The organism is Sanguibacter sp. A247 (assembly GCF_052324925.1).
Classification (GTDB): Bacteria; Actinomycetota; Actinomycetes; order Actinomycetales; family Cellulomonadaceae; genus Flavimobilis.
On record NZ_JBQPRE010000001.1, the window covers coordinates 765,776 to 952,960 of the forward strand.

At 71.0% G+C, this 187,185-nt stretch carries 153 protein-coding genes, 1 tRNA gene and 1 riboswitch (1 of these 155 running past the window's edge); of the genes, 99 read left to right on the top strand and 55 right to left on the bottom strand.

Translation table 11 applies throughout. The annotated features are described in order from the left end of the window. The 4 genes in view from ACTVCO_RS03400 to ACTVCO_RS03415 are tightly spaced (each overlapping or abutting the next) and all read left to right on the top strand, a layout consistent with a single transcriptional unit that may run on beyond the window. Nucleotides 1-1,128, top strand: the 3' portion of a protein-coding gene (locus tag ACTVCO_RS03400) for an ROK family transcriptional regulator (RefSeq protein ID WP_443726968.1). Its footprint begins 54 nt before the window's first position; the window shows 1,128 of its 1,182 coding nt (coding positions 55-1,182); its start codon lies beyond the left edge, outside the window; its stop codon occupies nt 1,126-1,128. After that, nucleotides 1,125-2,219, top strand: a complete 1,095-nt coding sequence (locus ACTVCO_RS03405; RefSeq protein ID WP_443726969.1) for a substrate-binding domain-containing protein — start codon at nt 1,125-1,127, stop codon at nt 2,217-2,219. Before ACTVCO_RS03400 ends, ACTVCO_RS03405 begins: the two co-directional genes overlap by 4 nt. Continuing rightward, nucleotides 2,216-3,013, top strand: coding sequence for an ATP-binding cassette domain-containing protein (locus ACTVCO_RS03410; protein WP_443726970.1), 798 nt, complete (start codon nt 2,216-2,218; stop codon nt 3,011-3,013). Before ACTVCO_RS03405 ends, ACTVCO_RS03410 begins: the two co-directional genes overlap by 4 nt. Then, nucleotides 3,010-4,227: a sugar ABC transporter permease gene (locus ACTVCO_RS03415; protein ID WP_443726971.1), complete on the top strand. Its 1,218-nt coding sequence runs from the start codon at nt 3,010-3,012 to the stop codon at nt 4,225-4,227. The genes ACTVCO_RS03410 and ACTVCO_RS03415 overlap by 4 nt, the downstream gene beginning before the upstream one ends. Here ACTVCO_RS03415 and purU read toward each other — a convergent pair. Beyond that, a complete protein-coding gene (gene purU, locus ACTVCO_RS03420; protein ID WP_443726972.1) occupies nt 4,214-5,104 on the bottom strand; it encodes a formyltetrahydrofolate deformylase in 891 nt (296 codons plus the stop codon). The genes ACTVCO_RS03415 and purU overlap by 14 nt on opposite strands. Before the next feature lie 149 nt (nt 5,105-5,253). Here purU and ACTVCO_RS03425 point away from each other — a divergent pair, with 149 nt between their 5' ends. The 7 genes from ACTVCO_RS03425 (at nt 5,254) to ACTVCO_RS03455 (ending at nt 15,463) form a co-directional block, all read left to right on the top strand. Further along, nucleotides 5,254-5,742 (top strand): GNAT family N-acetyltransferase, encoded by a 489-nt coding sequence (locus tag ACTVCO_RS03425; RefSeq protein ID WP_443726973.1) that lies wholly within the window; start codon nt 5,254-5,256, stop codon nt 5,740-5,742. Nucleotides 5,743-5,798: 56 nt separating this feature from the next. Continuing rightward, nucleotides 5,799-5,890: riboswitch (ZMP/ZTP riboswitch) on the top strand. Nucleotides 5,891-5,975: 85 nt separating this feature from the next. Beyond that, on the top strand, nt 5,976-7,256 hold the full coding sequence (glyA, locus tag ACTVCO_RS03430; RefSeq protein ID WP_443726974.1) for a serine hydroxymethyltransferase: 1,281 nt from the start codon (nt 5,976-5,978) through the stop codon (nt 7,254-7,256). A 59-nt stretch (nt 7,257-7,315) separates the two neighbouring features. Beyond that, complete coding sequence (locus tag ACTVCO_RS03435; RefSeq protein WP_443726975.1) at nt 7,316-8,197, top strand: bifunctional methylenetetrahydrofolate dehydrogenase/methenyltetrahydrofolate cyclohydrolase; 882 nt, start codon at nt 7,316-7,318, stop codon at nt 8,195-8,197. 124 nt (nt 8,198-8,321) lie between these two features. Beyond that, nucleotides 8,322-8,453: a hypothetical protein gene (locus ACTVCO_RS03440; protein WP_443726976.1), complete on the top strand. Its 132-nt coding sequence runs from the start codon at nt 8,322-8,324 to the stop codon at nt 8,451-8,453. Nucleotides 8,454-8,593: 140 nt separating this feature from the next. Beyond that, nucleotides 8,594-13,939: an ExeM/NucH family extracellular endonuclease gene (locus ACTVCO_RS03445; protein ID WP_443726977.1), complete on the top strand. Its 5,346-nt coding sequence runs from the start codon at nt 8,594-8,596 to the stop codon at nt 13,937-13,939. A 160-nt stretch (nt 13,940-14,099) separates the two neighbouring features. Continuing rightward, nucleotides 14,100-14,900, top strand: coding sequence for an exodeoxyribonuclease III (locus ACTVCO_RS03450; RefSeq protein ID WP_443726978.1), 801 nt, complete (start codon nt 14,100-14,102; stop codon nt 14,898-14,900). Between the two features lie 113 nt (nt 14,901-15,013). Beyond that, the gene (locus ACTVCO_RS03455; RefSeq protein ID WP_443726979.1) at nt 15,014-15,463 is read left to right on the top strand and encodes a peptidoglycan-binding domain-containing protein; all 450 of its coding nucleotides are present in this window, start codon (nt 15,014-15,016) and stop codon (nt 15,461-15,463) included. A 59-nt stretch (nt 15,464-15,522) separates the two neighbouring features. Here the strand turns inward: ACTVCO_RS03455 and rocD are convergent, their stop codons facing one another. The 3 genes from rocD to ACTVCO_RS03470 all read right to left on the bottom strand — a co-directional run bounded on the left by rocD (nt 15,523) and on the right by ACTVCO_RS03470 (nt 18,968). Next, entirely contained in the window at nt 15,523-16,707 is a 1,185-nt protein-coding gene (gene rocD, locus ACTVCO_RS03460) for an ornithine--oxo-acid transaminase (RefSeq protein WP_443726980.1), read from the bottom strand. A gap of 88 nt (nt 16,708-16,795) precedes the next feature. Beyond that, nucleotides 16,796-17,896, bottom strand: coding sequence for a non-hydrolyzing UDP-N-acetylglucosamine 2-epimerase (gene wecB, locus ACTVCO_RS03465; RefSeq protein ID WP_443726981.1), 1,101 nt, complete (start codon nt 17,894-17,896; stop codon nt 16,796-16,798). A gap of 28 nt (nt 17,897-17,924) precedes the next feature. After that, nucleotides 17,925-18,968: a hypothetical protein gene (locus ACTVCO_RS03470; protein ID WP_443726982.1), complete on the bottom strand. Its 1,044-nt coding sequence runs from the start codon at nt 18,966-18,968 to the stop codon at nt 17,925-17,927. 38 nt (nt 18,969-19,006) lie between these two features. On the opposite strand from ACTVCO_RS03470, the gene ACTVCO_RS03475 reads away from it, so the two are divergent. The 3 genes from ACTVCO_RS03475 (at nt 19,007) to ACTVCO_RS03485 (ending at nt 23,657) form a co-directional block, all read left to right on the top strand. After that, on the top strand, nt 19,007-20,074 hold the full coding sequence (locus ACTVCO_RS03475; RefSeq protein ID WP_443726983.1) for a glycosyltransferase: 1,068 nt from the start codon (nt 19,007-19,009) through the stop codon (nt 20,072-20,074). Nucleotides 20,075-20,179: 105 nt separating this feature from the next. Then, entirely contained in the window at nt 20,180-21,481 is a 1,302-nt protein-coding gene (locus ACTVCO_RS03480; RefSeq protein ID WP_443726984.1) for a nucleotide sugar dehydrogenase, read from the top strand. 25 nt (nt 21,482-21,506) lie between these two features. Next, a complete protein-coding gene (locus tag ACTVCO_RS03485; RefSeq protein ID WP_443726985.1) occupies nt 21,507-23,657 on the top strand; it encodes a DUF6541 family protein in 2,151 nt (716 codons plus the stop codon). 41 nt (nt 23,658-23,698) lie between these two features. Here the strand turns inward: ACTVCO_RS03485 and ACTVCO_RS03490 are convergent, their stop codons facing one another. Further along, complete coding sequence (locus ACTVCO_RS03490; protein WP_443726986.1) at nt 23,699-24,508, bottom strand: TIGR03089 family protein; 810 nt, start codon at nt 24,506-24,508, stop codon at nt 23,699-23,701. A 286-nt stretch (nt 24,509-24,794) separates the two neighbouring features. On the opposite strand from ACTVCO_RS03490, the gene ACTVCO_RS03495 reads away from it, so the two are divergent. Genes ACTVCO_RS03495 through ACTVCO_RS03505 form a run of 3 tightly spaced genes read left to right on the top strand, consistent with a single transcriptional unit; the run spans nt 24,795 to nt 30,407 of the window. Next, nucleotides 24,795-25,112 (top strand): WhiB family transcriptional regulator, encoded by a 318-nt coding sequence (locus tag ACTVCO_RS03495; RefSeq protein WP_443726987.1) that lies wholly within the window; start codon nt 24,795-24,797, stop codon nt 25,110-25,112. A gap of 55 nt (nt 25,113-25,167) precedes the next feature. Continuing rightward, nucleotides 25,168-28,686 carry a glycosyltransferase gene (locus tag ACTVCO_RS03500; RefSeq protein ID WP_443726988.1) on the top strand — a complete coding sequence of 1,173 codons (3,519 nt, stop codon included), beginning with the start codon at nt 25,168-25,170 and terminating at the stop codon, nt 28,684-28,686. Continuing rightward, nucleotides 28,683-30,407: a DUF5719 family protein gene (locus tag ACTVCO_RS03505; protein WP_443726989.1), complete on the top strand. Its 1,725-nt coding sequence runs from the start codon at nt 28,683-28,685 to the stop codon at nt 30,405-30,407. The genes ACTVCO_RS03500 and ACTVCO_RS03505 overlap by 4 nt, the downstream gene beginning before the upstream one ends. A gap of 55 nt (nt 30,408-30,462) precedes the next feature. On the opposite strand, the gene ACTVCO_RS03510 is transcribed toward ACTVCO_RS03505, so the two are convergent. Beyond that, entirely contained in the window at nt 30,463-30,915 is a 453-nt protein-coding gene (locus tag ACTVCO_RS03510) for a metallopeptidase family protein (RefSeq protein ID WP_443726991.1), read from the bottom strand. An 87-nt stretch (nt 30,916-31,002) separates the two neighbouring features. Between ACTVCO_RS03510 and ACTVCO_RS03515 the strand changes: the two genes are divergently transcribed. The 5 genes from ACTVCO_RS03515 to ACTVCO_RS03535 all read left to right on the top strand — a co-directional run bounded on the left by ACTVCO_RS03515 (nt 31,003) and on the right by ACTVCO_RS03535 (nt 34,332). Next, entirely contained in the window at nt 31,003-31,377 is a 375-nt protein-coding gene (locus ACTVCO_RS03515) for a DUF3499 domain-containing protein (protein ID WP_443726992.1), read from the top strand. Between the two features lies 1 nt (nt 31,378). Further along, nucleotides 31,379-31,651 carry a hypothetical protein gene (locus ACTVCO_RS03520; protein ID WP_443726993.1) on the top strand — a complete coding sequence of 91 codons (273 nt, stop codon included), beginning with the start codon at nt 31,379-31,381 and terminating at the stop codon, nt 31,649-31,651. A 104-nt stretch (nt 31,652-31,755) separates the two neighbouring features. Beyond that, a complete protein-coding gene (locus ACTVCO_RS03525) occupies nt 31,756-31,959 on the top strand; it encodes a Trm112 family protein (RefSeq protein WP_443726994.1) in 204 nt (67 codons plus the stop codon). Between the two features lie 140 nt (nt 31,960-32,099). Beyond that, nucleotides 32,100-33,038, top strand: a complete 939-nt coding sequence (locus ACTVCO_RS03530; protein ID WP_443726995.1) for a cation diffusion facilitator family transporter — start codon at nt 32,100-32,102, stop codon at nt 33,036-33,038. 67 nt (nt 33,039-33,105) lie between these two features. Next, entirely contained in the window at nt 33,106-34,332 is a 1,227-nt protein-coding gene (locus ACTVCO_RS03535) for a CHAP domain-containing protein (protein WP_443726996.1), read from the top strand. A gap of 19 nt (nt 34,333-34,351) precedes the next feature. Here the strand turns inward: ACTVCO_RS03535 and ACTVCO_RS03540 are convergent, their stop codons facing one another. Further along, a complete protein-coding gene (locus ACTVCO_RS03540; protein WP_443726997.1) occupies nt 34,352-35,371 on the bottom strand; it encodes an acyltransferase family protein in 1,020 nt (339 codons plus the stop codon). A 95-nt stretch (nt 35,372-35,466) separates the two neighbouring features. On the opposite strand from ACTVCO_RS03540, the gene ACTVCO_RS03545 reads away from it, so the two are divergent. The 8 genes from ACTVCO_RS03545 to ACTVCO_RS03580 all read left to right on the top strand — a co-directional run bounded on the left by ACTVCO_RS03545 (nt 35,467) and on the right by ACTVCO_RS03580 (nt 44,538). After that, nucleotides 35,467-36,735: an LGFP repeat-containing protein gene (locus tag ACTVCO_RS03545; RefSeq protein ID WP_443726998.1), complete on the top strand. Its 1,269-nt coding sequence runs from the start codon at nt 35,467-35,469 to the stop codon at nt 36,733-36,735. A gap of 60 nt (nt 36,736-36,795) precedes the next feature. Next, nucleotides 36,796-37,761, top strand: coding sequence for a glycosyltransferase (locus ACTVCO_RS03550; RefSeq protein ID WP_443726999.1), 966 nt, complete (start codon nt 36,796-36,798; stop codon nt 37,759-37,761). Further along, the gene (locus ACTVCO_RS03555) at nt 37,758-38,609 is read left to right on the top strand and encodes a glycosyltransferase (protein ID WP_443727000.1); all 852 of its coding nucleotides are present in this window, start codon (nt 37,758-37,760) and stop codon (nt 38,607-38,609) included. Before ACTVCO_RS03550 ends, ACTVCO_RS03555 begins: the two co-directional genes overlap by 4 nt. A 2-nt stretch (nt 38,610-38,611) precedes the next feature. After that, nucleotides 38,612-39,766 carry a UDP-galactopyranose mutase gene (gene glf / locus ACTVCO_RS03560; RefSeq protein ID WP_443727001.1) on the top strand — a complete coding sequence of 385 codons (1,155 nt, stop codon included), beginning with the start codon at nt 38,612-38,614 and terminating at the stop codon, nt 39,764-39,766. Next, nucleotides 39,763-41,004 carry a CDP-glycerol glycerophosphotransferase family protein gene (locus tag ACTVCO_RS03565; RefSeq protein WP_443727002.1) on the top strand — a complete coding sequence of 414 codons (1,242 nt, stop codon included), beginning with the start codon at nt 39,763-39,765 and terminating at the stop codon, nt 41,002-41,004. The genes glf and ACTVCO_RS03565 overlap by 4 nt, the downstream gene beginning before the upstream one ends. 72 nt (nt 41,005-41,076) lie before the next feature. Next, a complete protein-coding gene (locus tag ACTVCO_RS03570) occupies nt 41,077-41,988 on the top strand; it encodes an ABC transporter permease (protein WP_443727003.1) in 912 nt (303 codons plus the stop codon). Then, nucleotides 41,981-42,829, top strand: coding sequence for an ABC transporter ATP-binding protein (locus ACTVCO_RS03575; RefSeq protein WP_443727005.1), 849 nt, complete (start codon nt 41,981-41,983; stop codon nt 42,827-42,829). The genes ACTVCO_RS03570 and ACTVCO_RS03575 overlap by 8 nt, the downstream gene beginning before the upstream one ends. Continuing rightward, nucleotides 42,826-44,538 carry a CDP-glycerol glycerophosphotransferase family protein gene (locus tag ACTVCO_RS03580; protein ID WP_443727006.1) on the top strand — a complete coding sequence of 571 codons (1,713 nt, stop codon included), beginning with the start codon at nt 42,826-42,828 and terminating at the stop codon, nt 44,536-44,538. The genes ACTVCO_RS03575 and ACTVCO_RS03580 overlap by 4 nt, the downstream gene beginning before the upstream one ends. Before the next feature lie 24 nt (nt 44,539-44,562). On the opposite strand, the gene ACTVCO_RS03585 is transcribed toward ACTVCO_RS03580, so the two are convergent. From ACTVCO_RS03585 to ACTVCO_RS03595, 3 genes are read right to left on the bottom strand one after another with little or no spacing between them, the layout of a single operon-like run. Further along, nucleotides 44,563-46,329, bottom strand: coding sequence for a CDP-glycerol glycerophosphotransferase family protein (locus ACTVCO_RS03585; RefSeq protein ID WP_443727007.1), 1,767 nt, complete (start codon nt 46,327-46,329; stop codon nt 44,563-44,565). A 3-nt stretch (nt 46,330-46,332) separates the two neighbouring features. After that, the gene (locus tag ACTVCO_RS03590; protein WP_443727008.1) at nt 46,333-47,775 is read right to left on the bottom strand and encodes an SDR family NAD(P)-dependent oxidoreductase; all 1,443 of its coding nucleotides are present in this window, start codon (nt 47,773-47,775) and stop codon (nt 46,333-46,335) included. Between the two features lie 54 nt (nt 47,776-47,829). Beyond that, nucleotides 47,830-49,824, bottom strand: coding sequence for a hypothetical protein (locus tag ACTVCO_RS03595; RefSeq protein ID WP_443727009.1), 1,995 nt, complete (start codon nt 49,822-49,824; stop codon nt 47,830-47,832). A gap of 144 nt (nt 49,825-49,968) precedes the next feature. Here ACTVCO_RS03595 and ACTVCO_RS03600 point away from each other — a divergent pair, with 144 nt between their 5' ends. Next, on the top strand, nt 49,969-51,288 hold the full coding sequence (locus tag ACTVCO_RS03600) for a polysaccharide pyruvyl transferase family protein (protein ID WP_443727010.1): 1,320 nt from the start codon (nt 49,969-49,971) through the stop codon (nt 51,286-51,288). Between the two features lie 91 nt (nt 51,289-51,379). Here the strand turns inward: ACTVCO_RS03600 and ACTVCO_RS03605 are convergent, their stop codons facing one another. Both ACTVCO_RS03605 and ACTVCO_RS03610 read right to left on the bottom strand, forming a co-directional pair. Further along, entirely contained in the window at nt 51,380-53,026 is a 1,647-nt protein-coding gene (locus ACTVCO_RS03605) for an endonuclease/exonuclease/phosphatase family protein (protein ID WP_443727011.1), read from the bottom strand. 173 nt (nt 53,027-53,199) lie between these two features. Beyond that, the gene (locus ACTVCO_RS03610; RefSeq protein WP_443727012.1) at nt 53,200-55,818 is read right to left on the bottom strand and encodes a SpoIID/LytB domain-containing protein; all 2,619 of its coding nucleotides are present in this window, start codon (nt 55,816-55,818) and stop codon (nt 53,200-53,202) included. Nucleotides 55,819-56,010: 192 nt separating this feature from the next. Between ACTVCO_RS03610 and ahcY the strand changes: the two genes are divergently transcribed. After that, on the top strand, nt 56,011-57,498 hold the full coding sequence (gene ahcY, locus ACTVCO_RS03615) for an adenosylhomocysteinase (RefSeq protein WP_443727014.1): 1,488 nt from the start codon (nt 56,011-56,013) through the stop codon (nt 57,496-57,498). Nucleotides 57,499-57,595: 97 nt separating this feature from the next. Here ahcY and ACTVCO_RS03620 read toward each other — a convergent pair whose 3' ends face one another. After that, nucleotides 57,596-58,405, bottom strand: a complete 810-nt coding sequence (locus tag ACTVCO_RS03620) for an RDD family protein (RefSeq protein WP_443727015.1) — start codon at nt 58,403-58,405, stop codon at nt 57,596-57,598. A gap of 57 nt (nt 58,406-58,462) precedes the next feature. Here ACTVCO_RS03620 and ACTVCO_RS03625 point away from each other — a divergent pair, with 57 nt between their 5' ends. Then, complete coding sequence (locus ACTVCO_RS03625; RefSeq protein WP_443727016.1) at nt 58,463-59,449, top strand: stage II sporulation protein M; 987 nt, start codon at nt 58,463-58,465, stop codon at nt 59,447-59,449. A gap of 320 nt (nt 59,450-59,769) precedes the next feature. Here ACTVCO_RS03625 and ACTVCO_RS03630 read toward each other — a convergent pair whose 3' ends face one another. Genes ACTVCO_RS03630 through ACTVCO_RS03650 form a run of 5 tightly spaced genes read right to left on the bottom strand, consistent with a single transcriptional unit; the run spans nt 59,770 to nt 65,397 of the window. Next, nucleotides 59,770-61,062, bottom strand: a complete 1,293-nt coding sequence (locus ACTVCO_RS03630; protein ID WP_443727017.1) for a DUF58 domain-containing protein — start codon at nt 61,060-61,062, stop codon at nt 59,770-59,772. Nucleotides 61,063-61,099: 37 nt separating this feature from the next. After that, the gene (locus tag ACTVCO_RS03635) at nt 61,100-62,206 is read right to left on the bottom strand and encodes an AAA family ATPase (RefSeq protein ID WP_443727018.1); all 1,107 of its coding nucleotides are present in this window, start codon (nt 62,204-62,206) and stop codon (nt 61,100-61,102) included. Further along, nucleotides 62,203-63,447, bottom strand: a complete 1,245-nt coding sequence (locus ACTVCO_RS03640; protein WP_443727019.1) for a DUF4350 domain-containing protein — start codon at nt 63,445-63,447, stop codon at nt 62,203-62,205. Before ACTVCO_RS03640 ends, ACTVCO_RS03635 begins: the two co-directional genes overlap by 4 nt. Then, nucleotides 63,444-64,112 carry a DUF4129 domain-containing protein gene (locus tag ACTVCO_RS03645; protein WP_443727020.1) on the bottom strand — a complete coding sequence of 223 codons (669 nt, stop codon included), beginning with the start codon at nt 64,110-64,112 and terminating at the stop codon, nt 63,444-63,446. Before ACTVCO_RS03645 ends, ACTVCO_RS03640 begins: the two co-directional genes overlap by 4 nt. Nucleotide 64,113: 1 nt before the next feature. Beyond that, a complete protein-coding gene (locus ACTVCO_RS03650; protein ID WP_443727021.1) occupies nt 64,114-65,397 on the bottom strand; it encodes a glycerophosphoryl diester phosphodiesterase membrane domain-containing protein in 1,284 nt (427 codons plus the stop codon). Nucleotides 65,398-65,536: 139 nt separating this feature from the next. Between ACTVCO_RS03650 and mtrA the strand changes: the two genes are divergently transcribed. From mtrA to secA, 7 genes are all read left to right on the top strand, one after another. Further along, entirely contained in the window at nt 65,537-66,220 is a 684-nt protein-coding gene (gene mtrA / locus ACTVCO_RS03655) for an MtrAB system response regulator MtrA (protein ID WP_443727022.1), read from the top strand. Then, nucleotides 66,217-67,908 carry an MtrAB system histidine kinase MtrB gene (mtrB, locus tag ACTVCO_RS03660; protein WP_443727023.1) on the top strand — a complete coding sequence of 564 codons (1,692 nt, stop codon included), beginning with the start codon at nt 66,217-66,219 and terminating at the stop codon, nt 67,906-67,908. The genes mtrA and mtrB overlap by 4 nt, the downstream gene beginning before the upstream one ends. Continuing rightward, on the top strand, nt 67,905-69,776 hold the full coding sequence (locus ACTVCO_RS03665; RefSeq protein ID WP_443727024.1) for an LpqB family beta-propeller domain-containing protein: 1,872 nt from the start codon (nt 67,905-67,907) through the stop codon (nt 69,774-69,776). The genes mtrB and ACTVCO_RS03665 overlap by 4 nt, the downstream gene beginning before the upstream one ends. Nucleotides 69,777-69,857: 81 nt before the next feature. Continuing rightward, nucleotides 69,858-70,637: a ComF family protein gene (locus ACTVCO_RS03670; RefSeq protein ID WP_443727025.1), complete on the top strand. Its 780-nt coding sequence runs from the start codon at nt 69,858-69,860 to the stop codon at nt 70,635-70,637. 186 nt (nt 70,638-70,823) lie between these two features. Further along, nucleotides 70,824-71,432: a ribosome hibernation-promoting factor, HPF/YfiA family gene (hpf, locus tag ACTVCO_RS03675; protein ID WP_443727026.1), complete on the top strand. Its 609-nt coding sequence runs from the start codon at nt 70,824-70,826 to the stop codon at nt 71,430-71,432. 131 nt (nt 71,433-71,563) lie between these two features. Beyond that, the gene (locus ACTVCO_RS03680; protein ID WP_443727027.1) at nt 71,564-72,820 is read left to right on the top strand and encodes a winged helix-turn-helix domain-containing protein; all 1,257 of its coding nucleotides are present in this window, start codon (nt 71,564-71,566) and stop codon (nt 72,818-72,820) included. A 100-nt stretch (nt 72,821-72,920) separates the two neighbouring features. Beyond that, a complete protein-coding gene (gene secA / locus ACTVCO_RS03685) occupies nt 72,921-75,674 on the top strand; it encodes a preprotein translocase subunit SecA (protein ID WP_443727028.1) in 2,754 nt (917 codons plus the stop codon). Between the two features lie 92 nt (nt 75,675-75,766). On the opposite strand, the gene ACTVCO_RS03690 is transcribed toward secA, so the two are convergent. Continuing rightward, nucleotides 75,767-76,243 (bottom strand): Rv3235 family protein, encoded by a 477-nt coding sequence (locus tag ACTVCO_RS03690; protein ID WP_443727029.1) that lies wholly within the window; start codon nt 76,241-76,243, stop codon nt 75,767-75,769. 47 nt (nt 76,244-76,290) lie between these two features. Then, nucleotides 76,291-77,190 (bottom strand): LysM peptidoglycan-binding domain-containing protein, encoded by a 900-nt coding sequence (locus ACTVCO_RS03695; protein ID WP_443727030.1) that lies wholly within the window; start codon nt 77,188-77,190, stop codon nt 76,291-76,293. Between the two features lie 94 nt (nt 77,191-77,284). On the opposite strand from ACTVCO_RS03695, the gene ACTVCO_RS03700 reads away from it, so the two are divergent. After that, nucleotides 77,285-77,833 carry a hypothetical protein gene (locus tag ACTVCO_RS03700; protein WP_443727031.1) on the top strand — a complete coding sequence of 183 codons (549 nt, stop codon included), beginning with the start codon at nt 77,285-77,287 and terminating at the stop codon, nt 77,831-77,833. A gap of 97 nt (nt 77,834-77,930) precedes the next feature. Here ACTVCO_RS03700 and ACTVCO_RS03705 read toward each other — a convergent pair whose 3' ends face one another. Continuing rightward, the gene (locus ACTVCO_RS03705; protein WP_443727032.1) at nt 77,931-78,131 is read right to left on the bottom strand and encodes a helix-turn-helix domain-containing protein; all 201 of its coding nucleotides are present in this window, start codon (nt 78,129-78,131) and stop codon (nt 77,931-77,933) included. Between the two features lie 120 nt (nt 78,132-78,251). On the opposite strand from ACTVCO_RS03705, the gene ACTVCO_RS03710 reads away from it, so the two are divergent. Genes ACTVCO_RS03710 through ACTVCO_RS03720 form a run of 3 tightly spaced genes read left to right on the top strand, consistent with a single transcriptional unit; the run spans nt 78,252 to nt 80,838 of the window. Continuing rightward, on the top strand, nt 78,252-78,995 hold the full coding sequence (locus tag ACTVCO_RS03710) for an SAF domain-containing protein (RefSeq protein WP_443727033.1): 744 nt from the start codon (nt 78,252-78,254) through the stop codon (nt 78,993-78,995). Continuing rightward, nucleotides 78,992-80,344: an AAA family ATPase gene (locus ACTVCO_RS03715; protein ID WP_443727034.1), complete on the top strand. Its 1,353-nt coding sequence runs from the start codon at nt 78,992-78,994 to the stop codon at nt 80,342-80,344. The genes ACTVCO_RS03710 and ACTVCO_RS03715 overlap by 4 nt, the downstream gene beginning before the upstream one ends. Nucleotides 80,345-80,352: 8 nt before the next feature. After that, entirely contained in the window at nt 80,353-80,838 is a 486-nt protein-coding gene (locus ACTVCO_RS03720) for a DUF6912 family protein (protein ID WP_443727035.1), read from the top strand. A gap of 83 nt (nt 80,839-80,921) precedes the next feature. Here the strand turns inward: ACTVCO_RS03720 and ACTVCO_RS03725 are convergent, their stop codons facing one another. From ACTVCO_RS03725 to ACTVCO_RS03740, 4 genes are all read right to left on the bottom strand, one after another. Beyond that, nucleotides 80,922-81,716 carry an inositol monophosphatase family protein gene (locus ACTVCO_RS03725; protein WP_443727037.1) on the bottom strand — a complete coding sequence of 265 codons (795 nt, stop codon included), beginning with the start codon at nt 81,714-81,716 and terminating at the stop codon, nt 80,922-80,924. A 63-nt stretch (nt 81,717-81,779) separates the two neighbouring features. Next, complete coding sequence (gene rsgA, locus ACTVCO_RS03730) at nt 81,780-82,820, bottom strand: ribosome small subunit-dependent GTPase A (protein WP_443727038.1); 1,041 nt, start codon at nt 82,818-82,820, stop codon at nt 81,780-81,782. A gap of 8 nt (nt 82,821-82,828) precedes the next feature. Then, nucleotides 82,829-84,172: a 3-phosphoshikimate 1-carboxyvinyltransferase gene (gene aroA / locus ACTVCO_RS03735; RefSeq protein WP_443727039.1), complete on the bottom strand. Its 1,344-nt coding sequence runs from the start codon at nt 84,170-84,172 to the stop codon at nt 82,829-82,831. A gap of 101 nt (nt 84,173-84,273) precedes the next feature. Then, the gene (locus tag ACTVCO_RS03740; RefSeq protein ID WP_443727040.1) at nt 84,274-84,741 is read right to left on the bottom strand and encodes a DoxX family membrane protein; all 468 of its coding nucleotides are present in this window, start codon (nt 84,739-84,741) and stop codon (nt 84,274-84,276) included. Nucleotides 84,742-84,860: 119 nt separating this feature from the next. On the opposite strand from ACTVCO_RS03740, the gene ACTVCO_RS03745 reads away from it, so the two are divergent. Both ACTVCO_RS03745 and ACTVCO_RS03750 read left to right on the top strand, forming a co-directional pair. Continuing rightward, on the top strand, nt 84,861-85,538 hold the full coding sequence (locus ACTVCO_RS03745; protein WP_443727041.1) for a sigma-70 family RNA polymerase sigma factor: 678 nt from the start codon (nt 84,861-84,863) through the stop codon (nt 85,536-85,538). Then, on the top strand, nt 85,535-85,804 hold the full coding sequence (locus ACTVCO_RS03750; RefSeq protein ID WP_443727042.1) for a mycothiol system anti-sigma-R factor: 270 nt from the start codon (nt 85,535-85,537) through the stop codon (nt 85,802-85,804). The genes ACTVCO_RS03745 and ACTVCO_RS03750 overlap by 4 nt, the downstream gene beginning before the upstream one ends. Nucleotides 85,805-85,950: 146 nt before the next feature. Here the strand turns inward: ACTVCO_RS03750 and ACTVCO_RS03755 are convergent, their stop codons facing one another. Beyond that, nucleotides 85,951-86,025, bottom strand: a complete 75-nt coding sequence (locus tag ACTVCO_RS03755) for a 50S ribosomal protein bL37 (RefSeq protein WP_155859599.1) — start codon at nt 86,023-86,025, stop codon at nt 85,951-85,953. Between the two features lie 146 nt (nt 86,026-86,171). Between ACTVCO_RS03755 and ACTVCO_RS03760 the strand changes: the two genes are divergently transcribed. Further along, nucleotides 86,172-87,257, top strand: a complete 1,086-nt coding sequence (locus ACTVCO_RS03760) for a type IV pilus twitching motility protein PilT (protein WP_443727043.1) — start codon at nt 86,172-86,174, stop codon at nt 87,255-87,257. Nucleotides 87,258-87,326: 69 nt separating this feature from the next. Here ACTVCO_RS03760 and ACTVCO_RS03765 read toward each other — a convergent pair whose 3' ends face one another. The 7 genes from ACTVCO_RS03765 to ACTVCO_RS03795 all read right to left on the bottom strand — a co-directional run bounded on the left by ACTVCO_RS03765 (nt 87,327) and on the right by ACTVCO_RS03795 (nt 96,969). Then, nucleotides 87,327-87,926, bottom strand: a complete 600-nt coding sequence (locus ACTVCO_RS03765; RefSeq protein WP_443727045.1) for a GDSL-type esterase/lipase family protein — start codon at nt 87,924-87,926, stop codon at nt 87,327-87,329. Between the two features lie 182 nt (nt 87,927-88,108). Further along, the gene (locus ACTVCO_RS03770) at nt 88,109-89,089 is read right to left on the bottom strand and encodes an aldo/keto reductase (protein WP_443727046.1); all 981 of its coding nucleotides are present in this window, start codon (nt 89,087-89,089) and stop codon (nt 88,109-88,111) included. Nucleotides 89,090-89,179: 90 nt separating this feature from the next. Continuing rightward, nucleotides 89,180-93,040, bottom strand: a complete 3,861-nt coding sequence (locus tag ACTVCO_RS03775; RefSeq protein ID WP_443727150.1) for a multifunctional oxoglutarate decarboxylase/oxoglutarate dehydrogenase thiamine pyrophosphate-binding subunit/dihydrolipoyllysine-residue succinyltransferase subunit — start codon at nt 93,038-93,040, stop codon at nt 89,180-89,182. Between the two features lie 287 nt (nt 93,041-93,327). Continuing rightward, nucleotides 93,328-94,128: an ABC transporter permease gene (locus ACTVCO_RS03780; protein WP_443727048.1), complete on the bottom strand. Its 801-nt coding sequence runs from the start codon at nt 94,126-94,128 to the stop codon at nt 93,328-93,330. Beyond that, the gene (locus ACTVCO_RS03785; RefSeq protein ID WP_443727049.1) at nt 94,125-95,075 is read right to left on the bottom strand and encodes an ABC transporter ATP-binding protein; all 951 of its coding nucleotides are present in this window, start codon (nt 95,073-95,075) and stop codon (nt 94,125-94,127) included. Before ACTVCO_RS03785 ends, ACTVCO_RS03780 begins: the two co-directional genes overlap by 4 nt. 41 nt (nt 95,076-95,116) lie before the next feature. After that, complete coding sequence (locus ACTVCO_RS03790) at nt 95,117-96,169, bottom strand: HAMP domain-containing sensor histidine kinase (protein WP_443727050.1); 1,053 nt, start codon at nt 96,167-96,169, stop codon at nt 95,117-95,119. Nucleotides 96,170-96,222: 53 nt separating this feature from the next. Then, entirely contained in the window at nt 96,223-96,969 is a 747-nt protein-coding gene (locus tag ACTVCO_RS03795; protein WP_443727051.1) for a response regulator transcription factor, read from the bottom strand. 162 nt (nt 96,970-97,131) lie between these two features. On the opposite strand from ACTVCO_RS03795, the gene ACTVCO_RS03800 reads away from it, so the two are divergent. The 3 genes from ACTVCO_RS03800 (at nt 97,132) to ACTVCO_RS03810 (ending at nt 101,452) form a co-directional block, all read left to right on the top strand. Then, entirely contained in the window at nt 97,132-98,466 is a 1,335-nt protein-coding gene (locus tag ACTVCO_RS03800; protein ID WP_443727052.1) for a hemolysin family protein, read from the top strand. Further along, nucleotides 98,463-99,512 (top strand): hemolysin family protein, encoded by a 1,050-nt coding sequence (locus ACTVCO_RS03805; protein WP_443727053.1) that lies wholly within the window; start codon nt 98,463-98,465, stop codon nt 99,510-99,512. Before ACTVCO_RS03800 ends, ACTVCO_RS03805 begins: the two co-directional genes overlap by 4 nt. A 332-nt stretch (nt 99,513-99,844) precedes the next feature. Continuing rightward, nucleotides 99,845-101,452, top strand: a complete 1,608-nt coding sequence (locus tag ACTVCO_RS03810) for a D-alanyl-D-alanine carboxypeptidase family protein (protein ID WP_443727054.1) — start codon at nt 99,845-99,847, stop codon at nt 101,450-101,452. A 195-nt stretch (nt 101,453-101,647) separates the two neighbouring features. On the opposite strand, the gene adhE is transcribed toward ACTVCO_RS03810, so the two are convergent. From adhE to ACTVCO_RS03825, 3 genes are all read right to left on the bottom strand, one after another. After that, on the bottom strand, nt 101,648-104,395 hold the full coding sequence (adhE, locus tag ACTVCO_RS03815; RefSeq protein ID WP_443727055.1) for a bifunctional acetaldehyde-CoA/alcohol dehydrogenase: 2,748 nt from the start codon (nt 104,393-104,395) through the stop codon (nt 101,648-101,650). A gap of 149 nt (nt 104,396-104,544) precedes the next feature. After that, the gene (locus tag ACTVCO_RS03820; RefSeq protein ID WP_443727056.1) at nt 104,545-105,813 is read right to left on the bottom strand and encodes an APC family permease; all 1,269 of its coding nucleotides are present in this window, start codon (nt 105,811-105,813) and stop codon (nt 104,545-104,547) included. Between the two features lie 86 nt (nt 105,814-105,899). Further along, nucleotides 105,900-106,610 carry an MBL fold metallo-hydrolase gene (locus tag ACTVCO_RS03825; protein WP_443727057.1) on the bottom strand — a complete coding sequence of 237 codons (711 nt, stop codon included), beginning with the start codon at nt 106,608-106,610 and terminating at the stop codon, nt 105,900-105,902. 78 nt (nt 106,611-106,688) lie between these two features. Here ACTVCO_RS03825 and ACTVCO_RS03830 point away from each other — a divergent pair, with 78 nt between their 5' ends. Further along, nucleotides 106,689-107,258, top strand: coding sequence for a TetR/AcrR family transcriptional regulator (locus ACTVCO_RS03830; protein WP_443727058.1), 570 nt, complete (start codon nt 106,689-106,691; stop codon nt 107,256-107,258). Between the two features lie 49 nt (nt 107,259-107,307). Here ACTVCO_RS03830 and ACTVCO_RS03835 read toward each other — a convergent pair. After that, a tRNA-Arg gene (locus tag ACTVCO_RS03835) sits at nt 107,308-107,383 on the bottom strand. A gap of 69 nt (nt 107,384-107,452) precedes the next feature. Beyond that, nucleotides 107,453-108,109: a FadR/GntR family transcriptional regulator gene (locus ACTVCO_RS03840; protein ID WP_443727059.1), complete on the bottom strand. Its 657-nt coding sequence runs from the start codon at nt 108,107-108,109 to the stop codon at nt 107,453-107,455. 217 nt (nt 108,110-108,326) lie between these two features. On the opposite strand from ACTVCO_RS03840, the gene ACTVCO_RS03845 reads away from it, so the two are divergent. From ACTVCO_RS03845 to rho, 7 genes are all read left to right on the top strand, one after another. Then, nucleotides 108,327-109,178, top strand: a complete 852-nt coding sequence (locus tag ACTVCO_RS03845; RefSeq protein ID WP_443727061.1) for a DUF4190 domain-containing protein — start codon at nt 108,327-108,329, stop codon at nt 109,176-109,178. A gap of 9 nt (nt 109,179-109,187) precedes the next feature. Next, on the top strand, nt 109,188-110,867 hold the full coding sequence (gene argS / locus ACTVCO_RS03850) for an arginine--tRNA ligase (protein WP_443727062.1): 1,680 nt from the start codon (nt 109,188-109,190) through the stop codon (nt 110,865-110,867). A 50-nt stretch (nt 110,868-110,917) separates the two neighbouring features. Next, nucleotides 110,918-112,267, top strand: coding sequence for a diaminopimelate decarboxylase (gene lysA, locus ACTVCO_RS03855; RefSeq protein WP_443727151.1), 1,350 nt, complete (start codon nt 110,918-110,920; stop codon nt 112,265-112,267). Between the two features lie 185 nt (nt 112,268-112,452). Then, a complete protein-coding gene (locus ACTVCO_RS03860) occupies nt 112,453-113,745 on the top strand; it encodes a homoserine dehydrogenase (RefSeq protein WP_443727063.1) in 1,293 nt (430 codons plus the stop codon). After that, nucleotides 113,745-114,815: a threonine synthase gene (gene thrC / locus ACTVCO_RS03865; RefSeq protein ID WP_443727064.1), complete on the top strand. Its 1,071-nt coding sequence runs from the start codon at nt 113,745-113,747 to the stop codon at nt 114,813-114,815. Before ACTVCO_RS03860 ends, thrC begins: the two co-directional genes overlap by 1 nt. A 2-nt stretch (nt 114,816-114,817) precedes the next feature. After that, nucleotides 114,818-115,738 carry a homoserine kinase gene (thrB, locus tag ACTVCO_RS03870; protein ID WP_443727065.1) on the top strand — a complete coding sequence of 307 codons (921 nt, stop codon included), beginning with the start codon at nt 114,818-114,820 and terminating at the stop codon, nt 115,736-115,738. Between the two features lie 315 nt (nt 115,739-116,053). Then, a complete protein-coding gene (rho, locus tag ACTVCO_RS03875; protein WP_443727152.1) occupies nt 116,054-118,090 on the top strand; it encodes a transcription termination factor Rho in 2,037 nt (678 codons plus the stop codon). Between the two features lie 84 nt (nt 118,091-118,174). Here the strand turns inward: rho and ACTVCO_RS03880 are convergent, their stop codons facing one another. Then, nucleotides 118,175-119,314, bottom strand: a complete 1,140-nt coding sequence (locus ACTVCO_RS03880; protein ID WP_443727066.1) for a glycosyltransferase family 4 protein — start codon at nt 119,312-119,314, stop codon at nt 118,175-118,177. 201 nt (nt 119,315-119,515) lie between these two features. On the opposite strand from ACTVCO_RS03880, the gene rpmE reads away from it, so the two are divergent. From rpmE to ACTVCO_RS03955, 15 genes are all read left to right on the top strand, one after another. Continuing rightward, nucleotides 119,516-119,731, top strand: coding sequence for a 50S ribosomal protein L31 (rpmE, locus tag ACTVCO_RS03885; protein ID WP_443727067.1), 216 nt, complete (start codon nt 119,516-119,518; stop codon nt 119,729-119,731). A 126-nt stretch (nt 119,732-119,857) separates the two neighbouring features. Continuing rightward, nucleotides 119,858-120,958 (top strand): peptide chain release factor 1, encoded by a 1,101-nt coding sequence (gene prfA / locus ACTVCO_RS03890; RefSeq protein ID WP_443727068.1) that lies wholly within the window; start codon nt 119,858-119,860, stop codon nt 120,956-120,958. A 2-nt stretch (nt 120,959-120,960) separates the two neighbouring features. Next, a complete protein-coding gene (gene prmC, locus ACTVCO_RS03895) occupies nt 120,961-121,890 on the top strand; it encodes a peptide chain release factor N(5)-glutamine methyltransferase (RefSeq protein ID WP_443727069.1) in 930 nt (309 codons plus the stop codon). After that, entirely contained in the window at nt 121,887-122,624 is a 738-nt protein-coding gene (locus tag ACTVCO_RS03900; protein ID WP_443727070.1) for an L-threonylcarbamoyladenylate synthase, read from the top strand. The genes prmC and ACTVCO_RS03900 overlap by 4 nt, the downstream gene beginning before the upstream one ends. Next, the gene (locus tag ACTVCO_RS03905; RefSeq protein ID WP_443727071.1) at nt 122,621-123,757 is read left to right on the top strand and encodes an MraY family glycosyltransferase; all 1,137 of its coding nucleotides are present in this window, start codon (nt 122,621-122,623) and stop codon (nt 123,755-123,757) included. The genes ACTVCO_RS03900 and ACTVCO_RS03905 overlap by 4 nt, the downstream gene beginning before the upstream one ends. 17 nt (nt 123,758-123,774) lie before the next feature. Continuing rightward, a complete protein-coding gene (locus ACTVCO_RS03910) occupies nt 123,775-124,239 on the top strand; it encodes a hypothetical protein (RefSeq protein ID WP_443727072.1) in 465 nt (154 codons plus the stop codon). A 237-nt stretch (nt 124,240-124,476) separates the two neighbouring features. Beyond that, a complete protein-coding gene (atpB, locus tag ACTVCO_RS03915; protein WP_443727073.1) occupies nt 124,477-125,262 on the top strand; it encodes a F0F1 ATP synthase subunit A in 786 nt (261 codons plus the stop codon). An 88-nt stretch (nt 125,263-125,350) separates the two neighbouring features. After that, complete coding sequence (gene atpE, locus ACTVCO_RS03920; protein WP_443727074.1) at nt 125,351-125,578, top strand: ATP synthase F0 subunit C; 228 nt, start codon at nt 125,351-125,353, stop codon at nt 125,576-125,578. Nucleotides 125,579-125,580: 2 nt separating this feature from the next. Continuing rightward, nucleotides 125,581-126,141, top strand: coding sequence for a F0F1 ATP synthase subunit B (locus ACTVCO_RS03925; protein ID WP_443727075.1), 561 nt, complete (start codon nt 125,581-125,583; stop codon nt 126,139-126,141). Beyond that, nucleotides 126,141-126,959 carry a F0F1 ATP synthase subunit delta gene (locus ACTVCO_RS03930; RefSeq protein ID WP_443727076.1) on the top strand — a complete coding sequence of 273 codons (819 nt, stop codon included), beginning with the start codon at nt 126,141-126,143 and terminating at the stop codon, nt 126,957-126,959. Before ACTVCO_RS03925 ends, ACTVCO_RS03930 begins: the two co-directional genes overlap by 1 nt. A gap of 101 nt (nt 126,960-127,060) precedes the next feature. Next, nucleotides 127,061-128,689 carry a F0F1 ATP synthase subunit alpha gene (gene atpA, locus ACTVCO_RS03935; protein WP_443727077.1) on the top strand — a complete coding sequence of 543 codons (1,629 nt, stop codon included), beginning with the start codon at nt 127,061-127,063 and terminating at the stop codon, nt 128,687-128,689. A gap of 2 nt (nt 128,690-128,691) precedes the next feature. Further along, the gene (locus ACTVCO_RS03940; RefSeq protein ID WP_443727078.1) at nt 128,692-129,588 is read left to right on the top strand and encodes a F0F1 ATP synthase subunit gamma; all 897 of its coding nucleotides are present in this window, start codon (nt 128,692-128,694) and stop codon (nt 129,586-129,588) included. A 79-nt stretch (nt 129,589-129,667) separates the two neighbouring features. Further along, nucleotides 129,668-131,149 carry a F0F1 ATP synthase subunit beta gene (atpD, locus tag ACTVCO_RS03945; protein ID WP_443727079.1) on the top strand — a complete coding sequence of 494 codons (1,482 nt, stop codon included), beginning with the start codon at nt 129,668-129,670 and terminating at the stop codon, nt 131,147-131,149. Nucleotides 131,150-131,192: 43 nt separating this feature from the next. Beyond that, on the top strand, nt 131,193-131,459 hold the full coding sequence (locus ACTVCO_RS03950; protein WP_443727080.1) for a F0F1 ATP synthase subunit epsilon: 267 nt from the start codon (nt 131,193-131,195) through the stop codon (nt 131,457-131,459). Between the two features lie 21 nt (nt 131,460-131,480). Then, nucleotides 131,481-131,897: a DUF2550 family protein gene (locus ACTVCO_RS03955; RefSeq protein WP_443727081.1), complete on the top strand. Its 417-nt coding sequence runs from the start codon at nt 131,481-131,483 to the stop codon at nt 131,895-131,897. Between the two features lie 93 nt (nt 131,898-131,990). Here the strand turns inward: ACTVCO_RS03955 and ACTVCO_RS03960 are convergent, their stop codons facing one another. Continuing rightward, nucleotides 131,991-132,404: a hypothetical protein gene (locus ACTVCO_RS03960; protein WP_443727082.1), complete on the bottom strand. Its 414-nt coding sequence runs from the start codon at nt 132,402-132,404 to the stop codon at nt 131,991-131,993. A 111-nt stretch (nt 132,405-132,515) separates the two neighbouring features. Between ACTVCO_RS03960 and nucS the strand changes: the two genes are divergently transcribed. Both nucS and ACTVCO_RS03970 read left to right on the top strand, forming a co-directional pair. Continuing rightward, nucleotides 132,516-133,211 (top strand): endonuclease NucS, encoded by a 696-nt coding sequence (gene nucS / locus ACTVCO_RS03965; protein ID WP_443727083.1) that lies wholly within the window; start codon nt 132,516-132,518, stop codon nt 133,209-133,211. A 127-nt stretch (nt 133,212-133,338) separates the two neighbouring features. Further along, complete coding sequence (locus ACTVCO_RS03970; protein WP_443727084.1) at nt 133,339-134,538, top strand: N-acetylglucosamine-6-phosphate deacetylase; 1,200 nt, start codon at nt 133,339-133,341, stop codon at nt 134,536-134,538. A gap of 59 nt (nt 134,539-134,597) precedes the next feature. Here the strand turns inward: ACTVCO_RS03970 and ACTVCO_RS03975 are convergent, their stop codons facing one another. After that, nucleotides 134,598-135,605: a LacI family DNA-binding transcriptional regulator gene (locus tag ACTVCO_RS03975; protein ID WP_443727085.1), complete on the bottom strand. Its 1,008-nt coding sequence runs from the start codon at nt 135,603-135,605 to the stop codon at nt 134,598-134,600. A 136-nt stretch (nt 135,606-135,741) separates the two neighbouring features. Here ACTVCO_RS03975 and yicI point away from each other — a divergent pair, with 136 nt between their 5' ends. Continuing rightward, nucleotides 135,742-138,006: an alpha-xylosidase gene (gene yicI / locus ACTVCO_RS03980; protein WP_443727086.1), complete on the top strand. Its 2,265-nt coding sequence runs from the start codon at nt 135,742-135,744 to the stop codon at nt 138,004-138,006. Between the two features lie 204 nt (nt 138,007-138,210). Continuing rightward, a complete protein-coding gene (locus tag ACTVCO_RS03985; RefSeq protein WP_443727087.1) occupies nt 138,211-139,620 on the top strand; it encodes a GH1 family beta-glucosidase in 1,410 nt (469 codons plus the stop codon). Between the two features lie 73 nt (nt 139,621-139,693). Here the strand turns inward: ACTVCO_RS03985 and ACTVCO_RS03990 are convergent, their stop codons facing one another. Next, nucleotides 139,694-140,677, bottom strand: a complete 984-nt coding sequence (locus ACTVCO_RS03990) for an acetylxylan esterase (protein WP_443727088.1) — start codon at nt 140,675-140,677, stop codon at nt 139,694-139,696. Between the two features lie 555 nt (nt 140,678-141,232). On the opposite strand from ACTVCO_RS03990, the gene nrdH reads away from it, so the two are divergent. The 5 genes from nrdH to nrdF all read left to right on the top strand — a co-directional run bounded on the left by nrdH (nt 141,233) and on the right by nrdF (nt 145,850). Continuing rightward, the gene (gene nrdH, locus ACTVCO_RS03995) at nt 141,233-141,478 is read left to right on the top strand and encodes a glutaredoxin-like protein NrdH (protein WP_443727089.1); all 246 of its coding nucleotides are present in this window, start codon (nt 141,233-141,235) and stop codon (nt 141,476-141,478) included. Between the two features lie 62 nt (nt 141,479-141,540). Then, nucleotides 141,541-141,957, top strand: coding sequence for a class Ib ribonucleoside-diphosphate reductase assembly flavoprotein NrdI (gene nrdI, locus ACTVCO_RS04000; protein WP_443727090.1), 417 nt, complete (start codon nt 141,541-141,543; stop codon nt 141,955-141,957). Beyond that, on the top strand, nt 141,954-144,086 hold the full coding sequence (gene nrdE, locus ACTVCO_RS04005) for a class 1b ribonucleoside-diphosphate reductase subunit alpha (RefSeq protein ID WP_443727092.1): 2,133 nt from the start codon (nt 141,954-141,956) through the stop codon (nt 144,084-144,086). Before nrdI ends, nrdE begins: the two co-directional genes overlap by 4 nt. 20 nt (nt 144,087-144,106) lie before the next feature. After that, entirely contained in the window at nt 144,107-144,823 is a 717-nt protein-coding gene (locus ACTVCO_RS04010) for a hypothetical protein (protein WP_443727093.1), read from the top strand. Nucleotides 144,824-144,869: 46 nt separating this feature from the next. After that, nucleotides 144,870-145,850, top strand: a complete 981-nt coding sequence (nrdF, locus tag ACTVCO_RS04015) for a class 1b ribonucleoside-diphosphate reductase subunit beta (protein WP_443727094.1) — start codon at nt 144,870-144,872, stop codon at nt 145,848-145,850. A 35-nt stretch (nt 145,851-145,885) separates the two neighbouring features. On the opposite strand, the gene ACTVCO_RS04020 is transcribed toward nrdF, so the two are convergent. Continuing rightward, nucleotides 145,886-147,535, bottom strand: a complete 1,650-nt coding sequence (locus ACTVCO_RS04020) for an FAD-binding protein (RefSeq protein ID WP_443727095.1) — start codon at nt 147,533-147,535, stop codon at nt 145,886-145,888. Between the two features lie 51 nt (nt 147,536-147,586). On the opposite strand from ACTVCO_RS04020, the gene ACTVCO_RS04025 reads away from it, so the two are divergent. Then, complete coding sequence (locus ACTVCO_RS04025; RefSeq protein WP_443727097.1) at nt 147,587-148,174, top strand: helix-turn-helix domain-containing protein; 588 nt, start codon at nt 147,587-147,589, stop codon at nt 148,172-148,174. A 12-nt stretch (nt 148,175-148,186) separates the two neighbouring features. Here the strand turns inward: ACTVCO_RS04025 and ACTVCO_RS04030 are convergent, their stop codons facing one another. Beyond that, entirely contained in the window at nt 148,187-148,702 is a 516-nt protein-coding gene (locus ACTVCO_RS04030; RefSeq protein ID WP_443727098.1) for a phosphoribosyltransferase, read from the bottom strand. Nucleotides 148,703-148,889: 187 nt separating this feature from the next. Then, a complete protein-coding gene (locus ACTVCO_RS04035; protein ID WP_443727099.1) occupies nt 148,890-149,885 on the bottom strand; it encodes an FKBP-type peptidyl-prolyl cis-trans isomerase in 996 nt (331 codons plus the stop codon). 447 nt (nt 149,886-150,332) lie between these two features. Between ACTVCO_RS04035 and ACTVCO_RS04040 the strand changes: the two genes are divergently transcribed. Together ACTVCO_RS04040 and ACTVCO_RS04045 are read left to right on the top strand one after the other, a co-directional pair. After that, nucleotides 150,333-151,082: an alpha/beta hydrolase gene (locus ACTVCO_RS04040; RefSeq protein WP_443727100.1), complete on the top strand. Its 750-nt coding sequence runs from the start codon at nt 150,333-150,335 to the stop codon at nt 151,080-151,082. Nucleotides 151,083-151,196: 114 nt separating this feature from the next. Further along, the gene (locus tag ACTVCO_RS04045) at nt 151,197-152,012 is read left to right on the top strand and encodes an alpha/beta fold hydrolase (protein WP_443727101.1); all 816 of its coding nucleotides are present in this window, start codon (nt 151,197-151,199) and stop codon (nt 152,010-152,012) included. A gap of 10 nt (nt 152,013-152,022) precedes the next feature. On the opposite strand, the gene ACTVCO_RS04050 is transcribed toward ACTVCO_RS04045, so the two are convergent. Further along, on the bottom strand, nt 152,023-152,445 hold the full coding sequence (locus ACTVCO_RS04050) for a hypothetical protein (RefSeq protein WP_443727102.1): 423 nt from the start codon (nt 152,443-152,445) through the stop codon (nt 152,023-152,025). Next, complete coding sequence (locus ACTVCO_RS04055) at nt 152,442-154,664, bottom strand: hypothetical protein (RefSeq protein ID WP_443727103.1); 2,223 nt, start codon at nt 154,662-154,664, stop codon at nt 152,442-152,444. The genes ACTVCO_RS04050 and ACTVCO_RS04055 overlap by 4 nt, the downstream gene beginning before the upstream one ends. A 239-nt stretch (nt 154,665-154,903) precedes the next feature. Here ACTVCO_RS04055 and ACTVCO_RS04060 point away from each other — a divergent pair, with 239 nt between their 5' ends. From ACTVCO_RS04060 to ACTVCO_RS04070, 3 genes are read left to right on the top strand one after another with little or no spacing between them, the layout of a single operon-like run. Further along, nucleotides 154,904-156,505, top strand: coding sequence for a hypothetical protein (locus tag ACTVCO_RS04060; protein ID WP_443727104.1), 1,602 nt, complete (start codon nt 154,904-154,906; stop codon nt 156,503-156,505). Continuing rightward, a complete protein-coding gene (locus ACTVCO_RS04065) occupies nt 156,502-157,515 on the top strand; it encodes a hypothetical protein (RefSeq protein ID WP_443727105.1) in 1,014 nt (337 codons plus the stop codon). Before ACTVCO_RS04060 ends, ACTVCO_RS04065 begins: the two co-directional genes overlap by 4 nt. A 37-nt stretch (nt 157,516-157,552) precedes the next feature. Continuing rightward, nucleotides 157,553-158,491 (top strand): tetratricopeptide repeat protein, encoded by a 939-nt coding sequence (locus ACTVCO_RS04070; RefSeq protein ID WP_443727106.1) that lies wholly within the window; start codon nt 157,553-157,555, stop codon nt 158,489-158,491. Nucleotides 158,492-158,642: 151 nt separating this feature from the next. Here ACTVCO_RS04070 and glgB read toward each other — a convergent pair whose 3' ends face one another. The 5 genes from glgB to glgX form a co-directional block, all read right to left on the bottom strand. Beyond that, nucleotides 158,643-160,826, bottom strand: coding sequence for a 1,4-alpha-glucan branching protein GlgB (gene glgB / locus ACTVCO_RS04075; RefSeq protein ID WP_443727107.1), 2,184 nt, complete (start codon nt 160,824-160,826; stop codon nt 158,643-158,645). Between the two features lie 71 nt (nt 160,827-160,897). Continuing rightward, nucleotides 160,898-162,328: a maltokinase N-terminal cap-like domain-containing protein gene (locus ACTVCO_RS04080; protein ID WP_443727109.1), complete on the bottom strand. Its 1,431-nt coding sequence runs from the start codon at nt 162,326-162,328 to the stop codon at nt 160,898-160,900. 19 nt (nt 162,329-162,347) lie between these two features. After that, the gene (treS, locus tag ACTVCO_RS04085; RefSeq protein WP_443727110.1) at nt 162,348-164,117 is read right to left on the bottom strand and encodes a maltose alpha-D-glucosyltransferase; all 1,770 of its coding nucleotides are present in this window, start codon (nt 164,115-164,117) and stop codon (nt 162,348-162,350) included. Further along, nucleotides 164,114-166,231, bottom strand: coding sequence for an alpha-1,4-glucan--maltose-1-phosphate maltosyltransferase (locus ACTVCO_RS04090; protein WP_443727111.1), 2,118 nt, complete (start codon nt 166,229-166,231; stop codon nt 164,114-164,116). The genes treS and ACTVCO_RS04090 overlap by 4 nt, the downstream gene beginning before the upstream one ends. A 101-nt stretch (nt 166,232-166,332) precedes the next feature. Then, nucleotides 166,333-168,513, bottom strand: coding sequence for a glycogen debranching protein GlgX (gene glgX / locus ACTVCO_RS04095; RefSeq protein ID WP_443727112.1), 2,181 nt, complete (start codon nt 168,511-168,513; stop codon nt 166,333-166,335). Between the two features lie 174 nt (nt 168,514-168,687). On the opposite strand from glgX, the gene ACTVCO_RS04100 reads away from it, so the two are divergent. The 5 genes from ACTVCO_RS04100 to ACTVCO_RS04120 are packed head-to-tail and all read left to right on the top strand — an operon-like array spanning nt 168,688 to nt 174,043. Further along, a complete protein-coding gene (locus ACTVCO_RS04100; protein ID WP_443727113.1) occupies nt 168,688-169,497 on the top strand; it encodes an electron transfer flavoprotein subunit beta/FixA family protein in 810 nt (269 codons plus the stop codon). Between the two features lie 12 nt (nt 169,498-169,509). Beyond that, entirely contained in the window at nt 169,510-170,484 is a 975-nt protein-coding gene (locus tag ACTVCO_RS04105; protein WP_443727114.1) for an electron transfer flavoprotein subunit alpha/FixB family protein, read from the top strand. A 54-nt stretch (nt 170,485-170,538) separates the two neighbouring features. After that, nucleotides 170,539-171,810, top strand: a complete 1,272-nt coding sequence (locus ACTVCO_RS04110) for a cysteine desulfurase family protein (protein ID WP_443727115.1) — start codon at nt 170,539-170,541, stop codon at nt 171,808-171,810. Further along, complete coding sequence (gene mnmA, locus ACTVCO_RS04115) at nt 171,807-172,952, top strand: tRNA 2-thiouridine(34) synthase MnmA (RefSeq protein ID WP_443727116.1); 1,146 nt, start codon at nt 171,807-171,809, stop codon at nt 172,950-172,952. The genes ACTVCO_RS04110 and mnmA overlap by 4 nt, the downstream gene beginning before the upstream one ends. Then, a complete protein-coding gene (locus ACTVCO_RS04120) occupies nt 172,949-174,043 on the top strand; it encodes a hypothetical protein (protein ID WP_443727117.1) in 1,095 nt (364 codons plus the stop codon). The genes mnmA and ACTVCO_RS04120 overlap by 4 nt, the downstream gene beginning before the upstream one ends. A 30-nt stretch (nt 174,044-174,073) precedes the next feature. On the opposite strand, the gene ACTVCO_RS04125 is transcribed toward ACTVCO_RS04120, so the two are convergent. Continuing rightward, a complete protein-coding gene (locus ACTVCO_RS04125; RefSeq protein ID WP_443727118.1) occupies nt 174,074-176,185 on the bottom strand; it encodes a prolyl oligopeptidase family serine peptidase in 2,112 nt (703 codons plus the stop codon). Between the two features lie 110 nt (nt 176,186-176,295). On the opposite strand from ACTVCO_RS04125, the gene ligA reads away from it, so the two are divergent. Continuing rightward, nucleotides 176,296-178,620 (top strand): NAD-dependent DNA ligase LigA, encoded by a 2,325-nt coding sequence (gene ligA, locus ACTVCO_RS04130; RefSeq protein ID WP_443727153.1) that lies wholly within the window; start codon nt 176,296-176,298, stop codon nt 178,618-178,620. A 36-nt stretch (nt 178,621-178,656) separates the two neighbouring features. On the opposite strand, the gene ACTVCO_RS04135 is transcribed toward ligA, so the two are convergent. Both ACTVCO_RS04135 and ACTVCO_RS04140 read right to left on the bottom strand, forming a co-directional pair. Beyond that, a complete protein-coding gene (locus tag ACTVCO_RS04135) occupies nt 178,657-179,319 on the bottom strand; it encodes a ThuA domain-containing protein (protein ID WP_443727119.1) in 663 nt (220 codons plus the stop codon). Between the two features lie 82 nt (nt 179,320-179,401). Beyond that, entirely contained in the window at nt 179,402-180,586 is a 1,185-nt protein-coding gene (locus ACTVCO_RS04140; protein ID WP_443727154.1) for an ROK family protein, read from the bottom strand. 108 nt (nt 180,587-180,694) lie between these two features. Here ACTVCO_RS04140 and ACTVCO_RS04145 point away from each other — a divergent pair, with 108 nt between their 5' ends. The 5 genes from ACTVCO_RS04145 to ACTVCO_RS04165 all read left to right on the top strand — a co-directional run bounded on the left by ACTVCO_RS04145 (nt 180,695) and on the right by ACTVCO_RS04165 (nt 186,727). Continuing rightward, complete coding sequence (locus ACTVCO_RS04145; protein ID WP_443727120.1) at nt 180,695-182,230, top strand: sugar ABC transporter ATP-binding protein; 1,536 nt, start codon at nt 180,695-180,697, stop codon at nt 182,228-182,230. Further along, nucleotides 182,227-183,285 (top strand): ABC transporter permease, encoded by a 1,059-nt coding sequence (locus tag ACTVCO_RS04150; RefSeq protein ID WP_443727121.1) that lies wholly within the window; start codon nt 182,227-182,229, stop codon nt 183,283-183,285. The genes ACTVCO_RS04145 and ACTVCO_RS04150 overlap by 4 nt, the downstream gene beginning before the upstream one ends. A gap of 86 nt (nt 183,286-183,371) precedes the next feature. Then, nucleotides 183,372-184,442 carry a substrate-binding domain-containing protein gene (locus tag ACTVCO_RS04155; protein WP_443727122.1) on the top strand — a complete coding sequence of 357 codons (1,071 nt, stop codon included), beginning with the start codon at nt 183,372-183,374 and terminating at the stop codon, nt 184,440-184,442. Nucleotides 184,443-184,499: 57 nt separating this feature from the next. After that, on the top strand, nt 184,500-185,714 hold the full coding sequence (locus ACTVCO_RS04160) for a Gfo/Idh/MocA family protein (RefSeq protein WP_443727123.1): 1,215 nt from the start codon (nt 184,500-184,502) through the stop codon (nt 185,712-185,714). Nucleotides 185,715-185,725: 11 nt separating this feature from the next. Next, entirely contained in the window at nt 185,726-186,727 is a 1,002-nt protein-coding gene (locus ACTVCO_RS04165; RefSeq protein WP_443727124.1) for a sugar phosphate isomerase/epimerase family protein, read from the top strand. The last annotated feature ends 458 nt before the right edge of the window (nt 186,728-187,185 follow it).

Below are 187,185 nucleotides of genomic sequence, written 5' to 3' on the forward strand. Positions count from 1 at the left end.
CGGGCCCGTGTCCTCCATGCGGTCCAGCAGCGCGGCGCCCTCACGCAGGTCGAGCTGGCTGGCGTCACAGGGCTGTCCCCGGCCACCGTGTCGAACATCGTCAAGGAGCTCACCGCCGCCGGTGTCCTCGCCACCGCCCCGACGTCCCGCTCCGGCCGCCGGGCGCAACAGGTGACGCTCGCGCGCAGCCTCGGCCTTGTCGCCGGAGTCCACTTCGGCTTCAGGACGCTCCGCGTCGCGCTTGCCGACACGGCCCACCGCGTCGTCGCCGAGGTGCGCATGCCGCTGCCGCCCGACCACCGCGCCGACTTCGGCCTCGACCGCGTCGTCATGGTCATCGATGAGCTGCTCGAGCAGGTCGACGCGAGCCGGGCCGAGCTGCTGCGCGTCGGCGTGGCGGTTGCCGCGCCGGTCGACCCCGCGACCGGAACGGTCTCGACCCGGGGTCTCCTGCGCGGCTGGGACGGCGTGAGCGTTCCGGACGTCCTCGCGGCCGAGCTCGCCGTGCCGGTGCACGTCGACAACGACGCGAATCTCGGTGCGCTCGCCGAGCATCGCTCCGGCGCCGCGCGCGGCCGCGACAACGCCGTCTACGTGCGCATCTCGCACGGGGTCGGGGCCGGGCTCGTCCTCGGCGGACGCCTCCACCGCGGCCGGGCCGGTGCCGCGGGCGAGATCGGGCACGTCTCGATCGACGAGAACGGTGCGGTGTGCCGCTGCGGCAACCGTGGTTGCCTCGAGATGTACGTTGCTTCTGCCGCCCTCATCGCGGTGCTTGCCCCGTCGCACGGGCACCTCTCGCTCTCGGCGGTGCTCGAGCGCGCCGCCGCGGGCGACCCGGGTTGCTCGCGCGTGGTCGAGGACGCGGGCCGGCACCTGGGCGCGGCCGTGGCGACGCTGTGCACGACGCTCGACCCGGACGTCGTCGTCATCGGCGGACCCGTGGCGGGAGCCGGGGAGATCCTCCTCGGGCCGCTGCGCTCCGTCCTGGCGCGCCGCGCGTTCCCGACGTTCGCGGGCGCAGTCGACGTCGTCGTGGGGGAGCTCGGTCCCGAGGCCGAGCTTCGGGGAGCGCTCCTGCTCGCGCTCGACCACGTGAACTTCTCGCCCGCGCTGGGGGGCTCATGAGACACCGTTCTTCGGCGCGTGGGTTTGCCGCGCTCGTCGTCGGCGCCCTGCTGCTCCTTGCCGCCTGCACCCCGGGGACGGCCTCGCACGAGGAGGGGCCGACGATCGCGCTCCTGCTGCCTGACGCGAAGACCGCGCGCTGGGAGCAGATCGACCGTCCCGGGATCGCAGCGGTCGTCGCCGAGCATTGCGCGTCGTGCACGTTCCTCCACGCCAACGCCCAGCAGGACGCGCTCACACAGCTTGAGCAGGCCCAGTCGTTTCTCGCGCGCGGCGCCGACGTCCTCGTGCTCACCGCGGTCGACGGCGCCTCGGCGCTGTCGATCGTCACCGAGGCGAGCGAGCGAGGCGTGCCCGTCATCGCCTACGACCGCTTCCTCGACAGCCCCGACGTCGCGTTCTACGTGTCGTTCGACTCCGAGCGCATCGGGCGCATCCAGGCGCTCGGGCTCCTTGAGGGCCTCGCTGCCCAGGGGTTCGTGCCGAGTCCGGGTGACGACCGCGGCATCCTCGTCCTCGGCGGTGCATCGACGGACCCGAACTCGGCGCAGCTCGCCCGGGGACGCACGCCCGTCATCGACGGCGCGGGGCTGCGCGTCCTTGCGACGTACGACGTCCCCGACTGGTCACCCGACAAGGCCCAGGACTGGGTCGCTGACCAGGTGGCTCGGTTCTCCGACCGCATCGTCGGCGTGTACGCCGCGAACGATGCGATGGCCGCGGGGGCGACCTCGGCGATGCGCGCCGCAGCGCTGCGGCCGCTGCCCATCACGGTGGGTCAGGATGCCGAGCTTGCGGCCGTGCGCCGCATCCTCACGGGTGACCAGCACATGACCGTCTACAAGGACATCCGCGAGCAAGCCCGCACCGCGGGGGAGCTCGCGGTGCGACTCGCCCAGGGCGAGAACCCTGCGGCCGAGCAGACGCTTGACCGGGTGCCCGCCGTGCTCCTCACCCCGCTTGCCGTGGCACGCGGCGACATTGCCGCGACGATCCTCGGCCGCGGAGTCTTCACGGTCGAAGAGATCTGCGTCGATCCATACATCCAGGCCTGCGAAGACGCCGGCCTTCTGTCGAGGAGTCGTCCATGAGCGCGCCCGCAGTCCTCGCCTTGCGAGGCGTTTCGAAGTCGTTCGGCGCCGTCCGAGCGCTCGTCGACGTCGACCTCGACGTCCACGCGGGGGAGGTGCTCGCGATCATTGGCGACAACGGCGCGGGCAAGTCGACCGCCGTCAAGGTGCTCGCGGGCGACGTCGTGCCCGACGCGGGCTTCGTCGAGGTCGACGGCGTCCGTACGGAGCTCTCGACGCCCGCGGCGGCGCGAGCGGCGGGTGTCGCGACCGTCTACCAGGACCTCGCGCTGTGCGAGAACCTCGACGTCGTCGAGAACATCTTCCTCGGCAACGAGCGGCTCCGGGCCGGGATGCTCGACGAGGTCGAGATGGAGCGCCGGTCATGGGAACTGCTCGGCCAGCTCGCGGTGCGTGTCCCGTCGGTGCGCGTCCCCGTCGGGGCGCTCTCGGGCGGGCAGCGGCAGGCTGTCGCGATCGTGCGTGCCCTGCTCGGCGAGCCACGGGTCGTCATGCTCGACGAGCCGACGGCCGCGCTCGGGATCGCCCAGACGGCCGAGGTTCTCACGCTCGTCGAACGGCTCCGCGACCGCGGTCACGCGGTCGTCCTCGTCTCGAACAACATGTCCGACGTCCACGCGGTCGCCGACCGCATCGCCGTGCTGCGCCTCGGTCGTCGCGGCCCCGTCTTCGACGCCGCGCGGACCAGCTACGAGGACCTCATCGCCGCCGTCACGGGCGCGCGCACGGTCCACGCGCCGTCCGACGTCCCTCTCACCGCGCCGCCCGCATCCCCCTCGGAGGAGTCCCGATGAACCGCGTCGCCGAGCTGCCCGTGCTGCGGCACGTCGCCGAGGCCGTCGGGGAGGTCGTCGACCGCGCTCGCACCGGCCAGCTGCGCTCCCTGGGAGGCGTCGCCGCGCTCGTCGTCGTGTGGATCGGCTTCGGCGTGCTCGCCCCCGCGTTCCTCTCGGCCGACAACCTCGTCAACGTCACGCAGCAGTCGGCTGTCGTCGGGCTCCTCGCGCTGGGTGTCGTCCTCGTCATGCTCATCGGCCAGCTCGACCTGTCGGTTGGCGCTGTCTCGGCACTGGGGTCCGCGATCGTCGCCGTCGGCAGCCAGCAGGCCGGACTGCCCATGTGGCTCTCGGTCATCGCGGCGGTCGGGGCGGGCGCCGTCGTCGGGCTCGGCTACGGCATCGTGAGCCAACGCTTCGGTGTGCCCGGGCTCGTGCTCACGCTCGCCGGCCTGCTGGCCGCTCACGGTCTGCAGCTCACGGTGCTCGGCGCGACCGGGTCGGTCAACGTGCCGTACGAGTCGTGGCTCGTGCGCTTCGCGCAGGCCACCTACCTCGAGCCGTCCGCAGCGCTCGGCGGCGGCATCGTCGTCGTCGCGGCCGTCGCGGTCCTCAGCGTGCGCGACCGCCGACACCGCATGAGCGCGGGACTGCCTGCGCGGTCGTGGGAAGAGATCACGGTGCGGCTCGTCGGCCTGGCCGTCGTTCTTCTTGGCGGGGCCGCCTACCTGTCGACGGACCGTGGTGTGGGCGCGATGTTCGTCGTGTTCCTCGCCGCGGTTGCCCTTGTCGACGTGGCTGTCCGCCGGACGCGGTGGGGCCGTGCGGTGCGTGCGGTCGGGGGCGATGCTGAGTCGGCGCGACGCGCAGGCCTGTCGGTCAAGGGCGTGACGATCTCGGTGTACGTCCTGTGCTCGACCCTCGCCGCGCTCGGTGGTGTGCTCGCGGTGGGCCGCCTCGCGGCGGCCAACCAGGGGTCGGGAGGCGCAGAGCTGAGCCTCACCGCGATCGCCGCAGCGCTCATCGGGGGCGCGAGCCTCTACGGCGGGCGCGGCTCCGCGTGGTCCGCGTTCCTCGGCGTGCTCGTCGTGCAGTCGATCTCGACGGGGCTGGCGATGACGAGCGCCCCGCCGGCCGTGCGTTACCTCGTCCTCGCGGTCACGCTCGTGCTCGCGGTTGCGATCGACACGTCCTCGCACCGGCGGCGTGCGGGAGTCCTCAGCGGAAGATGACGGTCCGGTGCCCGTTGAGCAGGATGCGGTGCTCGGAGTGCCAGCGCACCGCGCGGGCCAGGACGCGGCGCTCGACGTCCTGGCCGAGAGCGACGAGCGCGTCGGTCGACCGTGAGTGGTCGACACGTTCGACGTCCTGCTCGATGATCGGGCCCTCGTCGAGGTCACCCGTCACGTAGTGGCTCGTCGCACCGATGAGCTTGACGCCGCGTGCGTGTGCCTGGTGGTAGGGCTTGGCGCCCTTGAACGACGGCAGGAACGAGTGGTGGATGTTGATGACCTGGCCCTCGAGCGTGCGGCACAGGTCGTCCGAGAGGACCTGCATGTAGCGCGCGAGAACGACGAGCTCGACACCGTGCTCCTCGACGAGGGCGAGCAGCTGCGCCTCGGCGTCGGCCTTGGTGTCCTTCGTGACCGGGACGTGGTGGAACGGCTTGCCGTAGAACGCGGCGAGCGGCGCGAGGTCGGCGTGGTTGCCGACCACACCGACGACGTCGATCTCGAGCCCTTCGGACCGTTCGCGGAAGAGCAGGTCGTTGAGGCAGTGCGCGGCCTTGGAGACGAGCACGAGCGTGCGCACGGGACGGCCGACGACGTCGAGCGTCCACGTCATGCCGAACCGGGTGGCGAGCTCGCCGATGGCTCCGCGCAGCTCGTCGGGCGCGGCTGACGACCGCACCTGGACGCGCATGAAGAAGAGGTCCGTCTCGGGGTCGCCGTACTGCTGGGACTCGGTGATGTTGCCGCCGTGCGCCGCGAGCACACCCGTGACCGCGTGGACGATCCCGGGGCGGTCCGGGCACGAGAGGGCGAGGACCCAGTGCGTCGGGTCGGGTGAAGCGGTGGCGTCGAGGGCGCTGAGGGCGGCGGTGGTCACGGGGCGAGGGTAGTCCACCGGCCGTGCGCGCGGCGGGACGCAGCACCCTGCGGACGCCCGGCGGCGGTCGCGGCGGCCACGACGTTCGTCGCTGTCCGTTGTCGTGGACGACACATGCGGGCGGGGCACGTACCTGACACGATGAGGCTATGAACGACGCCCTCCGCATCGGACCCGTCTCCCTCGAGCACGCAGGCGAGCTCCTCACGCTGCGGCGTGCTGCGTTCGTCACGGAGGCGCAGACGTACGACGATCCGTTCATCCCCCCGCTCACGCAGACCCTGAGCGAGCTGCGGGCCGACATCGAGGCGGCGGGCGTCATCACGCTCGGTGCGTGGGACGGCACACGCCTCATCGGGTCGGTACGGATCGAGATTGAGGACGACAAGGCGACCCTCGGCCGGCTCGCGGTCGCCCCCGACCGCCAGGGCGAGGGGATCGGCACGCAGATGATGCTCGCGGTCGCGCCGTTGCTGCCTGACGAGACGGAGGAGATCTGGGTGTTCACGGGCCGTGACTCCAAGCAGAACCTCGCGATGTACCAGAACCGGGGCTACGAGCACCAGTTCGACGAGACGGTCGGCGACCTCACGTACGCCTACCTGCGGCGCATCCTCGGGGAGGACGTCGAGGGCTGAGAGGCTCACCGTCGGGGAGCGGCCGCACGCGTGGCAGCCCTCGACCTTGCTAGGCTGTTCATCGTCGCGACTGGCGCATTCAGGTGGGTCACCACCGGGGAGCGACACCTTCTTCTCCGACTTCGGGTCGTTCGCCTGGGCCCCGGTCACCGCACTGTCGTGCGCGTGCCCGCCCGGCACCCGCACAGACATGCATCTGACTGCACGTCCACCACGTCTGAAGGAGACAGCGAATGAGCCAGCACGAGCCGGTCCTCGACCAAGGCCTCGCCGAGGTCGATCCGGAGATCGCCGCGGTCCTCGACGGTGAGCTCGCGCGTCAGCGCGGCACTCTCGAGATGATCGCGTCGGAGAACTTCGTCCCGCGGGCGGTCCTTGAGGCCCAGGGTTCGGTTCTCACGAACAAGTACGCCGAGGGCTACCCGGGTCGCCGCTACTACGGTGGCTGCGAGCAGGTCGACATCGCTGAAGAGCTCGCGATCTCGCGCGCCAAGTCGCTCTTCGGCGCCGAGCACGCGAACGTCCAGCCCCACTCGGGTGCGACCGCGAACGCTGCCGTCCTTCACGCGCTCATCAAGCCAGGCGACAAGATCATGGGCCTTGAGCTCGCCCACGGTGGTCACCTCACCCACGGCATGAAGATCAACTTCTCGGGCAAGCTCTACGAGGTTGCCGCGTACGGCGTCGACCCTGACACGATGCGCCTCGACATGGACAAGGTGCGCGAGCAGGCGCTCGCTGCCCGCCCCGACGTCATCATCGGTGGCTGGTCCGCCTACCCCCGTCACCTCGACTTCGAGGCCTTCCGGTCGATCGCTGACGAGGTGGGTGCGAAGCTCTGGGTCGACATGGCCCACTTCGCCGGTCTCGTCGCCGCGGGCCTGCACCCCAACCCGGTGCCGTACGCGGACGTCGTCTCCTCGACGGTCCACAAGACGATCGGTGGCCCCCGTTCGGGCTTCATCCTCTCGCGCGAGGAGTACGCGAAGAAGATCGACTCGGCCGTCTTCCCGGGGCAGCAGGGTGGCCCGCTCATGCACGTCGTGGCCGCGAAGGCCGTCTCGTTCAAGATTGCTGCGTCCGAGGGGTTCAAGGAGCGCCAGGAGCGCGTGCTCGCCGGAGCGCGGATCATCGCTGAGCGCCTCACGGCCGCCGATGTGCGTGCGGCGGGTGTCGACGTGCTCACGGGCGGGACCGACGTCCACCTCGTGCTCGTCGACCTGCGCCACTCCGACCTCGACGGCCAGCAGGCTGAGGACCTCCTGCACTCGGTCGACATCACCGTCAACCGCAACGCCGTCCCGTTCGACCCGCGCCCCCCGCGCGTGACGTCGGGCTTGCGCATCGGCACGCCCGCGCTCGCGACGCGTGGCTTCGGCGACACGGAGTTCGCCGAGGTTGCCGAGATCATCGCGACGGCTCTCAAGGGTGGTGCCGACATCGAGGCCCTGCGCGCTCGCGTGCAGAACCTCGCGGACGCCTTCCCGCTCTACCCCGACCTGCAGCAGTACTGACACGCGTGTCCGCCCGGCCGGGTTGTCCCGGCCGGGCGGACGTGCGCGGGAGGAGACACATGACCGCACAGATTCTCGACGGGAAGGCCACGGCGGCCGCCCTCAAGGCTGAGCTTGCCGAGCGGGTCGCGGCACTGACCGCGCAGGGTGTGACGCCCGGCCTCGGGACCGTCCTCGTCGGCGAGGACCCTGGTTCGAAGGCGTACGTCGCGGGCAAGCACCGTGACTGCGCCGAGGTCGGGATCGCGTCGATCCGCGTGGACCTTCCGGCCGACGCCACCCAGGCTGACGTCGAGGCCGCGATCGAGCGGCTCAACGCTGACCCGGCGTGCACGGGCTACATCGTCCAGCTGCCGCTCCCGCGCGGCATCGACACCCATCGTGTGCTCGAGCTCATCGACCCGGACAAGGACGCCGACGGCCTCCACCCGACAAACCTGGGGCGACTCGTCCTGCGTGTGAGCGGCGCGATCGACTCACCGCTGCCGTGCACCCCCGCAGGCATCCTCGAGCTCGTGGGGCGGTACGGGATCGACCTCGCGGGCAAGGACATCGTCGTGCTCGGTCGTGGCACGACCGTGGGGCGTTCGATCGGGCTCCTGCTCACCCGCAAGGAGGTCAACGCGACCGTGACGCTCACGCACACCGGGACGGTCGACGTCGCCGCGCACCTGCGGCGCGCGGACGTCATCGTGGCCGCGGCGGGGGTCGCGCACGTCGTGCGGGCCGAGGACGTCAAGCCGGGCGCGATCGTCATCGACGTCGGTGTGAGCCGTGTCGAGAATCCCGAGACGGGCAAGGCCACGCTCCTGGGCGACGTCGACCCCGCCGTCGCCGAGGTGGCGTCGTGGATCTCGCCCAACCCGGGCGGGGTCGGCCCCATGACGCGGGCGATGCTCCTCGCGAACGTCGTCGACACGGCGGAGCGCGCCGCACGCTGAGCGGCACGCACCCTGCGGTCTTTTGAGCGCTGCGCGCACGGGGACGTTCCACGCCGCGAGATCACCGGCCGCATGCCGGGATGCGCGCGGGGCCGCCGAGGCCTCTCACCCGCCGCTCACCCCGGTGCCCCTGGACGACGTGCGCTCGGCAGGCGCCGGGCGCGGGATTGCCCCGTCGATGCTCGACGCGCGCTCCCGACCAGCCCCGACGCCGGGCAAGCCGACACCGGCGCGCACGGCCGCGTTCATCTGGTGACCCCACGTCAGACACCTCCCCGGGGTGTCCTTGGACAGTCCTAGGCGCCGTGAGCGGTGGCGACAGGCGGAGAACGGGCTGAGCCTGTCCCCACCGTCGACCAGCACGTGCAACGGCGCACGTGCGAGATTGGGGTTTCCATGCGCAAGAGCTCGGTGCAGGCACGCGTCGTCGCGACGCTCGCCAGCGCCTCGATGATCGGGGCCGTCGGCCTCGTGACAGCGGGAACGGCCTCAGCTGCCGTCTCGCCCGAGGCGTCCGTCGTCATCAACGAGGTCTACGGAGGGGGTGGTAACAGCGGATCGTTCTGGATGAGCGACTTCGTCGAGCTCTACAACCCCTCTGACGCACCTCAGTCGCTCGACGGCTGGAGCATCCAGTACGCGTCGGCCGGCGGGAGCTCGTGGGCTGCCACGCCCCTTGCCGGGGCGATCCCCGCGAAGGGCCACTTCCTCGTCAAGCAGGCCGACGGCGCGGGGGGTAGCGCTGCGCTCCCGACACCGGATGTGGGCGGGACGACCGCGATGGCGGGCGCTGCGGGCAAGATTGCGCTCGTCAGCACGACGACGGCACTGACCTGCGGCACCTCGTGCACTGCGGCGGCCGAGGTCGTCGACTTCGTCGGCACCGGGAGCGCGAACGACTTCGCGCAGAGCGCCGCGCCGGCGACGTCGAACAGCACGTCGGTGAGCCGGACTGACGGTGTCAACACCGCCAACAACGGCGCTGACTTCACCGCGGGTGAGCCCTCCCCGACGAATGCACTCGGTGAGACAGAGGCGCCGGGCGAGCCGGACCCAGAGCCGACCGACGAGCCGACCGACGAGCCGACCGACGAGCCGACCGACGAGCCGACGACGACCGACCCCACGACGCGGACGATCGCCGAGATCCAGGGCTCGGGCGCACAGACCCCGCTTGCCGGTGAGATCGTGCGCACGACGGGCGTCGTCACGGCCGCGTACCCGACCGGCGGCTACCGCGGGATCGTCATCCAGACGCCCGGCACGGACACGACGCCGGACGCCTCGGACGCGATCTTCGTCTACCACGCGGGCAGCGCGATCACCGTCGAGATCGGCGACCACGTCACCGTGACCGGAACGGCCGGCGAGTTCTCAGGCCTCACTCAGCTGAGCGGCCCCGGCCTCGAGATCACCGCGACCCGTGAGGGTGAGGGCGCAGCCGTTCCGCTCGAGATCGCCTGGCCCACGACCGACGCGGCGCGCGAAGCGATCGAATCGATGCTCATCGCGCCTCAGGGTGACATGACCGTCTCGAACACGTACTCGACGAACCAGTACGGCGAGGTGGGCCTCGCTGCCGGCACGACGCCCCTGCGCCAGCCGACCGATGCCGCTCGCCCTGGCTCTGCAGGGGCTGCCGAGACAGCTGAGGACAACGCCGCACGCGGCGTCATCCTCGACGACGGCGCCTCGACGAACTTCCTCAGCTCCGCCAACCGCGGGCTCACGCCCCCGTACGTCTCGCTCAGCGAACCCGTCCGTGTCGGCGCAGCCGTGACGTTCGACAGCCCGCTCGTCGTCGACTACCGCAACAACGCGTGGAAGCTCAACCCCACGACGCAGGTGACGCCCGGAAGCGAGACCGCCTCGTTCGAGAACACCCGCACCGCTGCCCCCGCAGCGGCGCAGCTCGGCAACGGCGACCTCACCGTGGCGTCCTTCAACGTCCTCAACTACTTCACGACGCTCGGCGCGGACGTCGCCGGCTGCGTGCCGTACGAGGACCGGGAGGGCAACGGCATCACGGTCCGCGAGTGCCCGGGTGACGGCCCGCGTGGCGCGTGGAACCAGGCAAGCCTCGAGCGTCAGCAGGACAAGATCGTCGCAGCCATCACTGCGGTTGACGCGAGCGTCGTCGGCCTCATGGAGATCGAGAACTCCGTCAAGCTCGGGGCGCCGGTCGACGAGGCGGTCGGGACGCTCGTCGCCGCGCTCAACGCGCGGGCAGGCAGCGACCGCTGGGACTACGTGCGCTCGTCCGCCGACCTGCCGCCCGTCAGCGAGCAGGACGTCATCACCAACGCAGTCATCTACCAGACCGGCCAGGTGACGCCCGTGGGCGCCTCGGTCGCGCTCGGAGACAGCTCGGGCTCGGGCGAGCCGTTCGTCAACGCGCGTGAGCCGATCGGCCAGGCGTTCGCCCCCGCCGAGGGTGGCGAGCCCTTCCTCGTCGTCGTCAACCACTTCAAGTCCAAGGGCTCGGCAGGACCGCTGCCCGGCGACGCCGACAGCAACGACGGGCAGGGTTCGTCGAACGCGTCACGCGTCGCTCAGGCGACCGCGCTCGCGGCCTGGGTCCCGACGGTCCTCGCCGACCTCGCCGCAGACGGCCACGACGTCGCAGACGTCGCGCTCGTCGGCGACTTCAACTCCTACGCCCAGGAGGACCCGATGCAGGTCCTCTACGACGCGGGCTACACCGACGCGCAGACGAAGAACCCGGCGACGGAGCACTCGTACTCCTACCAGGGGCTGTCGGGCTCGCTCGACCACGTGCTGCTCAACGCCTCGTTCCTCGAGCGCACGACCGGTGCCGATATCTGGAACATCAACGCTCCGGAGTCGATCGCCCTTGAGTACTCGCGCTACAACAACCACGGCACGCTCTTCTACGACGTCAGCGCCTACCGGTCCTCCGACCATGACCCCGTCATCGCCGCGTTCGCGTCGAACGATGCGCCGCCGACGAGCGTGAACCTCCGGCTGCTCAACATCAACGACTTCCATGGCCGCATCGACGCGAACACGGTGAAGTTTGCGGGCACGATCGAGCAGCTGCGCAAGGAGGCGGACGAGTCCGTGTTCCTGTCCGCAGGCGACAACATCGGCGCCTCCCTCTTCGCGTCCGCGTTCGCGGACGACGCTCCGACGCTCGAGGTGCTCGATGCTCTTGGCCTCGCGGCCTCGGCCGTCGGCAACCACGAGTTCGACAAGGGCGCGGACGACCTCACGGGTCGCGTCGACGCCGCGGCGGACTTCCCGTACCTGGGTGCGAACGTCTATGCGAAGGGGACGACGACACCGGTTCTCGACGAGTACGCGCTCGTCGAGCGCGGGGGTCTGACGATCGGTGTCATCGGTGCCGTGACGGAAGAGGTCCCGACGCTCGTCACGCCCACGGGCGTCGCCGACCTCGAGTTCGGTGATCCGGTCGAGGCGGTCAACCGTGTGGCCGCGGCACTGTCCGACGGCAACCCGGACAACGGCGAGGCTGATGTCCTCGTGGCCGAGTACCACGAGGGTGCGTCGGCAGGGGACTCTGAGGGGACGACGCTTGAGGCTGAGCTGGCCAAGGGCGGGGCGTTCGCAGCGATCGTCACGGACACGTCCCCGCTGGTCGACGTCGTCTTCACGGGCCACACGCACAAGCAGTACGCGTGGCTCGCGCCGGTGACGGGCGGCGGTGAGCGTCCGATCGTCCAGACCGGTAACTACGGCGAGCACATCGGCGTGGTCGACCTCACGATCGACGTCGCCTCGGGTGACGTGAGTGACGCATCCGCGAAGAACGTGGCGCGCACGACGACGGGTGACGCCGAGCTGGTCGCGGAGTTCCCGCGGGTGGCCGAGGTCAAGACGATCGTCGACGCGGCGCTCGCCGCGGCGGCCGAGGTCGGCAAGCAGCCCGTCGGGTCGGTGACCGCAGACATCACGACTGCGTTCGTCGGAGGCGCGTACGGCGACGACGGCTACGCGGGTGGCACGCGTGACAACCGTGGCGCGGAGTCGACCCTCGGCAACCTCGTCGCCAATGCGCTGCGTGACACGCTGGGCAACCACCAGGCGGGCGCCGACATCGGCGTCGTCAACCCGGGCGGCCTGCGCAACGAGCTCTTGTTTGCGAAGAGTGGGGACGAGGCGACCGATGGCGTCGTCACGTACGCCGAGGCCAACGCGGTGCTGCCGTTCGTCAACAACCTCTGGTCGACGACGCTCACGGGCGCGCAGCTCAAGACGATGCTCGAGCAGCAGTGGCAGACGAACGCGGACGGGACGATCCCGTCGCGCGCCTATCTGCAGCTGGGACTGTCCGACAACGTCTCGTACACGTTCGACTCGACGCGTGACCTCGGTGATCGGATCACGTCGATCACGGTCGACGGCGCGCTGGTGGCGGCGTCGGACTCGTTCCGCGTCGGGACGTTCTCGTACCTCGCGACCGGTGGCGACAACTTCCGGATCTTCACGCAGGGCACGGGCACGGTCGACTCGGGGCTCATCGACCGTGACGCGTGGATCGCCTACCTCGGGTCGCACCCGGCGCTCACACCGTCGTTCGCTGAGCGCGCGGTCGAGGTCGTGGGTGCTCCCACGACGGTCGAGACGGGGGCGGCGCTGTCGTTCGGCGTCGCTGGGCTGGACCTCACGAGTCTCGGCTCGCCGCGCAACACGTCGCTCACGGCGACGTTCCACGGGGGCACGCTCCCCGAGGCGGGCATCGCGCTCGGCACCCTCACGGTGTCCGAGGGTGCGGCGACCGTGAGCGGCACGGTCCCGGCTGAGGCCGCGGGTGCGACGACGTTGCGCCTCACTGTCGCGCCGTCGGGCACGGTCGTCGTGATCCCGCTCGTCGTGACGGCGCCGGTCGTCGTCGATCCGGAGACGACGCGCACGACCTTGGCCGTGACGGGGGACCGCATCGAGGGGCGCACGCTCACCCTCGTGGCGAAGGTCGCCCCCGCGGATGCTGCGGGTGTCGTCGAGTTCCGTGACGGACGCACCGTGCTCGGGCGTGCGACCGTGACGACGGGCAGTGCGACGTTGTCGACGTCGAGCCTCGAGCGCGGTGTCCACCGTCTCTCGGCACGGTTCGTCCCGTCCGACGAGACCGCGTACGAGGCCTCGAGGTCGGCGACGAGCATCGTGACGATCGCGGCGCGGCCGACGCCCCCTGAGACGAAGTCGCCCGTGGTGGTGCGGATGAAGGTCGCTCCCGCGCGCGTCACGTACGGGAAGGCGGCGAAGGTCACCGTGACCGTCACCGGCAGGACGTCTGCGCCGCAGGGTGTTGTCGGCATCTACGACGGCACCCGACGCGTGGCGCTCGGCACGCTCACGGTGTCGGGACGCACGGGCAAGGTGACGGTTGCGCTGCCGCGGACGCTTGCGGCGGGCACGCACCAGCTGTGGGCGCGGTATTCGGGCACGTCGACGACGCACGCGGGCACGTCGAAGATCACGACGCTCAAGGTCGTCAAGGCGCGGGCGAAGGTCAAGGCGTCGGTCTCGCGTGACGGGCGCACCGTCCGGGTGTCCGTGACGGCCAAGGGCTACGTCCCGACGGGTGTGGTCTCGGTGCGCATGGACCGGGGCCGGACGACGACGGTCGTCCTGCGCCGGGGCGAGGCGACGATCCGGGTCGCTCAGCCTCGTCGGGGCCTTCACGTCTACACCGTGAAGTACTCGGGTTCTGCCGGGACGCAGAGCTCGACCGTCAAGGTGATGCGCGTCGTGCGCTGACCTGCCCTCCGCAGCGGTGCCGTGCGCGTGAGCGCGCGGCACCGCTGTCGTCCCCCCTTGTGTCCGACGCTCTGCTCCCCGTACCGGATGTCTGAGGCATGGGGGAGGATGGATCGCCGGGCACCCCCGGACTCGCCCCCACGCACTCGCAGGAGCTCACGTGCCGATCAAGGTCACGACGGTCAATGTCAACGGCATCCGTGCCGCCTACCGCAAGGGCATGGACGCCTGGCTCGCCACCGAGGCTCCGGATGTCCTGCTGCTCCAGGAGGTGCGTGCTCCGGACGACGTGGTCCACGACCTGCTCGGTGAGGACTGGCACGTCGTGCACCAGGCCTGCGACATCAAGGGGCGGGCGGGGGTCGCGATCGCGACGCGACTGCCGTTGTCGACCGTCCGCGTGGGGCTCACGGAGACCGAGCCGGACGTCGACACGGGCCGGTGGGTCGAGGCCGATGTCGAGCTGCCCTCGGGGGCGTCGCTCACGGTGGTCTCGACGTACATCCACTCGGGCACGGCGGGGACGCCGAAGATGGACCAGAAGTACGCGCACCTCGAGAAGGTCACGACTCGCCTGCGTGAGATTGCCGCAGCGGGTGGGCTCGGCGTCGTCGCGGGTGACATCAACATCGCGCACACGAACAACGACATCAAGAACTGGAAGGGCAACCTCAAGAGCGCGGGATTCCTGCCTGAGGAGCGTGCCTACCTCGACCTGTGGTTCGGCGAGCTCGGCTTCGTCGATCTGGGGCGTCGCTTCGCGGGTGACGTCCCGGGGCCATACACGTGGTGGTCCAACCGTGGTCAGGCGTTCGACAACGACTCCGGTTGGCGGATCGACTACCACATGACGACGCCTGAGCTCGCGGCCGCGGCGCAGTCGATCAGCGTGGGTCGGGCCGAGAGCTACGACGCGCGGTGGTCGGATCATGCGCCCCTCACGGCGGTCTACGACATCTGACGGACCTGGCAGCGTCTGCGATTTCCGTGCGGGTGTGGTCGGTCGCTCCGGATGCGGGCTGATGTGACCTTCGTTACGGTTGTGACGGCGTCGATCGGCGCCACGTGGACACCATGGAGGTCTTTCGCATGCGTCAGATTCAACGACGTGCCTTGAGCGCGCTCGCGACCGTTGCGCTCGCGTTCGGCGGCTTTGCTGTCGCGACTGCGACCGCTGCACCCGCCTCGGCGGCCACCCCGTTCTGCAATGGCCATTACACGCGCGCGGGCAACCTCGGCGTTCCCGGCTACGTGGCCTCGGGGACGTCGACGTATGTCTGCAAGCTGTCCCAGGGGCGGAGGGGCAACCCAGTGAAGTGGCTGCAAGAGAGCATCCGCTACTGCTACGGCCACAAGATTGCAGTCGACGGCGTCTTTGGTCCGGCGACCCGCTCAGCGCTCATCTCGGTGCAGCGCAAGGTCGGTGTCGTGGCGGACGGCGTCTACGGCCCCAAGACCGCCAAGGCGATGCAGCACTCCGGGTACGCGAACGGAATCCCGTACCAGTTCTGCATGAAGTTCTGAGCACCGCGGGCGGCGGCGACCCGAGGGGGCGCCCCCGCCCGCGTGTTCGTGCAGCCGGGTCAGGGACGCAGGGACTCGAGCGCGTCGCGGAGCATGCCGAGGCCGTGATCGAGGTCGTCGACGCGGATCGTCAACGGTGGTGCGAGGCGCAACGTACGGCCGTGCGTCTCCTTGGCGAGCACGCCGCGTGCGGCGAGCCGTTCGCAGACTGTGCGGCCCGGCACTCCCCAGGCCGCGGGAACGTCGATCCCGGCCCAGAGCCCCACCGACCGCACCTCGTCGAGCAGGCCGTCCCGCACAAGGCCGTCGGCCGCGTGCCGCAGGTGGTCGCCGAGGTCGTGCGCTCGCGCCTGCAGGTCGCCGGGTTCAAGGAGCCCGACGACGGCGAGGCCGACCGCGCACGCGAGCGGGTTGCCGCCGAACGTCGAGCCGTGGGTCCCGGGGGTGAGGAGGTCGAGGACGTCGGCCCGGCCGACGACCCCGCTCACGGGCAGGATGCCGCCGCCGAGCGCCTTGCCGAGGCAGGTGAGGTCGGCGCGTACGTCGCTCAGCTGCGCGGCGAGCGTCGTGCCGGTGCGGCCGAGCCCTGACTGCACCTCGTCGAGCACGAGCATGGTGCCCGTGACGTCGCACAGCGCCCGCAGCGCGGGGAGGTAGCCGGAGGTGGGGATGACGACGCCCGCCTCACCCTGGACGGGCTCGATGAGTACGGCGACCGTCGTCTCGTCGATCGCGGCACGCACGGCCTCGATGTCGTCGTAGGGGACGACGCGGAACCCGGGCGTGTACGGCCCGAAGTGGTCATGGGCGTCGGGGTCGGTCGAGAACGACGTGATGGTCGTCGTGCGGCCGTGAAAGTTGCCGTCCGCGACGATGATCGTCGCTTCGCCCTCGGGGATGCCGCGCGCGAGGTAGCCCCACCGCCGCACGGCCTTGATCGCGGTCTCGACGGCTTCGGCGCCCGTGTTCATCGGAAGGAACCGCTCGGTTCCGGTGAGTGCGGTGAGTGCCTCGGCGAACGGCTCGAGCAACGGATGCTCGAATGCGCGCGACGTGAGCGTGAGCCGGTCGAGCTGGGTGTGCGCGGCGGCGACGAGCGCGGGGTGGCGGTGCCCGAAGTTCAGGGCGGAGTACCCGGCGAGCAGGTCGAGGTAGCGTCGGCCGGACGTGTCGTGGACCCACGCGCCCTCGCCGTGGCTGAGGACGACGGGGAGCGGCGCGTAGTTGCGGACGAGTGCGGACATCGTGAACCTCCCGGGTCAGGGCGGGCACATCGGCTCGTCCCTCAGCGTATCGCCGCGCGCACGGTGCGGCACGCGCCCGGGGTGGGTACTAGCTCGTCACGAGCGAGCGGAGGGCCTCGATCGTGCGCGGGGCGGCATGACCGTCGCCGTACGGGGTGGCGTCCGTGGGCTCCGGCGCGGGCCGGGCGGCGGCCGCGCCGAGCGACGTGCCGCCGTGCGTGCCCGCGGGGTCGCGCGGGTCGACGAGGACGTTCCAGCCGAGCTCGACGGTCTCGACCCATTCGGTCTCGGTGCGGACCGTGGTGCACGGCACGCCGAGGAGGAAGGCCTCCTTCTGGAGGCCACCCGAGTCCGTGACGACGCCCTGCGACGCGATCACGGCTCCGACGAGCTCGGGGTACGCGAGAGGTGCGTGGGGCCGTACGGCGCCTGTCCACTCGATCCCCGCCTCGGCGGCGCGCGCCATGAGCCGCGGGTGCGCGAGCAGCAGGACCGGAAGGGGCAGCGCCATGAGCTCGGCCGCGATCGCGCGCAGCCGAACCGGGTCGTCGGTGTTCTCTGCCCTGTGGAGCGTCGCGACGAGGAACTCCCCGCGCGCCAGTCCCGCCGCCGCGAGAACCGCGTCGACGGCCGCGGTATCGGCGAGCGCCCGCTCGCGCACCTGGAGCAGCACGTCCGTCATGACGTCGCCGACGAGCACGGCCCGCGCCGCGAGGCCTTCCGCGGCGAGGTGCCGCACGGCGACCTCGGTCGGGGCGAGGCACAGGTCGGCGGCATGGTCCGTGAGGACCCGGTTGATCTCTTCGGGCATCGCCCGGTTGAACGAGCGCAGCCCGGCCTCGAGGTGCGCGACGGGCACGTGGAGCTTGACCGCGGACAGTGCGCCCGCGAGCGTCGAGTTCGTGTCGCCGTAGACGAGCACGACGTCGGGGGCGAGCGCCTCGATCGCGTCGTCCATGGCCGCGAGGATCTGCCCCGTCTGCGCGCCGTGACCGCCCGAGCCAACGCCAAGATGACGGTCGGGAGCAGGAATCTCGAGGTCGCGGAAGAAGACGTCGGAGAGCATGGGGTCGTAGTGCTGGCCCGTGTGGACGATCGCGTGCTCGACACCGGCCGCGGCGGCGGCGTGCGCGACCGGGGCGAGCTTGACGAACTGCGGGCGGGCACCGACGACGGAGAGGATCTTCACGCCGCGAGCCTACCGGTCGGGTGCGGCGTCAGAGCGTTGCGTAGAGGCCGAGCAGGTGGTCGAGCACGCCGTCGGCGCCGTGGCGCTCGCGCACCCACGCCATGCGTGCGGCGCGTGCGCCCGGAGCATCGTCGGGCCCAGCCGTGAGCGTCGCGCGGACGACGTCGACGACGTCCGCCTCGGTGGACTGCACGACGGGTTCGTCCCCGCGGACGTGGGCGACGAGCGGTCGCCCGAGCGCGAGCGCCTCGAGGTCAGAGATGCCGAGCGCTCCGGCCCGTTGCTGCCCGACGACGAGGTCCGCGCCCGCGAGCAGCGCGCGGTAGCCCGCCGCGTCCTGCAACGGCACGAGCCGCACGCCCGCCGCGCGCGCCTCGGCCGCGTGCGCGCCCCAGTCGAGCCCGACGACGTCGAGGTCGCCGTGGCCCGCGAGACCGTCGCGCACGAGCGCACGAGCGGCCGCGACGAGGGCGGTCCCGCCCTTCGCGTCGTCCCAGCGCATGTTGAACACGACGCGCGTGCCGCGCCTGGGGCCCGCTGGGTCGGGCACGGAGCCCGCGGGGGCGAAGAGAACGTCGGGCACCGGGTTGGGCAGGTAGATCGCGTCGTCCCGCAGCTCACGCGCCAGGTCGAGGAGGTCCGGTGTCGCGACGAGCACGAGCTGCGCGCGGCGCATCGCCGACCGGACGACGGGGCCGAGCCAGCGGGAACGCGCGTCGACGCGCAGGTCAGTCCCGTGCAGGTGCAGGACGACGGGTCGCCGCGTCACCCATTCGTAGTAGCCGGTGACGCCGTAGTGGAGGTGCGCGACGTCGGCGCGGGCGAGCGGCAGGACGGCCCCGGCGAGGTCGCGGGCACGTCGTGCAGCGACGATCGGCGCGGGGGCGCCGCGTCCCGCAGGGATGCGGCGCAGGTCCCAGCCGAGTCCGCGAGCGCGAGCCGTCGCGACGAGCGTCGACGCGACCCCCGCGACGTCGTTGACGTGCAGCGCGCGCGGGTGTGCGCCCGTACCGGCTCCGGAGGCCGGACCGGGGAGCGGGCGCGGGACTGAGGGCTGCGAGTGCGCGGACACGTCCCGAGAGTAGCCGGACGCGCCCCTAGGCTGGGGGCGTGAACGAGCCGGAGGTCGACGTCGTCATCGCGGTGCACACGCCCGAGCGCCGCGTCGAGCGAGCCGTCCTGTCGGTCCTGCTCACGCAGGCCGACGTGCGGGTGACCGTCGTGTGCCACGGCACGCCCGTCCCCGGCATCGTCGAGCGACTCGGCGTTCTCGCGGACGACCCGCGCGTCCGCACGCTCTCGCACGTCGACGGGATCCCGAGCCCCGCGGGGCCCTTCAACGCGGGTCTCGAGGCGGCGACCGCCCCGTGGGTGTCGGTGCTCGGCTCGGACGACGCGCTCGAGGTCGGCGCGATCGACTCGTGGCTCGCGCTCGCGGCCCGCACCGGTGCGGAGGCCGTCCTGCCGCGGCTGCGTCACGCTGCCGGAGCCGTCGTCCCGACACCGCCCGCCCGGCCGTGGCGGACGCGCGGGCTCGACCTCGTGCGCGACCGGCTCGCGTACCGCACGGCCCCGCTCGGGCTGCTCTCGCGCGCCGCGCTCGACCGGCTCGGGCTCCGCATGACCCCCGGCCTGCCCTCGGGGGAGGATCTCGCGCCGTCCACGCTCCTGTGGGCGGGGGCGCGCGGCATCGCGTTCGATCGTCGCGGACCCGCCTACGTCGTCGGCGCCGACGCGGCCGAGCGCGTGACGCTCACGGTGCGCCCCGTCGCCGACGACCTTGCGCCCGTCCTCGATCTCGTGGGGCGGCCCGCGCTGCGCGACGCCGCGGTCCGCGTCCGCGGGGCGGTCGCGGCCAAGCTCGTGCGCATCCACGTCCTTGCCGCCGTCCACAACCGTCGGACGTCCGGTCTCGACGACGACGACCGCACGGCGCTCGCGGCGGGCGCGGCGGCCGTCGTCGCCCTTGCCCCCGGGGTGCTCGACGTCCTCTCGCGCGCCGAGCGTGACCTGCTCGACGCAATCGCGGCGCACGAGCCTGCAAAGCGGCTCGTGGCGCTCTCCGACCGCCGTCGGCGTCACGGGACCCCCGCCACCCTCGTGCCGCGGGACGTGCGTCACGCGCTTGCGCGCGAGGCACCCGTCCGGCTCATGGCGGCGTCCGTGCTCGTGCGCTGACGCGCCCGCTCGTGCCGTCACGACGGCACAGGCCCCCCTCGTTATGCTGACGGGTGGGCGGCCGTGTGCCGTCCTTCTTCTCGCGGCCACGTCCAAAGGACCTCCATGCGCATCGCAGTCATCGCTCTCGGCAAGATCGGACTCCCGCTCGCGGTGCAGTTCGCGAGCATGGGCCACGAGGTTGTCGGGGTCGACGTCAACCCGACGACGGTTGCGGCGGTCAACGCGGGCCGGGAGCCGTTCCCGGGTGAGGCTGAGCTCGCCGAGCGCCTTGCTGAGCTCGTCCCCGCGGGACGCCTGCGCGCGACGACCAGCTACGCGGACGCGGTGCCCGGCGCAGACGCTGTCGTCCTCGTCGTGCCGCTGTTCGTCGACGAGCAGACCGCCCAGCCGGACTTCGGCTGGATGGACGCCGCGACGGCGGAGCTCGCCTCGCACCTCACGCCCGGCACGCTCGTCTCCTACGAGACCACGCTGCCGGTCGGGACGACGCGCAGCCGGTGGAAGCCCATGCTCGAGGCCGGGTCAGGCCTCGTCGAGGGCGAGGACTTCCACCTCGTCTTCTCGCCCGAGCGGGTCCTCACGGGCCGAGTCTTCGCGGATCTGCGCCGCTACCCCAAGCTCGTGGGCGGGCTGAGCACCGCGGGTGCTGCGCGCGCGGCGGAGTTCTACGAGGCCGTCCTGACGTTCGACGAGCGTCCTGACCTGCCGCGCCCCAACGGCGTGTGGGACCTTGGCTCGGCGGAGGCAGCGGAGATGGCCAAGCTTGCCGAGACGACGTACCGGGACGTCAACATCGGCCTTGCCAACCAGTTCGGCGCCTTCGCCGAGAAGGTGGGCATCGACATCTACGCCGTCATCGACGCGTGCAACTCCCAGCCCTACTCTCACATCCACCGCCCGGGCATCGCGGTCGGCGGGCACTGCATCCCCGTCTACCCGCGCCTCTACCTGTCGGTCGACCCGGACGCCTCCGTCGTGCGCGAGGCGCGCGCGGTCAACGCGGCCATGCCCGAGCGCACCGTCGCGCGCGCGGCCGACCTCCTCGGGAGCCTCGACGGCCTGCGCGCGGTCGTCCTCGGTGCGGCCTACCGCGGCGGCGTCAAGGAGACGGCGTTCTCGGGTGTCTTTGCGACGGTCGCCGCACTTGCGGCGCGCGGTGCGACGGTCAGCGTCCACGACCCGCTCTACTCCGACGACGAGCTCGTCGCGCTCGGCTTCACACCCCACCACCTGGGCGAGCCGGCCGATCTCGCGGTCGTCCAGACGGACCACGCGGACTACGCGACGCTCGCGCCGTCCGCCCTCCCCGGGCTCAGGCTCCTCGTCGATGGGCGCCGCGTGACCGACGCGGCCCTGTGGGCGGGGACGCCGCGCGTCGTCGTCGGACAGGGCACGGCATCGTGAGCGCTCCCGCGCACGTGCACCGAGCATGAGCTGGCTGAGCGTCGCCGTCCCCGCCGCGGTCCTCGCGGCGCTCATCGTCGTCCCGGGGTGGGTCCTGCTGCGCCTCGCGGGCGTGCGCGGGCTCCTCGCGCTCGGGGGCGCAGGCCCCGTCTCGGTCGCGCTCGTCGGCGTCACGGCGCTCGTCTCAGGAGAGCTCGGCGTTGCGTGGGGCTGGGGCCCGCTCGCCGCCGCCCTGGCCGTCTCGGCGCTCGCCGCATGGGGGCTCGGCCGGTGGGTCGCGCACGAACGTCGGGCGCGTGGCCTGCGGCCCGCGGGGCTCTGGGCGCGCCGGTTCGACCTCGGGGCTCGTCGGTGGTGGTGGGTCGCGGGTACGCTCGTTCTCGCGATCGTCCTGCTGTGCGTGCCGATGGCGCTCGGCATGGGACGTCCCGATGCCGTGCTGCAGCAGTGGGACGCCGTCTTCCACCTCAATGGCCTGCGTGCGGTCCACGAGACGGGGCTCGCCTCGAACCGGGGCGCCATGCGCCCTCTCTACGGGGCGATCGGCGACCAGGTGTACTACCCGGCCGTGTGGCACGCGATGGTGGCGCTCGCACCCGCCGGGGGGTCGGTGACGCTCGCTGCGAACGCGTCGACGTTCGTGCTCGGTGGGCTCGTGTGGCCGCTCGGTCTTGCTGCTCTCGTGCGCGTGCTCCTGTGGCGCTGGTGGACCGCGACCCCGCTCGCGCTGCTCCTCGTCGGCACGTTCGGTGCCTTCCCGGCCGTCATCGCCTCGACGCTCGCGCAGTGGCCCTTCGCGACGGCCATCGCGCTCGTGCCCGGGACCGTCGCGCTCGCGGTCGCGAGCCGTGCACGGGTCGACGACGGGGTGCCCGCCACCGCGCCGGCGCGCCTTACGGCCTCGCTCCTCGTCCTCCTCACCGCCGTCGGTGGCGTTGCGCTCGCGCACGGCTCGGGCGTCTTCTCGCTCGCCCTGCTGCTTGGCCCGTTCGCGCTCGCGTCGCTCACGCACGCAGCCTCGCGACGTTGGGCCTCGGGGCAGCGCCGACGCGTCGTCGCGGGCGGTGTCGTGGGTGGGCTCGGTGTTCTTGCGGGACTCGTCGTCGTCCTCACCAACCCGACGATCCAGAACATGCTGTCCTACCCGCGGGCAACCAAGGCGTTCTATCCCGCGACGATCGGGGGCGTGCTCATCGACCAGCCGCTCTCGGGGCCGTTCGGTGACCTCGTCGTCATGGGGGCGACGCTCGCGGGTGTCGTCGTCGTCCTGCGCTCCCGCGTCGGCGTCGTGCCGTGGCTCCCTGTTCAGCCCGGGACGCCTGCGGAGCGTGTCGAGCGTGCCCGTGCCGACCTGCAGGGCATCACGTGGGTCGTCGCCGCGTGGGCGGTCGTCCTCGTGCTCACGGCGCTCGCCGCGGGCCCGTCGACGCCATTGCGCGTGTTCACGGGACTCTGGTACTCCCAGGCGGCGCGGATCCAGGCGGTCGTCCCGGTCGTGGCTCTTCCGCTCGCGGCGCTGGGGTGCCTCGTCTTCGGCGGCGTCGTTGCCCGGTGGTGGGCGCGGCGCGTCGGTGAGCGCGGTGCTCTCGGCAGCACCGTGCGCGGCGACGTGGCGCTCGGCGGCGTCGCCCGGGTCGTGGGAGGCGCGTGTGCGTCGGGCACCCGCGTCGCTGCCCTCGGTGCGGTGGTCGCGCTCCTCACGACGCTTCCGTGGTCGGTTCCCGCGACCGCGCACCGCTTCGCGGAGGCCTACGAGCCGGGCGCGACGCGGTGGGGACACATGCTCTCGCCCGACGAGGTCGTGCTGCTGGGCCGGCTCGAGCGCGTGCTTCCGCCCGATGCTCTAGTCATCGGTGATCCTGCTAACGGAGCCGCGCTCGTGTGGGCTGTCGCGGACCGCCGCGTCTTCCTGCCGCAGCTGTCGGTCTCGAACCTCACCGAGGACCAGCGGCTCCTGCGCGCGTCGTTGGCGGACCTCACGACGGATCCGGCGGTGTGCGACGCGGTGCGGCGGGCGGGGATCACGCACCTGTACCTCGACGCGGCGACCGCGGCGGACGGCGCGAAGGTCGATGCGGGCGCCCCGGGCTTGCACCGCGCGCCCGCCGAGGGTGTCGAGGTCGTCGACAGCCAGGGGACGGCGACCGTCTACCGGCTCACTGCCTGCCAGGGGTGACGCTGCGCCGCGTCGGTTCGCGCGGCGCAGCGTGCCGCGGGTCAGCGACCGATGCGCTCGATCTCGACGAGGTGGGCGCGCGCCTCGCGTGTGGAGATGCGCTGCGTCTGCGTCGGGTCGAGGAGCACGACGGAGCCGCCCGTCGACCAGGCGTTGAGCGAGGACCGCAGCGTCTGCAGGAGCTTGCCGCGGCGGCCGAGGTGATCGGCGTGGTGGGTCGTGGGCTCGTCCGCGCACGTGACGCAGTCGGCGTCGGACGTCAGCAGGATGCGGTCGCCCTGAGGGGCGACGCGCGCGGACTCGGCCCAGTCGACGAGGTCGTTGTACGAGACGGTCACGGCGCCGCGGAAGGCGCCGGTGATGATCGCGAGCGAGTCCGGGACGGGGTCGACGACGGGGCCGAGGACGTCGCCGTATGTCATGACGGCGCCTGCGGCGTCGATCGCGCCGGACGGCAGCTGGCCGTCGAAGGTGCGGGCGAGCGCGGGCAGCGCGACGGCGACGAGCGGGACGTCGTACGAGGCCCATGCGCCGGGACGGTGGGTGATCGCGACGTCGGCCGTGACCTCGTCGTCCTTGGGGGAGACGAGCGTGAGCGTCGCGCCGGTGCGCCACACCGCGAGGGCCCAGATGAGGGTGCGCCAGTGCGCGGGCAGGTCGAGGGCGACGACGGTGCCGGGAGCTGCGTCGAGCTCTTCGACGAGGAGGTTCGAGGTCTTCGTCACCCAGTTCGTCAGGACGGCGCCCGAGAGCTCGACCCGCTCGTCGTCGGGTCCGTACCACGTGAGGCGGGGACGGCCGGGATCCTGGGAGAGGGTCGCGAGGATCGCCGCGACGGGGGAGGTCGACATGTGACAAGCCTACCTAGCCTTTGCCTCGGTCGAGGCGTCTCGTGACCTGCTGGCGACCTCGTGCGGCCTGGTCAGCGCGTCCGTGACACGTCCCTGGGACGTTCCTCACGGCGGGGCTATCACACCACGGCTTGACTTCCGAGGATGACACGCATGTAATTTGGGTAACGGATCGACGGTCGAAGCCACACGTGGCGTCGGTCGGCGCAGGTGCAGGGCGACGGTGCCCCGGTCTTCACACCTGTGCAGCGATCGACTCAGCACGAAGCGACGAAGGGGGAGCACCATGTGGAACCTGCTCGAGACGGACGGGCCATTCCCGTCTGACGCGAGCCGTCCCGTGGGGGCGGAGATCCTCGCGCTCGGCATCGACACCGACGACACGGTCCTCGCGTGGCAGGACCGCGCGCTGTGCGCACAGACCGACCCCGAGGCGTTCTTCCCCGAGAAGGGCGGCTCGACCCGCGAGGCCAAGCGCGTCTGCACAGGCTGCGAGGTCCGAGCCGAGTGCCTCGAGTACGCCCTCGCGAACGACGAGCGCTTCGGCATCTGGGGCGGCCTGTCCGAACGCGAGCGCCGCAAGCTCAAGCGAGCAGCCGTCTGACACACCGCCGGTCCTCCGGGACCGTCCTGCGGCGACGCGGCATGATGGCGGCAGCATGACGACTCCCGACGCAACCCCCAGGCGCCCCGCGCCCCCCGGCCGCACCCTTGGCTCCACCAGCCGGGGCCGCGCTGGCGTCGCGCGACCCCGCTCGTCCGGACCGCACGCACCGACCGTCGTCACCGCCGTCGTCGTCACGCGTGGCACAACCCCGTACCTCGAGTCGACGATCGCCGCAGTCCGCGCGCAGGAGCACCCGCCAGACCGCCTGCTCGTCGTCGACGTCGTGCGTGACGTCGCCAGTCGCGCGCGGCTCGCGCCCGCCGACGAGTCGGCCCCGCCGACCGTTCTCGTCCACGCCCCGCGCGCCACGAGCTTCGGCGCAGCTGTCCACGCCGGTCTCGCCCACCTGCGTGACCTCGGCGACGCACCCGCGGCCGACCCCATGAACTGGCTGTGGCTGCTCCACGACGACGCGACGCCCGAACCTGCGGCGCTCGGTGCGCTGCTGCGCGCCGTCGAGCACACGCCGTCGGTCGTGCTCGCGGGTGCGAAGCAGGTCGAGCCGGGTGACCGTCGCCGGCTCGTCGAGGTGGGACTCACGTCGTCCCCGGCGGGCCGCCGCATGACGACGGTCGAGCCGGGCGAGATCGACCAGGGCCAGCACGACGGAACCGTTGACGTCTTCGGCGTGGGCCTCGCGGGTGCGCTCGCTCGCCTCGACGCGTGGACCGCGCTCGGCGGGCCCGATCCGGAGTACTGCAACGTCGGTGACGGGCTCGAGTACTCGCGCCGTGCACGCCTCGCGGGACACCGCGTCATCGTCGTCCCGGGGGCGGTCGTCGCGCACGCTCGCGCGACGCACCGCGACCTGCGCCGCCGCGAAATCGACCCCGACCACCTGCCCGACGAGGAGCGTTCGTTCGCGCTGCGGCGGCGCGCCGAGCTGTGGTTCCGCCTCACGGGAGCCCCTCCGGGGCTCGTGTGGCTCAATCTCGTCGTCATCGTCGTCCTGGCCGTTCCACGTGCGCTCTGGCAGCTCGGAGCGAAGCGTGCGCGCCGTGCGCGCGGCGAGATCACGGCTGCGGCATGGGCGGTGCTGCGGCCTCGCGCGCTGTGGCGTTCGCGCAGGCGGCTGCGCCGCGCGCGGGCCCTGCCGCTCTCGGCGCTCGCTCCTTTGCGGGCCTCGTGGCGTGACGTTCTCGTCGCGCGTCGTGACCGTCGCCTGGCGCGTGGTGAGCAGCGCAAGGCGCGGGCGCGCAGCGATGCGTTCGCGCTCGCGGAGCGTCGGGCCGACGTGCGACGTCGCCTGGTCGGCGTCGTCAGCACCGTCATCGGCCTCGCGGCGCTCACCCTGTGGTGGCTGGGCCCGGCGCTCACGGCTGTGGGCTCGGGTGCGCGGCTCGTCTCGCCGTCCCTGCCTGCGGCCGGTGGTTCGCTCGGGTCGGTGTGGGCGGAGGTCGCTGACGGCTGGGTGCGCGCGGGGGTCGGGGATGCGGTGCCCGCGGATCCGTTGCTCACGGCACTGGTGCCGTTCGTCGCTCTCGTGACCCCGTTCGGCGGTGACCTGCAGGCCGTCGTCGACGCGGCGATCCTCGGGTCGATCCTCATCGCCGGGGTCGGCGCGTGGTTCGCCGCGGGGACCGCGACGAAGTCGCTCCTGCTCCGCTCGGCGGCCGCGGTCGCGTGGGTGGCGACGCCCGTGTTCGCTGCGGGGCTCGGCGCTGGGCACCTGGGCGACCTGCTCGCGCACGTCGCGCTCCCGTGGGCTGCCTGGGGGGCGCTCAAGGCGGTGGGGCTCGGAGCGCGACCTCCCGTCGAACGCGCCGTCGTCGCGGCCGCGCGTCGCGCCGAGGCGCGGCGGCTCGAACGCGAGGCTGAGGCGTCGGGCGCCGGTGAGGAGTCCGCAGACGTGGCTGCTGGGCATGCCGCGTCACCCGTTCCTCAGACCTCGGCGCACGAGTCGGCGGCTCGCACACCTGTCGGTCACGCGTCCGTTCCTGCCGCGGCGTTCGGCGGGCTCGCGCTCGCCCTCGCGGTCGCGGGCGCCCCTGTTCTTCTCGTGCCCTCTCTCCTCGCGCTCGTCATCGTCGCGTGGGGACGGGGCCGGCCACGGCCGCGCGGCGCGCGCCGCCACCTCGTGCTTGTCGCGGTTCCGCCCATGCTCGTCATGGTGCCGCTCGTCGTCGAGGTGCTGCGACGGGGCCTGGCTGCGTGGCCGCTGCTCCTCGCGTCACCTGGGCGTCCGGTCCCCGGCGAGGCTCCCGCTGGGTGGCGTGTGCTGCTCGGCGAGCCCGTGGTCCTTCCCGCGTGGTCGCTTCCCGGGTTCGTCCCGGACGTGGTCGGTGAGGTCGCGCCCCTCGCGCTCGGGGGCCTCGTCGTCGTGTGCGCGCTGGTCGCGCTCGTGCGCCGGGAGCGCTCGGGTGCGGTCCGCGCCGCGTGGCTCGTCGCGACCGTCGCGCTCGGTGCGGGTGCGGCGGCGGCGACGGTCGTCGTGGGCGAGTCTGACCTCGGCACGGTGCGTGCCTCGGCCGCCGGGGCGGTGTCGCTCCTCGTTCTTGCGCTCGTGGGCGCGGGGCTCGTCGGGCTCGACCGCGTGACCGACCGCGTTGCGTCGCACGCGTTCGGGTGGCGTCAGGTGGCGCTCGTCGTCTTTGTCATCGTCGGGCTCGTGGCCTCAGGTCTTGCGCTTGCGCGCGGCGCCGCGCTCCTCGACGTGCGCGGCACTTCGGGCCTGCGGGTGCTCGAGGGGGACGTCGTGCCGGCCGTGGGCCGTCAGATGCAGGAGCCGCCGCGCGCCGCGCGCGTCCTCATGCTCGACGCGGGTGCGACGACGACGTACCAGCTTGTGCGCAGCGACGGTCCTCAGCTCGCTGACGCGTCCGTCGTCCTTGCCCACCGGGCCCTCGGGCCTGAGGTGGGCGACGCACCGTCCGCCGCGCTTGCGGGCACGGTCGCACGGCTCGTCGGCGGTGTCGACGAGGGTGGGACGACGCTCGTCGACCTGGGTGTGGGCGCGGTTCTCGTCACGCCCGGCGACGACGAGGCCCGGGGCGCGCTCGTCGCGCGTCTCGACGCGCACGGTGCTCTCGAGCGCGTCGCGGACGGCGCGAGCGGAACGGTGTGGCGTGTCGCGATCGACGTCGGTGAGGTTGCGGGTGCGTCGACCGTGACGGGCTGGGCGCGTCTGCTCGACGGGTCCGGGGCGGGCGTCGTCGTGCCGTCCGACGGCCGTGGGGTTGACGTGCGTCTCGACACGCTCGACGCGAGCGACGTCGGTCTGACGTCCGGCGCCGGCTGGGACGTGCAGCCGGGAACGCGCACCCTCGTCCTTGCTGAGCGGGCCGACGCCGGCTGGCGGGCGACGCTCGGTGGCACGGCGCTCGCACCCGCGACGCGCGTGCCGCCAGGCGCGTGGCAGCAGACGTTCGTCGTGCCTGACGGTGCGGCAGGGCAGCTCGTCGTGTGGTTCGAGTCGTCCGGTGGCATGTGGTGGCGGGTCGTCCTCGTCGCGGCAGCGGTGATCTACGGGCTCCTCGTGGTGCCGGTCCGACGCAGGGTGGTGGAGCGATGAGTTCCGACGAGAACGACATGACCGCGCCCGACCCGGCCCCCGAGCCCCGGCCTCGTCAGCGTGGCGCTGCCGTCGTGCGTGCGCTCACGGGTCTCGTCGTCGTGGGCCTTGCGGGGGCGACCGCGTGGGCGGTCGACCTCCTTCCGACCGAGCCGCTCAGCGGGCCCGCCGCGCAGGGGCAGTCGGTCGTGCCGTCGTCGGCCGCGCTCGTGTGTGCGGGCCCCGTGCAGCTGGCGGACGCCACGGCCTCCGCTGACCCCGCCTTCGACCCGACCCCGGTCGGGACCGCGACGCGCCTCGGCGCGGTCGTGCTGGCGCCGGCGACCGCCGGGACCGCGCCCGTGCGCGGCATCGACGGTGGCACGGTCGACCCCGTGACGATGGTGGCGGGAGCGTCCGCGTTCGTCGCACGCGGCCCGGTGGCGGGTGCGACGACGGTCACCGTCGCGCCGGCGCCGGATGGCTCCGCTCCCTTCGGTGCCGCCGTCGTCTCGGCGACGACGGCGGGTGACCTGCGGGGTCTTGCGGGCGCGTCGTGCGTCACCCCGTCGGCCGAGCAGTGGCTGCTCGGCGGGACGACGACGCGCGGTGCGAGCACGCGTCTCGTCGTGCAGAACTCCTCGCGGACCCCCGCGGTCGTGGACGTCGAGCTGTGGGGACCCGGCGGACGTATCGATCCGAGCGGCCCGACGACGATGACGGTCCCCGCGGGCGGGCAGGCCGCGCGGCTGCTTGAGAGCCTCGCGCCCGAGCAACGTCTCCTCGGTGTGCGCGTCGTCGCGCGGGGCGCGCTCGTCTCCTCCTACCTGCAGGTCAACGCGCTCGACGGGCTGCGGCCCGCGGGTGTCGACCTGGCGTCAGCGAGCACCCCGGCTGTGCGTCAGGTGATCTCGGGCGTGACGACGGGTCCGGCTGGGCCCGCGCGGCTCGACGTGCTGGTGCCGCGCGCGGCGCAACCTGCGTCGTCCGCCGCGGACGACGCTGCGGACGACGGCCTGGCTCTGCCCGACGCGACCGGAGGTGAGGACGTGGTCGCCGCGCCGGTCAGCGTCTCGGTCGCGATCCTCGGGCCGCAGGGCCGGGTGCTCGTACCGGGCGCTGAGTCGCTCGACGTCACTCCGGGCGAGCTCGCCTCGCTCGACCTCGGTGCGCTCGAGGCGGGCCGCTACACGGTCGTGCTCGATGCGGCCGTCCCGCTCGTCGCGTCCGCGACGGTCGTGCGCGCCGGGACCGACGGCGAGGACGTCGCACTCCTGGCGAGCCGTGGCGCGTCCCACCCGGGAACGAGCCTCGTCGCGGTGCCCGCGGGCACGCGCGGCACACTCACCGTCGCCGCGGTTCCTGCCGCTGTCGACGAGGTCCCTGGAGCAGCGCTCGGCACGGGCGGACCGGTCGACGCTGATGGTGCTCCGGTCGCGCTTGCGACGCGTGCAGCCGAGCTCCTCCTGCTGTCACCGGACGGCCGGACTCTCGCGACCGAGAGACTCGCCGTGCCCGTCGGCGGGACGCTCGTCCTCCCGCTCGACGCGCGTGCCCAGGGCGCCGAGGTCGCGGCTGTCGTCGTGCGGACGACGGGCGAGGGCCCGGGGCTCGCGTGGTCGCTCGAGGCGAGCGCCGACGCGCTCGACGGGACCCGCGACGGGCTCCTCACCGTGCTGGCGCCCGCGGCGGTCGAGGACACCGCGCTCGAGGTCGTCGTGCGCCCCGCCCACGGCTTCTAGCCGTCGCGCGTCCTCGCGTTCCGGCGCGGCTGCAGCGTGCGGGTGGGGTGGGGTTTCAGAGGTCGCCGACGTACCCCGGGTCGATGTCCTCCGGGCTGCGCCCCAGCATGTGCGCGACCTGCTCGACGACGACGGTGCGGACGAGCTCGGCGAGGTCGTCGCGGCTCGTGGCTCGCTCCTCGATGGGCCGGCGGTAGACGACGATGCGCGCGGCGAGCCCGCTGTCGGCGGGGAAGTAGCGTCCCATGGGCACGCCCCGGCGGTGCTCCCAGGGTGCTGGGTCCGACGGCGGGACGTCCTCGACCGCGAACTCGGTCCCGGCGAGCTGCCGTGCCCACGCTCGTTCGATGCGGGCGACGGTTGCGACGACCTGGTCGTCGAAGCGTTCGGCCCGGGTACGGGCGGCGGGCAGGCTCGCGGGCATGAGGGGTCCGCGCAGGCCACGGCCGCGTCGGTCGCGGCGCCGCACGGCTGCGGCGGCGTGGGGGGTGACACGGTCGGGAAGCACGGTCCCAGCCTAGGCCGTGCGACGGGTTGTCACCGGTCCGGCGTGGGATTGGGGTCCGGACGCTCGGGCGGCATACCATCGGGCATTGTGAGACCCGTACGGCAGTGCTCGAGGACGGCGTGCCCCCGCTCCGCGGTGGCGACGCTGACGTACGTGTACGCAGACTCGACCGCGGTCTTGGGCCCGCTCGCGACGCTTGCCGAGCCGCACAGCTATGACTTGTGCGCCGAGCACGCAGACCGCCTCACGGCCCCACGGGGCTGGGAAGTGGTGCGGCTCGTGACCGACCACGTCGAGGCGGGGCCGAGCCACGACGATCTGCTCGCGCTCGCGGATGCGGTGCGTGAGGCGGGTCGTGCGACGACCCCCTCGCGGGGTCGCCACCTCGCGGAGCCCGCCCCCGTCCAGGTCGGTGAGATCGGCCGCAAGGGGCATCTGCGGGTCCTGCGGGGCGAGGGCTGACGTGTCGAACCCGTCACCGCGCAGGCGCCGCGGAGCGAAGCCGGTTGAGCCTCTCGGCTCACTGAGCGCTCCCGTGCCGACGGCGCCGGGGACGCGTGAGTGCATCGAGTGCGGGGCTCGCGAGCTCACCCGGGTCGACATGGTGCTGGCTGACGAGAGTGCTGTCGTCTTCGTGTCGTGCCAACGGTGTGAGACGACGGCGTGGATCGATGCGTCGGGCGCTGTGCTCGACCCCGAGGACGTGCTGCCGCGCATGCGCAGGCAGGGCGGCTAGCGAGCCCGCGTCCGGGCCGATGCTGGGGCGGTGCGGGCTGCGCACCGACAGACGAGGGATGCCGACGCACCCCGCTACGTGCAGGAGGAACGATGAGTGAAGCGATGAGTGACGGATTTTCCGGGGTGCCGGTCGACCCGTGGGTGCGCGAGATCCTGCGCTGCCCCGCGACGGGGGCCGAGCTGGTTGACGGCGTCGGACCTGACGGGTCACCCGAGCTGTGGTCGACCGCAGCCGAGGGCGCGCTCGCGTACCCGGTGCGCGACGGCATTCCTGTTCTTCTCGTCGAGGACGCTCGCGCGCTCTAGTTGTCCCCGGCCATGAGGTTCGGCTCGCTCTTGAGCGCCAGGCACCCGGCGCTGACACGCCGCGCGCGACGTGCGTGCGCGGCCCTACACTGATCCGCGCCCTGCCTGGGGCGTGACCGACGGTGAGGGGACAGCAGGACATGGCACACGAAGGCGGTACGAAGGCGATCGTCGCGGCGCTGTTCGCGAACATGGGGATCGCGGTGACGAAGTTCATCGCGTACCTGCTCACGCACTCCTCGTCGATGCTGGCGGAGTCGGTGCACTCGCTCGCGGACTCGGGCAACCAGGTGCTCCTGCTGCTGGGTGGCAAGCGCGCCCGGCGCGAGGCAACCCCTGAGCACCCCTTCGGCTACGGACGCGCCCGCTACGTCTACGCCTTCCTCGTCTCGATCATTCTCTTTTCGCTCGGTGGGCTGTTCGCGCTGTACGAGGCGTGGCACAAGTTCCGGGACCCGCACGCGATCGACTCCTGGCACTGGGTCCCGGTCGTCGTCCTCGTCGCGGCGATCGTCATGGAGAGCTTGTCGTTCCGCACCGCGATCGTTGAGTCCAACACCGTGCGCGGACGCTTGTCGTGGCGCGAGTTCGTCCAGCGCTCGAAGTCGCCCGAGCTTCCGGTGATCTTGCTTGAGGACCTTGGTGCGCTCGTCGGCCTCGTCCTCGCGCTCGTCGGCGTCTCGATGACCCTCGTGACGGGCAACGGCCTCTGGGATGCAGCGGGCACGGCGTCGATCGGCGTGCTCCTCATTCTCATCGCGCTCATCCTCGGGATCGAGGTGAAGTCGCTCCTCATCGGTGAGGCGGCGACGCCTGAGAACGTCACCGCGGTGCGTGAGGCGCTCGAGGGAACGCCGGGTGTGGAGTCGGTCATCCACCTGCGCACGATGCACCTCGGCCCTGAGGAGATTCTTGTGGCTGCGAAGATCGAGGTCATCGCGGCGGAGACTGCAGCCGACGTCGCTGCGGAGATCGACGCGGCCGAGGTAGCGGTGCGCGCGGCCTTGCCGGGCATCAAGGCTGTCATCTACCTCGAACCTGACCTGCGTCGCGCGGTCGAGGACGCTGCCTCAGCCTGAGCGCAGGCCCCCGCCGCCTCCCGAGCGTATGGTGACAAGACGTCTCCACATCGACGAGGAGGTCGCGATGTCGCACCGCTCATCACGCCCACGCATGATCGTCGCGAGCGTGCTGGCCGCGTTCGTTGCCGTTGCGGGTCTTGTCCCGCCGGGAAGCATCGAACGCGCCGAGGCAGCGGAGAGTCGGCCCTCCGTGTCGATCGCCGTGTCGTCGTCTGGACGATTCCTCGCAGGCGAACGCCTCTGGGTCGCGGGGCGCGTTCGAGGGGCCTCTTCGGGTCGGAGTGTCAAGGTCCAGGTGCGGGCCGAGGGCGCGAGCCGGTGGACGACGGTGTCGCGCGGCAAGACGCGAGGGAACGGCAAGTACACGCTCAACGTGCGGCCGACGTCGTCGGGGAAGGTCCGCGTCGTTGCGTCCGGGGGCGGGACGAAGTCCCGTGCGAGCGCGTCGCGCTCGATCAAGCGCGTCTCGGGCTCGCGGTCGCTCGCGTCGAGGGCGCGCCAGCTCGACGCGCGCCTCGGCAGGTCGACCGGTGCGCGCCACAGCCTGACGAAGGCCCAGCGCACCCGGACGAAGGTCAAGGGCGTCCGGTCGGTCAGCTACCGGAAGCATTCCAAGGGGATGCTCGTCGAGGTGCGGACGAGCTCGGCTCGTCGCACGTGGGTGGTCTCGGGGACGATCCTCAAGCGGTACCTCGCCGACGACGGCCCGAAGGGCCGGTGGGGCGTACCGACGACGGACGCCCGCTGCGGACTCGCCGAGTCGGGCTGCGTGCAGAGCTTCTCGCGCGGCACGCTGTACGCGGCGAGCGGTGACCGCACGGCGTCCTCCTCGGGTGCGAGGGGGCGCAAGGGCGAGGTCATCGCGGCTGCGCGTTCGCAGGTCGGTTACGCAGATCGCTACCGCGGGACGGGGCCGCACACGACGAAGTACAACCGGTGGATCTCGTCGAGCGCCGCGTGGTGCTCGATCTTCCTGTCGTGGGCGGGCAATGCGTCCGGCAACCGTGCGGGCATCCCGATCGAGCGGAACTACTCCTCGTTCGTGCGTTCCGTGCGCGCGACATTGCCGACCGGCAGCACACCGAGGGCGGGTGCGATCGCGTTCATCAGCACGCGGCCGCCGCACAGCAGTGCGAACCACGTTGCGCTCGTCACGAACGTGACACGCGGTGGACGCACCCTCAATGTCATTCACGGCAACTACGGTCCGGGCGGGGGCCGGCGCGGGGTGACGGAGCAGAAGTGGCCGTCGTCGTACCGGGTGCTCTTCTACGCCTACCCGCGTTATTGAGCGGGGTGTGAGCCGACCGTCAGGTGCGCTGGCTCGGCTCCGTTGGGCTCGGCCTGGTGAGGAGCCGCGCGAGCCATGCGGGACGCAGAACGGCGTTGAGGCCCCGTGAGACGGGGTCGAGCGCGAGGATCGCTGTCAACGCTGCAGCGGCCGTGATGGCTCCGAGGACGACGAACGGGCCGCGCGCATCCTCGAGCCACGTGACGTCGAGCAGAGGCCGGACGATGAGGGCGTGCAGAACGTAGATGGCCAGGCTGTTGCGTCCCCATCGGGTGAGCCAGGACGAGGCTCGCGGGGTGAGGAGCAGGATGGCGATGGTTCCGAGCAGACCTGCGACGAGGACGCCGCTGCGCACCACGAGCCCCGCCGTCGGCGAGAGGTCGTCGGCGCGGTAGGAGCCGTTCATGAAGAACCATCCGCGGTGCGTGCGTTCGGAGAGCACCCAGCTCGCTGCGAGGAGCGCGACGAGGTAGATCCCGCCCGCGGTACGCCACCGGGCACCGGCTGAGCGCAGCCGGTCGACGAGCGCGGGAGTGACGCACACGCCGAGGACGTAGAAGGGCAGGAACCCGACGACGCGTCCGAGCGTGAGGGTCGAGTCGAGCGCACGCTCGAGCGGCAGGAGGAGGCTGAGCGCGGTCGCGAGAACGAGCGGGTAGCGCAGGACTCGGATGACGGGGGTCGCGAGGCGCCACAGCGCGAGCGCAAGAAGGAACCACAGCGTGAAGGCGGGTGTGAGCACGCTGGGGCGGAACGAGCCTCCGGCGAGAGCTGTTCCGATCGCGCCGTGGAGCAGGTCGAGAAGAACGTAGGGGACGACGAGCGAGGTGAGGATCGCCGCCGCCTGGCGAGGTGTACCCGTCCAGTTCCGGGCGACGTAGCCGGAGACGGTGACGAAGGCCGCCATGTGGAACGTGTAGATCCACAAGTTGAGAACGTCCGCTCCCGGCGTCGTGACGGCGGTGAGGACGTGGCCGAGGACGACGAGGCCGATGAGCAGGCCACGAGCATTGTCGAGGTAAGGGTCGCGGGTCGTCACTGACCGAGAATAGGCGCGGTTGCGCAACGGGGCGAGCCGTTCTGGTCGACGGCGCCGACCCCGGGTGGCATCCTCGAATGATGCCTGGCCACTCGTTGTCCCCCCGTTCCCTTCGTTCCGCCGCCCTCGCACTCGCTGTGGGGCTCGCGGGACTCATCGCCCCGCTCCCGGCGACGACGCCTGCCGCCGCTGGAGTCCCGTTCGCCGGCCCGATTGCGGGCGCCCACATGGGCGCTGCGGCAACCTCGAGCGTCAAGGTGAGGCTCGGGGTGTCTGAGACGCGCCCGCGCGCGGGTGAGCGGCTCTGGCTCGTCGCCCAGGTCGGCGGGACGGCCAAGCGCTCGGGTCGCACCGTCGTGTTCGAGCAGCGACGCGGTGATCGATGGACGCGTGTGGCGACGACGCGGACGCCGTCGTCGGGCCGTGTTGCGGCGTTTGCTCACGTGACCCGTCAGAACGCGTTCCGAGCGCGTGTCCTCGACTCGCGCCACCGCACCCTCACGTCGGCCAAGCGCACCGTCAGGGTGACGAAGGCGTCGCGCACGCTCGCGTCGCGCGCAGCGGACCTGGGCTCGCGGCTCGGTCGGCCCAAGGGCTCGGTGAAGACCCTCACCACGACCCAGCGCAAGGCCACCCGCGTGAAGGGCGTGACGAAGGTCCGGACGCGCACGTACACGCGCGGTGTCCTCGTCGAGGTCACGCGCAAGGTCGGCAAGCGGACCGAGGTGAGGACGTGGGTCGTCACGGGTGCAACTGGCCGCTGGTATGCCAAGTCGGGCGCGGCACACGGGCGCTGGGGTGTTCCGGTCGCGGACGGCCGCTGCGGACTCATCGAGAGAGGCTGCGTCCATCGCTTCACGCGCGGGACCGCGTATGTCTCTCCGACGAGCGGCCGCGTGGCCGCGACCACGGTGCGTGGCGACCGCGGCGCGATCATCGCGACAGCGCGTTCGCAGGTGGGGTACGTCAAGGCCGCGCCCACCCCGTCACGCCAGTCGACGAAGTACAACCGGTGGATGGGCTCGAGCGCGGCGTGGTGCTCGTTCTTCCAGTCGTGGTCGTCGCAGGCCGCAGGGCTGGGCAGGACGATTCCCAAGATCGACCGCTTCCGTGACTTCCGTGCTGCGACGCTCCGCGACCTTCCCTCGGGCCGTACGCCCAGGGTGGGTGCGCTCGCGTTCCGGCACACGACGGGCCCGGCGGGCGAGGCGACGCACGTCGGCCTCGTCTCTGAGGTGACGAAGACGCGCGTGCGGCTCATCGACGGCAACACGGTCGGCCACCTGCCCGCGGGAACCCGCGGTGTCCTTGAGCGGTCGTTCCCGCGCTCAGCGATCCTCTACTACGTCTATCCGTCGTACTGACGCGCCGCGAGGGACGTCCGGGCCGACCTCACGCAGTCGCGTCGGTATCCTTACCGTGTGGTGGACTCTCCTCTCGTTCGGCCTGGCGGCCGCGTCGTCGCTGTTGTCGTCGCCTTCAACCGGCGGGACCTTCTCCAGGACGCGCTCGACGCGCTCGCGGCGCAGACGCGACCGCTCGACGCGATCCTCGTCGTCGACAACGCGTCGACCGACGACTCCGCCGACGTTGCGCGTCGGCATCCGGCAGCTCCCGTCGTCGTGACCCTCGAGCGCAACACGGGTGGGGCCGGCGGCTTTGCTGCGGGCATCGCGCACGCGGTGGCGAGCCTCGACGCCGACGGCGTCTGGCTCATGGACGACGACACGATCCCGACGCCGACGGCTCTTGCCGAGCTGTTGGCGGCGTGGGCCGCGCACCCTGTCCCGGTCGACGCGGCGGGCAGCCGCGTCCTGTGGACCGACGGCCGCGACCACCCGATGAACACTCCGCGCTCCCGCCCGGGCACGAGCCGGGCCGCTCTGGCGACGGCGAAGCGCGCGGGTGTCGTGCCCGTGCGGTCGACCTCATTTGTCTCGATGCTCGTGAGCGCGGACGCGGTGCGGACGCACGGCCTCCCGGTCGCCGACTACTTCATCTGGAACGACGACTTCGAGTACTCGTGCCGCCTGCTGCGTGAGGGCACGGGCCTGCACGTGCCCGCGAGCGTCGTCGAGCATCGCACCAAGACGTTCGGCGCGACTGACGCAGACCCGGGCGACCGGTTCTACTTCGAGGTCCGCAACAAGGTGTGGCTGTTCACGCGTTCGCACGCGCTGGGCGGCGGCGAGCGGCTCCTCTACGGTGCCTCGACGTTGCGGCGCTGGGTGCGGACGATCGCGCGGTCCCGGGCACGGGGCGTGCTGCTGCGCGCCGGCGGGCGCGGGCTGCGTGACGGCGTCCTGCGACGTCCGCAGCCGACGTCGCGGGTCCTTGCGGGTCTGGCTCTCGCCGATGATGTCGCGGCCCTCGACCGGTCGGCGCGATGACGCAAGCCCTTCCTGCGTTCTCCGTTCTGCTGCCCGTCTACCGCGGTGATCGCGCAGAGTTCCTCGCGCGCGCCTTTGACGCCGCGACCGTCGAGCAGGAGCTGCGGCCCGACGAGGTCGTCATCGTGCGTGACGGGCCTGTCGGCCCGGAGATCGCCGCCGAGCTCAGGGCGATCCTCGCGCGGGCCGTCGTGCCCGTGACGCTCGTCGAGCTCACCGAGAACGTCGGGCTCGCCCGCGCGCTCGAGGCGGGGCTCGAGCGTTGCGCTCACGAGGTCGTCGCGCGCGCCGACGCCGATGACATCTCGTTGCCGGGTCGGTTCGCGGCGCAGCTTCCGGTGATGGCCGCGGGGGCCGACCTCGTCGGCACCGCGCTCGTCGAGTTCGACGACGACGAGAACGTCACGGGCGCCCTCCGGGTGCTGCCGACCGACCCCGACGAGATCGCGCGCTACGCGCGCTTCGCGGACCCGTTCAACCACCCGAGCGTCGTCTATCGTCGCTCCGCCGTCGCGGCGGCCGGCGGCTACCAGGACCTCCACCTCATGGAGGACTACCTCCTGTTCGCGCGCATGATCGCCGCCGGGGCCAAGGTCGCCAACCTGGCCGAGCCGCTCGTCAAGTACCGCACGGGGGCAGGCTCGTACGCGCGGCGCGGCGGGCGCGCCCTGCTGCGCTCTGAGCTCTCGCTCCAGGGGACGCTGCGACGCGAAGGTTTCACGAGCACCCCGCAGGCCGTGCGCAACGTCGTCGTCCGGGGCGGGTACCGTCTCGTGCCGGAGGCCGTGCGACGTGTCGCGTACCGGTCCATGATCCTGCGCCGCGGCGCAGGGGAGAAGGAGTCGTGACCATGAGCGCGGACCTCGTCGTCGTGGGTTCGGGCCTCTTCGGCCTCACAGTCGCGGAGCGCATGGCGTCCGCGGGACGCAAGGTCGTCGTCCTCGAGCGTCGTGACCACCTCGGTGGCAATGCGTGGAGCGAGATCGAGCCGACGACGGGCATCGAGGTGCACCGCTACGGCGCGCACCTCTTCCACACGTCGAACGAGCGCGTGTGGGAGTACGTCAACCGGTTCACGTCGTTCACCGACTACGTCCACCACGTGTATACGACGCACCGGGGCGAGGCCTACCCCATGCCGATCAACCTCGGCACGGTCAACCAGTTCTTCCGGTCCTCCTACGGCCCCGACGCGGCACGAGCACTCATCGCTGAGCAGTCGGCCGAGCTCGAGGGCCGGCGCCCCGAGAACCTCGACGAGAAGGGCGTCTCGCTCATCGGGCGTCCGCTGTACGAGGCGTTCATCCGCGGGTACACGGCCAAGCAGTGGCAGACGGACCCTCGCGAGCTGCCCGCGTCGATCATCTCGCGGCTGCCCGTGCGCTTCACGTACGACAACCGCTACTTCAACGACACGCACGAGGGCCTGCCGACCGACGGCTACGCGGCGTGGCTCACGCGCATGGCTGACCACCCCAACATCGAGGTCCGCCTGTCGACCGACTTCTTCGACGAGTCCCACGAGTACGCCAAGAGCAAGGTCGTCGGACGCATCCCCGTCGTGTACACGGGCCCGCTCGACCGCTACTTCGACCACAGCGAGGGCCGACTCACGTGGCGCACGCTCGACTTCGAGCAGGAGATCTGCGAGACGGGCGACTTCCAGGGCACGTCGGTGATGAACTACGCCGACGAGGACGTGCCGTACACGCGCATCCTCGAGTTCCGCCACTTCCACCCCGAGCGGGACGTCCAACGCGAGCGCACGGTCATCGTGCGCGAGTACTCGCGCTTCGCGGAAGAGGGCGACGAGCCCTACTACCCGGTGAGCACCCCCGAGGACCGGGAGCGGCTGCTGCGCTACCGCGAGCGCGCGGACGCCGAGGACCGCGTGTTCTTCGGCGGGCGGCTCGGCACCTACCAGTACCTCGACATGCACATGGCGATCGGCTCTGCGCTCTCGATGGTCGACAACCACCTCGCGCCCCTATGGGGCGAGCAGTGAGCGCCGGCGCGTTCGGGTCCCGGCACGTGCGTTCGCTCCAGCGGTGGGCCATGGGGCGCGCGCGGCGATCGCGCTTCTTCCCCGTGACGATCCCGGACCGGCTCGGTCAGGACGACGAGCTCGCCGGGACCTCGCTCGAGCACCGCGTCGTCGTGTTCTTCCCCGACACGCTCGAGAGCCTCTACCAGCTGCGTCCGTGGCTGCCCGCGCTCGAGGCGCTCGACGCCGTCGCCCGCACGGTCGTCGTCTGCCAGGACTCGCGCACCGCGCGAGCTGTGCGCGAGGCCTCGACCCTCGACGTGCTGACGATCGCCCGGTACGGGCGCATGGACGACCTGCTCGCGCACTCGGACGTCCGGCTCGCGCTCTACGTCAACCACTCGCCGCGCAACTTCGAGAACCTGCGGTTCACGTCGCTCACGCACGTCTACCTCGGCCACGGTGAGTCGGACAAGGGCGTGAGCGCGTCCAACCAGGTGAAGGCATACGACTTCTGCTTCGTCGCGGGCCGCGCGGCCGTCGATCGCCTGCTCGCCCACGTGCCGCGGTACGACGCCGAGGCGCGCTGCGTCCTCACGGGTCAGCCGCAGCTCGACTCGAGCGGCCTGCTCGCACTGGCCGAGCGCACGACGACGCAGCGCACGACGGTTCTGTACGCGCCGACGTGGGAGGGCGCTCAGCCGTCCGTCGCGTACTCCTCCGTGCTCACTCACGGTGCCCGCCTCGTGCGCTCGCTCCTCGCCGACGGCCGCTACGAGGTCGTCTACCGGCCCCATCCCCTCACGGGCGTGACGTCGGGGGAGTACGGCGCGGGCGATGCGGAGATTCGTGCCCTGCTCGCTCAGGCGGGCGGCGCCCACCGTGTCGACACCTCGCCCGACCTTGCCGCGGCCTTCGCACGCGCGGACGTGCTCGTGTGCGACGTCTCGGGTGTCGCCCTCAACTGGTTGCCGACCGGTCGGCCGTTCCTCGTGGCCCGGCCGGGCCCGGGGGCCATCGTGCCTGAACCGGCGCCGATCCTTGCCCCCGAGCGCATGCTCGAGGCGTCCGAAGATGCGGCGGAGGCCGTCGCACGCGCACTCGAGACGGCCGATCCGGCCGCCGCTCGCGCGCTCGTCGAGCATTACCTCTCCGACACGACGCCAGGCCGCGCAACCGCGCGGTTCGTCGCCGCAGCACACGCTCTCGTGGAGGGCACCGACCCGCAGCGCGCGGCCACGGCCGCGGGGGCCGGATAGGCCGGAAGCCGAGGAGGCTGACACAATGCAACGTCGGAGCACCGGACGGACGGAACCTGTAGGGATGAACGCGTGACGACTGACGCGACGAACGGCGCGACGGAGGGCATGACACCCGCCGAGATCGCGCAACGGTACGGACTCCAGCAGATGGGCGTCCGGCCAGGTCTGCGCGAGTACTTGCGCGCCGTGTGGGAACGTCGTGACTTCACGCTCGTCCTCGCGCAGTCGAAGGCCGAGGCCGAGAACCAGAACACCTACCTCGGGCGGGTGTGGGACATCCTCAACCCCACGCTCAACGCCGCGGTCTACGTGCTGATCTTCGGTCTGCTCCTCAAGACGCGCGACGGCATGAGCAACGTCGTGGGGTTCATCGTCGTCGGGACGTTCATGTACAAGTTCTTCTCCGACTCCGTGACGGGCTCCGCGAAGGCGATCCCGCGCAACCTCAACTTGGTGAGATCGCTGCACTTCCCGCGCGCGGTCCTTCCGATCTCGTCGGTCCTGGCGGAGCTGACGATGCTCGCGCCGGCGCTCGGCGTCATGGCGTTGTTCGTCATCGTGTCGGACAGGTGGATGTTCGGCATCAACTCGCAGCCGACCTGGGCCTGGTTCCTTCTGCTGCCCGCGGTCCTCATGCTCTTCATGTTCAGCACGGGAGCGGGGTTCGTGCTGGCGCGCCTCGGTGCGCGGTGGCCTGACATCCTCAACTTCCTGCCGTTCGTCCTGCGCATCGGCATGTACGCCTCCGGCGTCATCTTCAGCATCGACCACTACATCCGGGGCAATGAGGCCCTCGGGGCGATCATGAACTACCAGCCGGTTGCGGTGTACCTCAACCTGGCGCGGCAAGCGGTCCTCGATGAGCCCTCGGCGCCGCTTGCGCTCGACATGTGGCTCGTCGGGCTGGCCTGGGCGATCATCATGCTCGTGGTGGGCTTCATCGTGTTCTGGCGGGACGAGGCGAGGTACGGACGTGACTGACGAGTTCGATGTCGAGGTCGACGCCGATGACCTCACCCCGTATGCGGACGAGGAGACCGTGCTCGGCAACCCGTCGGTCGTCGTCGATGACCTTCACGTGACCTACCGGGTGCTCGGCTCGCGTGGTAAGCCTGCGCCCGACGCCGAGCAGCGAGGCCTCCGCAGGCTTGTCAACCGCACCCTGCGCACCACTGGCGGAGTCACTGAGATCCACGCGGTGCGTGGCATCTCGTTCGTCGCGCACCACGGTGAGTCAGTCGGCATCCTCGGGACGAACGGCTCGGGCAAGTCGACGACGCTCCAGGCGCTCGCCGGGCTCATTCAGCCCTCACAGGGCTCGGTGTACGTCTCCGGCATCCCGTCGCTGCTCGGGGTGAGCGCGGTGCTCGTGCGTAAGCTCACGGGCGCGCGCAACATCATGATCGGTGGGCTTGCGCTCGGTCTCACCAAGGAGGAGGTCGAGGCGCGGTTCGACGAGATCGTCGAGTTCGCTGACATCGGCGACTTCGTCCACCTGCCGATGACGACCTACTCGGCAGGCATGGCTGCACGCCTGCGGTTCGCGATCTCGACCGCCGCCGTCCCCGACGTCCTCATGATCGACGAGGCCCTCGCGACGGGCGACGCCGCATTCCGCGAGCGGAGTCGCGAACGAGTCGACGAGATCCGCCGTCAGGCGGGGACAGTTTTCGTCGTGTCGCACTCGCTCGCCTCGATCAAGTCGATGTGCTCGCGTGCCATCTGGATCGACAAGGGCCTGCTGCGCATGGACGGTCCCGCCGACGAGGTCGCGGCCGCCTACCACGAGCACACCCGCTCACGCTCGGGTGCGAGCAGATGACCCGGGCGGCACTCCTGCGCGTCGGGGCGGTTCTCGCGGCGAACATCGCGGTCATCGTCAACGTGGCGGCCGCGCTCGCCGCCCTCCTCGTCGTCGCGGACGTCGAGGCTGGCATGTGGCTCATGGCCGCGACCATCGCAGCCGTCGTCGGGTTCATGCGCCCCGTCTCCGGTGCCATGCGCGCGTTCGGGGGCACGGGGATCCTTCGGCCACCCGGTCGTCTGGGCCTGGGCACCTTCGCCGTCTCCCGCTCGCTCGCGGCGGTGCTCGTCGCGCTCGTCACCGACACCGTCGCGGGCCGCGTCCTCGCGGGCGCGCTCCTGGCCCACGTACTTGCCGAGCCGGTCCTCGGGCGCCTCGCGGGCACCTGGCAGCCTGTCGCGCTCAACGCTCCGTGGGTGCGCGAGCAGCGCCCGCCGCGCCTCGTCCACGTCGTCGCCCCGGCCGCAGGTGTCGTGCTGTTCGTCGCCCTCGTGCTCGTCGCGCTGGGCGTGAGCCTGCTGCCCGTGCTCGTCCTCTCGGGTGTCTCGCTCGCTATGGGCCTCCTCGCGGGTGTCGACGGGCTCGTTCGCCGGCGGGCGGGGCTCCGTGCCGAGGCAGCGCTCCACGCGGGACTCCGCGCATACGCGCCGCGCTTCGTCCTCTACTGGGAGGCAGGTCTCGAGACCGCGTACCAGATCAGCATGTGGCTGCCGTACCTCGAGCAGCTGGGCGAGCGGTTCGTCGTCGTGCTGCGCCACCCGCGCAACATCGCGACCGTCGCCGAGCTCACCGACCATCCGGTCGTCGTCGTGCGGTCGATGGACGCGCTCGACCAGGTGCTCGTGCCGAGCCTCACGACCGCGTTCTACGTCAACAACTCGATCCGCAACTGTCACTTCGTACGGTTCACCGAGCTCACGCACGTGCAGCTCAACCACGGCGACTCCGACAAGGCGCCGAGCTTCAACCCGGTCATGCGGATGTACGACCTCAACTTCGTCGCGGGTCAAGCTGCCGTCGATCGATATGCCGCCAACGGTGTGACGACGCGCGCGGACTACTTCCGCATCGTCGGACGGCCGCAGGTCTCCGACGTCGCACCGGCATCGGCGCGGCCCGCCGGAGCGCCGCTCACGGTCCTCTACGCGCCGACGTGGGCCGGTTTCATGGCCGACTCCAACTACTCCTCGCTCCTGCAGGGCCCCGCGATCATCCGCGAGCTCGTTCGGCGCGAGGTCACGGTCGTCTTCCGGCCGCACCCGCACGCATGGCGCTCCCGCCTCCTTGCCGCGGCGTGCACCGAGATCGAGCAGATCCTCTCCGAGGACACCGCTGCGACGGGCCGCGCGCACCTCTATGGGGCAACGGCAGCAACCGAGATGTCGGTCGTCGACTGCTTCAACGCGGCCGACGCGATGATCTCCGACGTCTCGAGCGTCGTACCGGACTTCCTCTTCTCCGGCAAGCCGTTCGCGCTCGTCGCGGTGGGCCTGACCGCAGGGGAGTTCCTCGTCGCCAACCCCGTTGCGCGTGGTGCCTACGTCGTCGAAGAGAACCTCGCCACGCTCACGTCGGTGCTCGACGACCTGCTCGTCGCTGATCCGCTGCGCGCAGAGCGGCTACGGATGCGCGAGTACTACCTCGGTGACGTGACGCGCCCGGACTACGTGGGTGCGTTCGCGGAGACGGCCCGCGAGGTCATCGGTCGCGAGCGACCAGTCCTCTGACGCGCTGCGGGCCCCGCTGACGAGTCAGGACTCGGCGAGTCCCAGCTCGTCGCGCAGGACCGACACGAAGCGATCGGCGTACTCCTCGCGCGGCATGGCACCCAGGTAGTACTGACGCAGGGCCCCGCGCCGGTCGCGCGTCGGGTCGGCGCCCAGGGCGTCGTCCAGGGCTGCCGCGAGGCGGGCGCGGACTCGGTCCGGGTCGTTGACCGCCGCGACGTACCCGCCGGCAGCGAGCGGGACCTCGGTGCGGAAGCGCTCGAGGTCGTCGTGGGTTGCGAGGAGCACGTAGGGCTTCTCCGAGTGGAGGAAGTCGCCGAGCACGCTCGAGACGTCCGAGGCCATGACGTCGGCCATGTTGAAGCACTCGACGACCGAGACGTCCTCGGCGCGCGCGCCGTGGACGTGGTCGAGCCCGGTCCTCGCGGAGTCGGCGACGAGCAGCTCGACGATCTCGTCGCAGCACCGCGCGAGGCGGGCATCGTTGCGCGCGAAGGGGTGGGGGCGGAAGACGACGCGCAGCCCGCGCGAGACGAGCTCGTGCACGATCTCGGTCCCGACGCGCAATGAGGAGTAGTCGGAGTCCGTGTAGAACCCGCGCCACGTCGGTGCGTAGAGCACGGTCGTCGGTGTGCGGGGGCTCGTGGGAGCGGGGGCGACGTTCTCGACCTGAGGCCGGCCCACGATCCTGAAGTAGTTGGACTGGACGGCGACGCCGGCTGCCGCGAAGCGGTCGACCGCGGCCTGGCCCGCGACGTAGTTGCGGTCGTAGAGGCGGAAGGCGGGGTTGTGGCTCGGCACCTTGTCGGAGTCGCCGTGGTTGAGCTGCACGTGAGTGACGTCGGGGTACCGCACGAAGTGCTGGTTCTTCGTCGAGGTGTTGACGTAGAGCGCGACCCGCAGCGACGGCGTCGTCAGCTCGTCGAGCTGCTCGAGCGAAGGCCGCACGATGACCGGAACGGTCGCTGCGCCCCGGACGTCGTTGATGTTGAGGGGGTCGCGCAGGACGATGACGTAGGGCACCCCGACGCGGTCGAGGTAGGGGAGCCACATCCGGACCTGGTAGCCCGTGCCGGGGATGGACTCCCAGTGCAGGATCATCGCGGGTGCGACCTCGTCCATGAGCGCGGGGACCCGCGCCTCGAACTGCAGGCGTGCGACGGTGCGGCGGAACGCGTCGAGGCCGATGAGGGCGAGCATCGCGCTGGCCGCGACCGCGAGGAGGAGCGCGACGACGTCGCCCCCGGTGACGCGGGAGACGATCGTCGCGCTGCCCGCGACGAGCCACGCGAGCCATCCGACGCTCGGGTCGAGGACCGGCCAGTTACGGATGGGGCCGTAGGAGTCCGGGACGCCGAGGGCGTACGGCACGGCTCGCCGCAGCAGGGTGCGCACGATGGGCTCGGCGAGCAGGCTCATGCCGAGCACCCCGAGCGTTGCCAGGCGTAACGCGTCGTCCCGCGCCGAGGGCGCCAGCGTGCCGAGGACGATGAGTCGCGGGATGACGAAGGTGCCGACTGCGGTGCCCTCGCCCAGGACGAGCAGGCCGTCGCCGCCGCGCGGCACGCGCGCGATGAGCCGTCGCTGCAGGACGATCGCGAGCGCGAGCGGCACCAGCAGCGCGAGGCGGGCCTCGGCGGGCGCGGTGACGGCTGCGAGGACGGTCGCGAGCAGTGCGACCGCCGACAGGAGCAGCGAGCGTGCCCCGAGCGTGTAGAACTGCCGGACGCGTGGGGCGAGGTGCGAGCCCCACGCGAGCGGCTCGTCGTCGACGGCGTCCGCGGAGTCCACGGGTCAGGCGGTGGTGTTCTCGGAGAGCTCAGCCTCGGTCTCGTCGAGCGCGCTCGCGATCGCCGATCCGCGGTCCTGAGCCTGCTCGCGGCGGACGTCGATGACGAGGCCCGTCGCGTCTGAGACGAGGACGTCGAGCGAGGACTCGGCGACCGCCTCGGCAGAGAGCAGCGTTCCGGGTGCTTCGTCGCCGAAGGCCTGGGTGCGCATGGGGGTTGCGGTGCGCTCGGGGTTGACGACGTTGACCTTGACGCCTGCCCCTGCCCACTCCTCGGAGAGGGCCTGCGTGAGGTTGACGACGGCGGCCTTGGTCGAGGAGTAGAGCGCGTAGTTCTCGCGCCCGCGCGTGTAGGACGAGGACGTGAAGTAGAGCAGGTGCCCGTGCGTCTCGGCGAGGTAGGGGTAGGCGGCCTTGGCGACGTGGATGGGGGCGAGGAAGTTCACCCCGACCGCCTCGGCGATCTGCTCCTCGGTCGTCTCGGCGAGGCGGCCGATGCGCAGGACGCCGGCCGTGAGGACGACCGCGTCGATCTTGCCGTGCTGGGCCTTGGTCTCGGCGAACGCTGAGGCGATCGACTCGTAGTTCTCGACGTGCAGGCCCGTGGTCGACCGCCCGTGGGCGACGACGGTCGCCCCCGCAGCCTCGGCGATGCGCGCGATCTCTGCGCCGATCCCGTAGGAGCCGCCGAGGATGACGATGACGCGGCCCGCGAGCAGCGCGGTGCGCTCGGCCGTCGTCAGCTGGCTCGGGCCCTGCGAGGCAAGCTGGAAGAGCTTGTCGGCGATGAAGAGGTCGACCGGGTGGGTCACCTTGATGTTGTGCTCGGCGCCCGCGACGGTCTTGATCGGGACCTCGGGCAGGTAGGTGAGGACGACGCCGCAGTCGTCGGTCGCGGCGAAGTTCGGGTCCAAGTGCGCCTTGGCGTACGCGGCGCGCAGCACCGAGAGCTTGAACGCCTGGGGTGTCTGACCACGGCGGAGACGACTGCGCGGGGGGATCGACGAGATGACGTCGTGCTCGTCGACCTCGACGATCGTGTCGGCTGACGGGATGACGACGTCGACGGCACCGAACGTGTCGAGGGCGTCGACGCAGTCCTTGATGACGCGCTCGTCGAGCAGCGGACGCACGGCGTCGTGGAGGACGACCTTGCACTCGTCGTCACCGAGCGCGTCGAGGACGCGCTGGGTGGTCTCGTTGCGCGTCGCACCGCCCTCGAGGATGCGCGTGAGCTTGCTGTAGTGGTTGCCGAGGAGCGTCGCGACGTGCTCCGACCAGCCGGGCGTGATCATGACGATGAGCTCGTCGATCTCGGGGCTCGAGTCGAGTGCGCTGACCGTGTGCTCGAGGATCGTCTTGCCCGCGATCTTCACCATCTGCTTGGGCACCTTGAGCCCGAGACGCGTTCCGACCCCTCCGGCGAGGACGACTCCGATCGTGCGCACAGGACGACTCCTTCGTTTCGCTTCCGGAACCCTTCAGGGCACCGACGTTCTATGTTACCGGCCCGTGTCCTTCGGGAGGTCACGAGAATCCCCGGCTTGCGGATCGCTCGTCAGGCCGCTTGCGCCCGGGCCGGGCTCGGGCGGAACCTCGGTCGCGATCTCGTCGTCGAGCGGGTGACCCTGCTCGGGGACCCCGGCCGCCTCGAGCGCGGCGAGCCGCGCCTCGGAGCGCGTGATGATGCCGTGCACGGCTGCGGCGAACGTGTCATCGGCGTGGGCCGGGCAGGGGCCGAGCAGATGGGTGCGCAGGCGCGCACGCTCGGGTGCGCGGACGTCGGGGACCGTGCCGAGCGTGAGGTCGCGGACCTCGTCCCACCCGGTGCCGTCGGACAGCAGGAGCGTCCCGCCGGTCGCGGTCGGCGCGATCTGAGCGAGCTCGTCGGGTGCGACGTGCGAGGGTACGGCGATGCCGAAGGGGCGCGCTGTTGCGAGCCAGTCCGAGAGCACCGACGAGATGTCCGTGACGAGGAAGTCGGCGGCAGCCATGCACGCGTCCATGCTCACGCCGGCCGCTGCGGTGACGCTCATGTGGGCGCGGGGTGAGGCAGCGAACCAGGCGGTGTCGCGCGCGAGGATCGCGGCCTCGCGGCTCAGCGCGTCGTCGGGCTCGTCGACGAGGTCAGCGACGGCGGGGGCCGGGTGGCCGGCCCGCTCGTTGGCGGCCGCGAGCGCTGCGATGATCCGTGCGTGCGCGGCGCCGACCTCGGGCCTGCGCCGGCCCGTGAACGGGTGTGGCCGGTAGATGATCCGCACGGACGTCTCGGACGCGATGAGGTGCTCGACGAGGCGGACTCCGAGGTGCTCGACCGAGCCGTAGTCCTGCTCCTGGTTCCAGCCCTCCCAGGTGGGTGCGTAGAGCAGCGTCGGCACGGGTGAGCCGCTGCGCGCGGGCAGTGCGGCAAGCCGTGCTGCCTGCGGTCGTCCGACCTCGCGGACGTCGCTGTCGACGATGCCGACCTGGGCCCGGCGGTAGCGTTCGCGACCCGCAGGACCGGCGACCCACACCTCGTCGTAGACGCGTGTGAAGGGGTTGAACGATGCGTTCTTGTCGCTGTCGCCGTGCCCGATGAAGGCCGAGAGCACGTGCGGCTCGCGCAGCAGGTGGATGTTCTTGCCGACGTTGGCGGGGTAGAGGGCCGCCCGGACGGTCGGGAGCCCGAGTGCCATGAGGGTCGTGGCGTCGGGCACGCAGACGACGGGAAGGCGCGTGGGCGCGAGGCGCGACATGATGGCGCGCTCGCGCAGGACGACGATCGTGTCGGGTGCGGTGCGCTCGAGCGTGGCAAGCCACATGTCGGCCTGGTAGGTGGAGGCCGCGTCCCCGCTGAGGTAGAGCGCGACGCGCGGGGCGGCTGCGTCGATCGCGTCGCGGACGACGGGCATGAGGACGGCGGCCGTCCCTGCGCGCCCGAGACGCACGGCGACGAGCCCTGTGAGGAGTGCGAGCATCCCGTAGCCGGCGAGCGCGACGACCGACATCGTGAGCCAGGCCGGGCTCACAGCCGCGAGCAGCACGCCGCCGAGGATGAGGGGCTCCGCGACCGCGGCGCGCGTCGAGAGCGGGACGAGCGCGAGTGCGGGTGCCGGGAGCTGAGTGCCCGGCAGGTCGCCGAGGTTGCGGGTGGCGATCGCGGTCGTGCGCCGTGAGCGCAGAACTGATCCGGCGAGGTTGTCGACGATCCGGACGATGAGGGTGCCCGCCGCGAGGGCTGTGGTCGCTCCGAGAAGGTCGGGGGCGATCGCGACGACGGCGAGCGCCGCGAGAGCGGTGCGCCCGGCAAGACGGACCGAGTGGCCGAACGACGCACGACGCAGGAGCGCGCGCACGGCGCGAGGCAGTAGTGGCTCGCCGAGCGCAGAGACGACAAGGAGCGTCGCCGTGAGCGCGAGCGGAGCGCCGACGACGGTCGTCGCGGACGCGGCCACGAGGCCCAGTGGGACGAGTACGGCGCACGCGTTGGCTGTGGCTCGGCGGGGTGACACGGGCATGAAGGAGGACCTCGGGGGCGAGTGGGGGCGACACATCGTGGACGTCGGGTCGCGCGATCGGGCCGGGTGCGGTGTCATTGTCCCACGTGCCTGCCCCAATTCTCGGTGACGGTGGCGACCGTACTGTTCTTCAAGGGTGAGTTGATGTCCAGAATTCTCGTCCGGAGCGCGCAGCGTCCCGACGTCGTCCTTCCCGCCGGTGAGTCCTCCCGGGCCATGGGTGGCAACGCCGGCAACCTCCTGTATGCCAACGCAGCGCTCCGCGCGCTGTCGGTTGACGGCGCCGAGGTGGTCGCGGGCGCTTTCCGGATGCACAAGCATCATGACCTTGCTGCGTGGGCGCGCCGGACGAACCGTCGCTACGACCGCTTCGTCATCCCCATGTCGAACGCGTTCCGCTGGGGATTCACCGATGATCTCGAGAAGATGGCGATCGCGATCGAGATGCTCGACATCCCGGTCCATGTCGTCGGAGTGGGCGCCCAGACGACGGTCGACGCGGTCGACAGCGGCGGCCCGATCATCATGGGCCGCACGGGCTCCACGAAGCTCCCCAACGCGCAAGGCGCGGCCCGCCACGACGCGGTCGTGCGACGTTTCGTCGACGCGGTCCTTGCTCGGTCGGAGTCGATCGGTGTCCGCGGAGAGATCACGAAGCGCTATCTCACCGGAATCGGTGTCGATGCTGCGCGGGTGGATGTCATCGGATGCCCTTCGCTCTTCACGTGGGGTCCCGATCTCCGGGTCCCGAACCCACCGCAACCGCTGCCTGAGGACGCTCGGATCTCGGTCAACCTTGACCACCGGGTCGCGGGCGTCGCCGACCTCGTCGAGCTCAACGCTCGGCGCTACCGCAACCTCACGATCGCGGTTCAGGACACGCGCTCGGCGCGCGCTGTCATCGCGGGGGCCCGCGAGTTCGACATGTCGCGCTTCGATGCCCGCCTGCCCATCCACCCGGACCACGAGCTCTACCGCTCGCGCCGCATGCTCTTCTACCCGAACGCGTGGGGATGGATCGAGTCGCTCGGCGCCGAGGACTTCGTGTGTGGCACCCGTTTGCACGGGAACATCGCGGGCATCCTCGGTGGGACGCCCGCGCATCTTCTGGTCCACGACTCACGCACGAGCGAGCTCGCCGACTATCACGGCATTCCGTCGACCCGACTCGACGACCTCGATCACGTCCCCACGGTGGCCGAGCTCGCGGCGCGCACTGACTACACGCTCTTCAACGAGCTGCAGCCCGAGCGCTTCGCGACGTACCTCGATTTCCTTCACCGCAACGGGCTCGAGACTGTCTTCGACGAGGGCCGCGACGCCACTGCCTTCGACCGCTCGATCGCGGCAGGGCGCGCGACCGGACCGGTGCGGCCCGCCGTGAGCCCGCTGCAGAAGGTTGTCCAGCAGGGCCGTCGTCTGAGCGACGCGGTGTTGCGTCGCCGCGCCCCGCAGGACCACTGACGTCCGGGTGGCCGCCCGTCCCGGAGGACGGGCGGCCACCCGTTGTCCCGCACCCGCTCGAGCGGACTCGGCGCGCGTCTGCGCCGCCGCGTCAGCGGCCGAACGTGATCTGGGCGCGCTGGAGGTTGTGGTCCGAGCCTCGGTACGCCGTGTTGAACGCACCCGAGGACGTGAGCACGACCTGGTTCCGGTGGCTGTGGACCGAGCCGCCCTTGACGAAGATGTAGTCGATGCGGGTGGGCGCGTACGCGTAGCGGAAGGGCTTCGCGGGGTAGCCGCCGTCGCCCTTGGAGGCCGCCGTCTGGTTGTTCGTCGTCGCCCACCGGTGACCCTCGACGCTGCGCGCCGAGGCGGCGTCGACGAAGCCAGCCTTGATGAGTGTCGTCGTGGCACCGTTGGTGTCGCGCACGACGTCGGCGTTGAAGTCGCCGAGCAGGACGACGGGGTCACCCGGGGCGCGCCTGCTCACGTACGTGTTGATCGCCGTGATGGCGGCCACGCGGTGGGACGACGTCGCCTTCGCATTGGACTGCAGGTGGATCGACGCGACGACGAAGGTCTCACCCGTGCGGCGGTCTTGGAGGCGTGCCCAGCCGAAGTAGCGGTCCTTGTCGATCCGATCTGAGGGCGCGAGGATCGCGCGCAGGGACCGGACACCCGACGCGAGCACCTTGATGCGGTCGGTGCGCACGACGATGTGATCGCCCTTGGTCTGGCTTCCAGGCGCGGTCCCGACCGTCGCCTCAGAGTAGGCCAGCGCGTAGCCGCGCCCGAGGTCCTTGACGATCTCGAGGTACTGGCGCTCGCCGTTTCCGCCGTCGGACTTCCGCGTCGTCGCCTCCTGGAGGGCGATGACGTCCGCGCCAGCGAGCTTGAGCGATGCCTTGACGGCCCGGCGTCGTGACTCCCACTGGAGGGAGTCTTTGTACGAGGCTGTCGCCGCGATCGAGCCCACGTTGTAGGTCGCGAACGTCACCGCGTCGGCGCGCTTGCCCACGGGCGCCGCTGTGCCTGCGCGGGTGTGAACCGTGCGGGACGTGGCGACGCGCTTGCCGTTGTAGTAGCTCGCGCGCACGTAGACGTGATTGCCCGTCGCCGCACCGATGTACTTGCGGAACTTCGACGGGACGGTGAGAACCGTGGACTTCGTCGTCGGACGGATGCCGGTGACCGCCCAGCGCTTGGACTTCGTGTTGAGCGTGAGGTTGTCCCACGAGGCGTGCAGGGTGACGGACGTCCCGCGCGGGAGCGTGCCCCACGTGACCTTGACCTTGTTGAGCCCCGCGGCCTTGACCTTGATCGGCACGCGGCCGACCGAGCGGGTGTCGGCGCGCTTCTTCACGGCCTTGCTCGTCACGGTGCCCTTCGAGGTCACGGCGCGGACGCGGATCCAGTAGTCCTTGCGGACGGGGATCTTGGTGATCGTGCGGGTGCGCGACTTCGTCGTGGCGCGCTTCGTCTTCTTCTTGGTGAACTTCTTCGAGGTCGACCATTCGACGATGTAGCGCTTGGCGCCGCGCACCTTGGTCCAGCTGAGGGACAGGCGGCGGTCGCCCGGGATGACGGTGAGGACGGGACGCGCGACCTTCGACGCGCCCGCGTGCGTGCCGGCTGAGGCTGCGGCGGGAACTGCGGAGGCGGGTGCGGTCGCGATCGCTGGAAGGAACCCGGCGAAGGCGAGGCCGAGCGCCACGAGGAGCGCGGTGGTCCGCGTGCGGTCACGTCGTGCTGCAGTCATGCGTGGGCTCCCGGGGAGTCTCCGGCGCGGGGGTGTCCGGCTCGGCGCGCCCATAGTAGGCGGAGATGACCGTGAAAAATCAAGGCTTTGCACGAGTGACTTTGCGCTCGCTGTCAATGCCGGCTCGCCTGTTCACCCCTCTGCTCACCCGGGCAGGAGGGGTGTTGTGGGTGCTAGGCCCTCGGTTCGATCGAGCGAATCCATGCCCCGGGCAGGCCGAGCGTCGTCCGGAACTTGTCGGCCTTGGCAGTCCAGGTCGCCGTCGCGCCGGTCGATGACGTCGCGCGCAGCGACTTGGCCTGCTCGCTCGAGTACCGCTCGGTCACCTCGATCGTCACGACGTCGGGGAGCCCGAAGAGAGCCGCCGCGCGCGCCTGCGTGAGGGTGACGGTCCGGGGGTTCGTCGTGCTCGAGGACCACAGTGCGAATGAGTTGCCGGGCGCCTTGAGGCTGTACGCGTCGTCGACCGAGCGGATGTAGCTGACCTTCTGCGACCACACGTCCTCGCTGTTCGCGGAGCGGCCACCGGTCGAGGAGGAGTAGTACGTGACGGCGACGTGAGAGCCCGCGAGGACGACGCGGCCCGTCGTCGAGGAGGACGTGACGCTGTCGACAGCCGCCTTCCACCGCTTGCCCCACCTCTGGTCCGTGCCCTCACCCTCCTTCTTCCAGCCCGTGAAGAACTGGTCGGCCGTCGAGTCGACGACGTTGCAGGCGCAGCTGGCGCGCAGCACACCCTGGGGGGCGTCGTCGGAGACCTTCATGAGGCCGAGCGCATAGCTGCGTCCGGCGATCGCCTGGGCCTCGAGCGCCTCGAGCGGCCAGCTCGACGGCATCTCACCGAGGCCATAGAGATACTCGCGCGCGAACTCCAGGTCGTTGACGACGTTGAGGTGGCCGCCGATGACGGTGACCGTGAACCGTCCGTGGCGGTAGGTGCCGTGTGTCGCCGCACGGCCCGAGGTTGTGAGCAGGCGTGCCACGGCGGCCGTGCCCGTCGGCTTGTAGGCGGACGTCCCCGACCAGTGCAGCCGCAGCGTTGCGCCGCGCTCGGACGCCTTGGGGTAGGTGACGCCGTCGATGACGATGACGGGCTTGCCGTCGACAACCGTGAGCGTGCCCTGGGTCTCGTCAGAGATGTCCGTGAGGGCGCTCGTCCCCGTGGCCGTCCGCACGCGCCACGTGCCGTCGTCAATGGCGAACGTCACGGAGTTGGGATCGTGCTTGCCGATGACCTGCACGGCGACCTTGTCGGGAAGGGCGCGATCGGCAACCTTCGTGTCCGTGAAGTAGTGCTGGAGGATCTGGGTCGAGGACTTGCCCTCGCGAGCCATCTGGTACGCGCCGTACTGCGACAGGCCCAGCCCGTGGCCATAGCCCGAGCCGTCGATCGTGAACGCAGTCGGGATCTTCCCTGAGGTGTTCGACCCGGGGACGTCGTCGCTCGGCGCGGCCGAGCGAGGCGTGACCGTGACCTTGCGGACGCTCGAGACCGTCTTGCCGCTCGTCGTGATGAAGCGGTAGCTCGTCGTGACCTTGGGGGTCACGCGGTAGGTGAAGTTGCCCGACGCCGACGGCGCGAGCGTGCGCAGCGTCTTCCAGGCGCCCGACGTCGAGGCCTGGACGCGCAGGTAGCAGCACGTCACGGGGGCGCCGTTCGAGCGGTACGCGCTCGTGAGCGTGACGGACGTGCCCTCGCGGACGGTCGTCGCCGAGATCTTCGAGGAGACCGTGACGCCGCTCGTCCTCGCGGCGACCGTGACCTTGCGGGCCGTCGAGACGGTCTTGCCCGACGTGGTCGTCCACCGGTACTGCGTCGTGCGTGTGGGGGAGACCGTCGCGGAGAGCTTGCCCGTGGAGCTCGGACGCACGGTGCGCACGGTGGTCCACGAGCCCGTCGTGCGTTGCTGGAGGCGCACGGAGTACCGCGTGATCGCCTTCTTGCCCTGTCGGTAGTAGCCCGTGACCTTGATCTTCGTCCCGGAGCTCACCTTCGTCTTGGTGACGGCCGACGACAGCGTCACCTTCGCGCTCGATGCTGACGTGGCGGTCACGGTCACCTTGCGGGCCTTCGAGACGGTCTTGCCCGACGTCGTCGTCCACCGGTACTGCGTCGTGCGTGACGGCTTGACTGTCGTCTTGAGCGTGCCCGTGCGTGACGGCTTGACCGTGCGCACGGTCGTCCACGCGCCGCTCGTGCGCTTCTGGAGGCGCACCGAGTAGCGGGAGATCGGCGCGGAGCCCTGGCGGTAGGTGCCCTTGACCGTCACCTTCGCGCCCGCGCGAACCTTCGTGGCGCTCACGGACGAGGACAAGGTGACCTTGCGGCTCGAGGTGCCCGCGTGCCCCTGGGTCACGGTGACCTTGCGCGCGGGCGAGACCGTCTTGCCGCTCAGCGTCGTCCAGCGGTACTGCGTCGTGCGTGACGGAGCGACCTTGGTGCTGAGCGCGCCGGTGGCCGACGGCATGACGGTGCGGACTGTCCGCCACGCGCCACTCGTGCGCTGCTGCAGGCGGACGCGGTAGAACGACACCCCCCACGGGCCCTGGCGATAGGCGCCGCGAATCGTCACCGAGGTGCCTGCGGTGACGGCGGACCGGCTCACGCTCGAGGACAGCGTGACCTTGCTGCTCGCGGCCGCGAGCGGCGCGGCGGCGAGAGGAGCTGCGGTGAACGACGCAGCTGCGGCCGGTGCGGCCATGGCAGTGCTGGCGGGCACGAGGAGGACGGCAGCGAGGGCAGCGGCGAGGAGCATGGGCCCACGGCGGTGGGGGCGGTCGAGAGCATGCATGGCGTCAGTCTGCCGCAGGAACCGCTCAGAATAAAGCCCGGCGTTGCGTCACAGTGGCATCACTGGCCCCGCGTGTCGCGCGCGACGGCGTCAATGCGAGGGTTGTCCGGGCCCCGCGGACGCCCCGGCCCCGAGGACGGGGCGGACGATATCCTGACGCAGTCCTTCCGCCGCCCGACTCCAGGGAGCCCCATGTCCTCGTTCGATGAGCTGCCCGGCCAGTACAAGGTGCGCTCGCTCGCCCTTGCCGAGGCCGGCCGCCACCAGATCCGCCTCGCGGAGCACGAGATGCCGGGGCTCATGGCGCTGCGCGCCGAGTACCGCGACTCCCAGCCGCTCCGCGGCGCGCGCATCGCTGGCTCGCTTCACATGACGGTTCAGACCGCGGTACTCATCGAGACCCTCACGGCTCTTGGCGCCGAGGTGCGCTGGGCGTCGTGCAACATCTTCTCGACGCAGGACGAGGCAGCCGCCGCGATCGCGGTCGGCCCCACCGGATCTCCCGAGGCCCCCGCGGGCGTGCCCGTCTTCGCGTGGAAGGGCGAGAGCCTCGAGGAGTACTGGGACTGCACCGAGCAGATCATGCTGTGGCCCACCGCGGACGGCGCCCTCGAAGGCCCCAACATGATCCTTGACGACGGCGGTGACGCCACGATGCTCGTCCACCTGGGCCTCGCCTCCGAGAAGGCCGGCGCGGTCGCGACCGACACGGTCGACGGCGATGCGGACCACTCCGACGAGATGAACGTCGTCCGCGCCGTCCTGCGTCGCGGCCTCGCCGCGGACCCCGAGCGCTGGACCCGCATCGCCCCGGGGATCCTCGGCGTCACGGAAGAGACCACGACGGGCGTCCACCGCCTGTACCACCTCGCTGAGAAGGGCGAGCTTCTCTTCCCCGCGATCAACGTCAACGACTCCGTCACCAAGTCGAAGTTCGACAACAAGTACGGAATTCGCCACTCGCTCCCCGACGGCATCAACCGCGCGACCGACGTCCTCATGGGCGGCAAGGTCGCCTTCGTCGCCGGCTACGGCGATGTCGGCAAGGGCGCAGCCGAGGCCTTCCGCGGCCAGGGCGCGCGCGTCGTCGTCTCCGAGGTCGACCCCATCTGCGCCCTGCAGGCCGCGATGGACGGCTTCCAGGTCGTGCGCCTCGAGGACGTCCTCGACTCAGCCGACTTCTTCATCACGACGACCGGCAACTTCGGCGTCATCACGGCCGACCACATGGCCCGCATGAAGAACAAGGCCGTCGTCGGCAACATCGGCCACTTCGACAACGAGATCGACATCGCCGGCCTCGCCAAGATCCCGGGCGTGACGCGCACCGAGATTAAGCCGCAGGTTCACGAGTGGACGTTCCCGGACGGTCGCTCGATCATCGTGCTCTCCGAGGGCCGCCTGCTCAACCTCGGCAACGCGACCGGCCACCCGTCGTTCGTCATGTCGAACTCGTTCGCCAACCAGACGATCGCCCAGGTCGAGATCTTCACGAAGGCCGGCACGCCCGAGGCCTACGCGACCGACGTCCACCGCCTGCCCAAGGTTCTTGACGAGAAGGTCGCACGACTTCACCTCGACTCCCTCGGCGTCCGCCTCACGGAGCTCAGCCCCGCACAGGCCGACTACATCGGCGTCGCAGTGACGGGCCCGTACAAGCCCGAGCACTACCGCTACTGAACCCAGCCCCGACGCGGACGGGCCACGCGCACAGGGTGCGCGTGGCCCGTCCGCGTCTCACGGTCCGGTCTCGCGGCCCGGTCGTCAGGGACGGACGTCACGCCGGGTCGGGGACCCCGTACGGCAACCGGTGCAGCATGGCCGCCTGCTCGAGCGCCAAGTCCCGGGTCCGCTGAGCGGTCACCCACTCGCGCTCGCGACGCTCCGTCAGCACTGCCATGAGGAAGAGCTCGGGGTGAGTCCCGGGCGGTGGGCCCGGCGCGACGAACTGCTCGACCTCACTCGCAAGAGCGCCACCGAGCCGGGTGCGTGCATCCGGGGCGAGGCGCTCGGCGCGCGAGAGCATCTGCCGCGCGGCGAGCGCGAGCCCGTCGGGGAGCCGACGCATGTCGGCCGTCCGCGCCCACGAGGCCAGGTGCGGGGGCATCGCGAGCGTGACGTCGACCGTGCTCCGGCTCCGGTCGCGGACGACGTACGTGCCCGCGAGGAGGTCGCCGAGGCGTCGCCCCTTCGAGTTGAGCAGCGAGACGACAAGGGCGAGCGAGCCCATGGTCAGGTAGGTCTCGCCCACCGCGACGAGCGCCCGGACGAAGGCGTGCCGCACCGTGATGGGGCCGCCGTCGAGGCGCACGACACGGATGCCGAGTGCGAGCTTGCCGATCGAGAGCCCGCGCGAGAGCGTCTCGATGGTCGTCGGGATGATCACGGCGAGCGTGACGATGGCCGCGATCGTGAGAGGGCTCTGGTAGTCCGTGGGCAGGCTGAGGCCCGACAGGGCCCACGCTGCGCCAAGGAGGACCGCCGTGAGCGCGAGCAGGTCGATGAGGAGTGCGAGGCCGCGCGTGAGGAAGGCCGCGGGACGTGCGTCGACTACGACGCCCTCTCCTGTGACGATGCCGTCGCGCACGTGACCTCCTCGGACGATGCCGCCCCTGGTGGGGTTGCTCCCGCTAGGGTAGCGGTCGTGGATCTTGATGCCTTCCGACTGACGCACGAGCCCGAGTGGCAACGGCTCGCGGAACTCACGCGCCGACGCCGCCTGGGCGGCGCTGAGTCGGACGAGCTCGTCCGTCTCTACCAGTCGGTTGCCACCCACCTCTCCGTCGTGCGGTCGAGCGCTCCCGATCCGAGCCTCGTCCAGCGGCTCTCGGTTCTCGTCTCGCGGGCCCGCAATGCCCTCGCGGGTGCCCACGACCCGCGCTGGTCCGACGTCGTGCGCTTCGCGACCGTGTCGGCGCCCGTCGCCGTCTACCGGATCCGATGGTGGGTGCACGGGGTGACACTCGCGTGCGTGCTCATCGCGGTCGTCGCGGGCATCGCGGCGGCCAACGACGCGGCGATCCTCAACCTCCTCGGGAGCCCGGAGGACCGCCAGCACTACGTCGACGAGGCGTTTGCGCAGTACTACGACCCGGGTCTCGACTTTGCCCTCACGGTGTGGACCAACAACGCGTGGATCGCCGCCCAGTGCATCGCGCTCGGCATCACGGGCGTCTGGCCGGCGTACGTGCTTGCGAACAACGCGATCAACGTCGGGGTCATGGGTGGCCTCATGGCGGAGCACGGGCGGCTCGACATCTTCTTCGCGCTCATCACGCCGCACGGCCTCCTCGAGCTCACGGCGATCTTCGTCGCGGGCGCCGCGGGGCTGCGACTGTTCTGGACGGTCGTCTCACCGGGCCGCAGGCCCCGCGGTGTGGCCCTTGCCCAAGAGGGACGTGCGACGTTCACGATCGTCGTGACGCTCGCGGTGGCTCTCGCGGTCTCGGGGATCGTCGAGGGCTGGGTCACGGGGTCGAGCCTTCCGTGGTGGCTCAAGATCCTCATCGGCGCGATCGTGCTCGCGGGCTTCTGGACCTGGGTGACGGTCTATGGTCGTCGCGCGCACCGCGCGGGCTACACGGGCGACCTTGACGAGGACCGCGCCGGGGGCGCACAGATCTACGCCTGAGCAGCTCGCCCGACAGCGAGGCCCTTCGGAGCGATGCTCGAGACCGTGATGCTCGAAAAGGCGATGCTCTAAAAGGCGAGGATCGTGAGCGCGGGGATCGCAAAGCTCGCGATCATGGCCCCGACGACGATGAGGGCAACCCTGCGGTTGCGTCGTTCACGTTCGGTGGGCCCAGGCGCAGTCATGGTCCCATCCTCGCAGATGTCCCCGGGCGCGAGCCGCGACCCGCCTCACACGCGCCCTGCGGCAGGACGCGGCCTGCAGCAGGACACGCACTGCGGCAGGACGCGGACTGCGGGAGCCCGCCCGAGCGGCAGCGGCTAGAGGCGCCCCGCGCTCTTGAGCGCGAGGTAGAGGTCGGCGAGCGCGGGCGCGAGATCCTCGGGCGGCGCGTGGAGGACCTCGACCCCGCGACGGCGCAGGACGGTCGCGACCGCTGCGCGTTCGAGCTCGCCACGCTCGGCCGCGGCCGCGTCGTAGAGCGACTCGGCGTCGGTGCGGGTGCTGCGCAACGCGTCGATCTGGGGGTCGCGCACCGAGGCGACGACGACGAGATGGTCGCGCACGAGACGGTCGATGACCGCGAGCAACCCCGACTCGACGGCTGCGGGGTCCGTCGTCGTGAGGAGCACGACAAGAGCCCGCTGGCTGAGGCGTTCGCCGATGGCCGTGACGAGCGCAGGCCAGTCCGCCTCGACGAGGTGGGGCTCGACGGGTGCGAGGGCTTCGGCGAGCGCGGGCATGAGCCGCGTCCCCGAGGCGCCCGCGACGCGCGCCCTGGCGCGTCGGTCGAAGGCGAGGAGCTCGACGCGGTCCCCGCCGCGTGAGGCGAGGGCCGAGAGCAGGAGCGAGGCCTCGATCCCGGCGTCGAGGCGCGGTTCGTCGCCGACGCGCGCGGCCGAGGTCCGTGAGGTGTCGAGCACGATGAGCACGCGGCGGTCGCGCTCGGGACGCCAGGTGCGCACGACGACGTCGCCGCGGCGAGCGGTCGCGCGCCAGTCGATCGAGCGCACGTCGTCACCGATGACGTACTCGCGCAGGGAGTCGAACTCCGTGCCCTCGCCGCGGACCTGGACCGCCGAGCGTCCGTCCATCTCGCGCAGGCGGGCGAGCCGTGAAGGCAGGTGCCGCCGCGAGCGGAACGCCGGCAGGACGCGCAGGGTCGCAGGGACGGGGAACGTCACCTGGCGACCTCCGAGCCGCAACGGGCCGACGGTGCGCACCGTGACGCCGGCCCCGACGCGGTCGCCTCGGCGCCGGGGGACGAGGGTCGTCCGCAGGCGCACGCCCTCACCCGTGCGGACGCTGAACGCGTGGACGGGCTCGGCGGCGCCGGCCGACGGCGGCCAGGAGTCACGCAGGACGCCCCGCGCGCGCCGGGTGGACGCGTTCGTCAGGACGACCGTCGACACGGTTGCTTCGTCGAGGCGCACGGACGCGGGCACGGTGCGCGCGAGCGAGAGCTGCCGCGGCGACGCAGCGAGGAGCACGTCGGTGACCCAGACGAGCGCGACGAGGGCCGTCCACGCGAGGACCGTCGCGAGCTCGGGCCGCAGTGCCACGGGGAGTGCGCCGAGCGCCATGAGCGCGACAGCACGACCGGTGACGATCACGTCCCCTCCCGATGGTCGGAGGAACGTCGCACAGGTGTCATCGCGGAACCGGCACGCTCGCGAGCACTGTCGCGAGCACAGACTCGGCCGTCACACCCTCGAGCTCGGCCTCAGGACGCACCTGGACGCGGTGGCGCAGGGTCGCGGTGACGAGCGCCTTGACGTCGTCGGGCGTCACGTAGTCGCGACCCGCGAGCCACGCCCACGCACGCGACGTGGCCAGCAGCGCGGTCGCGCCACGCGGCGAGACCCCGAGCGAGAGCGAGGGCGAGCTGCGCGTCGCGCGGCACAGGTCGACGACGTACGTGAGGATCTCGGGAGCGATCTGGACGCGTGCGACGCGATCGCGGGCGGCGTCGAGCATCGCCGCGTCGGCGACCGCGTGGACACCCGCGCTCGCGAGGTCGCGCGGCGAGAAGCCGGTCGCGTGCCGGCGCAGGATCTCGACCTCGTCGTCGCGCTCGGGAAGCGGCAGGACGACCTTGAGGAGGAAGCGGTCGAGCTGTGCCTCGGGCAGCGGGTAGGTGCCTTCGTACTCGACCGGGTTCTGCGTCGCGATGACGAGGAACGGGTCGGGCAGCGGGCGCGCGGACCCGTCGACCGAGACCTGACGCTCCTCCATGGCCTCGAGCAGCGAGGACTGCGTCTTGGGGGGCGTCCGGTTGATCTCGTCGGCCAGCAGCAGGTTCGTGAAGACCGGGCCCTCACGGAACGAGAACTCCGCGGTGCGTGCGTCGTAGATGAGCGAGCCGGTGATGTCGCCGGGCATGAGGTCGGGCGTGAACTGGACGCGCGCGGTCTCGAGCGAGAGGGACGCCGACAGGGTGCGGACGAGGAGTGTCTTGGCAACGCCGGGGACGCCCTCGAGCAGGACGTGCCCGCGGCACAGGAGCGCGATGAGCAAGCACGTGACGGCCGAGTCCTGGCCGACGACCGCCTTGGCGACCTCCGCGCGCACGCCCGCGAGGGCAAGGCGGAGGCGCGCGTCGTCGTCCACGGGAGCCGGTGCGGACGCGGGCGCTGGCGCCGGCGCCTGACCGGGTGCCTGAGCCGGGGCGGGTGCGGAGGGCAGCGACCCGTCGGGCGCGGGAGCGGGCGGGACGGGCGTCGGCGCGCCGTGGGTCGGGACGGTCTCGTCGTTCACGAGCGGTCAACCTCTCTCTCAAGCTGGTCCAGCTGGTGGATGAGGGCGGCGAACGCCGCGTCGTCGGCAGGCGGGGGCCCGTGGAACACGTGCGCGATCTCGTGCGGGGAGCGTCCGGTCGCGCGGGCGATCGCGTCGACGAGAGCGGGACCGCTCGTCGAGCGGGGGAGGCCGACGCGACGTGCCATGCGGTCGGCAGCTCCTGCGCGCAGCGCCGCGGCGCTGTGGCCGCGCGCTCCGGCACGTCGGTAGAGGCGACCTCGCCCATAGGTGGACTCGATCGCCCGGACCTCGGAGGGCAGCTCTTCGGAGACGACCGGACCGAGGCCTCGGCCGCGCCAGAAGACCGCGGTGAGCACGGTGATCGCGGCGAGGAGGGTGAGCATGCGCGTGGCGCTCGGCAAGAGGTCGAAGAGGCTGGGAGCCCCGGTCGGCAGGCTTGTCGTGGTGCTGGCCGGGGGCAAGAACCACACGAGGTCGCCGTGGTGGCCGAGTGTGCGCAGCGCGAGCGCGGCATTGCCCTCGTGCGTCACGGTCCCGTTAGTCACGAGGTCGGCTGAGCCGAGCACGGTGATGCGGCGTCCGTCGTCGAGCACCACGGTGACGACGGCGGCTGAGGCCGGGACGCCCGCGGCCTGTGCCACGGGGAAGCACGCCTGGCCCGCGCCCTCGAGCGTGTACGTCGACCCGGAGACGGCAATGCGTCCCGCCGCGATCGCGTCAGGGTCCGTGCATCCCGCGTCGAGAGGAACGGTCGCGACCGTCCCGGAGGAGGCCTCGACGACGCGCCCGTCCGTCAGGTGCTCGACAGCCGCCGGGTCGGCGCCGATGAGGACGAGGTCGGCGCGTGTGGTCGCGAGGGTCGTGAGCGCGTCGGTGCCGAGCGGGACATCGCCGACGATCGCCACCGTGGCCTCGTCGCTCGCGCGGCGGACGGCGTCCGTCGCGCTCGTCGTCTGGACGACGTCGACGCCCTGACGTCCGAGAACCTGAGCGACCGCGCGGGCCCCGTGCTCGGTCGCCGTGTCGATGTCGAGCGGAACCGTGCTGCGTCGCGGGCTGAGGACCGTCACGAGGACGATCCCGAGGATGAGGACGCCGACGACGAGGAGCGGCCATCGCCACTGGCGCCACCGGCTCGCGGCCCGGGACCGTGTGGTCGTGCCGTCACCCATGGTGTCGGTCGCGTCGTCGCGTACGACGACGGACGGCGCTCCAGCAGGCGTGGTCGTCGAGCTCATCGGAGCCTCCCGAGGACGACGGCACGCTGGGCAGTCGGCACGGCGCGTGCTGCGCCGAGGGTCGTGTCGAGGTCGGTGAGCTCGGCGAGATGGCCCGCGGTGGCGGGGCGCTCGCCGTAGAGCGTGTCGTCGAAGAGCCGCGCCGCCGCGCGCACGCGCACCTCGAGCGTGGGGTAGGCGGCACCCAGCTCGGACGCGGCTTCGTCGGCAGTGCGGCCGGGAAGCTCGGTGAGGACGACGCGTTCCTCTGCGGACCGCACGATCGCACGGAACCGTTCGACGACAGCAGTCGTGAGGTCGCCTCTGGCCGCGGCGTCGTCGGACGCGTGGCGCATCTGCTCCGCCGAGCGCGTGTCGTCGTCGGCCGCGATCGCGCCTGCGGCGAGCCTCGCGCCGCGGAGCCGTGCGGGCCCCGCGATCCACACCGCGACCGCGATGAGTGCGGCGACGATCGCGACGGCGATGACGAGGGTGAGCGGCGAGATGTTGCCTCCGGCCTCGAGGATCGCCTCGAGGCGCTCGGTGATCCACGCGAGGAAGCGCTCGATGAGCGAGGGCCCTTCGTGGTAGATCGGGTTGGCGAGCTCGTCCTCGAGCCACCGGCGCGCGGTGGGCGCGTCGGGGTCGACGGGGACGGCCGCGAGGACCGTGACGTGCCGCAGCACGTCAGGAGTTCTCGCGTGCCGCGGCTGCGGCGAGCTCGACGTCAAGGCCCTCGCGTCGCATCCGGACGTCGATGTAGATGAGGGCGATGAGTGCGCTGAGGAACGAGATGGTCACGACGTAGGTGACGAGGAGCGAGAAGGCGGTGATGGCGATCATCATGGCGTCGAGGGGCATGACCGTGCCCGCGAGCCCACCGATGAGACCGATGGGGACCGAGAGGATCTGCCCGACGATTCCGACGGCGACCTGCGCGAGGAGATAGATCCCGAGCAGCCGCCAGAATCCGCCGCGTGTGAGCGTCCAGCCCCGAGAGATCGCCGTGCGGATGGAGACTCGTTCGAGCACGAGGGCGGGCGCCATGAGCATGGTGCGGACGGCGAACCACATGAACCCGACGATGAGCCCGAGGGACAGGACGAGGATGAGCAGGACGCCGGCGGCTGCCCCGTCGGTGCTCTCGATGAGCGGGATGGCTCCGAGGACGACAAGAGCGAGCGATCCGGCGATGACGATGGCACTGCCGAGCCCGAGGAGCAGCGAGAGGCCGATGAGGCGCCAGATCGAGGGGCGGGTGGCAGCCCAGGTCTCGCCGACGGTCGCCTTGTGGCCGAGCACCGAGCGGGACACCGACACCGTGAGCAGGCCTGCCATGACGGGGGTGATGACGAATGTCATGACCGGCGTGAGCAGGATCGTCGAGATGAGGGGCGACATGGCGGAGCGGAACTCCTCCATGTCTGCGGCGCTGACCTCCTCACCGAAGATCGTGTCCAGCCCTGCGCCGAAGACCTGCGGCAGTGCGTTGGTGAGGAGCTGCTGGCCCAGGATGCCGAGGGCGACCGAGACGGCGACGACGAGGGTAGTCAGCCCGACCATGACGCGCGGGTTGGTGCGGATGGCTCCGAAGGCGCCGTCGAAGAGCTCGCCGAGGCTCAGGGGACGCAGCGAGATGATGCCGGGGCGAAGCGAGGGCGGCGGCCCGGAGAACCCTTGCGGCGGTCCGTAGCCGGTGGGGCCCTGGCCGTACTGCGGTTGCCCATACTGGGGCTGGCCGTACTGGGGCTGGCCGTACTGGGGTTGCCCGTACTGGGGCTGGCCGTACTGGGGTTGCCCGTACTGGGGCTGGCCGTACTGGGGTTGCCCGTACTGGGGCTGGCCGTACTGCGGTTGCCCGTACTGAGGGGGAGCGGGCGGCGACTGCGGGTCCTGCGGTCCAGGGCGCGACCCCGGTGCGCCCGTCCCGGGGTCAGGCTGACCCCATCCAGCGCCGTCTGCGCTCGTCATCGGTGCGACCTCCCAGGTCGTTCGCGTGAGGTCCGTCGGCTCGTTCACCACGCGGACACGCGCCATCGTGCCACGAACAGCACCTTCCGTGCAGGAAGTATCGTGCCGTGCGCCCTCCGGGGATGGCAGACTGACGGGCATGAAGGAACGCGTCCTCGTCGTTGATGACGACACCGCTCTCGCTGAGATGATCGGCATCGTTCTGCGCTCTGAGGGATTCGAGCCGTCGTTCTGCGCGGACGGCGACGGAGCGCTCGCGGCATTCAGGGCTTCCAAGCCTGACCTGGTGCTCCTCGACCTCATGCTGCCCGGCAAGGACGGCAACGAAGTCTGCCGCCTCATCCGCGCCGAGTCCGGCGTTCCGATCATCATGCTCACGGCGCGCACCGACACGATCGACGTCGTCCTCGGTCTCGAGGCCGGGGCCGACGACTACGTCTCGAAGCCGTTCAAGCCCAAGGAGCTCATCGCGCGGATCAGGGCGCGGCTGCGCCGGAACGACGAGGTCGAGGCCGAGCGGCTGACGATCGGCGACCTCGAGATCGACGTGACGGGCCACCGCGTGCTCCGCGGCGGCGAAGCGATCTCGTTGACCCCGCTCGAGTTCGACCTCCTCGTCGCCCTCGCGCGCAAGCCGTGGCAGGTCTTCTCCCGCGAGGTGCTTCTCGAGAAGGTGTGGGGATACCGCCACGCGGCTGACACGCGTCTTGTCAACGTGCACGTCCAGCGTCTGCGTTCCAAGATCGAGCACGACCCCGAGCGTCCTGAGATCGTCGTGACCGTCCGTGGCGTCGGCTACCGGGCGGGCGCCTCGGGCGCATGAGCGACGAGGGCGCCGCCCCCGTCATCCCCGCGCCACCTGGCCCGCTGGGGAGGCTCGTCGTCCGGTGGCGGCGCTCCATCCAGGTCAAGGTCGTCTCGACGGCGCTCGTCGTCGGGACGATCATGCTCTTCGTCCTGGGCGGGTACCTCTCGGGATCGATCCGTGACGGCGTGTTCGCTCAGCGCCTCACCGAGGTTCTGCTCGACTCGGCGCGCACGACCCAGCAGGCGCAGCTGACGTTCGACACGTCGACGGCCGCGACGTCGACGCAGGTGCAGCTTCTTCTCAACGACATGCTCCCGAAGCTGCGCTCGAGCGGCACGAGCTCGCGCGAGGTCGTGCTCCTGCGCACGGACGCTGCGCGGGTCGCACCCGGGATCGTCGACATCACGACAGCGCAGTCCCTCATCCCCCTCGTGACCGACGCGCTGCGCAGCGCCGTCGCCCGCGGGGACGGCCAGCAGTGGCAGTCCGTCGCGATGCCCGTGCGCGGCCAGGACGGCGCCACCGAGCCCGGGATCGTCGTCGGCTCGCTCGTCGAGGTGCCGCTCGCAGGTCCGTTCGAGCTGTACTACGTCTACTCCCTCGCCGCCGAGCAGGACACGCTCAGCTTCATCCAGGGTGTGCTCGTCGTCGGCGCCACCGCCCTCATCGCGATCCTCGTCGTCATCACGTACGTGTCGACGCGGCAGGTCGTGCGCCCTGTCCAGCGTGCGGCGCTGAGCGCCGAACGCCTCGCTGAGGGGCATCTGGGCGAGCGGCTCGCCGTGCGGGGCGGTGACGAGATGGCGACGCTCGGCCGTTCCTTCAACGAGATGGCGGCGAGTCTCCAGCGGCAGATCGAGCAGATGGAGGCGCTGAGCGCGCTGCAACGGCGGTTCGTCTCGGACGTCTCGCACGAGCTGCGCACCCCGCTCACGACGATCCGCATGGCTGCCGAGATGATCCACGACGCGCGTGACGGCTTCGACCCCGTCGTGCGGCGTTCCTCGGAGCTTCTCACGCTCCAACTCGACCGCTTCGAGTCGCTCCTCGCGGACCTGCTCGAGATCTCGCGGTTCGATGCGGGTGCCGCGACCCTTGATGCGGAGCATCGCGACGTGCGCGACGTCGTCGACCGGGCGGTCGACAACGCGGTCGTCCTCGCGAGCGCGAAGGGCGTCTTCCTCTCGGTCGACTACGAGGACGCGCCGGCGCGTGCCGACGTCGACCCCGTGCGCCTCGAGCGCATCGTGCGCAACCTTCTCGTCAACGCGATCGAGCACGCGGAGGAGGGCCCCGTCGAGGTGACGGTGGCCTCCGACGAGCACGCGGTCGCTGTCCACGTGCGTGACTTCGGGGTCGGGATGACCCCGGAGGCGGCCTCGCGCGTGTTCGACCGCTTCTGGCGTGCTGATCCGGCTCGCGCGCGGACGACGGGTGGCACGGGCCTGGGTCTTGCGATCTCGCTCGAGGACGCGCGGCTGCACGGCGGCTGGCTCGAGGCGTGGGGGCGGCCGGGGGAGGGGGCCGCGTTCCGGCTCACCCTTCCGCGCCGCGCCGGGATCCGCCTCGTCACCTCGCCCGTCCCGCTAGTCCCGGAGAGCGCGGAGCCACGCGATCCGGTGCACTCCGACCCGATGAGCACGCCGGGCGGCTACGGTGCGGCTTCGGTGCCCGTGCTCGCTGACGATGAGGAGGACTCGTGACCGCTCCCGCTGGGCGTCGCACCCGGTTGGCGACCCTGACCGCGTTCGCGGCCGCTCTTCTCGTGGGCTGCGTGTCGCTTCCGACGTCGGGCCCCGTCTCGCGCGGGGAGACCGGGGTCGCCGACGAGCTCGACCCCATCTACCTCATCATCGACGGCCCCGTGGCGGGCGCCTCCCCCGAGCAGATCGTGCGCGGTTTTGTCACTGCGCAGGCTGCCGGTGCGGTCGACCGCTTCGAGACCGCGCGGATGTTCCTCACGCCTGCTGCGGTCGACGCGTGGGACCCTCGCACGGGCATCACGGTGTTCGCGGGCGATCTCGCGTTCGACGCCCCGTACGCGCCGTCGCCGGCGGGCACCGCGCAGGACGAGACGGGCGACGCGGGCAGTGCGAGCGGAGCCGGGGCCGAGGGTGCGGTCGTGCCGGGTGCGGCAGCGTCGAGCACGCCGGGGGATGCTCCGAGCGAGCCCGCAGGCGAGGCGCCGCTCGACCTCACGACGGCTTCTCACCTTGCGATCACGGGCCACGCCCGCGTCGCCGCCTCGGTCGACGGGACGGGGCGCCTCACCGAGGGCGATCCCGAGGCCGTTCAGGACGTTCAGGTCGAGCTGGAGCGCACGGTCGAGGGGGAGTGGCGCATCTCTGCGGTTCCTGACGGGCTGCTCGTCTCCCAACCGAACTTCCGTGCGGCGTACGAGTCGACGTCGGTGTACTTCGCGACGACCGATCTTGCGTTCCTCGTCCCCGAGGTGCGCTGGTTCCCGCGTGAGAATCACGCGTCGTACGCTGTCGCGTCGCTCGTGGCCGGTCCTTCGCCGCTCTTGCGCGACGTCGTCGTCACGGGCGCCCCGGCGGGGACGACGCTCTCGGTCGAGGGGGTGCGTCCGGGCCTGGCGGGCCGTGTCGACGTCGACCTCAGTCAGCAGGTGCTCGCGGCTGACGCGCGGCAGCGTTCGCTGCTCGCGGCGCAGATCGATGCGACGCTGCGGCCGCTCGGTATCGCCGGGGTGGATCTCTTGGTCGGTGGGGTCCCGCTCACGGGTGCGACGCCGCTGACGATCGAACGAGACCCGTCGCCCGGTGGCTCGCCGGTCGCGCTGCGGACGGAGGACAGCGCCGTCGTGCGTCTTGAGGGCCGCGAGCTCGTCGCGTTCGAGGGCGTGGCGCCTCTCACGGGCCGTGATGTCACGGGGCTCGCGGTGTCGGCCGACGGCAGGACGCTCGTCGCGCGCCTCGGCACGCAGCAGATCGTGCGGCTCTCGGCGGACGGCTCGGCACCGGTGCCGATCCTCCAGGGGACCGAGCTCATCGTCCCCTCGGTCGACCGCACGGCTCGGGTGTGGACCGCTGACGGTGCGACGCCCGCGGCGCTCACGGTCCTCACGCCGGGGCGCGAGGAGCCCACGCTGCTCGAGGCGCCGTGGCTCGAGGACAACAAGGTCGTGGCGCTGCGGGTCTCGCGCGACGGCGCGCGCGTCGCGCTCGTCGTGGGCGGACCCACGACGTCCCGCATCTTCGTCTCGGGCATCGTTCGGGCCCCCGACGGCACCCCGACCGGGCTGACGACGCCCGTGAGCGGTGGTGCGTCGCTCACGACGGTGACCGACGTCGACTGGGTCGACGAGTCCACTCTCGTCGTGCTGGGAGCGCCCATGGGCGCCGCGCACCTGGCTGCGTTCGTCGTCCCGATCGGCGGGACGAGCGAGGCGATGTCGACGGTCGACGACGTCGTCGCGCTCACTGCGGGCCGTGGCCGCCGTGCCGTCTACGTCGAGACGTCGACCGGCGAGGTCTTCGGCCGCGGTGCGACAGGAACGAACTGGTCGCCCGTCGTCCTGGGGGTTCGCTTCCTCACGTACCCGGGCTGAGAGGCCGCCCACAGGGACCGTGAACGCGGGCTCGTCCACACGCGTGCGCGCGTGCGTCCGCCCCGGTCCGACGATGACCGGGTGAACCCGAACGCCTGGCGCCCCTGGGCGCGGCTGAGCGACCTCGTCGTGCCGCTCGCGTGCGCGGGGTGCGAGGCACGGGGCGTCGTGCTGTGCGAGTCGTGCGCGCGCCTTTTGGGGAGCCCGTGGCGCTGCGAGGCCGGTGCGCCGCGGCTCGAGCGGACCGATGGTCGACCCGTCCTCCCCGTGTGGACGCTGGGGGTTCTGCACGGTGACCTGCACAGGTTGGTCGTCGCCTGGAAGGACGGCGCCCGCCGCGACGTCGATGCGGCTCTTGCTCGGGCGATGGAGCACGCGGGGCGCGCGCTCGCTCCCGCGGTGAGTTCGGTCGTCAGCCGGGACGGACTCGTCATCGTTCCCGTACCGTCCTCGACGCGCTCGACCATGCGGCGCGGCTGTGTCCCGGTCGAGGGCCTCGCCGCAGGGCTCGTCGCCGGCCTCCGCGCGGCGGGCGTCGATGCCCGCGGCGAGGCTGGCGCCCTGCGCCGGCGCCTCGGCGTCCGCGACCAGGCGGGGCTTGGCCGCGATGCGCGAGCTCACAACCTCGCGGGCGCGCACCGTGCGCGCGCACCGAACACGGACGCGCCCGTCGTCCTGGTCGATGATGTCCTCACGACGGGGGCGACGCTCGCAGCCGCCCAGGACGCGCTCGCGGAGGCGGGCCACTGCGTCGTCGGCGCGGCCGTGCTGGCGGCGACGCCGACCTCGGCGGCTGCAGGGCCTCTGGGGGAGGCGGCGCCAGGGACCAAGGTGCTGCGGGGAGGGGGTGCGACGGGATAGGGTCGTGGTGAGCCAGCCCACCTGGATCTCACACCGGACGACGACTGTCCGCGGTGCGAACGGGTGGGGCGACAGACGACTCGTCAAGGAGGTGATCGGACCTCGAGGCCCCCGTGGCCCACCACCTGACGACAGTCCGCGAGCGCTCCGGTAGGGAGCGTTCGCCAGCCCACAACGGAGGCTCACATGGAGATCGCGATCGTCGGCCGGCACACAGAGGTGCCCGAGCGTTTTCGCCGACACGTCGAGGAGAAGCTCAGCAAGGTCTCGCAGCTGGCGCCACGCGCCCAGCGGATCGAGGTCGAGGTCACGGAGGAGAAGAACCCCCGGCTTGCCGATGTGCGGGAGCGCGTCGAGCTCACCGTGCGTGACAAGGGACCGGTCGTGCGGGCCGAGGCCGCAGCGGATGACCGCTACGCGGCGCTCGACCTCGCCACCGCCAAGCTGTTCGAGCGTCTTCGCCGGGTCCGTGACCGCCGTAAGGATCACCGCGGGAACATGATCGTGGAGCCCGTCGACGTTCGGCCCTACACGGAGCCGCCCGCCGAGCCGGAGGCTCCCACGGGCCCTCTCTCCGTCGGCGAGACGGCGGAGTCCACGCTTGGCGACTCGCCCGTGCTCATCCGCCAGAAGGTTCACGCGGGCAGGCCCATGACGATCGATGAGGCGCTCTACGAGATGGAGCTCGTCGGTCACGACTTCTATCTGTTCGTCAACTCCGAGACGGGCCGCCCCTCGGCCGTCTACAACCGTCGCGGGTGGTCGTACGGCGTCATCGAGCTCGACGTCTCGTAGCCACTCGTCGCCGATGCGTAGCAGCACGGCACGTGCGCAACGGGTTCGGCCCCGGTCCGGTGGACCGGGGCCGAACTCGTCCACTCTCGTCTGAGCCGCGCACTGTCGCAGGTTCATGGTTCGATCGACGGGTGCCGATCTCTCGTGAACAGCTCTCTCTCGCTGAGGCCCGCCGGGTCGCTCTCGCGGCGCAGGGGCTGCATCGCCCGAGCCCGCTCGCGACGCCTGGGCTCGGCCCGGCCGCGCTCGCGCGTTCGGTCGCGGCCCGGGGGCTCACGCAGATCGACTCGGTCCAGGTGCTCGCACGCGCTCACCACATGCCGACGTACTCGAGGTTCGGCGCCCATGACGTCACGGCGCTCGACCGTGCCGCGGGCCGGGCCCCGCGCCGGCTCGTCGAGACGTGGGCGCACGAGGCGTCGTTCATCCCGGTCGGGACCTACCCGCTGCTCGCCGTGAGGCGCCGCCGAGCCCAGGACTACGCATGGTCGAACATCTCGTCGGTCGCGCGCACGCACCCGGAGGTCGTGACGCGCGTGCGCGAGCTCGTCGCCGAGCTCGGTCCGGTGAGCGCGGCGGGGGTCCAGGACGCCGTCGAGCACGAGCACCCGCGTGGCCCGCGCACGGAGTGGGGGTGGAACTGGACGGTCGCCAAGCGCTGCCTCGAGCATCTGCTCACGACGGGCGGGGTCGCGGTCGCTGGTCGCACCGCGACGTTCGAGCGGCTGTACGACCTTCCCGAGCGTGTCCTGCCCGCTCTCGCCCTCGCTGAGGAGCCAGACGACGCCACGTGCGTGCGGGGCCTGCTCGAGATCGGGGCGCGTGCTCACGGCGTCGGGACCCTCGCGTGCTTCCGGGACTACTTTCGGCTGCGCGGCCCGGAGGTCGCGGTCGCGCTCGCGTCCCTCGTCGAGGAGGGCATCCTGCGGCGCGTCACCGTGCGCGGCTGGGAGGCGCCCACGTATCTGCACCGGGACGCGCGCCTGCCGGGCGCTGCGCAGGCCACGACGCTCGTGAGCCCGTTCGACCCGCTCGTGTGGTTCCGGCCGCGCCTCGCCGCGCTCTTCGGCGTCGACTACCGGATCGGCATCTACACGCCCGCGCACAGGCGCACGTTCGGTTACTACGCGTTGCCGCTGCTCGTGGGTGATCGCTTCGTCGCGCGGCTCGATCTCCGTCTCGACCGGCGGGCCGGTGCGCTCGAGGTGCTCGGCGCGTTCCACGAACCCGGGCGCCTCCCCGGCACGGGGGTGGGGGCAACCCTCGATCTCCGTGAGGTCGTGGCGAGCGAGCTCGCGCGGCTCGGTACGTGGTTGGGAGCCTCGACCGTCGTGGTCCCCGATGCGGCGCAGGGTGATCTCGTGTCCGCTCTGCGCGTAGCACCGTGACTCCGGTGTGACCTAGGGGGCTCGTCCGCGCATAGGATGGGCGCGTATGCCGTCGTCGTCCTTGTCGGTGGCCTCAACCTCAACGATTCGGGAGTGGCGCGTGGCTGCGATCCTCGAGAAGGTCCTCCGCCTCGGCGAAGGGCGCATCCTCAAGAAGCTGTCGGGCGTCGCTGCCCAGGTGAACAGACTCGAGGACAGCTTCACAGCGCTCTCCGACGAAGAGCTCCGCGAAGAGACCGCGCGCTTCCGCGCGCGCCTCGCCGAGGGCGAGACGCTCGACGACCTCATGCCCGAGGCGTTCGCCGCGGTGCGCGAGGCGGCGCGACGCACGCTCGGCCAGCGTCACTTCGACGTCCAGCTCATGGGTGGTGCGGCGCTGCACCTCGGCAACATTGCTGAGATGAAGACCGGTGAGGGCAAGACGCTCGTCGCGACGCTGCCCGCCTACCTCAACGCCCTCGCGGGCAAGGGCGTCCACGTCGTCACGGTGAACGACTACCTCGCGCAGTACCAGAGCGAGCTCATGGGCCGCGTCTTCCGCTTCCTCGGGATGTCGACTGGCTGCATCCTGTCGTCGATGGACCCGAGCGAGCGCCGTCAGCAGTACGCGGCGGACATCACCTACGGCACGAACAACGAGTTCGGCTTCGACTACCTGCGCGACAACATGGCGTGGTCCGCGGACGACCTCGTCCAGCGCGGTCACTTCTTCGCGGTCGTCGACGAGGTCGACTCGATCCTCATCGACGAGGCCCGGACCCCGCTCATCATCTCGGGGCCCGCGTCAGGTGACGCGAACAAGTGGTACGGCGAGTTCGCCAAGGTCGTGCGTCGCCTCACGGCAGAGGTCGACTACGAGGTCGACGAGAAGAAGCGCACGATCGGTGTGCTCGAGCCGGGCATCGCCAAGGTCGAGGACTACCTCGGCATCGACAACTTGTACGAGTCGCTCAACACCCCGCTCATCGGCTTCCTCAACAACGCGATCAAGGCCAAGGAGCTCTTCAAGCGCGACAAGGACTACATCGTCGTCAAGGGCGAGGTCCTCATCGTTGATGAGCACACGGGTCGTGTCCTCCCGGGACGCCGCTACAACGAGGGCATGCACCAGGCGATCGAGGCGAAGGAGGGCGTCGCGATCCAGGCTGAGAACCAGACTCTCGCGACGATCACGCTCCAGAACTACTTCCGCATGTACGGAAAGCTCTCGGGCATGACGGGAACCGCCGACACCGAGGCCGCCGAGTTCCAGGGCACCTACAAGCTCGGCGTCGTCCCGATCCCGACGAACCGTCCGATGCAGCGCATCGACCAGCCTGACCTCGTCTTCAAGAACGAGTCGGGCAAGTTCACGGCCGTCGTCGCCGACATCGTCGAGCGACACGCCAAGGGCCAGCCGGTCCTCGTGGGCACGACGAGCGTCGAGAAGTCTGAGCTCCTCTCGGAGGCGCTCAAGAAGCAGGGCGTCCCGCACGAGGTCCTCAACGCCAAGCACCACGAGCGTGAGGCGCAGGTCGTCGCGATGGCGGGCCGTAAGGGTGCCGTGACGGTCGCGACGAACATGGCCGGGCGTGGAACCGACATCATGCTCGGTGGCAACGTCGAGTTCCTTGCGCACGACCGCATGGCAGCACTGGGGCTCGACGCGGTCGAGAACGAGGACGAGTACAACGAGGCGTGGCCGACGGTTCTCGCGGAGTGCGAGGCCTCGGTCAAGGCGGAGCACGACGAGGTCGTCGAGCTCGGTGGCCTCTACGTCCTGGGCACAGAGCGGCACGAGTCCCGGCGTATCGACAACCAGCTGCGCGGTCGTTCCGGTCGTCAGGGTGACCCGGGCGAGTCGCGGTTCTACCTGTCGATGCAGGACGAGCTCATGCGTCTGTTCTCCTCGGGTCTTGCCGAGTCGATGATGACGCGTGCCGGCTTCCCGGACGACATGCCGCTCGAGTCGAAGATGGTCTCGCGCTCGATCCAGTCGGCGCAGACGCAGGTCGAGGCGCGGAACTTCGAGATCCGCAAGAACGTCCTCAAGTACGACGATGTCATGTCGCGTCAGCGCGAGGTCATCTACGACGAGCGTCGTCGTGTCCTCGAGGGTGAGGACATGGGCGAGCAGATCCAGCACTTCCTCGGTGATGTCATCGGCGGGTACGTCGAGGGCGCAACCGCCGAGGGGACGCCTGACGAGTGGGACCTCGACACGCTGTGGACGGGTCTCCGGGCGATCTTCCCGGTCTCGATCACGGTCGACGACGTGGCTGAAGAGGCTGGTGGCCGCGAGGCCATCTCGCGTGAGTTCCTCGCTGACGAGCTCAAGGGCGACGCCCGGGTCGCGTACGCGGGCCGGGAGCAGCAGCTGGGTTCCGACAACGTTCGCGAGCTCGAACGGCGGGTCGTGCTGTCGGTCCTCGACCGAAAGTGGCGCGAGCACCTCTACGAGATGGACTACCTCAAGGAGGGCATCGGGCTGCGCGCCATGGCGCAGCGCGACCCCCTCATCGAGTACCAGCGCGAGGGCTTCCAGCTCTTCCAGTCGATGACCGAGGCCATCAAGGAGGAGTCGGTCGCGTACCTCTTCAACCTTGAGGTGAGCGTTACCCCCGTCGAGGAGGGTGGCGAGGTCGAGGATGCAGAGATCGATCTCGACTCGCTCGACGCGGAGGCCGAGGACGCTGCGAACCGTCCTGCGACGAAGCTCGTCGCCAAGGGCCTGGACGGTCCGGGTCAGCGTGTTCCGCTGCAGTACTCGGCGCCGAGCGCGCTGGGTGAGGCGGAGACGGTCGACGGTGACGCTGTGGGCTCGGGCAACCGTGAGGAGCGTCGTCGCGCGGCGAAGGCCCGCAAGAAGAAGTGACGTCGGCCGGGTGAACCCCGGCGGAACGTGACAGAGGGCGCCCGGTCATCGACCGGGCGCCCTCTGGTGTCTGCTGCGGCGGGGCGTGCGCGTCATCCGAGGACGAGCGCGGTCACGCGCCAGGCGCCGCGAATGTGTTCGAGGCGGAGGGCCGCGGCGCGTACGCGGTCAAGATCTTCGATGACGACGGTCGCCTCGGCCGCGTGGTCGTCGACCCGGTGGACGCGCGCTCGTCGTACGCGTGCGGGCCGGGTCGAGCCCGGGCCGGAGGCGAGCGTCACGGAGCAGCGAGTGGCGACGGCGGAGTGAACCTCGGGTGCGAGCCAGCGGGTGAGCTGGGCGAGCGGTCTCACGCCACGCAGGGCCTCGACGACGGCCTGCGCGATCGAGCACGCGAGTGCTGTCGGGTCGGACGGGCGCCCCGCGCTGCGGCCGGGCATATGCGCGGGCACGGGAGCGTTCGGCACGCTCTCGCTGCGTGCGCGGGGTGGCGCGGTCGCGGCGAGGGGCTCGGGAGCTGGTGCGGACGTGGGTGCGGCGATCGCGAGATCGCGAGCGCGGCCAGGCACGAGGAGAGTGGACCTCGGGTGGGTGGGGCGCGGGCTCAGTGTCGTCGTCATCGGTGCTCCGGTCGAGTGGTGTCGGACGTGTTGAACGTGCGGCCGTCATCGGTGGCGGCGGGGATCTCAATCCGGGTGCCCGGCATGAGGAGATGTGGGTTGGAGCCGATTGCCTTGCGGTTGTGCTCGTGGAGCTCGGGCCAGGCCGCGACGAGATCGGCCTGCGAGGCGTGGGGGAGGGCGGCGGCCGCGAGTCCCCAGAGCGTGTCGCCGGCGTGGACTGTGACGCGGGTGCCCGACGCGCGGGGAGCGGTCTCGGTGCGTGCGGCCGCGGGCGCCGCTGTGCGGGCGGGTCGCGGGGTCCGCGCGGTCGTCTGTGTCGGTGTGAGGGAGGGCGCGGACTCGGTTGCGGACGTGGTCGGTGCAGCCTGTGACGGCCATGCGAGGAGCTGTGCGGCCGACGCGGCCGACGCGGCTGCCTCGGACCCTGGCGCCCCGGCCGCGGCAGCCTCGGCCGCGGCCGCCCCGGACGCGGTGCCGTCGGACGACCAGGCCACCGCGGACGCGGGCAGCGGCGCGAGGACGAGCGAGGCCCCGGCCGCCCCGATGAGCAGCCTGCGAGCGAGGAGCGGAGCGCGCTCGCGGAGCGCGGCCTCGGCGCGCTGCGCGCAGCGGCTCGTTCCGTCGGCGGCGCTGACGAGCGCGGCGACGAGCGACCACAGTGACGCGCGGAACGCAACGATCGCACCCGCGGCACCGGCGGCCGTCTGAACCGCTGTGCTTGCGTCGAGGCCCCGCTGCGCGGCGGAGAACGCGCTCAGGGCGAGCCCCGCCGCGAGGCCGAGGAGCACCACGGCGAGGACGAGGGCACGGACGGCGGCGCCGACGGAACGCCCGCGATGATCCGTTTCGCTCGGCGTTGATGGGCGTTGAGGCGATTCGATGGGCGGAGGCATGGGACGATGGAACACCCCGGTCGCCGGGTTGTCCACCGGAACGTCACCATGTGGACGGTGAGCGCAGCCGCTCGGGACTGGCTACCGTGTCGTCATGCGGTGGACGCACCTCTTTGCCGACCTCTCTGCCCAGCTCGATGCCGACGATCGTGAGGCGCGCGACGCCGACGTCGCGGAGCTCACGCGCGCGTACGCCGCGGGCTCAACGCTCGTCGACCGCATTCACGCCGCGATCGGCACCGAGGTCACGCTCCACGTGTGCGTGGGGGATCCCGTGACGGGACGGGTTGAGGACGTCGCGGCCGAGTGGGTGCTGCTGAGCGTCGCTGGGCACCAGGTCGTCGTGAGGAACGAGACCGTCGACCACGTGCGCGGTCTGGGCCCCGGCGTCTCGGCGCCGACGGCCGGGGTCGCCTCGCGGCTCTCCCTCGGGCACGTGCTCCGTGGGCTCGCGCGCGACCGCGCGATCGTCCACGTGCGCACGCGCCACACCTCGCTCGTGGGCCGGATCGACCGCGTCGGTGCGGACCACATCGATCTCGTGGCCGCGCCGGCATGGGGTGAACGGGACCGGGGCGACGGCCCGGGCCTCACGGTCGTGCCCGTCGGGGCGATCGTGCTCGTCGCTGATCAGGCACGGTAGCCCCGCGGCCCGGCGGGGGCCGACACAGGTGCGCGGACCCGTGCGGACAGCCCCGTGCGGACAGCCCCGTGCACGGGGCGGTGCGGGGCCGGCGGGCTCAGCCCTGGATCTTCGCCTTGGTCTCGTCGTACTTGCGGGCGACGAACTTGTCGAGCTCGGCCACCTCGATGCGCCACTGCCCCCGGCCACCGATCTGGATCGCGGGGAGGTCTCCCGAGCGCACGAGCGCGTAGGCCTGGTCGGCGCTGATCGCGAGCTCGGTCGCGACGTCCGCAAGGGTGATGAAGCGGGGTGCCATGCGGCTATCCAACCACGAAGCGCGCCCGTCCCATCACTGTCCACAGGCGCGCGCTCCGCTTGCGGATCGCTGTCATCCGGGAAAGATGTCAGCGATGTCCATGCCGCGAGAGGGAGCATTGTGAACAGACCTGCCGCCCCCGGAGCCCCCGCGCTCCGTCTTCAGCGACCCGGGTGGAAGGATCCCCGCCTCGTCGTCGGCGTCCTCCTCGTCGCGGCCTCGGTCGCGCTCGGCTCCTGGTCCGTCCGCGTGGCGCGGCAGACCGAGCCGGTCGTGGCGGCCCTCACAGACTTGCCGGCCGGCCACGTACTCACGGCAGCCGACGTGCGCACTGTCGAGGTTGCGCTCGGTGAGACGTCCGAGAGGTACCTGAGCGCGTCTGCGGCGATCGACGGCGCGGTCCTGTCCCGACCCGTCGGGGCGGGTGAGCTCATCCCGAGCGCGCTCCTCGTGGCCGAGGCGACTGCTGGGTTGCGGACCGTGGCCATGGGGATCCCGGGTCCGCTCCCGGCGGACGTCCTTGTCGGGGGACTCGTCGACCTGTGGGTCCTGCCCGAGCCCGCGACCCGCGACGCCCGGGGGGACGCCGCGCAGCCTGTTCCGCACGCGGTTGCTCATGGCCTCGACGTCACCGCCGTCACCGCCGAGACGGGAGCGTTCGGAAGCGGCCTCGGCACGGGCACGACCGTCGAGGTGCGCGTCGCTGAGGCCGAGCTGCCGCAGGTGCTCGCGGCGCTCTCGGCTGACGGGGCGCTTGCGCTCGTGGCGGCACCGGTCGGGCCCGCGCCCGCCGCGGCCGATGCACCCGCCGGCTCGGCCGGGGCGGACGGCGCGACGCAGCCCGACGCCAAGCCGGCCCCGTGAGCGGCTCGACGCGCCCCCGCGACGTCCTGTGCGCGGTCGGCCCCGACCACGAGGACGCGGTGGCGACGGCGCTCGCAGGGACTCGTGCACCCGTCCGGCTCGTGCGCCGGTGCGCCCACCTCATCGAGCTGCTCGGCCTCGTCGAGTCAGGCACGGGAGAGGTCGTCCTCGTGAGCCTCGACCGTGGCCCGGGCGACCAGCTCGACCGTGACATCGTCGCGCGGCTGCACGCGTGCGGCGCGATCGTCGTCGCGCTCGTCCCGGGGGCGGACGAGGCCGGCACGGCGGACGCCTCGCGCGCCTGGGCGCTCGGCGTCGACCACGTCGTACCAGCCGGGCTCCTCGACGACACGCTCGGCGCTCGGCTGGGCGCCACGACCCGCCGTGCTGGACCCTCCGAGATGACGACGCAGCGCTCCCGAGAGGATGACGCGGAGGCAGGCCCTCTCCTGCCGGGCGGCGACCCACGACGCGTCCCCGGACATCTCGTCGTCGTGTGGGGCCCGGCGGGCTCGCCGGGCCGCACGACAACCGCGGTCAACCTCGCGGCGGAGCTCGCGGCGCACCGGCCGCGGCAGATCGGGCACGAGACCCCGCGCGTCCTGCTCGTCGACGCCGACTCCCACGCCCCCTCGGTCGCGCAACAGCTCGCGCTCCTCGACGAGTCCTCGGGCCTTGCGCTCGCGGTGCGCGCCGCGGGTCAAGGTCGGCTCGGCCCCGCGGTCCTTGCGGGCCTCGCGCCGCAGGTCGGACCGCTTCACGTGCTGACGGGAATCGCCCGCGCCGCCCGCTGGCCCGAGCTCTCGTCGGCCGCGCTCGCCTCGGTGTGGCAGGCTGCGCGCGACGTCGCGGACATCGTCGTCGTCGACGTCGCCGCGCCTCTCGAGCACGACGAGGCGCTCAGCTATGACACGCGAGCACCCCAACGGAACGCCGCCACGCTCAGCGCGCTCGCGGCGGCTGACACCGTCGTCATCGTGGGCGGGAGCGACCCGGTCGCGGTGCAGCGGCTCGTCCACGCGCTCGGCGACCTCGCCGAGATCCCCGCGCTCACGCGGGACCGCACCCTCGTCCTCACGCGCGCAAGGGCCTCGGTCACGGGCGGGCGGCCCGCGGCCGTCCTCGCTGATGCTCTCGGCCGCTACGCGGGCGTCCGGCCCGACCACATCGTTCCCGATGACGCGGCCGCGCTCGACGCTGCCCTCCTTGCGGGCGGCACGCTCGCGGAGCATGCCCCCGGATCGCCCGTGCGGCGTGTCTACGTGACGCTCGCTGAGGAGCTGCTCGAACGTCGCCGCGCCGCGCTCACCCGGCACGCCGCCGCCGGAGCGAGCGTCGCCGGTGGTTGACTGGGCCTATGCGCATCTACCTGCCCGCAACGCTCGAGCTCCTCGTCGGCGTCCGGTCCGGCGCGGGCGGCCGCACGACGCTCGATCTTGAGCCGACGCGGGCCCACACGGTCACCGCCGCGCTCGCAGCCGCGCTTGCGGACGAGGACCAGGAGGGCCTTGAGTACGCGGCGCACCTCGCGGCGGCCGACGACGCGCTCACGGAGCTCGTCCGAGCTCCTGGTGCACCCCGGCTCCGGCTCGTGCTGACGCTCGAGGTCCCGGACGACGTCGTCGTCGACGCGGCCGGTGATGCCGCGATCCTCACGCCGAGCGCGGTCGACCTCGTGGCGCCCGTGCCAGGTGCGAGGCTCGTGTGCGCGCACGTCGACGAGCCGGGTGCCGCAGCCGACGTCGTCGCGACGCTCGAGGGTGACGATGCGGCGCTCGAGCGGCTCGTCGAGCGTGACCTGCTCTGGTACGACGCGACCGAGCTCGCCGACATTCCCCGCTGAGCGCAGGACCTCCGCAGCCGTCGGTCGCGGGACCCGCCCGCCCGACGGTCCGACGCGCCTCCGTGACGCGCTGACCAGCGTGATCAGGCAGTGCCGAGGTGCTCGAGGAACGCGTCGTGCAGAAGGCCGTTCGTTGCCAGAGCGTTGCCGCCGTGCGGTCCGGCCTCGCCTGCGAGGGAGGTGAAACGCCCGCCCGCCTCCGTGACGATCGGGACGAGCGCGGCCATGTCGTGCAGCGAGAGCTCGGGCTCGGCCGCGGCATCGACGGCGCCCTCGGCGACGAGCATGTACGACCAGAAGTCCCCGAACGCTCGCGTGCGCCACACCGAGTCAGAGATCGTCAGCAGGCCCGTGAGGCGGTCGATGTCCTGCCAGCCCGTGAGGCTCGAGTACGAGAACGACGCGTCGGCGAGGTCGCGCACGCCAGAGACATGGATCCGGCTCGCAGCGGACAGCGAGCGGCCCGTCCAGGCGCCCGTGCCCACGGATGCCCACCAGCGACGCTGGAGGGCGGGGGCGCTCACGAGACCGACGACGGGCTCGCCGTTGACGAGAAGGGCGATGAGGGTCGCCCACACCGGAACGCCGCGGATGTAGTTCTTCGTCCCGTCGATCGGGTCGAGGACCCACTGGCGTGCGCCGTGGCCGCTCGCGCCCGTCTCTTCTCCGAGGAACGCGTCGCGGCCGCGTGAGCGCGACAGGAGGCTGCGGACGAGGTCCTCTGCTGCCTTGTCGGCGTCAGAGACCGGGGTGTGGTCGGGCTTGGTGTCGACGTGAAGATCGAGTGCCTTGAAGCGCGACATCGTGAGGGCGTCGACATGGTCGGCGATCGCATGCGCGAGTCGAAGGTCGTCGTCGTACGTGGCCTGCGGCGTCATGCCCTCACGCTAGCGGCCGGGAGGGCGCGGGCGCGGGGCGGCCCGCCGTACGGGCACACGGACTTACTCCGCCGCTCCGGTACGTGCCGCCAGGACGCGCCTGAAGGAATCGAGCCGGCGTGCCCGCCAGACGTGCTCGTCGGACTCGGGCTCGACTGCAGCGACCCAGGTGTCGAGCTCGCAGTCCGGGGCGTCGGCCAGGTGCGTGCAGCCGCGCGGGCAGGCTTCGGCGGCCTCGGCGAGGTCGTCGAACGCTGCGAGGATCGTTGCGGGTTCGACGTGCGCCAGGCCGAAGGAACGCACGCCGGGGGTGTCGATGACCCAGCCGTCGTGGTCGGGCAGGCGCAGGGCGACGGCGCTCGTCGACGTGTGCCGGCCGCGGCCGGTGACGTCGTTGACGCGGCCCGTCGCGCGCGCGGCGCCCGGCACGAGCGCGTTGACGAGGGTCGACTTGCCGACGCCCGAGTGCCCGACGAGGACCGACGTGCGTCCGCGCAGGTGGTCGCGGACCGCGTCCGCGGCGGGCACGCCACCCTCGTCGTCGCGGCGGGTGACGACGATCTCGACCCCGAGCGGCTCGTAGAGCGCGATGAGGGCGTCGGGGGAGGCGAGGTCCGACTTGGTGAGGCACAGCAGGACGTGCATGCCCGCGTCGTAGGCAGCGACGACGCACCGATCGATCATGCGAGGGCGCGGCTCGGGGTCGGCGAGCGCGGTGACGATGACGAGCTGGTCGGCGTTGGCGACGACGATGCGCTCGTACGGGTCGGTGTCGTCGGCGGTGCGGCGCAGGACCGAGGTGCGCTCGGCGATGCGCACGATGCGCGCGAGACTTCCGTCGTCACCGGTCGTGTCGCCGACGACGTCGACCGAGTCGCCGCAGACGATGCGGTCGCGTGTGAGCTCGCGGGCCTTCATCGCGGTGAGGATGTGCTCGCCAGGGCCGTCCTCGTCGAGCAGAAGGGTGTACCGGCCACGGTCGACCCCGGTGACGAGTGCGCGCACGGCGTCAGCATGCTCGGGGCGTTGCTTGGTCCGTGGCCGGGTGCCGCGGCGTGAGGGCCGTGCTCGGAAATCGCCCTCGTCACGCTGCCGTGCGCTCATGGACCCCCTCAGCCCTGCGTCGTCGTGGAGAGCATCGTCGACCACATGCCTGTGAAGTCGGGCAGCGTCTTGGCGGTCGTCCCGATGTTCTCCACGCGCACGCCCGGCACGCGCAGACCGAGGATCGCGCCGAAGGTTGCCATGCGGTGATCGTGGTAGGTCTCGACCGTGCCCCCGTGGAGCGCGGCGGGCTCGATCGTCAGGCCGTCCTCGGTCTCGACAGCGCGGCCGCCCAGGCGGTTGATCTCGGTGACGAGCGCCGCGAGCCGGTCGGTCTCGTGCCCTCGCAGGTGGGCGACGCCACGCAGGCGGCTGGGGGTCTCGGCGATCGCGGCGATCGCGGCGATCGTCGGGGTGAGCTCGCCGGCTGCGTGAAGGTCGACGTCGATGCCTGAGATGCGTCCGGTTCCCGTGACCTCGAGCGTGTCCCCGACCTGGCGCGTGCGCGCGCCCATCTGGGCGAACAGCTCGGGTACGAGCGCACCCGGCTGCGTCGTCGAGGTGGGCCACCCCGGTACGCGCACGGTTCCGCCCGCGACGAGGGCGGCGGCGAGGAAGGGGCTCGCGTTCGAGAGGTCTGGTTCGACGCGGACGTCGCGGGCGGTGATGGGCCCGTGCTCGACGATCCACAGCGACGGCGTCGAGTCGTCAACCGCGACTCCCGCGCCCCGCAGGACCTCGACGGTCATGTCGATGTGGGGCAGGCTCGGGAGCGCTGACCCCACGTGCCGCAGGCGCAGGCCGCGGTCGAAGCGTGCGCCGGCGAGGAGCAGGCCGGAGACGAACTGGCTCGACGCGCTCGCGTCGACGTCGACCGCACCCCCGACGACGCCGCCGCGGCCCTCGACCGTGAACGGCAAGGTGGCCGGCTCTGAGCCGTCGTCGGCCGTGACCGGGACACCCAGGTGACGCAGGCCGGCGAGGACGGGTCCCATGGGACGCACGCGTGCGCCCGCGTCGCCGTCGAAACGCACGGGGCCGTCGGCGAGCGCGGCAACCGCCGGAAGGAAGCGCATGACCGTTCCGGCCAGGCCGCACTCGATCGATGCGGGGCCGCGCAGCGGGCCGGGCGTCACCCGCCACGTCGTGCCGTCGACCTCGATCCCGACACCGAGCTCGCGCAGGGCCTGCGCCATGAGGAGCGTGTCGCGGCTGCTCAGTGCCCCACGCAGCGTGCTCGGCCCGTCGGCGAGCGCAGCAAGGACGAGGTAACGGTTCGTCAGGGACTTGGACCCGGGGACGTCGACCGTCGCGTCGAGCGCGTGCTCGGCGACGGATGCCGCCCACGGAAGGTCGGCGGAACCGGGGTGGGCGGCGTCGGACGAAGGGTCGTGCGGCGTCGAAGCGGTCATGACACCCAGGCTATCGGAGGCCCGAGGAGCCAGTGGGTCAGGCCCGGGCCGCGAGACGGAGCCCGGCGTCGCGAGACGGAGCCTGGTGCCGCGGTGGCCCCTCAGCCGTCGAGCGGTGTGCGGTCTGCGCGGTCCCGACGTGCCTTGTCGACGCGCCAGGCCACGCCTGGGCGTCCCTCGAGGTCGACGGCGGTGAGAACGGCGGCGCCCAGCCCTCCTAGTGCGTGCACGAACGGCGTGAGGCGCGACTTGTCGAGCGACCTGGGTGACGTCATGGGCTGCTGAGCGACCGCGAGCGGGAGGGTGAGCGCCGCGAGAGCCGCTGCGCTCGAGCGTGGCGCGCGCCCGAGCGCGAGCCCGAGGCCCGCGACGATCGTCGCAGCGCCGTGCGCGCGCACGGCCCACGTGAGCGTGCGCTCAGGGACCGGGGGACGCCCGAGCGCGCTCGTCACGCGGTCGGCGACCGGACGGGCGACCGCGACGTGGGGAGCGGGAGTGCGCACCGCGTCGAGGCCGTCGTGGACGTACCACGACGCAAGCATGGGGCGGGCGAGACGGCGGACCAGCATGGAAGGCTCCTTCGACCGAGGCACGAGCTGCGTGATCCCACGGTAGCGCTCGCGGGGAATGCCGCGACGTCAGCGGGTGTTCATGGTGTGTGACCTGTTCTGCTCCTGCCCGCCCCGTCGTGAGCGCCACCCGCTCTGCGGCGGGCTCGTCTCGCGCGCCGCTAGGCTGGCACGTGATGGACGAGACCGACGACACCCGCCGCGCCCCAGCAGACGAGACTGCTGAGGAGCGCCGCGCACGCTTCGAGCGTGACGCGCTCGGGCACCTCGACGCGCTCTACGCCGCGGCGTTGCGCATGACGCGCAATCCCACGGACGCGGAGGACCTCGTCCAAGAGGCCTTCGCCAAGGCGTTCGCGGCCTTCCACCAGTACCGCCCTGACACGAACCTCAAGGCGTGGCTGTACCGGATCCTCACGAACACGTTCATCAACACCTACCGCAAGCAGCAGCGCGAACCGAAAAAGTCGCAGACGGAAGAGATCGAGGACTGGCAGATCGCCCGCGCGGCGTCGCACACCTCGAGCGGCCTGCGCTCGGCCGAGGTCGAAGCTCTCGACGCGCTTCCGGACTCCGACGTCAAGGAGGCGCTCGCCGCGCTTCCCGAGGACCGCCGCCTCGCGGTCTACCTCGCCGACGTCGAGGGATTCCCGTACAAGGAGATTGCCGAGATCATGGGAACCCCCATCGGCACCGTCATGTCGCGACTGCATCGGGGCCGCGCGCAGCTGCGCACGCTCCTCGCGGGCTACGCGGCCGAGCGCGGGCTCCTGCCTGCGACGCAGGAGGGGTCATGAGCGACGCTCGGGACGAACGCCCGCTCGACGGCGAGGAGTGCGCCGAGGTCATCAGCCACGTCGAGGACTACCTGCGCTCCGGGATGACGGTGGCCGACGCGGCTGACCTGCGCGCGAGCGTCGCTGAGGTGGCGCCGGGGCTCGGCGTGCTCGAGATCGAAGAGATCATGCGCGTCGTACTGCGCCGTTCGTGCTGCGAGCGCGCGCCCGAGTCGCTGCGCGTTCGTATCAGCACGCAGATCGCCGTGTGGCGCACCGAGGGCTGAACTCGTTCAGCGCGGTCGCGTCAAGGAGCCTTGGCCACGCGAGTGGCCGCGCGACGGCGGCCAGCACCAGCGGCCCACAGCAAAGGCCCCGGAGCCATGCTCCGGGGCCTTGCGCATGCCGTCCAGCGGCCGCTCTGAGACGAGACTCAGGCGTTGGGACGGTTGCCGTGGTTGGCGGCGCTGCCCTTACGGCTACGACGCTTGCGTCCGCGCTTGCTCATAGTGACTCCAAGTCAGTGGGTGGTCGTGCTGGCCGTCGTCCATGATCCCACACCGCGCGCGGTGCGTGCGAACTCATCTGGGCCACAGGGGTGACAGAGAGGACACACGCTCAAGTCTGGCTCGCGGAGGGCCGATACTGTCTAGCGTGAACGCCACACCGCAGTCCGTCATCCCGCTGCTCCACGCCGTCGTCAAGGCGGAGGCCTCCGACCTCCACGTCAAGGTGGGCTCCGCCCCCCGCGTGCGTGTCGACGGACGGCTGCGGCGCCTCCAGGTCCCCGTGCTCACCCCCGTGGACACCGACCACATGCTCTCGCAGGTGCTCCCGGCCGACCTCGTCGACCAGTTCGAGCGGACGCACGAGGCCGACTTCGCCTACTCCGTCGCTGGCGTCGGGCGGTTTCGCGTCAACGCGTACCAGGCGCGCGGCACGACCGCGATGGTGTTCCGTCTCGTCGGCGTGGGCACCTCGAGCCTCGCCGAGCTCGGCGTCCCCGCGATCGTGGGCGACCTTGCGCTCGAGCCGCGCGGCCTCGTCCTCGTGACGGGCCCGACGGGTGCGGGCAAGACGACGACGCTCGCCGCGATGGTGGATCTCATCAACACGCACCGCGAGGTCAACATCATCACGATCGAGGACCCGATCGAGGTCCTGCACGAGGACAAGAAGTCGATCATCTCCCAGCGCGAGGTACGTCAGGACACGAAGGACTTCTCGACCGCCCTGCGTGCCGCGATGCGTCAGGACCCCGACGTCATCCTCGTCGGCGAGATGCGTGACATCGAGACGGTGCGCGCCGCGCTCCAGGCGGCCGAGACCGGTCACCTCGTGCTCTCGACGCTCCACACGATCGATGCGCAGGAGACGGTCAACCGCATCATCGACTTCTTCCCGCCCTACGAGCAGCTGCAGATCCGGACGGCACTGTCGCAGATGCTGCGCGGCATCGTCTCCCAGCGCCTCGTGCGGACGGTCGACGACAACCGGTGCCCGTCGGTCGAGGTCATGGTCAACACGGGCCGTACCGCCGAGGCGATCGTCAACCCGATCGACAACCCGCCGCTCACCGACCTCATCGCGGACGGCGCGTACTACAAGATGCAGACGTTCGACCAGCACCTGTGCGAGCTCGTCGTCTCGGGTCGGATCACGTACGACGAGGCGGTTGCGGCTGCCTCGAACCCGCAGGACCTCACGCTCACGCTGCGCGGTCTCGGCATGGAGGTCTGACACCTCGAGCAGTGCGCTCGCCCTGCGCTCAGCGTCGGTCTGCCGCCGACGAGCGCAGGGCTTCGTGCTTCACGCGTCGGGGCTCGCGAGCCCGAGCCACTGGTGCCACCCGGAGTGGAGCACGAGCCAGGCCATGAGGCCGTAGCCGGCCTGCTGCGGCAGGTCGTCGCCGCGCGCCGCGAGGTCGGCGTGCCACTGGTCGTGGCTGACGAGGGGCGCGAACGTCTCGACGAACGGCACGCGTCGGCGCTGGGCGACGTCGCTGTAGGCGCGTGAGAGGTCGGCGAGGCGATCGTCGTCCGCGTGCAGGCCGGGCGGCGGCCCGACGACGAGCGTGCGCAGGTGGCGGGCGTCGGCGACATCGAGGATGTTGGCGAGGTTGAGCCGTGACCGTGCGACAGACAGGCCTGCGGCAAGGTCGTGGCGCCCGAGCGCGACGACAAGGCGGTGGTCGATCTCGGTGTCGGCGGACAGCCGTGGCTCGACCTCACGCTCCCACCGGCCCGAGAGAGCGGTCGTCGTCTCGCCCGGGGTCGCGAGGACATAGTGCTCGACGTCGACCTCGCCCGTGCGGGCGACGACGCGCCCGACCCAGCCGAGCGCCTTGGGGTCGCCGACGCCGGCCGCGAGCTCGTCACCGACGACGCAGATGCGCAGCTTTCTGGTCACAGGGTCCTCCTAGGGGTTCGTCCCATCGTCACCCGCGGGCCGCCGTGAGCGGGCGGCAACACGCCGCGCCCCGCTCACCGGCTCGGGTGGGGCGCGTGCGCCGCCGCGTGCGGTGCCTCGACGGACGTGGCAGGGCCGCGCTCACCCGAGGCGAGCGCGGCCCTGCCACACGTGCGCGAGGGCTACCAGCGTGCGTGAACGGCGGCGCGCATGTCGCGGTCGTAGATCCGGTGCACCGCGGCGTCGTAGGCCTCGGGCAGCGGGGCTGCGGATCCTGCGGCCGCGTTGGCGCGTGCCTGCTCGGGGGAGCGAGCACCCGGGATGACCGTCGTGACACCGTCGTGCTGCGCGAGCCAGGCGAGCGCGGCTTGGGCGGGCGTGAGCCCTTCGGGAGCGAGCGCGGCGAGCTCGGCGGACGCGGCGACACCCGTGGCGAAGTCGACGCCCGCGAACGTCTCGCCGACGTCGAAGGCCTCGCCCGAACGGTTGTAGGTGCGGTGATCGTCGGCGGCAAAGGTTGTCGTGGCCGTGTAACGGTTCGCGAGGAGGCCCGAGGCGAGCGGCACGCGCGCGATGATCGAGACGCCTCGCTCGGCAGCCGTCGGAACGACGTCGTCGAACGGCGCGAGCCGGAACGCGTTGAGGATGATCTGGATGCTCGCGAGGTTGCGGCGCTCGAGCGCGCGCATGGCCTCGGACCGCTTCTCGACGCTCACGCCCCACGACGCGATCGCGCCATCGGCGACGAGCGTGTCGAGGGCGTCGAAGACCTCGTCGTCGGCGTAGACGGACGTGGGCGGGCAGTGGAGCTGGACGAGCGGAAGCGTCTCGAGCCCCAGGTTGCGGCGTGACCGGTCGGTCCACTCCCTCAGGTTGGCGAGCGAGTAGTTCTCGTGGACCTGGGGCAGCCGGCGCCCGGCCTTGGTCGCGACAAAGACGTCAGCGTCGGGACGGGCGCGCAGGAAGGAGCCGATGATCTGCTCCGAGCGGCCGTCACCGTAGACGTCCGCGGTGTCGAAGAAGGTCACCCCGGACTCGAGCGCGGCGTCGAGCACCGCATGAGCGTCTGACTCCTCAACCGTCCCCCAGTCGGCACCGAGCTGCCAGGTGCCGAGCCCGATCGCCGAGACGTCCCGTCCGTTGCTCCATCGCATGGTCTGCATACCCGCAGTCTAGGCCGTTGCGAGCGCGCACAGGCCCGTGGCCCGCACCCCTGTGGGGCGCGGGCCACGGGCCTGTGCGACTCGGATGCGTCAGCGGGTGAAGGCCGCCGTGAGGAGCTCCTCGGCCTGACGCTGGTGCCGCTTCATCGTCCCGGCTGACGGCGAGGCCGACGCAGGACGCGAGACGACCCGCACCATGCGGCCGAGCGCCTGCGGCAGGTGCATCGCGACGAAGGGCCACGGGCCCTGGTTCGCAGGCTCGTCCTGGACCCAGAGGACCTCGGCATCGCCGTAGGGCGCGAGCGCCTCGGCGATCTGCTCCGACTCGAGCGGGTAGAGCTGCTCGAGCCGCACGATCGCGGTGCGGTCGTCTCCGAGCTTGCCGCGGCGGGCGAGCAGGTCGTAGTAGAGGCGGCCCGAGCACAGGAGCACGCGATCGACCTGGCCGGGCTGGGCGGCCATAACGTCGTCGCCGATGACGGGCTGGAACGTGCCCGTCGTGAAGTCCTCGACGCTCGATGCCGCTGCCTTGAGACGCAGCAGCTGCTTGGGAGTGAAGACGATGAGCGGACGACGCGGGCGGTGATAGGCCTGGCGGCGCAGCAGGTGGAAGTGCGAGGCAGGCGTCGACGGCTGCGCGACGAACATGTTGTCCTCGGCGGCGAGCTGGAGGAACCGCTCGATGCGAGCCGAGGAGTGGTCGGGCCCCTGGCCTTCGAAGCCGTGCGGCAGGAGCATGACGAGCGAGGAGTGCTGACCCCACTTCTGCTCGGCCGACGAGACGAACTCGTCGATGACCGTCTGGGCACCGTTGACGAAGTCGCCGAACTGCGCCTCCCACAGGACGAGTGCGTCGGGCCGCTCAACCGAGTAGCCGTACTCGAACGCGAGCGCCGCGTACTCCGAGAGCGAGGAGTCGTAGACCCAGAACTTCGCCTGGTCCGACGTGAGGTAGAGCAGCGGGGTCCATTCGGCGCCCGTCTCGCGGTCGTGCATGACCGCGTGACGCTGCACGAAGGTGCCGCGACGCGAGTCCTGCCCGGCCAGACGCACGGGCGTGCCCTCGGTGAGGAGCGAGCCGAAGGCGAGCAGCTCGCCGAAGCCCCAGTCGATCCCGCCCTCGCGCGACATCTGCTCGCGCTTCTCGAGGAGCTGGGCGAGCTTGGGGTGGACCGTGAAGCCTTCGGGCGGGTTGACGTGCGTCCGCCCGACGAGCTCGACCGTGGCCTTGTCGATCGCGGTCGTCCAGCCGACCATCGTGCCCGCGTCCTCACGCTGCGACTCGGGGATCTCGAGGCCGCGCACGGCTTCGGTGTGCTCGGGTGCCTGGAAGCCGCCCTCCTTCGCCTCGGCGAACACGCGCTCGAGCTGCGTGTGGAAGTCCTGCGCGACCTGCTCGGCCTCGTCGACCGTGATGTCCCCGCGGGAGACGAGAACCTCGGTGTAGAGCTTGCGGGTCGAGCGCTTGGAGTCGATGAGGTTGTACATGAGCGGCTGCGTCATCGAGGGGTCGTCGCCCTCGTTGTGACCGCGGCGGCGGTAGCAGACCATGTCGATGATGACGTCCCGGTCGAACTCCTCACGGAACGCGAAGGCGAGCTCGGCCACGCGGACGACGGCCTCGGGGTCGTCGCCGTTGACGTGGAAGATCGGGACCTGCAGGCCCTTGGCGACGTCGGTCGTGTAGAGCGTGGAGCGCGACGAGCCGGGGCCCGTCGTGAAGCCGACCTGGTTGTTGATGATGACGTGGACCGTGCCACCGGTGCGGTAGCCGCGCAGCCCCGCGAGGTTGAGCGTCTCCTGGACGACGCCCTGGCCGGCGAACGCGGCGTCACCGTGGATGAGGATCGGCAGGACGGAGAAGCCGTCGCCGCCGAGGTCGATCTTGTCCTGCTTGGCGCGCACGACGCCCTCGAGCACGCCGTTGACGGCTTCGAGGTGGGACGGGTTGGCCGCGAGGTAGACCTTGGTCTCCTCGCCCGTGTCGGTCGTGAACGTGCCCTCGGTTCCGAGGTGGTACTTGACGTCGCCCGAGCCCTGGAAGGTCCGCGGGTCGAGGTTGCCCTCGAACTCGGCGAAGATCTGCGAGTAGCTCTTGCCCGCGATGTTCGCGAGGACGTTGAGCCGACCGCGGTGGGCCATGCCGATGCAGACCTCGTCGAGGCCCGCGCGGGCCGCGGAGTTGAGGACGCCGTCGAGCAGGGCGATGAGCGACTCGCCGCCCTCGAGCGAAAAGCGCTTCTGCCCGACGAACTTCGTCTGGAGGAACGTCTCGAACGCCTCCGCGGCGTTGAGGCGGCCGAGGATGCGCAGCTGCTCCTCGCGCGGGGTGCGCTCGTAGCCGGCCTCGAGGCGCGCCTGGAGCCACTTGCGCTGCGTCCGGTCGGCGAGGTGCATGTACTCGGCGCCGATCGTGCGGCAGTAGGAGTCGCGCAGAAGGCCGAGGATGTTGCGCAGCGTGTCCTTCTGCTTGCCGCCGAAGCCACCCGTGGGGAAGGTGCGGTCGAGGTCCCAGAGCGTGAGGCCGTGCGTCTGGACGTCGAGGTCAGGGTGACGGCGCACGCGGTACGTGAGCGGGTCGGTGTCGGCCATGAGGTGGCCGCGCGAGCGGAACGCGTGGATGAGCTCAGCGACGCGTGCGGGCTTGGCGGCCTCGACGTCGTCGTCGACCGTGTTGTCGCGCACCCAGCGCACGGGCTCGTACGGGATGTGGAGCGCTGCGAAGATCCGGTCGTAGAGCCCGTCGAGTCCGAGGAGCTTGTTGCCGAGGATGCGCAGGAGCTCGCCGGAGTGCGCGCCCTGGATGATGCGGTGGTCGTACGTCGAGGTGAGCGTGAGCACCTTGGAGATACCCAGCCGGGCGAGGCGCTCGACGGAGGCGCCCTGGAACTCTGCGGGGTAGTCCATCGCGCCGACGCCGATGATCGTGCCCTGGCCCTGCATGAGGCGCGGCACGGAGTGCACCGTGCCGATCGTGCCGGGGTTGGTGAGGGAGATCGTCGTGCCCTGGAAGTCCGAGACCTCGAGCTTGCCGCCGCGGGCGCGCCGGACGATGTCCTCGTAGGCGCTCCAGAAGCCCTGGAAGTCGAGGGTCTGGGCGGCCTTGACAGCGGGCACCATGAGCTGGCGCGTGCCGTCGGGTTTGGGCAGGTCGATCGCGATGCCGAGGTTGATGTCGGCGGGGTGGTGGACCGCGGGCTTGCCGTCGAGCTGCGTGTAGGACGCGTTCATCGCGGGCATCTCGGCGAGGGACTCGACGAGGGCGAAGCCGATGATGTGGGTGAACGAGACCTTGCCGCCGCGGCCGCGTGCGAGCGCGTTGTTGATGACGATGCGGTTGTCGACCATGAGCTTGGCGGGGACGGCACGCACGGAGGTGGCGGTGGGGACCTCGAGGCTCGCCTCCATGTTCGTCACGACGCGCGCGGCTGGGCCGCGGAGCTTCTCGACGTTCTCGGTGCTCGTGGCGGAGGCGGCGTCGGTGCGCGTCGCGGGACGTTGTGCGTACGGCGCGGTGGCAGGCGAGGCGGTCGGGACGAGCGGGACCGTCGTGGTCCCGTGGCCTGCCGGCGGTGTGGGGGAGGGCGCGCTCGCGGGCGTCGCGACGGGCGTCGGCGCGGCGGAGGTCGCGGCCGTGGCGGGCTGCGGGCTCGCGGGTGCCGGGGCCTGGGTGGGCGCTGCCGGGGTCACCGCGGCGTTGGCTGCTGGGGCCGCGACGCGGTCGCCTGACGCGGTGACGGCGGGGGCCGCGGGGGTTGAGTCTGGGGTGATGTCGACGTCCGAGGTCACCGCGGCGTTGGGCGTGTAGTCCGCGAAGAAGTCCCACCACGCAGGGTCGACGGAATTCTTGTCCTGGAGGTACCGCTCGTAGAGCTCGTCAACGAGCCATTCATTGGCTCCGAACGTGGCGCCTGCACCGCTGATCGACGCTGATTCAGCATTTCCGGACACTTCGTAGATCGCCTCTTCCACAGACTGGGTGGTCGTGCAGCCACAGATCGTGCGCACGGCATCGGTCAGGTCCACACTACGGGTCGCCCCTGGCCTCGCGGAGGCGGTGCTGGACGCGTGACCAGCGGCGTCTGTGGAAGAGGCAAAATCGAGCCAAGGGGCGACCCGGCTAGGACCAAGGTCTCACCTTGGTGCGCCATCACTTGGTGAGGTCGCACCACTGGTGTGACGAAGATCACATCTGGTGGGCCCGGATGGTCATCGTGCTGTCCGCGCCTCGGACGCCCTCACGACAGGTCGCGACGGAAGGTCGTGAGGCGCCCGATCACTGTGAGGACGACGGCGTAGCCGACCAGGACCAGTGCACCCTGCCACCACTCGAGGAGCGCCCCCGGAGTGATGAGCGCGTAGATCGAGCCCTCCGCGAGCGCGTCGCCGGCAGCCCCGGGCAAGAACGAAGCGATGCGCTCGCCTGTCGAGCCCAGGCCCGCGGCCAGCCCGACGCGCGCGATCGGCTCGACGAACTGCGTGAAGGCGAGCAGGACGACGAGCGCAGCGACCTGGTTGCTGATCGCGGACCCGAGGCCCACCCCGACGAGCGTCCACAGCGTGAGAGCCACGGTCGACAGCGCAACCGTCCGCCACGCCTCAGGCGTCCCGAGGAGCGGGTCGCCACCGCCGAGCGCGATGAACGCCGCGCCCGCGCCGAACGCGGCGAGGCTCCCCGCGAGCCCGTAGGCGATCCCGACGGGAAGAGCTCCCAGGTGCTTGGCGACGAGCAGGCGCGTCCGCGACGGGTCGGCGAGCAGCGTCGGGATGATCGTGCGGTGGCGGAGGTCGCCCGTGACGGCCAGGGTCCCGATGAGAGCGGGGAAGATGTAGCCGATCGACGTGCTCACGGCGTAGACCGCACGCGCCGTGCTCATCGGGTCGGTCACCGTGACGTCGGTCGAGCCCGGGGCGGCGGTGAGCGCGTAGCCCATCCCTGCCGCGAGGAGCGCCATGTACCCGCCCATGAGGGCGAGAAGGACCCACCACATGCGCGTCGTGAAGAACTTCGTGAGCTCGAGCATCATCGCGCGCTTCATGCCGCCACCTTCGTCGTCTGTCCGGTGAGCTCGAGGAAGACGTCTTCGAGGCCGGGAGCGTCTTCCGCGAGGAGGTGGAGCTCGAGGCCTGCCGCGAACGCCGCGGCCCCCACCTCGGCGGCGCGCACGTCGGCGAGCCGCAGGGTGTCCGAAGGCGCGGCTTCTGCGGGTGCCGTCGACCAGCCGTGCTCCGCCACGAGTGCGCGGAGCGCCTCGGGCGTGGGGGAGGCGACGGTCACGGTGCGGACGGCGAGTGCCGCGAGCTCCGAGAGCGGTGACGCATGCACGAGGCGGCCCCGTGCCACGATGACGACGTCATCGACGGAGTGCTGCACCTCCGAGAGGATGTGGCTCGAGACGAGGACGGTGCGTCCGCTCGCCGCGAAGTTCTTCATGAAGGAGCGCAGCCAGGCGATGCCCGCTGGGTCGAGGCCGTTGGTCGGCTCGTCGAGGACGAGAATCTCGGGGTCGCCGAGCAGCGCGGTCGCGAGCGCAAGACGCTGACGCATTCCGGTGGAGTAGCCGCCGACGCGACGGTCGGCGTCCGCGGTGAGCCCGACGAGCTCGAGCAGGTGGGTCACGCGCGCGGTGTCGGCGCCCGCGGCCGGGGCGAACATCGCCAGGTGGTTGCGTGCGGAGCGGCCCGGGTGGAAGGACGAGGCCTCGAGCGCGACCCCGATCGTGCGGGCCGGGTTCGTGAGCTCGGCATAGCGCAGGCCGCCGATGGTTGCGCTTCCTGACGTGGGGGCGGTGAGCCCGACGAGCATGCTCAGCGTCGTGGTCTTGCCGGCTCCGTTGGGGCCGAGGAAGCCTGTGACGCGGCCTGGGGCCACGTCGAACGTGAGGTTGTCGACCGCGTGGACGGAGCCGAAGAACTTGGTGAGGCCCGCGATCGAGAGGTGCGCGGGTGTGGCGGTGGGTGGTGGGGGTGAGGGTGTGCGAACCATGTTGTAACCCTAGTTGTTCTAGGTTCTATATAACAAGTGGTTTAGGCGACGACATCGCGCCCTGCGCTCCGCAATCCCCGCAGGCGCGGAGCCGGGAGGGAGACGCGGAAGGTCGCCCCGAGGTCGGAGTCGACAACCTCGATGTCCCCGCCGTGCAACGCGACCGCCCACTGGACGATCGCCAAACCGATCCCCGTGCCGCCCGACGTCCCCGCCGACGACGTCGGCGGAGGCGTCGCCCCGTGCACGAAGCGCTCGAAGATGCGTGAGCGGTCAGCCACCGCGATCCCCGGCCCTTCGTCGGCCACGTCGATGAGAATCCGGTCCCCGCGCCGCGACGCCTCGACCCGCACCGTCGACCCGTGCGGCGCATGCCGGATCGCGTTGTGAAGCAGGTTGACGAAGATCTGCGCGAGCCGATCAGGGTCCGCCGGCACCGTGAGATCCGCAGGCGTGACATCGACCTCGAAGACGAGGTTCTTGCCCGCCTCGACCATCTCGACCTCGTCGACGATCGAGTCAAGGAAGTCCGCGACGTCGACCGTCGTCACGACGAGGTCGGCCGCGCCAGCCTCGATGCGTGAGAGGTCAAGGAGATAGGTGACGAGCCGCGAGAGCCGCTCCGTCTGCGTGAGGGCGGACTCGAGCGTCGCGGGCGTCGCCGGCGTCACCCCGTCGACGATGTTCTCCAGCTGCGCCCGCAGGGACGCGACCGGGGTCCGCAGCTCGTGGGAGACGTTCGCGATGAGATCACGCCGCTGCTGGTCGCCCGTCGCAAGATCGTCGGCCATGTGGTTGAACGCGTTCGCGAGCTGCCCCACCTCGTCCCGGCTCGTCGCTCGGACGCGCCGCGAGTAGTCGCCGCCCGCCATGGCCCGCGCAGCCGCCGTCATCTCGCGCAGCGGCGACGTCATGCCGCGCGCGAGGACGAGCGTCACCACGATCGAGACGACGAGCGCGAGCGGGAACGTCCGCGTCGGCCCCAGGTGCATCTTCAGACCGGTCCACGTGATGAGCGCGGCGAGCGTGTTCGTCGCAATGACAAGGACGCCGAGCTTCGTGCGGATCGAGCGGAGGACGTCGAGCGGACGCACGTCGGGAAGACGAGGACGCGGAACGCGGCCGTGGCGACCCGGGGACGCCACGCTCAGCCGTCCTGGCCGTCGCCGCCGTCCGTCGGCGGCTCGAACGCGTAGCCGACGCCATGGACCGTCCGGATGAGCTCGGCACCGAGCTTGCGACGCACGGCCTTGATGTGCGAGTCGACCGTGCGCGTCCCGCTCGCATCGACCCAGTCCCAGACCTCGGCGAGCAGACGCTCACGCGTGAGCACCGTGCGCGGCGAGCTCGCGAGCATGACGAGCAGCTCAAACTCGGTCGGCGTCAGGTGGATCTCCTCGCCGCCCCGGTGGACGCGACGCTGGTCGCGGTCGATCGTCACGTCGCCCGCGATGATCGGCGGCTCGCCTGCGGGAGAGACCGCAGCCTGCTGGGCGCGGTCGACGCGCCGGAGCAGGGCCTTGAGACGGGCGACGAGCTCGCGCATCGAGAACGGCTTCGTCATGTAGTCGTCCGCGCCGACGCCGAGACCGATGAGCATGTCGGTCTCGTCGTCACGCGCGGTGAGCATGAGGATCGGCACAGGCCGCTCCGCCTGGATACGGCGGCACACCTCAAGGCCGTCGATCCCAGGCAGCATGACGTCGAGCACGATCGCGTCGGGCAGCACGCGGCTCGCGGCCGCGACGGCAGCCAGACCGTCCCGTGCCACCTCGACGCGCCACCCCTCGGCCGTGAGGCGCTGCGCGATCGCGGTCGCGATCGTCGACTCGTCCTCGACGACGAGGATCGTCGTGCCGCGCGCGGCACCAGTGTTCGCTGCATTGCTGGTCATACGACCAAGATTCGCACAACGCGCCCCCTCGCGATACCTGCGGCGCGCGCGACGGCAGCCCCGGTCGGTACGATTCACCGCACGGGTGCGACGCACCCTGCCCGGCGGACCCGGGTCGGACGACCAAGCGCGCGGCAGGTGCTGCGCCACGAAGGGGAGCGCGTGCTGGCCGACTGGCTGCTCGTCGCATTCGGAATCCTGCTCACCGTGGGAACCGCGGTCTTCGTCGCGAGCGAGTTTGCCCTCGTGACGATCGATCCCGCAGGGCTCGAGTCCGAGATTGCACGCACGTCGGGCCCAGGCGGCCCCGATCGTCGGTCAAAGAGCGTGCTCACCGCACTGCGCACGCTGTCGACCGAGCTCTCGAGCTCGCAGGTCGGGATCACGGTGACCACGATCCTCCTCGGGTACACCGCGCAGCCGGCGCTGCAGCGACTGCTCGAACGCGGGTTGGGGATGACAGGTTGGGCCGCCACGGTCGTGGCCGTGAGCGCGACCGTCACCGCACTCATCCTCGTCAACCTCTTCTCGATGCTCGTCGGCGAGCTCATCCCCAAGAACTTCGCGCTCTCCGCCCCGCTCGCGACCGCGCGGCTCGTCGTCCCCGTGCAACGCGTCTTCACCCGCGCGATGGGCCCCCTCATCACGGGCCTTAACGGCTCGGCGAACGCGCTCCTGCGGCTCATGGGCATCGAACCGCGCGAGGAGCTCTCAGGCGCACGCTCCGCACCCGAGCTGCTGTCGCTCGTGCGCCGGTCCGCGCAGCAGGGCACCCTCGAGGCATCCACCGCGCTGCTTCTCAAGAACTCCCTCGAGCTTGAGCAGCTGAGCGCGACCGACGTCATGACCGACCGCACGCGCCTCGTCGTCCTCACGCGCGAGGACTCGGCGCAGCGTGTCATCGAGCTGTCCCGCTCGACGGGGCACTCGCGCTTCCCCGTCATCGATGGCTCGCGCGACGATGTCGTCGGGCTCGTCCATGTACGTCGGGCAGTGGGGGTGCCGCGTGACCGCCGCACAGAGGTTCCCGCAGCTGCACTCATGGTCGACGCCCCCACGGTTCCTGAGACCGTGCGGCTTGGCCCGCTGCTCGTCACGTTGCGCGGCCTCGGCCTGCAGATGGCAGTCGTGCTCGACGAGTACGGCGGCACCGCGGGTGTGGTGACGCTTGAGGACGTCGTCGAGGAGCTCGTCGGTGACGTGGCCGACGAGCACGACGTGCGCCGCGCGGGCGCGACGCGTCAGGCGGACGGGGCCTGGCTCCTGCCCGGGCTCCTGCGGCCCGACGAGCTCACTGAACAGACGGGGCTCGTCGTTCCCGACTCCCCGGCGTACGAGACGCTCGGCGGCCTCGTCATGTCGTTGCTCGGCCGCATGCCGGACGTGGGAGACGAGGTCGAGGTGGACGGCGTGCACTTCTACGTCGTCGGCATGCATGGCCGACGTGTGGCGCGGCTGCGCGCGACGCAGGTCGTCACGGACGGAGACGACGCATGAGCACGGGAACAGCACTTCTCATCGGTCTCGCGCTTCTCGTCGGCAACGCCTTCTTCGTCGGCGCCGAGTTCGCCGTGCTCTCGGCCCGGCGTTCGTCGATCGAGCCGCTCGCCGAGGCAGGCAACCGCCGTGCGCGCACCGTCCTGTGGGCCATGGAGCACGTCTCACTCATGCTTGCGTGCGCGCAGCTCGGGGTCACGGTGTGCTCGATCGGCCTCGGCATGGTCGCCGAGCCTGCGATCGCGCACGCGCTCGAAGCGCCGCTCACCGCGGTGCACGTGCCCTCGGCCCTGGTCCACCCCATCGCCTTTGCCATCGCGCTCGTCATCGTCGTCTACCTGCACGTCGTGCTCGGCGAGATGGTCCCGAAGAACCTTGCGGTCTCGGGCCCCGATGTTGCTGTCATGTGGTTCGGCCCGCCGCTCGTGTGGATCGGCCGCGCCGTGAGGCCGCTCATCGTCGTGCTCAACCGGCTCGCGAACGCCTTCGTGCGCCTGGGCGGCGTCGAGCCACGTGACGAGGTCGCCTCGGCGTTCACCGCCGAGCAGGTCCACTCGATCGTCACGGTGTCTCAGCAAGAGGGAGTGCTCGAGGACAAGCAGGGTCTGCTCGCCGGGTCGCTCGAGTTCTCGGAGCGGGTTGCACACGAGGTCATGGTGCCGACCGACGCGCTCGTCGCGGTGGACGAGGGGGTCACCCCCGACGACATCGAGCACGAGGTCGCACGGACGGGCTTCTCGCGCTTCCCGCTCGTCTCTGGCGAGCACCGCGAGGTGACGGGCTACCTCCACCTCAAGGACGTCCTGTACGCGACCGACGCTGACTGCGGGCAGCCTGTTCCGTCATGGCGCGTGCGGTCTCTCGCGACCGTCGGACCCCAGGACGAGGTTGAGGCGGTGCTTGCCGCCATGCAGCGCGACGGCGCTCATCTGGCGCTCGTCGTGGACGAGGGTCGTCAGGCGGGCGTCGTGTTCCTCGAGGACATTCTCGAGGAGCTCGTCGGCGAGGTGCGCGACGCCATGCAGCGGGCCGCTGACCGCCCCTAGCGGGGGCGAAAATCGTCAAGCGACGAAAGTCCCGCGTCCGCACTCTGAGACGGACGCCACACTTGTGCAGGTGGCCTTGGCCTAGGGGTCTCGCGTCGTTATGATTCTGTGATCGACGTGACATCGACATGAGCCATGGTTCTGCCGATGCATGAGATACCGCCGGATCGGCGCCCTGAGCAGGACCACTTCGAGGTCGTGCGCGGCCTGAACCGGAACTGGTCGGGGGTTTTCGACGAACCTCGAGCGGGGTAGCGTGACCTGGCGGACCCACCCGGCAGGGGCTTGAGGGATGACAGTCAGCGTGACGAACAAGAACGGGCGGAGGTGTCGTGAGCACGAGCAGCAAGGTTGAAGCTCAGGCTCCCGAGACCCGTCGTTCGCGCCGCGAATCAGCACTTCTCGACGCGCGTGCAGCCACCGTTCCCGTCGTCCCCGTCCCGGTTGCCGCAGCATCTGCAGCCTCCGTTCCCGTCCCCGTGATCGACGCGCCGTCGGCTACCGGCCCGGCCTCGCCGTACGGAACCCTGGGTCGCCCCGCGGCACGGATGGTCATCCCGGACCTCGTTCCGGACGAGGCCCCGGTGGCCGGACAGCCCGCACCTCGCTCCGCTCCACAGCCACCTTCGCTCGTGCGCGCCACGGTCGAGCCCGGCGCCATGGCCCGTCCAGCAGCGACCGCGCCTCACGACCGTCGTGGACGCCCCGCGCCCGCAACGGGATGGGTGCCCGCACCGCAGCCGTCGATCGCTCACGCCGCTCAGCTCGCACATGCCGCAGGGGTCGCTCGCGCGGCACTGCAGGCCGGCGCGCGTCCGGCCGGGGTGAGCCCAGCGCGGCCCTCAGCCGTCACCGACACCGGCCCCGTCCCGCGCACGGCTGCCGCCACCTCGCCTCGTGCGCAGGTCTCGCCCGCCGAGCGCTCCGCACCCGCCGAGCGCTCCGCACCCGCCGAGCGCTCCGCACCCGCCGAGCGCTCCGCACCCGCCGAGCGCTCCGCACCCGCCGAGCGCTCCGGTGCCAAGCCTGAGCCCGTAGTTCCTGCTCCGGCGCGCGTCGCACCCGTCGTCGCGAGCCCGGCTGCGATCCCCGCTCCCGCGATCCCCGCGGCCGTCGCTGCGCACCCCGCGCGTGAGGCCGCGAGCTCCGCGCCCGCAACCGAGACCCCCGCGCCCCAGCGCACACGACGCGAGGTCGTCGCGCACGAGCGCCGCAGCTCGGGCCGCAACGCCCCGCGCCCCGCGCCCCGTCGCCCGCTCGGTGCGCGCTCCGCGCGGGCCGGCGTGCTCGCCACGCTCGCGATCGCGACCGTCGCCGTGCCGATCGCTCAGGGCGCCGGCGGCGCCGAGCACACGGCCATCGTTCGTGACTACGCGGAGGGCCGCTCGACGTACGACGTCCTCATGAGCCCCCGCGGCCTCGCCGACAGCGCAGTGATCGTCGCCGACACCCTCGCGGGCCGCGACCTTGCGACCGCTTCGCGGTCCGAGGCACGCAGCGGAATCCCCAACTGCGACCCGTCGGTCACGGTCCCGTCCACGATCAACGGCCGTCTCTCCGCAGCCCAGCTGTGCGACCTGCCGCAGGCGGGGCACGAGATGCAGCCGCGGGCAGCGATCGCCTTCACCGAGCTCAACGCCCAGTTCGAGGCGCGCTTCGGCAGCGAGATCTGCATCTCCGACTCCTACCGGTCGTTGTCCGGGCAGTACTCGGTCGCCGCGCGTCGCGGTGCGTTCGCTGCTCGCCCCGGAACGTCGCAGCACGGCCTCGGGCTCGCGCTCGACCTGTGCTCGAGCACGTACCGGAACTCCGCCAAGTGGTCGTGGCTCAAGGCCAACGCCCCGGTGTTCGGCTTCGACAACCCCGCGTGGGCGCGTCGCGGCGGCTCGGGAATGTACGAGCCGTGGCACTGGGAGTACTTCCCGCTCGTCGACTACTGAGCATCCCGGCCCGGCAGCGCACCGGACGACAATGGCCACCCCACGGGGTGGCCTTCGTCGTCCCGGCGCCCGGCGCCTGGCGCCTGGCGCCCGGTGCCCGGTGCCCGGTGCCCGGTGCCGCAGGCGCCTGCGTCCCGGAAACGCCGGACGGGGGCGGCGGCCGTCTGGCCACCGCCCCCGTCCGAGGACGTGAGGTCAGCGCTTGCGCGATGCCTTGCGTGCCTTGGGCTCCGCAACGGGCTCGGCGCCCGCCTCGACCGCCGCGGCGCCGACGGCCTTGCGGGAGGCCTTGACCTCCGCGAAGGACGTGCCGTAGTAGGCGGCCTCCATGAGGGTCTTCATGTCGTCGAGCATCGGCATGCGCGGGTTGGCAGGTGCGCACTGGTCCTCGTACGCGCCCATCGCGAGCTCGTCGAGCTTCGAGATGAAGAGCTCCTCGTCGACGCCCTGCGCCTGGAAGGACGCCGGGATGCCGACCTGCTCGCGCAGCTCCTCGACGGCGCGGGCGTAGGACTCGACGCCCTCGGCCGGCGTGCTGGCCGGGAGACCAAGGTGCTTGGCGATCTCCTGGAAGCGCTCGGGTGCGACGTAGTGCTCGTACTTCGGCCAGCTCGTCAGCTTGGTCGGGACGGTGCCGTTGTAACGGATGACGTGCGGCAGGTACGTCGCGTTGGTGCGGCCGTGGACGAGCTTGAACATCCCGCCCGTGACGTGTGCCATCGCGTGAACGATGCCGAGGAACGCGTTGCCGAACGCCATGCCGGCGATCGTCGAGGCGTTGTGCATCTTCTCGCGCGCCTTGACGGTGCGCTCGTCGGTGGCTCCGGGGCCGCCCTTGACCGAGTTGGCGATGTTCTCGAAGATCAGCTTGATCGCGTGCAGGCACAGGCCGTCGGTGTAGTCGTTGGCGTACACCGAGACGTAGGCCTCGGTTGCGTGCGTGAGCGCGTCGAAGCCGGAGTCGGCGACGAGGAACGACGGCATCATCGACGTGAGTGCGGGGTCGACGATCGCGACGGTCGGCGTGAGTGCGTAGTCGGCCAGCGGGTACTTCTTGCCCGTGGCGGGGTCGGAGATGACCGCGAACGGCGTCATCTCTGAGCCGGTGCCCGAGGTCGTCGGGATGCAGACGAGCGAGGCCTTCTCACCGAGGTCGGGGAACTTGAAGGCGCGCTTGCGGACGTCGAAGAACTTCTCCTTCATGTCCGCGAACTCGATCTCGGGGTGCTCGTAGAGCAGCCACATGACCTTGGCGGCGTCCATGGGGGAGCCACCGCCGAGCGCGATGATCGTGTCCGGGTTGAAGTGCCGCATGAGGTCGGCACCCTTCTGGACGAAGTCGACCGTGGGCTCAGGCATGACGTCGTCGATGATCTGCAGCGCGATGCGCTCGCCGCGACGGTTGAGGACGTCGAGGATCTTGTCGACGAACCCGAGCTTGGTCATGGTCGAGTCGGTGACGATCGTCACGCGGGAGATCCCGCGCATGTCGGCGAGGTACCGGATCGCGTTGGGCTCGAAGTACGTCTTGGCCGGAACCTTGAACCACTGCAAGTTGTTGTTCCTCCGCCCGATGCGCTTGATGTTGACGAGGTTGACCGCGGAGACGTTGTTCGACACCGAGTTGTGGCCGTAGGAGCCGCAGCCGAGCGTGAGCGACGGGATGAACGCGTTGTAGATGTCGCCGATGCCGCCGAGCGAGCTCGGTGCGTTCGTGATGATGCGCACGGCCTTGATGCGTGAGCCGAACTCCTTGATGACCGCCTGGTCCTCGGAGTGGATCGCACCGGAGTGGCCGAGGCCGTCGAACTCGACCATCTGCTCGGAGAGGCGGATGCCTGCTTCGGCTCCGTCGGCGCGGAGCACGGCGAGGACGGGGCAGAGCTTCTCACGGGTGAGGGGCTCGCCGGCGCCGACCTCGGTGACCTCCGCGAGGATGATCGAGGTGTCCTCGGGGACGGTGAACCCGGCCTGCTCGGCGATCCACTGCGGGGACTGGCCGACGACCTTGGGGTTGAGCTTGGCGCCTGCGCAGTTCTCGCCGCCGGCGGTGACGCCGAAGATGAACTCCTCGAGCATGGCCTTCTCGGCGGGGGTGGCGCGGTAGGCGTGGAGCGTCGCGAACTCGGCCATGGCCTCGTCGTAGATGGGCGCGTCGAGGATGACGGCCTGCTCGGAGGCGCAGATCATGCCGTTGTCGAACGCCTTGGACAGGACGACGTCGTTGACGGCGCGCTTGAGCTTGGCGGAGCGCTCGATGAACGCGGGGACGTTGCCTGCGCCGACGCCGAGGGCGGGCTTGCCGCACGAGTAGGCGGCGCGAACCATCGCGTTGCCACCGGTCGCGAGGATGAGCGCGATCCCGGGGTGGTTCATGAGGGTGTTGGTCGCCTCGAGCGACGGCTCCTCGACCCACTGGATGCAGTTCTCGGGCGCACCTGCGGCGATCGCCGCGTCACGCACGACCTTGGCTGCGGCGACCGAGGACGCCTGTGCGGAGGGGTGGAAGCCGAAGACGATCGGGTTGCGGGTCTTGAGGGCGATGAGCGCCTTGAAGATCGCGGTCGAGGTCGGGTTGGTCACGGGGGTGACGCCGCAGATGACGCCGACGGGCTCGGCGATCTCGGTGATTCCGGTGAGCTCGTCCTCGCCGATGATGCCGACGGTGCGGAGCTTGAGCATCGAGTTGGTGACGTGCTCGCACGCGAAGATGTTCTTGACGGCCTTGTCTTCGAAGACGCCGCGGCCGGTCTCCTCGACCGCGAGGACGGCGAGCTCGCCGTGCTGCGAGAGGGCGGCGACGGATGCCTTCTTGACGATGTGGTCGACTTGGGCCTGGTCGAGGTTCATGAACTCGGTCAGGGCCTTCTGGCCGCGGACGACGAGTGCGTCGATGGCCTGGGCGACGGGGCTGGTGGTGCCGGGTTCGGCGGTGGTGGTCATTGCTCGATCCCCTTTGCGGGTTCGGGGTGCTTCTGTGGTCTCACCACCAACATATGGGCGTGTTCCACGTCACTCGCATGTCAAAGGTCCCACCTTTTTGACTGGTCTGGGCGGGAGTTCAGGGGCCACCACAGCCTGGCCGTCTGGGGTCAGGCCCGAGGTCCTACACCGCGCGCAACCACACGTCCAAGCAGGCCGAGGGCGAGGACTGCGCTCGCGACGACGAGGGCGGAGCGGGGCAGTGAGGCGACGAGTGCGAGGCACCCGAGAAGTCCGAGTGCTGCGACCCAGCGGGGTGCGAGACGCTCCGCGGCCGGCTGGGTCCACGCTGCCGCGTTGGCGATGGCGTAGTAGAGGAGGACCCCGGCCGACGAGGCACCGAGGGCGCCGCGCAGATCCGTCGTGCAGACGAGGACCGCGATGACGGCACCAACGAGCAGAGTCGCGCGGGCCGGTGTCTGGCGTCCCGCGTGGATGTGTGCGAGCCCGCGCGGAAGCTCGCCGTCGCGGGCCATCGCGAGCGTCGTGCGCCCGACGCCTGCCAGCAGTGCGAGCAGTGCCCCGCCCGATGCCGTGGCAGCCGCGACGCCGACGACGGGGACGAGCCAGGAGGCGTCGATCGCGCGTGCCGTGTCGGCAAGCGGCGCCGCTGAGCTCGCAAGTGTTGCTGGTCCCAGCGCGGCGAGGGTCGCGGCCGCGACCGCGGCGACGACCGCGACAGCGCCGCCGAGCGCAAGAAGGACAGCGCGCGGGATCGTCCGCGCGGGATCGCGCACCTCCTCGCCGAGCGTCGCGACGCGCGCATAGCCGGCGAGCGCGAAGAACAGCAGCCCAGCGGCGCCGAGCACGCCGGTGAGGCCGGGGGCGTCGGGCGTCGACGCCGACGTGAGCGCAGGGCTGAGGCCACCCGATACTCCCGCGACCGCCACCGCGGCGACGAGCGTGCCGAGCGCGAGCAGGGTGACGCCGAGCAGTGCGCGCGTCGCGCGCGCGGTGCGGGTGACCCCGGCGATATCGATCACCACGAGCAGTGTGAGCGCGCCCAGCGCGACAAGGCGTGCGTGGCCCGGCCACGCGTATGCGCCAAGAGTGAGCGCCATCGCGGCGCAGCTGGCGGTCTTGCCGACGACGAAACCCCAGCCGGCAAGGAATCCCCATGTCGGGCCCAGCCGCGCCCTGCCGTACGCATAGGCGCCGCCGGCGACGGGGTGCTGCGCCGCGAGCTGCGCAGTCGAGAGCGCGTTGGCGGTCGCGACGAGAGCCGCGAGCCCGAGTGCTGCGAGGAGCCACCGTCCCGCGAGCCCCGCCGCAGGAGCGAGCGCAGCGAAGACGCCAGCGCCGAGCATTGAGCCGAGGCCGAGCGTGACGGCGTCGGCCAGCGTGAGGCGTCGAGCGAGGGGAGTGGACGGGAACGTCATGGAGCGACGCTATCGGCCGCGGGTGAACGGGACGTGCCCCACCGTGATGCTGCCGTCGGCTGGGAGGGCCTGGCTGGACATCACAGCTAGGCGGCGGCGCTCATCGCCGCGACGAGTGCTGCTGGCGTCCCGCGCCAGGGTGCGCCGTGGCCCGGGAGGACCCACGACGCGGCAACCTGGGCGAGATTCTTGAGCGAGGCCGTGGCGAGCTCGGGCTCATCCGTGAACGGCGCCGGCTGGGGTCCGGCCTTCCCCGTGAGGACGTGACGGGTCGTGAGTGCGTCGCCGACGAAGACCGCGTCGACCTCGGCGACGTGGACGGCGATGCTGCCGGGGGAGTGCCCGGGCATGCCCAGAATGCGCGGGCGCCCCGGCAGATCGAGCACGTCGCCGTCGGCGACCTCGACAACCTCCTGGACGTAGCGCACGGGAAACGCGCGTTTGCGCAGGCTGTAGGTGAGGAACTGGAGGGTTGGACCGACGCGCGCGGGCCCGGTCGGTGTGGGGGGCTTGTCGCCCGTGCGCGCACGGTGAGCGTCGGCGCTGTGGATGAAGATCGGTGTCCCCGTCGCCCTCCGCAGGCGCTCGGCGAAGCCGAGGTGATCGCTGTCGCCGTGCGTGAGGATGGCGCCGCGGATGTCGTCGAGGCTGCGGCCGAGGGTGCGGAGCTCGCGCAGGAGGTCCGTCCAGTGGCCGGGAAGGCCTGTGTCGACGAGCGTGATGCCGTCGGGGAGGTCGATGAGGTAGGACGCGATGACGTCGTTCCCGAGCCGGTGCAGGTGCGGGGCGAGTTGCATGGGGACCTCCGGTGGGCGACTAAGATGGCTACGATACGTAGCCATCAAGGCTAGGGTCAATAGCCAACGGAGGATGGGATGCCAGCGCCCGAACGCACGACGCATGAGGACATCGTTCGCGCGGCGACCGAGCTGCTCGAGGAGCACGGCGTGGACGGCCTCACGATGCAGGCTGTCGCCGTCCGAGTCGGTGTCCGCGCGCCCTCGCTCTACAAACGCTTTCGGGACCGGGGCGCCGTCGTCGCGGCCGTTGCCGAGACCGCCGTCGACGATCTCGGCGCGCTCCTCGAAGAGTCGGCCACCGACCTCCGTGCGCTCGCGGTTGCCTACCGTGCCTTCGCGAAAGAGCGCCCCGAGGCATTCCGGCTCGTCTTCACACCCGCGGCGCCGCTCGACGCTCTCGAGCGGGCCGCCATGCCCGTCGTCACCGCAGCGGCTGCGCTTGTCGGCGACGGCGCCGCCCTGTCGGCCGCCCGGACCTTCACCGCGTGGGCGACGGGCTTCCTCCACATGGAGCTCGCAGGAGCGTTCCGGCTCGGGGGCGACGTCGACGCCGCATTCGACTACGGTCTCGACCGTCTCGTCGCAGGCATGTCCGAAGCGACCGCTCCGCTCGCGCCGCCTCCCGTAGAGCCGCGGAGAGCCTAGACCGGCAACGACAACGCCCCGGCCTCCACGCGGGAGACCGGGGCGTTCGTGGTGCCCTCGATAGGAGTCGAACCTACGACCTTCTGCTCCGGAGGCAGACGCTCTATCCACTGAGCTACGAGGGCATGTGCACCGTGGTGCACGAGGGACGACATTAGCACCGCGTGACGGGCCTGGTCACATCCCGGGTGGTGTCAGTCGGTGAGCGCTTCGAGGTAGAGCTCGAGGTAGGCGTAGATCTCCCGCGCTGCTGCGTCGTCGTCGCCGTCGACGATCGCCTCGACGAGCTCGTCGTGCGTGTGGTCGGGGTGGTCGGTCTCGACGTTGGCGCGGATCGAGTCGCCGATCGCGTCGAGGAGATTCTCGTAGAGGTCGAGCAGCAGGGGGTTGCGTGCGGCTGCGACGATCGCGCGGTGGAGGGCGAGGTCGCTCGTCACCATGGAGTCGATGTCGCCTGCGGCGAAGGACCGCTGACGGCCCTCGTTGAGGGAGCGGAGGGTCATGACGTCGCGGTCGGTGCGGCGTCGCGCTGCGAGCCGCGCGGCCTCGACTTCAAGGCTGCGGCGAACCTCAAGGACGTGCTGCTGGTGGACGTGCTCGATCTGGCGACCGAGGGCGACAGAGAGCTCGGAGTCTGACAGCACGTACGTTCCTGAGCCCTGCCGGCGAATGAGCAGGCCCGAGTGGACGAGGGACTGGACGGCCTCGCGGACAGTATTGCGGCCGACGCCGAGCATCGCGGCGAGGTCGGCCTCGGTGGGGATGCGGCTGCCGACGGGCCAGGTGCCGTCGACGACGGAGGCTCGCAGCTGGTCGACGGTGCGGTCGATGAGTCCGGTCCGTGCAGCCATGGGCGTCTCCTTCGTCGGGCGTTCAAGAGCAGTGAACACTGTTGTGCGTTTCCCCACGACATCGACCCACAGGCTGGACGCGCGGGTTCCGTGCGGCATCGGCACGGGGCGTGAGCGGAGGGTGCTTGGCACTCCCCGCTCCAGATAGGCTAGCGACGTGCGGACGCGGGCCAACGATGGCGGCGCGCGCACGGAGACAACTGCTCAAGGAGGAGCGATGACCAGGGAGCGCCGCGGCGCCGTCGGACGCGAACGCGACGGCGCACGAACCGCGGTCGCGTCGGTCGTCACAGGCATCGTCATGGCCGGGCCTGTCGCCTTCGTCCTCGGTGTCGTCTCGCTCGCTGCTCGTCCCGTCGGCGCCGTACGCCGCCTCGCGATGACGGGTTGCGCGCTCGGACTGCTCGGGACGGCCGCGTGGGGACTGTGGGCCGCCAACCTCGAGACTGACTCTGCGATCGCCACCCCTGCAGCGCAGCCGACACAGGTGCAGCTCGCCCTGCCCGACGAGCCCGCAGGGGCGGCGAGCGGCGGCGCGGAGGCGACGGCCGAGGCGCGTACGCACGAGGCGCCGGAGGTCGCGATCACCGCGGAGGCCGCAACCACGGCGTCCCTCACCGTTGACGACCTCGACGTCGAGGGCACGACAGACGTCCCGGTCCTCGGAGCGGGAGCAAGCCTCGCCTACACCTTGCCCCTCAAGGTCGGGCGTTTCTCGACCGAGAGCTGGCAGCCGCATGCGGGCGGCAGCGGTACGGAGGCCGTGAGCGCGACGTTCACCCGCGACGGCGTGGCCGTCGTCGTCGTCGTGCGGCTGCACGCAACCGCGACCGAGGCGGAGTCGACGCTCGCTGACGTCGTGCGTGAGCGCCTCTCCCACGAGGACGCCAAGGAGGGCAAGGAGCTCGAGTCTGACGCCGGAGCACGTGTGCGCCGCGTCGTTCGCGACGGCAAGACGACGTTCGTCTGGTCCGAGTTCACGACGAGCATCGAGATCGACGGCCCCAGCAAGGCGGCGCGATCGTTCATGGACCGGTTCGTTCTCGGAGCAGGGGAGCGGTCTCGCTAGGATTGCCCGGTGACCCCCGACGAGCTCTCCCACGCGATCAGTTCCGCACTTGCCGCCGCAGTCGCCGACGGCACCCTCGCCCTCCCGGCCGAGGACGTCCCCGCGACCGTCCACGTCGAGCGACCCCGCCAGCGTGAGCACGGCGACTGGGCGACGAACGTCGCGCTCCAGCTGGCGAAGAAGGCGGGCATCGCCCCGCGCGCCCTCGCCGAGGACCTGGCCGCGCGCCTCGGCGCGACGCCCGGCGTCGCCAAGGTCGACGTCGCAGGTCCCGGCTTCCTCAACATCACGCTCGACGCTGCCGCCGCGGGCGCGCTCGCCCGCACGATCCTCGAGGCGGGCGCTGCTTACGGCCGCGGCACGGCGGAGGCCGGCAAGAAGATCAACCTCGAGTTCGTCTCCGCGAACCCCACGGGCCCCATCCACATCGGGGGTGTCCGGTGGGCCGCGGTCGGTGACTCGCTCGCCCGCATCCTCGAGGCGCAGGGCGCCGAGGTGACGCGCGAGTACTACTTCAACGACCACGGCGCGCAGATCGACCGCTTCGCTCGGTCGTTGCTCGCGCGAGCTCGCGGCCAGGAGGCCCCCGAGGACGGCTACGGCGGCCAGTACATCCAGGACATCGCTGACGCCGTCCTGGCGGACGCAGGCGCAGCCGGCGACCCGGACCCGCTCACGCTTGCGGACGCCGAGGCGCAGGAGGTCTTCCGCGCACGCGGCGTCGAGCGCATGTTCGGTGAGATCAAGCAGTCGCTGCACGACTTCGGCGTCGACTTCGACGTCTACTTCCACGAGGACGAGCTCCACGCCTCGGGCGCAGTCGACCGCGCGATCTCGCGCTTGCGCGACCAGGGTCACATCTTCGAGAAGGACGGCGCGACGTGGCTGCGCACGACTGACTTCGGTGACGACAAGGACCGCGTCGTCGTGAAGTCTGACGGTGACGCCGCGTACATCGCGGGCGACATTGCCTACTACCTCGACAAGCGTGAGCGCGGCTTCGACGTCGAGATCCTCATGCTCGGCGCTGACCACCACGGCTACGTCTCGCGCATGCAGGCCGTCTGCGCGGCGTTCGGCGACACCCCGAACGTCAACCTGCAGATCCTCATCGGCCAGATGGTCAACCTCCTCAAGGACGGCGCGCCCCTGCGCATGTCCAAGCGCGCGGGCACGATCGTCACGCTCGAGGACCTCGTCGACATCGTCGGCGTCGATGCGGCGCGCTACTCGCTCGCGCGCTCCTCGTCCGACTCCTCGATCGACCTCGACCTCGACCTGCTCGCCCGGGCATCCAACGAGAACCCCGTCTTCTACGTGCAGTACGCGCACGCACGGACCTCGAACGTCGCCCGGAACGCCGCCGAGCACGGGGTGCGTCGCGAGGACGGGTTCGACCCCTCCCTCCTCGACCACCCGACCGAGGCCGCACTCATCGGTGCGCTCACCGAGTTCCCGCGCGTCGTCGCCCAGGCTGCCGAGCTGCGCGAGCCGCACCGCGTCGCCCGGTACCTCGAGGCCCTCGCCGGCTCGTACCACAAGTGGTACGGCGAACGTCGTGTGACCCCGCTCGGCGAGGAGCCCGTGGGTGACGAGCACCGCACCCGCCTGTGGCTCAACGACGCAACCCGCCAGGTCCTTGCGAACGGCCTCGGCCTCCTCGGGGTCTCCGCCCCGGAGCGCATGTGAGCGCCCCCGTGAGCGGGCCCGTGCCCGCGAAGGTCCCGGGCGGCACGTCGATGCCCGGCGAGCCGTGGCCCCGCTCGGCGAGGCGCGACGCGGCCGGCGCCGTGCACGTCGCGGGCGTCGACGTCCGTGAGGTCGCTGGCGAGCACGGCACGCCCGCCTACCTCGTCGACGAGGCCGACATGCGCGGTCGCGCACGCGCCTACCGCACCGCCTTCGAGGAGGCGTTCGCGGCGATCGGAGCTGAGGTCGACGTCTACTACGCGGGCAAGTCGTTCCTCTCGACCGCCGTCGCCCGGTGGATGCATGCCGAGGGCCTGCGCATCGACACCGCGTCGGGCGCTGAGCTCCTCACCGCTCTGCGCGCGGGCGTCCCCGGCTCCGACATCGGGCTGCACGGCAACAACAAGTCCGACGCCGAGATCGCGCGCGCACTCGAGGAGGGCGTCGGTCGCATCATCGTCGACTCCCTCGCCGAGATCGAACGTGTCGCCGACGCCGCGGGCGCGCGCGGCGTCACCGCACCCGTCATGGTGCGCGTGACGACGGGCGTGCACGCGGGCGGCCACGAGTACATCTCGACCGCGCACGAGGACCAGAAGTTCGGTCTCTCTGTCGCCTCGTCCGACGGCGCCGACAGCCCCGCGCTCGCGGGGCTCCTCGCCGTCCTTGCTCGCCCCGAGCTTGAGCTGCAGGGCATCCACTCGCACATCGGGTCGCAGATCCTTGACGGTTCGGGCTTCGCGGCTGCTGCGCACAAGGTGCTTGAGCTCCGTGGTGAGCTCGCGACGCGTTCGGGTGTGCTCGTCGACGAGGTCGACCTCGGCGGCGGCTACGGGATCGCCTATCTGCCCGGCGAGGTTGCGCTCGACGCTGAGCGGATCGCCAAGGAGGTCGCCGCGGCGGTCGCCGACGCTGCGGCCGCGCTCGGCCAGCGCTTGCCGCGGTTCTCGATCGAGCCCGGACGTGCGATCGCCGGGCCTCCCGGCACGACGTTGTACACGGTCGGCACGATCAAGCCCGTGCGCGTCGATGACACGACGACGCGGCTCTACGTCTCGATCGACGGCGGCATGAGCGACAACGTGAGGCCTGCGCTCTACGGCGCGGCCTACCACGCGGAGGTCGCGGGTCGGCTCTCGAGCGCTGAGCCCGTGCTCGCGCGCGTCGTCGGCAAGCACTGCGAGTCGGGGGACATCGTCGTGCACGACGTGTGGCTGCCCGCGGACATCCGCGCTGGCGACCTGCTGCTCGTCGCTGCGACGGGTGCCTACGGCCGGTCGATGGCGTCGAACTACAACATGGTGCCGCGTCCGCCCGTGCTCGCCCTCGCCGAGGGCGGGACGCGGGTTCTCGTGCGGCGAGAGACCGAGGACGACCTGCTCGCGCTCGACGTCGGCTGACGTGTGACGCGGCGTCCACTGTCGTGGACGCCGCAGCACAGGCCCGCTNGTGCCTCGTCCCCCCTTGTGGGGGCCCCCCCAGCACAGGCCCGCTCGCGCCGCCTATTCTGACCACGACCCGCCGTCCCTGATCGGGGAACGGCGGCCCGACCGGGGCGCGGTGCGCCCCACCCGAAGGAGGACCGGTGCCTGCACCGTCCAGCGCCCTACGTATCGCCCTGCTGGGTTGCGGAGTCGTCGGCACGCAGGTCGTGCGCCTGCTCACGGAGCAGGCCGCAGACCTGGCAGCGCGCGTGGGCGCTCCGCTCGAGCTCGTCGGGGTCGCGGTCCGTGACGTCGACACCCCGCGCGACGCCGTCGTGCCGCGCGCTCTCCTCACGACCGACGCGGCCGCCCTCGTCACGCGCGCCGACATCGTCATCGAGCTCATGGGCGGGATCGAGCCCGCGCGCGGCCTGCTGCTGCGCGCGATCGAGCACGGTGCAAGCGTCGTCACCGCGAACAAGGCGCTCCTCGCGCAGCACGGTCCCGAGCTCTACCAGGCGGCCGACGCCGCGGGCGTCGACGTCTACTTCGAGGCTGCCGTCGCGGGTGCGATCCCGCTCGTGCGCCCGCTGCGCGAGTCGCTCGCGGGCGACCGCGTGCGCCGCGTCCTCGGCATCGTCAACGGCACGACGAACTACATCCTCGACGAGATGACGACGAAGTCGCTCGCGTTCGACGACGTCCTGCGCACCGCGCAGGAGCTCGGCTACGCAGAGGCGGACCCGACCGCTGACGTCGAGGGGCATGACGCCGCGGCCAAGGCCGCGATCATCGCTTCGCTCGCGTTCCACACGCGCGTCTCGCTCGAGGACGTCGCATGCGAGGGCATCACGAAGGTCTCGGCCGACGACGTCGCCTGGGCGACCGCGACGGGCCACGTCATCAAGCTGCTCGCGATCGCCGAACTCACTGACGCGGGCGTCTCCGTGCGCGTGCATCCCTCTCTCGTCCCGGTCTCGCACCCGCTCGCGGGCGTCGGAGGGGCGTTCAACGCCGTGTTCGTCGAGGCCGAGGCCGCGGGCGAGCTCATGTTCTACGGTCGTGGCGCGGGCGGTGCGCCGACGGCGTCCGCCGTCGTCGGCGACGTCGTCTCGGTCGCCCGTCACCGCGTTCTCGGTGGCAAGGGACCCGATGAGTCGCGCTACGCGGATCTGCCGCTGGCCCCCGCGGACTCCGCCGTGACCCGGTACCAGATCCGCGTCCTCGTCGACGACCGCCCGGGCGTCCTCGCCAAGGTCGCGGGCGTCCTCGCTGAGCACAGCGTGTCGATCGCCGCCATGCGTCAGGAGGGCGAGGCCGCCGATGGCGGCGCGCGCCTCGTGCTCTCGACGCACGCCGCACCCGAGGCCGCGCTCGCGGCCACCGTCGAGGCCGTCCGTGGTCTTGACGTCGTCAAGGAAGTCACCTCCGTCCTGAGAGTTGAGGGAGCCTGATGGCCCACCAGTGGCAGGGAATCATCCGTGAGTACGGCGAGCTTCTCCCTGAGCACCTCCGCACGCACGTCGTGACGCTCGGCGAGGGCGGCACGCCTCTCGTCCCGGCTCCCGCCCTCTCGCGCCGCACCGGCGCCGAGGTCTTCGTCAAGGTCGAGGGAATGAACCCGACCGGTTCGTTCAAGGACCGCGGCATGACGACGGCGATCTCGGCCGCCGCCGCGCGCGGCGCGAAGGCCGTCGTGTGCGCGTCGACGGGCAACACGTCCGCGTCCGCTGCGGCGTACGCGACGGCTGCGGGCATGACCTGCGCCGTTCTCGTCCCGGACGGCAAGATCGCGATGGGCAAGCTCAGCCAGGCGATCGCGCACGGCGCGCGTCTGCTGCAGGTCGACGGCAACTTCGACGACTGCCTCGACATCGCGCGCAAGCTCGCCGAGGTCTTCCCGGTCGAGCTCGTCAACTCGGTCAACCCCGACCGCATCGAGGGGCAGAAGACCGCGTCCTTCGAGATCGTCGACGTGCTCGGTGACGCCCCGGACATCCACTGCCTTCCCGTCGGCAACGCGGGCAACATCACGGCGTACTGGAAGGGCTTCCGCGAGTACGCCGAGGCGGGCGTCGCGACGCGCACCCCGCAGATGTGGGGATTCCAGGCCGAGGGTGCCTCGCCGCTCGTCAAGGGATACCCGATCGACGAGCCTGAGACGATCGCGACCGCGATCCGGATCGGCAAGCCGGCGTCATGGGACCAGGCGATCGACGCGCGCGACTCCTCGGGCGGCGTCATCGAGGCCGTGACCGACGAGCAGATCCTCGCCGCCCACCGCATCCTGTCTGCGGAGGTCGGAGTCTTCGTCGAGCCCGCGTCCGCCGCGGGGGTCGCGGGTCTCCTCATGCGCGCCGAGCGGGGCCTTGTGCCCGCGGGCGCGCGCGTGACGATCACGGTGACCGGTCACGGTCTCAAGGACCCGCAGTGGGCCCTACGCACGGCTGACGGCTCTGACGTCCAGCCGCAGAAGGTCGGGGTCGACGTCATGTCTGTCGCCGACGCACTCGGCCTCAGCTGACCATGCGGCTGGGACACGACCACGTCCGGGTGACGGTTCCCGCCACGAGCGCGAACCTCGGCCCGGGCTTCGACTCGATGGGGCTTGCACTCGGGCGTCACGACGTCCTGGATGTCCAGGCTCTCGGCACGAACGCGACCGAGGTCTCGGTCGTCGGTGAGGGAGCGGGCGAGGTTGCGCTCGGCGAGGACCATCTCGTCGTGCGCGCGCTGCGCGCTGCGCTCGACCTCGTAGGCGCGCCTCAGACTGGCCTGCGCATGACGTGTGCCAACGAGATCCCGCACGGCCGCGGCATGGGATCGTCGGCCGCGGCCGTCGTCGCGGGCATCGCAGCGGCGCGGGCGCTCATCGCTGATCCCGAGGCGCTCGACGACCGTGTGGCGCTGCGCCTCGCGACGAGCTTCGAGGGTCATCCTGACAACGCGGCGCCCGCGATCCTCGGCGGGGCGACGATCGCGTGGCAGGACGCCGACGGGGCGCGTGCGACGCGCCTCGAGGTCCACCCGGACATCGAGCCGTGGGTGCTCGTGCCGAGCGTGCGGCTCGCGACGAAGCGGGCTCGCGGTGTGCTTCCCACACACGTCCCGCACGCGGACGCCGCGTTCAACGCGGGCCGCGCGGCACTTCTCGTCGAGGCGCTCACGCGTCGTCCTGAGCTTCTGCTCGAGGCGACGGAGGACCGTCTGCACCAGGACTATCGCGGCGACGTCATGCGCGGGTCGGTCGACCTCATGCACGCGCTGCGCGAACGTGGGCTGGCCGCGGTCGTCTCGGGTGCGGGGCCCACGGTCCTCGTGCTGGGGCGCGCGAGCGACGGCGACCTCGTGGCCAACACCGTCGCCGAGCTCTTGGGTGGCACCCCCACGTGGCATGCGGCGTGCCCGGGGATTGACCCGGTCGGAGCGCATGTCGAGAGGCTCTGAATGCCTCGGGAATTTCGGGGCTCGCCTCGTGTACGATGAGGCTGTTCCCCCGGTGATTCTCCTCAGACCGGGTCCGCCCGCGCCGCGACGCGCAGGGCAGGCACACGGGGGCACGTTTCCGGAATGTCGCGTCGGCAACCTGCCGGCCCTGCACGTGCGCGAGCACGGGGGTAGTCGAGTCCGGGCGGTCCGCGCGCAGGAGACGCGCGAGCCCTCCACACCAGCAGTCGGCCGCACAGGCGGCGTCCTGCAACTTCAGGGGAAGGGTCCTCAGTGACTGACACCACCTCCGCTCCCTCCGGCGCCCTCACCGCGATGCGCCTTGCCGAGCTCCAGACGGTCGCGTCTGGCCTTGGCGTCAAGGGCACCTCAAAGATGCGGAAGAGCGACCTCGTCGAGGCGATCAAGGGGGCTCGCAGCGCCGCGACCACGGCTCGCTCCGAGAAGCCCGCGTCGGGTGCGGCGACCAAGGACAAGGTCGGTGCCGAGCAGGCAGGCGTCTCGACCGCCCGCGCCGAGCGCCCGGCCCGCGCTGAGCGCCCGGCCCGCGCAGAGCGTCCCGCGCGTGATGAGCGTCCCGCCCGCGCAGAGCGTCCCGCGCGTGACGAGGGTGCGGAGCGCGACGAGCAGCCGGCCCGTGAGGAGCGCGCACATCGCGAGGACGGCACCCGTCCGACGCGGGCCGAGCGCTCGCGACGGAGCGACGATGCTGAGCAGCGTGCCGAAGAGGCGCGCAAGCGCGCCGAGGCACGCTCGGGCCGCCGCGGCGATGACCGCGAGCAGCACGCAGACGACGACGCGCCGCGCGCGGCTCGTGACGCGGTCGCCGCGGACCTCGCGTCGATCGAACGTGGCCTCGAGCGTGGGCAGCGTCGTCGCGCGGGTCGCGACCAGGGACCCGCCGAGGGCCCGGACAAGCGTCAGGGCAGCCAGCAGAGCCAGAGCAACCAGAGCCAGGGCAGCCAGCCGAGCCAGGGGCAGGCGCAGAGCCAGGCTCAGTCCCAGGCCCAACGCCAGGGTGGTCAGCAGGAGCAGCGTTTCGAGGACGACGAGCGCGGCGGACGCCGCCGCCGTGGGCGCGACCGCTACCGCGAGCGTGACCGCAAGCGCGGTCGCACGCGCCCGGGCACGGTCGACTTCGGATCCGAGGACTTTGAGGTCCACGAGGACGACGTCCTCCTGCCGATCGCCGGGATCCTCGATATCCGCGACAACATGGCGGTCATCCGCACGAGTGGTTACCTGCCCGGGCCGAGTGACGTCTACGTCTCGATGGGTCAGGTGAAGAAGGCCGGTCTGCGCCGCGGTGACGCGCTCACGGGCGCCGTGCGCCAGCCGCGCGAGGGCGACCAGATGCCGCAGTCGAACATCGCGCGCGCCAAGGCCAACGCCCTCGTGCGCCTCGACTCGGTCAACGGTGTCGCGCCGTCCGAGGCGCTCGAGCGCCCGGACTTCTCGAAGCTCACGCCGCTGTACCCGCAGGATCGCCTCCGCCTTGAGAACGCCGCCGCGAACCGTCTGACGCCCCGCGTCATCGACATCGTCGCACCGATCGGCAAGGGCCAGCGTGGCCTCATCGTCGCGCCGCCCAAGGCCGGCAAGACGATCATCATGCAGCAGATCGCGAACGCCATCACGGTGAACAACCCCGAGGTTCACCTCATGGTCGTTCTCGTCGACGAGCGTCCCGAAGAAGTCACTGACATGGAGCGCACCGTCGACGGCGAGGTCATCGCCTCGACGTTCGACCGCCCCGCGTCGGACCACACCATGGTCGCGGAGCTCGCGATCGAGCGCGCGAAGCGTCTCGTCGAGCTCGGCCAGGACGTTGTCGTGCTGCTCGACTCCCTCACGCGTCTTTCGCGTGCCTACAACCTCGCCGCTCCCGCCTCGGGCCGCATCCTCTCCGGTGGTGTCGACGCGTCCGCGCTCTACCCGCCCAAGCGCTTCTTCGGTGCGGCGCGCAACATCGAGGACGGTGGCTCGCTCACGATCCTCGCCTCGGCGCTCGTCGAGACGGGCTCGAAGATGGACGAGGTGATCTTCGAGGAGTTCAAGGGCACGGGCAACATGGAGCTGCGCCTCTCACGCAACCTTGCGGACAAGCGCATCTTCCCGGCCGTCGACGTCAACGCGTCGGGCACGCGCCGTGAGGAGATCCTCATGGGTGGCGACGAGCTGAAGATCGTCTGGAAGCTGCGCCGTCTGCTCTCCGGGCTCGACCAGCAGCAGGCGATCGAGCTGCTGCTCGGCAAGTTCAAGGAGACGAAGTCGAACGTGGAGTTCCTGCTCCAGGTGCAGAAGACGACGCCGACGACCGCGCACGACGACGACGCAGGCAAGACCGTCTGAGCCTGCTCGCCCGTACGTCGGAGCCCCCGTGACCTCGAAGGTCACGGGGGCTCCGACGTGCGTGCGGCGCCGCGACGGCCTGTGTCAGGCCCGCGGCAGCCCGAGGTAGCCCTGGAGGGTCTGCGCGACCTCGTCCCACGTCCAGTCCCGGGCGACGCGCTCGCGCCCCGCCGCCCCCATGCGGCGTGCCTTCTCGGGGTCCTGGAGCAGCTCGACGAGGCGGGCCGCGATGTCGGCGGGGTCGCGCGGGTCGACGGCGTAGCCGGTGACGCCCTCCTCGATCGCGTCGGGTGCGCCGCCCGAACGTCCGACGATGACGGGCAGCCCGGTCGCGGCGCCCTCGAAGAACGCGAGCGGCAGCCCCTCGGGCTCGAGCCCCATGAGGCGGGTGCGCGACGGCATCGCGAAGACGTCGCCCGCGTCGACGTACGGCGGGACCTCCGCCCACGGCAGCGGACCGGTGAGGATGACGCTGTCGCCGACGCCGTGGCGGGCGACGAGCCGCTCGACGGGCCTGCGGGCGGAGCCGTCGCCGACGATGAGCAGCACTGCGCCGGGTACGGCGGCGAGGACCGTCGGCCACGAACGGACGAGCATGTCCTGGCCCTTGCGTGCGACGAGGCGCGCGGCGCACACGACGACAGGTGCGTCGGGCGCGATGCCGAGCCGCGCGCGGACCGCGGCGCCCCCGTTGTCGGGGCGGAAGCGCGTGACGTCGGCGCCCGGGTGGAGGCGGCGCATGCGGTCGCGCGCGGAGGGGGTCATGGGGCGCGCGATGATGTCGCGGCACCAGTCGTTGATGAACGTCACGTGGTCGGTCGCCTCGCCCGCGGTGCGGATGACGCGGCGGACGCCCGGGACGCGGGCCCACCACGTCTCGGCGGAGTGCGTGATGCCGACGATGCGCTGTGCGCCGGCCTCGCGCAGCGCAGGGGCGAGCAGTGCAAGGGGTGCGGAGGCGCCGAAGACGACGCGGTCGCACTCGTACGTCCGGAACGTCTCGAGGACCTCGCGGCGCACGCGCGCCGACGGCAGGAGCGTCGTGCGACGGTCGCGGACGACGGGGTAGGGGAGCGTCGCGTCGAGCTCGGCGGAGCCGGGCATCGCGGACGTGTGGACGACGACCTCGTCGGCTGGGAACCTGTCGGCGGTGGCCTGCACGAACGCCTCGATCCCTCCCTGGCGGGGTGGGAAGTCGTTCGTGACGATGAGCGTCCTGGTCACAGGTCCTCCTCGGCGGATGGTGCGCGGTCCGCCCTATCCTAGGGGCGCGCGCCGCTGCGGACCTGGGACACGGGGCGTGAGCGGACGCACGTCCGGGGACGTCGAGCAGACCTTGACGTCCGTGGCACAATGGAGCGCTGGGATTCCGGTTCACGGCCGCGAGGTGCGGGCGACCCGGGACTCACTCACCTGAGGAGAACCATGAAGAAGGACATCCACCCGGAGTACGTGGACACCACTGTCTACTGCACCTGTGGCAACTCGTTCACGACGCGCTCGACGAAGCCCTCGGGCGAGATCCGCGCGGACGTGTGCAGCGCATGCCACCCGTTCTACACGGGCAAGCAGAAGATCCTCGACACGGGCGGCCGCGTCGCACGCTTCGAGGCTCGCTACGGCAAGAAGGCTGCCAACTAGCTTTCTCACTGACGCCGGCGGGACCACGTCCGACAACCTCTCCAGGGGCAGTCGGAGCCGTGGACCCGCCGGCGTCGGCCGTTCCCGGGCCTTCCACCCGGGTTGACCCGAGCACGAGAGGCACCGATGAGCACCCCCGACGGGCCCGAGGCCTTTGCGGCCACCCAGCCCCTCCTTGCTGAGCATGCCGACATCGAGCGGCAGCTCGCGGACCCTGCCGTCCATGCGGACGGTGACCGGGCGCGGACGCTTGGGCGTCGGTACGCGGAGCTCGGTCGCGTCGTCGGCGCCTACCGCACCTGGCGTTCTGCGGAGGACGACCTGGGCGCGGCCCGCGAGATGGCGGCCGAGGACGAGGGATTCGCCGCCGAGGTCCCCGGGCTCGAGCAGGCGTCCCACGACGCGGCTGAGCACCTGCGCCGCGTCCTCGTGCCACGCGACCCCGACGACGCGCGGGACGTCATTCTCGAGATCAAGGCCGGCGAGGGCGGCGAGGAGTCCGCGCTCTTCGCGGGAGACCTGCTGCGCATGTACCTGCGGTATGCCGAGCAGCGTGGCTGGCGCACCGAGATCCTCGAGCGCACCGAGTCCGACCTCGGTGGCTTCAAGGACGTCCAGGTCGCGATCAAGGCTCGTGGAACCGTCGCCCCCGAGGACGGCGTGTGGGCGTCCCTCAAGTACGAGGGCGGCGTCCACCGCGTCCAGCGCGTCCCGGTGACGGAGTCGCAGGGACGCATCCACACCTCGGCGGTCGGTGTTCTCGTCTTCCCCGAGGTCGAGGACGCGGGCGAGGTCGCGATCGACCCAAACGACCTACGGATCGATGTCTACCGGTCCTCGGGCCCGGGTGGGCAGTCCGTCAACACCACGGACTCGGCCGTGCGCATCACCCACGTGCCCACGGGGATCGTCGTCTCGATGCAGAACGAGAAGTCGCAGCTGCAGAACCGCGAGCAGGCGATGCGCGTCCTGCGCGCGCGGCTGCTCGCGGCGCAGCAGGAAGAGGCCGCGGCCGCGGCGAACGACCTGCGCCGGTCGCAGGTCCGGACGGTCGACCGTTCCGAGCGCATCCGCACGTACAACTTCCCCGAGAACCGCATCGCCGACCACCGCACGGGCTACAAGGCGTACAACCTCGACGCCGTGCTCGACGGTGACCTCGGCCCGGTGGTCACGTCGGCCATCGAGGCCGACGAGGCCGCGCGCCTGGCCGGCGCCGGCGGCTGACGATGACACTCACTGGGACGACGCCCGTCCGCGAGGCACTCGCTCACGCGACCGCGCTGCTGGCCGACGCGGGCGTGACGAGTGCTCGCGTCGACGCGGAGCTGCTGTGTGCGCACGCTGCAGGCGTCGACCGCTCGGCCGTGACCACCGCGAGCCTGCTCGGGCGAACGCTCGCTGACTGCGGTGCGGACGTGGCTCGTGACTTCAGCCTGCTCATCGAGGCTCGCGCCGAGCGCCAGCCGCTGCAGCACCTCACGGGCCGCGCCCCGTTCCGGCACCTCGAGCTCGCCGTGGGTCCCGGTGTCTTCGTCCCGCGTCCCGAGACCGAGGACGTCGCGCAAGTCGCCATCGATGCCGCGCACGCGGCGGTCGTCGAGCGCGGACGGGCGCTCGTCGTCGACCTGTGCACGGGCTCGGGGGCGATCGCGCTCGCGGTCGCGACCGAGGTTCCCGGCGCCGACGTCCACGCGGTTGAGCTCGACGCTGCTGCGCACGCGTGGGCGTCGCGCAACGTCGCTGAGGTGAGCGCGGCGACGGGGGCGCAGGTCACGCTCGTGCGGGGCGACGCCCGCACCTCGCTCGGTCACCTTGACGGGACAGTCGACGTCGTCGTCTCCAACCCGCCGTACGTTCCCTCCGAGGCCGTGCCGCGCGACCCCGAGGTCGCCCAGCACGATCCCGCCGTCGCCCTGTACGGGCTGGGCGCGGACGGCCTCGAGGTCCCGCGAGGCGTCACGGCAGCGGCCGTACGTCTGTTGCGGCCGGGCGGGCTCTACGTCATGGAGCATGCCGAGGTTCAGGGTGGTGCCGCACGCGCGATGGCCGAGGCCGCGGGCCTCGTCGACGCGCAGACAATCGCGGACCTCACGGGGCGGCCGCGTGCGGTCGTCGCACATCAGCCCGGCGCGGACGTGGGAGGATCGGAGTCGTGACCCACGCGATCCTCCCGGCTACCGACCCGCAGACGTGGGGGCCGTCGCTCGACGAGGCCGTGGCCGCGGTTCAGCGCGGTGCTGTCGTCGTCCTGCCGACCGACACCGTCTACGGGGTGGGCGCTGACGCCTTCTCACCCGCCGCCGTCGCGGCCGTGCTCGCGGCCAAGGGCCGCGGTCGGCACATGCCGCCGCCCGTGCTCGTGCCCGACGCGCGCACGCTCGACGGTCTTGCGACCGACGTCTCCGACGACGTGCGTGCGCTCATCGCGGCCTTCTGGCCCGGCGGTCTCACGATCATCTGTCGTGCGCAGCCGACGCTCGCCTGGGACCTCGGCGAGACGCACGGCACCGTCGCACTCCGTATGCCCGACCACCCCGCCGCGCTCGCCCTGCTGAGGCGCACGGGACCGCTCGCGGTCTCAAGCGCCAACCGCACGGGATGCCCCGCCGCCCTCGACGTCGCGGGCGCCGCGCAGCAGCTCGGCGACGGCGTCACTGTCTACCTCGACGGCGGGCCCGTCCCCGGGGGCGTCGCCTCGACGATCGTCGACGCGACCGGCCCTGAGCCTGTCGTCGTGCGCGAGGGTGCGATCCCGTTCGCGCGACTCCGCGAGGTTGTGCCCGGCCTGCGCGGCGTACCCGAGCCCGCGCCTGGCGCCGGCGGGGCCGCGCCGGAGGAGAACGGACAGGGGAAGGACGCGGGGGACCTCGCCCCCGGCGCCGACCGGTGAGGGCCTACCTGCTCGTCGCGCTCGTCGCCGCGACCGTGACCTTCCTGCTCACCCCGCTCGCGCGGTGGATCGCGATGCGCACGGGCGGCATGACGGCTGTGCGGTCGCGGGATGTCCATACCGTCCCGACCCCGCGGCTCGGGGGCCTCGCGATGCTTGCGGGCCTCGCCGTGTCGTTCCTCGTCGCCTCCCAGATCGGCTTCCTCGAGGACGTCTTTGCCTCGGGGGAGGCGTGGGCGATCCTCGTCGGCGCGGCTCTCGTCGCGCTCCTCGGTGCGGCCGACGACATCTGGGACCTCGACTGGATGACCAAGCTCGCCGGGCAGGTCCTTGCGGCGGGCGTCATGGCCTGGCAGGGGATCCAGCTCATCACCGTCCCCATCGCGGGGCTGACGATCGGCTCGGGCCGGCTCTCGCTCTTCCTCACGGTCCTCGCGGTGGTCACCGCGATGAACGCGGTGAACTTCGTCGACGGTCTCGACGGCCTCGCCGCGGGTCTCATCGCGATCGGTGGCGGCGCCTTCTTCCTCTATACCTACCTGCTCACGCAATCGACGAACCCCACCGACTACTCCGACCTCGCGACCCTCGCGACGATCGCGCTCGTCGGCGTGTGCATGGGCTTCCTGCCGCACAACTTCCATCCGTCGCGGATCTTCATGGGTGACTCCGGATCGATGCTCATCGGGCTCGTCATCGCTGCTGCCGCGATCGTCGTCACCGGGCGGATCGACCCCGCGCGGATCTCCGAAGGCCAGTCGATCCCGGCCTTCCTGCCGATCCTCCTGCCGCTCGCCGTCATCGTTCTGCCGCTGCTCGACATGGTTCTCGCGGTCATCCGGCGGACGCTGCAGGGCAAGAGCCCGTTCCACCCCGACCGCATGCACATCCACCACCGGTTGCTCCAGCTTGGCCACACCCATCGACGTGCGGTCGTCGTCATGTACCTGTGGACCGCCGTCCTCGCCTTCGGCGCCGCCTCCCTCGTCCGGTTCACCGCGGTCGAGGTCGCGATCGGTATGGCAGTGGCTGCTCTCGTCGTGCTTGCGTTGACTCTCGGTCCGCTCGGCGGGACCGCTAGGCGCCGCCGCATGAGCGTGGCCGACGCCCCCAGCGCAGCGAACGACAGTTGACCCCCAAGGAGATCGTCATGACTCAGCCTTCCGGACCGACGCGCGTGCGCAGCGCGTTTGCCTCGGTTCTGCGCGACCTCACCGTCCTTGTCCTGGGGACGGTCCTCGTCGGGAGCCTTCTCGGCTCGCTCATCGCGGGGATGCCGGGGCTGTGGGGAGCGCTGCTCGGCGCAGGCGTTGCCGCGTTCTTCTCGCTCACGACCGCCATCATCATGGTCCGCACCGCGGACCGCCCGATGCACGTGATGAACGCGTGGATCGTCGGTGCGTGGATCCTCAAGATGGGTGGCCTGTTCGCGCTCCTCGTGGCACTTCGTGGGCGCACGTTCTATGAGCCGCGTGTGTTCTTCGTCGTGCTCGTCGTGGCGATCATCGGGGCCACCGCGCTCGAGATGGTCCAGCTGCAGCGCGCGCGCATCCCGGTCGTCGACCTGACGCAGCGGGCACCCACCGCGCCGCCCGAGCAGCCTGACGAGCAATGAGGTGCGACGGCCATCCATCGCTGCCCGCACCGTATGCGCAGAGCGTGACGGGCGCCACATGCGGTGCGCGCTGAGGGGTGGACGCGGGGCGTAGCGACCCGAGTCCATGCGCTAGTCTGAGACCCGATTCCGACAATGTAGTCCGGCGGCCCATGCCCACGAGTGCGTGCTGTGGTACGCCGTCGACACGATCGCTGGGAGATCACCCTGTTCGCTCTGCCTTCTTACGGTGCCGCCGTGCTCGCCTCTGGCGACGGCGGTGGCTTTCACACGCCAAGCCTGGCGGACTTCTTCCCCCCGGCGATCTTCTTCGAGGGCACTCCCTTCGAGTTCAACCGGATCACCCTCGTGCGCGTCATCGCGACCGTCGTGCTGCTCACCGTCTTCGGTCTTGCGGCTCGTCGTGCCACCTTGGTCCCGGGTCGCTTCCAGGGCGCCATCGAGATGATCCTCGACTTCATCCGCGTGCAGATCGTCGAAGAGATCATCGGGAAGAAGACCGCCCGCCGGCACACGCCGCTGCTGACGATCCTCTTCCTCGCGATCTTCGCGTTCAACATCACGGGCATCGTCCCGGGCCTCAACATCGCGGCCTCGGGGGTCATCGGCTTCCCGCTCGTCCTCGCCCTGGTGTCCTACGTGGCCTTCATCGTCGCGGGTATCCGCGCGCAGGGCGGACTTCACTTCGTGAAGAACCAGCTCTTCCCGTCGGGCGTGCCGTGGCCGATCTACTTCATCCTCACGCCGATCGAGATCATCTCGACGTTCATCCTGCGTCCCGCAACGCTTGCGCTGCGACTCCTGGTGAACATGGTCGCGGGCCACCTGCTGCTCGTGCTGTGCTTCGCGGCAACCCACTTCCTCTTCCTCGAGGCTGCCGGCGCGCTCAAGGCCGTGGGCGTCGTGACGCTCGCCGCAGGCTTCGCGTTCACGGCGTTCGAGATCTTCATCGCTGCCCTGCAGGCGTACATCTTCACGCTGCTGAGCGCCGTCTACATCAACCTCTCCGAGGAAGCCCACTAAGGGTTCGCCTCGCCCGGACAGATCGCGGACCGATCTGTCGTCACCGCTGGCTGGGAAACACCCCGCCAACTCTGGAAGGAACACATCCGTGGAGATCACGAACCTCGCCGAGATCACCGGCAACATCGCGACCGTCGGCTACGGTCTCGCCGCGCTCGGCCCGGCCATCGGTCTGGGCATCATGGTGGCCAAGACGCAGGAGGCCACGGCTCGTCAGCCTGAGGTCGCGGGCGCGCTGCGCACCAACATGTTCATCTCGCTCGCCGCCATCGAGGCCCTCGGCCTCGTCGGCTTCGCTGCGGGCTTCGTCTTCTGACGATGGACGCCACGACCATTCTCGCCGCGACCGAGGGCGGGACCTACCCGCTTCTTCGTCCCGCGACGTATGACATCGTGTGGTCGGCGGTCTGCTTCGTCCTCATCGCGTTCGTCCTTGGCAAGCTCGTCCTGCCGGTCTTCACGCGCATCCTCGATGAGAGGACCGCAAAGATCGAGGCTGGCCTGAACTTCGCCGACGAGGCGAAGGCGAGTGCCGAGGCTGCGGCTGCCGAGCAGGAGCAGCTGCTCCGCGACGCACGCGCCGACGCCGCCAAGGCACGGGAGTCCGCACGCGCTGAGGCGGCGGTCATCGTCGCCGAGGCGCGCGCCAAGGCAACCGCCGAGGCCGATCGGGTCCTTGAGACGGCTCAGCGCCAGATCGAGGCTGAGCGCCAGGCCGCAGCGGTTTCGCTCCGTGCCGACGTCGGTGCACTCGCGACCGACCTCGCGTCGAAGATCGTGGGCGAGTCCCTCGACGACGTCGCACGTCAGTCGCGTGTCGTTGACCGCTTCCTCGACGAGCTTGAGGCAGCCACGCTCACGACCGCCAAGGAGAAGTGATGCGGGGTACCAGCCAGCGTTCGCTGGAGGCCGTGCGCACCGGGTTCGCCCCTGTGCTGCGCGACGCCGGCGAGGGCGCGGACGTGCTCGGCGAGCAGCTGTTCGCCGTGCTCGACGCGTTTGACGGATCGGCCGCGCTCGTGCGCGGCCTCGCTGACCCGGCCCGTGAGGCCGAGGCCAAGGCGGAACTCGTGCGCGCAGTGCTCGGCGGCAAGGCCGACGACCGCGTCGTCGCCGTTCTCGTCGAGCTCGTCACGCAGCGCTGGTCGGCCGACGCTGACCTCGCGCAGGCGGTCGAGCATCTCGCGGTCGTGGCGACGCTCGCGTCGGCCCAGGCCCGCGGCGTGCTCGAAACCGTCGAGAATGAGCTCTTCACGATCATGAGGTCGCTCATCGGCGCACCGGCCGACGTCCGTTCCACGCTCAACGCCCCCGGCATCACCGAGGCCGACAGGATCGCTCTTCTCGACGCAATCCTCGCGGGTCGCGGCGACGAGGTCACGCGCCGGCTCGCACGCCGGGCCGCGGTCCTTCGGGGTGGGCGGCGGTTCGTCGCCTCGCTCAGCTGGTACATGGAGATCGCCGCGGGCATGCGTGACCGGCTCATCGGTCTCGCAACCGTCTCGGCTCCTCTCACGGAGGCACAGACGGACCGGCTCGGACACCTGCTCGCGCAGGCGTACGGCAAGCCGGTCCAGCTCAACGTCGTCATCGACCCTGCGGTCGTTGGCGGTCTGCGCATCCACGTCGGGGACGACGTCGTCGAGGCCACCGTGCTCGCACGTATGGCCGACGCACGACGCCAACTGGCGAGCTGATACAGCGCCGCAGGCGCACCACCCACGCACCTCGCGGCCCTGTTGGGACCGCACACTGAAGATCGCAGACCGTCTACGGACGGTCATGACAGGAGAGATCAATGGCTGAGCTGCAGATCCGGCCGGACGAGATCCGTGCCGCGCTGGACAGCTTCGTGAAGTCCTACGAGCCCAAGGCCACGGCGAGCGAAGAGGTCGGTCGCGTCACGCTCGCGGGCGACGGCATCGCCCGCGTCGAAGGCCTGCCCGGCGTCATGGCGAACGAGCTCGTCCGCTTCGAGGACGGCACGCTCGGCCTCGCCCTCAACCTCGAGGCGCGCGAGATCGGTGTCGTCGTCCTCGGCGAGTTCACCGGGATCGAGGAGGGCCAGACGGTTCACCGGACGGGCGAGGTTCTCTCGGTCCCCGTCGGCGACGGCTACCTCGGTCGCGTCGTCGACCCGCTCGGCACCCCGATCGACGGCCTCGGCGAGATCGCGACAACCGGTCGCCGCGCCCTTGAGCTTCAGGCGCCCGGCGTCATGCAGCGTAAGTCGGTCCACGAGCCGCTCCAGACGGGCCTCAAGGCCATCGACGCGATGATCCCTGTCGGCCGTGGCCAGCGCCAGCTCATCATCGGCGACCGCCAGACCGGCAAGACCGCGATCGCGATCGACACGATCATCAACCAGAAGGCCAACTGGGAGTCCGGCGACCCGACGAAGCAGGTCCGCTGCATCTACGTCGCCATCGGTCAGAAGGGCTCGACGATCGCTGCCGTGCGCGGCGCGCTCGAGGACGCCGGTGCTCTCGAGTACACGACGATCGTCGCGGCTCCCGCGTCCGACCCTGCGGGATTCAAGTACCTCGCCCCGTACACCGGTTCGGCCATCGGTCAGCACTGGATGTACGACGGCAAGCACGTCCTCATCGTCTTCGACGACCTCTCGAAGCAGGCTGAGGCCTACCGTGCCGTCTCCCTCCTGCTCCGCCGCCCGCCGGGCCGCGAGGCCTACCCGGGCGACGTCTTCTACCTGCACTCCCGTCTGCTCGAGCGTTGTGCCAAGCTCTCGGACGAGATGGGCGCAGGCTCGATGACGGGCCTGCCCGTCATCGAGACGAAGGCGAACGACGTGTCGGCGTACATCCCGACGAACGTCATCTCGATCACCGACGGCCAGATCTTCCTCCAGTCGGACCTCTTCAACGCCGATCAGCGCCCCGCGGTCGACGTCGGCATCTCGGTGTCGCGCGTCGGTGGTTCGGCGCAGGTCAAGGCCATGAAGAAGGTGTCGGGAACGCTCAAGCTCGACCTTGCGCAGTACCGCTCGCTCGAGGCCTTCGCGATGTTCGCCTCGGACCTCGACGCTGCGTCGAAGGCCCAGCTCACCCGTGGGGCACGCCTCATGGAGCTGCTCAAGCAGGGTCAGTACACGCCGTACCCGGTCGAGGACCAGGTGGCATCGATCTGGGCCGGCACGAAGGGCAAGCTCGACGACGTCCCGCTCGAGGACGTGCGCCGCTTCGAGACCGAGCTCATCGACCACCTGCGCCGCAACACCGATGTCCTGACGATCATCGGCTCGACCGGCAAGCTCGAGAGCGACACCGAGGACGCACTGTCGGCCGCGGTCGACGAGTTCCGCCTCGGCTTCCTCAAGGCTGACGGGACGCCGCTCGTCGGCGGGGACACCGTCGACGACGCGACCCCGGTCGAGCAGGAGCAGATCGTCAAGCAGAAGAAGGCCTGACGATGGCTGGCTCGCAGCGCGTCTACCGGCAGAGGATCCGGTCGACCCAGTCGCTGAAGAAGATCTTCCGTGCGATGGAGCTCATCGCGGCCTCTCGCATCGGGCGTGCCCGTGCGAAGGTCACGGCGGCGACCCCGTACTCGGAGATGCTCACGCGGGCCGTCTCGGCGGCCGCAACACACGGGGCGACGGAGCACCCGCTGCTCTCGGAGCGCACGGACACGAACCGCGTCGCGGTTCTGCTCGTGACGTCCGACCGCGGTATGGCCGGGTCGTACTCGGCCTCGGTGATCCGCGAGGCCGAGACGCTCATCGAGCGGCTCGAGCGGGAGGGCAAGGTCGTCGACCTCTACCTCAGCGGTCGTCGCGGAATCTCCTACTACTCCTTCCGCAACCGGCCCGTGGTCGCGTCGTGGTCGGGGGAGTCGGACGCTCCCGTCGTCCAGACCGCCAACGAGGTCGCCGATCGTCTCCTCGAGGCGTTCCTCGCTCCTGCCGAGGACGGCGGGGTGGGCGAGCTCCACGTCGTCTACACGCGGTTCATCAACATGGTGTCGCAGAAGCCGCGCATCGTCCGGCTCCTGCCGCTCGAGGTTGTCGAAGGCGTCACCGTGGCAGGGCAGGACGCGGCTCTTCCGCTCTACGAGTTCGAACCCTCAGCCGAGGCCGTGCTCGACGCACTCCTGCCCCGGTACATCCGTCGCCGGATCTACACCGCGTTCCTGCAGTCTGCGGCCTCCGAGCTCGCCGCCCGCCAGAGCGCGATGCACACGGCGACGGACAACGCGGAAGACCTCATCCGCAACTACACGCGTCTGGCCAACCAGGCGCGTCAGGCTGAGATCACGCAGGAGATCTCCGAGATCGTCTCGGGCGCTGACGCCCTGGCGGCGTCATGAGACTGGCGCCCCGAACCCACGTTGCAAGCATCGACCCCGCCAGGCATTTGCCCGGCTCTGTGAAGCGAGGCCAGCAGTCATGACCGCCAGCACTGTCGACACCGGCGCAGCCGGCGCGAAGACCCCCGGTGTGGGGCGCGTCGCCCGCGTCATCGGCCCCGTCGTGGACATCGAGTTCCCGTCGGACCAGATTCCCGAGCTCTACAACGCGCTCCAGGTCGAGATCGACCTCTCGTCGCAGGGCGAGGGCGAGAAGTCGTTCACCCTCAACCTCGAGGTTGCTCAGCACCTCGGCGACTCGATGGTCCGTGCCATCGCCCTCAAGCCGACGGACGGTCTCGTCCGTGGCTCGAAGGTGCGCGACACGGGTTCGCCCATCTCCGTCCCGGTCGGCGACGTCACCAAGGGTCACGTCTTCGACGTCACCGGTGAGATCCTCAACGCCGAGCCGGGCGAGACGATCGAGATCACCGAGCGCTGGCCCATCCACCGCAAGCCGCCGGCATTCGATCAGCTCGAGTCGAAGACTGCGATGTTCGAGACGGGCATCAAGTCGATCGACCTCCTCACCCCGTACGTCCAGGGTGGAAAGATCGGCCTCTTCGGTGGTGCGGGCGTCGGCAAGACGGTCCTCATCCAGGAGATGATCTACCGCGTCGCCAACAACCACAACGGCGTCTCCGTGTTCGCCGGCGTCGGCGAGCGTACGCGTGAGGGCAACGACCTCATCCAGGAGATGACCGAGTCGGGCGTCATCAAGCAGACCGCGCTTGTCTTCGGCCAGATGGACGAGCCGCCGGGCACGCGTCTTCGCGTCGCTCTCTCGGCCCTCACCATGGCCGAGTACTTCCGTGATGTTCAGAAGCAGGACGTGCTCCTCTTCATCGACAACATCTTCCGGTTCACGCAGGCCGGCTCCGAGGTCTCGACCCTTCTGGGTCGCATGCCCTCGGCCGTCGGTTACCAGCCGAACCTTGCCGACGAGATGGGTCAGCTGCAGGAGCGCATCACCTCGACGCGTGGTCACTCGATCACGTCGCTCCAGGCGATCTACGTTCCGGCCGACGACTACACGGACCCGGCTCCCGCGACGACCTTCGCGCACCTCGACGCGACGACCGAGCTGAGCCGTGAGATCGCCTCGCGCGGTCTCTACCCGGCGATCGACCCGCTCACGTCGTCCTCGCGCATCCTCGACCCGCGCTACGTGGGTCAGGAGCACTACGAGGTCGCGACGCGTGTGAAGTCCATCCTCCAGCGCAACAAGGAGCTCCAGGACATCATCGCGATCCTCGGTGTCGACGAGCTCTCCGAGGAGGACAAGACCGTCGTCGGTCGCGCGCGCCGCGTCCAGCAGTTCCTCTCGCAGAACACCTACATGGCCGAGCAGTTCACGAACGTGCCCGGCTCGACCGTCCCGCTGTCGGAGACGATCGAGGCGTTCAAGAAGATCGCGGACGGCGAGTTCGACCACATCTCGGAGCAGGCGTTCTTCAACATCGGTGGCCTCGAGGACCTCGAGCGCAACTGGGCCCGCATTCAGAAGGAGTACGGCGTCTGACGCCGTCCGACCCTGATCGAGCCGACTTACGCTAGGAGCTCACATGGCTGAACTTTCCGTCGACGTCGTTGCCGCTGACCGGGCCGTCTGGTCCGGCACGGCACGATCCGTCACCGCACCCGCGCACGACGGGTCGATCGGGATCCTCGCGGGGCACACGCCCCTGCTCGCGCTCCTCGGAGCCGGGTCGGTCGTCATCCGTCCCGTGTCCGGTGCCGAGCTTGAGATCTCCGTGACGGGCGGATTCCTGTCCGTCGACTCCGACCAGATCACGGTGGTCGCCGACGAGGCGACAATCGCCACGGCCTGATCGACCACGAGGGCGGCCGTCATGAGTGAGTGGTTCCGATGGATGCTCGTCATCCTCGGCCTGCTTGCCGTGACGGCCGCCCTCGTCGTCGTCCTGCGTCTGCGTGCGCTCGACCGCAGGGTCGGCTCGTTCGCGTGCGCGGTCGTCCTGCCGCCGTCCCCGACGTCGTCCGTGCTCGTCGGGGTCGCGCACTACGGCGTCGGGCGTCTCGACTGGTATCGCAAGTGGGCCATCACCCTCCGGGCCAGCCGCACGTGGGTCCGCCATGAGCTCGAGGTCGAATCGCGTGAGCTCCTCCCCGGGTCGAGCGATCGCTACCGCGTCGTGTGCCGTTACCGCGGTGAGCTGCTCGTTCTTGAGATGTCCGTTCCCGCGTACGCAGGGCTGACGTCGTGGCTCGAGTCCGGGCCTCCGGCGACGGGCGGCATCGTCTCCTAGCTCGGCTCGACCGCCGTGTGCGCACCCCAGCAGGGTCTCCCGCTGGGGTGTTGCCGTCCCCGGCGGCTCCACGCGGGGGTCGCGCGCACCCCGCTACACCCCGGGTGACTCGAGGAGTGCAGCGAGCGACTCGAGATCCCGTGCGAGAGCCGCGGACAGTGCGGTGCCGTCAACCGCGTCCGCGCGTCCCTCGAGAAGGCCCGTGAGGATGACACGCGTCGCGCCGTCCTCCTCCCGAGCCTCGTGGTGCACCGTGAGGCGCGCGCCGTCGAGCTCGGTCGTGTCGGCGTACACCCAGCCGGGGCCGACGCTCGTCACGGTGAATCGAGTCTCTGCGCCGCCCACGGATCGAGAACGGCCTGTCGCACCGATCCCGAAGGGTCCGTCGAGGATGAAGTACTCCATGCTCGGAGCCCATTCGGGATGGCTCGGTAGGTCGCACCAGCGCTCGTAGAAGGCGCTGGCCGGTGCGGATGAGGTACGGGTCGCACGTGCGATCTCACGCATGGGACGCTCCTGTCGTCGGCTGGCACCTGCGAGCGTAGTGGCCCGGTGCCCATCGGGGAACGTCGGCGCTCGGAGCGCGAGCTGACGACGAAGTGCCGTTACGGTGGTCCGGTGAGACTCGTGATCGCGGACTGCGCCGCACATTACACCGGGCGGCTGTCCGCCCACCTTCCGCTCGCGCGGCGACTGCTCGTCGTCAAGGCCGACGGGTCGGTCCTGCTCCACTCCGACGGCGGGTCGTACAAGCCGCTCAACTGGATGAGCCCGCCGTGCACGTTCGTGCAGCGCGAGGCCGATCCGGAGGAGGCCGCTGAGGGCGTCACCGCGGTGTGGGACGTCCAGCACACGAAGAGCGACGACCACCTGCGCATCGACATCCATGAGGTCGTGCTCGACACGTCGCACGAGCTCGGGATTGATCCTGGCCTCGTCAAGGAGGGCGTCGAGGCGCACCTGCAGGCGATGCTCGCTGAGCAGATCGAGCTGCTCGGCCCCGGGCACACGCTCGTGCGGCGCGAGTACATGACGGCCATCGGCCCGGTCGACATCCTCGCGCGGGATCCGCGCGGTGGCACGGTCGCGATCGAGATCAAGCGTCGGGGCGAGATCGACGGCGTCGAGCAGCTCACCCGCTACCTCGATCTCCTCAACCGCGATCCGCTGCTCGCACCCGTCCGGGGCGTGTTTGCGGCGCAGCAGATCAAGCCGCAGGCGCGCGTGCTCGCGACGGACCGCGGTATCGAGTGCTTGGTGCTCGACTACGACGCGATGCGCGGGGTCGACGACGTCGACTCTCGGCTCTTCTGACGACGCGCGCGGCGCGACGCGGTGGGCGCGCGACACGACGCGGAGCGCGCGCGACGCGACGCGACGCGGTGGGCGTGTCGCGGTGGGGCACTAGCGCATGTGGCCCGACGTGCGCGAGAATGGCAGCATGGCTAACAAAGTGGTGCTGCGCGGTCGGGTTCTCACGGGGACGGCAGAGATCGCGGACGGTGTCGTCGTCCTCGACGGTCCGTCGATCGCGTTCGTCGGGGACGTCGATGCGGCGCGTGCCGCGGGCTACGACCTGAGCGCTGCGGGCGCCGTCCCGATCATCACGCCGGGTCTCGTCGACATCCACTGCCACGGCGGCGGCGGCGCGAGCTTCCCCGACGCGGCGGACGCCGCGACGGCGATGAGGGCGGTCGTCGAGCACCGCCGCGCTGGCACCACCTCGCTCGTCGCCTCCCTCGTCACTGCCTCTCCCGAGACGTTGCTCGAACGCTCCCGTGTGCTGGGGGAGCTTGCCGAGGCGGGTGAGCTCGTGGGCGTCCACCTCGAAGGGCCGTTCGTGTCGGTCGCGCGCTGCGGTGCGCAGGACCCGCACCTCATCCAGAAGCCCGACGCCGACCTCGTGCGCCGGGTCGCGTCCGTCCTCGGCCGCCACTTCGTCACGATGACGATCGCCCCGGAAGAGGCGGGCAACCTCGGTGAGGGTGGCGTGACGGAGGCGCTCGTCGCGGTCGGCGCGCTGCCCAGCTACGGGCACACGGATGCGGCTGCGGGCGAGATGCGTCTGGGTCTCGACGAGGCCGCCGAGCGACTCGCGGCCCCGGGCGTGCGTTCGGAGCGGCCCACCGTCACCCACCTCTTCAACGGCATGCGGCCGCTCGCGCATCGGGAGGCGGGCCCGATCGCGGACTGCCTCTCCGCAGCGTCCCGGGGTCGCGCGGTCGTCGAGCTCGTCGCCGACGGCACGCACGTCCACCCCGCGCTCGTGCGCGACGTCGTCGAGATGGTGGGTGCGGGCAACGTCGCGTTCGTCACCGACGCGATGGCGGCGGCGGGCATGCCCGACGGCAGCTATCGGCTTGGCTCGATGGATGTCACGGTTGCGGACGGCGTCGCACGGCTTGCTGAGGGCGGCGCGATCGCGGGCGGAACGGCTCGGCTGAGCGACATCGTGCGCAGGTCGGTGCGCGGCGGGGTCCCGCTCATCGACGCGGTGAGGGCTGCGACGCACACGCCTGCGAGCGTGCTCGGACGCACGGACATCGGACGTCTCGAGGCTGGCGCTCGTGCCGACGTCCTGGTGCTCGACGACGACCTGCGGGTCCTCGAGGTCGTACGGGCCGGCGAGATCGTCGACTGAGGAGCGCCCGCGACGGAATCGTGGCGCGATGTCGCGCGGGCTGCTCGGAGGTGCGGGCGTTAGCGGACCGCGGTCGAGCCGCGGTCGACGAGCGGTGGCGCGACGAGCCTGGTCTCGGTCGGCTGCGGGCCGGCGATCCGCTCGACGAGCATGTCGACGGCGAGCGTCCCGATGTCCTCGGCGGGGATCTCTATCGCGGTGACCGGAGGGTTCTGTCGCTCGGCGACGTTCGCGGGACAGATGGCGAGGACCGACGTGTCACCGGGGACGGTGTGTCCGAGCGATCCGAGGTGCGCGAGGACGTGGGGGAGCGAGGGCTCGTGGTGGACGACGAAGGCGTGTGTGGCGGGCTCGGCGGCGAGAATCGTGTCGATCGCGGCGACGGATCCCGCGAGGGTCCCGTCTGAGCCGACGAGGCTCACCCGGACGTCCTGGGACTGCGCGGTCTCGGTGAGGCCGCGTGCGAAGCGGACGGCGAACGACGTGCCGCGCTCACGGAACTCGTCGGAGTGCGCGACGACGCCGATCGAGGTGTGCCCGAGGGCCGCAAGGTGGCTGACGGCGTCGCGTCCCGCTGCCTCGAAGTCGAGGTCGATGCACGAGAGGGTGCCCGGGGCGGCGGGGATCCCGACGAGGACGGCGGGGCGGCCGAGGGAGTTGAGGGCTGCGACGCGGGGGTCGTGCGTGTGGATGTCCATGACGACGACGCCGTCGACGGCCGAGCTCGTCGCGACGCGTTCGACGCCGTCGACGTCGTCCTGGGTGAGGAGCAGGACGTCGAGCCCGTGGTGCCGCGCGCGCAGGACGATCGCGCTGACGAACTGCATGACGACGGCGTTGTCGGTTGCGGCACGCAGGGGAGCCATGAGCGCGATCGTGCGTGATCGGGGTGTGGCCGACGCGAGCGCGCGGGCGCCCGCGTGCGGGCGGTAGCCGAGCTCGGCGACGGCTGCTTCGACGCGTCGGCGGGTGTCGTCCGAGATCCTGCGTTTGCCGGAGAGGGCGTAGGAGGCGGTCGAGACGGAGACGTCGGCTGCGCGGGCGACGTCGGCGATGGTCACGGCCATGAGGTCTCCTTTCGGGTCGGCGCCTCACGGTAGCGCGCGTGGCGCGTGCGGGGCTGGACGTGTGGCGAAACGACGCGCTACGATCGTCGAAGCGTTTCGATGACTCTAGTCGAAAACGAGGAAGGTTGGGAGACCGATGAAGTTCACCGACGGATACTGGCAGGCCCGCGAAGGCATGCACCCGCAGTTCGCGGCCCACGCGTACGACGTCTGGCCCGGCGAGGGCGCGATGACGGCGTACGCGCCGACCAAGCGCATCGAGACCCGAGGCGACGTCCTCAACCGCACGATGCTTACCGTCGAGTACTCGGCGCCGATCCCCGACGTCGTGACCGTCAAGGTCACCCAGCACGCCGGTGCCGTCGACGCAGGTCCGCACTACGCCCTCAACCGGGACGAGCAGTTCACGCCCGAGGTGGCCATCTCCGACGGTCTCGCGACGCTGACGTCTGGCGCGCTCTCGGTCCAGGTGCACCGCGGTGACCACTGGCAGGTCGACTTCGTCGCGGGCGGACGCGTCCTCACGAGCTCGCTGCCCAAGTCCCTCGGTGTCGTCACCGACGACGCGGGCCGCACCTACCTCCACGAGCAGCTGAGCCTCGGCGTCAACGAGCACGTCTACGGCCTGGGCGAGCGCTTCGGCCCGGTCGTCAAGAACGGCCAGACGGTCGACGTCTGGCAGGCCGACGGCGGAACCTCCTCGGAGCAGGCGTACAAGAACGTCCCGTTCTACCTCACCGACAAGGGCTACGGCGTCTTCGTCGACCAGCCCGAGCTCGTCTCGTTCGAGGTCGCCTCCGAGGTCGTCTCGCGCACGCAGTTCTCGGTCGAGTCGCAGTCGCTCACCTACCACGTCATCCACGGCGCGACGCCCAAGGCGATCCTCGAGCGCTACACCGCGCTCACCGGGCGCCCCGCGCACGTCCCCGACTGGTCCTTCGGCCTCTGGCTCTCGACGTCGTTCACGACGGACTACGACGAGGCGACGGTGACGAGCTTCATCGACGGCATGGCCGAGCGCGAGCTCCCGCTGTCGGTCTTCCACTTCGACTGCTACTGGATGCGCGAGTTCAACTGGTGCGACTTCGAGTGGGACCCGCGCACGTTCCCGGACCCCGAGGGCATGCTCACGCGTCTCAAGGCGCGCGGCCTGCGGGTGTGCGTGTGGATCAACCCGTACATCGCGCAGCGCTCGCCGCTCTTCGCGGAGGCGGCCGAGGCCGGCTATCTCGTCAAGCGGGCCGACGGCTCTGTGTGGCAGTGGGACCTGTGGGTTGCGGGCATGGGCCTCGTCGACTTCACGAACCCCGACGCTGCCGCCTGGTACACGAGCAAGCTCGAGGCGCTCATGGACATGGGCGTCGACGCGTTCAAGACCGACTTCGGCGAGCGCATCCCGACCGATGTCGTCTGGCACGACGGCTCGGACCCCGCGCGCATGCACAACTACTACGTGCAGGCGTACAACAAGGCGGTCTTCGAGATGCTCGAGCGGCGCTCGGGTCGGGGCAACGCGGTCCTCTTCGCGCGCTCGGCCACGGCCGGCGGCCAGCAGTTCCCCGTCCACTGGGGCGGCGACTGCTTCTCGACCTTCGCCGCCATGGCCGAGTCGCTGCGCGGCGGCCTGTCGCTCGCGTACTCGGGCTTCGGGTACTGGAGCCATGACATCGGCGGCTTCGAGGGCACGGCGGAGCCGGCCGTGTTCAAGCGGTGGCTCGCGTTCGGCCTGCTCTCCTCGCACTCGCGCCTGCACGGCTCGACGTCGGTGCGGGTGCCGTGGGCGTTCGACGAGGAGTCGGTCGACGTCACGCGGGCGTTCACGCGTCTCAAGCTCTCGCTCATGCCGTATCTCGGCCGGGTTGCCGGGGAGGCTCCCGCGGCCGGAACGCCGATGGCGCGTCCCATGCTGCTGGAGTTCCCGGACGATCCCGCGGTCGCGACGCTCGAGACCCAGTACATGCTCGGCGACGCGTTGCTCGTGGCGCCCGTGTTCACGCACGAGGGCGAGGTGACGTACTACGTCCCCGCAGGCACGTGGACGCACCTGCTCGACGGCCGCAAGATTGAAGGCGGCCGCTGGATCACGGAGACGTACGGCTTCGACTCCTTGCCGCTTCTCGTCCGGCCCGGCACGGTTCTGCCCGTCGGGGCGCGCGAGGACACGCCCGAGTACGACTGGGCCGACGGCGTCACGCTGCGTCTCTTCGAGATCCCGGACGGGTACGACGAGACGGTCGTGGTGCCGGCGTCGCAGTCGGCCGGCGGTGAGGCGACGTCGTTCCGTGTGGTGCGCACGGGCGGCGAGGTCCGAGCGACGTCCTCGGCCTCCGTGCCGTGGCGTCTCGAGCTTGCGGGCACGATCGTCGAAGCTTCGTCGGGCGTGGCAGTCCTGTCACTCTGACGTTCGAGCGCGGTCCCTGCGCCGCGCTGCTCGCCGTTGTCCCCCCGCAACGGCGAGCCCCGGGTGGTCCGACGCGTACGCGCGTCGGACCACCCGTCTTTCCCCGGATCGAAACGTTCCGATATCATGAGATCGTGCGCGATCTGGCCGTCCGGCACACGGCGCGCACGCCTCCGTCCGACTCTCGAAGAGGAGACCCCGCTCGTGACCGACCCCCGCACCTTCCCCGCCGACTTCCTCTGGGGCACAGCGACCGCGTCGTACCAGATCGAGGGCGCCGCGACCGAGGGCGGCCGCGCCCCGTCGATCTGGGACACCTTCTCCCACACCCCCGGCCGCGTCCTCAACGGCGACACGGGCGACGTCGCGGTCGACCACTACCACCGCTGGGCGGAGGACGTGCAGCACCTCGCCGACCTCGGAGTCGACGCCTACCGCCTCTCGATCGCGTGGCCGCGCGTGCAGCCCGACGGCCGTGGCGAGCTCAACCCCGAGGGCATCGCGTTCTACTCGACCCTCATCGACGCGCTCATCGAGCGCGGCATCAAGCCGGTCGTCACCCTCTACCACTGGGACCTCCCGCAGGTCCTCGAGGACAAGGGTGGCTGGCGCAACCGCGAGACCGCAGTGCTCTTCGGGGAATACGCGCGCCTCATGGCGCGCGCTTTCGGTGACCGGGTGACGTTGTGGACGACGCTCAACGAGCCCTGGTGCGCCGCGTTCCTCGGCTACGGCAATGGTGAGCACGCACCGGGCGTGACGGACGAGCTCGCCTCGCTCGAGGCCGCGCACCACCTCAACCTCGCCCACGGGCTCGGCGTGCGAGCGATCCGCGACGAGCTCGGCGAGGACGCCCCCGTCTCGGTGACGCTCAACCTTCACGTCGTGCGGCCTGCCGACGCGAACAGCCCCGGTGACGTCGAGTCCGCGCGCCGGATCGACGCGGTCGGCAACCGCATCTTCACGGGCCCGATGCTCGAGGGGGCCTACCCCGCAGACCTCCTCACGGACACGGCCGCGATCACGGACTGGGCCTTCGTCGCAGACGGCGACCTCGAGATCATTCGCCAGCCGCTCACGTCGCTCGGCGTCAACTACTACGACGTCTCGATCGTCGCGGCGCCCTCGGGCGAGCCTGTCGGAGAGTTCCCGACCGCGTGGCCCGGCTGCCGCGACGTGACCTTCCCCGCCCGCCCGGGGGAGAAGACCGCGATGGGCTGGGGCATCGACGAGACGGGTCTCACCGAGCTCCTCACGACGCTCTCCGCGCGGTACCCCGGGCTCCCGCTCATGGTGACGGAGAACGGGGCGGCGTTCGACGACGAGGTCTCGGCCGACGGCAGCGTCCACGACCCGCGGCGCGTCGACTACTACGCCCGCCACATCGAGGCCGTCGGCCGCGCGCTCGACGCGGGCGCCGACGTGCGTGGCTACTTCGCGTGGTCCCTTCTCGACAACTTCGAGTGGGCCTTCGGGTACGAGCGGCGCTTCGGCATCATCCACATCGACTTCGAGACGCTCGAGCGGACGTGGAAGGACTCGGCCCACTGGTACCGCGAGCTTGCGACCACGGGGCGTCCGCCCGCGCTCCCGTACACCGCACCGACCGTCTGAGCCGTGAACGACGACCGCCCTCGCGGAGCCTCTGGGCTCCGCGAGGGCGGTCGTCGTCGTCGGGGTGCGGTGCTCAGGCGGGGATGCGCTCGCTCAGCCACGCGAGCTGGCGGGGGGCCATGTAGCCGCCGCCGCCCTCGTGACCGTTCCACGGCCACACGACGATCTCCTTGTCGTCCGACCCATAGGCGTTGAAGGCCGCGTACACGGTCGAGGGCGGGCAGACCATGTCGCGCAGCGCGGCCGACGTGAGCAGCGGTGCGGTGGCGCGGCGCGCGTGCGTGACGCCGTCGAAGTAGGCGAGGGTGCGGAATGCCTGGTCCTCGTGCGCCCGGTTGACCGAGAGGTACTGGACGATCTCCTGGTACGGGTAGGCGTCCGTGAGATCGACCGCCCGGCGGAAGTGGCACAGGAACGGGACGTCGGCCATGACTCCCGCGAGACCGTCGCTCAGGCCCGCGGCCGCAAGCGCGAGGCCGCCACCCTGCGAACCGCCCGTGACGACGACGCGGTCGGGGTCGACCTCGGGCATCGCGCGGGCCGCGTCGACGGCGAGGACCGCGTCGGTCTGCAGGCGCCTGAGGTAGTGAGCGTGAGGGTCGAGGATGCCGCGCGTCATCTGACCCGGGGACGCGGCGCCGTTGCCGACGGGATCGGTGGTCTCGCCGCCGTTGCCCCACGTCGATCCCTGGCCGCGCGTGTCCATGAAGAGGTGCGCGTAGCCCGCGTTCGCCCAGAACAGGTGCTCGATGGCGAGGCCGCGGCCGCCTCCGTAGCCGTTGTACTGGACGACGGTCGGCAGGGGGCCGGTGGTGCCTGCCGGAACGGTGAGCCAGGCCTTGATGGGGTGTCCGCCGAAGCCTGAGAACGTCACGTCGTAGCTGTCGACCGCGCGCAGCCCGGTGGCGACGCGGGTGCGCGTCGGGGGCTGCGCGAGGGCGCGCGTCTCGGTGAGCGTGGTTGACCAGAAGGCGTCGTGGTCGGGTGCCTCGCCGACCTCGTCGGGCCCGGGGGCGTACGTCTGCAGCTGGTCGGTGGTGAGATCGAAGAGAGCCATTGTGTCCTCGTCGTGGGTCGTGGTCGACGCCGTCGTCGGCGACGGCGTCGACCACAGCCTAGGGGAGCGCTCAGGGGGTGATCTGGGTCGTCGGGGTGTGTCGTCGTCGACGCGCCTCGGCGTGTCGCGCACCGGCGTGTCGCGGGTCCCGGGGTGAGTCGTGCCACTGCCGGCGACGCTCGTCCACCGGGTGTGGACGAGCGGTGTCCACCGGGTGGGGACGGCGAGCCCGTGTGGTGCGCCGGAGCCCGAACGGCGTCGCGACCGCGCGTTGAGCGCGTTTGTCGGTGGCTGGTGCGAGTCTGGGGAGGTGGTCGCCGGACGGTCGCGCGGGCCGCGATCCACAGGCTACCCACACGCTTGTCCACCGCTCGGGATCATGGGATGACAAGCGTGTAACTCACAACACCTAGGGGCTGTGGCCATGGGGGACCACTAGGTGTAGTGTTGCGACGTCGGTGGGTGCCCGGGGGTCCGGAGCTCGCACCGAGAACCACACGAACGTAGTCGGGCCGCTTGATGCGGCTCGCCGATCCACACGAGGGGACCCGACTGATGAGCATCACGGTCTACAGCAAGCCGGCCTGCGTGCAGTGCGACGCCACCTACCGTGCGCTCGACAAGCGCGGTATCGACTACACGGTTGTCGACATCAGCCAGGACCTCGAGGCTCTCGAGATGGTCCGCTCGCTCGGCTACATGCAGGCCCCCGTCGTCGTCGCGGGTGACTCCCACTGGTCGGGCTTCCGCCCCGACCAGATCTCTGCCCTCGCGGCCCAGGTCGCAACCGCCGTCGCCTGACGGCTCAGTCGCCCGGCGCGCCTTCCACGGGGTGCCGGGCGTCCCCGTATCCGGAGGTGCCGGTGGCCGGTCTCGTCTACTTCTCAAGCGTCTCGGGCAACACGCACCGCTTCGTCGAGAAGCTGGGGCTCCGGGCGCGCCGCATCCCGCTTCGGCGGGGTGAGGACCCCCTGCGGGTCACGGAGCCCTACGTCCTCGTCGTCCCCACCTACGGGGGAGGCAACGGACGCGGCGCAGTGCCCAAGCAAGTCATTCGGTTTCTCAATGACGAGAACAACCGCTCTCTCATCCGCGGCGTCATCGCCGCAGGCAACACCAATTTCGGTGAGGCGTACTGCCTCGCCGGAAAGATCATCTCCGCCAAGTGCGAGGTGCCGTACCTGTACGGCTTCGAGCTCCTGGGGACGAGCGAGGACGTTGACCGCGTCCGCGAAGGATTGAGGCAGTTTTGGCAACGACAGTCACGGAGAACGGCATGACCGCCCTCGAGCAGGAGTCCGAGATGGACTACCACGCCCTCAACGCGATGCTCAACCTTTACGGACCGAGCGGCGAGATCCAGTTCGACAAGGACCGCGAGGCTGCACGCGCCTTCTTCCTGCAGCACGTCAACCAGAACACGGTGTTCTTCCACTCGTTGCGGGAGCGGCTCGACTACCTCGTCGAGCACCACTACTACGAGCCGAGCGTCATCGAGCAGTACTCGTTCGATTTCGTCACCGCGCTCAACGACCGGGCGTACGCGAAGAAGTACCGCTTCGACACGTTCCTCGGTGCGTTCAAGTACTACACGTCGTACACGCTCAAGACCTTCGACGGAAAGCGCTACCTCGAGCGCTTCGAGGACCGCGTCGTCATGACCGCTCTCGCCCTCGCCGAGGGTGACGAGACGCTCGCGACGAACCTCGTCGACGAGATCCTCTCGGGTCGCTTCCAGCCCGCGACCCCGACGTTCCTCAACGCCGGCAAGGCGCAGCGTGGCGAGCTCGTCTCGTGCTTCCTGCTGCGCATCGAGGACAACATGGAGTCGATCGCGCGCGGCATCAACTCTGCGCTGCAGCTCTCCAAGCGCGGCGGCGGCGTCGCGCTCCTGCTCTCGAACATCCGCGAGTCGGGCGCACCCATCAAGAAGATCGAGAATCAGTCGAGCGGGATCATCCCCGTGATGAAGCTCCTCGAGGACTCCTTCTCCTACGCGAACCAGCTGGGTGCCCGTCAGGGCGCGGGCGCGGTCTACATCTCCGCCCACCACCCCGACATCATGCGGTTCCTCGACACCAAGCGTGAGAACGCCGACGAGAAGATCCGCATCAAGACGCTCTCGCTCGGCGTCGTCATCCCCGACATCACGTTCGAGCTCGCGCGCAAGAACGAGCCGATGTACCTCTTCTCGCCCTACGACGTCGAGCGCGTCTACGGCGTGCCCTTCGGCGACATCTCCGTGACGGAGAAGTACCACGAGATGGTCGAGGATGCGCGGATCCGCAAGACGAAGATCAACGCGCGCGAGTTCTTCCAGACCCTCGCCGAGATCCAGTTCGAGTCGGGCTACCCGTACATCGTCTTCGAGGACACGGTCAACAAGGCGAACCCCATCAAGGGCCGCATCAACATGTCGAACCTGTGCTCGGAGATCCTCCAGGTCAACACGCCGACGACGTACAACGAGGACCTCTCCTACGACGTCATCGGCAAGGACATCTCGTGCAACCTCGGCTCGCTCAACATCGCGCGCGCCATGGACTCCCCGGATCTTGGTCTCTCTGTCGAGACCGCGATCCGCGCCCTCTCGGCGGTCTCTGACCAGTCGCACATCTCGTCGGTCCGCTCGATCGAGGTCGGCAACGACACCTCGCACGCGATCGGTCTCGGCCAGATGAACCTCCACGGCTACCTCGCACGCGAGCGGGTGTTCTACGGCTCGGAGGAGGGCATCGACTTCACGAACATCTACTTCATGGCGGTGCTCTTCTACGCATTGCGCGCCTCGAACCGCATCGCGATCGAGCGCGGGGAGAAGTTCGGCGGCTTCGAGGACTCGACGTACGCGTCGGGCACGTTCTTCGACAAGTACACCGAGCAGGCGTGGGTGCCCGCGACGGCCCGTGTGGCCGAGCTCTTCGCGCAGGCGGGTCAGCACCTGCCGACGCAGGAGGACTGGCGCGAGCTCAAGGCCTCGGTCATGGAGCACGGCATCTACAACCAGAACCTCCAGGCTGTCCCGCCGACCGGTTCGATCTCGTACATCAACCACGCGACGAGCTCGATCCACCCGATCGCCTCGAAGATCGAGATTCGCAAGGAGGGCAAGATCGGGCGCGTGTACTACCCGGCGCCCTACATGACGAACGACAACCTCGAGTACTACCAGGACGCGTACGAGATCGGCTACGAGAAGATCATCGACACGTACGCCGCGGCGACGCAGCACGTCGACCAGGGACTCTCGCTCACGCTGTTCTTCAAGGACACCGCGACGACACGTGACCTCAACCGCGCGCAGATCTACGCGTGGCGCAAGGGCATCAAGACGATCTACTACATCCGCCTGCGTCAGCTCGCTCTCGAAGGGACCGAGGTCGAGGGCTGCGTCTCCTGCATGCTTTGACCCGGCTGCACAGGACCGTCATGGCAGACAAGATTCGTGGGACCCGCACCTGGCAGCTGCGGGTCCCTGGGGGCTCGGGACGAGCCGGCGCTGCGGCAGGTATCGGCGTCGGCATCTTCCTGTTGTTCTTCGCGACGATCTGGCTCGGCGTGACGACGATCATCGCGCTCGCCAGCGGCACGCTGCGCGCCGTCTTTGACGACGCGCTCGTGCGCGTTGACGGGCAGGTCGTCGACCTCGTGCGCGAGCGTATGAGCGAGGGCGGGACGGGATGCCGATCGGTCGTGGAGTACGTCGGGGTCGACGGCTCTCCCGGGAGCGTCGTCGACAGCGTCACGAGATCGCCCTGCCAGCGGATCGGGGCCGACGTGCGCGTGCTTCTCGACCCTGACCGGCCCACCTGGGCGTCGATCGACCCGGTCGGGGGATTCCTTGGCTGGTTCCTTGGTGCATTCGCGCTCGTCGGTGTTCTTGTGCTCGTCGGCGCGATCGTCACCCTCGTGCGGTCCATCGTTGCGTTGCGCCGCGTCCACAGCGTCGGGGCCGGTGCTTACGGGGGTACGGTGATGTCCACGCCGGGTGCCACACCGCCGAGCGACCACGCCGCGACGCAGGCGGCGTCCGGGCCTGAGAACATCGGTGTGGCAGGCCACGACGCCTACGCGGGGCCGCCCCCGGACGACGGTCCGCCCTCTTCAGCAGGCAGCGGCGCTCGCATCGCCCCTCCGCTCTTCTAGTTCCTTCCTTTCTCCCATCCCTCCGAGCTCGAACGAGGCCCACGGAATGACCCCCAGCCCGAAGATCAAGCTGATCGACCGCGTGACGGCGATCAACTGGAACCGCATCGAGGACGACAAGGACCTCGAGGTCTGGGACCGTCTCACCGGCAACTTCTGGCTGCCTGAGAAGGTCCCGCTCTCCAACGACATCCAGTCGTGGGCGAACTTCAACGACGACGAGAAGACGCTGACGACGCGTGTCTTCACAGGCCTGACGTTGCTCGACACGATCCAGGGCACGGTGGGTGCTGTCTCGCTCATCCCCGACGCCGTCACCCCGCACGAGGAGGCCGTCTACACGAACATCGCGTTCATGGAGTCGGTCCACGCGAAGAGCTACTCCTCGATCTTCTCGACGCTCATCTCGACGCCCGAGATCGACGAGGCGTTCCGCTGGTCCGAGGAGAATGAGGCGCTCCAGCGCAAGGCCGCGATCATCCTCGACTACTACCGCGGTGACGACCCGCTCAAGCGCAAGGTCGCCTCGACGATGCTCGAGTCGTTCCTCTTCTACTCGGGCTTCTACCTGCCCATGCACTGGTCGTCGCGGGCCCGTCTCACGAACACCGCCGATCTCATCCGCCTCATCATCCGCGACGAGGCAGTTCACGGCTACTACATCGGCTACAAGTACCAGAAGGGCCTCGAGCGGGTCTCCCAGCAGGTCCGGGACGAGATGAAGACCTACACGTTCGAGCTCCTCTTCGAGCTCTACGAGAACGAGGTCCAGTACACGCAGGACCTCTACGACGGCGTCGGCCTCACGGAGGACGTCAAGAAGTTCCTGCGCTACAACGCGAACAAGGCGCTCATGAACCTCGGCTACGAGGGTCTCTTCCCCAAGGACGAGACGAACGTCAACCCGGCGATCCTCTCGGCGCTGTCGCCGAACGCTGACGAGAACCACGACTTCTTCAGCGGCTCGGGCTCGTCGTACGTCATCGGCAAGGCAGTCAACACCGAGGACGAGGACTGGGAGTTCTGAGGCCCCGCTCCTGAGACGACGGCGAGCGGTGGCGCTCAGCCCTCGGACGCGGCGTCGCGTGCCATGCGGCGCGCGGCCCTCAGCCCGAACACCGCGGCCGGGCCGATCGTCGAGCCGGGGCCCGGGTAGGTGCGGCCCATGACGGACGCGGACGCGTTGCCGGCCGCGTAGAGCCCGTCGATGACCGTGCCGTCCGCGCGCAACGCACGCCCGTCCTCGTCCGTGACGACGCCGCCCTTGGTGCCGAGGTCGCCGAGGACGACCTTGTAGGCGACGAAGGGCCCGCGCTCGAGCGTCCCGAGGTTGTTGTTCGGGCGGACTGTCGGGTCGCCGTAGTAGCGGTCGTACGCGGAGTCGCCGCGACCGAAGTCGCCGTCGATCCCGGCGCGTGCGAAGCCGTTGAAGCGGCTCACGGTCGCGCGCAGGGTTGCGGGGTCGGCGCCGATCGCGGTCGCGAGCTCGGCGAGCGTGCGCGCACGCACCTCGACGCCCTCGGCCCGCATGGCCTTGGTCGCGCGGGGGTCCATCGCGAAGGTGCGGAAGTAGCGGCGCAGGTAGCGTGCGTCGAGGATCATCCAGTAGGGGCCTTCGCCGCCGTCGTGCTCGAGCATGTGGTGGCCCAGGTCGACGTAGGACTCGGACTCGTTGGCGAAGCGTGCGCCGCGTGAGTCGACCATGATCGAGTACGGCATCGAGCGCTCACCCACGATGAACGAGGGGCCGGACGACGAGGTCGGGGAGATCGACGCACCCCACCAGGCGTCGTCCATGAGCTCGAGCGCGGCGCCGATGCGCTCGGCCTCGGCGATGGGCGCTCCGAGGTTGCCGGGGTTGCCCGACGGCGTCCCGCGCACGCCCTGGTAGCGCTCGCGCCACTCGGGGTTGGACTCGAAGCCACCCGAGGCGAGCATGACGCCGAGGCGGGCGCCCACGGTGACGGAGCGACCGTCGCGTGTGACGCGCACGCCCGTCACGCGGCCGTCCTCGACGATGAGCTCCTCGAGCGGAGAGCTCAGCCACATGGCGGCCTTGCCGTCGACGATCGTGGCCTTGCCGAAGGCCGTGGCCCACGCGTTGCCGATGCCGACGAGGCGTCGGCCAGTGACGACGCCGCCGAGGATGCGCGAGACGACGCGCACTCCGCGGACCATTCCTGACACTGTCGACCAGGCGCGGCCGAGCTCCCAGACGTCGTCGGTCATGGCGGGCAGGGGGAGTGCGTTGCGCAGCGTGGTCCAGTGCTCCCCGAGCGGCTTGGACGAGAGGGGCTTGACCTCGATCGAGCGACCGATCTTGCCGCCCGGGCGCTCGGGGTAGTAGTCGGGGTAGTCGGTTGCGCGGGCGAAGACGACGCCGTGACGCTCGGCGGTCGCGACGAAGTCGCTGATGCCGTCGACGAACGCCTCCTTGCGCGCGCGGCTCGCCGCGGCACCACACTCGCCGACGGTCGCTTCGAGGTAGGTGAGGGCCTCGCTGCGGGAGTCTGCGACACCGTCGCGGGCCATGAGGGCGTTGTTCGGGAGCCACATGCCGCCCCCGGATATGGCGGTCGAGCCGCCCCACTTCTCGGTGGACTCGACGAGGAGGACGGAGAGTCCTTCGTCGACGGCTCCGAGGGCCGTGGCAAGCCCGGCAGAGCCGGTTCCGACGACGACGACGTCGTAGGAGTGGTCAAACGTGGTCATTGTGCGCTCCTCGGCTGACCGGACAGCGTTGTCCGGATCTATGATCCCAGCATGCCTACTGCACGCCAGCCGGTCAACCGAGGGCCTGCGGCCGCAGCTGCGAACCGCGCCGCACTCATCGATGCCGCGCGCCGGCTGTTCACCGAGCGTGGCTACCGCGTCCCGCTCCACGCGATCGCGCAGGAGGCAGGCGTCGGCCAGGGCGTTCTCTACCGTCACTTCCCCAACCGGCTCGACCTCGCGATCGCGGCTTTTGACGACCACTTCCGGGCGCTCGAGGCCGCCGCTGCGGGCGACGATGCGGGGGCATTCTCACGAGTCTGGGACCAGCTCGTCGCGCTGACGGTGCGTGAAGCAGCGTTCGTCGAGATGGCCGTCGAAGCGCGGCGCACACTGCCCACCTACGACGGCGACGCCCGGCTCGAGCAGATCCTCGCGCGAGCGCTGGCCGCCGCGCACGCGGCGGGAACTCTCGACCGTGCGACGACGGTGGCCGACGTGCTCTTCGCGTGGCGCATGGTCTTCGGCGTCGTCGTCACGGCCCCCAACCCCGAGGCCGCAGCCGCGGAGGCCGCGCGTATCACCGTCCCGATGGCGCTGAGATGGGCCGCCGGGACCGACCGAGAACCAGGTGCGTGAACGGCTGCCGCGTCAGTCGCCTGGACGGTCCGAACCGATGGCGGGCTGGTCGGACCACGGGAACGTGATCCACAGGTCCGTGTCCTTCCACGAGTAGTCGGGGCGGACGATCGAGCGCGGCTTGGTAAAGAGCACCGCGGAGCGCGCCTCAGCGCCCTGGGTCGAGAGCATCTCCATGACGAGCGCAAGCGTGCGACCCGAGTCGGCGACATCGTCGACGACCAGGACGTGAGCACCCGGCAGGTCTGAGGTGTCCATGAGCGGCGGCAGCACGCGCGGGTCCGCGAGCGTCTGGCCGATGTCCGTGTAGAACTCGACATTGAGCGTCCCGACGCCCTTCGTGCCGAGCGCGTACGCGACCGCCCCGCCAGGAACGAGTCCGCCGCGCGCGATCGCGACGACGACGTCGGGCCGGAACCCCGAGTCGTAGACCTGCTGTGCCAGCTCACGGGAGGCGTGCCCGAACGTCTCCCACGTGAGGACCTCGCGGTCGGGGATCGGGGCGGGGTCGGGGGTTGCGGTGCTCATCGCACCACGGTACGCGCGGCAGGGGAGGGTCCCGGGACCGGACGACCCAGATCGGGCGCGAATCACGCGTGAGGCTCCTCACGCAGCGCGAGGCACCAGGTTCCGACCGGCCGCGCCGGCCGACGCCGAGGGGCGCCCACCGTGCGGTGGACGCCCCTCGGGACGTGCGCGGCGGTGCCGCGCGGGGCTACTTGCCGTCGACGAGCTTCTCGACAGTGACGACGAACACCATGGTCTCGCCCGCGAGCGGGCTGCCCGGGTTCGTGCCATAGCCGTAGGCCGGCGGGATGATGAGCGCGACGGTCGAGCCGACCTTCACCCCGGTGAGACCGTACGTCCAACCAGCCACGACCTCGTTGAGACCGAACTCCGTCGGGTCCTCGCCGCGGCTCCACGACGAGTCGAACTCGGTTCCGTCGGATCCCTGAACACCGAGGTAGTGCGCGGCGATCTTGTCAGTTCCGCTGAGCGAGGGCCCCTCGCCCTCGGTGAGCACGACACGAGTGATGCCACGCGCGGGGGCGAGGCCGTCGGGCGGCAGCGTCACCGTGGGCTTCGTGTCCTTCTCGGCCGTGAACGTGGGCAGGCCCGCGTCGCCCACGGCTGCATCCGTCACCGTCGGGACCGCGGGGAAGACGTCGACGAGCTCGATCGCCTGGACGAGCGTCTCGCCCTCGTTCTGTGCGGCGAGCAGCAGGCGGGTTCCCACCGTGAGGCCCGCGAGGCCACCATCGATGAGCTCGCCCTTCTGGGCCGGCATCATCATGGGGAACGGCGTCGTGTTGAGGTCAGTGCTGTCTGCCGCCTTGACGGTGCGGCCAACGTAGACGGCGATCTCACCCTCCGCGATCGTGGGGCCGTCACCCGCACACACGGCGAGCATCTCGTTCGCCTCGGCCGGGACCGTGAACGTCGGCTCGACCTTGATCGTCGGCGGCGTGCCGAGCTCGCCGCCGAGCGTCACGGCCGCGGCGAGCGCCGAGCCCTTCGTGTCCACGGCCGTGCACGCGCGTGCTGGGGTCTCGTAACGCGACGCAGCGGTGGGTGCGGGGGTCGCGGTGCTGGTCGCGCCGGGAGTCGAACCCGTCGTGGGCGACGGCTTGCCGTCGTCGGAGCAGCCGGCGAGGGCAAGGGCGGCGACAGCGGCGAGCGCGGCGCCGCGCCGCAGGAAGGTGCTGGACACGGGTGAGTTCCTCACATTTTGGGGCGCAGGGCGCCACGGTTCCACGCAAGCCTACGGCCAGTTCCTGTGAACTGACTGGGCGGCCCGGCAGCTGAGCGTTCAGGGCGTCATGGCACCATGGATCTGTGCCGTCCAAACGTCCCTCCCATCGCCGCCCATGGGCGGAGCCGCACCGCGAGCTCGACCTCGACCGGGCCACGGGGGGTCGTTCGACGACACAGCGCCGTGGTGAGGACTGGACCGTCCAGAGGATCCGCTCGAGCGACAAGGCCTACCGCTGCCCCGGCTGTCAGCAAGAGATCGCTCCCGGCACGGCACACGTCGTCGCCTGGGCCCAGGATGGCCTCTTCGGTGCGGGTGCGGCGCTTGCCGACCGACGGCACTGGCACGCCGCGTGCTGGGACCGAGCGCGCTGAGGGGCGCGGTCGCGGGCTAGGCTCGGGAGTCGTGACGACCGAGATCCGCTCCACGACTGTCCTGCCCGCCCGCCGCGACGACATCGAGCTGCACACGGCCGACGGCCTCACGCTCGTCGGCGAGCTCGCCCTCCCCGCCGACCGAGATCCCGTTGCGACGCTCGTGACGCTCCACCCGCTGCCGACGCACGGCGGCTTCATGGACTCCCACGTGTACCGCAAGGCCGCGTGGCGGCTTCCCGCGCTCGCGGACCTCGCGGTTCTGCGCTTCAACACGCGCGGAACGTCCTCGCCGCGCGGGACGAGCGACGGGGCGTTCGACGGGGGAGAGTCCGAGAAGTTCGACGTCGCTGCCGCGATCGAGTTCGCCGAGTTCCGTGATCTTCCGCGGCCGTGGCTCGTCGGCTGGTCCTTCGGGACCGAGCTCGTGCTCAAGCATGGCGCCGACCCCTCGATCGAGGGTGCGATCCTCCTGTCCCCGCCCCTGCACCGCGCGACGGACGACGACTTGCGGCACTGGGCTGACTTCGGCCGGCCTCTCAAGGTGCTCGTGCCCGAGTTCGACGACTACCTGCGGCCCGCCGAGGCACGCGAGCGCTTCTCCCTCGTGCCGCAGGCGGATCTCGTCGGGGTCGACGAGGCCAAGCACCTGTGGGTCGGGGAGACCGCGGTGGGCCGCGTCCTCAACGAGATCGTCGAGACGATCCTTCCCGGCCACGGGCCGCTCCCGACGACCTGGGACGGCGAGGCGGCGACGGCCGACGAGCCCGAGGCCCGCTGACGCACGGATCCGCTCCGCCCTCGCCGTCCACCTGCGGGTGCACCATGATGGAGGAGCGTGGCCGCGCGGGCCGCGCAGCGCTGCGGGCCGAGCGCCCCGGACGGGAGGCATCACATGATGACCGGAGACGGGCTGCTCGCCCACCACCGCCTGCGTGACGGTGAGGGCACGCCCCTCGTCCTGCTCCACGGGTTCCCGCTCGACTCACGCATGTGGCACGACGTCGTGCCGTTGCTCTCGGGAAGCTTCCCTGTTCTCGCGCTCGACCTGCCGGGCATGGGGTCCTCCCCGTCAGGTCACGACGTGGCTCAGCGCCTGAGCGTCGAGGACGTGCCGTCGGTCGACCTCCAGGCCGACGCGGTCGCCGACACGCTCGCCGAGCTGGGGATCGACCGAGCCGTCGTCGCGGGCCTGTCGATGGGCGGCTACACGCTCCTCTCACTCCTCGAGCGCCACGCGTGGCTGCTCGCCGGCGCGGCTCTTCTAGACACCAAGGCGAGCGCCGACACCGCCGAGGCTCGGGCGAACCGGCTCCGCATCGCCGACGAGGTCGAGTCGAGCGCGCGCGTCGACGAGGTCCTGGGGATGCGCCGCTCGGTGCTCGGCGAGACGAGTCGCGTCGAGCGTCTCGATCTGGTCGAGAGGATCGACGGCTGGATTCGTGCCCAGGGGCCGGCGGGCATCGCGTGGTGCCAGCGTGCCATGGCCTCACGTCCCGACCGTCATGAGGCGCTGCGCGCCTTCGAGGGCCCCGTGGCAGTCATCGTCGGTGACGAGGACGAGCTTTCCCCGGTCGCCGACGCCCAGGCGATGGTCGATTCCGCTCAGGACGCTGTTCTCACGATTGTCCCGCGCGCGGGCCACATGACGCCGATCGAGCAGCCTGAGCCCGTGGCGGCTGCGCTCGCGCAGCTCGTCGCGCGCGCCTGACTCGATCTCGTCAGCGCGGCGACTCGGGCACGACGCGTGCCAGGGCCTCGCGCATGTCGATCGACTCGCCATCGCGTCCACCCTTGCCCAGGACGAGCGGCGGGTCGCTCGGCGCGGGTCGCGAGCCGGTGAGCCGCTCCCGCAGACCGCCGGCGACGGTGAGGACGTAGAACAGGCCGTCCTCACCGATCGCGGCTGAGCGGTTGGCTCGGATGTACCAGCCGCTCAGGTGCGTGCGGTAGGGGCCGTTGCCCGAGTAGTCGCGCGCGTGGAGGGGCTCGGGTTCGACCCCGCGGGCGCGAGCGCGTTCGACGAACGCGGCGATGAGCTCGCGCGCGACGGCCGTCTCACCGGCCTGCTTGTCGCGCAGGCGCTGTTCGTGCACGAGGGCGGCTTCGCGTCGCTGCGCCGCCCAGCCGCCCTCGTCGCTCATCGGGCTGCCTGCTCCGGGTCCGACTCGTCGTCCTCGTCGGCCAGCGCGGCTGTCTCGATGGCGTCTGCGTCGGTCGCGTCGTCCTCCTCGAGCCCGGGCACCTCGACCGCCTCGTCCGTCACCGGCTCGTCCTCGACCGTGTCGTCCGCGGCGGGCGCGTCCTCGATGGCCTCGTCCTCGGCACTGTGGGCCACGACGACCGTGCTGGCCTCGTCGCCGACCTCGGCGGGTGAGGCTGCCGAGCGGGCCGACCCCGCCGATGGCGTGGCGGCACCGGCGGCGGCGGTGAGGTCTTCGGTGGCAGCGGAGACGGCGGGAGTGAACTCGCTCGCGCCCGCATCGTCCGCCTGCTGCTCGAAGCGCTCCTGGGCGACCGAGACACGCTCGAGCGTGCGGCGTGAGGGGATCGGGTCGCCGCCGAGCAGCGAACGCAGCTCGTCGAGGTACGTCGTGATGGACTCGCGCTGCTTGTTGAGGTCGTCGACCTGGCGCTGCGCGGTCGTGCGCTCGCGGTCGGCCTCGCTCACGGCCTCGGACAGCGTGCGCTCGGCGTGCTCGCGAGCACCGGAGACGATCTCGTCGGCGTTGCGGCGAGCGCCGGCCAGCAGCTCCTTGGCGTGGGCGTCGGACTCCTGACGGATCTTCTCGGCCTGCTCGACGGCGCGCACGACGCGCTGCTCGGCGTCCGCTGCGTGCGCCTCGGCTTCCGAGACCATGCGGTCGGTCTCTGCGCGGGCGGCAGCCATGCGCTCGTCCTCGGAGCGCTCGAACTCGGCCTTGCGCGTCGCGATGTCGAGCTCGGTGTCGGCCAGCGCCTTGCGGCCCTGCTCGCGGAGCGAGTCGGCCTCCGCCTTGGCGGCGGCGATCGTCGCCGCGGCCTCGCGCGCAGCCTCGGCCCGCTGGGCCTCGACCGCGAGACGGGTGCTCTCGCGCAGCTCGGTCGTCTCGCGGTCGGCCTTCGCCCGCAGCTCGGCCGCGGCGGCCGCGGTCGTCTCACGCAGTTCTGTGGTCTCGCGCTCGGCGAGCTCGCGCAGGGCCGCCGTGTCGATGCGTGCGGTCTCGCGCTGCTCGGTCGTCTCGCGGTCGGCGGTCGCGCGCAGGACCGTGACGTCCTGCTCGGTCGTCGTGCGCTGGTCGGTCACCCACGCGTCGGTCTCGGCGCGAAGCTGGGCGACCTGGGCTGCTGCGGCGTCGCGCAGCTCGCGGACCTCGCGGTCAGCCGTCGTCCGGGTGAGAGCTGCGTACTGGTCGGCCTCGGTGCGCAGGGCGTCGGTCTCGTCCGTGACGCGGCGGCGCAGCTCGGTCGTCTCGCGCTCGGCGGTCTGTTGGAGCGTGTCGGCAAACTCCTGGGCGCTCGCGCGCAGCTCTGCTGCTGCGGTCTCGGCTGCCTGGCGCAGCTCGCCCGTCTCGCGCGCGGCGGTGCGACGCAGCTCGCCCGTCTCGGTGTCGGCCGCCTGGCGCAGTGCGCTCGTCTCGGCCTCGGCGGTGCGGCGCAGCTCGGAGGTCTCGACGTCGACGGTGCGGCGCAGGTCGGCCGCGTACGTGTCGGTCTCCTCGCGCTGGGCTGTTGTCTCGGCCTGGGCCGTCTGGCGGAGGGCCGCGACCTCGTCCTGGGTCGTGACGCGCAGCTCGGTCGTCTCGAGCTCGACCGCGGCGCGCAGGCTCGAGGTCTCGCGCTCGGCGGTCGCGCGCATCTCGGCCACCTCGGTCTGCGTGACCGACTGGATACGGGCGGCCTCGCGCTCGGCGGAGCTCACCATCTCGTCGGCGCGGCGCAGTGCGCTCGTCGTGACGGACTCGGCCTCGGTCGCGGCGGCGGCGCGGGTGTCGTCGGCCTCGCGACGTGCGGTCGCGAGAATCTCGGCAGCCTCGTTCTCGGCGCGGGCGCGGATCTGGCCGGAGGCGAGCTTGGCTCGTGCGACCGAGTCCGACGCCTGGGCGTTCGCCTGGGCGACGACGTCCGAGGACTGCTCCTCTGCGGAGCGCATGAGCTGCTCGATGCGTGACCCGAGGCCCGAGTACGTCGGCCGCTCCGCCTCGCGCAGCTGGCGCTGCGCGTCGGAGAGCTCGCCGCTCATCTGGAGAGTCTTCTCGTCGAGCGACGCCACCTGAGTGCGCGCGGCGTCGAGCTGCTTGGCGAGACGCGAGATCTCGCCGTCGACCTGACCGCGGTCGTAGCCGCGCATGACGACGGGGAACAGAGGACGGTCTTCGGACACGATGAGCCTTTGGCGTCGGGGGCGGTGCAGGAGGTGCGCTGGTCCGCCGGACGGTCGTCGTCGACTTCCGCACGAGGGCGCTGTCCCAGCGTATCGGTTTGGCCGCGCAAGGGGGACCCGACTGCTGTGATCTGGTGCCGTGTGCAGATCCGGTGGCGGCAGGGGGTGGGAGAGCCGCTCGTTGGCCGTGGCATGGGACGACGCCGTAGGCTGAAGCGTCCGGAACGGAAGGAACCTTGGTGCTGCAACGCGTCATCGCCGCCGTGCTCATCGCACTCGGTGTGGTCTCGGCGGGTCTCGCCGTCGCTTCGGCGACGCTCTGGCGGGCCGACGACGTCGTCACCGCGACGAGCTCGGCCCAGGGGGCCACGACTCTTCTCACGGTGGAGCCCGGTGTGCTCACGGTCGTCTCTGACGACGTCACCGTGACCGCGTCGCGTCCCGACGGCGGCGACGTCGCGATCGCGCTGGGACGCGAGGTGGACGTGCGCGGCTGGGTGGGGGACGACGCCCATCTTTCGGTCACGGGGCTTGCGTCGTGGTCCGCACTTGCGACGGTTCTCGTCGCTGGTGAGACCACACCCGTTGCGCCCGACGACGACGCGACAAAGAAGCCGTCGGACAAGCCGTCGGACAAGCCGTCGGACAAGGAGTCGGACAAGCCGTCTGACGAGCCGTCGGACAAGGAATCGACGACGGCCTCGGACAAGAAGTCGGCGACGCCGTCGGACGATGCGTCCGCGACCCCGAGCGACTCTGCGACCCCGAGCGACTCTGCGACCCCGCAACCAGTCGTCGGTGACTCGGGCCTCGTCGGCCCCGACCCGTCAGGCTCCGACATGTGGTTCTCGTCCGCGAGCGCCACAGCCACAGCGTCGCTTCCCGACGTCACCGCTCACGAGGGCCGCACCATGGTCCTCGTCGCCTCGGTCGGCGAGGGTGCGCCCCCGCCCGTGCTCACCCTGTCGTGGCAGCGCGAGGTCTCGACGCCGTGGCTCATCCCCGGCGTCGTCGTGGGCGGGCTTCTCGCGCTCGTGGGACTCCTCGTCCTGCTGGCTGCCTCGCGCGGCGGCGTGCGCGCCGTCGGTGCGAGTGCCCGTCGCAGCATCCTTGAGACCTCTGCGCGCGCGGTGTCGAGCGTTTCGTCGCGTCGGACGAGCACGCCCGCACCCGGTGCCGACGCGGCGCCGGCCCCCGACTCGCTCTCGCCCGCGACGCCTGCGGCCGACGCCCGTCCGGCATCGTCGCCCGTGACGCCGTCGTCGACGATGCGCGGGACGCCCGCGCCGACGTGGCCGCCGGCCGCAACCGCTCCCGGGAGCCCCTCGTCCGCAGCTCCCGCCGCGGGCGTCTCCCCGTACGGACCGCCCCGCACCGCGCCGTCGACTGCGGGAAGCGCAGCTGGCGCGCCGGAACCAGCGCGCACGGCCGGGGTTGCTGCGGAGGCTGCAGCCGAGGCCGGTCCGAGCCCGTACGCCACGCGTCCGAGCGCCCCGACGAGTCCGTCGGCCACCGAGACCCCTGCCTCCGGGCGCCCGCTCACCCGACGCGAGATGCGCGAGCAGGCCGAGCGCGAGGCCGCTGCGGCGGCGCTCGAGAAGTCCCGCCGTCGGCCGCGCACCGGAACCCTCCCCGTCGTCCGGGCCGCGCGCTCGACGGCCGATCAGACGGGCCCTCAGCCCGTCGTCGCCCCGGCTGCGACACCCGTGCCGACCGCGGCGACCGACGACCCCGTGGCAGCGCGCGCCGACGCCTGGCGTCGTGCCTGGGGCTTTGAGCAGCAGACGTGGAGCCCGGCGCCGTCGGACCCCGCTCCGACACCTCCTGAGGAGGACGCATGACCCGCACGACCCGCGCGGCCCTGGCAGCCTCCGTGGTCGCGATCGCGCTCGGGCTCGCCGCGTGCGCCGAGCCGCTGCCCACACCTTCCCCGGCCGCGACCCCCGTCCAGGCGCCGCCCGTTCTCACGAGCGAACAAGCCGACCGGATCCTCGCCTCGATCGGCGAGACCCTCGAGACGACCGACGAGGCCCGCAGCGACAAGGGCCTCAAGGATCGTCTCTCGGGCCCAGCCCTCACGATGCGCAAGGTTGAGCTCGCGGTGGCGAAGTCGACCAAGAGCGACGAGGCGCTCACCAAGCTGCCGACGACCGCGCTGTCGCTCACCGCGCCCGTCGAGCAGGCGTGGCCGCGTTCCGCGCTCGTCGTCTCCGAGCAGCCTGAGCTCGAGACTGAGCGTCTGCTCGTCCTCGAGCAGGACGACGCACGCGACCCCTGGCGTCTGTGGTCCTGGGTACGCCTCTTCCCGGGTGTGACCCTGCCGCAGTTCGCGTCCGCCACGGTCGGCTCTGCGGAGATCGACGCGGATGAGGACGGCTACCTCGTCACGGCGTCCGAGGCGCTCGAACGCTACGCGGACGTCCTCTCGAAGCCCAAGAAGTCCAAGCACCTCGATCTCTTCGGTGACGATCTCTTCCGCGAGCGGGTTGCCGCGCTCGGCAAGCTGCAGAACGACGCGCTCAAGCCGGCCGACGGCAAGCAGACGATGACGTTCACGGCGGTGCCCGGTGCGCTGCACGCGTTCGCGACGATCGACGGGGGCATGCTCGTCGTTGGCGAGCTGACCGCGCTCGAGGACCGTGTCGCTGAGAAGGGCGCGAAGATCTCGCCCGTCGACGACGTCGAGAAGCACCTCACGAAGAAGCTCAAGGTCGAGAACTCGATGGCGCTGACGTACACGACGGTCGTCGCCATCCACGTGCCCTCTGGTGCGAGTGACCAGGACAAGGCCATCGTCCTTGGCGTCGCCCACGGTGCGACGAAGGCTTCGATCCCCAAGAAGAAGGACTGACCCGGACGCACGGCGTCCACGTCTTCAGGAAGGTGCCATGAGCCAGCAGCCCAGCTCTCCCCTCGACGTCCGCGGAGCCGTCGACCTGACGTCGTTCGGTCGCCCGACCGCGCCGCCCCCCGGTGAGCCCGGCGGTGCGCCCGCGGCCGGCGGGTACGTTCTCGACGCGACCACGGAGACGTTCAACTCGGTCGTCGAGCTCTCGGCCAAGGTTCCCGTCGTCGTCCTCATGTGGCTCCCGACAGACGAGGCCGTCGCTCGCTTCGGCGCGTCGCTCGGGACGCTCATCGACCGGTACGAGGGGCGTCTCGTCCTCGCACGGACGGACGTCGAGGCGCACCCGCAGATCGCCGCGGCGTTCCAGGTCCAGGGTGTCCCCGCGGTCGTCGCGCTCCTCGCGGGCCAGCCTGTTCCGTTGTTCCAGGGCGTCCTCGACGACGAGCAGATCACCGGCGTGCTCGACCAGGTGCTCGCGGCGGCCGAGGCCAACGGGGTCACGGGGCGCTTTGATGCCCAGGGCGCACCGGCAGACGCCGCCGCCGCAGAGCCTGAGGCAGAGCCTTTGCCTCCGCTCCACCAGAAGGCCTACGACGCGATCGACGCGGGCGACCTCGAGGGCGCGATCGCCGCGTACTCCCAAGCGCTGCGTGAGGACCCGCGCGACGCCCATGCGTCGGCCGGCCTCGCCAACGTCCGGCTGCTCGCGCGGACTGCGACGATGGACCTCGCGGCCGTGCGGACGGCTGCGGCGGATCGCCCGAACGATCTGCAGGCCCAGCTTGACGTGGCAGACCTCGACCTCGCTGGCGGGAAGGTCGAGGACGCGCTCGGGCGTCTCGTCGAGCTTCTCGTGTCGCTCGACGCAGAGGGCAAGGAGACGGTGCGCACGCGTCTCGTCGAGTTCTTCGAGATCCTCGGCCCCGAGGACCCGCGGGTCGGCCCCGCCCGACGAGCGCTCGCGAACGCGCTCTACTGAGCACTCAGCGGTGCCGACGACGATGCCCGTCCCTCAACGAGGGACGGGCATCGATGTCTTCACCCGCGGCTGCGCCTCGTCTGCGGCGGGGACACGACGAGGCGCGTCCCGGCCGGCCGGGGCGGCTCAGGTGCGTTGACGCGCGACGACCTCAGCCTTCACGAGCGAGGTAGATCGCACCCAGCGGGGGGACGCGCAGCGGCACGGAGAACTGCTGGCCCCGCCACGGCTGCGCCTCGGCCGTCACGCTGCCGAGGTTGCCGACGCCGGAACCGCCGTACGCGGCGGCGTCCGTGTTGAGGATCTCGGTCCACGTCCCGTCCGTCGGCAGGGGCAAGCGCCAGCCCTCGTGGACCGTGTCCGCGAAGTTGACGACCACGGCGATGTCGCGCCCGTCAGTGCCGCGGCGCAGGAACGCGATGATGTTCGCGTCGGCGGCGTCCGAGTCGAGCCACGTGAATGCCTCCGGATCGAAGTCGCGCGCCCAGAGGGCCTCCTGGGCCCGGTAGGCGGAGTTGAGATCGCGCACGAGGGTCTGAACTCCCCGGTGCGGTGCGTGGTCGAGCAGATGCCACTCGACGCCGCGGCCGTCGTCCCACTCGGTTCCCTGCCCGATCTCGCAGCCCATGAAGAGCAGCTGCTTGCCGGGGTGGGCCCACTGGTAGGCGAGCAGGCCACGCAGGCCGGCGAACTGCTGCCACTCTCCGCCCGGCATCTTGCGCAGGAGCGATCCCTTGCCGTGGACGACCTCGTCGTGGCTGAGCGGAAGCATGAACTGCTCGGAGTAGGCATACACCATCGAGAACGTCACCTCGTGGTGGTGGTAGCGCCTGTGGATCGGGTCCGTGGCGAGGTAGCGCAGGGTGTCGTTCATCCACCCCATGTTCCACTTGAGACCGAAACCGAGACCGCCCGCGCTCGTCGGCGCCGTGACCCCGGGCCACGACGTCGACTCCTCGGCGATCATGATGATTCCCGGGTTGCGACGGTAGGCGGTTGCGTTGGCTTCCTGGATGAAGCCGATCGCCTCGAGGTGCTCTCGTCCACCCTGGGCGTTGGGACGCCACTGACCGGGCTTGCGCGAGTAGTCGAGGTAGAGCATCGACGCGACGGCGTCGACGCGCAGGCCGTCGACGTGGAACTCCTCGAGCCAGTACGTCGCGTTCGCGACAAGGAAGTTGCGGACCTCGGCACGGCCGAAGTTGAAGACGTACGTGCCCCAGTCGGGGTGCTCGCCGCGCAGCGGATCCGGGTCCTCGTACAGGGGAGTGCCGTCGAAGCGCGCGAGCGCCCACTCGTCCTTCGGGAAGTGCGCGGGAACCCAGTCAAGGATGACGCCGATTCCCGCGGCGTGCAGCGAGTCGATGAGGAAGCGCAGGTCGTCGGGGTGCCCGAAGCGCGACGTCGGTGCGTAGTAGCCCGTCACCTGGTAGCCCCACGACGGGCCGTACGGGTGCTCGGCGATCGGCATGAGCTCGACGTGCGTGAAGCCCTGCTCGACGACGTAGGTGGTCAACTGCTCTGCGAGCTCGCGGTAGCCGAGGCCCGGCCGCCACGAGCCGACGTGCACCTCGTAGACGCTCATCGCGGCCGCGTGAGGGTCCGACTGCGCGCGACGAGCCATCCAGTCCGAGTCGCCCCACGCGTACTGGGTCTCGACGACGACCGACGCCGTGGCCGGGGGAACCTCTGCGCCCTTGGCCATGGGGTCGGCCTTGTGTCGCCACGAGCCGTCCTGCGCGAGGATCTCGAACTTGTAGCGCGTCCCAGCGCCGACCCCGGGGACGAACAGCTCCCAGATCCCTGAGGAGCCGAGAGACCGCATCGCGTGCGACGCGCCCTGCCAGTGGTTGAGGTCGCCCACGACGCGCACGGCGCGTGCGTTGGGCGCCCACACGGCGAAGGCCGTCCCCGTGACCTCGCCGAGCTCACCCGGGTAGGTGCGCACGTTGGCGCCGAGCACGGTCCACAACGTCTCGTGCCGTCCTTCGCGCACGAGGTGAATGTCGAGATCACCCAGCGTCGGCAGGAAGCGGTACGGGTCGTCGGAGTCCGACGTCATGTCGCCGTAGCGCACCCGCAGCCGATAGTCGGGGACGTCGGCAGCCGGAAGGACCGCTGCCCACACCCCGTCCTGCTCGTGCAGTGCCTCGAACTCACCGTCTGCCGTCACGACCGTGACCTCGTCGGCGAGCGGCCGCAGGACGCGAACGGTCAGGTGCCCGTCGTGCAGGTGGGGTCCCAGGACGGCATGCGGGGAGTGGTGCCGACCTGCAGCAACACTGGCAAGAAGATCGGCGGCGACGGGGAGCGGCGCGGGGGAGGACGGGGTCATTGCACTACCTTTCCACGACACGGACGGCGAGAGGAGGGATCGACGTCCGGCGCGTCGGATCCCTGCGTGGGCTAACCGGGCACCGGGCCGTCCGGTTCGCCGTGAGGACCGTCGGGGGAGTCGTCCGCCGAGGCGATGAGACGGTCGACCGCGCCGAGAGGGATCCACACCCAGTCCGGTCGGTTGCCCGCTTCGTAGACGACCTCGTAGAGCGCCTTGTCGAGCTCGAACGCCTCGCGCAGTGCGTGCGCGAAATCGTCGTCGGCCGCGGGTGACGCGCTCACGTAGCCCTCGAGGAATGCGGCCCGGGCATCGTGCGACCACGTCGCCGACGGAGCCTCACCGATAGCCGCCGCATAGTCGAACGACCGCAGCATGCCCGCGACATCACGCCCCGGGAGGTCGGGGCGCTGCCGTTCCTCGAGCGACCGCATCGGCTCACCCTCGAAGTCGAGGACCCGCCACGTGCCGTCACCGGCCCGCAGCACCTGGCCGAGGTGAAGGTCACCGTGGATGTGCTGGAGATCGAGGAGGTCTGCAGCCCCCGCGGGGGTCTCGAGACGCGCGTAGCAGCGTTCGATCGCGGGGAGGCGACCCGAGAGCGTCGGGGCGCTCGCGGCTGCCGACCGGGCGCGCCGCCGCAGCTCCGAGCGCAGCCACGCGAGGCCGACCGTCTGCCCGGCGGCGGGGAGCGCCGCACGCAGCGCGACGTGCATCCCGGCGATCGTTCGGCCGAGCTCGTGCGCCTCTGCCGCGAACGAGAGGTCGCCCGTCGCGTACGCGCACGCGAGCTGGAAGCCGTCTGCGGCGTCGGGCACGAACTCGGTGAGCACCCCGAGGTCGATCGTCTCGGACTCCCCGGGAACGTCGGCATCACCCGCGAGCTCGAGCCACGCGAGAGGCGCCGGAACCCCGTCCCACCCTGCCTGGACGAGCGCACGCGGGACATCGACGTCGGGGTTGGCGCCCCGGGCGACCGTCCGAAACACCTTGAGGATCCCGCCCCCGGCCACAGCGGGCAGGAGGATCGACGTGTTGGACTGCTCGACCGTGAGCATGCGCGCACCCGTGAGATCGATGTCGCTCGGACCTGCGTCGGCCTCGCCCCACTGCGCGAGGGTGAGCCATGCCTCCCAGAACGACGGGTCGTCGCACGCGTCGACGAGGACCGTGCCGTCGTCGAGCGAGCCGATGTACGTCGGCGGCGTCTCCTGGCCCACCTCGACGGGCGAAGCCCCGCCCGAGGGCCGCACGATGACGGGCACCTGCACGATGACGGTTGCCTCAGGGGTCGCGACACGCATGAGGTGCACGACGGCGTCGGTCTCCGCCACCAGCGCGTACGAACGCCACGGCGTGATCGTCGCGGCGCCCGACTTCACCGGGAACCAGCGGCGCTCGGGCATCCAGGCGCGCAGGAGCGCGAGCTGCTCGTCGCTCGGCGGTGGTGCCGCGACGAACGGGCCGAGCTGGTCAGTGAGGTCGACGCGGTGACGTGTCACAAGTGTCCTCTCATGCCGTTCAGTCCCGCGTGGCCGGTGACGCCGGAGCGAGCTGGATCCAGTGGAAGTCGCGCGCGCCGAACACCCAGCGCAACGTGCCGTCGGCCCCGACCTGCCCGAGCTCGGCGCCGCCGAACAGGTCGGTGAGGGTCGCGCCCGCATGCTGCGGGAGCGAGAGCGTCGTCGCGCGCGCGGTCGCTCCGAGGTTGGCGAGGCACAGGAGGCTCTCGTCGGGTGTCGACCGCACGAACGCGAGGACGGACTCGTCGTCCGCGACGACGGGGGTGAACGCGCCCGTGCCGAACGCGGCGTGACGACGACGGACCGTGAGCATGCCGTGCACCCAGTGGAGGAGCGAGCCGGGCGTTGCGAGCTGAGCCTCGACGTTCGTGCCCTCGTACGTGTGCCCGAGGGACCTCACGACCGGGAGGTAGAGCTTGCCCGGGTCGGCGGTCGAGAACCCGGCGTTGCGATCCGGGGTCCACTGCATCGGCGTGCGGACGCCGTCGCGGTCCTCGAGCCAGATGTTGTCACCCATCGAGATCTCGTCGCCGTAGTACAGGCACGGGCTCCCAGGCAGGGAGAGCAGGAGCGCGTGCGCGAGCTCGATCTCCTTGCGTGAGCCGCCGAGAAGCGGCGCAAGACGCCGACGGATGCCGACGTTCGCGCGCATGCGCGGGTCGGGTGCGTACCAGCCGTACATGGCCGCGCGCTCCTCCGTCGAGACCATCTCGAGGGTGAGCTCGTCGTGGTTCCTTAGGAACGTCGACCATTGGGCGCCGGCCGGGATCGCGGGCGTGTCAGCGAGGATCTCGAGGATCTTGGTCGCCTTCTGGTCGCGCAGGGCGTAGTAGATGCGCGGCATGACGGGGAAGTGGAAGCACATGTGGCACTCGGGTGCCTCGTCGGTCCCGAAGTACTCCACGACCTCGCCCGGCCACTGATTGGCCTCCGCGAGCATGATCGTGCCCGGGAACTCTGCGTCGACCATGGCGCGCACGCGCGCGAGGAACTCGTGCGTGCGCGGCAGGTTCTCGCAGTTCGTGCCCTCTTCCTCGAACAGGTACGGCACGGCGTCGAGCCGGAAGCCGTCGACCCCGACGCGGCACCAGAACCGTGCGACATCGAGCATCGCCTCCTGAACCGCAGGGTTCTCGAAGTTGAGGTCGGGCTGGTGGGAGAAGAAGCGGTGCCAGAAGTACTGGCGGCGCACCGAGTCGAACGTCCAGTTCGACGTCTCGGTGTCGACGAAGATGATGCGGGCGTCGCCGTAGCGAGTCGGGTCGTCGCCCCACACGTAGAAGTCGCCGTACGGCCCGTCCGGGTCCTGGCGCGAGGCCTGGAACCACGGGTGCGCGTCGCTCGTATGGTTCATGACGAGGTCGATGACGACGCGCATGCCGCGTGCGTGCGCCGCCTCGATGAGCTCCACGAAGTCCTCGAGCGAGCCGTACTGCTCGGCGATGGCCGTGTAGTCGGCGACGTCGTAGCCGCCGTCACGCAGCGGGGAGGGGTAGAACGGTGGGAGCCACAGGCAGTCGATGCCGAGCCACTGGATGTAGTCGAGCCGGTCGATGAGCCCGCGCAGGTCGCCGGAACCGGAGGCGGTCGAGTCCGCGAAGGCGCGGACGAGCACCTCGTAGAAGACCGCCGTGCGGTACCAGTGCGGGTCGTCGGACAGCTCCCGGGGCACCGCGGGAATGACCGGGCGTCGCTGAGGCGGGAGTGCTGAGACCGCGAGCTGGCCCGTGAGGGGGGCGGGCTCGGGCATGCGCGGGAGAGTCGTCATGGGGTCACCACCTGGATGATGTGGGCGACGCGGCTGGGCTCGAGGCGCACGAACGCGCGTCGACCCCAAGCGTAGGTCTCTCCCGTGAGCAGGTCATGGGCGTTGAAGCGGGGTTCGTCGTCCCCGGCCGGGGCCAGGCCGAGCGCGACGAGGTCGAGGTCGACCATCGACTCCTGGGGTCCCCACGGGTCGAGGGTGACGACGGTGATGACCGTGTCGGGCGTGCCGTCGGACGTGAACTCACCGTCGAGGTGCGCGGAGAACGCGACGACCTGGTCGTTCGTCGTCGGGTGCACCGTGAGGTTGCGCAGCTGACGCAGCGCGGGGTGCGCGCGCCGGATGTCGTTGAGCCTCGTGAGCAGGGCCGTGAGCTCCGCGGCCTCGGGGGCAGCCCAGTCGCGCGGCTTGAACTCGTACTTCTCGTTGTCGATCTGCTCCTCCGCGCCGGGGCGTGCGACGCGTTCGGCGAACTCGTAGCCCGCGTAGATGCCCCACGTCGGAGAGCCCATCGCGGCGAGGATGGCGCGGATGGCAAAGATCGTCTCGCCGCCGTGCTGCATCGTTGGCGTGAGGATGTCGTGCGTCGTGGGCCAGAAGCTCGGGCGCATGACCGAGCCGACCTCGCTCGCGACCTCCTCGAGGTACGACGTGATCTCGTCGCGCGTGTTGCGCCACGTGAAATATGTGTAGGACTGCTGGAAGCCGATGCGCGCGAGCGTGAGCATCATCGCGGGCCGCGTGAACGCCTCCGCGAGGAAGATCACCTCCGGGTTCGTCGCCCGGATGCTCGTGAGGAGCCCCTCCCAGAAGTCGAGCGGCTTCGTGTGCGGGTTGTCGACGCGGAACGCCGTGACGCCGTGGCTGATCCAGAGCCGCACGATGCGCTCGATCTCGGCGGCGAGGCCGTCGGGATCGAGATCGAAGTTCAGCGGGTAGATGTCCTGGTACTTCTTGGGCGGGTTCTCCGCGTACGCGATCGTGCCGTCGACCCGCGTCGTGAACCACTCGGGGTGCGACGTGACCCACGGGTGGTCGGGGGAGCACTGGAGGGCGAGGTCGAGCGCGACCTCGAGGCCGAGGCTGCGAGCCCGTGCGACGAACGCATCGAAGTCGTCGAAGGTGCCCAGCTCGGGGTGGATCGCGTCGTGCCCGCCGTCGGCCGAGCCGATCGCGTAGGGCGAGCCCGGGTCGCCGGGGAGCGCCTCGAGCGAGTTGTTGCGTCCCTTGCGGAACGTCGTCCCGATCGGGTGGACGGGAGTGAGGTAGATGACGTCGAAGCCCATCGCGGCGACGCCCGGCAGCCGTTCGGCGGCCGTCCGCAGCGTGCCCGAGCGCCACGAGCGCGTCGCGGCGTCGTAGGACGCGCCTTCCGAGCGCGGGAACATCTCGTACCACGCACCAGCGAGGGCAAGCTCGCGGCTCACGACGAGGGGGTAGTCGGCCGACGGCGAGACGTGGTCCCGCAGCGGGCTACGGTCCGTGAGGACCTCGCGCACCTCAGCGGTGCAGGCCGCGTCGAGACGTTCGAGAGGCATCGAGCGCGTGTCTGCGAGCGCCGTGCGCGCGTCCGCGACGAGCGTGCGGTCGGCGTCGGTGAGCGTCACCTCGGACAGGACGCGGTCGAAGACCCGCACGCCCTCGGCGAGCATGAGCTCGACGTCGACCCCTGCCGCGATCTTCACCGACGCGTCGTGGGCCCACGTGCCGTACGGGTCCGACCAGCCCTCGACCCGGAAGGTCCATTCACCGACCGTGTCGGGCGCGACGCGCGCCTCCATCCGGTCGAGGCCGGGTGCGATGTCGCGCATGCGGGCGGACGCACGGACCGTGCCGTCGGGACCGACGAGCACCGCGGTCGCGCCGACGGCGTCATGACCTTCGCGGAACACGGTTGCCCGGATGGGGATCGCCTCACCCACGACCGCCTTCGTCGGCCAGCGGCCCTGCTCGACGGTCGGAGACACCTCGACGACGGGGATGCGACCGATCGGGGTGGGGAGGACGGGGACGGGCTGCGCGTCGCGACTCGCCAGGGCGGCCGGTGCGCTCGCGCGCACCGTCCGACCCGAGTCCGCGGCGGCACTGACGGGGCGGGGGCGCTTGTTCCTGCTCACAAGTCGAACCTAGCCCGTGGTGGGCGTCGCTCGCGCGTCGCCACGCGCCCTGATCTCTCCGGGGAGCGAGTGATGCGGGACTGTGACCTCGGGCGACGTCGTCAGTGCGACGCCTCGACATAGAGCCGCATGCTCAACGGCTCGAGAGAGGATCCGAGGTCCTCGGCGGGCTCGAAACGTTCGTCAGGGTGCTCCCAGGACGAGTCCCACACGAGCTCCCACGCGACGTGGTCCTCGGGCGCGACCGTGTCGACGACGTCGAGCGACCCGTTGAGGACGATGCGCACCGCGGGGTCCTGTGCGTCGGCCGTCCGCCGGACCATCTGCAGGACGCGCCGCGAGGTGTCGTTCCACTCCGCGGAGGTCATCTGCGTCCCGTCCTCGGAGTACCAGGCGAGGTCGAGGCCGTCGTCGGGCCGGGAGGTGAAGGGCTTGCCGAGGTAGAAGCGCGCGGGCCGCAGCGCGGCGAGCTCGGCGCGACGTGCGAGCAGGTACTGCGTCGTCGCGCGCAGGTCACCCTCGAGACCGTCGGCGTCGAACCGGGGGCGCGTGAGCTCGTTGTCCTGGCAGTAGGTGTTGTTGTTGCCGTGCTGGCTGTGGCCGACCTCGTCCCCGGCCGTGATCATGGGTGTGCCGGCCGAGAGCAGCAGGGTTCCGAGGAGATTGCGGTGCGAACGGCGGCGGACCGAGGCGATCCCGTCGACGTCGCCGTCAGCCCCCTCGATCCCGTGGTTCCACGACCGGTTGTCATCCGTGCCGTCGCGGTTGTCCTCGCCGTTGGCCTCGTTGTGCTTGTGGTCGTAGCGCGTGAGGTCGGCCATGGTGAAGCCGTCGTGCGCGGTGACGAAGTTGATCGAGGCGACGGGCCCGCGCTCGAGCGGCGGGTCGGAGTGGCCGAAGAGGTCGGCGGATCCTGACAGACGAGTCGCGAGGTCGCGCATCCCCTGCCCGGTGCGTCCGTGGGAGAGCTCACGGGCGTCGGCGAGCCAGAACTGGCGTACTGCGGAGCGGAACCGGTCGTTCCACTCGCTGAACGGCTCCTTGAAGCTGCCGGTCTGCCAGCCGCCGGGGCCGACGTCCCACGGCTCTGCGACGAGCTTGACGTCCGCGAGCGCGGGGTCGGTCGCGAGCGCGACGAGGAACGGGTGGACGTTGGTGAAGCCGTCGTGGTGGCGCCCGAGCGTGACCGCGAGGTCGAAGCGGAAGCCGTCGACGCCGATCTCGTGGGCCCAGTAGCGCACCGAGTCGAGAGCCGCCTGGACGGGACGGGTACGCCTGTGGTCGAGCGTGTTGCCGCAGCCGGTCGTGTCCGCGAAGCGCGCGGGCGCTCCGCCGTCGTGCAGGTAGTGGACCGTGGCGTCGAGGCCGCGCCACGACAGCTGCATGCCGTCCGTGCCGCCCTCGGCGGTGTGGTTGTAGACGACGTCGAGCAGGACTTCGAGCCCGGCCTCGTGCAGGAGCGCAACCATGCCCTTGACCTCGTCGAGCACGGCCGTCGGGCCACGATCGCGGGCTGCTGCGGTGGCGTAGGAGGGCTCGGGTGCGAAGAACCCGAGCGTGTTGTAGCCCCAGTAGTTCGTCAGGCCGCGCCCGACGAGGTGCGGCTCCGAGACCTTGGCGTGGATCGGCAGGAGCTCAAGGGTCGTGATGCCGAGCGATCGCAGGTAGTCGATCGTCGCGGGGTGGGCGAGTCCCGCGTAGGTGCCGCGCAGCTCGTCGGGAACCCCGGGAATGTGCGCCGTCAGGCCGCGCACGTGGGCCTCGTACACGACGGTGCGTGACCACGGGATGCGTGGGCGTGAGGGGTGCGGCCGGTAGGTCGAGTCGACGACGACCGAGAGCGGCACGTGCCCGAGCGAGTCGATCTCCGAGGGCAGGGGCAGGCCGTCCTCGCCCTGGCCCTCCCACGAGTGACCGTAGACGGCGGGCCCGTCGACGACCTCACCCTCGAGGCCGCGTGCGTACGGGTCGACGAGAAGCTTGGCGGGGTTGTACCGGAGGCCCGCGCTCGGGTCCCAGCGGCCATGGGCGCGGAAGCCGTAGCGCTGCCCCGCTCCGACGTGAGGCACCGTGAGGTGCCAGACGCCGCGCGTCCCGCGCGTCATGGCCAGACGTCGTTCCGTCCAACCGGTCGCGCTCGAGGGAGCGGGGTCGAGGAGGCAGAGGTCGACGCTCTCGGCGTGCGACGCGACGACCGCGAACGACGTCCCGCCGTCGACGACATGCGCGCCCAGAGGGGGCGTCAGCTCGTCGGAGGCGGTGCGGGCGGCAATCGTCGGCATGGTGGTGATCTCCTCGAACGTGATGTCCTGCGATGTGGCCGGGACCGACCGTCTAGCCTATCGCCGCGAACGGACCGTATGGCGGGACGTCTCCCCGGCGGCGTCCGCGCACGGCTGCGGGGACGATAGCCTCATCGGGTCCGGTCCCCGCACCATGAGGAGGCGCGAAGCGTCATGGCCCGCAGAATCGTCGTGGTCGTCAAGCACGTTCCCACGATCCACTCCGCACGCGCGTTCGCGGACGGCCGCACCGTGCGCGGCTCTGAGGATGGCTCGCTCAACGAGCTCGACGAGCACCCCGTCGAGGAGGCCGTGCGGATCCTCGAGGCGCTCGAGGACGCCGATCGGGAGGCGTCGGAGATCATCGTCGTGACCGTTGGTCCCGCTGAGGCCGTCGACGCGCTGCGTCGCGCCTACCAGCTGGGGGCGACGTCCGCGATCCACGTGACCGACGACGCGCTCGCGGGCTCGGACTACGCGGGAACGGCCGCAGCGCTCGCGGCAGCGGTCCGCAAGATCGCGGCCGACGGGCCGATCGACCTCGTGCTCGCCGGGATGGCGGCGCTCGACGGTCTCGGCTCCGTCGTCCCCGCGCTGCTCGCCGCCGAGCTCGGTCTGCCGCAGCTGACGAACGCGGGATCGCTCGTGCTGGACGGGGCGACCGCTCGGATCGAGCGAGTCGTCGACGGTGTCTCGGAGGTCCTCGCGGCGCCGCTCCCCGCCGTCGTGTCTGTCAACGACCACATCAACCGGCCGCGCTTCCCCGGCTTCAAGCTCATCATGGCGGCTCGGACGAAGCCCGTGACGACGTGGTCGCTCGCTGATCTCGACGTCGACGCGTCGCGGGTCGGTCAGGCCGGGGCGCGCACGCGTGTGCTGTCCGCCGACCCGCGCCCGGAGCGCGAACCCGTCGAGATCCACGTCGATTCTGGTCAGGGCGGTGAGGCGCTCGTCGAGTTCCTCGCGAGCCGTGGCCTGGTCTGAGAGGAGACCCTCATGAGTCGCTCGTTCTCCGTCGTCGTGCTCGACGACGTCACGAACGCCCTGCGTGGCCCCGATCTTGAGCTGCTCACAGTTGCCCGCTCGCTCGGTACGGTGCGCGCGGTCGTCTTCGACGAGCCGGGCCCGGACGTCCTCGCGACGCTCGCGGCGTATGGCGTCGCCGACGTGGTCCGCCTCGAGATCGCTGGCGAACGCTGGCTCACGGGCGTGGCAGCGGCTGCGCTCGAGCCGGTCGTCGCCGACGCGCGCGTGCTGCTCGCGCGGGCGACGTTCGCGAACAAGGAAGTGCTTGCCCGGCTGGCGTTCCTCACGGGCGCCGGTCTCATCATCGACGCGGCTCGTGTCGGTGAGCGCGACGGCCTCGTCGCCGGCTGGAAGCGCGTCTTTGCTGGATCGTGGGACGTCGACTCGGTCGTGACGACGGACCTGGCGCTCCTCACGGTGCGCCCCAACGCTGTGCGACCGAGCCCCGCTGAGGCGCCCGTCCAGCCCGTCGTGCGGGTCGTCGAGCTCGACCCCGCAGCGGCCGCGGCAGCCGCGGGCGGCGTGAGGCTGATCTCGCGCGAGGTGCACGAGGTCACTGGCTCCGCACGTCCGCCGCTCGCCGAGGCGAGCGTCGTCGTGGCCGGTGGCCGTGGGACGCTCGGGGACTTCGGCCCGGTCGAGGAGTTGGCGGACGCGCTGGGCGCGGCGGTGGGGGCGACGCGCGACGCGGTCGATGAAGGATGGATCGGTCACGACGCCCAGGTGGGCCAGACGGGTGTGACGATCACCCCCCACCTCTACATCGGCGCGGGCATCTCCGGAGCCCCGCACCATCGGGGCGGCATGCAGGCCTCCGAGGTCATCGTCGCGGTGAACTCCGATCCCGAGTGCCCGATCTTCGAGATCTGTGATTTTGCCGTCGTCGGTGATCTTGCGACGGTCCTGCCGCAGGCGGCGGCGGCGCTGCGGGCCCGCACGGTCTGAACGAACCCTCGGACGCCGCGACCGCTGCCCGGCGGTCGCGGCGTCCTTCGTAGGATGGACTCCGTGAGACCTCCCGCGTACCTCGATCACGCCGCGACGACCCCCATGTCGTCGGCGGCGATCGCGGCCTACACCGCCCAGCTGGCGATCCCCGGCAATCCCTCCTCGCTCCACACCTCCGGGCGCGCAGCGCGACGCGTCGTCGAGGAGTCGCGCGAGTCGATCGCCACGTCACTCGGCGCACGCCCGAGCGAGATCGTGCTGACGGGCGGGGGGACTGAGGCGGACAACCTCGCGATCAAGGGACTGTTCTGGTCGCGTCGCACCGGTCACCCCGAGCGCACGCGCGTCGTCGTCTCCGCGGTCGAGCATCACGCGGTTCTCGACCCGGCGTTCTGGCTCGCCGAGCACGCGGGCGCCGAGATCGTCCTCCTGCCCGTCGACGCCACGGGGCGTCTCGACCTCGACGCGCTCGCCGCCGAGCTTGCCGCGCACGCCACCGAGATCGCGCTCGTCTCTGTCATGTGGGCGAACAACGAGGTCGGCACGATCGAACCGATCGCGGACGTCGTGCGGCTCGCGCACGCGCACGGCATCCCCGTGCACTCGGACGCGGTCCAGGCCGTCGGGCGGACCGACGTGAATTTCGCTGCGTCGGGGCTCGACGCCATGACCGTCTCGGCGCACAAGCTTGGCGGCCCTGTCGGTGTGGGCGCGCTCGTCGTCGGGCGCGCGGTCGGCCTCGTCCCCGTGCTCCACGGCGGTGGCCAGGAGCGGGGCGTCCGTTCGGGGACGCTCGATGCCGCGGGGGCGCATGCCTTCGCCGTCGCGCTCGCGGACGCTGTGGCCGGGCGCGAGCTCGAGGCGGCGCGTCTTGCGACGCTGCGCGACGCACTTGTCAGGGGAGTCCTCGACCGGGTTCCGGGCGCGACCCTGCGCGGTCCTGCGCTCGATGCGACATCGGCCGACGGCCAGCGCATGCGCTTGCCGGGCAACGCCCACCTCACCTTCGCGGACTGTGAGGGCGACTCCCTGCTGTACCTGCTCGACTCGGCCGGTGTGGAGGCATCGACGGGCTCCGCCTGCCAGGCGGGAGTTCCCCAGCCGTCGCACGTCCTTCTTGCGCTCGGTGTCCCAGAACGCGAGGCGCGGGGGGCCCTGCGCTTCTCGCTCGGCTCGACGTCGACCCTGGACGATGTCGAGCGGGTTCTTGAGGTGGTGCCGGGAGTCGTCGAACGGGCGCGGGCCGCGGGGCTGGCGGCGCCCGGGCGGCGAGGGACCGGGACGCCCGGTCACGTCATGAGTGTGGATGGAGGTGCGGCATGAGGGTTCTGGCTGCAATGTCGGGAGGGGTCGACTCCGCGCTTGCTGCGGCCCTCGCGCTCGAGGCAGGGCACGAGGTCGTCGGGGTGCACATGGCGCTCGCGCGCGAGCGCGCCCAGATGAGGACGGGCTCTCGCGGCTGCTGCTCGATCGAGGACGCAGGCGACGCCCGCCGTGCGGCCGACATCCTCGGCATTCCCTACTACGTGTGGGACCTCTCCGAGACGTTCGAGGAGACCGTCGTCACCGACTTCCTCTCGGAGTATGCGGCGGGTCGCACCCCCAACCCGTGCGTCCGCTGCAACGAACACGTGAAGTTCGACACGCTTCTCGAGAAGGCGATGGCGCTCGGCTTCGATGCGGTCGCGACGGGCCACTACGCGCAGATCGTCGAGCGCGCCGGCCGGCGCGAGCTGCACCGCTCGCCCAACGTCGACAAGGACCAGTCCTACGTGCTCGCCGTCATGGGGCCCGAGCGGCTGGCCCGTTCGATCTTCCCGCTCGGCGGCTACACGTCGAAGGCCGACGTCCGTGCCGAGGCGGCGCGGCGCGGTCTAGGGGTGTCGAACAAGCCCGACTCCTACGACATCTGTTTCGTCGCCGACGGCGACACGCAGGGCTTCCTGCGGTCGCGGCTCGGAGCTCAGCCCGGGGAGATCCTCGACGCGGACGGCCAGGTGGTCGGAGAGCACGACGGCGCGTACGCGTTCACGGTCGGGCAGCGGCGCGGCCTGCACCTGGGACGGCCCGCCGCCGACGGTCAGCCTCGGTACGTCCTTGAGGTGAGGACCGAGACGAACCAGGTCGTCGTCGGGGCCGCCGAGCTGCTCACGGTTGACCGCATCGTGAGCGACCGCACGGTGTGGCTCGCTGACGACGTCGACGCCGCGCGCGGCCTCGAGGCCGAGGTCCAGGTGCGTGCCCACGGGACGCCCGTGCCCGCGGTCGTCACGCGCACGGACGACGGCCTCGTCGCCGAGCTCCCGGGGCAGGGGCTGCGCGGGGTCGCGGCGGGGCAGTCGCTCGTCGTCTATCGGGGGACGCGTGTTCTCGGACAGGCGACCGTGACGTCGGCCGGCCGGCGAGGTGCGGGTGCGTCCGCGGCCACGGCGAGCGGCCGAGGCCCGGCAGGCGTCCGCGGGTGAGCGCGAACCCGTCGCCCGAGGGTACGAGCCCGAGGGCAGGCGTCGCGCTCGCACCCGGAGCGTGCGCCCCGCTCGCCTGGCCGGGCAGCGATCCGCTCGAGGCAGTGACGACGATCCTTGGCGACGCGTCGGACGCCCCGAGCGAGATCCGTGCGCTTGCGACCCTGCCGGTGCTCGCGGAGCGCGGGCCCGGGGCGGATCGTGTGGGACGCACCGCGGCCTCGCTCGAGGGGATCCCGGTTGAGCTGGGTCCGCACGGGTGGCGGTTGGCCGCCCACGAGGGTGGAGATCGTGAGCGGGCCCTCGCGCTGTGGCGTGAGGACCAGGGCGCACTTGCGGTGGCTTCGCTCGGCTGGTCGGGGGAGCTCGTCCTCGAGGCGGTCGGACCGTGGTCGCTCGCCGCGTCGGTGTGGCTCGCTCGTGGTGACCGTGTGCTGTCCGACGATGGCGCGGTCAACGATGTGGCTGCTGCGCTCGCGGAGGGGCTTGTCCTGCGGGTCGGCGACGTGCTGCGACAGGCGCCGGGTGCGCGGGTCACCGTTCTGCTGGCCGAGACGCTTGTCGGCCAGATCGTCGCCGGGGTGCTCCCGACGTTCTCGGGGCACGCGTGCCTACGTGCGGTTGCACGTCCACGCCTTCTTGAGGTGCTCGAGCCCGTTGTCGCGGCGTTGCACGCCGCGGGTGCGCGCGTCGTCGTCCACGTGGGAACCGCGGTCGCGGGCATCGGGCCCGCGGTGCTCTCGGGTGCCGACGGGGTGGGCCTCGACGTGGCCCCGTGGGACGAGCGCCGGTGGGAGATGATCGCGACCGCGGTCGAGCGTGGCGTCGAGCTCTGGCAGGGGCTTGCGCCCGCGCGGGTGTCGTCGTGCGCGGGCGCCGATCTGGGGGAGCTGGCTCAGCGCGTCGCCGAGCCGTGGCGGCGGGTCGGTCTGCCGCTCGCGGACCTCGCCCGAGTCGTCGTCCATGAGCAGCTGGGCGAGGTGCGCGTCGACCCGGTACGACCCCGGTCGCGGTCAGTCGCCGACGCCCGTGCGTCTGCGCACAGCCTGCAGCGGACCGCGCTTCTGCTCGCGGAGCGTGCGGCGGGCTGAGCGACGGGCCGCGCACGACCCGCTGCGACCTCACGGGGTGAGCCGCTCCCAGCAGAACGCGTACGACAACGCTGCGAGATGCGCGGCTTGCGTGTTGTCGGCGGCCCCGCCGTGTCCGCCTTCGAGGTTCTCGTAGTAGGTGACGTCGGCGCCGAGTGCCTCGAGCAGCGCTGTGGTCTTGCGAGCGTGCGCGGGGTGCACGCGGTCGTCCTTGGTCGAGGTCGTGAGCAGGACGGGCGGGTACTCGATGCCCGGCCGCAGCAGGTGGTACGGCGAGAACGTGCGGATGAACTCCCACTGCGCGGGGTCGTCGGGGTCGCCGTACTCGGCCTCCCAGGAGGCGCCCGCGAGCAGGTGCGTGTAGCGGAACATGTCGAGGAGCGGCACCTGGATGACGATCGCGCTGAAGAGCTCGGGGTAGCTCGCGAGCATGTTGCCCGTGAGCAGGCCGCCGTTCGAGCCGCCCTTGCAGGCGAGGTGCGCGTGGTCGGTGATGCCAAGCGCGACGAGGTCGCGGGCGACGGCCGCGAAATCCTCGTACGCCCGGTGGCGCTTGTCCTTGAGCGCCGCGGCGTGCCACGCGGGGCCGAACTCGCCGCCGCCCCGGATGTTCGCGAGGACGTAGGTGCCCCCGCGTGCGAGCCAGGCGCGGCCGAGCACTCCGGAGTAGTCCGCGGTGAGCGAGATCTCGAAGCCGCCGTAGCCATACAGGAGCGTCGGGGCTGGCTCGCCCGCCGGGCGGGCGTCGGGGGCGCCGTGAACGACGAAGTAGGGGACGGCCGTCCCGTCGTCGGAGATAGCGGTGTGCTGCTCCCAGGTCATCCCGGTCGCATCGAAGTGTGCTGGCAGCGACTTGAGCGCCTCGGGCTCGCGGACACCCGTGGCGTCGTACCGCACGAGGGTGGGCGGTGTGAGGAAGTCCGTCGCCGTGATCCACAGGTCGTCGTTCTCGTCTCGGTCGACGGCCCCGACCGCGAGCGTCGCTTCGCTCGGAGCATGGGCGAGGGGCTCCTGGGCCCATGGCGCGTCGGGGGAGGCGGGTGGCGTGAGGACGACGATGCGGTGACGGACGTGGTCGAGGATCGTGAGGACGAGGCGACCGAGCGTCCACGTGACGTTCTCGAGCGCCGTCGTCGCGGTGGGGGTGAAGAGGGGGACGGGAGCAGCGGTTCCTGCAAGGAGGTCGTCGACGGGTGCGACGAGCAGGGTTCCGCTCGCGTGCTCCGTCCCGGCGACCGTCCACGCCTCGCGCAGTCGGATGAGTGCCCAGGGCCCGTGGAGGCCCACGTCGGCGCTCCGGGGTGCGGGGACGAGGACGGGCTCGCCGGAGCCGTCGAGGATGAAGGTCTCGGACTCGTAGAAGGCGATCGCGCGCCTCACGATGTCGCGCTCGTAGCCGGGGGTGCGTTCGTGATGGGCGCTGATGCTGAGGTCGTCGGCCTGGCCCGCGTAGACGAGCTCGGCTGCGGCCGGGTCGGTCCCGCGACGCCAACGGCTCACGGTGCGGGGATAGCCCGAGCGGGTCGAGGACGCGGGGTCGGACGCCGAGTAGAGGAACACTGTGTCGCGATCGACCCAGCCGAGCCCACCCTTGGCCTCGGCCCGGACGAAGCCACCGTCGGCAGGGGAGACGAAGGTGAGGGTGGTGAGGTCGAACTCGCGGTCGACGTCGGCGTCGGAGCCGCCGTGCGAGAGAGTGATGAGCGCGCGGTCGAGATCGGGTCGCAGCACCTGGGCACCGTGCCAGACCCAGTCCTCACCTTCGGCAGCGTTGAGGGCGTCGAGGTCGAGCAGGATCTCCCACTCGGGCGTCGCCGTGCGGTAGGAGTCCTCGGTCGTGCGTCGCCACAGGCCCCGGGGGTGGTCTGCGTCGCGCCAGAAGTTGTAGAGCATGCCCCCGACCGCGCCGACGTAGGGGATGCGTGCGTCGTCGTCGAGAACCTCGCGGACCTCAGCCTCGATCTCGGTGAGCAGGCCGTGCTCCCGGGCGTGTGCGTCCGCGGCCTCGCCGCGCTCGCGCGCCCAGTCGAGCGCAGCCTTGTCGTCGATGTTCTCGAGCCACGCGTGCGGGTCCGCACCGGGGGTGGGAAGGACGACGGGCACGGTGGGTGCGGCGGTGGGGTTGCTCGGGTGCGTCGGCATGCGGCCACGGTAGCGCCAGGGTCCGACTTTTCGTTGACGAGCGCCTGCCGCGTGAGGTTCCGGCGTGTGGCGTCGCGGTCCGGCGGCCGATGTCTGTGGCCCTTGGCATGATGGTGCGCGTGACTGAACTTGACGAGCCCACCTTCGCCCCGGACGAGCCGGATGCTGCCGTGCGCGCGCGCTGGACGGACCTCGCAGAGACGGTTACGGCGCACCAGTTCGCCTACTACGTCAAGGACGCACCACTCGTCTCGGACGGCGAGTTCGACGCGCTGCTCGGCGAGCTCGCGGCCCTCGAGGACCGCTTCCCGTCGCTGCGCACGCCCGACTCGCCGACGCAGCGGGTGGGTGGGACGTTCTCGACTGATTTCGCAGCGGTCGACCACGTCGAGCGCATGTTGTCGCTCGACAACGCGTTCTCGTTCGAGGACGTCGAGGCCTGGGCGGGCCGGGTGCGCCAGGGCGTGGGTGCGGCCACGATCCACTACCTCACCGAGGTGAAGATCGATGGCCTCGCGATCGTGCTCGTGTACGAGCACGGCAGGCTTGTCCGCGCAGTGACGCGCGGAGATGGCCGCACGGGCGAGGACGTCACGCTCAACGTCCGCACGATCACCTCGATCCCGCACGTGCTCGCGGGCGACCCCGCGACGCATCCCGAGCTCGTCGAGGTGCGGGGCGAGGTCTTCTTCCCCGTCACGCAGTTCGAGGCGCTCAACGGGGCGCAGGTCGCCGCGGGCAGGCCGCCGTTCGCGAACCCGCGCAATGCCGCGGCAGGCTCGTTGCGGCAGAAGGACCCGCGCGTGACCGCGTCGCGTTCGCTCGACATGTACGCGCACGGTGTCGGTGCCCTTGTGTGGGGGCAGGCGGCAGTTCCTGCTGACCTCACCGAGGGCCGTGCTCGGCAGTCGAGTGAGTACACGCTCCTGCAGGTGTGGGGACTTCCGGTCTCGCCCCACAACGTCGTGTGTGACGACCTCGACGGGGTGCGGTCGTTCATCGCGCACTTTGCCGAGCACCGTCACGACATCGAGCACGAGCTCGACGGCGTCGTCGTCAAGATCGACGAGATCGCGCTGCAGCGCGCCCTCGGCGCGACGAGCCGTGCGCCGCGCTGGGCGATCGCGTACAAGTACCCGCCCGAGGAGGTGACGACGCGCCTGCTCGACATCGTCGTCGGCGTGGGCCGTACGGGCCGCGCTACCCCGTACGCCGTGATGGAGCCGGTGCGCGTCGCGGGCTCGGTCGTGCGCCAGGCGACCCTGCACAACCAGGACGTCGTCAAGGTCAAGGGCGTACGGATCGGCGACATGGTCGTGCTGCGCAAGGCCGGCGATGTCATCCCGGAGATCGTCGGGCCGGTCGAGGCCGCGGCGGAGGACGGACACCCGCGCCGGGACTTCGTCATGCCGTCCGCGTGCCCCGAGTGTGGCGCGGTGCTGCGACCGATGAAGGACGGCGACGTCGACCTGCGTTGCCCCAACGCGCGCTCGTGCCCCGCACAGGTCCGCGGCAGGGTCGAGCACATCGGTTCACGTGGCGGCCTCGACATCGAGGTGCTCGGCGAGGTGACGGCCGCCGCCCTCACGCAGCCGCTCGTCCCCGAGGTCCCCCCGCTCGAGACCGAGGCGGGGTTGTTCGACCTCACGGAGGCCGACCTCGTGCCGATCCGGGTGGTTGTCAAGGACGCCGAGACAGGCCTGCCCAAGGTCGACGACGACGGCCAGGCCAAGGAGCGCACGCCCTTTGCGCGCCGTGCCTCGAAGAAGGACCTCGAGCTGTGGGCCGAGGGGCTGGGCCTGACGCTCGACGAGGCTCGTGCGACGGGGCACGAACCACCGGCCGTCGTGCCCTCGGCGGCCGCAGGCAAGCTCGTCGCCGAGCTCGTCAAGGCTCGGACGAAGGACCTGTGGCGCGTCATCGTGTCGCTCAACATTCGCCACGTCGGCCCGTCCGCAGCTCGTGCGCTGGCCGATCACTTCGGTTCGCTCGACCTCGTGAGGAGCGCGTCGGCTGCCGAGCTCGCCGCTGTCGAGGGGGTAGGCCCGACGATCGCGACCGAGATCCTCGCGTGGTTCGCCGTCGACTGGCATGTCGAGATCGTCGAACGGTGGCGTGCGGCCGGGGTTCAGCTCGTGACCCCTGGCCACCCGGGGCCCGGGGCCCCTCACGAACAGGCGACGGGTGTGCTCGACGGCCTCTCGGTCGTCGTCACGGGTGGCCTCGAGAACTTCACGCGTGACGGTGCGAAGGAGGCGATCCTTGCGGCGGGTGGCAAGTCGGCGGGCTCGGTCTCCAAGCGCACAGACTTTGTCGTCGTCGGCGAGAACGCGGGGTCAAAGGAGACCAAGGCGCGGGAGCTCGGCCTCCGCATCCTTGATGAGGACGGGTTCGTCCGCCTCCTCGCGGAGGGGCCGGCGGCATTCGACGCCTGACGCGCGCCGACGCGCGCCGACGGCACGTCGTGCTGGTCAGTTGCGCGCGGCCCAGAGCAGCCCGCGCTCGATGATGGTCCGCACCTCGGGGGCTGCGAGGTCCGCGAGGTTGTGGCCCGGGGCGCACACGAGGATGTGACCGTGGCCCCAGCGGCGCGTCCAGACGGCCGGGTGCGTTGTCGGGCCGCCCCACGGATCGCCCGGTTCGGCCTCGATCGTCGTGGTGGCGAGGACGTCGAGCAGGGGGTCGGTGAGCATCCAGTAGCGCTCGGAGCGCAGCGTGAAGTCGCGGAGCCCAGCGATGACGGGGTGGTCGGCGCGTTCGGGAACGATGCTCACGGTGTGTTCGACCGTGTCGCCTGGGTGGGCTGCGAACTGGGCGCCCATGAGGTGAAGGTAATCGGCCGACATCCGGAACGAGTCGACGACACCGCCGTGCCAGCCGACGAGGCCTGTTCCGGCAGCGATCGCGGTGCGCAGGCCGTTGACTTCGTCGCCGAGGATCTCGCCCATGGTCCAGCACTGGAGGATGAGATCGGTCGCAGCCATGAGCTCGGTGTCGGCGTAGACCTCGAGGGAGTCGGAGACGATGACGGTGAACCCGGCGTCCTCGAGGAACGGCACGAAGAGGTCGGTCGCCTCCTGCGGGGCGTGCCCGTCCCACCCTCCGCGGACGACGAGTGCCTGGCGTGCGGTCATCGGTGACTCCTCTTGCGGGCGTTCGGCTGACGGCGGTGTCCAGACCGACCGTAGCGGTCTGGACGGGACGAGGCGAGCGTCGTTACTGGACGAGTGCCTCGACGGCGGCGGGTGAGAGCACGGCCTCGCACGCCATGACGCTCGCGCCGAGGACGCCGGACCGGGTTCGGGTGCGCGAGGTGACGATGCGCAGGTGCTGGGTCGCGAGGGGCAGGGACCGTTGGTAGACGACTTCGCGGATGCCCGCGATGAGGTGCTCGCCCGCCTCGGCCAGTACGCCGCCGACAACGATCATCGAGGGGTTGAGCATGCTCACGCAGGTCGCCAGGACTGCGCCGAGCTCGCGGCCCGCCTGGCGGACCTCGGCGCTCGCGGCCGTGTCGCCGGAGCGGACGAGGGCGACGACGTCGGATGTGGTGCGCACGTCGCGGCCGGCGTCGCGCAGGCGGCTGACGAGGGCGTTGCCTCCGGCGACTGCCTCGAGGCAGCCGGTGTTGCCGCAGCGGCACAGGACGTCGTGGCGGCCGGGGACGGCGACGTGGCCGATGTCGCCCGCGGCGCCCTGGGCACCGCGTCGGATCTCGCCGTCGGAGATGATGCCGGAGCCGATCCCGGTGGCGATCTTGACGAAGAGCAGGTGGTCGACGTCGGGCCACGTCGTGGCGTGCTCGCCGAGCGCCATGATGTTGACGTCGTTGTCGACGAGGACGGGTGCGCCGAGGGCGCGCCGCAGGACGCCGGGGACGTCGGCGTCGTCCCAGCCGGGCATGATCGGGGGGCTGATGGGGCGGCCGCTCGTGTGCTCGACGGGTCCCGGTAGTCCGACGCCGATGCTCACGAGGTCGGTGCGGGGTCGGCCGATGCTCGTGATCATCTCGTCGGCGAGCTCGATGACGCGGGCGAGGACGTGGTCGGGTCCGTCCGCGATGTCGAGGTCTTCGCTGCGGGTGTCGAGGACGTTGGAGGCGAGGTCGGTCACGGCGAGCCGGGCGTGAGTGGCTCCGAGGTCGACGGCGAGGACGAGCCGCGCGCCGGGGTTGAACGCAAATGTTGCGGGCGGCCGGCCACCGGTCGAGACGGCTTCCCCGGAGGGTGCGACCAGGCCTGAGGCGAGGAGCAGATCGACACGGGCGGCGATCGTCGAGCGTGCCTGTCCGGTGCTCTGGGCGAGGTCCGCGCGGGTGCGGGGGGTCCCGTCGCGGAGCAGCTGGAACATCTCGCCAGCACCGTTCCCGCGGGGGGCGAACTTCGCGGCGTCCTCGACCATGCGCACAGTGAACCACGTCTGCTTCTGCGGGTCACGTTCGCGTAACACGCGCAGGCAACTTCCATCTTTTGATTGACGATCGACAGAAGTCTCCGTAGCGTCATCGTCATGGTCAACGACGACCCCCACCAGATCGACGAGCCCGCGCCCTTCCTTCGTATGCGCGGCATCGTCAAAACCTTCCCCGGCGCCCGAGCCCTCAGCGGCGTCGACCTCGACGTCCGCCCGGGCGAGGTTCACTGCCTCCTGGGCCAGAACGGCGCCGGCAAGTCGACGCTCATCAAGGTGCTCGCAGGCGCACACCAGCCCGACGAGGGCGAGATCGACATCGACGGACACGTCGTCGCGCTGCCGACCCCGGTGGCAGCGCTTCGCCACGGCATCGCGACGATGTACCAGGAGCTCGACGTCGTCGACGGCCTCACGGTCGCTGAGAACGTCTTCCTCGGTCACGAGCTTGCGAGCGCGGGCCTTACCCGCCGTTCTGAGCTCCGCAGGCGGACCGCCGAGATCCTTGCGCGGCTCGGCCACCCAGAGATCCGGCCGGGGCGGGAGGTCGGAAGCCTTGCGGCGGCCGGGAAGCAGGTCGTCTCGATGGCACGTGCCCTCTCCCGTGGAGCGCGCGTCATCGTCATGGACGAGCCCTCAGCCGTCCTCGACACGGAGGAGGTCGACAATCTCTTCCGCGTCGTGGCCGAGCTCACGGCTGCGGGCGTCGCTGTCGTCTACATCTCCCACCGGCTCGAGGAGATCAGGCGTGTCGGTGACCGCATCACCGTGCTCAAGGACGGCCGCACGGTTGCGTCTGGCCTGAGCGTCGCCGAGACGCCGACCTCCCAGCTCATCGAGCTCATGACGGGGCGCGCCGTTGACAGCGTCTTCCCCGACCGCGCGACCGAGGTCGTCGAGGGCGACCCCGTGCTCGACGTGAGGGGCCTCGCCCTCGAGGGAGTCTTCGACGGCGTCGACATCACGATCCGGCCCGGTGAGGTCGTCGGCATCGCGGGCCTCGTCGGCTCGGGTCGCTCAGAGATCCTCGAGACGATCTATGGCGCCCGCCGGGCGACGCGCGGCACGGTCCACGTCGACGCCCGCCCGCTGCGCCGCGGGTCAGTGCGACGCGCGGTCGCTGCCGGCATCGGGCTGTGCCCCGAGGAGCGCAAGTCTCAAGGTCTGCTGCTCGACGAGCCCGTCTACCGCAACATCACGCTCTCGACGTTCGGCCGCACGGCTCGTGCGGGCTTCCTCGACGAGCACACCGAGCGTAGCCAGGCGCGGGCGCAGATCGAGGACCTCGGGCTCCGTCCCGCTGATCCCGATCGCCACGCCCGTACCCTCTCGGGCGGCAACCAGCAGAAGATCCTCCTCGGCCGGTGGCTGCTCCACGGCTGCCGCGTGCTTCTGCTCGACGAGCCGACGCGCGGGGTCGACGTGGGTGCCCGCTCCGAGATCTACGCGCTCGTGCGTCGCCTCACGGCGCAGGGCACGGCTGTTCTTGTCGTCTCGAGCGAGATCGAGGAGGTGCTCGGTCTTGCGGACCGGGTGCTCGTGCTCGCTGAAGGACGCGTCGTCCACTCCGGCCCCGCGGCCGACATCGACGAGCACCGTGTGCTCGATCTCGTCATGGAAGGAAGTGCAGCGTGAGCCCCGACACCACCTCGCCCGACACCACCTCGCCCGCTGCGACCGAGAGCACGCCACCCGCGCCTGCGACCTCGCCTGCGGCGAGGCGTCGGCATCCGCTCTCGGGTGCGGCGGGACGCAACGCGGGGCTCGTCGTCGCGCTCGCGCTGCTGTGCGTCGTCGGTCTCGTCACGGCCGACGAGCGTTTCGCGTCCGTGAGCAACCTCCTCACCGTTCTCAGCCTTGCCTCGATCATCGGCGTCCTGAGCATCGGGATGACCTTCGTCGTCACGACGGGTGGCATCGACCTGTCGGTCGGAGCAGTGATGGGGCTGTCGTCGGTGTGGGCGACGACGCTCGCGACGCAGCAGATGGCGGCGGACGTGCACTGGTCGATCATGGTGATCACGGCGCTCGCGGTCGGCCTGGTCGCGGGGCTCGTCAACGGTGCGCTCGTCGCGTACGGCAAGGTCGTCGCGTTCATCGCGACCCTCGCCATGATGGCTGCGGCCCGCGGCCTCGCCGAGATGATCTCCAACCGCCAGACGCAGCGCGTCCGGGTCCGGCCGTTCCTCGACTTCTTCGGCGACGACCTGCTGGGAGTGCCGATCCTCGTGTGGATCTTCGCGCTCGTCTCGGCGGTCGGCTGGGTCCTCCTCAACCGCACGACGTTCGGCCGACGGACGGTTGCGGTCGGCGGTAACCCCGAGGCCGCACGGCTTGCGGGTATCAACGTTCGTCGGCACACGATGTTCGTCTACGGGCTTGCGGGCCTCACGGCCGGGATCGGTGGCGTCATGATGCTCGTCCGGACCACCGCGGGCACCTCGACGCACGGGTCGATGTACGAGCTTGACGCGATCGCGGCGGTCGTCGTCGGCGGCACGTTGCTCATCGGTGGCCGGGGCACGATCGTCGGCACCGTCTTCGGCGTCTTGATCTTCACGACGCTCACCAACGTCTTCACCCTCAACAACCTTTCGACGTCGGCTCAGGCCGTGGCGAAGGGCGTCATCATCGTCGCCGCGGTTCTGCTCCAGCAGCATCTCGCCCGACGATCCCGCTCGACCACCTGACAGGGCTGCTGCTCTCGGCGCCCGTGGCGCGGGGAGCGGCGGCCGCCCTCCACAGCACCCTTTCCTCACGAAACAAGGAGACAGTCATGCCCGCATCATCGACGCTGCGCCGACGCCTGACCCTCACGCTCGGCACGGCAGCCGCGCTCACGCTCGCCCTCACGGCGTGCACCTCGAACGAAGCACCCGCTGACCCGACGTCGGCTCAGGGGGGCAACGGCACGTCCGCCGCGCCCGTGGCGGGATCGAACGACGAGCCGGGCGAGAAGGTTGTCATCGGGTTCTCGGGCCCGGCGGCTGACCACGGCTGGCTCGGTGCGATCAACAAGGCTGCGCTTGCGGAGGCGGAGCGGTACTCCGACGTCGAGCTCAAGGTGTCGGAGGGCACGAACGACGCGAACCTCCAGATCTCCCAGGTGGAGACCTTCATCAACGAGAAGGTCGATGCGATCGTGCTCCTGCCCACCGATGGTGCTGCGCTCACGGACGTCGCCATCAAGGCGATGGAGGCGGGCATCCCGGTCATCAACGTCGACCGAGAGTTCTCCTCGACGTTTGCGGCACGTGTGACGGTGCTGGGTGACAACTACGGCATGGGTGTCTCGGCCGGCACGTACATCTGCGAGCGGCTTGCCGGTCAGCCGGACGCGGTTGTCGCTGAGATCGCCGGGATCGATTCGCTGCCCCTCACGCAGGACCGGACGAAGGGCTTCAACGATGCGCTCGCGGGTTGTGGCCTGTCCGTGTCGAACCGTGTCGCGGCGGACTTCACGATCCAGGGCGGTGAGTCGGTGACGGCGCAGCTGCTGCAGGCGGCGCCGAAGATCGACGCGATCTGGAACCACGACGACGACCAGGGCATCGGTGTGCTCGCCGCGATCGAGACGGCGAAGCGTGATGAGTTCTTCATGGTCGGCGGTGCGGGTTCGAAGGACGCGATGGAGCTCATCAAGAGCGGTGACTCCGTCGTCGAGGCCACGGTCATCTACCCCTCGACGCAGGCTGCCGACGGCGTGCGTCTCGCTCGCCTCGTCGCGCAGGACCGCCTCATGGGCGATCTCGTCTCGGGCACGGTCCCGCGTGAGGTTCAGCTCTACGCACCCGTCGTGACGAAGGACAACGTCGACGAGTTCATCGGCGCGGCCTTCGTGTCCTGACCCTGTCCGGGCGGGCGCGTGCGCGCCCCCCCGGTCCTGTCCGAGAGGAGGACGAACATGAGTGGAACGGCACAGCCTCGGCTGGGTGTGGGGATGGTCGGCTACGCCTTCATGGGTGCGGCTCACTCGCAGGCCTGGCGCAGTGCGCCTCGGTTCTTCGACCTGCCTCGTGCGGTCGACATGGCGGCCTTGTGCGGTCGCAACGGTGCCGCGGTCGCTGCGGCGGCGGACCGTCTCGGGTGGCGGACGACGGAGACGGACTGGCGGGCGCTCATCGAGCGTGACGACGTCGATCTTGTCGACGTGTGTACGCCGGGTGACACGCATGAGGAGATCGCGATCGCGGCGCTCGAGGCGGGCAAGCACGTCCTGTGCGAGAAGCCGCTTGCGAACACGCTCGCCCAGGCGGAGCGCATGGCTGAGGCCGCGCGTGCGGCTGAGGCGAGGGGGCAGGTCGCGATGGTCGGCTTCACCTATCGGCGCGTCCCGGCGATCCAGCTTGCGCGCCAGCTCGTCGAGGAGGGCCGGATCGGGCAGGTGCGGCACGTGCGTGCGCAGTACCTGCAGGACTGGATCGCGGATCCCGAGGCGCCGCTGTCGTGGCGGCTCGACCGTGAGAAGGCGGGGTCGGGTTCGCTCGGTGACATCGGGGCTCACGTGGTCGATCTCGCTCAGTTCATCACGGGGGAGTGGCTCACAGGGGTCTCGGGCCTGCTCGAGACGTTCGTCCACGAGCGCCCTACTGCTGATGCTCATGCGGGTCTGCGTGGGGAGGCGGGTGCCGGTCGCGGTCCGGTGACGGTCGACGACGCGGCGGTGTTCTATGGCCGACTCACCGGGGGCGGTCTCGCGACGTTCGAGGCGACGCGCTTCGCGTGGGGTCGGAAGAACGCGATCCGGATCGAGATCAATGGCTCGTCGGGCTCGCTCGCGTTCGACTTCGAGGACATGAACGTCCTGCACCATTTCGATGCGGCTGAGCCTGCGCGCACGGCGGGCTTCCGTCGGATCGTCGTCACGGAGCCCGAGCACCCGTTCGTCGGGGCGTGGTGGCCTGCGGGCCACGGGCTCGGTTACGAGCACGGTTTCACGCACCAGGTGGTTGATCTCGTCGAGGCGGTGGCGTCGGGTGCGGTGGTGCGTCCGACGTTCGACGACGGCCTTCAGGTGCAGCGGGTGCTTGACGCGGTTGAGCGTTCGAGCCTTGCCAACAATGTGTGGGTCCCGGTTCCGGAGCCCCGCCGCGTGCAGCCTGCCGCGGCCCGAGAGTGAGGAGAGCTGCTGTGGCACGACCGATCACGCTGTTCACCGGCCAGTGGGCCGACCTGCCGTTCGAGGAGGTTGCACGTCTGGCCTCGGGTTGGGGCTATGACGGCCTGGAGATCGCCTGCTGGGGCGACCACCTCGACCCGTGGCGCGTCGACGAGCCCGGGTACGTCGAGGGGCGCCTCGAGATCCTTGAGCGGCACGGCCTCAAGGTGTGGACGATCTCGAACCACCTCAAGGGGCAGGCGGTGTGTGACGATCCGATCGATGCTCGGCACCGCGACATGCTGCCCGACGTCGTCTGGGGTGATGGTGATCCGGAGGGCGTGCGGACGCGCGCGGCCGAGGAGATGAAGCTGACTGCGCGGCTCGCGCGCAAGATGGGGGTCGACACGGTCGTGGGCTTCACGGGCTCGTCGATCTGGAAGTACGTCGCGATGTTCCCGCCGGCAAGCGCTTCGATGATCGAGGCGGGGTACGAGGACTTCGCGCGTCGGTGGAACCCGATCCTCGACGTCTTCGACGGCGAGGGTGTGCGGTTCGCGCACGAGGTGCACCCGAGCGAGATCGCGTACGACTACTGGACGACGCATGCGGCGCTCGAGGCCATCGGGCACCGCGAGGCCTTTGGTCTCAACTGGGACCCGAGCCACATGGTGTGGCAGGACATCGACCCGGTGAGCTTCCTGTGGGACTTCCGCGACCGGATCTACCACGTTGACTGCAAGGACACGAAGAAGCGCATGACCAACGGCCGCAACGGCCGGTTGGGGTCGCACCTGCCGTGGGCGGACCCGCGGCGTGGTTGGGACTTCGTCTCGACGGGGCACGGTGACGTGCCGTGGGAGGACGCCTTCCGCATGCTCACGACGATCGGCTACACCGGTCCGATCTCGGTCGAGTGGGAGGACGCGGGGATGGATCGTCTCGTCGGTGCCCCGGAGGCGCTCGAATTCGTGCGGCGCACAGCGTTCGACGCGCCGACTGCCGCGTTCGACGCAGCGTTCAGCGTCCGCTGATCGTTTGAGGAGCCGGCCCGGGTGCGTCTCGCGACGCTCTCGGGCCGGCCTCCGCACGCGCACCGCGCATGGCTCGCCCGGTGTGACGACCCGCCAGCCGCGGATCCTCAACGATTTGGCATGAGCGCGGCGGCACGTGTAATGTTCTTCGAGCCAGCCCGGCAGGGCGAAGGAACGGGGTCACGATCCCGGGCCGAACCGCCGCGGCTCAGCCACCCACCTCACCAGGTACTCCGGAAACCGGAGTGCACGTGTGTGTGCGGGAGGCGCGGAAGCTTCCGAGGCTCGGATCCAGTCGAAAGACGGGGTTTGACACGGAGAAGCGAACGGGGTAAGGTTGAACGGTTGCCTCCGAGCAGGACCCGCAAGGGAAGAGCGAGGATGCGCGTCTGTTCCTTGAGAACTCAACAGTGTGCTTGATAGTCAATGCCAAATAACTCTCGTACGAGAGGGAAGCC

What these genes read in the sequence shown, in the direction of transcription:
- ACTVCO_RS03405 (WP_443726969.1), top strand. Translation starts at nt 1,125, where the DNA reads ATGAGACACCGTTCTTCGGCGCGTGGGTTTGCCGCGCTCGTCGTCGGC.
- ACTVCO_RS03410 (WP_443726970.1), top strand. Translation starts at nt 2,216, where the DNA reads ATGAGCGCGCCCGCAGTCCTCGCCTTGCGAGGCGTTTCGAAGTCGTTC.
- ACTVCO_RS03415 (WP_443726971.1), top strand. Translation starts at nt 3,010, where the DNA reads ATGAACCGCGTCGCCGAGCTGCCCGTGCTGCGGCACGTCGCCGAGGCC.
- ACTVCO_RS03425 (WP_443726973.1), top strand. Translation starts at nt 5,254, where the DNA reads ATGAACGACGCCCTCCGCATCGGACCCGTCTCCCTCGAGCACGCAGGC.
- glyA (WP_443726974.1), top strand. Translation starts at nt 5,976, where the DNA reads ATGAGCCAGCACGAGCCGGTCCTCGACCAAGGCCTCGCCGAGGTCGAT.
- ACTVCO_RS03435 (WP_443726975.1), top strand. Translation starts at nt 7,316, where the DNA reads ATGACCGCACAGATTCTCGACGGGAAGGCCACGGCGGCCGCCCTCAAG.
- ACTVCO_RS03445 (WP_443726977.1), top strand. Translation starts at nt 8,594, where the DNA reads ATGCGCAAGAGCTCGGTGCAGGCACGCGTCGTCGCGACGCTCGCCAGC.
- ACTVCO_RS03455 (WP_443726979.1), top strand. Translation starts at nt 15,014, where the DNA reads ATGGAGGTCTTTCGCATGCGTCAGATTCAACGACGTGCCTTGAGCGCG.
- rocD (WP_443726980.1), bottom strand. Translation starts at nt 16,707, where the DNA reads ATGTCCGCACTCGTCCGCAACTACGCGCCGCTCCCCGTCGTCCTCAGC.
- ACTVCO_RS03480 (WP_443726984.1), top strand. Translation starts at nt 20,180, where the DNA reads ATGCGCATCGCAGTCATCGCTCTCGGCAAGATCGGACTCCCGCTCGCG.
- ACTVCO_RS03485 (WP_443726985.1), top strand. Translation starts at nt 21,507, where the DNA reads ATGAGCTGGCTGAGCGTCGCCGTCCCCGCCGCGGTCCTCGCGGCGCTC.
- ACTVCO_RS03490 (WP_443726986.1), bottom strand. Translation starts at nt 24,508, where the DNA reads ATGTCGACCTCCCCCGTCGCGGCGATCCTCGCGACCCTCTCCCAGGAT.
- ACTVCO_RS03495 (WP_443726987.1), top strand. Translation starts at nt 24,795, where the DNA reads ATGTGGAACCTGCTCGAGACGGACGGGCCATTCCCGTCTGACGCGAGC.
- ACTVCO_RS03500 (WP_443726988.1), top strand. Translation starts at nt 25,168, where the DNA reads ATGACGACTCCCGACGCAACCCCCAGGCGCCCCGCGCCCCCCGGCCGC.
- ACTVCO_RS03505 (WP_443726989.1), top strand. Translation starts at nt 28,683, where the DNA reads ATGAGTTCCGACGAGAACGACATGACCGCGCCCGACCCGGCCCCCGAG.
- ACTVCO_RS03525 (WP_443726994.1), top strand. Translation starts at nt 31,756, where the DNA reads ATGAGTGACGGATTTTCCGGGGTGCCGGTCGACCCGTGGGTGCGCGAG.
- ACTVCO_RS03530 (WP_443726995.1), top strand. Translation starts at nt 32,100, where the DNA reads ATGGCACACGAAGGCGGTACGAAGGCGATCGTCGCGGCGCTGTTCGCG.
- ACTVCO_RS03535 (WP_443726996.1), top strand. Translation starts at nt 33,106, where the DNA reads ATGTCGCACCGCTCATCACGCCCACGCATGATCGTCGCGAGCGTGCTG.
- ACTVCO_RS03555 (WP_443727000.1), top strand. Translation starts at nt 37,758, where the DNA reads ATGACGCAAGCCCTTCCTGCGTTCTCCGTTCTGCTGCCCGTCTACCGC.
- glf (WP_443727001.1), top strand. Translation starts at nt 38,612, where the DNA reads ATGAGCGCGGACCTCGTCGTCGTGGGTTCGGGCCTCTTCGGCCTCACA.
- ACTVCO_RS03580 (WP_443727006.1), top strand. Translation starts at nt 42,826, where the DNA reads ATGACCCGGGCGGCACTCCTGCGCGTCGGGGCGGTTCTCGCGGCGAAC.
- ACTVCO_RS03595 (WP_443727009.1), bottom strand. Translation starts at nt 49,824, where the DNA reads ATGCCCGTGTCACCCCGCCGAGCCACAGCCAACGCGTGCGCCGTACTC.
- ACTVCO_RS03600 (WP_443727010.1), top strand. Translation starts at nt 49,969, where the DNA reads ATGTCCAGAATTCTCGTCCGGAGCGCGCAGCGTCCCGACGTCGTCCTT.
- ACTVCO_RS03605 (WP_443727011.1), bottom strand. Translation starts at nt 53,026, where the DNA reads ATGACTGCAGCACGACGTGACCGCACGCGGACCACCGCGCTCCTCGTG.
- ACTVCO_RS03610 (WP_443727012.1), bottom strand. Translation starts at nt 55,818, where the DNA reads ATGCATGCTCTCGACCGCCCCCACCGCCGTGGGCCCATGCTCCTCGCC.
- ahcY (WP_443727014.1), top strand. Translation starts at nt 56,011, where the DNA reads ATGTCCTCGTTCGATGAGCTGCCCGGCCAGTACAAGGTGCGCTCGCTC.
- ACTVCO_RS03640 (WP_443727019.1), bottom strand. Translation starts at nt 63,447, where the DNA reads ATGAGCTCGACGACCACGCCTGCTGGAGCGCCGTCCGTCGTCGTACGC.
- ACTVCO_RS03650 (WP_443727021.1), bottom strand. Translation starts at nt 65,397, where the DNA reads ATGACGAGCGCAGACGGCGCTGGATGGGGTCAGCCTGACCCCGGGACG.
- mtrA (WP_443727022.1), top strand. Translation starts at nt 65,537, where the DNA reads ATGAAGGAACGCGTCCTCGTCGTTGATGACGACACCGCTCTCGCTGAG.
- mtrB (WP_443727023.1), top strand. Translation starts at nt 66,217, where the DNA reads ATGAGCGACGAGGGCGCCGCCCCCGTCATCCCCGCGCCACCTGGCCCG.
- hpf (WP_443727026.1), top strand. Translation starts at nt 70,824, where the DNA reads ATGGAGATCGCGATCGTCGGCCGGCACACAGAGGTGCCCGAGCGTTTT.
- ACTVCO_RS03695 (WP_443727030.1), bottom strand. Translation starts at nt 77,190, where the DNA reads ATGCCTCCGCCCATCGAATCGCCTCAACGCCCATCAACGCCGAGCGAA.
- ACTVCO_RS03700 (WP_443727031.1), top strand. Translation starts at nt 77,285, where the DNA reads ATGCGGTGGACGCACCTCTTTGCCGACCTCTCTGCCCAGCTCGATGCC.
- ACTVCO_RS03705 (WP_443727032.1), bottom strand. Translation starts at nt 78,131, where the DNA reads ATGGCACCCCGCTTCATCACCCTTGCGGACGTCGCGACCGAGCTCGCG.
- ACTVCO_RS03720 (WP_443727035.1), top strand. Translation starts at nt 80,353, where the DNA reads ATGCGCATCTACCTGCCCGCAACGCTCGAGCTCCTCGTCGGCGTCCGG.
- ACTVCO_RS03725 (WP_443727037.1), bottom strand. Translation starts at nt 81,716, where the DNA reads ATGACGCCGCAGGCCACGTACGACGACGACCTTCGACTCGCGCATGCG.
- rsgA (WP_443727038.1), bottom strand. Translation starts at nt 82,820, where the DNA reads ATGAGCGCACGGCAGCGTGACGAGGGCGATTTCCGAGCACGGCCCTCA.
- aroA (WP_443727039.1), bottom strand. Translation starts at nt 84,172, where the DNA reads ATGACCGCTTCGACGCCGCACGACCCTTCGTCCGACGCCGCCCACCCC.
- ACTVCO_RS03740 (WP_443727040.1), bottom strand. Translation starts at nt 84,741, where the DNA reads ATGCTGGTCCGCCGTCTCGCCCGCCCCATGCTTGCGTCGTGGTACGTC.
- ACTVCO_RS03750 (WP_443727042.1), top strand. Translation starts at nt 85,535, where the DNA reads ATGAGCGACGCTCGGGACGAACGCCCGCTCGACGGCGAGGAGTGCGCC.
- ACTVCO_RS03770 (WP_443727046.1), bottom strand. Translation starts at nt 89,089, where the DNA reads ATGCAGACCATGCGATGGAGCAACGGACGGGACGTCTCGGCGATCGGG.
- ACTVCO_RS03780 (WP_443727048.1), bottom strand. Translation starts at nt 94,128, where the DNA reads ATGAAGCGCGCGATGATGCTCGAGCTCACGAAGTTCTTCACGACGCGC.
- ACTVCO_RS03785 (WP_443727049.1), bottom strand. Translation starts at nt 95,075, where the DNA reads ATGGTTCGCACACCCTCACCCCCACCACCCACCGCCACACCCGCGCAC.
- ACTVCO_RS03795 (WP_443727051.1), bottom strand. Translation starts at nt 96,969, where the DNA reads ATGACCAGCAATGCAGCGAACACTGGTGCCGCGCGCGGCACGACGATC.
- ACTVCO_RS03805 (WP_443727053.1), top strand. Translation starts at nt 98,463, where the DNA reads ATGAGCACGGGAACAGCACTTCTCATCGGTCTCGCGCTTCTCGTCGGC.
- adhE (WP_443727055.1), bottom strand. Translation starts at nt 104,395, where the DNA reads ATGACCACCACCGCCGAACCCGGCACCACCAGCCCCGTCGCCCAGGCC.
- ACTVCO_RS03820 (WP_443727056.1), bottom strand. Translation starts at nt 105,813, where the DNA reads ATGACGTTCCCGTCCACTCCCCTCGCTCGACGCCTCACGCTGGCCGAC.
- ACTVCO_RS03825 (WP_443727057.1), bottom strand. Translation starts at nt 106,610, where the DNA reads ATGCAACTCGCCCCGCACCTGCACCGGCTCGGGAACGACGTCATCGCG.
- ACTVCO_RS03830 (WP_443727058.1), top strand. Translation starts at nt 106,689, where the DNA reads ATGCCAGCGCCCGAACGCACGACGCATGAGGACATCGTTCGCGCGGCG.
- ACTVCO_RS03840 (WP_443727059.1), bottom strand. Translation starts at nt 108,109, where the DNA reads ATGGCTGCACGGACCGGACTCATCGACCGCACCGTCGACCAGCTGCGA.
- ACTVCO_RS03845 (WP_443727061.1), top strand. Translation starts at nt 108,327, where the DNA reads ATGACCAGGGAGCGCCGCGGCGCCGTCGGACGCGAACGCGACGGCGCA.
- lysA (WP_443727151.1), top strand. Translation starts at nt 110,918, where the DNA reads ATGCCCGGCGAGCCGTGGCCCCGCTCGGCGAGGCGCGACGCGGCCGGC.
- thrC (WP_443727064.1), top strand. Translation starts at nt 113,745, where the DNA reads ATGGCCCACCAGTGGCAGGGAATCATCCGTGAGTACGGCGAGCTTCTC.
- thrB (WP_443727065.1), top strand. Translation starts at nt 114,818, where the DNA reads ATGCGGCTGGGACACGACCACGTCCGGGTGACGGTTCCCGCCACGAGC.
- rho (WP_443727152.1), top strand. Translation starts at nt 116,054, where the DNA reads ATGCGCCTTGCCGAGCTCCAGACGGTCGCGTCTGGCCTTGGCGTCAAG.
- rpmE (WP_443727067.1), top strand. Translation starts at nt 119,516, where the DNA reads ATGAAGAAGGACATCCACCCGGAGTACGTGGACACCACTGTCTACTGC.
- prfA (WP_443727068.1), top strand. Translation starts at nt 119,858, where the DNA reads ATGAGCACCCCCGACGGGCCCGAGGCCTTTGCGGCCACCCAGCCCCTC.
- prmC (WP_443727069.1), top strand. Translation starts at nt 120,961, where the DNA reads ATGACACTCACTGGGACGACGCCCGTCCGCGAGGCACTCGCTCACGCG.
- ACTVCO_RS03910 (WP_443727072.1), top strand. Translation starts at nt 123,775, where the DNA reads ATGACTCAGCCTTCCGGACCGACGCGCGTGCGCAGCGCGTTTGCCTCG.
- ACTVCO_RS03925 (WP_443727075.1), top strand. Translation starts at nt 125,581, where the DNA reads ATGGACGCCACGACCATTCTCGCCGCGACCGAGGGCGGGACCTACCCG.
- ACTVCO_RS03930 (WP_443727076.1), top strand. Translation starts at nt 126,141, where the DNA reads ATGCGGGGTACCAGCCAGCGTTCGCTGGAGGCCGTGCGCACCGGGTTC.
- atpA (WP_443727077.1), top strand. Translation starts at nt 127,061, where the DNA reads ATGGCTGAGCTGCAGATCCGGCCGGACGAGATCCGTGCCGCGCTGGAC.
- ACTVCO_RS03940 (WP_443727078.1), top strand. Translation starts at nt 128,692, where the DNA reads ATGGCTGGCTCGCAGCGCGTCTACCGGCAGAGGATCCGGTCGACCCAG.
- atpD (WP_443727079.1), top strand. Translation starts at nt 129,668, where the DNA reads ATGACCGCCAGCACTGTCGACACCGGCGCAGCCGGCGCGAAGACCCCC.
- ACTVCO_RS03950 (WP_443727080.1), top strand. Translation starts at nt 131,193, where the DNA reads ATGGCTGAACTTTCCGTCGACGTCGTTGCCGCTGACCGGGCCGTCTGG.
- ACTVCO_RS03955 (WP_443727081.1), top strand. Translation starts at nt 131,481, where the DNA reads ATGAGTGAGTGGTTCCGATGGATGCTCGTCATCCTCGGCCTGCTTGCC.
- ACTVCO_RS03960 (WP_443727082.1), bottom strand. Translation starts at nt 132,404, where the DNA reads ATGCGTGAGATCGCACGTGCGACCCGTACCTCATCCGCACCGGCCAGC.
- ACTVCO_RS03970 (WP_443727084.1), top strand. Translation starts at nt 133,339, where the DNA reads ATGGCTAACAAAGTGGTGCTGCGCGGTCGGGTTCTCACGGGGACGGCA.
- ACTVCO_RS03975 (WP_443727085.1), bottom strand. Translation starts at nt 135,605, where the DNA reads ATGGCCGTGACCATCGCCGACGTCGCCCGCGCAGCCGACGTCTCCGTC.
- yicI (WP_443727086.1), top strand. Translation starts at nt 135,742, where the DNA reads ATGAAGTTCACCGACGGATACTGGCAGGCCCGCGAAGGCATGCACCCG.
- ACTVCO_RS03990 (WP_443727088.1), bottom strand. Translation starts at nt 140,677, where the DNA reads ATGGCTCTCTTCGATCTCACCACCGACCAGCTGCAGACGTACGCCCCC.
- nrdH (WP_443727089.1), top strand. Translation starts at nt 141,233, where the DNA reads ATGAGCATCACGGTCTACAGCAAGCCGGCCTGCGTGCAGTGCGACGCC.
- nrdE (WP_443727092.1), top strand. Translation starts at nt 141,954, where the DNA reads ATGACCGCCCTCGAGCAGGAGTCCGAGATGGACTACCACGCCCTCAAC.
- ACTVCO_RS04010 (WP_443727093.1), top strand. Translation starts at nt 144,107, where the DNA reads ATGGCAGACAAGATTCGTGGGACCCGCACCTGGCAGCTGCGGGTCCCT.
- nrdF (WP_443727094.1), top strand. Translation starts at nt 144,870, where the DNA reads ATGACCCCCAGCCCGAAGATCAAGCTGATCGACCGCGTGACGGCGATC.
- ACTVCO_RS04020 (WP_443727095.1), bottom strand. Translation starts at nt 147,535, where the DNA reads ATGACCACGTTTGACCACTCCTACGACGTCGTCGTCGTCGGAACCGGC.
- ACTVCO_RS04025 (WP_443727097.1), top strand. Translation starts at nt 147,587, where the DNA reads ATGCCTACTGCACGCCAGCCGGTCAACCGAGGGCCTGCGGCCGCAGCT.
- ACTVCO_RS04030 (WP_443727098.1), bottom strand. Translation starts at nt 148,702, where the DNA reads ATGAGCACCGCAACCCCCGACCCCGCCCCGATCCCCGACCGCGAGGTC.
- ACTVCO_RS04045 (WP_443727101.1), top strand. Translation starts at nt 151,197, where the DNA reads ATGATGACCGGAGACGGGCTGCTCGCCCACCACCGCCTGCGTGACGGT.
- ACTVCO_RS04050 (WP_443727102.1), bottom strand. Translation starts at nt 152,445, where the DNA reads ATGAGCGACGAGGGCGGCTGGGCGGCGCAGCGACGCGAAGCCGCCCTC.
- ACTVCO_RS04065 (WP_443727105.1), top strand. Translation starts at nt 156,502, where the DNA reads ATGACCCGCACGACCCGCGCGGCCCTGGCAGCCTCCGTGGTCGCGATC.
- ACTVCO_RS04070 (WP_443727106.1), top strand. Translation starts at nt 157,553, where the DNA reads ATGAGCCAGCAGCCCAGCTCTCCCCTCGACGTCCGCGGAGCCGTCGAC.
- glgB (WP_443727107.1), bottom strand. Translation starts at nt 160,826, where the DNA reads ATGACCCCGTCCTCCCCCGCGCCGCTCCCCGTCGCCGCCGATCTTCTT.
- treS (WP_443727110.1), bottom strand. Translation starts at nt 164,117, where the DNA reads ATGACGACTCTCCCGCGCATGCCCGAGCCCGCCCCCCTCACGGGCCAG.
- glgX (WP_443727112.1), bottom strand. Translation starts at nt 168,513, where the DNA reads ATGCCGACGATTGCCGCCCGCACCGCCTCCGACGAGCTGACGCCCCCT.
- ACTVCO_RS04100 (WP_443727113.1), top strand. Translation starts at nt 168,688, where the DNA reads ATGGCCCGCAGAATCGTCGTGGTCGTCAAGCACGTTCCCACGATCCAC.
- ACTVCO_RS04105 (WP_443727114.1), top strand. Translation starts at nt 169,510, where the DNA reads ATGAGTCGCTCGTTCTCCGTCGTCGTGCTCGACGACGTCACGAACGCC.
- ACTVCO_RS04110 (WP_443727115.1), top strand. Translation starts at nt 170,539, where the DNA reads ATGGACTCCGTGAGACCTCCCGCGTACCTCGATCACGCCGCGACGACC.
- mnmA (WP_443727116.1), top strand. Translation starts at nt 171,807, where the DNA reads ATGAGGGTTCTGGCTGCAATGTCGGGAGGGGTCGACTCCGCGCTTGCT.
- ACTVCO_RS04125 (WP_443727118.1), bottom strand. Translation starts at nt 176,185, where the DNA reads ATGCCGACGCACCCGAGCAACCCCACCGCCGCACCCACCGTGCCCGTC.
- ligA (WP_443727153.1), top strand. Translation starts at nt 176,296, where the DNA reads ATGGTGCGCGTGACTGAACTTGACGAGCCCACCTTCGCCCCGGACGAG.
- ACTVCO_RS04135 (WP_443727119.1), bottom strand. Translation starts at nt 179,319, where the DNA reads ATGACCGCACGCCAGGCACTCGTCGTCCGCGGAGGGTGGGACGGGCAC.
- ACTVCO_RS04140 (WP_443727154.1), bottom strand. Translation starts at nt 180,586, where the DNA reads ATGGTCGAGGACGCCGCGAAGTTCGCCCCCCGCGGGAACGGTGCTGGC.
- ACTVCO_RS04145 (WP_443727120.1), top strand. Translation starts at nt 180,695, where the DNA reads ATGGTCAACGACGACCCCCACCAGATCGACGAGCCCGCGCCCTTCCTT.
- ACTVCO_RS04155 (WP_443727122.1), top strand. Translation starts at nt 183,372, where the DNA reads ATGCCCGCATCATCGACGCTGCGCCGACGCCTGACCCTCACGCTCGGC.
- ACTVCO_RS04160 (WP_443727123.1), top strand. Translation starts at nt 184,500, where the DNA reads ATGAGTGGAACGGCACAGCCTCGGCTGGGTGTGGGGATGGTCGGCTAC.